Origin of the sequence: Curtobacterium sp. MCBD17_034 (assembly GCF_003234515.1) — a bacterium.
Lineage (GTDB): Bacteria > Actinomycetota > Actinomycetes > Actinomycetales > Microbacteriaceae > Curtobacterium.
The window spans coordinates 114000-344685 of the sequence record NZ_QKTN01000001.1; the positions used below are offsets into that span (position 1 = coordinate 114000).

At 71.3% G+C, this 230686-nt stretch carries 211 protein-coding genes, 4 tRNA genes and 3 pseudogenes (2 of these 218 only partly in view); 115 read left to right on the plus strand and 103 right to left on the minus strand.

Annotated elements, in window-relative coordinates; genetic code table 11:
- The 3 genes in view from DEI92_RS00565 to DEI92_RS00575 are tightly spaced (at most 2 nt apart) and all read left to right on the plus strand, a layout consistent with a single transcriptional unit that may run on beyond the window.
- A protein-coding gene (locus DEI92_RS00565; protein WP_111011975.1) for an extracellular solute-binding protein crosses the window boundary here: on the plus strand, positions 1-43 show its final stretch. The gene continues 1319 nt to the left of window position 1, outside the view; the window shows 43 of its 1362 coding nt (coding positions 1320-1362); its start codon lies beyond the left edge, outside the window; its stop codon occupies positions 41-43.
- A 2-nt stretch (positions 44-45) separates the two neighbouring features.
- Positions 46-984: a carbohydrate ABC transporter permease gene (locus tag DEI92_RS00570; protein ID WP_111011976.1), complete on the plus strand. Its 939-nt coding sequence runs from the start codon at positions 46-48 to the stop codon at positions 982-984.
- Positions 981-1805: a carbohydrate ABC transporter permease gene (locus tag DEI92_RS00575; protein ID WP_111011977.1), complete on the plus strand. Its 825-nt coding sequence runs from the start codon at positions 981-983 to the stop codon at positions 1803-1805. The genes DEI92_RS00570 and DEI92_RS00575 overlap by 4 nt, the downstream gene beginning before the upstream one ends.
- Positions 1806-1853: 48 nt before the next feature.
- Here DEI92_RS00575 and DEI92_RS00580 read toward each other — a convergent pair whose 3' ends face one another.
- Genes DEI92_RS00580 through DEI92_RS00610 form a run of 8 tightly spaced genes read right to left on the minus strand, consistent with a single transcriptional unit; the run spans position 1854 to position 8694 of the window.
- Positions 1854-2210, minus strand: coding sequence for a hypothetical protein (locus tag DEI92_RS00580; protein ID WP_111011978.1), 357 nt, complete (start codon positions 2208-2210; stop codon positions 1854-1856).
- The gene (locus DEI92_RS00585) at positions 2207-3385 is read right to left on the minus strand and encodes a M20/M25/M40 family metallo-hydrolase (protein ID WP_181434572.1); all 1179 of its coding nucleotides are present in this window, start codon (positions 3383-3385) and stop codon (positions 2207-2209) included. Before DEI92_RS00585 ends, DEI92_RS00580 begins: the two co-directional genes overlap by 4 nt.
- The gene (locus DEI92_RS16380; RefSeq protein ID WP_181434573.1) at positions 3378-4031 is read right to left on the minus strand and encodes a TenA family protein; all 654 of its coding nucleotides are present in this window, start codon (positions 4029-4031) and stop codon (positions 3378-3380) included. Before DEI92_RS16380 ends, DEI92_RS00585 begins: the two co-directional genes overlap by 8 nt.
- Positions 4028-4777 carry a glutamine amidotransferase gene (locus DEI92_RS00590; RefSeq protein ID WP_111011980.1) on the minus strand — a complete coding sequence of 250 codons (750 nt, stop codon included), beginning with the start codon at positions 4775-4777 and terminating at the stop codon, positions 4028-4030. Before DEI92_RS00590 ends, DEI92_RS16380 begins: the two co-directional genes overlap by 4 nt.
- 11 nt (positions 4778-4788) lie before the next feature.
- A complete protein-coding gene (locus tag DEI92_RS00595) occupies positions 4789-5871 on the minus strand; it encodes a phosphotriesterase (protein ID WP_111011981.1) in 1083 nt (360 codons plus the stop codon).
- Positions 5868-6878, minus strand: a complete 1011-nt coding sequence (locus DEI92_RS00600) for an ABC transporter permease (protein WP_220037225.1) — start codon at positions 6876-6878, stop codon at positions 5868-5870. The genes DEI92_RS00595 and DEI92_RS00600 overlap by 4 nt, the downstream gene beginning before the upstream one ends.
- On the minus strand, positions 6875-7636 hold the full coding sequence (locus tag DEI92_RS00605) for an ATP-binding cassette domain-containing protein (RefSeq protein ID WP_111011982.1): 762 nt from the start codon (positions 7634-7636) through the stop codon (positions 6875-6877). The genes DEI92_RS00600 and DEI92_RS00605 overlap by 4 nt, the downstream gene beginning before the upstream one ends.
- A gap of 2 nt (positions 7637-7638) precedes the next feature.
- Positions 7639-8694 carry a substrate-binding domain-containing protein gene (locus DEI92_RS00610; protein ID WP_111011983.1) on the minus strand — a complete coding sequence of 352 codons (1056 nt, stop codon included), beginning with the start codon at positions 8692-8694 and terminating at the stop codon, positions 7639-7641.
- A gap of 242 nt (positions 8695-8936) precedes the next feature.
- On the opposite strand from DEI92_RS00610, the gene DEI92_RS00615 reads away from it, so the two are divergent.
- A complete protein-coding gene (locus DEI92_RS00615) occupies positions 8937-9947 on the plus strand; it encodes a LacI family DNA-binding transcriptional regulator (protein ID WP_111011984.1) in 1011 nt (336 codons plus the stop codon).
- On the opposite strand, the gene DEI92_RS00620 is transcribed toward DEI92_RS00615, so the two are convergent.
- From DEI92_RS00620 to DEI92_RS00655, 8 genes are all read right to left on the minus strand, one after another.
- The gene (locus DEI92_RS00620) at positions 9936-11039 is read right to left on the minus strand and encodes a M20 family metallopeptidase (RefSeq protein ID WP_111011985.1); all 1104 of its coding nucleotides are present in this window, start codon (positions 11037-11039) and stop codon (positions 9936-9938) included. The two genes, DEI92_RS00615 and DEI92_RS00620, sit on opposite strands and share 12 nt — an antisense overlap.
- A 69-nt stretch (positions 11040-11108) precedes the next feature.
- A complete protein-coding gene (locus DEI92_RS00625) occupies positions 11109-11912 on the minus strand; it encodes an ABC transporter ATP-binding protein (RefSeq protein WP_220037428.1) in 804 nt (267 codons plus the stop codon).
- Positions 11913-11917: 5 nt separating this feature from the next.
- Complete coding sequence (locus DEI92_RS16385; RefSeq protein ID WP_111011987.1) at positions 11918-12640, minus strand: GntR family transcriptional regulator; 723 nt, start codon at positions 12638-12640, stop codon at positions 11918-11920.
- Between the two features lie 110 nt (positions 12641-12750).
- Positions 12751-13737 carry an acryloyl-CoA reductase gene (locus DEI92_RS00635; RefSeq protein WP_111011988.1) on the minus strand — a complete coding sequence of 329 codons (987 nt, stop codon included), beginning with the start codon at positions 13735-13737 and terminating at the stop codon, positions 12751-12753.
- 30 nt (positions 13738-13767) lie between these two features.
- Complete coding sequence (locus DEI92_RS00640; protein WP_111012369.1) at positions 13768-14751, minus strand: aldo/keto reductase; 984 nt, start codon at positions 14749-14751, stop codon at positions 13768-13770.
- Positions 14752-14789: 38 nt separating this feature from the next.
- On the minus strand, positions 14790-15050 hold the full coding sequence (locus DEI92_RS00645; RefSeq protein ID WP_111011989.1) for a Txe/YoeB family addiction module toxin: 261 nt from the start codon (positions 15048-15050) through the stop codon (positions 14790-14792).
- A complete protein-coding gene (locus DEI92_RS00650) occupies positions 15047-15298 on the minus strand; it encodes a type II toxin-antitoxin system Phd/YefM family antitoxin (protein ID WP_111010329.1) in 252 nt (83 codons plus the stop codon). Before DEI92_RS00650 ends, DEI92_RS00645 begins: the two co-directional genes overlap by 4 nt.
- Before the next feature lie 57 nt (positions 15299-15355).
- Positions 15356-16384, minus strand: coding sequence for a 6-phosphofructokinase (locus tag DEI92_RS00655; protein ID WP_111011990.1), 1029 nt, complete (start codon positions 16382-16384; stop codon positions 15356-15358).
- Between the two features lie 123 nt (positions 16385-16507).
- Here DEI92_RS00655 and DEI92_RS00660 point away from each other — a divergent pair, with 123 nt between their 5' ends.
- Positions 16508-17479: a DNA-3-methyladenine glycosylase family protein gene (locus DEI92_RS00660; RefSeq protein WP_375342528.1), complete on the plus strand. Its 972-nt coding sequence runs from the start codon at positions 16508-16510 to the stop codon at positions 17477-17479.
- 146 nt (positions 17480-17625) lie between these two features.
- Positions 17626-21177 carry a proline dehydrogenase family protein gene (locus DEI92_RS00665; RefSeq protein WP_111011991.1) on the plus strand — a complete coding sequence of 1184 codons (3552 nt, stop codon included), beginning with the start codon at positions 17626-17628 and terminating at the stop codon, positions 21175-21177.
- 116 nt (positions 21178-21293) lie between these two features.
- Here the strand turns inward: DEI92_RS00665 and DEI92_RS00670 are convergent, their stop codons facing one another.
- The 4 genes from DEI92_RS00670 to DEI92_RS00685 form a co-directional block, all read right to left on the minus strand.
- The gene (locus tag DEI92_RS00670; protein ID WP_220037429.1) at positions 21294-22091 is read right to left on the minus strand and encodes a YqjF family protein; all 798 of its coding nucleotides are present in this window, start codon (positions 22089-22091) and stop codon (positions 21294-21296) included.
- Entirely contained in the window at positions 22088-22948 is an 861-nt protein-coding gene (locus tag DEI92_RS00675; protein ID WP_111010325.1) for a nitroreductase family protein, read from the minus strand. Before DEI92_RS00675 ends, DEI92_RS00670 begins: the two co-directional genes overlap by 4 nt.
- Positions 22949-23012: 64 nt before the next feature.
- A complete protein-coding gene (locus tag DEI92_RS00680) occupies positions 23013-23438 on the minus strand; it encodes a hypothetical protein (protein WP_220037430.1) in 426 nt (141 codons plus the stop codon).
- A gap of 2 nt (positions 23439-23440) precedes the next feature.
- Positions 23441-23878: an Lrp/AsnC family transcriptional regulator gene (locus tag DEI92_RS00685; RefSeq protein ID WP_111010397.1), complete on the minus strand. Its 438-nt coding sequence runs from the start codon at positions 23876-23878 to the stop codon at positions 23441-23443.
- A 253-nt stretch (positions 23879-24131) separates the two neighbouring features.
- Between DEI92_RS00685 and ddaH the strand changes: the two genes are divergently transcribed.
- Positions 24132-25001: a dimethylargininase gene (gene ddaH / locus DEI92_RS00690; protein WP_181434574.1), complete on the plus strand. Its 870-nt coding sequence runs from the start codon at positions 24132-24134 to the stop codon at positions 24999-25001.
- A 28-nt stretch (positions 25002-25029) separates the two neighbouring features.
- Here the strand turns inward: ddaH and DEI92_RS00695 are convergent, their stop codons facing one another.
- The 4 genes from DEI92_RS00695 to DEI92_RS00710 form a co-directional block, all read right to left on the minus strand.
- On the minus strand, positions 25030-26307 hold the full coding sequence (locus DEI92_RS00695; protein ID WP_111011992.1) for an MFS transporter: 1278 nt from the start codon (positions 26305-26307) through the stop codon (positions 25030-25032).
- 207 nt (positions 26308-26514) lie between these two features.
- Positions 26515-26590, minus strand: a tRNA-Phe gene (locus DEI92_RS00700).
- 60 nt (positions 26591-26650) lie between these two features.
- Positions 26651-26727 (minus strand) — tRNA-Asp (locus tag DEI92_RS00705).
- Between the two features lie 43 nt (positions 26728-26770).
- Positions 26771-26843, minus strand: a tRNA-Glu gene (locus tag DEI92_RS00710).
- 292 nt (positions 26844-27135) lie between these two features.
- On the opposite strand from DEI92_RS00710, the gene DEI92_RS00715 reads away from it, so the two are divergent.
- Together DEI92_RS00715 and DEI92_RS00720 are read left to right on the plus strand one after the other, a co-directional pair.
- Entirely contained in the window at positions 27136-28503 is a 1368-nt protein-coding gene (locus DEI92_RS00715; RefSeq protein ID WP_146249058.1) for a M23 family metallopeptidase, read from the plus strand.
- Between the two features lie 31 nt (positions 28504-28534).
- On the plus strand, positions 28535-30001 hold the full coding sequence (locus DEI92_RS00720; RefSeq protein WP_111011994.1) for an NlpC/P60 family protein: 1467 nt from the start codon (positions 28535-28537) through the stop codon (positions 29999-30001).
- 168 nt (positions 30002-30169) lie between these two features.
- On the opposite strand, the gene DEI92_RS00725 is transcribed toward DEI92_RS00720, so the two are convergent.
- Complete coding sequence (locus DEI92_RS00725; RefSeq protein ID WP_111010321.1) at positions 30170-30658, minus strand: inorganic diphosphatase; 489 nt, start codon at positions 30656-30658, stop codon at positions 30170-30172.
- 57 nt (positions 30659-30715) lie between these two features.
- Between DEI92_RS00725 and tilS the strand changes: the two genes are divergently transcribed.
- From tilS to DEI92_RS00790, 14 genes are all read left to right on the plus strand, one after another.
- Positions 30716-31846, plus strand: coding sequence for a tRNA lysidine(34) synthetase TilS (gene tilS / locus DEI92_RS00730; RefSeq protein WP_258369815.1), 1131 nt, complete (start codon positions 30716-30718; stop codon positions 31844-31846).
- Between the two features lie 51 nt (positions 31847-31897).
- Positions 31898-32449 (plus strand): hypoxanthine phosphoribosyltransferase, encoded by a 552-nt coding sequence (gene hpt, locus DEI92_RS00735; RefSeq protein ID WP_111010320.1) that lies wholly within the window; start codon positions 31898-31900, stop codon positions 32447-32449.
- 126 nt (positions 32450-32575) lie between these two features.
- The gene (gene ftsH / locus DEI92_RS00740) at positions 32576-34573 is read left to right on the plus strand and encodes an ATP-dependent zinc metalloprotease FtsH (protein WP_111010319.1); all 1998 of its coding nucleotides are present in this window, start codon (positions 32576-32578) and stop codon (positions 34571-34573) included.
- 9 nt (positions 34574-34582) lie between these two features.
- The gene (folP, locus tag DEI92_RS00745; protein WP_111011995.1) at positions 34583-35557 is read left to right on the plus strand and encodes a dihydropteroate synthase; all 975 of its coding nucleotides are present in this window, start codon (positions 34583-34585) and stop codon (positions 35555-35557) included.
- A complete protein-coding gene (gene folB, locus DEI92_RS16740; RefSeq protein WP_111010317.1) occupies positions 35554-35931 on the plus strand; it encodes a dihydroneopterin aldolase in 378 nt (125 codons plus the stop codon). The genes folP (DEI92_RS00745) and folB overlap by 4 nt, the downstream gene beginning before the upstream one ends.
- Complete coding sequence (gene folK, locus DEI92_RS16745; protein WP_111010316.1) at positions 35928-36467, plus strand: 2-amino-4-hydroxy-6-hydroxymethyldihydropteridine diphosphokinase; 540 nt, start codon at positions 35928-35930, stop codon at positions 36465-36467. Before folB ends, folK begins: the two co-directional genes overlap by 4 nt.
- The gene (locus DEI92_RS00760) at positions 36464-36940 is read left to right on the plus strand and encodes a DUF3180 domain-containing protein (protein WP_111010315.1); all 477 of its coding nucleotides are present in this window, start codon (positions 36464-36466) and stop codon (positions 36938-36940) included. The genes folK and DEI92_RS00760 overlap by 4 nt, the downstream gene beginning before the upstream one ends.
- A 38-nt stretch (positions 36941-36978) precedes the next feature.
- On the plus strand, positions 36979-37485 hold the full coding sequence (locus DEI92_RS00765) for a PH domain-containing protein (RefSeq protein ID WP_111010314.1): 507 nt from the start codon (positions 36979-36981) through the stop codon (positions 37483-37485).
- On the plus strand, positions 37482-39194 hold the full coding sequence (locus DEI92_RS00770) for a PH domain-containing protein (protein ID WP_111011996.1): 1713 nt from the start codon (positions 37482-37484) through the stop codon (positions 39192-39194). The genes DEI92_RS00765 and DEI92_RS00770 overlap by 4 nt, the downstream gene beginning before the upstream one ends.
- The gene (locus DEI92_RS00775; protein WP_111010313.1) at positions 39191-39889 is read left to right on the plus strand and encodes a Rossmann-like and DUF2520 domain-containing protein; all 699 of its coding nucleotides are present in this window, start codon (positions 39191-39193) and stop codon (positions 39887-39889) included. Before DEI92_RS00770 ends, DEI92_RS00775 begins: the two co-directional genes overlap by 4 nt.
- A gap of 111 nt (positions 39890-40000) precedes the next feature.
- Positions 40001-41560, plus strand: coding sequence for a lysine--tRNA ligase (lysS, locus tag DEI92_RS00780; protein WP_111011997.1), 1560 nt, complete (start codon positions 40001-40003; stop codon positions 41558-41560).
- A 210-nt stretch (positions 41561-41770) separates the two neighbouring features.
- Complete coding sequence (locus tag DEI92_RS00785) at positions 41771-42037, plus strand: hypothetical protein (RefSeq protein WP_146244060.1); 267 nt, start codon at positions 41771-41773, stop codon at positions 42035-42037.
- 81 nt (positions 42038-42118) lie between these two features.
- Positions 42119-42250 (plus strand): hypothetical protein, encoded by a 132-nt coding sequence (locus tag DEI92_RS16750; RefSeq protein ID WP_258369821.1) that lies wholly within the window; start codon positions 42119-42121, stop codon positions 42248-42250.
- Positions 42251-42693: 443 nt separating this feature from the next.
- Entirely contained in the window at positions 42694-43740 is a 1047-nt protein-coding gene (locus tag DEI92_RS00790; protein ID WP_111011998.1) for a sigma-70 family RNA polymerase sigma factor, read from the plus strand.
- 195 nt (positions 43741-43935) lie between these two features.
- On the opposite strand, the gene DEI92_RS00795 is transcribed toward DEI92_RS00790, so the two are convergent.
- A complete protein-coding gene (locus DEI92_RS00795) occupies positions 43936-44883 on the minus strand; it encodes an NAD(+)/NADH kinase (RefSeq protein WP_111011999.1) in 948 nt (315 codons plus the stop codon).
- Positions 44884-45102: 219 nt separating this feature from the next.
- Between DEI92_RS00795 and DEI92_RS00800 the strand changes: the two genes are divergently transcribed.
- Positions 45103-47601 (plus strand): ATP-dependent Clp protease ATP-binding subunit, encoded by a 2499-nt coding sequence (locus DEI92_RS00800; RefSeq protein WP_111010393.1) that lies wholly within the window; start codon positions 45103-45105, stop codon positions 47599-47601.
- 140 nt (positions 47602-47741) lie between these two features.
- Here DEI92_RS00800 and DEI92_RS00805 read toward each other — a convergent pair whose 3' ends face one another.
- Positions 47742-48104 carry a hypothetical protein gene (locus DEI92_RS00805; protein WP_146249059.1) on the minus strand — a complete coding sequence of 121 codons (363 nt, stop codon included), beginning with the start codon at positions 48102-48104 and terminating at the stop codon, positions 47742-47744.
- Positions 48105-48242: 138 nt separating this feature from the next.
- Here DEI92_RS00805 and DEI92_RS00810 point away from each other — a divergent pair, with 138 nt between their 5' ends.
- The 3 genes from DEI92_RS00810 to DEI92_RS00825 all read left to right on the plus strand — a co-directional run bounded on the left by DEI92_RS00810 (position 48243) and on the right by DEI92_RS00825 (position 49993).
- Positions 48243-48782, plus strand: coding sequence for an amino-acid N-acetyltransferase (locus tag DEI92_RS00810; RefSeq protein WP_111010307.1), 540 nt, complete (start codon positions 48243-48245; stop codon positions 48780-48782).
- 63 nt (positions 48783-48845) lie between these two features.
- On the plus strand, positions 48846-49613 hold the full coding sequence (locus DEI92_RS16235; protein ID WP_146249060.1) for a hypothetical protein: 768 nt from the start codon (positions 48846-48848) through the stop codon (positions 49611-49613).
- A complete protein-coding gene (locus DEI92_RS00825; protein ID WP_111010304.1) occupies positions 49613-49993 on the plus strand; it encodes a dehydrogenase in 381 nt (126 codons plus the stop codon). The genes DEI92_RS16235 and DEI92_RS00825 overlap by 1 nt, the downstream gene beginning before the upstream one ends.
- A gap of 26 nt (positions 49994-50019) precedes the next feature.
- On the opposite strand, the gene radA is transcribed toward DEI92_RS00825, so the two are convergent.
- Both radA and DEI92_RS00835 read right to left on the minus strand, forming a co-directional pair.
- Positions 50020-51381 (minus strand): DNA repair protein RadA, encoded by a 1362-nt coding sequence (radA, locus tag DEI92_RS00830; RefSeq protein ID WP_111010300.1) that lies wholly within the window; start codon positions 51379-51381, stop codon positions 50020-50022.
- A 9-nt stretch (positions 51382-51390) separates the two neighbouring features.
- Complete coding sequence (locus tag DEI92_RS00835; RefSeq protein ID WP_111012003.1) at positions 51391-52368, minus strand: SGNH/GDSL hydrolase family protein; 978 nt, start codon at positions 52366-52368, stop codon at positions 51391-51393.
- A 143-nt stretch (positions 52369-52511) separates the two neighbouring features.
- Between DEI92_RS00835 and DEI92_RS00840 the strand changes: the two genes are divergently transcribed.
- A tRNA-Ser gene (locus DEI92_RS00840) sits at positions 52512-52601 on the plus strand.
- A gap of 151 nt (positions 52602-52752) precedes the next feature.
- Here the strand turns inward: DEI92_RS00840 and DEI92_RS00845 are convergent.
- The 3 genes from DEI92_RS00845 to DEI92_RS00860 form a co-directional block, all read right to left on the minus strand.
- Positions 52753-53595 (minus strand): hypothetical protein, encoded by an 843-nt coding sequence (locus DEI92_RS00845; protein WP_111012004.1) that lies wholly within the window; start codon positions 53593-53595, stop codon positions 52753-52755.
- A gap of 420 nt (positions 53596-54015) precedes the next feature.
- Entirely contained in the window at positions 54016-54609 is a 594-nt protein-coding gene (locus DEI92_RS00855) for a hypothetical protein (RefSeq protein ID WP_146249062.1), read from the minus strand.
- Between the two features lie 501 nt (positions 54610-55110).
- On the minus strand, positions 55111-56019 hold the full coding sequence (locus DEI92_RS00860) for a LysR family transcriptional regulator (protein WP_181434575.1): 909 nt from the start codon (positions 56017-56019) through the stop codon (positions 55111-55113).
- Between the two features lie 70 nt (positions 56020-56089).
- On the opposite strand from DEI92_RS00860, the gene DEI92_RS00865 reads away from it, so the two are divergent.
- Entirely contained in the window at positions 56090-57268 is a 1179-nt protein-coding gene (locus DEI92_RS00865) for a TDT family transporter (RefSeq protein WP_258369823.1), read from the plus strand.
- 953 nt (positions 57269-58221) lie between these two features.
- Here DEI92_RS00865 and DEI92_RS00870 read toward each other — a convergent pair.
- Positions 58222-59130 carry a GNAT family N-acetyltransferase gene (locus DEI92_RS00870; RefSeq protein ID WP_111012007.1) on the minus strand — a complete coding sequence of 303 codons (909 nt, stop codon included), beginning with the start codon at positions 59128-59130 and terminating at the stop codon, positions 58222-58224.
- Between the two features lie 278 nt (positions 59131-59408).
- Between DEI92_RS00870 and DEI92_RS00875 the strand changes: the two genes are divergently transcribed.
- Positions 59409-59777, plus strand: coding sequence for a hypothetical protein (locus DEI92_RS00875; protein WP_146249064.1), 369 nt, complete (start codon positions 59409-59411; stop codon positions 59775-59777).
- A 59-nt stretch (positions 59778-59836) separates the two neighbouring features.
- Entirely contained in the window at positions 59837-60538 is a 702-nt protein-coding gene (locus tag DEI92_RS00880; protein WP_181434576.1) for a GNAT family N-acetyltransferase, read from the plus strand.
- Positions 60539-60603: 65 nt separating this feature from the next.
- On the opposite strand, the gene DEI92_RS00885 is transcribed toward DEI92_RS00880, so the two are convergent.
- Positions 60604-61629: a Glu/Leu/Phe/Val dehydrogenase dimerization domain-containing protein gene (locus DEI92_RS00885; protein WP_111012010.1), complete on the minus strand. Its 1026-nt coding sequence runs from the start codon at positions 61627-61629 to the stop codon at positions 60604-60606.
- 53 nt (positions 61630-61682) lie between these two features.
- Positions 61683-62579 (minus strand): AraC family transcriptional regulator, encoded by an 897-nt coding sequence (locus tag DEI92_RS00895; protein WP_181434577.1) that lies wholly within the window; start codon positions 62577-62579, stop codon positions 61683-61685.
- Positions 62580-62742: 163 nt separating this feature from the next.
- Here DEI92_RS00895 and DEI92_RS00900 point away from each other — a divergent pair, with 163 nt between their 5' ends.
- Entirely contained in the window at positions 62743-63282 is a 540-nt protein-coding gene (locus DEI92_RS00900; RefSeq protein WP_111012011.1) for a cupin domain-containing protein, read from the plus strand.
- 81 nt (positions 63283-63363) lie between these two features.
- Here the strand turns inward: DEI92_RS00900 and DEI92_RS16935 are convergent, their stop codons facing one another.
- Complete coding sequence (locus DEI92_RS16935; RefSeq protein WP_111012012.1) at positions 63364-66123, minus strand: AAA family ATPase; 2760 nt, start codon at positions 66121-66123, stop codon at positions 63364-63366.
- 77 nt (positions 66124-66200) lie between these two features.
- Between DEI92_RS16935 and DEI92_RS00910 the strand changes: the two genes are divergently transcribed.
- Together DEI92_RS00910 and DEI92_RS00915 are read left to right on the plus strand one after the other, a co-directional pair.
- The gene (locus tag DEI92_RS00910) at positions 66201-66926 is read left to right on the plus strand and encodes an alpha/beta fold hydrolase (RefSeq protein ID WP_111012013.1); all 726 of its coding nucleotides are present in this window, start codon (positions 66201-66203) and stop codon (positions 66924-66926) included.
- Positions 66927-67088: 162 nt separating this feature from the next.
- On the plus strand, positions 67089-67958 hold the full coding sequence (locus tag DEI92_RS00915; protein ID WP_220037431.1) for an SDR family NAD(P)-dependent oxidoreductase: 870 nt from the start codon (positions 67089-67091) through the stop codon (positions 67956-67958).
- A 61-nt stretch (positions 67959-68019) separates the two neighbouring features.
- Here DEI92_RS00915 and DEI92_RS00920 read toward each other — a convergent pair whose 3' ends face one another.
- A complete protein-coding gene (locus tag DEI92_RS00920; RefSeq protein WP_111012014.1) occupies positions 68020-68439 on the minus strand; it encodes a DUF2000 domain-containing protein in 420 nt (139 codons plus the stop codon).
- A gap of 140 nt (positions 68440-68579) precedes the next feature.
- On the opposite strand from DEI92_RS00920, the gene DEI92_RS00925 reads away from it, so the two are divergent.
- On the plus strand, positions 68580-69938 hold the full coding sequence (locus DEI92_RS00925; protein ID WP_111012015.1) for an aminotransferase class V-fold PLP-dependent enzyme: 1359 nt from the start codon (positions 68580-68582) through the stop codon (positions 69936-69938).
- Here the strand turns inward: DEI92_RS00925 and DEI92_RS00930 are convergent.
- Complete coding sequence (locus DEI92_RS00930; protein ID WP_181434578.1) at positions 69922-70434, minus strand: CGNR zinc finger domain-containing protein; 513 nt, start codon at positions 70432-70434, stop codon at positions 69922-69924. The genes DEI92_RS00925 and DEI92_RS00930 overlap by 17 nt on opposite strands.
- A 122-nt stretch (positions 70435-70556) precedes the next feature.
- Between DEI92_RS00930 and DEI92_RS00935 the strand changes: the two genes are divergently transcribed.
- Genes DEI92_RS00935 through DEI92_RS00950 form a run of 4 tightly spaced genes read left to right on the plus strand, consistent with a single transcriptional unit; the run spans position 70557 to position 73792 of the window.
- Positions 70557-71285 carry a hypothetical protein gene (locus tag DEI92_RS00935; RefSeq protein ID WP_111012017.1) on the plus strand — a complete coding sequence of 243 codons (729 nt, stop codon included), beginning with the start codon at positions 70557-70559 and terminating at the stop codon, positions 71283-71285.
- 14 nt (positions 71286-71299) lie between these two features.
- Entirely contained in the window at positions 71300-72328 is a 1029-nt protein-coding gene (locus DEI92_RS00940; protein ID WP_111012018.1) for a TDT family transporter, read from the plus strand.
- A 25-nt stretch (positions 72329-72353) separates the two neighbouring features.
- The gene (locus DEI92_RS00945) at positions 72354-72872 is read left to right on the plus strand and encodes a hypothetical protein (RefSeq protein WP_111012019.1); all 519 of its coding nucleotides are present in this window, start codon (positions 72354-72356) and stop codon (positions 72870-72872) included.
- 41 nt (positions 72873-72913) lie between these two features.
- Complete coding sequence (locus DEI92_RS00950) at positions 72914-73792, plus strand: sulfurtransferase (protein ID WP_111012020.1); 879 nt, start codon at positions 72914-72916, stop codon at positions 73790-73792.
- Between the two features lie 73 nt (positions 73793-73865).
- On the opposite strand, the gene DEI92_RS00955 is transcribed toward DEI92_RS00950, so the two are convergent.
- From DEI92_RS00955 to DEI92_RS00965, 3 genes are all read right to left on the minus strand, one after another.
- The gene (locus tag DEI92_RS00955; protein ID WP_181434579.1) at positions 73866-74726 is read right to left on the minus strand and encodes an NAD(P)H-binding protein; all 861 of its coding nucleotides are present in this window, start codon (positions 74724-74726) and stop codon (positions 73866-73868) included.
- The gene (locus DEI92_RS00960; protein WP_111012379.1) at positions 74723-75175 is read right to left on the minus strand and encodes a DUF3237 domain-containing protein; all 453 of its coding nucleotides are present in this window, start codon (positions 75173-75175) and stop codon (positions 74723-74725) included. The genes DEI92_RS00955 and DEI92_RS00960 overlap by 4 nt, the downstream gene beginning before the upstream one ends.
- Before the next feature lie 76 nt (positions 75176-75251).
- Positions 75252-75815 carry a CGNR zinc finger domain-containing protein gene (locus DEI92_RS00965; protein ID WP_220037432.1) on the minus strand — a complete coding sequence of 188 codons (564 nt, stop codon included), beginning with the start codon at positions 75813-75815 and terminating at the stop codon, positions 75252-75254.
- Positions 75816-76004: 189 nt separating this feature from the next.
- Between DEI92_RS00965 and DEI92_RS00970 the strand changes: the two genes are divergently transcribed.
- The 12 genes and pseudogenes from DEI92_RS00970 to DEI92_RS01025 all read left to right on the plus strand — a co-directional run bounded on the left by DEI92_RS00970 (position 76005) and on the right by DEI92_RS01025 (position 88189).
- A complete protein-coding gene (locus tag DEI92_RS00970) occupies positions 76005-77006 on the plus strand; it encodes an alcohol dehydrogenase catalytic domain-containing protein (protein WP_181434580.1) in 1002 nt (333 codons plus the stop codon).
- Positions 77007-77011: 5 nt separating this feature from the next.
- On the plus strand, positions 77012-78016 hold the full coding sequence (locus DEI92_RS00975; RefSeq protein WP_258369833.1) for an NAD(P)-dependent alcohol dehydrogenase: 1005 nt from the start codon (positions 77012-77014) through the stop codon (positions 78014-78016).
- An 85-nt stretch (positions 78017-78101) separates the two neighbouring features.
- The gene (locus DEI92_RS00980) at positions 78102-78815 is read left to right on the plus strand and encodes a hypothetical protein (protein WP_111012024.1); all 714 of its coding nucleotides are present in this window, start codon (positions 78102-78104) and stop codon (positions 78813-78815) included.
- Positions 78812-80279: pseudogene (gndA, locus tag DEI92_RS00985) on the plus strand (NADP-dependent phosphogluconate dehydrogenase). Before DEI92_RS00980 ends, gndA begins: the two are co-directional and overlap by 4 nt.
- A gap of 28 nt (positions 80280-80307) precedes the next feature.
- Positions 80308-80973, plus strand: a complete 666-nt coding sequence (locus DEI92_RS00990) for a histidine phosphatase family protein (protein WP_111012025.1) — start codon at positions 80308-80310, stop codon at positions 80971-80973.
- Between the two features lie 75 nt (positions 80974-81048).
- A complete protein-coding gene (locus tag DEI92_RS00995) occupies positions 81049-81837 on the plus strand; it encodes an SDR family NAD(P)-dependent oxidoreductase (RefSeq protein ID WP_111012026.1) in 789 nt (262 codons plus the stop codon).
- A 392-nt stretch (positions 81838-82229) separates the two neighbouring features.
- Entirely contained in the window at positions 82230-83168 is a 939-nt protein-coding gene (locus DEI92_RS01000; protein WP_111012027.1) for a ketopantoate reductase family protein, read from the plus strand.
- Positions 83169-83299: 131 nt separating this feature from the next.
- Entirely contained in the window at positions 83300-84205 is a 906-nt protein-coding gene (locus tag DEI92_RS01005) for a zinc-binding dehydrogenase (RefSeq protein WP_375342529.1), read from the plus strand.
- A gap of 111 nt (positions 84206-84316) precedes the next feature.
- Entirely contained in the window at positions 84317-85558 is a 1242-nt protein-coding gene (locus tag DEI92_RS01010) for a Tm-1-like ATP-binding domain-containing protein (RefSeq protein ID WP_111012381.1), read from the plus strand.
- Positions 85551-86393, plus strand: coding sequence for a phosphoenolpyruvate hydrolase family protein (locus tag DEI92_RS01015; RefSeq protein WP_111012029.1), 843 nt, complete (start codon positions 85551-85553; stop codon positions 86391-86393). Before DEI92_RS01010 ends, DEI92_RS01015 begins: the two co-directional genes overlap by 8 nt.
- A 637-nt stretch (positions 86394-87030) precedes the next feature.
- Positions 87031-87729, plus strand: coding sequence for an SDR family oxidoreductase (locus DEI92_RS01020; RefSeq protein ID WP_111012030.1), 699 nt, complete (start codon positions 87031-87033; stop codon positions 87727-87729).
- Between the two features lie 10 nt (positions 87730-87739).
- On the plus strand, positions 87740-88189 hold the full coding sequence (locus tag DEI92_RS01025; protein ID WP_111012031.1) for a DUF3237 domain-containing protein: 450 nt from the start codon (positions 87740-87742) through the stop codon (positions 88187-88189).
- Positions 88190-88539: 350 nt separating this feature from the next.
- On the opposite strand, the gene DEI92_RS01030 is transcribed toward DEI92_RS01025, so the two are convergent.
- Complete coding sequence (locus DEI92_RS01030) at positions 88540-89013, minus strand: helix-turn-helix domain-containing protein (RefSeq protein WP_220037433.1); 474 nt, start codon at positions 89011-89013, stop codon at positions 88540-88542.
- A gap of 226 nt (positions 89014-89239) precedes the next feature.
- Here DEI92_RS01030 and DEI92_RS16990 point away from each other — a divergent pair.
- A pseudogene (locus DEI92_RS16990) lies at positions 89240-90376 on the plus strand (MFS transporter); the annotation flags it as partial.
- Between the two features lie 284 nt (positions 90377-90660).
- Here DEI92_RS16990 and DEI92_RS01040 read toward each other — a convergent pair.
- The 3 genes from DEI92_RS01040 to DEI92_RS01050 form a co-directional block, all read right to left on the minus strand.
- Entirely contained in the window at positions 90661-91845 is a 1185-nt protein-coding gene (locus DEI92_RS01040) for an MFS transporter (protein ID WP_181434582.1), read from the minus strand.
- Between the two features lie 372 nt (positions 91846-92217).
- Positions 92218-92616, minus strand: coding sequence for a nuclear transport factor 2 family protein (locus tag DEI92_RS01045; RefSeq protein ID WP_111012034.1), 399 nt, complete (start codon positions 92614-92616; stop codon positions 92218-92220).
- A 98-nt stretch (positions 92617-92714) separates the two neighbouring features.
- The gene (locus tag DEI92_RS01050; RefSeq protein WP_258369838.1) at positions 92715-93599 is read right to left on the minus strand and encodes an enoyl-CoA hydratase/isomerase family protein; all 885 of its coding nucleotides are present in this window, start codon (positions 93597-93599) and stop codon (positions 92715-92717) included.
- Between the two features lie 18 nt (positions 93600-93617).
- Between DEI92_RS01050 and DEI92_RS01055 the strand changes: the two genes are divergently transcribed.
- Entirely contained in the window at positions 93618-94187 is a 570-nt protein-coding gene (locus tag DEI92_RS01055) for a helix-turn-helix domain-containing protein (RefSeq protein WP_111012036.1), read from the plus strand.
- A 328-nt stretch (positions 94188-94515) separates the two neighbouring features.
- Here DEI92_RS01055 and DEI92_RS01060 read toward each other — a convergent pair whose 3' ends face one another.
- The 3 genes from DEI92_RS01060 to DEI92_RS16245 all read right to left on the minus strand — a co-directional run bounded on the left by DEI92_RS01060 (position 94516) and on the right by DEI92_RS16245 (position 98298).
- The gene (locus DEI92_RS01060; RefSeq protein ID WP_111012037.1) at positions 94516-95826 is read right to left on the minus strand and encodes an ISL3 family transposase; all 1311 of its coding nucleotides are present in this window, start codon (positions 95824-95826) and stop codon (positions 94516-94518) included.
- An 82-nt stretch (positions 95827-95908) separates the two neighbouring features.
- Positions 95909-97891 (minus strand): hypothetical protein, encoded by a 1983-nt coding sequence (locus DEI92_RS16240; RefSeq protein WP_146249065.1) that lies wholly within the window; start codon positions 97889-97891, stop codon positions 95909-95911.
- Positions 97891-98298 carry a hypothetical protein gene (locus tag DEI92_RS16245; protein WP_146249066.1) on the minus strand — a complete coding sequence of 136 codons (408 nt, stop codon included), beginning with the start codon at positions 98296-98298 and terminating at the stop codon, positions 97891-97893. The genes DEI92_RS16240 and DEI92_RS16245 overlap by 1 nt, the downstream gene beginning before the upstream one ends.
- A gap of 184 nt (positions 98299-98482) precedes the next feature.
- Between DEI92_RS16245 and DEI92_RS16250 the strand changes: the two genes are divergently transcribed.
- Positions 98483-98695 (plus strand): hypothetical protein, encoded by a 213-nt coding sequence (locus DEI92_RS16250; protein ID WP_146249067.1) that lies wholly within the window; start codon positions 98483-98485, stop codon positions 98693-98695.
- A 614-nt stretch (positions 98696-99309) separates the two neighbouring features.
- Here the strand turns inward: DEI92_RS16250 and DEI92_RS01085 are convergent.
- Together DEI92_RS01085 and DEI92_RS01090 are read right to left on the minus strand one after the other, a co-directional pair.
- A complete protein-coding gene (locus DEI92_RS01085; protein WP_181434583.1) occupies positions 99310-100191 on the minus strand; it encodes a ribosome-inactivating family protein in 882 nt (293 codons plus the stop codon).
- A 329-nt stretch (positions 100192-100520) separates the two neighbouring features.
- Positions 100521-100868, minus strand: a complete 348-nt coding sequence (locus DEI92_RS01090; RefSeq protein ID WP_111012043.1) for an AAA family ATPase — start codon at positions 100866-100868, stop codon at positions 100521-100523.
- 37 nt (positions 100869-100905) lie between these two features.
- On the opposite strand from DEI92_RS01090, the gene DEI92_RS16390 reads away from it, so the two are divergent.
- A complete protein-coding gene (locus DEI92_RS16390) occupies positions 100906-101055 on the plus strand; it encodes a hypothetical protein (protein WP_181434584.1) in 150 nt (49 codons plus the stop codon).
- 30 nt (positions 101056-101085) lie between these two features.
- Here the strand turns inward: DEI92_RS16390 and DEI92_RS01095 are convergent, their stop codons facing one another.
- Both DEI92_RS01095 and DEI92_RS01100 read right to left on the minus strand, forming a co-directional pair.
- Positions 101086-101985 carry a helix-turn-helix domain-containing protein gene (locus DEI92_RS01095; RefSeq protein ID WP_111012044.1) on the minus strand — a complete coding sequence of 300 codons (900 nt, stop codon included), beginning with the start codon at positions 101983-101985 and terminating at the stop codon, positions 101086-101088.
- An 84-nt stretch (positions 101986-102069) separates the two neighbouring features.
- Complete coding sequence (locus DEI92_RS01100) at positions 102070-102963, minus strand: alpha/beta hydrolase (RefSeq protein WP_111012382.1); 894 nt, start codon at positions 102961-102963, stop codon at positions 102070-102072.
- Between the two features lie 154 nt (positions 102964-103117).
- On the opposite strand from DEI92_RS01100, the pseudogene DEI92_RS01105 reads away from it, so the two are divergent.
- Positions 103118-104008, plus strand: a pseudogene (locus DEI92_RS01105) (IS481 family transposase); the annotation flags it as partial.
- A gap of 62 nt (positions 104009-104070) precedes the next feature.
- Here DEI92_RS01105 and DEI92_RS01110 read toward each other — a convergent pair.
- Complete coding sequence (locus DEI92_RS01110; protein WP_111012045.1) at positions 104071-104322, minus strand: hypothetical protein; 252 nt, start codon at positions 104320-104322, stop codon at positions 104071-104073.
- A 278-nt stretch (positions 104323-104600) separates the two neighbouring features.
- Here DEI92_RS01110 and DEI92_RS01115 point away from each other — a divergent pair, with 278 nt between their 5' ends.
- Positions 104601-105173: a TetR/AcrR family transcriptional regulator gene (locus DEI92_RS01115; RefSeq protein ID WP_111012046.1), complete on the plus strand. Its 573-nt coding sequence runs from the start codon at positions 104601-104603 to the stop codon at positions 105171-105173.
- On the plus strand, positions 105170-106150 hold the full coding sequence (locus DEI92_RS01120; protein WP_111012047.1) for an EamA family transporter: 981 nt from the start codon (positions 105170-105172) through the stop codon (positions 106148-106150). Before DEI92_RS01115 ends, DEI92_RS01120 begins: the two co-directional genes overlap by 4 nt.
- Positions 106151-106786: 636 nt before the next feature.
- Here the strand turns inward: DEI92_RS01120 and DEI92_RS16765 are convergent.
- Both DEI92_RS16765 and DEI92_RS01125 read right to left on the minus strand, forming a co-directional pair.
- Complete coding sequence (locus DEI92_RS16765) at positions 106787-106921, minus strand: hypothetical protein (RefSeq protein ID WP_258369844.1); 135 nt, start codon at positions 106919-106921, stop codon at positions 106787-106789.
- Positions 106922-107010: 89 nt separating this feature from the next.
- Entirely contained in the window at positions 107011-107424 is a 414-nt protein-coding gene (locus DEI92_RS01125) for a hypothetical protein (RefSeq protein ID WP_111012048.1), read from the minus strand.
- A gap of 176 nt (positions 107425-107600) precedes the next feature.
- Here DEI92_RS01125 and DEI92_RS01130 point away from each other — a divergent pair, with 176 nt between their 5' ends.
- Complete coding sequence (locus DEI92_RS01130; protein WP_258369845.1) at positions 107601-108341, plus strand: TetR/AcrR family transcriptional regulator C-terminal domain-containing protein; 741 nt, start codon at positions 107601-107603, stop codon at positions 108339-108341.
- A gap of 183 nt (positions 108342-108524) precedes the next feature.
- Here the strand turns inward: DEI92_RS01130 and DEI92_RS01135 are convergent, their stop codons facing one another.
- Complete coding sequence (locus tag DEI92_RS01135) at positions 108525-109721, minus strand: MFS transporter (RefSeq protein ID WP_181434585.1); 1197 nt, start codon at positions 109719-109721, stop codon at positions 108525-108527.
- A gap of 91 nt (positions 109722-109812) precedes the next feature.
- Here DEI92_RS01135 and DEI92_RS01140 point away from each other — a divergent pair, with 91 nt between their 5' ends.
- The 3 genes from DEI92_RS01140 to DEI92_RS01155 all read left to right on the plus strand — a co-directional run bounded on the left by DEI92_RS01140 (position 109813) and on the right by DEI92_RS01155 (position 117163).
- Positions 109813-110376 (plus strand): TetR/AcrR family transcriptional regulator, encoded by a 564-nt coding sequence (locus tag DEI92_RS01140; RefSeq protein WP_111012050.1) that lies wholly within the window; start codon positions 109813-109815, stop codon positions 110374-110376.
- A gap of 309 nt (positions 110377-110685) precedes the next feature.
- A complete protein-coding gene (locus DEI92_RS01145; RefSeq protein ID WP_111012051.1) occupies positions 110686-116340 on the plus strand; it encodes an RHS repeat protein in 5655 nt (1884 codons plus the stop codon).
- 631 nt (positions 116341-116971) lie between these two features.
- Positions 116972-117163, plus strand: a complete 192-nt coding sequence (locus tag DEI92_RS01155; protein WP_111072696.1) for a hypothetical protein — start codon at positions 116972-116974, stop codon at positions 117161-117163.
- Here the strand turns inward: DEI92_RS01155 and DEI92_RS01160 are convergent.
- The 7 genes from DEI92_RS01160 to DEI92_RS01190 all read right to left on the minus strand — a co-directional run bounded on the left by DEI92_RS01160 (position 117133) and on the right by DEI92_RS01190 (position 123609).
- Complete coding sequence (locus DEI92_RS01160; RefSeq protein ID WP_111012053.1) at positions 117133-118392, minus strand: RNA polymerase sigma factor; 1260 nt, start codon at positions 118390-118392, stop codon at positions 117133-117135. The two genes, DEI92_RS01155 and DEI92_RS01160, sit on opposite strands and share 31 nt — an antisense overlap.
- Positions 118389-118775 (minus strand): YciI family protein, encoded by a 387-nt coding sequence (locus DEI92_RS01165; protein ID WP_111012385.1) that lies wholly within the window; start codon positions 118773-118775, stop codon positions 118389-118391. Before DEI92_RS01165 ends, DEI92_RS01160 begins: the two co-directional genes overlap by 4 nt.
- A 121-nt stretch (positions 118776-118896) precedes the next feature.
- Complete coding sequence (locus tag DEI92_RS01170; RefSeq protein ID WP_111012054.1) at positions 118897-120087, minus strand: Fic family protein; 1191 nt, start codon at positions 120085-120087, stop codon at positions 118897-118899.
- A 197-nt stretch (positions 120088-120284) separates the two neighbouring features.
- On the minus strand, positions 120285-121853 hold the full coding sequence (locus tag DEI92_RS01175) for an alpha/beta hydrolase (protein WP_111012055.1): 1569 nt from the start codon (positions 121851-121853) through the stop codon (positions 120285-120287).
- Positions 121854-122016: 163 nt separating this feature from the next.
- Positions 122017-122640 carry a trans-aconitate 2-methyltransferase gene (locus tag DEI92_RS01180; protein ID WP_111012056.1) on the minus strand — a complete coding sequence of 208 codons (624 nt, stop codon included), beginning with the start codon at positions 122638-122640 and terminating at the stop codon, positions 122017-122019.
- 115 nt (positions 122641-122755) lie between these two features.
- Positions 122756-123067: a hypothetical protein gene (locus tag DEI92_RS01185; protein WP_111010280.1), complete on the minus strand. Its 312-nt coding sequence runs from the start codon at positions 123065-123067 to the stop codon at positions 122756-122758.
- Positions 123068-123204: 137 nt separating this feature from the next.
- The gene (locus DEI92_RS01190; protein WP_111010279.1) at positions 123205-123609 is read right to left on the minus strand and encodes an arsenate reductase ArsC; all 405 of its coding nucleotides are present in this window, start codon (positions 123607-123609) and stop codon (positions 123205-123207) included.
- A 149-nt stretch (positions 123610-123758) separates the two neighbouring features.
- Between DEI92_RS01190 and DEI92_RS01195 the strand changes: the two genes are divergently transcribed.
- Entirely contained in the window at positions 123759-124370 is a 612-nt protein-coding gene (locus DEI92_RS01195) for a TetR/AcrR family transcriptional regulator (RefSeq protein ID WP_111012057.1), read from the plus strand.
- Between the two features lie 76 nt (positions 124371-124446).
- On the opposite strand, the gene DEI92_RS01200 is transcribed toward DEI92_RS01195, so the two are convergent.
- Positions 124447-125247 (minus strand): sugar phosphate isomerase/epimerase, encoded by an 801-nt coding sequence (locus DEI92_RS01200; protein ID WP_111012058.1) that lies wholly within the window; start codon positions 125245-125247, stop codon positions 124447-124449.
- 151 nt (positions 125248-125398) lie between these two features.
- Between DEI92_RS01200 and DEI92_RS01205 the strand changes: the two genes are divergently transcribed.
- From DEI92_RS01205 to DEI92_RS01215, 3 genes are all read left to right on the plus strand, one after another.
- Positions 125399-126643: an MFS transporter gene (locus DEI92_RS01205; RefSeq protein WP_111012059.1), complete on the plus strand. Its 1245-nt coding sequence runs from the start codon at positions 125399-125401 to the stop codon at positions 126641-126643.
- Between the two features lie 293 nt (positions 126644-126936).
- On the plus strand, positions 126937-127782 hold the full coding sequence (locus DEI92_RS01210) for a helix-turn-helix transcriptional regulator (protein WP_111012060.1): 846 nt from the start codon (positions 126937-126939) through the stop codon (positions 127780-127782).
- A gap of 199 nt (positions 127783-127981) precedes the next feature.
- On the plus strand, positions 127982-128662 hold the full coding sequence (locus tag DEI92_RS01215) for a phosphatase PAP2 family protein (protein ID WP_111012061.1): 681 nt from the start codon (positions 127982-127984) through the stop codon (positions 128660-128662).
- 57 nt (positions 128663-128719) lie between these two features.
- On the opposite strand, the gene DEI92_RS01220 is transcribed toward DEI92_RS01215, so the two are convergent.
- Complete coding sequence (locus DEI92_RS01220) at positions 128720-129589, minus strand: ABC transporter permease subunit (RefSeq protein ID WP_111012062.1); 870 nt, start codon at positions 129587-129589, stop codon at positions 128720-128722.
- Complete coding sequence (locus DEI92_RS01225) at positions 129586-130494, minus strand: ABC transporter ATP-binding protein (protein WP_111012063.1); 909 nt, start codon at positions 130492-130494, stop codon at positions 129586-129588. The genes DEI92_RS01220 and DEI92_RS01225 overlap by 4 nt, the downstream gene beginning before the upstream one ends.
- 165 nt (positions 130495-130659) lie before the next feature.
- On the opposite strand from DEI92_RS01225, the gene DEI92_RS01230 reads away from it, so the two are divergent.
- Positions 130660-130968: a hypothetical protein gene (locus tag DEI92_RS01230; RefSeq protein WP_111012064.1), complete on the plus strand. Its 309-nt coding sequence runs from the start codon at positions 130660-130662 to the stop codon at positions 130966-130968.
- 12 nt (positions 130969-130980) lie between these two features.
- On the opposite strand, the gene DEI92_RS01235 is transcribed toward DEI92_RS01230, so the two are convergent.
- From DEI92_RS01235 to DEI92_RS01255, 5 genes are all read right to left on the minus strand, one after another.
- The gene (locus DEI92_RS01235; protein ID WP_111012065.1) at positions 130981-132069 is read right to left on the minus strand and encodes an acyl-CoA desaturase; all 1089 of its coding nucleotides are present in this window, start codon (positions 132067-132069) and stop codon (positions 130981-130983) included.
- A gap of 228 nt (positions 132070-132297) precedes the next feature.
- Entirely contained in the window at positions 132298-133473 is a 1176-nt protein-coding gene (locus DEI92_RS01240) for a pyridoxal phosphate-dependent aminotransferase (RefSeq protein ID WP_111012066.1), read from the minus strand.
- Positions 133474-133635: 162 nt separating this feature from the next.
- Entirely contained in the window at positions 133636-134595 is a 960-nt protein-coding gene (locus DEI92_RS01245) for a DMT family transporter (protein ID WP_111012067.1), read from the minus strand.
- A gap of 3 nt (positions 134596-134598) precedes the next feature.
- Complete coding sequence (locus DEI92_RS01250; RefSeq protein ID WP_111012068.1) at positions 134599-135015, minus strand: GNAT family acetyltransferase; 417 nt, start codon at positions 135013-135015, stop codon at positions 134599-134601.
- A gap of 75 nt (positions 135016-135090) precedes the next feature.
- Complete coding sequence (locus DEI92_RS01255) at positions 135091-138588, minus strand: bifunctional proline dehydrogenase/L-glutamate gamma-semialdehyde dehydrogenase (RefSeq protein ID WP_111012069.1); 3498 nt, start codon at positions 138586-138588, stop codon at positions 135091-135093.
- 168 nt (positions 138589-138756) lie between these two features.
- On the opposite strand from DEI92_RS01255, the gene DEI92_RS01260 reads away from it, so the two are divergent.
- Positions 138757-139659, plus strand: coding sequence for a LysR substrate-binding domain-containing protein (locus DEI92_RS01260; protein ID WP_111010253.1), 903 nt, complete (start codon positions 138757-138759; stop codon positions 139657-139659).
- 20 nt (positions 139660-139679) lie between these two features.
- On the opposite strand, the gene DEI92_RS01265 is transcribed toward DEI92_RS01260, so the two are convergent.
- From DEI92_RS01265 to DEI92_RS01305, 9 genes are all read right to left on the minus strand, one after another.
- Positions 139680-140240, minus strand: a complete 561-nt coding sequence (locus DEI92_RS01265; RefSeq protein ID WP_111048158.1) for a hypothetical protein — start codon at positions 140238-140240, stop codon at positions 139680-139682.
- Positions 140237-141541 (minus strand): DUF58 domain-containing protein, encoded by a 1305-nt coding sequence (locus tag DEI92_RS01270; protein WP_146249068.1) that lies wholly within the window; start codon positions 141539-141541, stop codon positions 140237-140239. Before DEI92_RS01270 ends, DEI92_RS01265 begins: the two co-directional genes overlap by 4 nt.
- Before the next feature lie 143 nt (positions 141542-141684).
- Complete coding sequence (locus DEI92_RS01275) at positions 141685-142755, minus strand: MoxR family ATPase (protein ID WP_258369854.1); 1071 nt, start codon at positions 142753-142755, stop codon at positions 141685-141687.
- Positions 142752-143255: a hypothetical protein gene (locus DEI92_RS01280; protein ID WP_146249069.1), complete on the minus strand. Its 504-nt coding sequence runs from the start codon at positions 143253-143255 to the stop codon at positions 142752-142754. Before DEI92_RS01280 ends, DEI92_RS01275 begins: the two co-directional genes overlap by 4 nt.
- Positions 143252-144016 carry a DUF4129 domain-containing protein gene (locus DEI92_RS01285; RefSeq protein ID WP_146244048.1) on the minus strand — a complete coding sequence of 255 codons (765 nt, stop codon included), beginning with the start codon at positions 144014-144016 and terminating at the stop codon, positions 143252-143254. The genes DEI92_RS01280 and DEI92_RS01285 overlap by 4 nt, the downstream gene beginning before the upstream one ends.
- 117 nt (positions 144017-144133) lie before the next feature.
- Entirely contained in the window at positions 144134-145810 is a 1677-nt protein-coding gene (locus DEI92_RS01290) for a hypothetical protein (protein WP_111012073.1), read from the minus strand.
- Between the two features lie 83 nt (positions 145811-145893).
- The gene (locus tag DEI92_RS16395; protein ID WP_111012074.1) at positions 145894-147309 is read right to left on the minus strand and encodes a hypothetical protein; all 1416 of its coding nucleotides are present in this window, start codon (positions 147307-147309) and stop codon (positions 145894-145896) included.
- Positions 147310-147550: 241 nt separating this feature from the next.
- Positions 147551-148480: an AraC family transcriptional regulator gene (locus tag DEI92_RS01300; RefSeq protein WP_181434586.1), complete on the minus strand. Its 930-nt coding sequence runs from the start codon at positions 148478-148480 to the stop codon at positions 147551-147553.
- A 152-nt stretch (positions 148481-148632) separates the two neighbouring features.
- Positions 148633-149226, minus strand: coding sequence for a TetR/AcrR family transcriptional regulator (locus DEI92_RS01305; RefSeq protein WP_181434587.1), 594 nt, complete (start codon positions 149224-149226; stop codon positions 148633-148635).
- A 258-nt stretch (positions 149227-149484) separates the two neighbouring features.
- On the opposite strand from DEI92_RS01305, the gene DEI92_RS01310 reads away from it, so the two are divergent.
- Complete coding sequence (locus tag DEI92_RS01310) at positions 149485-150759, plus strand: FAD-binding protein (protein ID WP_111012076.1); 1275 nt, start codon at positions 149485-149487, stop codon at positions 150757-150759.
- A 186-nt stretch (positions 150760-150945) separates the two neighbouring features.
- Here the strand turns inward: DEI92_RS01310 and DEI92_RS01315 are convergent, their stop codons facing one another.
- Complete coding sequence (locus DEI92_RS01315; RefSeq protein WP_111011212.1) at positions 150946-151974, minus strand: LacI family DNA-binding transcriptional regulator; 1029 nt, start codon at positions 151972-151974, stop codon at positions 150946-150948.
- 183 nt (positions 151975-152157) lie between these two features.
- Between DEI92_RS01315 and DEI92_RS01320 the strand changes: the two genes are divergently transcribed.
- The 4 genes from DEI92_RS01320 (at position 152158) to DEI92_RS01335 (ending at position 157569) form a co-directional block, all read left to right on the plus strand.
- Positions 152158-153105 carry a carbohydrate ABC transporter permease gene (locus tag DEI92_RS01320; RefSeq protein ID WP_111011213.1) on the plus strand — a complete coding sequence of 316 codons (948 nt, stop codon included), beginning with the start codon at positions 152158-152160 and terminating at the stop codon, positions 153103-153105.
- A complete protein-coding gene (locus tag DEI92_RS01325; RefSeq protein WP_111012077.1) occupies positions 153102-154067 on the plus strand; it encodes a carbohydrate ABC transporter permease in 966 nt (321 codons plus the stop codon). The genes DEI92_RS01320 and DEI92_RS01325 overlap by 4 nt, the downstream gene beginning before the upstream one ends.
- 86 nt (positions 154068-154153) lie before the next feature.
- Entirely contained in the window at positions 154154-155491 is a 1338-nt protein-coding gene (locus tag DEI92_RS01330) for a sugar ABC transporter substrate-binding protein (protein WP_111011215.1), read from the plus strand.
- 65 nt (positions 155492-155556) lie between these two features.
- Complete coding sequence (locus tag DEI92_RS01335) at positions 155557-157569, plus strand: beta-galactosidase family protein (RefSeq protein WP_111012078.1); 2013 nt, start codon at positions 155557-155559, stop codon at positions 157567-157569.
- Between the two features lie 185 nt (positions 157570-157754).
- Here the strand turns inward: DEI92_RS01335 and DEI92_RS01345 are convergent, their stop codons facing one another.
- The 3 genes from DEI92_RS01345 to DEI92_RS01355 all read right to left on the minus strand — a co-directional run bounded on the left by DEI92_RS01345 (position 157755) and on the right by DEI92_RS01355 (position 160875).
- Entirely contained in the window at positions 157755-158270 is a 516-nt protein-coding gene (locus DEI92_RS01345) for a hypothetical protein (protein ID WP_111012079.1), read from the minus strand.
- A gap of 76 nt (positions 158271-158346) precedes the next feature.
- On the minus strand, positions 158347-159063 hold the full coding sequence (locus DEI92_RS01350) for an alpha/beta hydrolase family protein (protein WP_111012080.1): 717 nt from the start codon (positions 159061-159063) through the stop codon (positions 158347-158349).
- Positions 159064-159285: 222 nt separating this feature from the next.
- Positions 159286-160875 (minus strand): phospholipase D-like domain-containing protein, encoded by a 1590-nt coding sequence (locus DEI92_RS01355; protein WP_111012081.1) that lies wholly within the window; start codon positions 160873-160875, stop codon positions 159286-159288.
- Positions 160876-161037: 162 nt separating this feature from the next.
- On the opposite strand from DEI92_RS01355, the gene DEI92_RS01360 reads away from it, so the two are divergent.
- From DEI92_RS01360 to DEI92_RS01450, 19 genes are all read left to right on the plus strand, one after another.
- Positions 161038-163437, plus strand: coding sequence for an alpha-galactosidase (locus DEI92_RS01360; RefSeq protein WP_111012082.1), 2400 nt, complete (start codon positions 161038-161040; stop codon positions 163435-163437).
- Positions 163438-163581: 144 nt separating this feature from the next.
- The gene (locus DEI92_RS01365; protein ID WP_111012083.1) at positions 163582-165093 is read left to right on the plus strand and encodes an alpha-N-arabinofuranosidase; all 1512 of its coding nucleotides are present in this window, start codon (positions 163582-163584) and stop codon (positions 165091-165093) included.
- Between the two features lie 78 nt (positions 165094-165171).
- Entirely contained in the window at positions 165172-166185 is a 1014-nt protein-coding gene (locus DEI92_RS01370; RefSeq protein WP_258368731.1) for a substrate-binding domain-containing protein, read from the plus strand.
- A 106-nt stretch (positions 166186-166291) separates the two neighbouring features.
- On the plus strand, positions 166292-167977 hold the full coding sequence (locus DEI92_RS01375) for a xylulokinase (RefSeq protein WP_111012387.1): 1686 nt from the start codon (positions 166292-166294) through the stop codon (positions 167975-167977).
- Positions 167974-168705, plus strand: coding sequence for an L-ribulose-5-phosphate 4-epimerase (locus DEI92_RS01380; protein WP_111012084.1), 732 nt, complete (start codon positions 167974-167976; stop codon positions 168703-168705). Before DEI92_RS01375 ends, DEI92_RS01380 begins: the two co-directional genes overlap by 4 nt.
- A complete protein-coding gene (gene araA / locus DEI92_RS01385; protein ID WP_111012085.1) occupies positions 168702-170213 on the plus strand; it encodes an L-arabinose isomerase in 1512 nt (503 codons plus the stop codon). Before DEI92_RS01380 ends, araA begins: the two co-directional genes overlap by 4 nt.
- A 434-nt stretch (positions 170214-170647) precedes the next feature.
- On the plus strand, positions 170648-171319 hold the full coding sequence (locus DEI92_RS01390; protein WP_111012388.1) for a transglycosylase family protein: 672 nt from the start codon (positions 170648-170650) through the stop codon (positions 171317-171319).
- A 258-nt stretch (positions 171320-171577) separates the two neighbouring features.
- Positions 171578-172171 carry a molybdopterin-dependent oxidoreductase gene (locus tag DEI92_RS01395; RefSeq protein ID WP_111012086.1) on the plus strand — a complete coding sequence of 198 codons (594 nt, stop codon included), beginning with the start codon at positions 171578-171580 and terminating at the stop codon, positions 172169-172171.
- Positions 172168-173001 carry an FAD-binding oxidoreductase gene (locus DEI92_RS01400; RefSeq protein ID WP_309147127.1) on the plus strand — a complete coding sequence of 278 codons (834 nt, stop codon included), beginning with the start codon at positions 172168-172170 and terminating at the stop codon, positions 172999-173001. The genes DEI92_RS01395 and DEI92_RS01400 overlap by 4 nt, the downstream gene beginning before the upstream one ends.
- A complete protein-coding gene (locus tag DEI92_RS01405) occupies positions 172998-173297 on the plus strand; it encodes a DUF6510 family protein (protein ID WP_111012087.1) in 300 nt (99 codons plus the stop codon). Before DEI92_RS01400 ends, DEI92_RS01405 begins: the two co-directional genes overlap by 4 nt.
- 88 nt (positions 173298-173385) lie before the next feature.
- Positions 173386-174180 carry an HAD family phosphatase gene (locus DEI92_RS01410; RefSeq protein WP_111012088.1) on the plus strand — a complete coding sequence of 265 codons (795 nt, stop codon included), beginning with the start codon at positions 173386-173388 and terminating at the stop codon, positions 174178-174180.
- Complete coding sequence (locus DEI92_RS01415) at positions 174177-176684, plus strand: glycoside hydrolase family 65 protein (RefSeq protein ID WP_111012089.1); 2508 nt, start codon at positions 174177-174179, stop codon at positions 176682-176684. The genes DEI92_RS01410 and DEI92_RS01415 overlap by 4 nt, the downstream gene beginning before the upstream one ends.
- Positions 176681-177265 carry a DUF1697 domain-containing protein gene (locus DEI92_RS01420; protein ID WP_111012090.1) on the plus strand — a complete coding sequence of 195 codons (585 nt, stop codon included), beginning with the start codon at positions 176681-176683 and terminating at the stop codon, positions 177263-177265. The genes DEI92_RS01415 and DEI92_RS01420 overlap by 4 nt, the downstream gene beginning before the upstream one ends.
- 82 nt (positions 177266-177347) lie before the next feature.
- Positions 177348-177815, plus strand: coding sequence for a hypothetical protein (locus DEI92_RS01425; protein WP_111012091.1), 468 nt, complete (start codon positions 177348-177350; stop codon positions 177813-177815).
- Positions 177796-178422 carry a GTP cyclohydrolase I gene (gene folE / locus DEI92_RS01430; RefSeq protein WP_111012092.1) on the plus strand — a complete coding sequence of 209 codons (627 nt, stop codon included), beginning with the start codon at positions 177796-177798 and terminating at the stop codon, positions 178420-178422. The genes DEI92_RS01425 and folE overlap by 20 nt, the downstream gene beginning before the upstream one ends.
- A complete protein-coding gene (gene folP / locus DEI92_RS01435; RefSeq protein WP_111012093.1) occupies positions 178419-179471 on the plus strand; it encodes a dihydropteroate synthase in 1053 nt (350 codons plus the stop codon). Before folE ends, folP (DEI92_RS01435) begins: the two co-directional genes overlap by 4 nt.
- Complete coding sequence (locus DEI92_RS01440; protein WP_111012094.1) at positions 179468-180301, plus strand: pyrimidine reductase family protein; 834 nt, start codon at positions 179468-179470, stop codon at positions 180299-180301. The genes folP (DEI92_RS01435) and DEI92_RS01440 overlap by 4 nt, the downstream gene beginning before the upstream one ends.
- Positions 180301-180963, plus strand: a complete 663-nt coding sequence (locus tag DEI92_RS01445) for an HAD-IA family hydrolase (protein WP_258369871.1) — start codon at positions 180301-180303, stop codon at positions 180961-180963. The genes DEI92_RS01440 and DEI92_RS01445 overlap by 1 nt, the downstream gene beginning before the upstream one ends.
- A gap of 186 nt (positions 180964-181149) precedes the next feature.
- Positions 181150-181713 (plus strand): type 1 glutamine amidotransferase domain-containing protein, encoded by a 564-nt coding sequence (locus tag DEI92_RS01450; protein ID WP_111011232.1) that lies wholly within the window; start codon positions 181150-181152, stop codon positions 181711-181713.
- Between the two features lie 92 nt (positions 181714-181805).
- Here DEI92_RS01450 and DEI92_RS01455 read toward each other — a convergent pair whose 3' ends face one another.
- A complete protein-coding gene (locus DEI92_RS01455; protein WP_258369872.1) occupies positions 181806-182411 on the minus strand; it encodes an MOSC domain-containing protein in 606 nt (201 codons plus the stop codon).
- Between the two features lie 160 nt (positions 182412-182571).
- On the opposite strand from DEI92_RS01455, the gene DEI92_RS01460 reads away from it, so the two are divergent.
- Both DEI92_RS01460 and DEI92_RS01465 read left to right on the plus strand, forming a co-directional pair.
- Complete coding sequence (locus DEI92_RS01460; RefSeq protein WP_111012095.1) at positions 182572-184185, plus strand: AlkA N-terminal domain-containing protein; 1614 nt, start codon at positions 182572-182574, stop codon at positions 184183-184185.
- A complete protein-coding gene (locus DEI92_RS01465) occupies positions 184182-184817 on the plus strand; it encodes a methylated-DNA--[protein]-cysteine S-methyltransferase (protein WP_111012096.1) in 636 nt (211 codons plus the stop codon). Before DEI92_RS01460 ends, DEI92_RS01465 begins: the two co-directional genes overlap by 4 nt.
- Before the next feature lie 122 nt (positions 184818-184939).
- On the opposite strand, the gene DEI92_RS01470 is transcribed toward DEI92_RS01465, so the two are convergent.
- On the minus strand, positions 184940-186166 hold the full coding sequence (locus tag DEI92_RS01470; protein WP_111012097.1) for a cobalamin-independent methionine synthase II family protein: 1227 nt from the start codon (positions 186164-186166) through the stop codon (positions 184940-184942).
- Between the two features lie 526 nt (positions 186167-186692).
- Between DEI92_RS01470 and DEI92_RS16400 the strand changes: the two genes are divergently transcribed.
- Both DEI92_RS16400 and DEI92_RS01480 read left to right on the plus strand, forming a co-directional pair.
- Positions 186693-187517 (plus strand): alpha/beta fold hydrolase, encoded by an 825-nt coding sequence (locus DEI92_RS16400; protein ID WP_181434588.1) that lies wholly within the window; start codon positions 186693-186695, stop codon positions 187515-187517.
- Between the two features lie 74 nt (positions 187518-187591).
- The gene (locus DEI92_RS01480; protein ID WP_111012098.1) at positions 187592-188467 is read left to right on the plus strand and encodes a hypothetical protein; all 876 of its coding nucleotides are present in this window, start codon (positions 187592-187594) and stop codon (positions 188465-188467) included.
- Positions 188468-188480: 13 nt separating this feature from the next.
- Here DEI92_RS01480 and DEI92_RS01485 read toward each other — a convergent pair whose 3' ends face one another.
- A complete protein-coding gene (locus tag DEI92_RS01485) occupies positions 188481-189290 on the minus strand; it encodes a DUF4184 family protein (RefSeq protein ID WP_111012099.1) in 810 nt (269 codons plus the stop codon).
- A gap of 156 nt (positions 189291-189446) precedes the next feature.
- Here DEI92_RS01485 and DEI92_RS01490 point away from each other — a divergent pair, with 156 nt between their 5' ends.
- Positions 189447-189965, plus strand: a complete 519-nt coding sequence (locus DEI92_RS01490; protein WP_111011239.1) for a hypothetical protein — start codon at positions 189447-189449, stop codon at positions 189963-189965.
- A 100-nt stretch (positions 189966-190065) separates the two neighbouring features.
- Here DEI92_RS01490 and DEI92_RS01495 read toward each other — a convergent pair whose 3' ends face one another.
- From DEI92_RS01495 to DEI92_RS01505, 3 genes are all read right to left on the minus strand, one after another.
- Positions 190066-190845 (minus strand): DNA-formamidopyrimidine glycosylase family protein, encoded by a 780-nt coding sequence (locus tag DEI92_RS01495; protein WP_111012100.1) that lies wholly within the window; start codon positions 190843-190845, stop codon positions 190066-190068.
- Positions 190838-195523: an ATP-dependent helicase gene (locus DEI92_RS01500; protein WP_111012101.1), complete on the minus strand. Its 4686-nt coding sequence runs from the start codon at positions 195521-195523 to the stop codon at positions 190838-190840. The genes DEI92_RS01495 and DEI92_RS01500 overlap by 8 nt, the downstream gene beginning before the upstream one ends.
- A gap of 302 nt (positions 195524-195825) precedes the next feature.
- A complete protein-coding gene (locus DEI92_RS01505; protein ID WP_111012102.1) occupies positions 195826-196155 on the minus strand; it encodes an ATP-dependent DNA ligase in 330 nt (109 codons plus the stop codon).
- Positions 196156-196322: 167 nt separating this feature from the next.
- Between DEI92_RS01505 and DEI92_RS01510 the strand changes: the two genes are divergently transcribed.
- Positions 196323-196991: a PadR family transcriptional regulator gene (locus DEI92_RS01510; RefSeq protein WP_111049926.1), complete on the plus strand. Its 669-nt coding sequence runs from the start codon at positions 196323-196325 to the stop codon at positions 196989-196991.
- A 122-nt stretch (positions 196992-197113) separates the two neighbouring features.
- Entirely contained in the window at positions 197114-197656 is a 543-nt protein-coding gene (locus tag DEI92_RS01515) for an NUDIX hydrolase family protein (RefSeq protein WP_111011244.1), read from the plus strand.
- 144 nt (positions 197657-197800) lie between these two features.
- Here DEI92_RS01515 and DEI92_RS01520 read toward each other — a convergent pair whose 3' ends face one another.
- From DEI92_RS01520 to DEI92_RS01545, 6 genes are all read right to left on the minus strand, one after another.
- Positions 197801-197998: a CsbD family protein gene (locus DEI92_RS01520; RefSeq protein ID WP_111011245.1), complete on the minus strand. Its 198-nt coding sequence runs from the start codon at positions 197996-197998 to the stop codon at positions 197801-197803.
- A gap of 106 nt (positions 197999-198104) precedes the next feature.
- Positions 198105-199691, minus strand: coding sequence for a DEAD/DEAH box helicase (locus DEI92_RS01525; RefSeq protein ID WP_111011266.1), 1587 nt, complete (start codon positions 199689-199691; stop codon positions 198105-198107).
- A 375-nt stretch (positions 199692-200066) separates the two neighbouring features.
- Positions 200067-200435, minus strand: a complete 369-nt coding sequence (locus tag DEI92_RS01530; protein WP_258369875.1) for a GntR family transcriptional regulator — start codon at positions 200433-200435, stop codon at positions 200067-200069.
- Complete coding sequence (locus DEI92_RS01535) at positions 200432-201091, minus strand: DUF1684 domain-containing protein (RefSeq protein ID WP_258369876.1); 660 nt, start codon at positions 201089-201091, stop codon at positions 200432-200434. The genes DEI92_RS01530 and DEI92_RS01535 overlap by 4 nt, the downstream gene beginning before the upstream one ends.
- Positions 201092-201191: 100 nt before the next feature.
- Positions 201192-201683 (minus strand): hypothetical protein, encoded by a 492-nt coding sequence (locus tag DEI92_RS01540; protein ID WP_146249072.1) that lies wholly within the window; start codon positions 201681-201683, stop codon positions 201192-201194.
- 7 nt (positions 201684-201690) lie between these two features.
- Positions 201691-202332 (minus strand): GNAT family N-acetyltransferase, encoded by a 642-nt coding sequence (locus tag DEI92_RS01545; RefSeq protein WP_111012105.1) that lies wholly within the window; start codon positions 202330-202332, stop codon positions 201691-201693.
- A gap of 35 nt (positions 202333-202367) precedes the next feature.
- On the opposite strand from DEI92_RS01545, the gene DEI92_RS01550 reads away from it, so the two are divergent.
- Positions 202368-202997, plus strand: coding sequence for a hypothetical protein (locus DEI92_RS01550; protein WP_111011249.1), 630 nt, complete (start codon positions 202368-202370; stop codon positions 202995-202997).
- Between the two features lie 58 nt (positions 202998-203055).
- Positions 203056-203358 carry a DUF427 domain-containing protein gene (locus DEI92_RS01555; RefSeq protein ID WP_111011250.1) on the plus strand — a complete coding sequence of 101 codons (303 nt, stop codon included), beginning with the start codon at positions 203056-203058 and terminating at the stop codon, positions 203356-203358.
- Between the two features lie 119 nt (positions 203359-203477).
- On the opposite strand, the gene DEI92_RS01560 is transcribed toward DEI92_RS01555, so the two are convergent.
- The 6 genes from DEI92_RS01560 to DEI92_RS01585 all read right to left on the minus strand — a co-directional run bounded on the left by DEI92_RS01560 (position 203478) and on the right by DEI92_RS01585 (position 208432).
- Positions 203478-204707 (minus strand): Nramp family divalent metal transporter, encoded by a 1230-nt coding sequence (locus tag DEI92_RS01560; protein WP_111012106.1) that lies wholly within the window; start codon positions 204705-204707, stop codon positions 203478-203480.
- Positions 204704-205393 carry a CGNR zinc finger domain-containing protein gene (locus DEI92_RS01565; protein ID WP_258368739.1) on the minus strand — a complete coding sequence of 230 codons (690 nt, stop codon included), beginning with the start codon at positions 205391-205393 and terminating at the stop codon, positions 204704-204706. Before DEI92_RS01565 ends, DEI92_RS01560 begins: the two co-directional genes overlap by 4 nt.
- 39 nt (positions 205394-205432) lie before the next feature.
- On the minus strand, positions 205433-205900 hold the full coding sequence (locus DEI92_RS01570) for a SprT-like domain-containing protein (RefSeq protein WP_111012107.1): 468 nt from the start codon (positions 205898-205900) through the stop codon (positions 205433-205435).
- Positions 205897-206586 (minus strand): hypothetical protein, encoded by a 690-nt coding sequence (locus DEI92_RS01575; RefSeq protein WP_111012108.1) that lies wholly within the window; start codon positions 206584-206586, stop codon positions 205897-205899. Before DEI92_RS01575 ends, DEI92_RS01570 begins: the two co-directional genes overlap by 4 nt.
- Positions 206587-206650: 64 nt before the next feature.
- Positions 206651-207499, minus strand: a complete 849-nt coding sequence (locus DEI92_RS01580) for a hypothetical protein (RefSeq protein WP_111012109.1) — start codon at positions 207497-207499, stop codon at positions 206651-206653.
- 93 nt (positions 207500-207592) lie between these two features.
- On the minus strand, positions 207593-208432 hold the full coding sequence (locus DEI92_RS01585; RefSeq protein ID WP_111011255.1) for a spermidine synthase: 840 nt from the start codon (positions 208430-208432) through the stop codon (positions 207593-207595).
- Positions 208433-208585: 153 nt separating this feature from the next.
- Here DEI92_RS01585 and DEI92_RS01590 point away from each other — a divergent pair, with 153 nt between their 5' ends.
- The 6 genes from DEI92_RS01590 to rpoC all read left to right on the plus strand — a co-directional run bounded on the left by DEI92_RS01590 (position 208586) and on the right by rpoC (position 219987).
- Positions 208586-209086 carry a hypothetical protein gene (locus DEI92_RS01590; protein WP_111048192.1) on the plus strand — a complete coding sequence of 167 codons (501 nt, stop codon included), beginning with the start codon at positions 208586-208588 and terminating at the stop codon, positions 209084-209086.
- A gap of 7 nt (positions 209087-209093) precedes the next feature.
- Positions 209094-210371 carry a histidine kinase gene (locus DEI92_RS01595; RefSeq protein ID WP_111012111.1) on the plus strand — a complete coding sequence of 426 codons (1278 nt, stop codon included), beginning with the start codon at positions 209094-209096 and terminating at the stop codon, positions 210369-210371.
- Positions 210368-211117, plus strand: coding sequence for a response regulator transcription factor (locus DEI92_RS01600; RefSeq protein WP_111012112.1), 750 nt, complete (start codon positions 210368-210370; stop codon positions 211115-211117). Before DEI92_RS01595 ends, DEI92_RS01600 begins: the two co-directional genes overlap by 4 nt.
- 91 nt (positions 211118-211208) lie before the next feature.
- Complete coding sequence (locus DEI92_RS01605; RefSeq protein WP_111009883.1) at positions 211209-212180, plus strand: aldo/keto reductase; 972 nt, start codon at positions 211209-211211, stop codon at positions 212178-212180.
- 392 nt (positions 212181-212572) lie between these two features.
- On the plus strand, positions 212573-216064 hold the full coding sequence (gene rpoB, locus DEI92_RS01610; RefSeq protein ID WP_111009882.1) for a DNA-directed RNA polymerase subunit beta: 3492 nt from the start codon (positions 212573-212575) through the stop codon (positions 216062-216064).
- Between the two features lie 41 nt (positions 216065-216105).
- Positions 216106-219987, plus strand: coding sequence for a DNA-directed RNA polymerase subunit beta' (gene rpoC / locus DEI92_RS01615; RefSeq protein ID WP_111012113.1), 3882 nt, complete (start codon positions 216106-216108; stop codon positions 219985-219987).
- A gap of 149 nt (positions 219988-220136) precedes the next feature.
- On the opposite strand, the gene DEI92_RS01620 is transcribed toward rpoC, so the two are convergent.
- Positions 220137-220544, minus strand: a complete 408-nt coding sequence (locus tag DEI92_RS01620) for a VOC family protein (protein ID WP_146249073.1) — start codon at positions 220542-220544, stop codon at positions 220137-220139.
- A 79-nt stretch (positions 220545-220623) separates the two neighbouring features.
- On the opposite strand from DEI92_RS01620, the gene DEI92_RS01625 reads away from it, so the two are divergent.
- The 8 genes from DEI92_RS01625 to DEI92_RS01660 form a co-directional block, all read left to right on the plus strand.
- A complete protein-coding gene (locus DEI92_RS01625; protein WP_146249074.1) occupies positions 220624-221649 on the plus strand; it encodes a GNAT family N-acetyltransferase in 1026 nt (341 codons plus the stop codon).
- A 189-nt stretch (positions 221650-221838) separates the two neighbouring features.
- Positions 221839-223509: a GspE/PulE family protein gene (locus tag DEI92_RS01630; RefSeq protein ID WP_111012116.1), complete on the plus strand. Its 1671-nt coding sequence runs from the start codon at positions 221839-221841 to the stop codon at positions 223507-223509.
- Between the two features lie 28 nt (positions 223510-223537).
- A complete protein-coding gene (locus DEI92_RS01635) occupies positions 223538-225157 on the plus strand; it encodes a PilT/PilU family type 4a pilus ATPase (RefSeq protein WP_111012117.1) in 1620 nt (539 codons plus the stop codon).
- Positions 225157-226380: a type II secretion system F family protein gene (locus tag DEI92_RS01640; RefSeq protein WP_111012118.1), complete on the plus strand. Its 1224-nt coding sequence runs from the start codon at positions 225157-225159 to the stop codon at positions 226378-226380. The genes DEI92_RS01635 and DEI92_RS01640 overlap by 1 nt, the downstream gene beginning before the upstream one ends.
- A 193-nt stretch (positions 226381-226573) precedes the next feature.
- Positions 226574-227074, plus strand: a complete 501-nt coding sequence (locus DEI92_RS16940; RefSeq protein WP_284183582.1) for a type II secretion system protein — start codon at positions 226574-226576, stop codon at positions 227072-227074.
- A gap of 95 nt (positions 227075-227169) precedes the next feature.
- Positions 227170-228582: a prepilin-type N-terminal cleavage/methylation domain-containing protein gene (locus DEI92_RS01650; RefSeq protein ID WP_111012119.1), complete on the plus strand. Its 1413-nt coding sequence runs from the start codon at positions 227170-227172 to the stop codon at positions 228580-228582.
- Complete coding sequence (locus DEI92_RS16405; protein WP_181434589.1) at positions 228579-229271, plus strand: PilW family protein; 693 nt, start codon at positions 228579-228581, stop codon at positions 229269-229271. Before DEI92_RS01650 ends, DEI92_RS16405 begins: the two co-directional genes overlap by 4 nt.
- Positions 229268-230686, plus strand: partial view of a hypothetical protein gene (locus DEI92_RS01660; RefSeq protein ID WP_111012120.1) — the 5' portion only. 441 nt of this gene lie beyond the right edge of the window; only the first 1419 of its 1860 coding nucleotides appear in the window; the start codon lies at positions 229268-229270; the stop codon falls past the right edge of the window. The genes DEI92_RS16405 and DEI92_RS01660 overlap by 4 nt, the downstream gene beginning before the upstream one ends.

The window sequence follows — 230686 nt, forward strand, 5'->3', positions numbered from 1 at the left end:
GCTGCAGACGGACTACGCGGCGTTCGGCAAGAGCCGCGGCTGAGCATGGTCGACGCCCTGCCCCGGGTCACCGCACCCGCACCCGCGGTCCGCGTTCGGACGCAGCCGCGGCGGCGACGCAGGCGCAGCCTCGTCCCGTACCTGTACGTGCTGCCCGCGTTCGTCGTGTTCGCGGTGTTCCTCGGGTGGCCGTTCCTGCAGACGGTGCAGTACTCGTTCTTCGACTGGGACGGCCTGTCGACCGCGACCTGGGCCGGGTTCGCGAACTACGTCGACGTCGTGCAGGACGCCGAGCTCCGCGGGGCGTTCCTCCACGCCCTCGTGCTCATGGTGTTCTACTGCGCATTGCCGGTCGCGCTCGCGTTGTTCCTGACGGCGCTCATCTCGCGGGCGAACGCGCTGCCGGGGATGAGCGTGTTCCGGACCGTGCTGTTCCTGCCGCAGGTCATCGCGTCGGTCGTCGTCGCGACGATCTGGGTGTCGATCTACTCCACCGACGGCCTGCTCAACCAGGTCCTCCGGCTCGTCGGACTCGGCGGCCTGGCGCGGGTGTGGCTCGGCGACTACGGCACGGCGCTGCCCGCGATCGGGTTCGTGGGCACGTGGCTCAACGTCGGGCTGTGCCTCGTGCTGTTCCTCTCGGGCGTCGGCAACATCGCGCCCGCGCTGTTCGAGGCGGCGCGGCTCGACGGTGCCGGGGCGGCGCGCGAGTTCTTCTCCATCACGTTGCCGTCGCTCCGCGGGCAGATCGCGGTGGCGCTGACCCTGACGATCGTGTCGGCGCTCAAGACCTTCGACCTCGTGTACATCACCACGCGCGGCGGTCCGGGCAACTCGACGACCGTACCGGCGTTCGAGGCGTACAACCGCGCGTTCAACACGGGTCAGGTCGGCGCAGCTGCCGCCGTCGCGGTCACCCTGACCGTCGTGATCATGATCGTCACGGCACTCGTGAACCGGATCCAGCCGAAGGACACCGAATGAGGATCACCACGCGCGAGAAGGTCGTCGACTACGTCGTCCTGAGCCTCTTCGCCCTGTTCGCGATCGTCCCGCTCGTCGGTGTGCTGTTCTCGGCCGTCACCCCGGCGACCGAGAACACCGGCTCGTTCACGCTGCCGACCCGGATCGACCTCGGGAACTTCGGGGACGCGTGGAGCCAGGGGCACTTCGGGTCGTACATGCTGTCGAGCGTCGTCGTGACGGTGTCCGTCGTGCTGCTGACGACGGTGCTCGCGGTGTTCGCCGGGTTCGCGTTCGCGCGCCTCGACTTCGCCGGGTCCGGGATCGTGTTCTTCGTGATGCTCGCCGGGCTCATGCTGCCGGCCGAGGCGTTCATCATCCCGCTGTACTTCGACCTGCGGGGTGTGGGCCTGACGGACACGTACGAGAGCCTCATCCTGCCCCAGACCGCGCAGTCGCTCGCGTTCGGGATCTTCTGGATGCGGAACCAGTTCCGGACGTTCCCGACCGAGGTGATCGAGGCCGCGCGGCTCGACGGCGCGCGCGACGTCCGGCTGCTGTGGCGGGTCGTCGTCCCCGCGTCCATCGCGCCGATCATGACGATGGGCGTGCTCCTGGCGATGTGGACCTGGAACGAGTTCCTGCTCCCGCTCGTCCTCATCACGAGCGAGGACCACCGGACCGCGCCGCTCGGTCTCGCGTTCTTCCAGGGCCAGCACCTGACCGACTACTCGCTGCTGTCGGCCGCGGGCGTGATCGTCGCCCTCCCGATCGTCGTGCTCTACTTCTTCCTGCAGCGACGGTTCATCTCGGGCATGCTCGGCGGCGTGACCGCGAAGTAGCGCGGACCGTCGGACGGGCGCCGGGCCTCCCGGCTCGTCGGGCGCGGGCTACCGCGCGATGACGAGCCGACCCGCTCGTGTGACGGACCGATCGAGGTCCGTGAGGAACAGGACCCGGAAGTCGGCGACCCACTCCTCCCACTCGGCAGCGAGACCGGCTCCGATCGTGTCGTTGTCACGGATGAAGTCGGCACGGGAGCTGATCTGGATGATCTCCACGAGGTCCCACCCGTCTGCGCCGGTGAGCGAGCCGGTGACCTCGAGGTCGAGGAACCCCTCGACCGCTGGCATGCGGAGCATCCCGTCGCGGACGATCTGCAGGCTGAACGCGCGGTACTCCTCGACGCTGCGCCCGGGGGCGAGACGGAACAGCGTGAGCGCGAGCTCCTGAGCGCTCCCGGTCACAGGATCCCCGGTGCACCGACGCGGGCGGGAGCGGCCAGCGTGACGAGCTCGCGGACGAGCGCTGTCGTCCAGACGATGTTCGTGGCGATGCCCTCGTTCGGCAGGTCCTCGGGCTGGTGGAGACGGTGCAGGTCATTGAAGGTCAGGAACAGGGACGGCACGCCTGCCCGGTAGAAGGAGGCGTCGTCGGTGCCGGTCGTCGGCGGGAACCGGTTCTCCGTCTGCAGGGTCCGACCGGTGGCGGCGGCATGGGTGGTGATCGCGTCGTGGGCGACCACCCCGAAGACCTCCGGCGACGCGAAGGTCTCGAGGTACGACCCGCGTCCCAACCCGTCGATGTTGACGACGAAGTCGATGGCGGCGAGCTCCTCGGGGGTCGCCGTGTCCACGTGGTGGCGTGACCCCCCGAGGTGCCACTCCTCGGCGGTGAACCAGACCAGGCGGACCGACGGGGTCGGCGCGGTGCGCGCCCACCCCTCGGCGAGGTGGAGCAGGGCGATCGTGCCACTGCCGTTGTCGTAGGCGCCGACGGTGTTGAAGAAGCTGTCGTAGTGCGCGCAGACGAGGACGTGGCCCGTCCCGGTCCCGGGGATGTCGACGACGAGGTTGTCGGAGCGGGCGGCGGCGGCCTCGTCCGTCGGCCCGGCGCTCCCGGTCAGTTCGACCGTGACGGTCCCGCCGTCGATGCACCACTCTCGGAGTTGGAGGCCGTCGATCCGACCCACGACGAGGTGCGGTACCGACAGGTCCGACCCGTGCGGCAACGGTTGCGGCGCCGCCGGCCCGACGTCCCGCGCATGCACGTACGCCACGACCGTCCCGCTGTCATCGGTCACCACGAAGCGCTGCCAGGTGATGGAATCCCCCCAGATGCCCTGCGGTCCGAGGGGCCGGAGCGTCCCGGTGACCGGGCCGTCCGAGGATCCGCTCCAGAGCATCGGCCAGACCGGCAGGACCCGCTCGATCGGTGCGGTGACGCGCAGCGTGTTCGACTCCCCGGGTTCCCACCCGGGGAGGGTCACCGTCTGCCGGGTGACGGCGAGCCCGGCCGCGGTCAGGCGATCCTCGAGCCAGACGGATGCCGCCTCGATCCCGGGGCTGCCGTGGAAGCGGATCCCGTTCGCGGTGAGGTCGACGAGGTCGCGGTGCGCGGCGTCGACGAGGGGATCAGTCATGCGTGTCCTCCTTGATGAGGGCGGAATCGTGGAAGGTGTCCTCGGCGGCGAGCATCCGTCCGAACCAGAGGTCGAGGTGCGCGTCCGGGACGGTGGGGTCGATCTCGTCGACCCGGGACTGGAGGAACGTGGCCTGGGCGGTGAACGACGGCGTCGCGTGCAGCAGGATCCACTCGGCGGCGGGGCCGGTCGGGGTGCCGCCGTGGCTGCGCACGGCTTCGAGGCACCAGCGGCTGTAGAACGTCTCCGCCGCGCACAGGCACGTGAGCACCGCCGGGTAGCCGCTGTCGAGGGCGGCGGTGACCACGACCTCCAGTGCGTCGGCCCCTGCCGGGAGGGACACCGGGGCCGTGACCCGCGCCGCGAAGTAGTCCGTCTGCTCCCCGACGAGACCCGCGAGCGACCGGGCGTGCACGACCGCGGCGTCCCAGTCGGGCTCTCGCCAGACACAGAAGCCGAGCAGTCGTGCGGCGGTCCGGACGAACCGCTGTTCGATCGCGAGGTAGCGGGCGTACTCCGCATCGGTCACGGTACCGTCGGCCATCCGGCGGATGAGCGGACGCTCGGCGGACCGGGCGAGCGCTCCCGCGTTCCGTGTCAGGAGGGCCGTGGAACGGCGCTCTGCCGCCGATCCGCCCGACGTCATCGCGCGACGAGCCAGCCGACGACACCGTTGAACAGCGCCGTGTAGCCAGCCCACTCCTCGCAGAACGCGGGTGGTGCCCAGTGCGGCGAGCAGTCGCTCGTGAAGGCCGCGGAGCGCCCCGCGCCGACCTCGCCGACGACGAGGAGGGGGTCGTCGCCCACGCGGGCGAGGGTCTCCGTGCCGGCCTTGGCGGTCACCCGGTTGTAGCCGAGCAGCGACGGCCATTCGGATCCGGCGCCACCGAGCGCCGCGTGGTCGGGAGCGAGAACGGTGGGCACGACCCCCGCTGGCTGCTCGACGCGGTCGTCGGTCGTCAGCAGGTCCACGGGCAGGACACGGGTCAGGACGGTCTCCGCGAACGCGGCACGGGCCTGGAACCCCGAGAACGACAGGTAGCCTCCGATCATGAGGATCGAGCCACCGGCCTCCACCCAGGACGAGAGCGCCTCGAGGCGGTCCTGTCCCGGGACCGCGTGCTCGAACACCCCGGGCGCGAGCTGGAGCGAGTTCGCGCCGATGTCGGACAGGATCACGACGTCGTAGGCGCCGAGGGACTCGGCGTCGCCGGGGAAGTCGGTGGGCACCAGGTGCGCGGGGAGGTGCACGACGTCGTGGCCGCCCGACTCGAGCGCGGTCTTCAGCTGGCGGACCCCTTCGGTGTACGAGTGCACGGTGAACTCGTCCACGCCCTTGGTGTGGGTCGTGGTGGACATCCAGCTCTCGCCGGCGATGAGGATTCGGGACATGGGGGTGACTTTCAGTGGGAGGTGGACGCGGCGGCGAGCTCGAAGAGTGCCCGCACGTTGCGTGTGTTGACCCCGAGCACGGTGTGCGCGTCGAGGCCGTCGTCGATGAGGCGCTGCAGGAAGACCGCGGGGATGAACGCGAGCCCGTTCCCGCCGTTCTTGCGGAGCATGCCCTTGAGGAAGAGGTCGTGGCTGAACAGCAGGCGCTCGCCGAAGCCGTCGGTGACGAGCCGGCCGATCGCCCGGGCGGTCTGCGCGACGGAGGGGGAGTCCCCCTCGCCCGGCAGGGTGAACCGGTACGGCATACCGATCATGTCGAACTCGAGGAACACGCCGCGGTCGGCGAGCGAGCGCTGGTAGTCGGGGTCCTCGCCCGACGGGTCCACGTGGCACAGCACCACCGCGGCGGGCGGGACGCCCTCCTCGGTCAGGACCACGTCGAGCACGCGTCCGCCGTGGCGTACGAAGCCCGGGAGGTGGATGTACATCGGGAGCCCGGTCTCGCGCTGCACCCGGCAGGCGGCGCGGAGGCCCTGTTCCTCGCGCTTGGTGAACGCCGGGGAGACACCGATCTCGCCGATGACGCCGGACCGCGGCTCGGATGGGTCCCGGTCCTCCCGGTGGTCGGACAACAGGTACTCGGCGAGGACGTCGACCGGGTCGGTGGCGGTGCGCTCCGGGTGGAACCGTTCGAGGTACCAACCGCCTCCCGCGATGATCTGCACGCCCGTGCGGCGGGAGAGGGCGGCGAGGCCGGACCGGTCCCGGCCCTGTCCCTCCGATGTCACCTCGACGAGCGTCGTGCCGCCCAGGCTCGCGAAGTGGTCGAGCTCGGGGGCGACGTCGTCCGGGTGGTCCAGCGCGCAGTTGTCACGACACGCGTAGGGGTGGTCGCGGAGGAGCCAGGCGAGGTCGGGCGTGACCGGCTGGTCGAACAGCTCCGGGAACGCGGGGTCCGGCGTGATGCCGCCCGCCTCGATGCTGTTGAGCAGGTGCTCGTGCGGGAGGGTGAACCCCAGCTCGTCACTGCCGACCTCCCCGGTGACGGTGTGAACCGTGACCGGCGCCGTCCCGCCCGGACGCTCCGAGGTCACCGCAGCACCCGCTTCCGCATGAAGTCGGCGAGGTTGCCACCGCGGAGGTTGATGAGGATGACGACGATCAGCAGGCCGCCCGTCACGATCGGCACGATGTAGGGACTGAGACCGAGGAGCGTGAGCCCGTCGGTGATGACCCCGGTCAGGATCGCGCCGACGGCCGTGCCCAGGATGCTGCCCTTGCCGCCGAGCATGTTGGTCCCGCCGATGACGACCGCCGTGATGACACTGAGGGCGAAGTCGCTGCCGCTGTTGGCGTCACCGGAGCCGAGTCGGCCGGCGGTGATGATGCCCGCGACCGCGGCGGCGAGGCCCGACAGCGTCAGTGCCATGAGCTTGATCGCGTTGGTGTTGACGCCGGCTCGACGGACGGACTCCTCGTTCGATCCGACACCGGTGACGTACTGCCCGAAGCGCATGCGCTGCAGTGCCAGGAGTCCGAGCACGACGACGACGAGTGCGATCCATGCGGGGTACCCGAAGCCGAGGAAGCTGCCCTGTCCGATCCGGGCGAAGATCAGCGTCGGTGAGATGGCGACGCTGTAGCCGAGTGTGAGCAGGAGTGCCACGCCACGGATGACGGACATCGTGGCCAGCGTCACGATGAACGACGGCATCTTCTGGTAGCTCGCGAACCAGCCGTTGACCACGCCGCAGAACGCCCCGACGGCCAGGCAGATCACGATGACGAGGGTCGACTGCATGCCGCCCTTGAGGAGCTGCGCTCCGATCACCGAGACCAGCGCGAGCGTCGACCCGACGGAGAGGTCGATCATGCCCGTCGTGATGACGAACGTCATCGCGACCGCGACGATCGCGGTGGGCGCGACCTGCACCGCCACGTTCTGAAGGTTGTGCACCGTGAGGAACGCCGGGCTCGCCACCGCGAACGCGACGAACACGACGACGGTGACGACGAGCATGACGATCGTCGACTTGTTGATCCGCTGGAAGGCCGCTCGGCGGCGTTCCTGGGCGGTCGGGAGGGCCAGGGCCGCGCTCATGCCGCGTCCTTCCGTTCGTCTCGGGTGATCATCGCGACGAGGGACTCGATGTTCAGGTCCCGGATGTCCGCGTCCTCGACGCTGCGGCCCTCGTACATGACGGTGATGCGGTCACACACGCGGAACAGGTCCTGCAGGCGGTGGGTGATGAGGATCACACCCACCCCCCGCGCCGCGACCTCGCGGATCAGTCGCAGCACGGACTCGACCTCGGTCACGGCGAGCGCGGCCGTGGGTTCGTCGAGAATGAGGATCTCGGGGTCGATCGACGCCGCGCGAGCGATCGCGACGGACTGCCGCTGACCGCCCGACAGCTGCGAGATGAGCTGGTGCGTGGACGCGACGCGGACGCCGAACTCCCGGAGCACACGGCTCGCCTCGTCGTGCATCCTGCTCACCCGCATGAACGGGCCGACGTGGGGCTCACGTCCGAGGAACAGGTTCGCAGCCACGTTCAGGGTGTCGCACAGCGCCAGGTCCTGGTAGACGATGCCGATCTTCTCGTCCTGCGCGACGCTGGGGTTCGAGAACCGCACCTCCTTGCCCTTGATGCGGATCGTGCCCCGGTCGTGCTGCACGGATCCGGCCAAGACCTTCATGAGCGTCGACTTGCCGGCCCCATTGTCCCCGACGAGGCCGAGGACCTCACCGGGGGCGAGGGTGAGGTCCACGCCACGGAGGACGTCGACGGCGCCGTACGACTTGGTGATCCCGCGGAGTTCGACGAGCGGCGTCTGATGGTTGAGGGAGTCGGTCATCGTCAGCCCTTCAGGAAGTAGTCGTACTTCGCGAGGTTGGCCTTGGTCACGATCGTCGTCGGAACGCTGATCGTTGCCGGTACCTTCGTCCCGCCGCAGGCGAGGTCGATCGCGGCCTTGGCTGCGGCGTAGCCGAACCCGTAGGTGTCCTGCTGCACGACCTCCTTGACGAAACCCTGCTTGATGCCGGCCGCCGAGGTGGAGTCGAGGTCCCAGCCGACGATCTGCGTGCTCCCGGTCTTGCCCTGCGACCGGACCGCGGCGATCGCACCGTCCAGGGCCGGGCTGCCGGTGGCGTAGATGTACTCGAGGTCCGGGTGGGCCGTGAGCAGGTTCTCGGCGGCGGTCTGCGCCTTGTCGTTGACGTTCTGCCCGTCGACGACGGCCTTGATGGTCATGCCACCGGCCTTGACCGTGTCCTGGAAACCGTCCTGCCGCTGGATCTGGATGGAGCTGTTGAGGGCGGCGACCACGCCGACCTCGCCCTTGCCACCGGACAGCGCGAGGAACGCCTTGCCGAGCTGCTGACCACCGACGGTGTTCGCGGTGCCGACCTGGGTGTCGATGGCGCTCGCGTCGGCCACGGACCCGTCCGTCGAGACGACCGCGATGCCCTTGGCCTTCGCGGCCTTGAGCGCGGGGACGAGCGCGTTGGCGTCGTACGGGTCGACGATGATCGCGTCGACGCCCGAGGACGTCAGGTTCTCGATGCCCGACACCTGCGTCGCCGCGTCGTCGTTGCCGCTGACGAGCTGGACGCTGGCGCCGGCCTTCTTGGCCACCGCCTGGATGCCGGTGTTCATCTGCGTGAAGAAGGACGTCTGTTCGTCGATGTCGACGACGCCGATCTTGAAGGTGTCGCCCGACTTGGGCTTGCAGGCGGTGGGGACCCCGGTCGGCGCCGGGACGCCGGCAGCCAGGGTGGAGGACGACGCGTCCTTCGACGAGCTGGTTGAGCCCGACGACGCGGTCGTGGACGTGGCGTCGCAACCGGCGAGGGCGGTCACGGCCGCGAGACCGATGACGGCGGACACGGCGATCCGGCGGGAGGAGTTCATGGGTGGCCTCTCGAGGGCGGGGTGGTGGGGGGTGGTCGGGGTGCGCGTTCGGCGGGGCGGTCCTGTTCGGCAATCGGTTGCCGAAGGACGTGCACCCATGATGCCGTCGCGATTGTTTCGACCGCGCACGACCTCTGTTTCCGGGAGGTAAAACCTCCGTTCGCCGTGGCAAGCGATTGCCCGCATCGAACGAGTACGATGCCCGTGGGCGGCACACACCGCGCGGGGAGGAGGACGACGAGATGGTGACGCTCGCCGACGTGGCCGCGCTCGCGGGGGTGTCCGAGGCCACGGTGTCGCGCGTGATGTCCTCGTCCCGCCCCGTCGGCCGGGACGTCGAGGCCCGGGTGCGTCGAGCGGCGACGGAGCTCGGCTACGTGGGCAACAGCATCGCTCGGGCGCTCCGCAAGAACCGGACGGACACCGTCGGCATGGTGGTGCCGAGCATCCTCAACCCGTTCTTCACGACCCTGGTCGACAGCGTCGAACGTGCCCTCCACGCGGAGGGCAAGCAGCTGTCACTCTGCGACTCGCGGCAGAACCCCGAGGTCGAGGCGGAGCAGCTCCGGTCCCTGGTCCACCGTCAGGTCGACGGCATCATCGTCAGCGCCTGCGACCAGGTCGCGAGCGTGCCCGCCCTGCGCGCCGCGGCACTGTCCGTGCCCCTGGTGCAGCTGGACCGGCGCGTGGACGTGGAGGGCACGGACTGGATCGGCATCGACGACGACGAGGCGATGCGGCTGGTGCTCGAGGAGCTGGCGAGCACGGGGGTCCGGACCGCGGCGTTCGTCACGAGTGCGCTCACGAACTCCTCGACCCACCTGCGCCTCGAGGGGTTCCGGCGGCATGCGGCACGTCTCGGGATCACCGTCCGCGAGTCGTGGATCCAGTTCGGCGAGTACACGATCGAGAGCGGTGAGGCCGCGGCGCGTCAGCTGCTGGCCGGAGCCGACCGGCCCGAGGCGATCGTCTGCGCTGACGACCTCATCGCGATCGGCGTCCTCCGGGCGTGCCGGCAGCTCGGCGTCCGCGTCCCGGACGAGGTCCAGGTGACCGGTTTCGACGACATCACCTTCGCTGCGTACGTGGTCCCGGGCCTGACCACGCTCGCGCAGCCCACGGACCTGATGGCGACCGAGGCGTTCCGGCTCCTCGGTGTCGCCTCGACGTCCCTCGCCACCCGCCGTCCCGCCACCCGGATGTCCTTCGCGCCCACGTTGGTCGTCCGCGAGACGACGCGGTCACACCGGTGACGCGGCCCAACGCACGCCCGCGCTGACGTACGCAAGCACGGCGTCCGCCAGGAGGTCGAGTGACACGGACTCGTCCACCGAGTGCACCCGCGTCGGGTCGCCTGGCCCCCAGACCACCATCGGGACGTCCGGCATCGAGCGCACGAAGACCGATGCGTCGGTGAAGTAGGCGGCGGGCTCGCGGGCGACACGGCCGGGCAGGCTGGCCACCCACGGATCGGTCTCGTCCGTCCACACCGGGGCGAGATCGAGTTCGACGGTGACGTCCGCGACGTCGGGTCGCCCACGCCACCAGTCGGGGATCCGGGCAGCGGAGGCGGCCTCGGTCACCCGGTGGTCGACCCGGACGACGCACACGTCGGGCACCATGTTCGGCACCGATCCCCCGGCGATCGTCCCGACGTTGAGCGTCTCCGCGCCGAGTCGTGGGTGTGCGGTGAGCGGGACGGCATCGAGGCGCAGCAGGACGTCGCGCATCGCGAGGACGGCGTTGCGCCCGGCGCTCGGCGTGCTGCCGTGGGCGGAGGTCCCTCGCGTCTCCACCCGCAGCCAGAGCGCACCGCGGTGGCCGAGCACGATCCGGTTCGCCGTGGACTCGGGGATGACGACGGCACCGAGGTCGATCCCCGCCGCGGACAGCATGTCGACGAGGACGGGCGCTCCGAGGCAGCCCGACTCCTCGCCGACCGACAACGCGAGCACGACGGGGAGGCCCTGTTCGTGCAGTCGAGCCACCGCCACCATCGCCGCAGCGAGGCCGGCCTTCATGTCGGAGGACCCGCGACCGTGGAGTCGCCCCTCCGCGATGTGCGGTTGGAACGGCGGCGTTGTCCAGGAGCCCTCCGCGCCGGTGGGCACCACGTCGGCGTGGCAGGAGAAGGCCAGGTGCGGTCCGCTCGAGCGGGGTGACGGCCGTGCGGGCACCACGAGGAGTCCGTCCGTCGTCGCCGGCGAGCGGACCACGCGGCTGCCGGCGTGCCCCGCGTACCACGCCTGGACCAGGTCCAACACCAGCCCCTCGCCCGCCGACCCGGTGACGGAGTCGACGCGGATCAGGTCGGAGAGGAGTTCCGTGACATCGGGAGTACCCATCCGCGAAGGGTACCCAGGCGACCGCGGTCGTGCTGATCGGACCGTCGGGCCGGTGCCGCGCCTCCCGGCTCAGTCGGCGCGGCGTGCCTGCCAGCGTCCGTCGGTGCGCGTGATCGCGAGCGGGAACGCGAAGCAGGCGGACACGGCCTCGGACGTGATGACGTCGTCCGCGCGGCCCGCGGCGACCACTCCGCCGTCGCGGAGGAGCATCGCGTGCGACGTCGACGCGGGCAGGTCCTCGAGGTGGTGCGTCACCATGACGCTCGCGAGCTCGGGGTGCCGGTGGCGGAGGGCGTCGACCGTCTCGAGCAGGTGCTCGCGGGCCGCGACGTCGAGGCCGGTGGCGGGCTCGTCGAGCAGGAGCAGGCGCGGCTCGGACATGAGCGCCCGGGCGATGAGCGTGCGACCGCGCTCGCCCTGCGACAGGACGGCCCAGGACGCGTCCGACCGGTCGCGCAGCCCGACGTCGGCGATGTGCTCGAGGGCGAGTGCGCGCTGCTCGGGGGTCGGTTCCCACCGCATCATGAGGTCGGTCGTGCCCGTGAGCCCGGTCAGCACGGTGTCGAGGACCGAGAGCGGCGTGAGCATCCGGTGGCGCGGGTCGACGTGGCCGATGTGCTCGCGGAGCTCCCGCACGTCGGTGCGGCCGAGTCGCCGTCCCAGCAGGTCGACGCTGCCGGCGCTGGGGTGGCTCGTCGCGCCGAGCACGGCGAGCAGTGTCGACTTGCCGGCGCCGTTCGGTCCGAGGAGCGCCCAGTGCTCCCCGGCGCGCACGACGAGGTCGACCTCGTGCACGAGGTCGCGGCCGCCGCGGGTGACGCGGAGGCCCCGTGCGTCGACCAGGGGGCTGTCGGAGGTGGTGCTGGTGCTCACCCGGGTCAGATCCCGGGACCGGAGGTGATGACGAGCGCGGCTTCCTCGGGCTCGGCGGTCGCGAGGTCGGCGGCCCGGACGGCGTCGAGGTGGTCGGCCATGCCGTCGGCGAGGGCGCGGACGGCGGCGGCACCGGCCTCGCCGTCCCGGTCGGTGGCCGCGTGACGGAGGCTGGCGACCGCGTCCGCCGCGGCGGCGAACACGGGTTCGGCGCTGCCGACGGTCACGAAGCGCGCCCGGGCGAGGACCGAGGCGCTCAGCTTCGTGAGCAGCGCGTTGTCCGCGTGGTCGACGAGGAACCCGATGAGGGCGTGCACGTCGTCGTCCACGGCCCGGTCCCTCGCCGCGGCGTGGGTGCGGACGTCCGCGAGCAGGGCGTCGAGCGCGTCGGTGTCCTCGTCGGTGAACCGGGGGAACGCCCAGCGGGCGGCGAGTTCGGCGAACCCGAACAGCACCGAGAACGCCTCGTGGTACTGCCGACCGGTCGGGGTGGCGATGCGCGTGTATCGGTTCGCCTCCATCTCGACCAGGCCGTAGTCGACGAGCTTGGCGATGGCCTCGCGGATGGGCGTGCGGGAGACGCCGAGCCAGCGCACCAGCTCGTCGTCGTTGAGCCGTTCGCCGGGCTGCAGCGTTCCGTCGTGGATCGCCGCGAGCATCTTGTCGAACACCACGTCGCGGAGCAGGCGGCGCGGTGCGGCGTCGGCGGAGGGCTGGGGGACCGGCATGGGGGCGACCTTTCGGGCACGAGGGTCGGGACGCGTACCCGAATCCTAGGAGGTGATTTCACAATCACTTGACATGCAATGCGGGGGAACCCGCGGGCGAGGTGACGGTGTCAGGCGCGCACGTCGACGACCGTGCGCCCGTGCACCCGCCCGGCCAGGACCTCCCGGCCGACGGCGACCACGTCGGCGAGTCCCACGGCCGTGGTCACGCAGTCGAGCAGCGCCGGATCGAGGTCCGCGGCGAGGAGCGCCCACGCCCGTTCGCGCAGGTCGCGCGGTGCCGCGACCGAGTCGACGCCGAGCAGCGCGACCGAGCGCAGGATGAACGGGAGGACCGACCCGGCCATCCGCGCGTCCTGCGCCAGCCCGCACGCCGTCACGGCGCCGCCCCACGCGGTCTGCGCCAGCACGTTCACGAGCGTCGCACCCCCGACGCTGTCGACCGCACCGGCCCACCGTGGGCGCTGCACCGGACGGCCCGGGGTGTCGAAGTCGTGGCGGTCCACCACCTCGGCCGCTCCGAGCCGGCGCAGGGCCTCGGTGTGCTGCGGCCGACCCGTCGACGCGGCGACCCGGTGTCCCCGCGCCGCCAGCAGCGCGACCGCGATCGACCCGACCCCGCCCGACGCTCCCGTGACGAGCACCGTACCGGCGCCCGGCGCGACGAACCGCTCGAGCGCGAGCACGCTGAGCGCGGCCGTGTACCCGGCCGTGCCGATCGCGGCGGCCCGTTGCGCCGTGATGCCCGCGGGGACCGGCAGGAGCACCGCGGCGGGGACGACCGCGAGCCCCGCGTACCCGCCGTCGCGGGTCTCGCCGAGCCCGGCGCCGTTGAGCGTCACGAGGGTGCCCGGGGCGGGCGCGGATGTGCCGTCGCCGACCGCGCGGACCGTCCCGACGACGTCGATGCCCGGCACGAGCGGGTCGGCGCGCTGCACGCCCGGGTCACCCACCAGGGCCATGCCGTCCTTGTAGTTGACGCTCGAGTGCGTCACGTCGACCAGGACCTCGTCCGGGCCCGGTTCGCGGACGTCGTGGTCCTCCACGACGGGCTCGGTACCGGTCCGGACGACGACCGCGCGCGTGCGCTCGCTCACCGAGAGGCCCGACCCGCGGTCACGGGAGCGTCACCACCGGTCGTGCACGGACGCCCGGAACCAGCGGTCGTACACCTCGTGGACCCGCCGGTCGAGGTCCGTCCCGAGCGCCGGCAGCGACCCCGCCGCCGCGTTCGACCGGGCCTGCTCGACGTTCCGGGCGCCCGGGATCGCCGCCGTGACGCCGTCCTGTTCGACGATCCAGGCGAGCGCGGCCTGCGGGACGGAGACGCCCTCGGGCACGGCCGCGGCGAACTCCTGCGCCGCGTGCATGCCGTCCTCGAAGTCGACGCCGCTGAACGTCTCGCCCTGGTCGAACGCCTCGCCGTGGCGGTTGTACGTCCGGTGGTCCTGCGGGGCGAAGGTCGTCTCGGTCGTGTACTTGCCCGAGAGCAGCCCCGAGGCGAGCGGGACGCGGGCGAGGATGCCGACCCCGGCCTCCCGGGCGGCGGGCAGGACCGCGTCGAGCGGCTTGAGGCGGAACGCGTTGAGGATGATCTGCACGCTCGCGACACCCGGCCGGGCGATCGCGGTGAGCGCCTGGTCGGTCTCCTCGACGCTCACGCCGTACGCGGCGATGGAGCCGTCGGCGACCAGGGCGTCGAGCGCGTCGTACACCGCGTCGTCCTCGAACACGGCGGTGGGCGGGCAGTGGAGCTGCACGAGGTCGAGCGTGTCCTGGCCGAGGTTCCGGCGCGAGCGGTCCACCCACGTGCGGAAGTTGGCGGCGACGTAGTTCGCGGGGACCTGGTCGGCGCGGCGACCCATCTTCGTGGCGACGGTCAGCGGCACGTCCGGGTTGGCGGCGCGCCACCGACCGATGAGCTGCTCGCTCCGGCCGTCCCCGTACACGTCCGCGGTGTCGAACAGCGTGACGCCGGCCTCGGCCGAGGCGTCGAGGAGTGCCATCGCGTCGGACTCCGGCACGTCACCCCAGTCACCCCCGAGCTGCCACGTCCCGAGTCCGATGACGGACACGTCCCGACCAGTCCTGCCCAAGGTGCGACTCTGCATGGGGACGACGGTAGTCCGCGGCGCGCGGTCCGGCGTCATCACTCGTCGTGGTGGTACCGGCACTGCGCGATGAGGACGCTGTCGTCCGTGACGCGGTACACGAGACGGTGCTCGTCCGTGATGCGCCGGGACCAGTACCCACGGAACCCGTGCTTGAGCGGCTCCGGTTTGCCGATGCCCTCGTTGCCGTTGCGCGCGATGTCACGGAGCAGCCCGTTGATCCGTTTGACGATCTTCCGGTCCTGCTGTTGCCACCACTCGGAGTCGGCCCAGGCAGCGTCGTCCCAGACGTACTTCACTCGTCCAGGTCCCGCTCCGTGCCCTCCCCGCGCTCCAGGCGCTCGATCGAGGCGAGCAGCCGCCGGGCGTTCGCGGGGTTCCTCAGCAGGTAGGCGGTCTCCTTCAGGGACTCGTAGTCGTCGAGGGACACGAGCACGACCGATTCGTGGCCCGCGCGCGTGACCACGACCTCCTCGCGGTCGTCCGTGACGGCGTTGAGGGTCTCGGCGAAGTGGGAACGCGTCTCCGAGTAGCTGAGGATGCGCATTGTGACCTCCTGACGTACGCAGAATTGTACGTCGGCTGTGACGCCAGCGCCATGCGGTCAGCCGAACAGGATCGCCGCCTCGTCGTAGCGCTCCTGCGGCACCGTCTTGAGCTCGCCGATCGCGTCGGCGAACGACACGTGCACGATGTCCGTCCCGCGCAGCGCGACCATGCGGCCCCAGCGTCCCTCGACCACGGAGTCGATCGCCGCCATCCCGAGCCGCGTGGACAGCACCCGGTCGTACGACGTCGGGGTCCCGCCGCGCTGGATGTGGCCGAGCGTCGTGGCGCGGGTCTCGATGCCCGTCATGCCCTCGATGAGCGGTGCGAGGCGCTCGCCGATGCCGCCCAGGCGCGGGCGACCGAACGCGTCGAGGCCACGCTCCGAGTGCGCGTCGTCCTCCTGGTCCGGCACGAACCCCTCGGCGACGACGACGAGCGGCGCCCGACCGCGGTCGTGGGCCGAGCGCACCCAGTCCGCGATCTGCGCCATGCTCGTCTTCTGCTCGGGGATGAGGATCGCGTGCGCCCCGGCCGCCATGCCGCTGTGCAGGGCGATCCACCCGACGTGGCGTCCCATCACCTCGGCGACCATGCAGCGGCTGTGCGACTCGCCCGTCGTCCGGAGCCGGTCCATGGCGTCGGTCGCGATCTGCACCGCGGTGTCGAAGCCGAACGTGTAGTCCGTCGCGCTCAGGTCGTTGTCGACGGTCTTCGGCACCCCGACGATCTTGAGGCCCGCGTCCGTGAGGCGGCGCGCGGCGGCGAGGGTGCCCTCGCCGCCGATCGCGATGATCGCGTCGATGCCGAGCCGGTCGAGGTTCGCCGCGATCGCCGCGGCGCCCCCGTTCTCGCCCTCGAACGGGTTCGTCCGGCTCGTGCCGAGGATCGTCCCGCCCTGCTTGGCGATCCCCTGGATCTCCTTGCGACCGAGCGGCACGACGTCCGCCTGCACCACGCCGCGCCAGCCGTCACGGAACCCCACGAACTCGTGCCCGTGGATCGCGATGCCCTTGACGACGGCGCCGCGGATGACCGCGTTGAGCCCCGGGCAGTCGCCGCCGCTGGTGAGGATGCCGATGCGCATGAGGGAGCACTCCGTGGTGTCGGGCCCGGCCCGTCCGGCCGCGCGGTGGTCCCCATCATCGCGGACCGGGTCGACGACGGCATCCCCCCGCTTCCCGGGAGGCCCACCCCGGCCGGTTCGGCGATGTCACCGCCGCCACGTACGATCCTCCGCGTGATCGTCGAACCTGCCGCACCCCCGGCGCAGCGACACGACACCGTCTACCGGCCCGGGCACCACGTCGACGTCCGGGCCACGCTGCGCCCGCTCATGCGCGGCACGGGGGACCCTGCCTTCCGTCAGGTCGACGCCACGACCTGGCTCGCGCTCCGCACGCCCGCCGGTCCCGTGACCGTCGCCGTCCGCGCCGTCGGCGACGAGGTCCGGGTGTCCACCTGGGGCGACGGCGCCGAGTGGGCGATCGCGCACGCGCCGGAACTCCTCGGTCGGGGTGACGACTGGACGGGGTTCGACGTCAGCGGCAACGCCTTCCTCGCCGTGGCGCGACACCGTCAGCCGGGGTTACGCCTCTGCCGCACGAACACCGTCGTCGCGATGCTCGTGCCCGCGATCCTCGAGCAGAAGGTCACGAGCCGTCAGGCCTGGCGCGCCTGGCGGTCCCTCGTCCGGCGGTACGGCACCCCCGCGCCGGGCCCCGCCCCCGAGGGCATGGCGGTCCCGCCCGACGCCGACACCTGGGCGCGGGTGCCGAGCTGGGAGTGGCACCGGGCGGGGATCGAGCCCGGCCGCTCGGCGACGGTGATGCGCGCCGTGCGGGTCGCCGCGTCGCTCGAGCGGACCCTGTCCCTCGGTCGTGGCGGCAGTGTCGTGGCGGAACGCCTCATGTCGATCCCGGGCATCGGCGTGTGGACCGCCGCCGAGACCACGCAGCGCTCCCACGGCGACCCGGACTCACCGAGTGTCGGCGACTACCACCTGCCGGCCGTCGTGGGATGGGCGCTCGCCGGCGCTCCGGTCGACGACGACGGCATGCTCGAGCTCCTCGAGCCGTGGCGGGGACACCGGGAACGGGTCATGCGGCTCATCACGGGCAGCGGCTTCCGGAAGCCGTCGTTCGGTCCGCGCATGACGATCCAGGACCACCGCTTCCACTGACCGGCCGCACCCGTGGTCGCCGCGGCCGTGGGCCTCCCGCCGCGGCCCCGGGCCTCCCGGTGGGGGACGGGCGACACTCGGCCCGCGTCCACCGCGCGCCGGGCGCGCCCCCAGGTCCCGTCGGACCGCCCGAATACCATCGGAGGATGCCGGACCCGCGCCTCCAGGACTGCACCGACGACGCGGTCGCCCTCGTCCGCCGTTGGACCGCGGCGGCCGCGATGCTCCGGCCGGACGCCGGGGCCGTCCGGCTCGCGGGGGTGCTCCGCGACGAGCGCGGCCTCGACGTCACGCTCGGGTTCATCGACCGCGTCGGCCGACCGCAGGACCCGAAGGTCGCCGCGCAGCACCTCGAACGACTCGCGCGTGAGGTCCCGGACCCCGTCGCCTGGCACCTCCGCGGCGCGGCCACCGTCGGCGGTGGGTTCGCGCAGATGATGCCGTGGGCCGTCGTCCCACCGGCACGCCGTGTGCTGCGCCGCATGGCCGGACACCTCGTGGTCGACGCCGCACCAGCGCGCCTCGGCACCGCCCTCGCCAAGCTGGCGGTCCCGGGCACGGTGCTCGACGTCCTGCCGCTCGGACGCCCGGTGTCCGGTGACGACGAGTCCGACCGGCAGCTCCGGCGCACCATCGACCTGCTCGACCGCGACGACGTGGACCGCGTCACCACCTCGGTCGCCGTGGCGCTCCCGCAGCCCGTGCTCTGGGCGTTCGACGACACCGTCGTCCGCGGAGTCGAGCGCCTGCTGCCGCTGTACCGGGCGGCCGTGGCGGGTGGCAGCCGCGTCACGCTCCGGGTGGACACCCACGACGACCTCGACCTGACGCTCGCGGTGTTCCGGACCCTGCTCGACCGGCCCGAGTTCCTCGAGCTCCCGGCGGGCCTCACCCTGCCCGCCGCGGTGCCGGACACCCGGCGTGCCCTCGACGACCTCACTGCCTGGTCGCAGGCCCGCCGCGCCCGGGGCGGATCACCGATCACCGTCCGGATCGACGCCGGCGCCGCCGACCCCGTCGAACGGGTGGAGGCCGCGCTCCACGACCGCTCGCTGGCCACGTTCGGCACCACACAGGAGATCCAGGCGGCGACCCTCCGCCTGCTCGACGCCGCGCTGACGCCCGCGCGGACGGACGCCGTCCGGATCGAGGTCCTCGGGCACGACCTGTACGACCTCGCCACCGCCCGCGTGCTCGCCGAGCGCCGTGGTGTCGTCGATGCCCTCCAACTCGGCATGCTCCTCGGCGTGGACGGCACCCACCTGCAGGCCGTCCGGGCCGACGTCGGGTCGGTGTTCCTCGTCACGCCGGTCGTCGACCCCGACGAGTACGACGCCGCCGTCGGGTACCTCGCCCGGCGGTTGTACGACCTGGCGGACCCCGAGCAGGCCGCGGGTTCCTCGACGACGACCGACACCGCGAGCGCCGGGTCCGAGCAGCGGCGCGAGCGGTACCTGGCCGCGGTCGAGGCGCTGGACGACCCCGTCCCGTCGACGTTCCGCACCCAGGACCGCACGGCCCCGCTCGGACCCCCGCCGCACGTCGCCGACTTCCACAACGCGCAGGGCACCGACCCGACCATCCGCGCCAACCGCGCCTGGGCCGGCGAGGTGCTGCGTCGCGTGCCGGGATCGTCGCTCGGTCGGCAGACGATCCGGAACGCGGGCGTCGCCGACCGGAACCGGCTCGAGCGCATCGTCGCCGCCACCGCGCAGGCGGGCGTGAACTGGGGACGGCAGGACCCGCAGGACCGCGCCGAGTTGCTCGACCTCATCGCCCACGAGCTCGAGGTCCGGCGCGGCGACCTCGTCGAGGTCGCGGTCGCCGAGACGGGCCTGACGCTCGCCGAGGCAGACGCCGAGGTCGGCCGAGCCGTCGACGCCGCACACCACGCCGCCGACCGCGCCCGGCACCTCGCGGACATCACGGGTGCGACCCCGGTGCCGCCGCGCCTCACCGTCGTCGTGCCGACCTGGACCTCCCCGATCGCCGTCGTCGCAGGGGACGTCCTGGCGGCGATCGCGGCCGGCAGCGGTGTCGTGCTCAAGCCGGCGCCGGCCGCTCGGCGGACCGGTGCGCTCGTGGCCGACGTCCTGTGGGACGCCGGTGTGCCGCACTCGCTGCTCGTCCTCGTCGACCTCGACGTCGACCGGCTCGGCCGCGACCTCGTCGCCCACCCCGCGGTCGACCGCGTGCTCCTCACGGGCACGGCGGACACCGCGCGGTCCTTCGCCTGGTGGAGGGCGGGCCTCCCGCTCACCGCCGCGACGACCGGCACGAACGCGATCGTCGTCACGCCGTCCGCCGACGTCGACCTCGCCGTCCGCGACGTCGTGCGGAGTGCCTTTGCCCACGCCGGACAGGACCGCGCCGCGGCGTCGCTCGTCCTCCTCGTCGGTGCCGTGCGTGAGGACGACCGGTTCCGCCGGCTGCTCGTCGACGCGACCCGGAGCCTCCGCGTCGCCTGGCCGGACGACCCCGCCGCCCAGATGGGACCGCTCGTCGACGAGCCCCGGGGGAGCGTGCGGCAGGCACTCACCGAGCTCGGACCGGGGGAGTCGTGGCTCCTGCAGCCGGAACCCCTGGACGACTCCGGGCGGCTCTGGTCCCCGGGCATCCGCGACGGCGTCCGACCGGGCAGCACGTTCCACCAGACGCCCGTGCCCGCACCCGTGCTCGGGATCGTCGAAGCCGAGACCCTCGACGACGCGATCGCGATCCAGAACGGCACCGACTACGGTCTCGCCGCGGGCATCCACTCCCTCGACACCGACGAGGTCGCCCGCTGGCTCGACCGCGTGCAGGCGGGTGACCTGTTCGTGAACCGTGCGACGACCGGCACCCTGGTCCGCCGACAGCCCACCGGCGGCTGGAAGCGCTCCGCGATCGGCACCGGCACCAAGTCGGGCGCCCCGCTGTCGGTCGCGACACTCGGCCGCTGGGAGCCCACGCCGCACACCCCGCACGGGAGCATCCGACTGCACGGCGTCCCCGCGCGGGTCGCGGCCGTGATCGAGGCCGCGCGGAGCGGCCTGACGTTCGAGGAGTTCGACCGGGTGCGGTCCGGGGCACGGAGCGACGTCGTCGCGCGCTCCACGGAGTTCGCCCGCTCGGCGGACACCGCCGGTCTCGGGATGGAACGCAACGTGCTCCGCTACCGGCCCCAGTCGGTCATCATCCGCGCGTCCGAGGGCACGTCGGCCGGTGACCTCGTCCGCGTGCTCGTCGCCGCGACCGCCGCCCGCGCCCACGTGCTCGTCAGCACCGCGGTGCCGATGCCCGGCAGTCTCGTGCAGCTCTTCGCCGGCCCGCGGTCCCCGCTCGACGTCGTCGACCACGTCGTCGAGTCCGACGACGAGTGGCTCGGGCGCGCGGCGGCCGGCGCGGTGTTCCGCGAGCAGTGGTCGTCGGACGAGCCCACGCCCGAGGACGAGCTCGCCGCGGTCCTGTCGCCGACGTACGAGCCGGTCCCGCACACCGCGTTCGGCGGTCCCGGCGCCCGGATCCGCCTGCTCGGCGGCGACCCGTTGGCGCTCGAGGAGGCCCTCGGTGCCTCGATCGACGTCGCGGTGCACGCGGGCCCCGTGGTCGAGGCCGGACTCGTCGAGATGCTGCCGTTCCTCCGCGAGCAGACCGTGACGATCACGGCGCACCGGTTCGGGGTGCCGGACCGGGCGTTCGTGGAGCTGCGGGTCTGACGCGGTCGCGCCGGTCGCGCTGGTCGCGCTGGCCGCGCTGGTCGCGCCGGTCGCACCGGTCGCACCGGTCGCGCCGGCCGCGCTGGTCGCGCTGGTCGCGACCGGCGGACGTCGGCTCAGGCCGTCCCGCGGGCGAACGACGTCGTCACACCGGGCGACCACAGCACGGAGTCCGGCGGGACGTCGGCGAGCGAGCGCGGCAGCCCGACCTCGCCCATCAGGTCGTCGTGCACCGACTCGGCCGTCGCGTGGTGCAGGGGCCAGGCCGGGTGCTCGTTCGGCCAGAATCGGGTCGCCCCGAAGCGGTGGACGTGCATGCCCCACCGGGCGGTCAGGAACTGCTCGAGCGGTGACGGTTCGGCGATGGGCGCACCGACGTGCACGGCGAACCGCGAGCGCGCCGAGGACCCGTGGCGCCGCATCGCGTACGCCACGCGGCCGCCCTCGCCATGTCGGCCAGCGGCGGCACCCCGGCCGTGCGTCCCGTCCGCGCCCCACCGCGTCGCCGCGTGCGCCCAGTGGTACGGCAGCCCGAGCATCGCCCGCGCCGCGACCGCCGGCAGGAACCGGCCCGCGTCCAGCGACAGGAACACGACGCCGTGCCGCCCCCGGTCGTCGACCGTGTAGACCCGCACGTTGACCTCGACGAACGTCCCGAGCCGCCGCATCGGCGCGAGCGGCGGGAACGCGGTGTCCGTGAACCGGAACCCGATGAGGCCGACCCAGGTGGTCACCCCGTCGTCGACGCCGTCCGCGCCCATGGTGTCCGGTCGGACGCCGGCCGGGAGGAGCGGGGCCACGGCCGACACGTCGACCCGCCAGTGCAGGAACACGACGTCGTGCCACCCCTGCCGGATGAACGCGCGGCCGGGCAGTGCCGGGGCGGTCGTCAGGACGGGAGCGATCCCCGTCACGACGCGTCCCTCCCCGAGGTCGTCGCGTCGGCCGCCGGGTCGTCCTCGATCGGCGTCACGAGCGGTGCGTCGTCCCAGCCCGTCTGCGGCGTGCGACACGTCCCGCGGAACACGTACTGCGACGGCCGCTTCCGCTCGTTCGACACCCAGTCGATCGCCGGGCGGCGGCGCTCGGGCGGCAGGTACCCGAGCCGGTACACGGCCATGAGCTCGAGGTCGTCCGGCACCCCGAGGACGTCCTCGACCTCGGCCCAGGCGCTCGGGATCTCCATCGGGAACGACACGAACTGGATGCCCATGCCGAGCTGGGTCGTGGCGAGCCAGATGTTCTCCATCGCCGCGCCCATGCTGAACACCGAGTAGAAGGCGTTCGTCTCCTCGTGCCGGTACTCGTGCCGGTCGAGCATCACCCCCATGAGCAGCGGCGAGCCCGCGACGAGCTTCCGGTTCTCCTCGCCGAGTGTCTGCGGCACCCGCAGGGTGTTCATGAGCTTCTGACCACGGGGCGTGAACACCTGCTTCGTGAACGGCCGGAGCGGTGCGGGCAGCTTGTCGAACAGCATGCCGTCGCGCCGGGCCTCCATCTCGGCCTTCGAGAACCGGAAGTACGGCTTGTACCGCTCGAAGAACGTGCCCTCGGCCATCGTCCGCGTCATCGACGAGCCGCTGATCGCGGCGATCCGCTCGATCGTCGGTCGCTCCTCCACGAGCACGAACCGCCACGGCTGGCTGTTGAGCTGCGAGGGCGCGCGTCCGGCGAGCTCGATCAGCAGGCGCTGGTGTTCCTCGGAGACGGGATCGGGCAGGAACGCCCCGTTCGTCGTCCGTCGCCGTCTGATCGCCTCGATGAGCTCCACTGCCGCTGTCCTTCCCGGCGGTCGGACGGGAGGCCCGGTGCACGCGGGTGGGCCGGCTCCCGGGTCAGGAGCGCTCGGGCCGTCCCGCGCGGAGTCCGAGCACGGCGCCGAGGTAGGACGGTGCCGCCGCGACCGCGACTCTCCAGTGTGCACGCGATCGGGCGGGGATGCGCGGTGCGACGGCGAGGGGCACGAGTGCGGGCAGGAGGAACGCCGCGGCCCGCGAGCGGGTCCACACCGGCGTCGTCACGGCGGCGCCGGTCAGGGTCGCCGTGACGACGAACAGCGCGTGGTGCACGACCCGGAGCCGCTTCGTCCGGATGACGCCGGTCGCGACCGCGGTGCCCCACGCGCAGTTCGCGAGGTAGGCGACGGTGGCGGCGGTGACCAGGAGGCGGGCCGGAGCGATGCCCGCGCGACGGGTGCCGGGCCTCCCGGGCGAGCGCGGGACGGAGCGGCGGACCGGCGTCCGGGTCGTGCGCGGTGCCACGCTCACAGCGACTCGCGCGAGACGAGTCGCGACAGCACGATCGCACTGCGGGTGTGGTCGACGTGCGGGGCGGAGCGGACGCGGTCGAGGGCCTCCTCGAGCGACGCGATGTCCCGACTCCGCATGTGCACGACGGCGTCGGCGCTCCCGGTGACCGTTCCGGCGTCGACGACCTCGGGCACGTTCTCGAGCACGGCGCGGAGTTCGTCGGGCGAGACGGTGCCGCGGCAGTACAGCTCGACCCAGGCCTCGGTCCCGCGTTCCTCGACGGCGGGGTCGACCTTGATCGTGAAGCCCTGGATGACGTCGTCGGCCACCAGGCGGTCCACGCGGCGCTTCACCGCGGACGCCGAGAGCCCGACCACCGCGCCGATGTCGCCGTAGCCGGCGCGGGCGTTCTCGCGGAGTTGGTCGAGGATGCGGTGGTCGAGCGAATCCATCGCCGTCATGCTACGCGCGGTCGTTGCGTCCGCCCCGGAGCAGGCGCACGGATCCTGCGCGGACGCACATGCGATCGGCGCCGCCGCGACACCCCCATGGCGGGGTCTGTCCGCGGGGAGCGCCGCGTGGCACACTGTGCCGGGGCGTCGACCTGGTCCGCCTCGTCCACGGGTGAGTGAGCCTGCACCTCACCCCAGCGCTCCTCGAACGGTGTCCCCTGGCAGGCTCGGGTCCGCCGCCCAGGAGACCCCCTTGTCGAACCCGGCCCCCGCCACCACCACAGCGCCCACCCGCACGGCGACCAAGCGCACCGTCCTCATGTGCAAGCCGACGCACTACACGGTGAGCTACCGCATCAACCCCTGGATGCACCCCGAGGAGCCGACCGACACCGCGAAGGCGGTCGCCCAGTGGCAGACCCTCGTCGACACGTACGAGCGGCTCGGGTTCGACATCCACTTCATCGACCCGATCGAGGGGCTGCCCGACATGGTCTACGCGGCCAACGGCGGCTTCGTGCTCGACGGCGTCGCCTACGGCGCGAAGTTCCAGTACCCGGAGCGCCAGCCCGAGGGTCCCGCGTACATGGACTGGTTCCGCGAGCACGGCCTCCGCGTCGCCGAGCCGGTCGAGACGAACGAGGGCGAGGGCGACTTCCTGCTCGTCGGCGACGTCATCCTGGCCGGCACCGGGTTCCGCAGCGACAGCACCTCGCACGAGGAGATCGCCCGCGTGTACGGCCGCGAGGTCGTCACCCTGAAGCTCGTCAACCCGGCGTTCTACCACCTCGACACCGCGATCGCGGTCCTCGACCCCGAGCCGGTGGACGGCGTCGCGAACATCGCCTACCTGGAGTCCGCGTTCGACGAGGCCTCGCTCGCCGAGCTCCGCCGCCGGTTCCCCGACGCGATCATCGCCACCGAGGAGGACGCCGCGATCCTCGGGCTCAACTCCTACAGCGACGGCCACAACGTCGTCATCGCCGCCCGCGCGACGACCTTCGCCGAGCAGCTCCGCCAGCGCGGGTACAACCCGATCGGGGTCGACCTGTCCGAGCTGCTGCTCGGCGGCGGTGGCGTCAAGTGCTGCACGCTCGACCTGCACCCCGTCGAGACCGCCTGACCGGTCCCTGCTCCCGAGCCCGTCGTGACTACGTCGCGGCGGGCTCGGCCGGGAGCTCCCGCATGCCGAGCAGGGGCGAGAGCAGGACGGGCAGCGCCGCGAGCAGGGCACCGACGCCGGCGACCCACATGGTCGCCTCGACACCGAGCCACGTGCCGAGCAGTCCGGCCGTGATGCCCCCGATGGGCACCACGCCCCACACCACGAACCGGATCGACGCGTTCATCCGGCCGAGGAGGCGCGGCGGACAGATCCGCTGCCGGTAGGTGACCTGCGTGATGTTGTAGACGAGGACCCCGGCGCTCGTGAGGAACTCGGCCAGCACGAGCAGCGGGACCGCGAGCGTCGGCACCAGCCCCGGCGTCGCGAGCAGCAGCGCCCCGACCCCGGCCGCGACGGCCGCGACGGGGATCGCGGTGCCCTCGCCGACGCGTCGGGCCACCCTGCCGGCGGCCAGCGCGCCGAGGAGTCCCCCGACCGCGCCGACGCTCGTCGCGACGCCCCACACGAGCGTGCCGAGGTGCAGGTCGCGGAGGACGAGGAGCGGCAGCACCGTCCCCCCGATCCCGGAGAACAGGTTCAAGCCGGCCGTGCACAGGACGACCCGGACCAGGAGCGGCTGGTGGAACACGAACGCCAGGCCCTCGCGGATCTCGGTCACGAGTGGCAGGCGTTCGTGCTCGGGCCGCGGCTGCTCGTCGTCCCGGATCCCGAGGAGCGCGACGAACGACGCGAGGTAGCTCAGCGCGTCGATCCCGACGACGAGCGCCGGCCGCAGCGCCGCGAGCAGGGCACCCGAGGCCGCGGGACCCCCGACGCGCGCGACCTGCTGTGACGCCTCGAGCTTGCCGTTCGCGTCGCCGAGGAGCGCCGACGGCAGGATCATCGGCGGGTAACTCTGGTACGCCACGTCGAAGAACACCGTCGCCGCGCCGACCAGGGCCGCCACGACCATGAGCTGCCAGATCGTCAGCGCGCCGAGCAGCCACGCGACGGGGATGGTCGCCAGGAGCAGCGCGCGGGTCAGGTCCGCCGCGAGCATCACCCGGCGCTTCCGCATCCGGTCCACCCAGGCACCCGCAGGCAACCCGATGACGAGGAACGCCACCGTCTCGAGCGCGGTGAGGACGCCGATCTCGAACGTCGAGGCGGCGAGCACCGTGACCGCCAGGGTCGGGATCGCCAGCACGGCGAGCTCACTGCCGACCGCGCTCGCCGACTCGCCGCTCCACAGCCGGAGGAACGGTGCGTTGCGCCACACCGTGGCGGGGCTCGCCGCCCCCGTCGTCCGGCCCGGCTCTGTCATCCGCTCAGTATGTCGGGAGGCCCGTCCCGCCCCCGCCACCCGCCGTTCGGCTTCGCACACGCGCCGTTCGGCTTCGCACACCCGCCGTCCTGTTGCACCCCGCGATGCGAGTGTTCAACGGGACAGGACGTGTTCAACGCTCGGCGGGAGTCCGATCGGCGGCAGTCGGGAACGACGAAGGCCCCCGCTCCCGCGAGGGCCTTGCGATGGTGGCTGGACACGGCATCGATCCGTGGACCTTTCGATTTTCAGTCGAACGCTCTACCAACTGAGCTATCCAGCCGTGGGCGACTCGATGGATCGAGTGGTGCCCGGGACGACTCGGTCCGAGGACCGGACGCCATGGCGACCCTGACGGGACTTGAACCCGCGACCTCCGCCGTGACAGGGCGGCACGCTAACCAACTGCGCTACAGGGCCATGCTTGTTGAGTTGTGGACGGCGCCGGACACCCCGCCTGCAGTGACCCCAACGGGATTCGAACCCGTGCTGCCGCCGTGAAAGGGCGGTGTCCTAGGCCACTAAACGATGGGGCCGTCAAGCGATGCTTCACAGCTACCGGAGAACCAGCATACGGAAGCTCGCCGCGAATGCCAAACCGAGTGGATACCGCCTCGCCGGTCGGCGTGTCGCGGGCGTCGTGACCGGGGCAGCCGGGTTCACTCGCCGCAGAGAGAACCCCGTGCCGTCGTTCCCCGTGGGTCCGACGTCGGTGCCCCATGCCCCTCGCCAGGGGGGTGGAGTGTCCGACACCCCTGTTGTTACTGTTGCGACTGTTGACAGTGTGACTCGGGTGCGCCTCGCCGTGCTGTTACGAAATCGAGACCGATGACTTCTTCCTCCTCCATCAGCCGCCGATCCGCGCCCCGACGCGCCGCTCGGGCCCTCGCCGTCCCCGCGAGCCGACCCCGTGCCCTCGTCCTCGCCGTCGTCGTCGCGCTCACGGGGGGTGTCCTCGCCGCGACCGGGACGCCCTCGTCGGCGTCCGCCACGTCCTACCCGAGCTGGTCCGACGTCCAGGCGGCCAAGGCGTCCCAGGCCGCCCAGCAGGCGAAGGTGACCGAGATCAAGGGACTCATCGCGTCCCTCCAGTCCCAGGTGTCGGCCAAGCAGGCCGCCGCGGAGAAGGCCGGCGAGGCCTACCAGACGGCGCAGACCGAGTACGACGAGGCCGCGCTCAAGGAGCAGAAGCTCCGGACGCAGGCGGACGAGGCCCGCAAGACCGCGGCCGCGTCGGAGCGCCAGGCCGGGCAGCTCGCCGCGCAGCTCGGACGCTCGTCGAACAACGACGTCACCTCGAACCTCCTGGCGCACCCGTCCGGAGCGAAGGACCTGCTCTACCAGCTCGGCGCGATGTCGAAGCTGTCCGAGCAGGCCGACGGCATCTACGAGCAGGCGAGCCAGGACCGCGGCACGGCGCAGGCGCTGACCGACCAGGCCGGGGTGGCGAAGAAGGCGCTCGGAACACTCCGTGACGCCGCGCAGCAGAAACTGGCCGACGCGAACGACGCCGCGACGGCCGCACAGAGCGCTCTCGACGACCAGAACGACAACCAGGCGCGGTTGCAGGCGCAGCTCGTCCTCCTGACGACGAACGCCAAGAACGTGCAGGCGAACTACGACAAGGGCGTCGCCGTCGCCAAGGCCGCTGCTGCCGCGCGAGCCGCCGCTGCCGCGCGAGCCGCTGCTGCTGCCCGGGCGGCTGCCGCTCGCGCCGCCGCTTCCGCCCGGACCGGGGGCGCCGGCGCGCAGACGAGCACGGGCGCCACCACCACGACGCCGAACGGGTCGGGCTGGGTCCGCCCGTCCGCCGGGTACCAGACGAGCCCCTACGGCTACCGCGTCGACCCCTACACCGGTGCGTACGCCCTGCACGCCGGGGTCGACCTCGCGCCGGGCTGTGGTGCGCCGATCTACGCCGCCCACAGCGGGACCGTCACCTTCGCCGCGAACGGCGGGGGTTACGGCAACGAGGTCATCATCGACAACGGTGGCGGCATCTCGACGGCGTACGGCCACATCGTCAACGGCGGGTTCCTGGTCCACGCGGGCCAGACCGTGGTCGCGGGACAGCAGATCGCGCTCGTCGGCTCGACCGGCTGGTCGACCGGCTGCCACCTCCACTTCGAGACCCGGGTGAGCGGCGCTGCCGTCGACCCGGTCCCCTTCATGGCTGCGCGGGGGATCTCGGTATGACCACGAGCGCGCCCAGGAGGCACTGACCCGCATGAAGCCAGCACGCGTCCTCATCGGAGGCGCCGCGACCCTCGCGGTGCTCGGACTGACGTTCACCGTCGCCGCACCGGCGTCGGCCAGTCCGTCCGCTCCCTCGTGGGCCGACGTGCAGGCGGCGAAGCAGTCCCAGGCGGCGACGCAGCACCAGGTCGACACGTTGACCTCGTCGCTCGACGCGCTGCAGACCCAGGCGGAGCGGGCCTCGGTCGCCGAGCAGCAGGCCGGTGAGGCGTACCAGCGGGCGGCATCGCGACAGCAGGCGGCGCAGACCCGGGTCGACACCCTGACGCGCCAGTCGAAGCAGGCCGAGGCGAAGGCGAAGGTCTCCGCCCAGCAGGTCGCCGGCCTCGTGGTCGAGCTCTCGCGGACGGGCGGCGGGGATCTGTCGACGGCGATGCTCGTCGACGGCGCCGACGCGAAGGACCTGCTGTACCAGGTCGGCACGATGTCGCACCTGTCGGCTCGCTCGGCGGGCATCCTCGCCGACGCCGAGGCCGACCAGCGGCAGGTCGACGCCCTGCAGCACCAGGCCTCCTCGGCCGAGACCGCGCTCGGCAAGGCCACCACGGCCGCCAAGACGTCGCTGTCCGACGCGAACGACCAGGCCGCGAGCGCCGCCGGACGGCTCAAGAGCGTGCAGGACCAGCAGTCGACGCTCTTCGACCAGCTGGCGTACCTCAAGGGAACGACGGCGAGCACCGAGGCCGCGTACTTCGCCGACCAGCAGGCGAAGCAAGCCGAGCGGGCGATCGCGACCTCGACGACCAGTGGGAGCGCCGGCACGACGAAGGCCGCCGCCACCGGGAGCACCGGGACGACCGCGTCGAAGCCCGCGGCGTCGAAGCCGACCGGTTCGAAGCCGACGGTGTCGAAGCCGACCGGGACGGGCACGGCCCCGAAGCCCGTCACCGCGCCTGCGCCGAAGCCGGCCGCGCCGGCCCCGAAGCCCGTCGCAGCGCCCAAACCGGCCGCGCCGGCCCCGAAGCCCGTCACCGCGCCTGCGCCGAAGCCCGTCACCGCGCCCGCGCCGAAGCCGCCGACGTCGAGCACCGGCTCGTCCTCACCGTCCAAGGGCTCCGCCGCGCTGGCGTTCGCGTCCGCCCAGATCGGCAAGCCGTACGTGTTCAGTGCCGCCGGTCCGAACTCCTACGACTGCTCGGGGCTCGTGATGGCCGCGTACAGCAGCGTCGGCGTGGCCGTCGGTGGGCACCGGGTCGACTGGCAGTACGAGCACTTCGCCGCACTCGGCCGACTCGTGCCGCTGTCGCAGGCACAGCCGGGCGACATCATCTTCTACTCGACGACGGGCACGAACCCGGCGGGGATGTACCACGACACGATCTACGCCGGCGGCGGTCGGATGGTAGAGGCCCCCAAGCCGGGACTCAGCGTGCGGAACTACGCTGTGTACACGTACCAGATCGTCCCCTACGTGGCGCGCCCCACCGGCTCGCTCTGATGACCCGGCCGGGACCCCTTCGGGTGGGGTTCCGAGCCGATGACGGTGCCGACCCCTTCGGGTGGGGTCGTCACCGGACGAAGGCGGCGGGCGCCCCATGGGCACCCGCCGCCTTCACTTCTGCCAACCGGCCGCCTGGCCAGCGCCGCGCCTCGGGACGCGACGGACTCAGTGGCCCGGCTGGTACGCGGCGAAGCCCGCCGCGACGATCTCCTCGGCCTCGGCGGCGTCACCCCAGCCCTCGGCGTTGACGAACTTGCCCGGCTCGAGGTCCTTGTAGCGCTCGAAGAAGTGGGCGATCTCGGCCTTCGTCTGCTCGTCGACGTCGGCGATGTCCTGGATGTGCTGCCAGCGCGGGTCCTTCGCCGGGACGCAGAGCACCTTGGCGTCGGAGCCGGCCTCGTCGCTCATCTTGAACACGCCGACCGGGCGGACCTTGACGCCGACGCCGGGGAACGCGGGGTACTCGAGCAGGACGAGGGCGTCCACGGGGTCGCCGTCGAGCCCGAGGGTGTTCTCGAAGAAGCCGTAGTCGGTGGGGTAGACGAACGACGTGAACAGGACGCGGTCCAGGTACACCCGACCGGTCTCGTGGTCGACCTCGTACTTGTTGCGGCTGCCCTTGGGGATCTCGATGACGACGTCGTACGCGGCCATGTGGCACTCCTCGATGTGGATGGTTCTGCGGTCCTACAGCGCCGATAACGTTACAGGGTGGACATGCACCGGCCCCGGCTCGGACCCGCAGTCGCCGCCGTACGCCGCGCGGTGCGGACGTCCCTCGCGGATGCCCGTTCGGCGGGCGCCCTCGCCTCCGGTGACCTCGTCCTCGTGGCGCTGAGCGGCGGCCCCGATTCGCTCGCACTCGCGGCCGCGACCGCGTTCGAGGCGCCCAGGCAGGGCCTCCGCGCGGGCGCCGTCGTCGTCGACCACGGCCTCCAGGCGGGCAGCGGGGCGGTCGCGAGCGCGGCCTCCCGGCAGGCGGAGGCGCTCGGGCTCACGCCCGTCGTCGTCGACCACGTCCGCGTCGGTGACGCGGGTGGGCCGGAGGCCGCCGCCCGGGAGGCCCGGTACCGGGCGATCGCGGCCGTCGCCGCGGCGGAGCGGTCGCCGCTGGTCCTGGTCGGGCACACGATGGACGACCAGGCCGAGACGGTCCTGCTCGGCCTCCTGCGTGGCAGCGGTCCGGACAGCCTGTCGGGCATGCCGGCGCGGTCACCGGCGCCGGTGGCGCCCGGGCCGCTGCTCGCCCGCCCGCTGCTCGGCGTCCGGCGGGCGACGACCGTCGCGGCCTGTGCCGAGAGCGGCCTGGAGCCGTGGACGGACCCACAGAACAACGACCCCGCGTTCGCCCGGGTCCGGGTGCGCGCGCGCGTGCTGCCGGTGCTCGCCGAGGAGCTCGGCGACGGCGTGGTCGAGGCCCTGGCTCGCACCGCCGACCAGATCCGCGAAGACGCGAGCGCGCTCGACCACTTCGCCGAGGAGCTCGCCGAGGAACTCGCGGAGCACGCCGAGGCGGGCATCGCCGTGTCCGTGTCGGGACTCGCGGCCAACCCGCCGGCCCTGCGGCAGCGACTCGTGCGCCTCGCGGTCGAGGGGGAGTTCGGCGTCGTGCTCTCGCGGCTCCAGACGCTCGAGGTGTGCCGGCTCGTGACGGACTGGTCGGGACAGGGGCCGATCGACCTGCCCGGCGTCCGCGTGCGGCGCGAGGGCGACCGCCTGCTGTTCGCGAGCACGACGTCCGGGCCGGTGTCCGGGTCCGGGCGGCCGGTGTCCGGGTCCGGGCCGGGGTCGCCCGGCCGTATCCTGGGAGACCCGGGCGGCACCGGCCCGGCGCACCACTGACCCGGCGCACCACTGACCCGGCGCACCACTGACCAGAGAGGGCACGCCCCCGTGGAACTCACCGACGTCCAGGCCGACCTGAGCGAGGTCCTGTTCACCGCCGAGCAGATCGACGCCCGGATCGCCGAGCTCGCCCGCGCGGTCGAGGCCGACTACACCGGGCGCGACCCGCTGCTCGTCGGCGTGCTCAAGGGCGCGGTCATGGTGATGGCGGACTTCTCGCGTGAGCTCAAGCTCCCGATCACCATGGACTGGATGGCGGTGTCGTCCTACGGGTCCGGCACCAAGTCGTCCGGCGTCGTGCGGATCCTCAAGGACCTCGACACCGACCTGCACGGCCGCGACGTCCTCATCGTCGAGGACATCATCGACTCCGGGCTCACCCTGTCCTGGCTCCGGCAGAACCTCGTGAGCCGCGGGGCCGCGAGCGTCGAGATCGTCGCGTTGCTCCGCAAGCCCGAGGCGGCCAAGGTGCAGGTGGACGTCAAGTACGTCGGCTTCGACATCCCGGACGCGTTCGTGATCGGGTACGGCCTCGACTACGACGAGCGTTACCGCAACCTGCGTGGTGTCGGGGTCCTGGCGCCGCACGTCTACTCCTGACGAACGGCCCTCCGGACGTCGAGTTCGCCCTCGGAGGACACCCACTCGCCCCACAGAGTCCCGGCCGTATGCTGACTCCCACGCAACATCGGCAGAGAAAGGTGTCGGGCGTGTCGCCCGGATCACATGGACTTCAAGCGCATCTTCCGTGGGCCGTACCTGTACGTGATCATCGCGGTCATCGGGATCTGGATCGGCTGGGCCGTGATCAGTCAGTCCGGGACGTCGCAGATCACGACGCAGAAGGGCCTCGAGCAGCTCGGTGACGGCAAGGTCGCCTCTGCCACCATCAACTCCACCGAGCAGCGCGTCGACCTCGTGCTCAAGGACGGCAACCAGACGGAGCAGTTCTACTACTCCACCCCGCGTGGGCCGGACGTCGTCTCGGCGGTCGACAAGGCGAACCTGTCGAAGGGCTACAACGACACCGTCCAGCAGTCGAACGTGTTCGTCTCGCTCCTGCTGACGTTCCTGCCGTTCCTCGTCATCGGTCTGGTGTTCTGGTTCCTCCTGTCGAGCGCCCAGGGCGGCGGCTCGCGCGTCATGCAGTTCGGCAAGTCCCGCGCGAAGATGAACAACAAGGAGAACCCGCAGGTCACCTTCGCCGACGTCGCCGGCGCGGACGAGGCCATCGAGGAGCTCCAGGAGATCAAGGAGTTCCTCAAGGAGCCGGCCAAGTTCCAGGCGGTCGGCGCGCGGATCCCGAAGGGCGTGCTGCTGTACGGCCCTCCCGGGACCGGCAAGACCCTGCTCGCCCGCGCCGTCGCCGGCGAGGCCGGGGTGCCGTTCTTCTCGATCTCCGGTTCGGACTTCGTCGAGATGTTCGTCGGTGTCGGTGCGAGCCGCGTCCGTGACCTGTTCGACCAGGCCAAGCAGAACGCTCCCGCGATCATCTTCGTCGACGAGATCGACGCCGTCGGTCGTCACCGCGGTGCCGGCATCGGCGGTGGCAACGACGAGCGCGAGCAGACGCTGAACCAGCTCCTCGTCGAGATGGACGGCTTCGACGTCAAGACGAACGTCATCCTCATCGCCGCGACGAACCGTCCCGACGTGCTCGACCCCGCGCTCCTCCGGCCGGGCCGCTTCGACCGCCAGATCGGCGTCGACGCCCCGAGCCTCATCGGCCGCAAGCAGATCCTGCAGGTGCACGGCAAGGGCAAGCCCCTCGCCGCGAGCGTCGACCTCGACGTCCTCGCCCGCAAGACCCCCGGGTTCACGGGTGCCGACCTGGCGAACGTCCTCAACGAGGCCGCGCTGCTCACCGCGCGCTCGAACGCGCAGCTCATCGACAACCGCGCGCTGGACGAGGCCGTCGACCGCGTCATGGCCGGTCCGCAGCGCCGGACCCGCGTCATGAGCGACCAGGAGCGCCTCATCACCGCGTACCACGAGGGCGGTCACGCGCTCGCGGCCTCGGCCATGCGGCACACCGACCCCGTCACGAAGATCACGATCCTCCCGCGCGGTCGTGCCCTCGGGTACACGATGGTGCTCCCGCTCGAGGACAAGTACTCCGTCACGCGCAACGAGCTGCTCGACCAGCTCGCCTATGCCATGGGCGGTCGTGTCGCCGAGGAGATCGTGTTCCACGACCCCACCACGGGTGCGTCGAACGACATCGAGAAGGCCACGGCGACCGCACGCAAGATGGTCACCGAGTACGGCATGAGCACGGCGGTCGGTTCGGTCAAGCTCGGCCAGGGGTCGGGCGAGCCGTTCCTCGGCCGCGACATGGGCGCCCAGCGCGACTACTCGGAGAACATCGCCGAGACCGTCGACGCCGAGGTCCGTGCCCTGCTCGAGTCCGCGCACGACGAGGCCTACCAGGTCATCAACGCGAACCGCGACATCCTCGACCACCTGGCGGGCGCCCTCCTCGAGAAGGAGACGCTCGACCAGAACGAGCTCGCCGAGATCTTCAAGGACGTCCGGAAGCTGCCCGAGCGCCCGCAGTGGCTCTCGAGCGACAGCCGCCCCGTGAGCGACCTGCCCGCGATCTCGCTGCCGGTCAAGGCGCCGGTGGACGAGGGCGCCGTCGACGGCGGCATCGACTCCGAGCCCCCGGCGAAGCCGCGTCGGGCACGGGCCCCGCGCGGGAACCCCGGTATCGCGCCGGCGTAGGCCAGCGGGATGACCGACCTCCCCAGCCGGCGCGAGCGCCGGATCTCCGAGGCGAGCCGCGCCCGCGCCGCCGCAGCCGAACCGGCGACCGTCGCCATCGACCTCCCTGCCCTGCAGCAGGAGGCGGCGACGCGTCGCCGGTCGGCGCGTGCGGCGGGCGCGGCCCCATCGACGCCGGGCCGTGCGCGGATCATGGGCATCCTCAACGTGACGCCCGACTCGTTCAGCGACGGCGGCGAACACCACCGACGCGCCGCCGCCGTGACGCACGCGCGCCGGCTCGTGGCCGACGGCGCCGACCTCGTCGACGTCGGCGGCGAGTCCACCCGGCCGGGTGCGCCGCGGGTGCCGGTCGACGAGGAACAGCGTCGCGTGCTGCCGGTCGTGCAGGACCTGGTCGCCGAGGGCATCACGGTGAGCGTCGACACGCTGAACGCGGCGACGGCCGAGCGGTCGCTCGAGCTCGGGGCGTCGATCGTCAACGACGTCTCCGGCGGGCTGGCCGACCCGGACATGGCCCGCGTCGTCGCCGCGAGTGGGGCGGGCTTCGTCGTCATGCACTGGCGCGGCCACAGCGACGTGATGCACCGGAACGCCATGTACGAGGACGCCGTCGAGGACGTCCGCCGCGAGCTCGAACTCCGGGTCGCGGAGCTCATCGTGCTCGGTGTGCACCCGGACCAGGTCGTCGTGGACCCGGGGCTCGGGTTCGCGAAGCACGGTCGGCAGAACTGGGAGATCCTGGCCGGGTACGAGCGCTTCGCGTCGCTCGGGCTCCCGGTGCTCGTCGCGGCGTCACGCAAGCGCTTCCTCGCCGGCGTCGGGAGCGATCCGGACGCCGCACCCCGGGACCGGGACCTGGCGACCGCGGCGATCACGCTGCTCGCCGCCGAGCGTGGGGCCTGGGGCGTCCGGGTCCACGACCCCGCCCCGAACCGCGCGGTGCTCGACGTCTGGGACGCCTGGAGGGCCGCGCGATCGTGAACGACGTCATCCGCCTCACGGGGGTCCGGGCCCGCGGTCACCACGGGGTCTTCGACCACGAGCGCGCCGACGGGCAGGACTTCGTCGTCGACGTCGCCGTCGAGGTCGACGCCCGTGCCGCCGCGGGCCCTGACGACCTCGACCGCACGGTGCACTACGGCGTGCTCGCCGAGCAGGTCGTCGCGGCCGTCGAGTCCGACCCGGTCGACCTCATCGAGACCCTGGCGGAGCGCATCGCCGCCGTCGTCCTGGGGCACCCGGCGGCACTCGCCACCGAGGTCACCGTGCACAAGCCCCAGGCGCCGATCACGGTGCCGTTCGCGGACGTGTCGATCACCATCCGCCGGGACCGCTCCGCGCGGGTCGACCCGTGAGGCGCGCCGTCATCGCCCTCGGCGCCAACCTCGGCGACCGGGGGTCGACCCTGCGCGAGGCCGCTGCGGCGATCCTCGCGGTGCCGGGGGTGCGCCCGGTGGCCGCATCGCACGAGGTCGAGTCCGTCGCGATGACCCTCTCCGGGCCCGACGAGACGAAGCCCCGGTACCGCAACGGGGTGGTCGTGGTCGACACCGATCTCGAGCCGCACGCACTCCTCGCCGCGTTGCACGACATCGAGGACGCCCACGGCCGGGTCCGCGTCGAGCGGTGGGGGGACCGGACGCTCGACCTCGACATCGTGGCCGTCGACGACGTCGTGCTCGACGCCGCCGACCTGACGCTCCCGCATCCCCGGGCCGCCGAGCGGGCGTTCGTGCTCGCGCCCTGGCTCGACGCCGACCCCGACGCGGTCCTCCCCGGCGCCGGTCCGGTCGCCGCGCTGCTCGCCGCGGTCGGCGACGACACCGTCCGCGTCGAGGAACCCCGACTGTTCGCGTCCCGTCCGTCCGAGCTCCCGGGAGCACCCCAGTGAGACACACCCGCGCCTCCACCCTGATCAGCGTCGCGATCGTCGCCGGTGTCGCCGGGTTCGCCCTCGACGCCGCTCTGGCGTCCCGGCAGCGGCCCGTCATCGTGCTCTCGTCGGCGCTCGGGCTGACCCTGGGCTTCATCGGCATCGCGCTCGTGCTCATGGCGATCCCGGTCCGTCGGCACGCCCGTGGCACCGCGACCCGCCCCGTCGACGCCTTCTACGCCACGCGGGTGGTGGTCCTCGCCAAGGCCTCGAGCATCTGCGGCGTGCTGTTCGGCGCGTTCACGGGCGGCGGGCTCGCGTTCGTCCTCACGCGGGCCGTCGTCCCCGCGCTAGGCTCCATCCTGCCCAGCGTCGTCGCGGTGTTCGGTGGTCTGGTGCTCATGGTGTGTGCGCTCGTCGCGGAGCACATGTGCACGGTGCCGCCCCGGGACGACGACGACTCCGACCCGGGTGGGACGACCGCGATCTGACCGACCCGGCAGCAGCGACGCCGACGACAGGGGGACCGATGCCGAGGGAACGTCTCGACCTGCCGGGGATCCCCTGGAGCCGGGTGTCGCCGCGCCTCGTCTGGACCGAACTCGTCACCGTCCTCGTCGTCGGGGTGGTCATCACCGCCGGGTGCTTCCTCATCGGCGTGGCGTTCCGGGGGTCCTCACCGACGACCGCGCTCGTGTGGACGCTCATCGGGCTCGCCGCCGCGGTGGTCACCGCCCTCGTCGCTGCCTTCACCCCCCGGCGGATCCGGTCGATCGGGTACGCCCTCCGCGACGACGACCTCGTGGTGCGGCGCGGACTCATGTTCCAGCGGTTCATCGCCGTCCCGTACGGCCGCATGCAGCTCGTCGACATCAGCCGCGGGCCGCTCGGTCGTGCCCTCGGTCTGAGCGACCTCCGGTTCGTGACGGCGGCGGCGAGCACGAACGTCCGGCTGCCCGGGCTCCCCGAGGCCGACGCGGACCGCCTGCGCGACGAACTCGTCGCGATGGCCGAGAGCCGACGGGTCGGGCTGTGACCTCCCGGCCGTCCGGCCCGCCGCTGCCGCCGCTCCCGCAGCCCCACCGGCAGGGCGACGCCGCCGCGGCCGCCGACCTGACCGACGGGACGTGGCACCGCCTGCACCCGCTGACGCCGCTGCTCCGCGGAGGGATCGCGTTGCTCGTGATCCTCGGGTGGGTGGTCAACACCCTCCGCGAGCGGCTGCTCGACCTCGTGATCCCGGGTGGTGCTCGGGGCGGCGAGCAGGGCGACCCGATCGACTACGTCGTCCGCCACGACTACGTGGGCGTCGCGCTCCTCGGGGTGCTCGTGTTCATCCTCGTGCTCATCGGCCTGTTCACGCTGTCCTGGCGCATGCACACCTTCCGCGTGACCGGCGAGGTCGTCGAGGTCCGCTCGGGCGTGCTGTTCCGGAACCACCGCAAGGCCCGCCTCGACCGCATCCAGGCCGTCAACGTCGTCCGCCCGTTCGTGGCCCGGCTCGTCGGCACGGCCCGGCTCGAGATCTCGCAGGCGGGCAACGACGCGAACGTGCAGCTGGCGTACCTCGGCTCGCGGCCGGCCGACGACCTGCGGCAGCGCATCCTGCTGCTGGCGAGCGGTGCCCGCGCCGACGTGCCGGGCGGGTCCCGGGCCTCCCGGCCGCCGGGACGGTTCGTCGACGAGCGGATGACGGAGTTCCTGGCCCCGGAACTCGACCCCGCCGCGGTGCGCGCCACGCGCGTCGTGCGCGTGCACACCGGGCGGCTCATCGGCTCCGTGCTCCTGTCGAACACGACCGTCGTGCTCGCCCTCGCCGCGGTCGGCATCATCGTGAGCGTCGCCGTGACGGGCCAGTACTTCCTGCTCGTGACGTTGTTCCCGGCGATGATCGGCGCCGTCGGGGTCACGGTCCGCCGCTTCACGAAGTCGCTGCAGTACTCGATCGCGGCGACCCCGGACGGGATCCGCATCGGCTACGGCCTCGTGTCGACCTCGAACGAGACCCTGCCGCCCGGGCGCATCCACGCCGTCGCGGTCACGCAGCCGCTGCTGTGGCGTCCGTTCGGCTGGTGGGACGTCCGCGTCAACCGCGCCTCGCACGCCGGCGGCTCCCGTCAGAACCAGCAGACGTCCTCGGTCGTGCTGCCCGTCGGTGACACCGCGGACGTCCGTGCTGTGCTCGAGATCATCCTGCCGGAGCTCGTCGGCACCGCGGTCGCCGGGCCCGCCGCCTCCTTCGCCAGCCTGCAGGAGGGCTCGGCCGCCGCGGTCGACGTCGTGCAGGGCAGCCTGACGGGGTCGGGCGACGCCGGTGGGTTCACGCGGTCACCCGGTCGCGGCGCCTGGCTCCGACCGCTGTCCTGGCGTCGCAACGGCTACCGGAGCGTCCCCGGGGCGGTGCTGCTCCGCCTCGGCGCGGTCTGGCGGTCGCTCGTCGTCGTGCCCCTGCCGCGCGTGCAGAGCATCCGGGTGGCACAGGGCCCCGTCGAGCGCGCGCTCGGGCTCGCCGAGGTCCACGTGCACACCGTGCACGGTCCGGTCGTCGCGCGCATCGGCGCGCTCGCCGTGCCCGACGCGATGCGGCTGTTCTCCGGCACCGAGGCCGAGGCCGTCCGCGCGGCCGCCGCCGACACCTCGCACCGGTGGCGTGACGACCGGGAGGTCCGGGGCGCCGACCCCGCGTCGGTCGCCGCACCCGTGGGGTGGGAGCACGTGCCACGACCGGACGGAGGACCACGATGAGCGAGCGGGCCGGACGACTCGGGGTCGGCGTCGTCGGTGCGGGCCGGGTGGGCCCGGTGCTCGGCGCCGCGCTCGCGAACGCGGGGCACGCGGTCGTCGGCATCACCGCGGTCTCCGACGCGGGACTCGACCGGGCCGAGGCGCTCCTGCCCGGCGCGCCCGTGCTCGGGACCCCGGAACTCGTCGAGCGGAGCGAACTCGTCCTGCTTGCCGTGCCGGACGACCAGCTGCCGGGGCTCGTGCAGGGTCTGGCCGACGCTGGCATCTGGCAGGCGGGACAGCTCGTCGTGCACACGAGCCCGGACCACGGGGTCGGGGTCCTCGCGCCCGCGACCGCCCAGGGCGTCATCCCGCTGGCGATCCACCCCGCGATGGCGTTCACGGGCACGAGCGTCGACCTCGCCCGCCTCCGGGACGCCTACTGCGCGGTGACCTCGCCCGCGCCGGTGTTGCCGATCGCGCAGGCGCTCGTGGTCGAGATGGGTGCCGAGCCGGTCGTCGTCCGTGAGGCCGACCGCGCCGCCTACGCCGACGCGGTCCGGGCCGCGGTGGACTTCTCGAGCGCGATCGTCGACCAGGCCGCCGGGACGCTGGCGGCGATCGGCGTCGACCACCCGGGACGGGTGCTCGGTGCGCTCGTCCGGTCCGCCGTCGAGAACGCGCTCGCGCAGGCGGACGGGCAGCAGGCGCTGTAGCGGTGCGTGGTCCCCGGCAAGCGCCTCCCGGCCAGCGTCTCCCGGCCGGCTGCGCCGTGGTGGGCCGGTAGCATCGACGCATCCCCCACGACCCCCGGAGCTGCGCGCGCGATGACCGACGAACCCGCTGACACCACCGACCCCGAGGCCGTCGCCCTCGAGACCGCCCGCGTCGACGCCGAGGCAGCCGCCGCGGCCGAGACGAGCGAGCAGCGTCAGGTGCGCCTCGACAAGCGGGAGCGGTTGCTGGCGGCGGGCATCGAGGCCTACCCGGTCGAGCTCGGGATCACGACGACGATCCCCGCGGTCCGCGCCGAGCACGCCGACCTGCCGAGCGGCGAGGAGACCGACGACGTCGTCGGGCTCGCCGGCCGTGTGGTGCACTCGCGGAACACGGGCAAGCTGTGCTTCGCGACCCTCCAGTCCGGCGACGGCTCCCGCATCCAGGCGATGGTGTCGCTCGCCGAGGTCGGGGACGAGTCGCTCGCGCGCTGGAAGGAGTTCGTCGACCTCGGCGACCACGTGTTCGTGCACGGCCGCGTGATCTCGTCCCGCCGCGGCGAGCTGAGCGTCATGGTCGACGACTGGGCGATCGCGGCGAAGGCGATCCTGCCGCTGCCGAACCTGCACACCGAGCTGAGCGAGGAGACCCGGGTCCGCGCCCGCTACCTCGACCTCATCGTCCGCGAGCAGGCGCGCACCACCGTGCGCGCACGTGCCGGCGTGATGCAGTCCCTCCGCGCGACGTTCGCCGCCCACGACTACCTCGAGGTCGAGACGCCGATGCTGCAGACCCAGCACGGTGGCGCGTCGGCCCGCCCGTTCGTGACGCACTCGAACGCGTTCGACACCGAGCTGTACCTCCGGATCGCGCCCGAGCTGTTCCTCAAGCGCGCGGTCGTCGGCGGCATCGAGCGTGTGTTCGAGATCAACCGGAACTTCCGGAACGAGGGCGCCGACTCCACGCACTCGCCCGAGTTCGCGATGCTCGAGGCGTACCAGGCCTACGGCAACTACGAGCAGATGGCCGACCTGACGCAGGAGCTCGTGCAGAACGCCGCGCTCGCCGTCACGGGCGGGCTCGTCGTGACGCTCGCCGACGGCACCGAGTACGACCTCGGCGGCGAGTGGGACCGCATCGACATGTACGGCTCGCTCTCCGCCGCGGCCGGTCGCGAGATCACGCCCGACACCCCGCTCGCCGAGCTGCAGGCGCTCGCCGAGGCCGAGGGCGTCGAGGTCGCGCACGCCACCCACGGCAAGTACGTCGAGGAGCTCTGGGAGCACTTCGTCATCGACTCGCTCGAGCGCCCGACGTTCGTCATGAACTTCCCGGTGGACACGTCCCCGCTGACGCGGGAGCACCGGTCGCGCCCGGGCGTCGTCGAGAAGTGGGACCTCTACGTCCGCGGGTTCGAGCTCGCCACGGCGTACTCCGAGCTCGTCGACCCGGTGGTGCAACGCGAGCGGTTCGTCGAGCAGGCGAAGCTCGCCGCGGGCGGCGACGTCGAGGCCATGCGCGTCGACGAGGAGTTCCTGCGCGCCCTCGAGCACGGCATGCCGCCGTCCGGCGGGATGGGGATGGGCATCGACCGCCTGCTCATGGCGATCACGGGCCTCGGGATCCGCGAGACGATCCTGTTCCCGCTCGTCAAGGGCGCTGGAGCTTAGGGCAACGCGTCAGCGTTGCGCGACGCCGGCCCCGGGTGAGCCTGCGAGCACGGCAGTCGACGCACTCCTGCGCACACGGACGACAACGGGACGTGCGGGCGCATGCGCACTCGTCGTCGGCGTGCGCACACGGCGGACGGGCTCCGCTCGCTGGCCGTGCGCTCAGGTCCCCCGCACGGCACCCCGAGCACCGGGACGTACCATGGTCGCGTGCCTCATGGAGTCGTGACCGGGATCATCTTCTCGCTGACGCCGACCGTCGTCGTCGGCCTGGTGTTCTGGTTCGTCATGCGGGCGATCATCCGGGCCGACCGCACCGAGCGCGCGACCTACGCCAAGCTCGAACGGGAGGAACGCGCCCGTTTCACCGCGGAGCGTGCCGCCGGTGGACCCGGCGCGGGTACCGCGGGGCCGCGTGACGTGCAGGCGCCGAGCCGCCCCGCAGCCGTCCCCGCCTCGCCGCAGTCCGCGGAGTAGTCGCTCCCGGACGTCCGGCGGTCAGCGCCGCGACACGAGCCGTTCACCCCGCCGTCGTCGGGGCTGGTCAGCATCGCCGGCATGACCGATCTGCTGCATGCCGTCGCCCGCTCGTTCGTCGGGGACATCGAGAGCGAGTACGACGAGTTCGACCTCGACGCCGAAGCGGAGGGAGCCCAGCGACGCACGGACTGGCTCGAACCGAGCTGGTGACCGCCGATCGACCCCCGGGTGACGAGCGTGTTACGGGATCGTTGCCGAAAAGGGGTACGGACGTGCCGCGGGGGCCCCATCCGCACGCGTACCCCGGAACGTGTCCGCCGCCGGGTGACAGGGCGGGGTACAGGCCCGGAATCGGTTCGGACGCGGACGACGATCGGCGGATTTCCGGGCTCGTCCCCCAGCATCTCCGGGATCGGAGGACCGGTCGGCGGAGTGGTCCCGTACCCCCACCCGGGGGTCCGCGATGACGAAGCACGGAGATCCCTGGGAAAAGCAGGAAACGATTTGTGGGGTACACCTCCGGGCCGCTTTACTCGTTGCACGCCCCGATGGAGGGGCAGCAGGACCAGCGCCGAACGACACCGTCCGACGTGATCCGGCCCGGCCCAGCCGGTTCGGCCCCCGTCAACCGTCACCGCGAAGGAGAGTCAGCCATGACCATCGCAACCGAAGCTCCGAGCACCACCCGGCGTTCCAAGACCACCACGAAGGTCGAGGCGGGACCGCGCGAGCTCGACAGCGTCGACACCGCGATCGAGGCCGACGAGCGTCTCGCCGGTGTCCGCGGCGCCTCGGTCGACCAGGTCGGCGACTACCTCCGCCACATCGGCCGCCTGCCGCTGCTCTCCGCCGAGGAGGAAGCGGACATCGCCCGCCGCATCGAGGTCGGCCTGTTCGCCGAGGAGAAGCTCGCGAACACGCCCGACGTGCCGAAGCAGCTGCAGCGTGAACTCCGCTGGCTCGTCCGCGACGGCCAGCGTGCCAAGGAGCGGATGATCACCTCGAACCTCCGCCTCGTCGTGAGCATCGCCAAGCGCTACTCGCAGCGCGGTCTGCCGTTCATGGACGTGATCCAGGAGGGCAACCTCGGCCTGGTCCGTGCGGTGGAGAAGTTCGACTTCACGCAGGGCTACAAGTTCTCGACCTACGCGACCTGGTGGATCCGCCAGGCGATCTCGCGCGGTCTCGCCGACAAGGCCCGCACCATCCGCATCCCGGTGCACACCGTGGAGCTCATCAACAAGATCTCGCGCACCGAGCGCGACCTCACCGTCGACCTCGGCCGGGCGCCGAGCCCCGAAGAGGTCGCCGAGGAGCTGAGCATGGACGTCGAGGAACTCCTCGACCTCAAGGGCCGCTCGCACGAGCCCGTGTCGATCCACACGGTGGTCGGCGACTCGGACGACTCCGAGCTCGGGGACTTCATCGAGGACGAGGACGCCGCGAGCCCGAACGAGATGACCGAGAGCACGCTGCTCCACCGGGACATCCGGTCGATCGTCGCCGAGCTGCCGACGGACGAGGCGCGCGTCATCCGCATGCGCTACGGCCTCGACGACGACCACCCGATGACCCTCGACGAGATCTCGAAGGTCGTCCACACCACGCGCCAGGCGGTCAGCCGCGTCGAGTCCCGCGCCAAGCTCCGCCTGTTCGCCAAGGCGGTCAGCCAGGACATGCAGCTCTACCTGACCGACTGAGGTCCAGGACCACGGCCGACCCGGACGGGGTCGGTGCGGGGAGTCGGGTCGTCCTGTGGGAAGGCGATCCGGCGGGGTGATGGGAACGGCCCGTCCGAGTCACACGACTCGGGCGGGCCGTCGTCGTCGGTCCCGACGGTCGCGCGGGCCGCTCCGGTGGTCCTGCACCGGGCCTCCCGGCCTGGAGGCGCGGCCTCAGCCCTCCTCGGGCTCCGGCCGGTCGTGCTGCCGCAGCCGCTGCCGCACCTCGGAGGGGATGAGCTCGATGAGCTGGTCCGGTCGCACCGGGAGGTCGAGCAGGCTCAGCTTGACCCGGCCGGTCCGCCCGTGGCGCTCGGCGTCGAGGCGGATCACCGTGCCGGCGTTCTTGCGCAGCCGGACCTCGAGTTGCGCACCGGTGGCGACCTCGCCGACGACGAGCCCGTCGACCTCGAGCGCGGCGCTCCGCGTGCCCTCGGCGATGTCGAACCGGTAGCGCTCCTTCGCCGCGAGGACCACCGAGCGGTCGATCCCGGCCATCGGGGCGACCGGCGTCACGACCGAGCCGGACAGGGCGGGGGAGAGCACCGGGCCCCCGGCGGCGTAGTTGTAGGCGGTGGAGCCGGCGGGGGTCGAGGCGACGACGGCGTCGGCGCGGTAGTACCCGTACGTGAGGCCACCGATCGTCAGGTCGGCTGAGACCTGCCCGGCGCCGGGGCGCCGGACGATCGTCAGGTCGTTGAACGCGAGGTAGTTCGTGCGGGCACCCGACCACGTCAGCACGGCCTCGAGCGCGTGGTGCGGCTCGAGCGAGTAGTCACCGGCGGACATCCGTTCGAGCGCCGCGGCGAGCTCCTCGGGTTCGATCTCGACGAGGAACCCGACGTTGCCGTAGTTCACCCCGAGGACCGGCACCGGACGTGCGGCCACGAGGCGCATCGACCCGAGCATCGTGCCGTCGCCCCCGAGGGACACGACGAGGTCGACCCGCTCGCAGAACTCGACGTCGTCGAGCACCTCGATCCCCGGGCCGAGCCGCGCGGCGTCGATCCGGCGCGCGACGAGCTGGCCCCGCCCCGACGCGTGCCAGCGCTGCAGGGTCTCGACCGACGCCCGGACGTCCTTCGAGGGGTGCATCACGATCCCGACGAGTGGTGCCTCCATGGTCCGGAGGGTAGCGGTGACCACCTGACCGCGGCCAGGGTCAGGCGAGGCGAGCACCGCCTCCCGGGCCGTCCGGACGGACCGCGCACGTGGGTCACGCCCACGGCGAACAGGGGCAGCCCCGCGGAGGCTCGCTGGTTAGTCTCGATGTACGTCGCCGGGCCCACCAGGGACCGGCACATCTGTCGGCTCCACCCCCTCGGAGCCAAGGGAGAGCACATGTTCGAGAGATTCACCGACCGAGCCCGTCGTGTTGTCGTCCTCGCCCAGGAAGAGGCGAAGATGCTCAACCACAACTACATCGGCACCGAGCACATCCTCCTCGGTCTCATCCACGAGGGTGAGGGCGTCGCCGCCAAGGCACTCGAGTCGCTCGGGATCTCCCTCGACGCGGTCCGCGAGCAGGTCCAGGACATCATCGGCCAGGGCCAGCAGCAGCCGACGGGGCACATCCCGTTCACCCCGCGCGCCAAGAAGGTGCTCGAGCTGTCCCTGCGCGAGGCGCTGCAGCTCGGCCACAACTACATCGGCACGGAGCACATCCTGCTCGGGCTCATCCGCGAGGGCGAGGGCGTCGCCGCCCAGGTCCTCGTGAAGCTCGGCGCCGACCTCAACCGGGTCCGCCAGCAGGTCATCCAGCTCCTGTCCGGGTACCAGGGCAAGGAGGCCGTCGCCGTGGGCGGCGAGAACCAGCAGGGTGCACAGCAGGGTTCGCAGGTGCTCGACCAGTTCGGTCGCAACCTCACCCAGGCCGCGCGTGACGCCAAGCTCGACCCGGTGATCGGGCGCGAGAAGGAGATGGAGCGGGTCATGCAGATCCTCTCCCGCCGTTCCAAGAACAACCCCGTCCTCATCGGCGAGCCGGGCGTCGGCAAGACCGCCGTCGTCGAGGGCCTCGCCCAGGCGATCGTCAAGGGCGAGGTGCCCGAGACGCTCAAGGACAAGCAGCTCTACTCGCTCGACCTCGGGTCGCTCATCGCCGGGTCCCGCTACCGCGGTGACTTCGAGGAGCGCCTCAAGAAGGTCACGAAGGAGATCCGCACCCGCGGCGACATCATCGTCTTCATCGACGAGATCCACACGCTCGTCGGGGCCGGTGCGGCCGAGGGCGCGATCGACGCTGCGTCGATCCTCAAGCCGCTCCTCGCCCGCGGTGAGCTCCAGACCATCGGTGCCACCACGCTCGACGAGTACCGCAAGCACTTCGAGAAGGACGCCGCGCTCGAGCGCCGGTTCCAGCCGGTCCAGGTGAACGAGCCGTCCCTCCCGCACGCGATCAACATCCTCAAGGGCCTCCGCGACAAGTACGAGGCGTTCCACAAGGTGTCGATCACCGACGGCGCGATCGTCGCCGCGGCGAACCTGGCCGACCGCTACGTGCAGGACCGGTTCCTGCCGGACAAGGCCATCGACCTGATCGACGAGGCCGGTGCGCGCCTCCGCCTGTCGATCCTGTCGGCGCCGCCGGAGCTCCGCGACTTCGACGAGAAGATCTCGACGGTCCGCGGGCAGAAGGAAGCCGCCATCGAGGAGCAGGACTTCGAGAAGGCCGCATCGCTCCGCGACGAGGAGAAGAAGCTGCTCGGCGAGCGGCTCCGCCTCGAGAAGCAGTGGCGTGCGGGTGACGTCGCCGCGTCCGGCACCGTCGACGAGGGCATCATCGCCGAGGTCCTGGCGCAGGCCACGGGCATCCCGGTGTTCAAGCTCACGGAAGAGGAGACCTCGCGCCTCGTCTTCATGGAGAAGGCCCTGCACGAGCGCGTGATCGGGCAGGAGGAGGCGATCTCCGCCCTGTCGAAGACGATCCGCCGGACCCGCGCCGGCCTCAAGGACCCGAACCGGCCCTCCGGCTCGTTCATCTTCGCCGGCCCCACGGGCGTCGGGAAGACGGAGCTCGCCAAGGCGCTCGCCGAGTTCCTGTTCGACGACGAGGGCGCGCTCATCTCCCTCGACATGTCGGAGTTCGGTGAGAAGCACACGGTCTCGCGGCTGTTCGGTGCCCCTCCCGGGTTCGTCGGGTTCGAGGAGGGCGGCCAGCTCACCGAGAAGGTGCGCCGCAAGCCGTTCTCCGTGGTCCTGTTCGACGAGATCGAGAAGGCCCACCCGGACATCTTCAACTCGCTCCTGCAGGTGCTCGAGGAAGGCCGCCTGACCGATGGTCAGGGTCGCGTGGTCGACTTCAAGAACACCGTCATCATCATGACGACGAACCTCGGTTCGCAGGGCATCGCGGGTGGTCCCGTCGGGTTCCAGGTCGAGGGCAACTCCTCCGTCGGCTACGACCGGATGCGCGCCAAGGTCAACGAGGAGCTGAAGAAGCACTTCAAGCCCGAGTTCCTGAACCGCGTCGACGACACGATCGTGTTCCCGCAGCTGTCGCAGGACGAGCTGCTGCAGATCGTCGACCTGTTCGTCAAGCGCCTGTCCGACCGCCTGCTCGACCGCGACATGACCGTCGAGCTGTCGCTCGCCGCCAAGGAGCAGCTCATCAAGGTCGGGTTCGACCCCGCCCTCGGTGCCCGGCCCCTGCGTCGCGCGATGCAGCACGAGGTCGAGGACCAGCTGTCCGAGCACATCCTGCAGGGTGAGCTCACGGCGGGCGACCACGTCAAGGTCGACTTCGCCGACGGTGCCTTCCAGTTCGAGACCGGGCGTCAGCCGGGGCGCGAGGAAGTGCTCGCCGGGGCTGCCGAGCCGGCCGGGGAGCTCGAGGCGTAAGGGCCTCCTCCCCACACACGACGCGATCCCCTCCGCACCACCGGAAACGGTGGTGGGGAGGGGATCGCGTCGTGCTGGGCGCGCGCGTCTCGCGCGAGGGGGCGGGCCGCCCCGGGTCGTCCGGCCCGGGGGCGTCGGCGCTAGGGGTGGGTGACCTCGCCGTCACGGGCGTCGCCGGCCGTGTAGCCGCCGCCGTCCGTCACGTTGCCGCCGCCCTCGGTGTCGTCGAACGTGAGGCGCCCGTCGCCGGTGCTGCTCTCGCTGCCCTGCAGGTCCTCGTTCTCCTCGCTGTCGCCCGAGAGGCCGTCCGCCAGGCCGTTCGTCTGGTCGAAGATGTGCCCCACCGAGTCGTCGCCCAGGGCACCGATGTTCGTGTGCGGGCTCGAGTCGTGGGTGTGGTCGTGGTCGAGTGCTGCGGTGTCGCCCGAGGGCTCCGCTGCGTGGCGCCCCTCGCTGCCGAGGGGGACCGCCGGGTGCTGTGCTGCGTCGTTGGAGTCAGTCATGGCGCGCACGCTACGCCAGATCCCGGGCCCGCCGTCAGGTCGGATCCAGCTTCCATCCACCGGACGGGAGAGACGGTGCGGACCGGTCCCGCGCCTCCCGGCCGTCGTGTGCCCGGCACCCCGGCTAGGGTGGAGCGGATGGACGACCAGGAGCCGGCGGCACTCGCGCGCGACGAGCACGGGATCCTCGTCCGTCCGGCGCTCGCCTCGGACGTGCCACACATCCAGCGGCTCATCGAGCCCTACGTGGCGCGGCGGATCCTGCTCGGCAAGGACAACGTCACCCTGTACGGCTCGATCCAGCAGTTCCGGATCGCCGAGGGACCCGATGGGGTGCCGATCGGCTGTGGCGCGCTCGCGGTGTTCTGGGACGACATCGCCGAGGTGCGCACGCTCGCGCTCGACCCCGCCTGGCTCCACAAGCGCGTCGGGCACCGGCTCCTCGACGGGCTCGAACACGACGCCCGCCAGCTCGGCATCGGCCGGATCTTCTGCCTGACGTTCGAGGTCGAGTTCTTCACGAAGCACGGCTACCTGGAGATCGGGGAGTCCGTCGTGTCACCCGAGGTCTACGCGGAGCTCGTGCGGTCGTCGGACGAGGGCGTCGCGGAGTTCCTCGACCTCGCCCGGGTCAAGCCGAACACGCTCGGCAACACCCGGATGCTCAAGATCCTCTGAGCCGCTCGCGCCGGTCCGGCGTCGCTCCGCGGGAACCCCGCCGAGCGGACCTACCCTGTCCGCATGTCGTCGTTCCGCAACCCCGTCGGCGGTCAGCCCGCCGCTGTGTACTGGCGGCGGCGCGCCATCGTCGGCGGTGCGCTGCTCCTCGTCATCGTGGTCGTGCTCCTCATCGTCTTCGGCCACGGCGGCGGATCGGAGGCCGCTCCCGCTCCCTCGGCCAGCGCCTCCCGGACCGCGTCCGCGCACCGGTCGTCGAGCGCGGCCGAGCGTGCCGCTGCGCGCGCCGCCGCTGCCGACGCCGCGGCGAACGCATCGGCACGAGCGAGCGCCGCAGCCACCGCGGCCGCGACCGCGATCGCCACCCCCGAGGCCGGGGCCACCGCCGGCGCGACGTCCCCACCCGCAGCCGGGTCGACCAAGAACGGCGCCACCTGCCGCAAGTCGCAGATCACGCTCAAGGCCCTGACCGACAAGACGCAGTACGGCCCCACGGAGGAACCGAAGATCTCGATGTCCATCACGAACACCGCGTCGACGAGCTGCCACATGGACCTCGGCTCGAGCCAGCAGGTCCTCACGATCACGAGCGGCACCGAGACGTACTGGTCGAGCAAGGACTGCCAGACCGGCGGCACCGACCAGGACATCACCATCAAGGGCGGCCAGACCCTGACGACGCCGGCGATCACGTGGGACCGAACCCGGTCCTCCACATCGACCTGCGACTCGAGCCGGCCGTCGGTGACCGCGGGTGGCGCCAGCTACCACCTCAGCGTCGCGGTGGGGAACATCACGAGCGCCACCTCGACCCAGTTCGTGCTCCAGTGATGGCCGAGCAACGGTTCCGGAGCGAGCCGCTCGAGGCAGCGCTCGCCGCGCAGGACGTCGCCGCGGTCGCGTTCGCCCTGCGGCACGACATCGTCATCGTGCCGAAGCTCGTCACCGGGCGCCCGAAGGACCAGCAGGTGCGGGTGTTCGGCCGCGAGGGCACCGACAAGCGCATCCTGCTGCTGTTCTCGTCCGTCGACGCCTACACCGCGATGGTGCCGGACGAGAAGGTCCGGCAGGTCATGGTGTACGACGCCGCCCGGCTCGAGGAGTTCATCGCCGCGCACCTGGACGTGCTCGAGCAGGTGTTCTTCGACATCGCGGGGCCGAACACGATGCAGGCCGAGCCCGCCGACCTGTTGGCGGCGCTGCGCGCGTAGGCCGGGAGGCGCGGCTCGCGTCCGCCTCAGAACGCCGCGTCGAGCTCGCGCTCGCGCACCGACTTGGTCATCGCGAAGGCGACGCGCAGTGCCTCGCGCAGGTGCTCGGAGTCGGCGCCGAGCACAGTCGTGAACCCGAGCCGCCGGGCCTCGGACACCCGTTGCTTCTCGCCGGTGGTCGGGCGGATCTCGCCCGCCAAGCTGATCTCGCCCGCGGCGGCGAGCGTGTGCGGGTACGGGCGGTCCCGCGCCGCACTCGCCAGGGCCAGGGCGATCGCCAGGTCCGCGCCCGGCTCGGTCAGCCGCATGCCGCCGACGGTCGACACGTAGACGTCGCTGTCCGACAGCTTGATGCCGGCCCGGCGCTCGAGGACCGCCAGGAGCATCGCGACGCGGGAGGAGTCGACGCCGTTGACCACCCGCCGGGGCTGCGGCGCGGAACTCGGCACGACGAGCGCCTGGACCTCGACCGGAAGCGCGCGTCGGCCCTCCAGGGCGATCGTGATGCAGGTGCCGCTGACCGGGGCGCCGGCCCGGGACATGAACAGCCCGCTCGGGTCCGGGACCTCGTGGATGCCGTCGCCGGTCATGTCGAAGCAGCCGACCTCGTCCGTCGGGCCGAAGCGGTTCTTGAGCGCGCGGATGAAGCGGAGTGCGGTCTGGCGGTCGCCCTCGAAGTGGCAGACGACGTCGACCAGGTGCTCGAGCAGCCGGGGACCGGCGATCGTGCCGTCCTTGGTGACGTGCCCGACGATGAGGATCGGGAGCGCGCGGTCCTTCGCGACGCGGATGAGGGTCGACGCGACCTCGCGCACCTGGGACACTCCGCCCGCGATGCCGTCGACCGCACTCGACGAGATCGTCTGCACGGAGTCGGCGATCACCAGGTCGGGCTGCACCTGGTCGATCTGCCCCAGGATCACGGCGAGGTCGACCTCGCTCGCCAGGTAGAGCTCGTCGTGCATGGCCCCCGTGCGTTCGGCGCGCATCCGGACCTGGTCCACGGATTCCTCGGCCGAGACGTAGAGGACACGCTTGCCGGCCGCGGCCGCACGGGAGGCGACCTCGAGCAGGAGCGTCGACTTGCCGACCCCGGGCTCGCCGCTCAGTAGGATCGCGGCGCCGGGCACGATGCCGCCGCCGAGCACGCGGTCGAACTCGCCGATGCCCGTGCGCCAGTGGGTGACGCGTTCGCCCACGGCCTGGGTGATCGGCTTGGCGACCCGGCCACCGGTGACTGCGATCGCCGCGGTGCCACGGGTGCTCGCCTGCGTGGCGGTCGCGTCTTCGACCGTGCCCCAGGACTGGCACTCACCGCAGCGGCCGACCCACTTGATGCTGGTCCACCCGCACTCGGTGCAGCGGTAAGCGGTCTGGGCCCTGGCCATGCGTCGAGGCTAGGCGGCGCCGCTGACATCGCCGCGGTGGCTCGCGGCGTCGTGGCGCTCCGTCGGCGCGTCCGGGTTCCCCGCGACGTGGCTGCCGTGCGATCGGTGCTGCCGCAGGTGCTGGAGGTCCGGGCTGTGCTCGTCCGCGGTGTCGGCGTCCTGGTCCGCCCGGGCCGCCGCGACCGCCGCCGCACGCGGGCCGAGCTCCTCGACCTCGCGCGCGGAGAGGTAGCGGCGGATCGCCATCAGGGTGTCGACACGGGCGTCGACCGCCGGCTCGAGCGCGCTCGCCCAGATGCGGTAGCCGTTGTCGTTCGGGTGGAAGAGGTCGCCGTACGTGTTGCGGAAGGTCCGGCGGAGGCCGACGCGCTTCGTGATCTCGTGCAGGGGCGCGACGGTGAGGCCGAACTCGGCGGCCACGCGGTGCACGATCTCGTTCGCGACCTGGACCTTGCGCTCGCGCTCGCGGAAGAACATGCACGGCAGGTCGGCGACGATCGCGTGCGAGGGCACGGCGGCGTAGATGCGGCGGAGGTTCCGCTCGAACTTGTCGGGATGGAAGTCCAGGATGTCGTTCGCCCCGATCACGACCGTGCAGATGTCCGGCGTGTACGTGCCGAGGACCGGGAGCTGCTCGTGCCGGGCGCCCCAGGTCGTGGCGCCGGAGACGCTGAGGTTGACGACGCGCAGGGTCGACCGCGACCGCCGCCGGACCCGCCGCGCGAGCAGCCCCACGTAGCCCCGGCTCGGGACCGTCGCGCCGACGCCCTGGGCCGCGGAGTCGCCGATCGCCACGTAGGTGAGCTGCCCCTCGTGGTGGATGCGCTCCCGCCACCAGTCCGCGTGCACCGGCAGCATGTCGACGACTCGCTGTGCCGCGGCGCGCTGCCCCCGGACGCCCGCCCTGGCTCCGAGCGCAGCCGCACCGGCGACCGCGAGGCCACCGCCGACGGAGGACACGAGTGCCACGAGAGAGCGCGTCTTCATACCCGGGACGATACGCAGTCGGCCTCAGCGCCAGGTCACCGCGTCCGGGGGCGGTGGACAGCCGTGCATCGGGTGCCGCTGGGGACGGCGAGCCGACGGTCCTGCGTTCCTCGGGCCTCCCGGCATGCGGTAGGATCGTCGGCGGTACCGTGTCCGAGCGGCCTAAGGAGCATGTCTCGAAAACATGTGTGGGGGCAACTCCACCGTGGGTTCAAATCCCACCGGTACCGCCAGCGGGTCGATTGCAGGTCCTGCCCCTCGGGGTTTGCAGAACTACCCTCAAAGAGAAGAGCCCCCGGCTTCGGCCAGGGGCTCTTCTCGTTCTGATGCTCGTGTGAGCGGGCAGATGTGACCGGACCGACGTGCGGGCGCTCGCCGCGGTGGCTACGACGACGAAGTCTCCCGTTTTTGGGCGCGCCGAAGCACCCCGTCCGCTCGGAGGCCCAGTTCTGGGCGCGCTAAAGCGTCGGGGTGTGCGGGGTGCTTCTTCGGTTCTGCCGGCGGCGGCGTTACCGCTACGCCGGTCTTGAGGGGTGTTCCCGCGTCGAGGTGGCTGACGAGCCACGTGGCTCGCATCCTCCTGGTGTGAATCTCCGTGGGCGCAGCGGTGCGGGAGACGAAGTCGGTGACGAGGTTGATGTTCTCGCCACGTTGGTCGGCGCGGAACGCCCATCCGGCGCCGCCGAGGAACGCTGCTCGTGCAACGAGCGGTGCGGCCCATTCTGCTGACACGGGTACCTCTCGCCCGTCGGCGCGCACCACAACACTGGTCGCGCCGACGTGGACGTCCTCGAGGCGTTGCCGGACGATCTCTGCGCCGGTGAGTCCGGCGCCGAAGCCCAAGGACAGGAGCGCGCCTGCCGAGGTTCGGCGTTCCGGGGAGGTCTGCGCTCTCGACCATGCTTCGAGCGCCGCCTGCTCCTGCGCGCTGTATGGCCGAACCGCGTCGGTTTTCCCAAGCGCCTTGAAACGTCCGGCGGCGGCTTCGCCGAGGAGCGCTTCGGAGACGCGTCGAAGGCGGGCCCGAATGGTGTTCCGGCTGGCCCGGTTGTACCCGGCGAGGTGGTGGTTCACGAACCGCCCGATCATGAACGGGTCGAACACCACGTCGTCTTCGAGTGGTGCGTGTTCGTCGTGCGCGAAGTGCACGAGCCGGGTCACCGCCGGGTAGAGCTGCCGCGCATCGTAGGTGACAAGGGGCTCCACCCGCGTCACGACGTCGTGCACGTATGGTCCGATTGCTACCCAGATCTTCTCGGGTAGCTGCGGGCGATACGGCATGACGCCTCTTGATGCGGTCATAGCGCGCCGATCGTGGTGCGGCGGAGGACGGGGGCGATCCGTGCGCGCTCTACGCTTGCAATATGGGAAGAACGTCGCGGTCGCGGCCGGTCGAATTGGCTGGCAGCCCCTGGCCCGACGTGGTGTCCGAGGATCTGTTCGGGGAAGTCGCTCGGCAATTCGTGGTCCGCCTCCGTGAGTCGATGGATGGTCGCAGCGTCCGATCGGTGGCAATCACGGCCGGACTGCATCATCAAACGCTGCGGAACGTCCTGAACGGCGAAGCATGGCCGGACCTTGCCACCATCGCCCGCTTGGAGTTCGCCCTCGGCGCGGACCTCTGGCCAGGGAGAGCGGCGACCTAACCTACTCATCGCTCTGGTCCACGGGATGCGGGCGTGCGGAAATTGCGCCGTGGAGCGCGCGGTTCACCCGTCTGGTCTCCCGAAGCCACCGCCACAGCGCTGCCCGCCCCTCGCCACCCCAGTCCGGAGGAGCCTGCCAGCGTGCCCCCGTCAGTGCCCCCAGCCACTGCAAGGACGTCCACGTGGAGGGACTTGAAGCGCGGAAGCGCGCGAGCGGGATTCGTGGGGTCGGAGGGTACTTGCGGTCGAACTCGTCCTTCGCGGCGGCGAGGTCCCGCCCGACGCGCAGCGCAGCCACACGATCCGCGTCGTCGCCGTCAACTGCGATGACACGCTCACGGGTGGCGAGGTCAATGATGACCGTGGTGCTCGAGGCGCCAACGGTTACGACGATGTCCGCTCTCTGCTCGGATGCCATGAACGTCACCAAGCAGCGAGGAGGCAGCCGGCCGGCCGACAGCCATTCGCTGTTCGACGGCGTCGAAGCGAGTTCGGACAGCCGCACGCCGTTCGGAAGACGGCTGTGGTGCCGCGCCGAGTTGCGCGGTGGCGCGGGGTGCGAGTCTGCCATCTCGCGCCAACCCTCTCCGCTCATGCGATTAGAATAGCCGCTTGCTAGCGGCTCCGACTCCGGAACTGTGCTGGCTCCACGTGGGCGACCCGACGACATTCACCTGGAACGCCCCCGTCGAAGGGTCCTAGGCAGGTCACAGGAACGGAACGAGAGGACCCAATGCCGCCCCTCCATCAGCACCTTCGCCCACGCGCGCACTCCATTGCTGATGGCTAGGCGAAGCGTGGATGCGGCGGAGTGACTGCTCAGGGCAGTGAGCAGACTCGACCACAAGGTTTCGTCCTAGGCGCTCAAGCCGGTGCCGAATTGCCGCTTCAAAGTCGTCCTGATCCGCCGCGGCGCAGATGGCCGGCTGGGAAACCGGTTCACTCGATCAGCGAGCGATCCCGCGCTTCACGACCTCATCGCCTGCGTGCGGGTGATCCTCGAGGCTGCTTCAGGACTATGTCGGTATCTGATGCACGGCAGCTGCTGCCCCGATCGAGGGCGGCTCCAGCCCGGCCGAGCCGGAGGCCGTGCAGATCAGGTATCGCTGTCCAATTGTGCAATCTGCCGCAGGCGTTGAAGCTGTGGGGCGAGACGTGGCGTGGTCCACACCGCGGTGAGCTCCCGGACAATCGGTGCGTCGGTCCTGATCTCCGCCAGGGTGCTCCGCTCGACATTGAATTGAACGGCGCGACGACTCACGACGGCAACGCCGGTGCCCCCACGGACGGCGGCGAGGATCGCGGACGTCGTACCGAATTCGCCAGCTGGCTCCGCTTGCCGCAGGTTCCGCTGCGACAGCCACCGCTCGAGGGCTCGGCGCGAGCCGGAACCTCGTTCGCGTAGTAAAAGCGGCGTGCGTGCGAGGTCCGCTGCGGTCACGGCACCCGCTGTCGCCCACGGGTGCGTCGGTGACACGACGACCGCGAGCTTGTCGGCGCCGAGCTGGGCCCGGTAGAGGTCGGTGGGCACGTCGGGGGTCTCGATGAAGCCCAGTTGCGCCGTGCCGGCGGAGATTGCGGCGAGGACGCCGGCACTGTTGCCGGAGATCAGGCGCGGAATCGCGTCGGCCTCTCGGTCGCGGCGAAGCGTGCCGAGCCATTCGGGGAGGAGGTGCTCGGCGATCGTCTGCGAGGCGGCGATGACGAGGTCCGTTCCGGGCCGCAGTGATATGAGCGCGAGGTCAAGGCGACGTGCGGCTTCCAGGACGGGAGCCGCCCACTCGACGACGAGGCGTCCCTCCTGGGTGAGGGTTGTACCGGTCGGCCCGCTCCGCGCGAGCTCGACGCCGAGACGGTTTTTCGCTTGGCGGATCCGCGCCGATGCCGCTTGCTGGGTGATGCCGAGCCTCCGCGCCGCTGCCGACATGGTCCCGCGGTCGGCGATGGCGGTGAGTAGGGCGAGGGCCGGCAGGTCGACGCGGCCGCTCCACCAGGATTCCGTCACAACACTGCATTGTGGCACCCCTAACGAAGACGCCATAGTGCAGATGGCGCCGTCCAAGCACCCTTGGAATGTGACCACAACCTCGCTTCCCCTCCCTCGGCCGCACCATCTCTTCCAGGTGCTCACGTCACCGCGGGAGGTTGTCTCGAACCTCACGCCGAACTGGTTCGCGTCGGTCATGGGCACCGGGATCGTTGCCAACGCGGCGGAGTCCCTTCCGCTCCAGTTCCCGGGCCTCCGCGCGGGTGCGGCCGTGGTCTGGGCGATCGCTGCCGTGGCGCTGGTCGCGCTGACGGTCGCGACCGGGCTGCACTGGCTGTGGTATCGGGGCACCGCCCGCACGCATCATACGCACCCCGTCATCGCGCACTTCTACGGTGCGCCGCCGATGGCGTTCCTGACGGTGGGCGCGGGTGCGCTCCTCGTCGGCCGGGACTGGATCGGGCTGACCGCTGCGGTGCACATCGACTGGATCCTCTGGGTGATCGGGACGGTCCTCGGCCTGGTCAGCGCGATCGCGGTGCCGTACCTGGCCTTCACGCGGATCGAATTGCTCCCGGAGAGCGCGTTCGGCGGCTGGTTGATGCCGATCGTCCCTCCGATGGTGTCGGCGAGCACCGGGGCGCTCCTGATCCCGTACGTCACGGTAGGTCAGGTCCGCGAGTCGCTGTTGTGGGGCTGCTTCGCCATGTTCGGTCTCAGCCTCGTGTCCTCACTGATCGTCATTTCCCTCATTTGGGGGCGTCTCACGCAGCACAAGGTGGGGCCCGCGACGATGGTGCCGACACTCTGGATCGTGCTCGGCCCGGTCGGACAGTCCATCACCGCTGCCAACCTGCTGGGCGGGAACGTGCACCTCGCTGTGGCGGCCGGAACCGCCCACGCTCTCCAGGTGTTCGGATTGCTGTACGGCTTCCCGATGCTCGGATTCGCGCTGATGTGGACCACCATCGCTGCCGGCATCATGATGCGGACGGCGCGTAAGCGTCTGCCCTTCTCGCTGACGTGGTGGTCCTTCACCTTCCCGATTGGCACGTGCGTCACCGGATTGAACGGCCTCGCCGCACGAACGGACCTCTCAGTCATGCAGGTGCTCGCCGTCATCTATTACGTCGGTCTTGTCGTGGCCTGGGTCACGGTCGCGGTCCGAACGTTTCATGGCAGTGTCGTCCGCCGGACGCTGCTCGCACCTCCCACACCCGCCCTAACGCAGTCGCACGACGCTCGGGACTGCTGCAGGTCTAGTTGACTTGACGTGCCCCATGGTTTGGTTACCCGCAATCGTCTGAGGATCGGGCCCGTTCTAAGAGGCTCGAATCATGCCACGACCGTTTCCACCGGAGTTCCGTCGACGGGCCGTCGCGGTCGTCCGCGCCGGCAAACCGATGGCGACCGCAGCGGTCGAACTCGGCGTCAGCGCAGCCGCTATCCATCGAGCGCCGAAGCGCGTGAGCGGAAGTCGGGGGTCGGGGGCCTTTCGCGGTCGAACTCGTCCTTCGCAGCTGCGACGGCTCGCCCCACTCGGTTGGCCGCATCGGTCGGGCTCGTCGCCAGTCTGCGCTATGACGAGCTCTCGGGTTGCAAGGTCAAAAACGACGGTTGTGCTCGCTCCGGAAACCGTGACGACGATGTCGGCCCTGGGCTCGGACACGACGAACGCCCCCGTGCACTCGGCGGAGGATCGAGCCATTCGCTGTTCACGGTGTCTTGGTTGGCTCGGACAGGCGTACGTTGACGGCGGGACCGTGACGGGCAGTCAGGAGCGGGAACACACGGCTCTCGCGTGCGGTGTCGTGATGCCCCTTGGCGCTCATGAGATAACAACAGCCGCCAGTCGAAGCGGTGCCATCGAGCCCTCCCGTGGGGTGAGTGGGGCTGCGCTCGTGCTTGCGACAGGCCGGCCATCGGCGTCCGCACCATTCGTGGTCCGTTCTGTGATCTCGGGTGGGAGTGGTAGGGCCTGGGTCATGCGCGGTGCAAGTGGAGCGCCCTCTCCGTGAGGGGTAGTGGCGAGCCAGAGATAGCTGCTCAGCTGAGAGGACGGCGCTAAGTCGCCCGGACGACGACGCTCCTGGTATGCCGCGGAGCCCACCTAGGTCAGCCTCAAGGGCATCGTCGGATTGCCCAGGACGTTCGCCTTCCTGAGGCGCTGAGGGAAGAGGTTGGCTGTCGCCGCGACTGATTGTCTCCCGATATCGCGCGTCAGAGGGTCAGACCCGTGTAACCGGGTCGCCGGGTCAGCCCGAACGAGCGGTTGAGGTTGAGGATCGGGGTGTTGTGTTCCTCGTTGTAGGTCACGATCTCTGTGCCGCCAGCGTCTGCAGCGACCATGAACTGGGAGTGCTTCAGGGCGCGCGCAACACCACGGCCACGGGCAGCCGGATCGACGCCGGTGAACTCGATGTACCAACTGGTCGAGCCCTCGACAGGAGCGAGGACGGAGACGCCAACCGGTTCGCGGCCGATCGTAGCGAGCAGGATCGAGCTGTTCGGCGAGAAGAAGTACGCCCACGCAGCCGACGCGTCGATCTCGTCTTCCTCGCCGCTCACCCGCGGCAGACCCGTGGTCGCCCGCTCCGACACGGACGCAATCTGCTCCCCGTGGGTCTGCAGTGTGACCACGGTCACGTCCACGTGCTGCTCGCTGCTCAACTGAGCCAGGGCGTTTCGATGGGTCGCGGCGGTGCCCGCCGGGAGCGGCGCTTCCCATCCGACACTGCGAGACGCGACGTGGAAGCCACAGCGTTCTGCGAATCGCCGCCCGTCCTCGAGCTCCTCCCGGAGCACCACGAGCGGCCGCCGGCCGCGGTTCCGGGTCCGCAGGAGTTCCAGCGCGCGAGCGGCCAACGCGGGTCCGAGCCCCCGTCCACGATGCGATGGGTGGACTGCGAGGGCAACGTCTACGTTGCTCGGGAAGATGGGATCGTCTGCGAGGTGGACCACGCCGATCGGGTGCCCGTCCTCGTCCTCGACGACTTCGGTGACGGCGTTGAGGACCTCACCGGCGAGGAGGCGCGGACGGATGCGGTGCTCGGTGCCGAACGGCGACAGGGGCGCGAGGAGCGCGACCACCCGATCGATCGTGGCAGGGTCCCACGTCACGAAGTCCATGGCGGTCCTCCTCGTCGCTGAGCTCCCGGTCCTCGTCCCCGGGCGGGACGTCCAGCTCTCGTCTCAAGATCCCGCTCGAGAGCGGGGATGCCGACCGTAGGACTACGGCAGTCACCACGGGGCAGATCGACACCGCGGAGTCGAGGTGGTCGGTGTCGGCGCGGCCCTTCCGTAGTTCTTCGGTCGCATCCCGCCCCGTGTGGGCGGACCATCGAATGACCCGCCCACTGATGCGATGAACGAGGGGCTTTTTGCACATGACGAACGTGGATCACCCGGTGACCGGCAAGCGCCCTCCTCGCTGGAGCGACGTCCTCACAGCGTTGCTTACGATGCCGCGGCCGGAGGATGACCTGCACACCTGGTTCGCACCCTCGTACCGACACGAACACGGCGATGAGGTCCTCACCCTCGACGAGTTCGGGAAACGCATCCGCGAACTCCGGGCCCACCTCGTCGCCTTCCACATCGAGGTCATACCAGAGCGGACCGACGGCCAGATCTATGAGGAAAGCCACCTGATCACGCTCGAGTTCGACGACGGACAGACGACGGCGCTGCAGTCCGACATCCGCGGTGGGCTGGAGCTCCTCCGACGCTCAGGGTCGCCGCCACCCGACGGACACTGGACGGGCACGTTGGGATGATCGGGGGCCACCCCCTCCTGGCGGACGCGCTCCGCGGGTGGGAGCATGCAACGTGCCAAATGGCGCTCGCCTCCGGCGGCGGTTCGGTCGACCACGGCGACCACGTCCGACTGTGGTCCCCGGTCCCCGTCGCCGCAGTGAACGGGCTCATGGCGGTCCGGGAGTCGTCGGATCCCGCCTCCCTTGCTGCAGCGGTCCTGCGCTTCGAGGCAGGCGGCCCCTGGGCCGTGACCGTGCGGAACCGCTCGGACCTGGTGCGGCGAGCGGTCGAGTCCCGCGGACTGACACGGCTCGACTTGCGTCCGCTCCTCGTCCGCAGCCTGGTGGGCTTCGCTCTGGAGGCCCGGAACGACGGAGCCCAGGCCGTGGTCCGAGCGGCGGACCGGAACGGTGACACCGAGTTCGCGGCCGCGATGGCCGACGGCTTCGGTGTCGAGAGGGCGGTGATGGGCCTGTTCGGGTCACCGCAACTCCTCGGCGCCCCGAACGTGCTGACGGCTGCGGTCCAGGGCGGCGACGGTGTCGCGGCTGTGGCGATGGGGTTCCTCTGGGCAGGAACGCTCGGCATCGCCAACGTCGCCACCGTACCGCGAGCGAGGAGACAGGGATTCGCGACGCTTGCCCTCGATGCGGTCCTCCGTCTTGGCGCCGAGGCCGGTGCGACCTCGGCCTACCTCCACGCGAGCGCCGACGGGATCGGCCTGTACCGGCGATCAGGCTTTGAGACCGCAGAGATGAGTCGGACCTTCCAAGGTGATTGAGGGTCTGCTTCTCGTCAGGGTCACGCGATGCGCCGGCGGGTGTCCCGGCCGGACCGACGGAGCGCTCACCGACCCGAGGCGAGACGCTCCCGCGCCATCGCGTCCGCGACCTCGCTCGTCGCTGAATCGGAGCGAGTGGAGACGTCGAAGATCGTGGTGAGCGTGTCGGCAATGCCCTCCACTCGACGCATGGCAGCGGCGTGGTCGAAGGGGACGTGCGGCGCCTCGGTGGCGCGGATGCCTCCCGCGTTGATGACGTAGTCCGGCGCGTACAGGATTCCGCGGGCGTGCATGCGCGCTCCGTCCTCCGCGGTCTCGAGTTGGTTGTTCGCCGACCCAGCCACGATCGGTGCTCCGATCTGCGGGATGGATGTGCTGTTCAGGCCGGCTCCGAAGGCACACGGCGCGAATACGTCAGCCGCGACCGAGTGTGCGATCGCGGGCTCGACGACCCGGCCCCCGTACCGTCGCGCGGCCGCTTCCGCCCGGTCGGCGTCGATGTCGGAGACAATGAGGTCCGCGCCGCCGTCGCTCAACCATCTGCAGAGGTCGTCGCCGACACCACCGAGGCCCTGGACCGACACGGTGGTGCCGCGCAGACCGCGGTTGAGCGCTTGCCGCACTGCCGTGCGGATCCCGATGAACACGCCGTACGCCGTGTACGGAGCAGGGCCGCCACGATCGGCTGCGATGTTCCGGACATGAGCGGTCCTGTGCCGGATCGTCGCGATGTCCGTGGGTGTGACGCCGGCGTCTTCGGCAGCGATGTAGTCGCCGCCGAGGCGGTCCACTTCGTTGCCGAACGTCTCGAGGAGGCTGCTGCTCTTCCCGGTGACGGGGCTTCCGAGGATGACCGCCTTGCCACCGCCGAAGGGTCGGCCACCGAGCGCGTTCTTGTAGGACATCGCCTTCGAGAGTCGGAGCGCGTCGCCGAGTGCGTCATCGGGGCCGGGGTACTGGCGGAAGCGCACTCCGCCGAGGGCGGGACCGAGCGCGAGCGAGTGCACTGCGATGATGGCATCGAGTCCAGTCGTGGAATCGCGAGCGAACACGACACGGGCGTGCTCATCGTAGTCGGGGTGCTCCAGCATGCCGGGATCTCCTGATCGTCGTCGGATTGGACGACCTCAGCCTCCCGGCGGTGTCAGCGCTCGTCTTGGACGGATGATGCGTGTGCTGCGACGAACTGGCCCGGTGTGATGCCGTAGCTGCCCTTGAACCGCCGACTCAGGTGGCTCTGGTCCGAGAACCCGGCCGCCACAGCTGCTTCGGCGGCTCCCCAGCCGACGCGGAGCAACCGGCGTGCCTCCTCGAGCCGCAGCGCGTTGAGGTAGGCGTGCAGCGGCAGTCCGTAGCGTTCGCGGAAGACCTGGTTCAGCCGCACCCGGTGGAGCCCCGCCGCGTCCGCGATCTCGCGGGCGGTGATGCGATCCCGGAAGCGGGCGTGCATGAGGTCGCGCGCCACGGTGGCACGATGGTCCGACCGCCTCGGCGGGTCAATGCGTACCCGCGGCTGGTTCCGCAGGACGAGCTCGATGAGCTGGACGAGACGGATCTCCTGTTCCACGTCGTCCGGCACGTCGAACAGCGTCCGGTGCACGCGTCTGAGCGCCGCGACGACCTGCGGGTCGTGGATCACCGGCTGCGAGAAGGTGATCGCGCCCGCAGTCATGGGGCCGAGCTCCCGAGCGACGTCCTGCACGATGTCCGCGTCCACGCGCAACGTCCGGTACGTGTAGCCGTTCGCGTTCAGTGGTCTGCCGTCGTGCTCTTCGCCGGGGTTGATGACCATGGCTGATCCGGCGGGGGTGACGAAGGACGCTCCTTCCGTCGCCGTGATTGGCGCGCCTGCCTCGACTGAGGCGAACACGTAGCTGCGGTGCGTGTGTCGCTCGTACTTGTGGGTGAGGAACCGCGCGTGCAGACCCTCCACGCCGAGCGTCGGCACGGCCACGTACCGTGTCCACTCGCCTCGGAACGTCCGATCGGCGGCCGTGTTGCCAGGTGCGGCGCCGGGAGTCGGGGTGGACGGGTGTGCCATGTGGGCACTGTAAGTGGCGACGTCGGCGGAGCCAAGGACCGTTGCGAGCACGATGCCGGTGATGCTCGGTAGGAACACGGTCGTCCTGCCGTGAGCCGCCGTCTTAGCTTCGGTTGGACCGAAGGAGCGATCGGCCGGATCGGGCCGGGAAACAGGAGGCAGCATGACGCTCAACGACAATCCACACACGCCGCTCGGCCGAGACCTGACGGAGCCGGTCGTCGCGGACCCGGCTCTGCAGGGCGCCGTCTGGTTCCTCGGAGCGCTCATCCAGAAGCGCTTGACCGGTGCGGACACCGCCGACCGGCTCGCAGTCCTCGAGCACACCGGTGATCGCGGGTACAACAGTCCGATGCATCGGCACGTCGGCGATGACGAGACGTTCCTCGTCCTCGACGGCACGATCCAGTTCACCGCGGACGGCGAGGTGCGCGCCGCCGGATCGGGAGCCGCGATCTTCGTCCCGCGGCAGAGCGTGCACGGCTTCGTCGTCGCCAGCCCGGAAGCGCGGTTCATCACGCTGCACACTCCAGCTGGATTCGACCGGTTCGTGACGGAAGCCGGGTCACCCGCCCTCGCGGACGCCGGCGAGCGATCGCTGCACGCTCCGGCGGACATCCGGATGCCCGACCCGGCAGAGCTCACGGCCATCGCGGCGAACTACGGGATCGAGATCGTGGGGCCGCCGCCCGCGATCGTGTGACCCACACATCCAGCAGACGGACGGCTCGGCGGTCTGCGCCGAGCCGTCCGTGCTCGTCCAAGACGCTCGCGCGCCTCCGGATCAGGCTCGGGTCTGCTGGTCGCGACGAACTTGGTTCACCAGCTGGACCCTCGAGTGCACGCCCAGCTTCCGGTAGGCGTGCGCGAGGTGCGACTCCACGGTCCGCACGCTGAGGAACAACTGCGCGGCCGCCTGGCGGTTCGAGAGTCCGCCGACCACCGCATCCACTACACGCTGCTCTGATTCCGTGAGGAGGTCGGACATCACGGGCGTGGTCGGAGCGCCGATCGCACGGAGGAGTACGAGGTCCCCGATGGCTGCCGCGGTCGTGGTCGCTTCATCTCGGAAACGGTTCCGCGAGGAGCGGTCGCCAGCGGCGTCGGCAACAGCGGCAGCGTCCATCAGCATCTGGATCCGCGCCGGTGTCCGGGTCGAACGCGCGAGCCTCGCCAGTGCTCCGTCCATGTGCTCGACTGCTCGGTCGTGGTCGCCGAGGGCGCTGGCGAGCAGTCCCTGCAGACGGAGCTGCTGCGCGCGGGCGAAGACGCGATTCGGCTGCTTGCTGACCTCGTCGAGGGCGCGGATGCGTTCGGCGGCCAGGTCGTGGTCGCCAGCCAGTACCAGCGCACGCACGAGCTCGACGTCGATCCACATGCGGCGACCGGGTTCCCGCTCCCCGACCATCTCCGCCTGGTCGAGTGCCGCCATGAGCAGCGTGCGCGCCTGACGGTGATCACCGTCCTGAGCGGCGCGGAGCCCGCGGAGTCCGAGCCGGGTGAAGGCACCGACACTCGGCGTTCCGGCGACCTGTTCCGTCTCGATGGCTGCGTCGAGGGCCGACCTGTTCCCTGTCGCGAGCGCGAGGAGCCCACGGGCCCGCATCGCGGCCGGTGACCCCGTCGGCAGTGCCTCGTCGTCGTAGGCGGACAGCAGGGCGACGGCACGGGAGTAGTCCCCGAGCAGGACCGCGACGGTGGTCGCGTGCGCACGCAGTACGTTCGCCCCGGCGGTGTCCCCGCGCTCGGACGCACGGTCGATGAGGGGCGGCAGGAGGAGCGCTGCGCGGTCGACGTCGTCCGTCTGGTAAGCGAGCAGGGCCTCCGACGCCTCCGCCGTGTCCTCGAGGAGTACCGGTGCGCGCTCGTGGCCCTCGAGGGCGCGGAGCTTCCGCAACAGCGTCTGGTCGATCCCGGTCCCGATCGTCACCTGTGCCGCCAGGAGTGCGGTCATCGCCGCGTGTTGGGTGCGGATCGCATTCGGGATCCGCTCGACGGCTGGGAGGAGCGCCGCGGTGCGGAGCGCTCGCTCTGCGAAGTGCGGTGCCATCGTCGCAGCGACCGTTCGGATGATCACGCCCCGCGGATCGCCCTCGGGCACGAGCTCCCCGAGGCGACGGAGACGTTCACCAGCGCGATTCGTCCCGTCTGTGACGTACAGCGCTGATGCGATCAGGGTCGCAGCCGTGTCGACGAGTTCGACGTCGAGGTCCGGGAGATGGAGGCGCTCGAGCGCCGCGGTGGCGGTTGCGAACCTGCCGACCGTGGCGGCGGCCTCCGCCATGCGGAGGAGCCGCGCGGGGAGGAGTCCGTCGGCGGCGCTCGTGCGGTTGACGGCGCGGGTGCGCAGGGAGAGGGCGGTCTCGGCTGCTCCGATCGCCAGGGCCTGGTCCGAGGCCTGGTCGAGCAGGAGGGCGAGGGCTGGGTCGGGACCCGGGGGGATGCTGAGGTCGCGGTGGTGGGCCTGTTCGAGCGGGGACGGGCCGAGTCGGCTCACGGCACCGTGGAGGTCACGTCGTGCACGGTCGTCCAGGGCGTCCAGCGCTGCGACACCGAGTGCCGGGTCGACCAGGCGGAGGTCACCGTCGACGACCCGGACGGCGCGCTCGCGCATGGCACCCGACACGGCAGCCCAGCCTCCGGGCACCAGGTCCACGTCCGCCGGACGCACCCGACCGATCGCGGCGACGAACTGCAGGACGGCGACGGTCGGACCCGAGAACTGTGCAAGTCGTTGGCGAAGGACCTGATCGACCGTGCCGGTCCTGTGGTCACCGTCCCACGGAGGGCTGGCGAGTTCGATCGCGATGAGCGGATTCCCACCGCTCCGGGCGACGATGTCCTCGATGTCGATGGGCTCGAGCCGATCGTGGAACCGGCGACGGACCAGTTTTGTCAGGGTGGCGGCCCCGAGCGCGGGGAGCGCGTGACGGGTGATCGGTGGGAACAACGCCTCGTCCACGCCGTCGTCATCGGCGCCGTCCGGGACACGACGAGCGGCGACCAGGGGGACGCGGGTCCGGATCCGGGGTCGTGCGTGCATGGCACGGATGACGGCAGCGGTCTCGATGTCGATCCACTGCCAGTCGTCGATGAGCACGGCCAGACGTCGCGACCGGAGCGCCAGCGCGAGGAGGTCGCTGACGGCGGAGAGCAGGACGGCCTGCTGCACCGGGGTGTCCGTGGGGGACCGTCGTCCGAGCACCGTGTCGATGGCCGACGCCTGATCCGGCGCGAGTACCGGCGACAGGGTCTCGACGAGGGCACCGGTGAGGTCGCCGAGAGTGTTGAACGGTGCTGCCGACTGTGGATCCCCTTGTGCGCGGAGGACGAGGAAACCGTCCCGCTCGAGCGCGGCCGCCACCTGGTCGAGGAAGACGGTCTTGCCCGCGCCCGGCTCGCCCTCGATGAGCGTCGTGCCCCCGCGACCCCGGACGTCCTCCAGCGTCGCGCGGAAGAGCGGCCGCCGCTCGGGGAACACCATCGTCGACCCGTCACCCGTCGTCATCGGCGACGCCTGCACCTGGAAGGTGAGCTCGGACATGGGACTCCTTCCGGTCGGGATCGGTCAACCGCGGGTCAGTTGTATTCTCAAACCCAGTATCGTTCGAGGAGGCGACGATGTCCATGCGCTCACCGGGTGGAGGGGTGGATGCGGGCGCGGACGCCGCCGGTGTCCTCCTGCTGCACGGTCTGACGTCGGCCGCGCATTCCTGGGTGGAGGTGCGCCGCGCGCTCGCCTCGTTGGGGGTGTCGTCGTGCGCGGTCGATCTTCCGGGGCATGGGCACGGCCACCGGAGCGGCTACGACGTCGGCTCGATGGCGGCCGGACTGCCCGCACAGGAGCGGCCGTGGAGCGTCGTCGCGGCCCACTCGCTCGGAGGCGCGGTAGCAGTCGAGCGGCTCCGCCGGCAACGTGACTGGGCGCGTCGGCTCGTGCTCCTCGATCCGGTCTTGGTCCTCCGGCATGACCAGACCGCCGCCCTGGTTGCGGACAATGCGCGGAGCTTGGTGATGGACCACGCGGAGGTAGCGGCTGCCCACCCGCGTTGGTCGCCCGGCACGGTCACTTCGAAGCTCGTCGCCGCGATGCAGGTCGACCCACCGGTGATCTCACGTGTCCTCCGTGCATGGGACCGGACCGCTGACCTCGCCGCGAACGGCGTGCCCACCATCGTCCTCGGCGCAGACCCGGGGGTGGAGGAGCCGTCCTTCGACCAGACCCACGCGCGACGGCTGGAGCGACGTCAGCGGTTCGTGATCGCGGACGGGGCGGGCCACTCGATCCACCGGGACGACCCGCAGCGTGTCGTTGACGAGATCACCGCCATGCTGCGGGATCGGTAGTACTACCGAGGCCGTGCTGCGGCCCGGGCGCCCAGACTGCTCCTCGCTCGCGATGTCCGCGGGCCACTGGACAGGAAGAAGTGGATCGTGGAAGCTGCTGTGACTCGGCCGGTCATCACGCCGTTCGGCCCGCGTGCCACCGCTGATGAGGTGCTCCGGGGCGTGGACTTGAGCGGAAAGCGCATCCTCGTCACCGGAGGGGCGTCAGGGCTGGGTGCGGCCGCGGTGCGCTCCCTGGTACGAGCGGGCGCACTGGTGACCATCACGGTGCGGAACGGCCACGGGGCGTCCGACGTGCCGGACGGGGTGCGGCTCGCGTCGCTCGACCTCGCCGACCTGGCCTCTGTCCGGACGTTCGTGGAGGGGTGGGACGGGGTGGTGGACGTCGTCGTCGCGAACGCGGGGGTGATGGCTGTACCGGAATTGCGACGCTCCCAGGCCGGATGGGAGCTGCAGCTCGCAACGAACTTCCTGGGACACTTCGCGCTGATCACTGGTCTGCGGGGCGCGCTCGCGGCCGCGCGGGAGCCACGCGTGGTGATCGTGAGCTCGGGTGCCCAGCTACGCGCGGGTGTCGATCTCGATGACCTCAACTTCGAACGCCGCCCGTACGACCCGTGGCAGGCGTATGCGCAGTCGAAGACCGCTGACGTTCTGCTCGCCGTCGGCGCTGCTCGCCGATGGGCCGATGACGGCATCGTCGCCAACGCGCTCGCGCCCGGGTTCATCCTGACCAACATCCAGCGACACGTCCCGAAGGAGACCTTGCGCGCGCTCGGGGTGATGGACGAGTCGGGCGCCCCTGTGACGCCGGACTTCTACAAGTCGCCGGAGCAGGGCGCCGCGACGACGGTTCTGCTCGCCGGATCACCGCTGGTGTCCGGCGTGACCGGAGCGTACTTCGAGGACAACCAGGAGTCGCCGGTCGTCGAGGGGGGCCCGGACGTCGCGACCGGTGTCGCTCGCTGGTCCATCGACCTGGAGACGGCGGACGCGCTGTGGAACATGGCGCTGGCGGCCGTGCGGTCCTGAGTCTCGAGGTCGCCCCGACCTTGGCTCGCTCCGATCGGCTTGTCCGTCAGCGGGTCGGCGGTCAGCGGTGCCGGTGCGCACCCTTGATCACACGGTCCACCTCGCGCATCTCGCCGTAGACAGCCACCCCGGCGAGCGGGATGACCTCTGCAGGCACGTCCGCGATGGTGGCGCGGTTGTCCGCGTCGTTGTTGGTGGCGAAGATCGCCTCGGGGTAGATGGCGAGGTCGACCTCCCGTCGACGCCCTCGGCCCGCGATGGTGGTCAGCTTCGTGCCGTCGGCCTCGTACACGAACGTGGGCTCGACCAGCAACGACGCGTACGAGTTCCCGTCGCCGTCTGTGTACGGCTCTCCGGTCAGGGCCGGATGCCTCGCCGCGACGCCCGCTGCGAGGAACGCGGTGACGTTCGCGATTTGCCACGGCTCGAGGTCCTCACGCAGCACGATCGCGAGTCGGCTCGTCCATGCGACATCTGGCATCGGTGTCTCCTTCGTTCGTCGGGTCAGGAATCGGGTCGCTCGACGGAGCAACCGCTCCGAGCGCGGCGACACGCGACGTAACGATACTGGGTCTGCTCTTCAAATCCAGCAGCATGGACATTCCCGAGAGGAGAAACACCATGACTGTTGACGGTGCGACCGACCCGGAGCTGATCCTCCTGGCCGACGCTGATCGACGTGCCCAGCACTACGCTGCAGGCATCCAGGGGCGCCGCGTGTTCCCGGACGCTGCGGCGATCGCAGCGCTGGAGCAGTTCGATGAAGCGCTGCCACTTGTTGGGGCGCCCGCGGTGGAGACCCTACGGCTCCTCGACGAGGTCGGGAGCCCCGCCACGGTCGCATCCAACGGGCCCCGCTACTTCGGTTTCGTGACCGGTGCGACGCTGCCGGTCGCGGCAGCAGCGGATCGCCTCGTGCTCGCCTGGGACCAGGGCGCCCTGATGCACCTGACGTCACCGGCAGCCGCTCGGATCGAAGCCCAGGCAGCGCAGTGGTTGCTCGACGTGCTCGATCTCCCGCGTGAGAGTGGTGTCGGGTTCACCACGAGCGCCACCGCGGGCACGCTGATCGCGTTGGCGGCAGCGCGCAGGGCCATCCTGCGCCGGGCTGGTTGGGACGTCGACGAAGTGGGGACGGCCGGAGCGCCTCGGGTCCGCATCGTCACCTCCGAACTGGTCCACGTCGTCGTCAAGAAGGCGGTGCGGGTCCTGGGGTTCGGCCTCGGGAACGTCGAGTTCGTGCCGGTCGACCAGTTCGGACGCTTGAACGTCGAGCAGCTCCCCGAACTGGATGAGAACACGATCGTGGTCCTGCAGGCAGGGGAGGTGAACACCGGCGACTTCGACCCCTTCGTCCCGGTGATCGCGGCCGCTCGGAAGGCCGGTGCCTGGGTCCACGTCGACGGTGCATTCGGACTCTGGGCGCGTGCCTCGTCGCGACGGGAACTCACCGAAGGTGTGGACGGTGCCGACAGCTGGACGACCGATGGCCACAAATGGCTCAACACGCCGTACGACTCAGCGATGGTGATCGTCCGGGACCGGGACGCGCTCGCCGGTGCGATGAACTCGGACGCCGCGTACTCGTCTGCGTCCGCGGATTCGCAGAAGAACCTGACGCTCGAGTTCTCGCGGCGTGCACGTGGAGTGGCGATCTGGGCGGCACTCCGAACGCTCGGGAGCGACGGGGTGCGCACGCTCGTGGACAGCACGAGCGACCTCGCGCAGGCGATCGCGAGCGGTCTGCGGGAGGAGGGCTTCGACGTGCTGAACCGCGTCGTCATCAACCAAGTCCTGGCTCGAGGAGCCACGGAGGAGGAGACGGCGCGCGTCGTGCATGCAGTGCAGGACTCCGGGGAGTACTGGTTTGGGGGATCGGTCTGGCAGCAGCAGGCCGCGTTCCGCGTCTCCGTCTCCTCGTGGCGGACGACCGAGGCCGACGCTCGTGGGCTCGTCCGCGCGATCAGCCGCGCTCGATAGCCGCGCGGCGTCGTGCGCGCAGCGCCGCGACGTTGGCTCGGTTCCCACACGTTTCGTAGGAGTCCCATCGCTGCGACCGGTTTCGCGTCGTGTCGAAGAAGGCCAACTGGCACTGGTCGTTGGGGCAGAACCGCAGCCGGTTCCAGTTGCCGGACTTGACGAGGTCGACCAGTGCGAGGATCGCGTCGGTTCTGATGCGCGCGGGCGAGGACGGCACGGCACGGACCGCCGCGCTGTCGAACTGGAAGACGAACGGTGTCACGGCCGACTGGCGGTTGAGCTCCTCCCAGGCGATGGCCGAACCGCCCACGGCGTCGGAGATCGCGTCCCGGAGCTCGCGGAGCCGTGCCAGCTCCTCGTCGCTGACGTCCGAGACCGAGAGCTCGCGTTCGGCGTCACTGGGCGTCCGGAGCAGTTCGCCACCGCCGGCGTGTGGGCGCGTGTTCAGGAGACCGACGAGCAGCGCGGTGCCAGCAGGGGTCGAGGGCGACGTCACCGTCCCAGAGTACGAGTCGGGCTGGGGCTGCGTGCGACGTTGTGACGACGAGTTGTAATGGTCTAACGTCATTGAACCATTACAACTCGTCCGGCGACGGACGGCAAGGAAGGAGCACCACGATGAGCGATGACCTGGTCGAGCTCGCACTGTCAGCACGAGGAGGCCGCGACCGGTGGCGGGACGCATCCCACGTCACCGCGACGGTCCGGGTGGGAGGTCCCTTCTGGGAGTTCAAGGGGAACCCCGACCTGCTCGGCGTCGAGCGGGTGACCGCCGACGTGCGGCGGCAGCACATCTCGATGACGCCCTTCGGTGACGGACGGACCCTGACGTTCGACGCGGGCACCGACGTCGTCACCATCACCGACGGGGACGGCAGCGTCGTCGACCGCCTGGAGCACCCCCGTCGATCGATGGCCGGGTACGCGGGAGAGACCAAGTGGACCGCCGCCCAGACCGGGTACTTCATCTCGTACGCAACCTGGATGTACCTGCTCGAGCCGTGGTTGTTCACCTTCCCGGGCGTGACCACGCGTGAGATCGAGCCGTGGTCGGAGGACGGTGAGACCTGGCGGCGACTCGACGTGACCTTCCCCGACACGATCGCCACCCACAGCAGCACCCAGACGTACTACATCGACGCATCAACCGGGCTCCAGCGGCGGATGAACTACGACGCCGAGGTGAACGGCTGGTCCGAGGTCGCGCACTACACGAGCGAATACCACGACTTCGGCGGCCTGCTCGTGCCGACGCGACGACGGGTGCTGCAGCGGAACGCGGAGAACGTCGGGCTGCACGACTTCGCGGGTATCACCCTCGACGTCGACGACGTCGAGCTGTCCTGAGAGAGGGGTCGAGGATGACACGCATCGAACCGGTACCACGGCACATCGGCCGACGTTCCCTCGACCTCACCCTCAACGTGTTCGGGATCCCGCTCGGCCTGGCCGGTCTCGGAGGCGCCTGGACGGCGGCCACGGCGCTCACGGGCGCACCGGCTTGGCCGGACGAGGTGTTCTTCGCGGTGGCGACGCTGCTCTGGGTTGTCTTCGGCGTCGTGTACCTCGTGCAGGGCTCACGCCGGCGGGGACGGTTCCGTGCGGACCTCCACCATCCCACTGACGGTCCCTTCGCCTCGTTCGTTCCGCTCGTCGGTGTGCTGCTGTCCGCGCATAACGCACCGCGGCTGGGCGCCGCGGGTCCGGTCCTGTGCTGGGTGTTCATCATCGGGCTCGCACTGGTCGCCGCTCGTCTGACCGCGCACTGGCTCGAGGGTGGGGTGAGCACCACGGACGTCCACCCCGGCTTCTTCGTCCCGGTGGTCGCCGGCCCCTTCGTCGCGAGCATCGCGCTCGGCACGATCGGCGAGCCGGAGCTCGCGATCTGCGCGTTCGGCGTGGGTCTGTTCTTCTGGGCAATCATCGGCGCGGTCGCGGTACAGCGGCTCATGTCCGGCTCGGGTCTCCCCGACGGAGCGTTGCCGACGCTTACCGCGTTCCTGGCTTCTCCGTCGACCGCCAGCATCGCGTGGATCGGCCTTCACCACGGGGAACTCGATCAGGTTCAACTGGCACTGACCGGGGTGTTCATGCTCATGGTGCTGGTGCAGGTAATGCTGATTCCGCGGTACGTCCGGCTTCGCTCCTCCATGAGCTTTTGGGTGTTCACGTTTCCCGCCGCTTCGGCGACGAACTACGGTGTGCGGCTGTCGGCGGCCCTGCACGGCCCTGCTTGGGCGACCGCGGCCTGGATCATCCTCACGGTGGGCACGATCGTCGTGCTCGGCGTGGCGGGCGGCACCCTGTGGGTGCTGGTGATGGCGGTTGCTCGTCGTCCGACCAGCAGACGCAGTACCGCACACGAGCCGCAGCAGGTCCATCGACTATGACATCTCGTACACTTTGGACAGAGCCGTGACGATCACCATGTTGATCGTCGTGGCCTACCCTGTCATTGGTGGTATCGGGGCCTGGTGGCTCGCGTTCCGCACCCGTCGCGCACACGCGGTCGCGCTCCACGCGAGGCAGCTAGCGCTCGAGGCCCGGCGCAGGGCGTCCAGCAGCGATGACGACGCGCGGTGGGCCATTGAGATGGCCGAGCAGGCCGTGTCCGACGCCGATGCCGCGCTGACGATCGCCTCCCGTGCGTTCGGACGAGCCGCCGTCCTCGGCGTGCGATGGGCATATGTTGCCCTCGAATCCGGACGGTGGGCGGCGATGAACGTCGGCGACACGACTGCTCGTGATGTGCAGCTCGACGAGATGAGCGCTCGGGGCGATCGCATCGTCACGGGTTGCGCCCGAGACGAGCTCGAGCCCGGGAAGTCCCTGGTCTTCTCACTCGCCGCGGAGGAGTGGACGCAACCGCTGGTCCGCATCAGCTGGTCGGAGCGAACAGAGCGCCGGACCGAGGAGCGGCACCTCGCCCGCTGACCGACCGCACCCCTCATCCCACCCCAAGACAAGGAGACGTCATGTCAGTAGAACTCGATCACTCCCCGAAGATCCGCGAGTACGCACACCCCGAGAAGCTGGTGAGCACAGAGTGGCTCGCCGACCACCTCGGCGAGGAGGGTCTGGTCGTCGTCGAGTCCAACGAGGACCCGCTGCTGTACGCCACCGGTCACGTCCCCGGGGCAGTACAGGTCGACTGGCACACGGACCTCAACGACCCGGTCCAGCGGGACTACCTCGACGGTACGGCGTTCGCGGCGTTGATGGGTGCGCGGGGGATCGGTCGCGACGACACCATCGTGCTGTACGGCGACCGGAACAACTGGTGGGCGGCCTACACCCTCTGGGTGTTCGAGCTCTTCGGTCACCCCGACGTGCGACTGCTCGACGGCGGCCGCGTGGCGTGGGCGGCCGAGGGTCGCGAGGTCTCGAGGGACGTCCCGGCCCGCCCCGAGGTGGAGTACCCGGTACCGCTTCGGGACGACCGGACGACTCGGGTGTTCCGGGACGATGTGATGGCGCACCAGGGGGCGCTCGTTGACATCCGCTCGCCTGAGGAGTACTCCGGTGAGCGCACCACTGCCCCGGAGTACCCGGAGGAGAGCGCGCTGCGTGGCGGTCACATCCCGGGGGCGGTGAACGTCCCCTGGTCGAAGGCAGTCGACGTCGACGGCCGGTACCTCGATCGTGACAGCCTCGAGGCCGTGTACCGAGCGGCGGGTCTGGGTCCGGACGACGACGTGGTGACGTACTGCCGCATCGGCGAGCGGTCCAGCCACACCTGGTTCGCGTTGACGTACCTGCTCGGCTTCGAGCGTGTTCGGAACTACGACGGTTCCTGGACGGAGTGGGGGAACACGGTGCGGGTGCCCATCGTGCGAGGGCCGCAGCCGCGGTAGGAACGTCGGTTGACGACGTCGAGCGGCGACCGGCACATCGTGCGGGTCGCCGCTCCGTCCACCCTCGGTGCGCTCAGAGTGCGCGGATGATCCGGCGGACCGCCACCGCGATGGGCTCCGTCTCGTGACCCAGCAGCTCTGAGAGGGACCCGTCACCGGAACTCAACGCACCGTCCGCGGTGTTCCGCTCGATCGCGGCCTCAACCTCGGCGATCGCGCGGGGCTTCCCCTCAGCGACGAGACGAGCGATGTGGTCCGCTTCGCTGAGGTCCTCGTACGTGATGTCGCGGCGCAGAGCGCGGGACACCTCCTCGGCGAGTTCGGCGTACGACCAGGAGCGATCGCCGGCGAGCTCGTAGACCCTGTCCTCGTGCCCTGCCGAGGTCAGAACGATCCCCGCCGCTTCGCCGTACTCCACGAGGGCCGCGCTCGCGACCCGGCCGGAACCGGCGTTCCCAAAGAACGACCCTGTTGCCATCGCTCTGCGGATACGCGGTTCGAAGTTCTCGTGGTACCAGTTGTCACGGAGGAACGTGTAGGGGACGCCGACGTCGAGGATGGCCTGCTCGGAGGCCAGGTGTTCCGGCCCGAACGCGAGGTCGCTGCTGTCCACGCGTGGCGCGCTCGTGTAGGCGATGTGCCGCACGCCGGACTGCGCCGCAACTTCAGCAGCATGCGTGTGCTGCTCGACCCGACGCCCGACCTCGGTGCCCGAGACCAGGAGCAGCCGGTTGACGCCACGGAAGGCGGCGCGCAGCGATGCGACGTCGTCGTAATCGGCGTACCGCACCTCGGCGTCCACGCCCTCGGCGGCTTCCGGGCGACGGGCCGCTGCCACGACGGTGGTCTCGGGCGAGACACGGCGCACGTACGCGATCGTGGCGCGTGCGAGTCTGCCGTTGCCACCGGTGACCGCGACCGTCTCAGCGGTCACAGCACGCGCTCCACGCTGTACTCGACCGCGGGGCCGGGGGTGAACCTGGTCTGCGACAAGAAGACGGTCCGGTTCACCCACGCGTACCGCTCGTCACCGGTCTCGAGGACGAACGTCGTCCGGACGTAGTGGTCGGCGAATTCGGTCGGGACACCCTCACCGAGCGCGCGCTGCATCGCGTCGTTCATCTCGACCACGCCGCGGCCCTGCAGGTAGATGAGCGCGCCATCCTCTGTCTCGAGCACGTACCGCATGTCGGTCGTGGCAAATCCGTCAGGCCCAGCGAGGAGCCAGTCGCCCCCGCCGGTGCGGAGCCGACCCCTGATGCGGTCGCCCGTGACCGTGCCGCTGGCTGCGGGGATGAAACGGCGGAGGCCGCCCGGGCCGGCCCCGATGTCACCCGGCTCACCCACCTGGACGGTGATCGTGAATTCGTGTTCTGTCTGCATCTGCTTCACCTCTCGAGAGCATTCGGTCGCGAGCGCCACCGACGCAGACAACATAACCGTGTCCAGTTTGGATATGTCAACCTTCTGGGGTCGAGGTCGGGCGTCGTCGAGCTCGGGACGCGCGCAGGTTCGCGGCGTTGCCACACACGAGGACGTCGTGCCACACGCCGCTGTTGTTCCGGGAGCGGTCGTAGAAGACGACTTCGCAGGAGGTGTTGCGGCACACCTTCAGGCGACGCCATTCGTCCACGATCTGCGCTCGCATCATCTCCACGGCGAGCGCGGATCGGACGGCAGCGCTCCGCGTCCCGGTCGGTCGGGCGGACACGGATCCGTCCGTACCGATGTCGAGCTGTGTCGCGACGCGTGCCAGCGGCTTCCCATGGTCGTCACCGTGTTCCGTCACTCGGCCGTAGAGCGCCTGCTTGAGCTCATGGCGGAGGGTCCGGAGCTGCTGCGCATCACGGTCGTCCAACTCGGTGTCCGGTACCACCTCGCCGCGATCGGCGGCCCACTGTGCGCGGGCTTCCCGCCACCATTTGTTCGCGGCGGTCGCGTCGCGAAGGCGGTCCTGCCGGCCCCCGCCGGCTGTGTTGAGGAAGTCCTGCACGAGAGCGAGTCCTGTGGGGGCGGGTGTCACACCCTGGCGAACGGTAGAAGACCACATCAGCCCATCGTACGACCTGCGTCCCGAATTCGACAGATGCGTATGGCGTTCGCCTCCGTTGGAAACACTGTGGACATGCCGGTTGCGACAACGTAGGCGTAACGGGTACGGTTGCGTCGGACCGGGGATTCGCCCCGCCGCCATTCCATACCGGGAGCAGACGTGAAGTCCATCAAGTTCAGCGCGTACGGGGAGCCGGACGCCATCCACCTGACCAATGCACCCGAACCTTCGGTCGGCGTGGATGACGTCCTCGTGCAGCTCGAGGCGGCGCCGCTCAACCCGTCCGACTTCATGGTCAGTGACGGGCACTACCCCTTGCGGCCGCCGCTGCCCGCTCCGATGGGTTCGGAAGGTGTCGGGCGTATCGCGGCGGTCGGGGCCGGTGTGAGCGACCTCGTGGTCGGATCGCGGGTGCTCGTCATCCCCGGCGACGAGCCGCGCACCTGGCAGGAGCGGTTCGTCGTCCACCGCTCGGAGGTGGTCGTCGTCGACGGGGAGGTCGACGCCGTGCAGCTCGCGACGGTGGGCATCAACGCCGCGACTGCGTACCTCGTGTTGGAGACCGTGGAGCTCGAGCCCGGCGCTTGGGTCGCGATCACCGCGGCGAACTCCGATGTCGCCGCCTCCGTGTACGCGCTGGCTGCGCGGAAGGGCGTCCGCACCGTCGGGCTCGTCCGCAGTGAGCGCAGCGGCGCTGCTGCGACCGCGGCGGGTGCGGACCACGTGGTCGTCACCGGAGACGGGGTGGACGTCGTCGCTGAGGTCAAGGCGGTGCTGGGCGACGACAAGCTCGCGCTGGTGCTCGACGGTGTCGGGGGCGCGCCTGCTGAGGAGCTCGCTCCGCTGATGGCTCGCGAGGCGCATCTGGTGAGCTACTCGGCGCTGAGTGGGAAGCCGATCGCGGTGCACCCGATGTATCTGAACTTCAGCAACTTGCATGTCGACGGGTTCTGGTTGAACAACTGGTTGACCTCGACGCCTCGCTCCGAGGTGGTCCGCGTCTACACGGAACTCGCCGCGCTGGCGGCTGCCGGCGTCCTGCCGACGAGGGTCGACAGCACCTACCCGCTCGACGAGGTCGACGCCGCTGTGGGACGCGCGCGGAGCGGCGGCCGGGACGGCAAGGTCTTCTTCGTGGTGAACGGCGGTGCTGTCGCATGAAGGCGATGCTGATCCGGACGCGGGACGGCGAGACCCGGCTCGAGGCGGCGGAGCTGGCCGACCCGGGTCTGCCGGCCGCGGACGAGCTGCGGGTCCGGATCACGGCGAGCACGGTCAACTACAACGAGAGTCTGGTCGTTCGGGGGGCCATCGGGGTGCCGGACCGCTTCATCACTCTGGCCGACGCGGCTGGCGTGGTGGAGGCGGTCGGACCCGATGTCGTCGGGTTCGCAGAGGGCGACCGCGTGATCTCCCGGTTCTTCCCCACGTGGGACGACGACTGGCGCGCGCCGGTGCCCCACTTCGGGACGACGCCGGGCCTCGGCACCGACGGGTACGCCCAGGAGGTGGTGGTGGTCCCGTCGAACCACTTCTCGGCGGCGCCGTCGACGTGGAGTGATGCCGAGGCCGCGGTGCTTCCGGTGGCGGGGATGACTGCCTGGCGAGCACTCGTCGTCGAGGGTGGCTTGAAGGCGGGCGACTCGGTGCTGGTGATGGGTACTGGAGGGGTGTCGCTGTTCGGCCTGCAGCTGGCGAAGGCCGTGGGCGCAACGGTCATCGTCACGTCTTCTTCGGATGACAAGCTCGCCCGTGCCCGCGCTCTCGGGGCCGACGTCACCATCAACTACCGATCCACGCCCGAGTGGGGAGACGCGGTGTTGGAGGCCACCGGTGGCCTGGGAGCTGACCACGTGATCGAGGTCGGGGGTGCCGACACCCTGAGCCAGTCGATCAAGGCGGTTCGAGTCGGTGGACAGATCACGATGATCGGGATGCTCACCGGCCTCACCGGCGCTGTTCCTACCGGCGACATCACGATGAAGCAGGTGCGCCTGCACGGCGCGGTCGTGGGGAACGGACGGCAGCAGCGAGAGCTGGTGCGCGCCATCGACGCGCGGGATGCCTTCAGGCCCGTCATCGACAAGACGTACCGACTGGACCACCTGGCCGAGGCGTTCGAGGACCTCTCGAGCGGACGGCACTTCGGGAAGATCTCGATCGAGATCTGACCGTCGCCAGCGCGGGTTGTCGAAAAACCGAACCGACGGTGGTCGGCGCGACTCGGCACCCCGCCCGAACACGGGAGACGAACGAATGAACATCCTCGACGAAATCCACGCCGCCTACGGGGGCGACCGGTGGCGAGAGGCCTTCACCATCAGTGCGCGCAAGCGGTTCGGCGGCGTGACCTGGCCCGTGAAGCGCGTCGACGGACTGTTGGACGCCGGTTCGGTCAGCGTGACCGTGCACGACGAGCAGGTGCGGTTCTGGCCGGTGGGTACCAGCTCGGACAGCATCGAGTTCACGCCGGAACGCGTGCGGGTCGTCGGCCGGAACGGTGGACTGGTGGAGGAGCTGGTCGAGCCACGACGGAGCTTCGCCGGCCACGTGCTGGAGACGCCCTGGTCCACAGCTCAGCTCGGGTACTTCGCCGGGTACGCCATGTGGACCTACCTCGCCGAGCCGGTCGCCCTGCGGGTGCCGGGCACGATTGTGGAGGAGGGCGGGCAGTGGCATGAGGACGGTGAGTCCTGGCGCGTCCTGCACGTGACCTACCCCGCGGGCGTCGCGACCCACAGCGCTCAGCAGACGTTGTACATCGACGCGGACGGCCTCATCCGTCGCCGCGACTACACGGTCGACGTGCTCGGTGGCGCTACCGGGGCGCACTACGTCCGCCGCCACGAGGTCGTCGACGGCCTGGTCATCGGCACCGACCGGGTCGTGTACAGCCGCGACGAGCACGGAGCGGTGCAGAAGGAACCGACCCTGGTCTCGATCGCACTGAGCGATGTGGTGGTCTCATGAGCGCGAACGGCGACCGGCAGCAGGCCAACATCGGTGTCGTGGGTCTGACGGTGATGGGCAGGAACCTCGCAGGGAACCTCGCCTCACGCGAGGGCAACCGGGTCGCCGTGTACAACCGCACGGTCTCCCGCACCAGGAAGCTGCGCGACGAGCACCCGGAGGCCGGGTTCATCGGGTCCGAGGACATCGACGACTTCGTGGCGTCGCTGTCGACGCCGCGCACGGCGATCGTCATGGTGCAGGCCGGGCCGGGCCGGGCACCGACGCGGTGATCAGCCAGCTCGCGGACCGGTTCGAGGAGGGCGACATCATCGTCGACGGCGGCAATGCGGACTTCCACGACACGATCCGTCGCGAGCACGACCTGCGCGAGCGGGGCTTGCACTTCGTCGGTACGGGGATCTCGGGCGGTGAGGAGGGGGCCCTGCACGGCCCGTCGATCATGCCCGGTGGGTCGGACGAGGCGTGGGAGACCCTCGGGCCGATCCTCCGCTCGATCGCGGCGGTCGCCGAGGGTGGGCCGTGCGTGACCCACGTCGGCACCGACGGCGCGGGGCACTTCGTGAAGATGGTCCACAACGGCATCGAGTACGCCGACATGCAGCTCATCGCGGAGTCGTACGACCTGCTCCGCCGCGCCGGTGGGCACAGCGTCGACGAGCTCGTGCAGATCTACGAGCGGTGGAACGAGGGCGACCTGGAGTCGTACCTGATCGAGATCACCGGGGAGGTCCTGAAGCAGCGGGACTCCGCCACCGGGAAGCCGCTCGTGGACGTGATCCGGGACGAGGCCGGGTCGAAGGGCACCGGCGTGTGGACCGTGCAGAACGCGGTCGGGCTCGGGATTCCCGTGTCCGGCATCGGCGAGGCCGTGTTCGCCCGTGCGGTGTCCTCGAGGCCGACCCAGCGAGCCGCGGTGCAGCACACCGTGCGGAGCCGACCGGAGATCGCGCATGTCCCGGACACGTTCGTGGACGACGTCCGCGACGCTCTATACGCGTCGAAGGTCGTCGCGTATGCCAGGGTTTCGACCTCGTCATCGCCGGGGCGGAGGAGTACGGGTGGGACATCGACCTCGACGGCATCGCGAAGATCTGGCGCGGAGGCTGCATCATCCGGGCGCAGTTCCTCGACCGCATCGTCGAGGCGTACGACAACGACCCCGACCTCGAGTCGCTGCTGGTCGACCCGTACTTCGCCAACGCCGTCGCCGAGGGCGAAGCGGCGTGGCGGCGGATCGTCGGTGTCGCGGCCGCGTCCGGCATCCCCGCACCCAGGTTCAGTTCCGCGCTCGCGTACTTCGACTCCCTCGCCTCCGACCGGCTCCCCGCCGCGCTGATCCAGGGCCAACGCGGCTGCTTCGGTGCCCACACCTACCAGCGCATCGACAGGGACGGCACCTTCCACACCCTCTGGTCCGACGACGCCCGCCCCGAAGTCGAACGAGAACCCTCCACCCACTGACCACGCAACCCGTTCGGAAAGGCGAGCCATGCGGATTTACCTCGCGCGCCACGGCCAGACGACGTCGAACGTCGCCGGCATCATCGACACCGTCCCACCGGGTCCTCACCTGACCGACGCGGGCCGCGAACAGGCAAGCGAGCTCGCGCGCCGGATGGCGATCGTGCCGATCCGTCTCGTCGTCGCCTCCACCATGACGCGCGCGCTCGAGACCGCACGTGTCGTCGCGGAACCGCGGGGCCTCGCCGTCCTGCAGTCGCCCGGGCTCCGTGAGATCAGCGGCGGGGACCTCGACGGCGCGTCGGGTACAGCGGCCTTTGCCCGCTACCTGGACACAGCCCGCGCGTGGGGCCGCGGTCAGACGGACCTACGGATGCCCGGCGGCGAACGCGGCGACGTCTTCCTGGCCAGGTTCGATGCGGTGATGGAGACACTGCGCGTGTCCGCCGTCGAGGACGTCCTGGTCGTCAGCCACGGCGCCGCCGTCCACGCATGGGTAGCAGCGCGGGTCACTCCCGAGGATCGCCGGACCGTTGAGGAACAAGCGCTCGACAACGCCGGCTGGGCCGTCCTCGAGCCGCGCGACGAACGTCGTTGGGCGCTCCTGGAGTGGCATGGGGCACGAACGCCGCCGCGACCGGTCGATCCGGCCGGCGAACCGCTGGACGCGGATCGGCCCCAGGGCCGTCGGTGATGACGGAGGGTCCTCACCGATGAACGACGAATGAGAGAGCAGCACCTGTGCGTCAGGTGCGGAACGGAGGAACACATGAGCACACCTGGAACGGCTCGCTTCGACTTCAGCGGGCAGGTCGTCCTGGTCACCGGCGGCGGAAGCGGTATCGGTCGTGCGATCGCCACCGCGTTCGCCGCGGCAGGCGCCGTCGTCGTCATCGCAGGGCGGGACGGCTCGCGTCTCAAGGCCGCAGCCGCCGAGATCGCGGGGACCGTGGATACCGAGACCGCGGACATCGGGCGACCCGGGGAGGTGCAGGCGGTGGTGTCGGCGATCCTCGAGCGCCACGGCCACCTCGACGTCGTGGTCAGCAACGCGGCGGGATACGTCCCCGGAGATATCACGGCTGTGTCCGACGCGGATTGGGAGGCGCTGCGGCAGACGAACATCGACGGGTTCTTCCATCTGGCGAAGGCGACGCTACCGGCGCTGGAACGGTCCGGCGGGGCGTTCGTCGCCACTTCGAGCGTCTCGGGGCTGCGTGGCGACTGGGGCCAGCCCGTCTACAACGCGTCCAAGGGAGCGGTGTCGCTGTTCGTGCAGTCGCTCGCGCTGGACTGGGGGCCGCGGGGGGTGCGTGTGAACGCAGTGGCACCGTCCATCACCGACACGGAGGCTGTCGCCGGCGTGACGAGGAACGACGCGGTCCGCGCGCTGTTCGAATCGCGGGTCCCCCTCGGGCGCGTCGCTCAACCGGACGACATCGCGCCGGTGGTGCTGTTCCTGGCATCTGATGCCGCTCGCTACGTCAACGGCGTGGTGCTCCCGGTCGACGGAGGCACGAGTGCCTCGACCGGCCAGGCGCGCCCACCGCAGGGCTGACCAGCCGCCAGCACGGGAGTCGGCTGGATGGACGGTCGCCGCGGAAGCGCATGACGCGTCACGCGGTGAGAGGTCCGGCGGACCAGCCAACCCCGCGTTCACACCGGTCAAGCCGGCCCCGGGGGGCATCGTGACCGCCGAGGCGTCCCCGCTCCGCCTCCTCACTTCGGATCCTCATCGCGGTCGTCACCCTCGATCAGCGTGCCTCCAGCGCCCGGCGTCGATCCACAACCGAGGGGCGCTCTGACGTCAGGCGCCAGCCGACCAGGTCGGCGAGACCGAGGTTCCGGTAGTCCTGCGGCTGACAAGGGCGGCTCCACCTGAGAAGGTTGGGTGATCAAATCCACGCTCGGGCCAGCTCCGGCCGGGGAACCCACGAACAGGAAGAAGACATGATGCGTGTACTCGTCGTCGGAGCGGGTGCGACCGGTGGTCTCATCGGTGCGCGCCTCCGCGAAGCCGGGGAGGAGGTCACGCTCCTGGTGCGGGGGCGACGAGCGCATCAGCTCGCCACGCAGGGGTTGCGGCTGCGTTCCGGAGGCACCGAGACGGTGTCTGCCATCGACTTCGTCCAGGCACCCGCTCTGCCCGCCCGTGGCTTCTTCGACCTCGTCGTGCTCACCGTGAAGAGTGACGCGTTGGACCGTGCGATCGAGGACTTCGCGTCCGCGGTCGGCCCGAACTCGCTCGTCCTGCCGGTCCTGAACGGCGTCGCCCACGATCGGGTGCTCGTCGAGCGATTCGGACGCGAGCGGGTGCTCATGGGAGTCGCGCGCGTCGTCGCTTCCCTCGATGGCGACGGCGTCGTCCAGATCCTCGGACCGCTGGCCGAGTTGGTCTTCGGCCAGCCGGGGTCGGCGCCGGAGCGGTTCGAGACCATCCGCGCGGCATTCGTCCGAGCGGGCTTCCACGTTCTGGTCACCCCGGACGTCGAACGAGCCCTGTGGCAGAAGTGGGCCTTCATCGCTTCGGTCGGGGCAGTGACCGTTCTCGGGGGTGGATCGGTCGGCGCAGTGGCGCGGGTTCCCGGCGGGCGAGCGCTGGGGGAAGGCGTCCTCGCCGAGATCGCTGCGACCTTCGATGCGGCGGGTCACGCGTTGCCCGTCGAGTTCACCGCTGCGCAGTCGAGCTTGTTGGCGGACATGTCGTCGACGATGACGTCATCGCTTTATCGGGATGCGGTCGCCGCGCGCCCGACCGAGCACGAGGGCGTTCTCGGGGCGCTCGTCGCCACGGCCGCGCGACAGGGAGTGGCTGTCCCGCTCATCCAGGCTGCGCTCGTCCGTCTCCGGGTGCTCGATGCGGCTCGGACTCAGGAGGCAGGACGTTGACCGGGCTCGGTCAGCACGAGGGCACGGCCCCGGTGTCGGGTCGTGCCTGGCGTGTCCGGCGTTTCGACCTCGACACCGGGGTGGTGTCGGAGTCGGCGCAGTGGGGTGCGCCGGAGGGAGGGTACGTCCTCGTGCGTGTCCTCGCGGCGGGTGCTGGTCTCCCGGACCAGATGATGGCGAAGGGCCTGTTCCCCGGCCTTGCCGCTCCCGGCTTCGGACTCGGCGAAGAAGTCGCCGGCATCGTGGTGCGGGTCGCTCCCGGATCTCGCTACCGACCAGGCGACCGGATCATGGGGATCACCGACTTCATGTCCGGCTGGGGTGGTTACGCGGACTACACCTACGTCCGAGAGCAGTCCAGCGCCCTCGTGCCGGACGGGGTGAGCGACGTCCGAGCGGCTGCGTTCCCGATCGCCTACCGGACTGCATGGGTCGCCCTCGTGGAGCGGACCCATGTGCAGCGAGGGGAGGTGCTCGCTGTCCTCGGTGCAGGCGGGAGCAGCGGGCTCGCGGCAGTGCAGCTCGGCAAGGCGATCGGGATGACCGTAGTCGGGATCGCCAGCACTGCCGACAAGCGAGCGGCCGCCATGGAGGCGGGAGCCGATGCGGTCGTTGATGCCGCTTCGGCCGACCTCCAGGCGGACCTGCGCGAGGCTGTCGGCGGCCGCGCGGTGGATGTGCTCTTCGATCCGGTGGGTGGTGCCGTCGCCAGAGCCGCCGCAGCTGCGCTCGGGCGCGGTGGTCGGCTCCTCGTCGTCGGTCTGGCCAGTGGGACCACGGTGCCGATCGACTCGATGGACCTGCTGATGCGGAATGTGACGGCTGTCGGTGTATTCGCGGGCGGCACCACCCCTGAGGAGGACGAGGCGGCGTGGGTCGCTCTCACGCGGATGCTGGCCGACGGAGAACTCGCCCCGGTCGTCAGGAAGGAGGTCCCCTACCGGGACGTCCCGGCGATGATCCGTGAGCACGGGGGCTCTGCGGGGAAGTCGGTCGTCTTGGTGTCAACGCGACCCGCGTCGACACCGTCGGTGTGAGGCGCTGCCTCGCTCATGCTCGTCGGTGCAGCTTCTTGCCTTGCGAGTCGGGCACATGCGACATAGGCTAAAGCCTGTTGGGTATGTCGACCACGAGCTCAAGGGATGACGATGAACACTGTGGTGGTGCTCGGAACACTAGACACCAAAGGCGAAGAACATGCCTACCTCGCCAGTCGCATACGCGCTCGTGGCCTCCGCTCCGTCCTGGTCGACACGGGGATCCTCGGAGCGCCGGTTGTGAACGCTGACGTCGCTCGGGAGGAGGTCGCGGCCGCCGCGGGCACCTCGATCGCTACGCTCGTCGCGGCCGGCGACCGCGCTACCGGCATCGAGGCCATGGCCCGCGGCGCGGCGACCGTGCTTCAGCAGCTGCACGACGCGGGTGACCTGGACGCGGTCGTTGCACTCGGCGGTGGGAGCGGGACGACGCTCGCTGCGACCGCGATGCGCACACTCCCGGTCGGGGTGCCGAAGCTGATCGTCACCACGCTGGCGTCGGGCAACACCAGGCCGATCGTCCGCGGAAGCGACCTGATGCTGATGCACTCCGTGCTCGACATCGCTGGGCTGAACCAGGTCACCCGCGAAATCATCGACAACGCCGCCGCCGCGGTCAGCGGAGCAGCGCAGGACGCGCCCGACGATCCCACGCGCCTCGACCAGGACAGGCCACTGATCGGTGCGACGATGTTCGGCGTCACGACCCACGCGGTGGACGCGGCCCGGACGCGACTCGAGGCGGCCGGATACTCGGTACTCGTGTTCGCGGCCGTCGGGTCCGGTGGAGAGGCGCTGGAAGCGCTGATCAGGAGCGGACACCTGGTCGGTGTGCTCGACCTGACCACAACGGAACTCGTCGACGACCTCGTCGGAGGGGTCATGTCGGCTGGTCCGAACCGTCTCACGGCGGCGGCCGACGCGGGAGTTCCGCAGGTGGTCTCAGTGGGCGCGATGGACATGGCCAATCTCGGCCCGCTAGAGGACATCCAGCCCGCGTTCCGCAAGCGGAACCTCCACCAGCACGCACCGACGATGACCTTGATGCGGACCACGATCGAGGAGAACCGAGAACTCGGGCGCCGCATCGCGCAGCGCGTCTCCGCGTCCCACGCGCCGTCGGCGGTGTTCCTGCCGATCGCCGGAGTCTCGGCCATCGACCGCCCAGGTAGCGACTTCGGCGACCCGGAGGCCGACGGCGCACTCTTCGCCGCCATCCGGAGCGGGCTCGAGGACCATGTCGCGCTCCGCGAGCTCCCGCTGAATGCCGATGACCCGGCCTTCGGCGAGGCGATGGCCGACTGGCTCATCGCCGCGATCCACACATTCCGAGAAGGGAAGTCCGATGACTGACAAGCAGAGCATCCTCGACGCGTTCCGGGGGGCGCGACCGCCGCGCGGGAGCATCGTCGGGGCGGGAGCCGGAACCGGTATCTCCGCCAAGAGCGCGATCGACGGCGGGGCCGACTTCGTGGTCGTCTACAACTCGGGCAAGTACCGGATGGCCGGGCGGGGTTCGCTGGCCGGCCTGCTGCCCTACGGCGACGCGAACGGCATCGTCCTCGACATGGCGGCCGAGGTCATCCCGGTCTCGGCCAAGCCGGTCTTCGCCGGCGTGAACGGCACGGATCCGTTCCGGTCCATCCCGCGGTTCCTGCGCCAGGTGAAGGACGCCGGCTACCAGGGAGTGCAGAACTTCCCGACCGTCGGCGTCTGGGACGGGATCTTCCGCGAGAACCTCGAAGCGACCGGCATGGGGTACGGCCTCGAGGTCGACATGATCCGCGCCGCGAACGAGGCCGGTCTCGTCACCGCGCCGTACGCCTTCACCGTCGAGGAGACCGAGGCTATGGTGGCGGACGGCCATGCCGACATCCTCGTCACCCACCTGGGGCTGACCAGCGGTGGCTCGGTCGGAGCCGGCGCGGTGCTCCCCCTCGACGCCGCGGTCCAGCAGAGCCAGGCGATGCTCGACGCCGCTCGTCGGATCGACCCCGACGTCATCGTGCTCGCGCATGGCGGTCCCATTGCCACGTCCGAGGACTGGCAATACGTCTTCGACCGTACCGAGGGCTTCGACGGCTTCCTCGGGGCATCGAGCATGGAACGGCTGCCGGTGGAGCGCGGCATCGCCGGGGCCGTCCGGGGATTCAAGGACGTCGCCCGGTCGACAGGGACCCGGTCGTGACGACGGCGTGAGCACGGCGCGAAGTCTCACCTACGTCCGGAGCGCGCCGGCCAGTAGTGGCTGTCCGACGAAGGCCACCCGACATCGCGTGTCGTCGTTGGGGGCGCCGTCCGCACTCGCCCTCGTCGTGGGGATGGCGGTCGTGGGTGCGACGTGCGCCAGCGCGGCGCGGACCCCGTCCTGACCACCGAGTCGGCGTCCACGCTGTTCACCCCCCGTTCTGCAGCCCGGCGCCCCGCCAGGCGTCCATGACCACTAACTGAACAAGCCGGTTCGTGCACGACTTCGGCTCCGACCTGCCGAAGGTGGAGGGGGAGCAATCCGGGCGACCCGGTGGACCGCGTCGATTGCGGCCTTCGAGACGGCGTCGCGGTACGAAGCGGCAAGCCCGTGCCGTCCTGGTACTTCATCTCGTCTGGGGGCCGCATCATCATGCCGTCCTTCGAGGAGGCTGTAGCGAAGCGAGCACAGGCGACCGTGGCGCGGTTCCTCGATCCATCTCACCCTCATCTCGCCTCCGGCAGCCGTGTCGAAGGTCTTCGCCGCTCCTTCGCGAGCGGTCATGGTGAGTTGGAGAAAGCAATCCACGTGCTAGCGTCCTCACTGTCTATGTAGTGCAATCGAGAAGGAGTGGAACATGACCGATATCCGAGACGCTGTCGTCCTCGTCACCGGTGCCAATGGCGGACTGGGAGCGGAGTTCGTCGCGCAGGCGCTCGACCTGGGTGCCACCAAGGTCTACGCGACCGCGCGCCGGCCGAAGACCTGGAACGACGCACGGGTGACCCCGCTCGAGCTCGACGTGACCGATCAGCGGAGCGTCGACGCTGTCGTCCGGGCCGCCCACGACGCCTCGGTCGTGATCAACAACGCGGGTATCGGCGGGGCCCATTCGCTGCTCGAGTCGACGCTCGAGGAGGTGGAGCAGGTGTTTGCGACGAACGTTTTCGGGCCGCTCCGGGTGGCCAAGGCGTTCGCGCCCGTGCTCGCGGCCAACGGTGGCGGCGTGTTGGTAGACGTTCATTCGGCGTTGAGTTGGCTCGCGGTCGCCGGAGGCTACTCGGCGTCCAAGGCCGCGTTCTGGTCGGTGACCAACTCACTGCGTCTGGAACTCGCCCCGCAGGGCACGCAGGTAGTCGGAGCGCACCTGGGCTACACCGACACCCCGATGATCGCCGACCTCGACGTGGACAAGGAGGATCCCGCTGACATCGTCGCGGCGATCTACACCGCGGTCACCTCGGGCGAGCACGAAGTGCTCGCCGATGACACGAGCCGCACCGTGCGGAGCGCACTGAGCGCGCCGCTCAGTGCCCTCTACCCGACCCTGGCCTGAGGGGGACCGGGTGCACCTCGAACCCGCGTTCACGATCGACATCCAGGTCGGTGTGATGACGGACATCGGCGCCACGCCCCGAGGGCGGCGACGCTACATCGGTGCGGCCAGCGGGAACATCCGTGGGGAGCGAGTCGATGGGAGGCTCCTGCAGGGCGGCGACTGGGTCCTCGAGACGCCCGACGGATTCGCCCACGCGGACATCCGGTACGTTTTCGAGACGGCAGACGGAGCGTTCCTCTACATCCAGGGTTCGGGCCTGATGGAAATGAACGCGGCGTTCGGAAGGGCGCTTTCCGGTCAGGCAGAGACCCGCGCCGGGGACCACTACATCCGGACCGACTTCGTCGTCGAGACCGGCGACGAGCAGTACGCGTGGATGAACACGACCATGTTCGTGGCGGAGACGACGTTCTCGCCTGGACTGTCGCTCCACTACGCGGTCGCGTCACTCGCGTAGCGGCGGCCGTCGGACGACGGACGCGCTCCGGCTTCTCCGGTCGGAGCGCGTCCGTGTCGGCGGCTGCCGGTCCGGGCGTCGTGGCCGCGCGGGCCCTGCTGCATTCGCTTGGGGCTCCCTTGGCCATTTCGAGGCGACCGTGGCGTCCACCGACTGGGCGTGCGTGGCACTCACCAGCATGTCGTCATCAAGCTGCGTCAGGCTTGCGGCGCCGCTTCGGGAGCCGGTCCTGCAGCCCAGGCGTGCGGACGAGACTTGCAAGCGTCCGTCGGACGCAGCATCGAGAGTGCTGGGAAGGTTCAGCAGCCGCGCGCGGCGACGGGATCAGACGGCGACGAGGGGCTGACCGCTCAGGCGGAGGCCGGCTCGAGGTCCGAGCGGTGGAGCTCGCGCTCCGCGCGGACGTCGCCGTCGTGCAGTTCCTCGCCGCATGCCTTGCAGACGACCACAGCCTCAAGGCGTTGGCCGCAGTGATGCTCGAACTGCACCACGTTCTCTGGGTCGTGGCGAACGGCGCCGTCGCCCCAGTCGCGGATCGCGTGGAGGATGCCGAACAGGCCTTCGCCTACCGACGTCAAGTGGTACTCGTACCGCTTCGGTCGATCGTTGTACAACACGCGCTCGACGAGGCCGGCGTCCTCCAATTGTCGAAGTCGCTCGGTGAGGACGTCCCGCGGGGCTCCCGTGTTCCGCACGATGTCATCGAAACGGTGCTGCCCGAAGGTCAGCTCGCGGACCGCCAGCATTGCCCATTTCGCTCCGAGTACGCTCATCGCCTGCTCGATGGAGCAGACTCGCGGGTCGGCAACACGTTCGGTACGCACCACGCGACCCTAGTCCGACCAAGTGGATTTGACAACGCATCCCAGGGGCGCTCCAGGTCCTTGCCGCAGACGGGTCCTCGCTAGGAGGCTCCAGTCCCTCCACGAGTCGGCCGGCGTGAGCTCTGCCTTCGCCACCGGGCGGGGCGCGCACGAGGAGCGCTAGGGTTTGCCTACCAAACCCACATTCGCTGGCACACGCCGGGTCGCCTCGGAGGACCGAGGAACCATGCCACCTGCGCTCCTGGACCTTAACTCTGCGCAGGCACAACGTCCCACGCAACGGTCGATCCTCTGGGCGGCGGTCGCGTCCTCGGCGGTCGTCGGCCTCGATGGCTCGATCGTGACCGTGGCGCTTCCCAGCATCGGAGGAGAGCTCGGCGGAGGACTCGTGTCTCAACAGTGGGTCGTCGACGCGTACCTCCTCACGCTGTCCGCGCTGCTCCTCACCGCCGGAGGGATCTCCGACCGCCTCGGGAGGGGCCGCGTCCTCGTCGGCGGGCTGCTCGTGTTCGGCGGCGGGACCCTCGCATGCGCGTTCGCGCCGGGACCCGTGATCGGCGGGGTGCTCGTGGACGGTCTCGGCTGGCGCTCGGTGTTCTTGGTCACGGTCGCCTGCGTCCTCGTGGCGCTCCCACTCGTCCGCACCGTCCCGATGAGCCGTTCCAGCGGTGAGCGGCCCCCCTTCGATGCGCTGGGATCGGTGCTCGCGGTGCTCGCGGCCGGTGGCGTCGTCTCCGCATTGATCGAGCAGGGTCGGGTCGGCTGGGGCCACCCTCTGGTCATCGTGGCGGGGACCGTGGGCGTCGTCGGTGCCGCCGCCCTCGTCGCGCAGGAGCGTCACGCGCAGAACCCGATCGTGCCGCTGCACCTCCTCGTGTTGCGCGACTTCCTCGTCGGGAACGTGGCCACTGCCTTCATCTACGGGGCAGTCGGGCTCATGGGCTTCGCCGTGACGCTGTTCGTCGAACAGGTGTGGGACCTCCCCGCGACCCTCGCAGGGGTCGCCGGGAAGCCCCCGACCGTGCTGCTCATGGTGCTCAGCGGTCGCGTCGCGAGGATCTCCTCCGTGTACGGTCCGCGGATCTTCATGGGCGGCGGGCCGATCCTGTCCGCCGCAGGGATGCTGCTCATGCTCGCCACTTCCGCCGATGAGCGGTACTGGACGACCATGTTGCCGGGGTTGCTCCTCGTCGGGCTCGGCTTCGCGATCATGGTCGCGCCATTGACGTCCGTCGTCCTCGACGCCGTTCCCGGTCAAGATGCCGGAGCTGCCGCGGCGCTCAACAACGCAGTGTCGCGCGTCGCTGGTCTCGTCATGGTCGCCCTGGTGGGCACGATCGCGGGTGGCCGCCTCGACACCGGCGGCTTCCACCGCATCCTGCTCGTGATGGCTGCGCTCCTCCTCGCGGCGGTGTGGTGGGTCTCGTCGGGATCCGGAGCGGACGGCGATGAACCGGGCGGCGGACGGGTCCCGGTGGGGGACGCCGATCCCGTCCGCCCGTCGGTGCGAGAACACGTGAACGCACCCGCCGCCCGACGGCGGCGAACGAGCGGCCCGAAGACGGGAGGCCCGGCGCGGCCAGCCGCCCGGGCCTTCCGGCCCTCGTGCTCCTGGGCGACTACCGGTGGTGCGGCAGCGAGCCCCGATCAGTCCGCGGCGGTGGCGGTCGCAATGGTCGTGGTGGCCGTCTCCGGGCGGGCGGCACGCTGGCGTCCGGTCGCGATGGCAAAGACCACCACGACGAACGCGATGACGAGGGCAATCGCACCGGTCCAGGTCGAGCCCGCCAGTCCGGCGTGGTCCAGGATCACGCCGCCGAAGAAGGAGCCGAGCGCGATGGACAGCTGTGTGGTGGCGGTCATGGCCGCGTTGGCAGCTTCGAAGGACTGAGCGCGTGCGCGGGTCCGCGACGCGAGCCACACCTGCAGCGACACCGGCGTGTTCCCCCACGCCAGGCCCCACCCGGCCAGGGCGAGGCACGCCGCGATGGTCGACGCGCCCGCCGCAGCGAACAGTGTCACCGAGGCAGCGAGCACCAGGAAGGTGATGATGACGACGGGAACCAGTGCGCGCCCGAGCAGGGCTGCCCCTCCGAAGTTCCCGATCACCGTGAGGACGCCGAACACGAGCAGCGCGAGACTCGCCTCCGCTGCGCTGAACCCGGTGTTCGCCCGCAGAGCCGGCACCACGAAGGTGAAGACGCTGAACTGGCCGAACACCGATGCCAGGATCACGAGGAGGACCGCGGTGATCTGCGGTTCCCGGACCAGGGCGACGAAGTGCCGCGGATCGAGGGCATTGTCCGAGGGCAGTGGCGGAACCGTCGCGAGTTGCGCGGTGAACGCCAGGAGCGAGACGACCGCAACGCCGACGAACGACCATCGCCAGCTCGACGTCGCGGCGATCCACGTGCTCGCCGGGACGGCGACGACGGCGCCGATGGCGATTGCGCTGAAGATCACGGAGGAGGCGGTGTGTTCCTGGCCTGCGGGAGCCAGCCGAGCGCTTGCTGGGACGGACACGGCCCACACCCCGCCGACGCTCACGCCCAGGAGGAGGCGGCTCACCAGCATGGTGGCGAAGTCAGGGGCGATCGCCGCGAGCACTGTCGAGACGGCGATGAGGAGGGTGAGCCAGACGATGGCCTGGCGTCGGTCGAGGCGGCGGATGAGCATCGCCGCACCCGGTGCCGCCACCGCTCCGACCACGGCGGGAGCGGTCACGAGCAGGCCGGCGACGCCCTGGTGGACGTGGAGCGTCGTGCTGATCTGAGGAAGCGCCCCGACGGGGACGAATTCACCGAGGACGACGGCGAAGGCGCCGGATGCCACTGCGACGATCGCCGGCCAGGGGCGGTGTGAACGGGACGGTATTGCGATATCGGACAAGGGGTTGCTCCGGAACTCGTGTGGGAAACGTGAAGGACGGGACGTGCCCGCGGACTGATGTGGGTGCTGGGCGCCGTGCCCGGATTGGTGACGGTACCACGTTGGATTGGTCCGCCCAACCCACGCATGCGACATAGCCGTATTATTGCTGCCTATGTCGCTTCGGGTTGAGAACGGTACAGCGCAGCCGTCGTGGTCGTCGCGGTCTGACGGCAGCTCGGTCGACCGGGCTCCCCCGTTGCACAGCAGGGCGCCGTCCGCGTGCGGTGCACACGGGCGGCGCCCTGCTCGATCAGAGCTCCTGGTGGAACTCGATCAGGCTCCCTGGTAGAAGATGCTCGGGTCGATGCCGGGAACCCCCTGGAGTCGCTCGCCGAGGCTCGTCGAGAACTCGTGGAGGGCGTTCAGCGGTCGCTGGTGCACCGCCACGTGCTCGAGGAGGCCGTCGGCGTTCCGGGTCATGACGGTCGCGCCCTTGACCTCCGTGCCCGACGGCAGCGTTGCCTCCCACTGGAAGTAGGTGGTGACGCCGTCGACGGTCTCGGGTCCCAGCTCGAGCCGGGCGTAGAGGCCGGAAACCGCCTTCATCAGGGCCTGGACCGGCTCGACGCCGACGATCGGGGTTGCCAGCGCGGCGGCCTCGAAGACGATGTCGCCCACCATGCCGTTCGCCGGTGCCGGGGGCCACGTCCCAGCGGTGGTGTTCTCGCTCATCCTGTTCACTCCTTGTTCGATGGTTGTCCTTCGCTTCCGGTCGGGAAGCGGAGGTGTGGTGCGTCGACGGGCGCGGGCACGCGCCGCGGTCGGCGTGGTCAGATACCGACCGCGAGGGTGCCGAGGCGCTCCTCGAGCTCGCCGGGCTGCTGCAATCCCGCGGCGATGGCGCGCTCGGCCCAACCGCGCACGCGGGGTCCGGCGACGCGCGCCTCGAACGCATGGGCCTGCGGCGGGAATTCCGCGTCGTCGGGAAGCGTGATGGTGTCGATCCAGCCCTTCATCTCGCCGATGGCCTTCGGATCGAAGCTGCTGACGCGCTCGGCGAACCGCGTCACGAACCCGTCGAGCTCGGCGTCGGGGAGGGCGCGGTTGACGTACCCGTATCGCTCAGCGGTGTCCGCGTCGAAGTCGTCCGCGCCCGCGAGGATCTCCAGCGCCCGCCCGCGCCCGACAAGGCGCGGTAGGCGTGCTGGCGCGCCACCGCCGGGAGCGACGCTGCCGGCAGCCATCTCGAATTGACCTAGGACCGCACGCTCCCGACTTGCGAACCGGACGTCGGTGGCGAGCACGAACTCGCTGCCAGCGCCGCGAGCGCGGCCGCGGATCAGGCTGACGGTCAGGACCGGCAGCTTGCTGAGCCGGATGAGGACGTCGTTGTAGGGCTGCTGTCCGACGATTGACGGACTCGGCTGGTCAGCCAGAGCGCTGAGATCGTCCGTGAGGTCCCAATGTGCGAGGAAGTAATCGGGGTCGGCGCTGTCGAACACGATGACGGCCAGCTCGGGATCCGCCTCGGCGGCGTCGATGAGCTGGCGGAGGTCGATGATCGTGTGCGCGTCGACCAGGTTCACGGGTGGGTTGTGGAACGTGGCACGCCACAGGGATGGGCTCGTCTTGATCAGGCTGATCTGTGTCATGTCGCCGAGCATAGCGGCTGGCTTGCGAAAAGCAAGACAGCGCATCTGGATTGCTGCGGGCAAGTGTGGGAGGGTGGTGGCATGGCCGCGACCGCAGGAGTCCCGAAGCTCGACAACGAGTTCGATCCTCCTGCGACACCTACGGCCGTAAGCACGCCGGCTGAGGACGCCTTCTGTTCGATCGAGCGCACGGCCGCCCTCATCGGTGACCGATGGGTGATCCTGATCCTCCGCGAGGTCCTCACGCTCGGGGTCACGCGATTCGGTGACCTCGCGACCAAGCTCGGCGTCGCCACCAACGTCCTCGCGAAACGTCTCCAACTCCTCACCGACCGGGGTGTGCTCGAGCGCAGCGAGTACCAGGAGCCCGGTTCCCGCCCCCGTGCGGAGTACCGGGCCACGAAGGCCGGCAGCGAGTTGCTGCTCGTCCTCGCGGCGATGGGCCAGTGGGGTGATGAGTTCATCCCGCCGACCGATGGCGTGGCGCAGGTCCGGAGGAGTCGGACGACGGGGGCGCAGGTGCGCGTGGGCCTGGTGACAAGTCAGGAGGCCCTGACCCCGGTGGAGGAGATCGAGTTCGCGTACACCGATGTCGGTCGACGCAGGGTGAGCGACGCGGTCCAGGTACGACCACGATCCACCGCCGCGTAAGACGCCCACTGACGGCGACGGCGAGCCATGCCGTCCGACGACCGCGCAGAGCACTGGCGGAGACCCTTTCCCGGATTCGCGCCAGTGAGTCACCGCTTCGCGGCGCCTGGCACTTGCTCTTCTTGCGCGAGGTCTGCGTCGTGCTGAGGTGCAACTTCGCAAACTTCGACCTCACGAAGTTGCCAATGACCGAGCTTCGCGACGCCGCGGGTCTGCCGCACAAATTGCTGGCAATCGAGCTCCGGGCTATCTGTTGGTCGGCTTGGTCGTCTCACCGTCAGTCGCTTCGCGTGGGCGGAGTCGATACACGCGCGGAGCGATATCGGGCTCATCGCAGTTGAGGGGGTAGCAGGGGTTGGAAGCCGCCGGATTCGAGCAGGCTTCTGGCGATGTAGTTGGTCAGGTTGCGGAACCCGAGCGCGCTTCCACGGAGGTGTTCCAGCCTGCCGTTGATGGCCTCGGTAGGGCCGTTGGAGGTGCCGGGGCGGTCGAAGAACGCGAGGACGTCGACGGCGCGCTGGGTGAGGGTTCGGCCGAGCCGGCGCAGCTCGACCAACGATGCTGGGACGCCGTGTGCGACGGCGTCGATCACGGCTTCCATGAGCTGCTTCCCGGTGTTCCTCTCGGGGTGGCGGTAGGCGGTGATCATGCGTTGGTAGATGCCCCACGTCGCTTCGACCTCAACGTGCTCCTCGACGCGGAACACGGCGTGCAGGCGGGCATGCTGCTTCTCGGTGAGGAGGTCGGCCCCGGTGTGCAGGGTCCGGCGTGCTCGGTAGAGCGGGTCAGTGGCTCGGCCGCGGTGCCCGTGCAGGTGTTGCTGTACCCGCCTGCGACACTGGTCCAGCGCGTCGCTGGCGAGGCGGACGACGTGGAACGGGTCCATCACCGGGACCGCGTCCGGGAGCTCTTCCGCGGCGGCGGTTTTGAACCCGGTGAAGCCATCCATAGCCACGACCTCCACCCGGTCCCGCCAGGCTTGCGGCCGGGATGCGAGCCAGATCTTGAACACTTGCTTCGACCGTCCGGGAACCATGTCCAGCAGCCTCGCCGGCCCGGTCCTGGTGCGGTTCGGGGTGAGATCGATGATCACGGTCACGAACTTGTCGCCGTGACGGGTGTGCCGCCAAACATGCTCGTCGACACCGATCGTGGTGACCCCCTCGAACCTGCCCGGATCGTCGATCAGGACCCGGCGTCCTTCGGCGAGGACGGCGTTGTTCGCTGTGTGCCAGGACACCCCGAGTCCCGCAGCGACCCGACTCACGGGAAGATGGTCGATCACGATGCCGGCCAGGGCCCACCGCAGCCCACCGCGAGAGAGCTTCGCTCGTTCCGGCGCTACCCGGGAGGTGTCTTCTCGCCAGCTGCGTCCGCAGTGCTCGCACCGATACCGGCGCACTCGGACCAGCAGTGTCGTGGGACGGTGTCCGAACGGTTCGTGCGCCAGCCGCCGCGTCAGCGTCCCACGTGATGTCGCTTCCGCACCGCACCGGTGGCACCACGGATCTGAGGTGGTGAGTCGGCACTCGATGACCGCTTCGTCATGGTCGAGTCGTTGACCGACCGCGGTCAGGCCGAGTTCATTGAGACGGCAGAACGTCGTCAAGTCAGGGGTTGCGAAGGTAGCGTGGAGCACGTCGAGGTCTTTCGGGTGGCCGGTGTAGGAACCTTCATCTTGGAAGGCCTCGACCTACTTCCCCGACTCGACGCGCCAGCCGTCACACCCCGGCTGCTACCCCCTCAACTGCGAAGAGCCCGATATCGCCGCGGTGCGCGTTAACCAGCACTGGGGCGATGCGAATCCGCTTGCTCGCTTCCAGGCCCGGTCCGAAGCGTTGGCGACGCCAGTGCGCACGGCGAATGTGTGGGCTGACATGGCTGGCTGCTTCCGCCTCGACAGCACGCCGCGCCTTCCCGCCGCGGTACGTAGCTCCGACGTTGACAACCCTGATGCCGGCCCCGGCCCGCTTGGCGTCTCGCTTGAATGCTGGCGTCGAGATCAGTGTGTCGACGTCCGCCGGTGCCATCCCGAGCGGAATCTCTGTGCTGCTGTCCGGCTCATGCCACTGCGCCCAAGCGACGACCGCCGTGAGGTTGTCGATGACATCACGGTACTGGGTCAGGGCGCGGGAAGCAGGAATGACGAAGCGCCCGAGGGATGCGCCGTAGGCACCGCGGACCGTGAGGCACCACGCAAACATGTCGTCAGGACGTCCGAGGCTGTCCGCGAGCAGCAGCACGCCCTCGACCTGCGCGCCAAAGGAAGCGATTATCTCGTCGAGATCAGGAACGGGCGAGTCGAAGTGGTTGGCCCGGCTCCGCGCGTTGACCAAATCGCGGATGGGCTCGTCGCGATGGAGCGCATCGTGTGTGATCTGAGAGTCTTGCTTCCACCGCTCGGCCTCGGCGGGGGACGGCGTCCTGGAGCGCTCGAGCAGGAGCGGCTCTGCGAACGCGAGGAATACGTTCGGGAACGGCAGGACCATTTCGGCTCGGTCTGATTCGGTCAGCGGCTCCGACTCCGCGAATGAGGCGGTTTGCCCGGCAGGGAGCCAGTATGTAGCAGATGCTGTGAGACCGACGGCAGTTTGCCCCAGCGCGGTGTCGCCCGGCCTGTCAAGCCAGCGCGCGAACGCGGCGAGCGCGTATGAGTTCTGGGTGGCGAGGCCCTGTCCCGGATGTGGGTGCGGTTTCAACTGTGCGAAGGGGTGGCTAGCGAGTTCCAGCGTCTTGGCGACGCGCTGTCGCGTGTTCATGACCTCTCGCCAGACCGTCAGCATGCGCTCGGCACCGTAGGTAGCAAGCTCTGTCCTCGTGGCCGCAGACGTGCTGGGCATAGGGAGCTCGATCGTGAGTAGCTGGTTCTCCCCGGCTGGTGCAGTTTCCTCCTTCTGCCGCGTAATCCAACCGAGCGACCGCAGGGCAGCGCCCGAGGCCTCCCCGTACCGAACGATTGGGCTTGACCCCCATGCATGAACGGCAGCAGGGTCGAGGTCCGCAGCGCGAGAGTTCCAGACGCGGTTGGCGAGATCGAGAGCCTCTTCGAGGCTCTCGATCTGTTCCACATTGAGCGCGTCTGCCGCGATGACCTGATGAGTCCCTCGCTGGTCGACCGCAATCACACCCTGCTCGATGAGCGCTTGACGGTGGCGGGGCGTGATCAGGTGTGGTGCGACCACGCCTATGTCGAGCAGGGTCGTCAGGTGGGAACGCTGCGCAGCAGCGTGTGACAGGGTCGAGGCCGCGTGTCGCTCGCCTCGGGCGCGCTGGATACGAGTCACCTGCTCGGCACTGAGCCTTTGGTCGCTATCGGCAAGCCAGGCAGGCATGCCCATGTTCCCGCTGAACGCCTCTATTCGTTCAAGGCCCGTAGTACCCGGCGAGGCGTCGATGGCTGCGGAGCTGAACTTTGTCCATGCCTCATGAACTTTCGAGCGGTGAGCCCGCACGTCCGCGAGTACTGACCGGAGGTAGTCACGCTCCGAGCGAAGCCCCTCCGCAACGGGGGCTACTTCATCGGCCAGGGCGTTCTTTTCCTGCTCGACATCAAGCTGTAGCTGGCGCACTCTGGCCAGCGTGCTTTCCGCCGTAGCGAGAGCCGCCCGCTCCGCCGTTAGCTCTGTCTCAAGTAGCTGAATCGCTGCTTCCTGCTGCGCACCGCGTCGACCATCCGCTCGGATCTTGTGCTTGCCGCGAGCCATCAGATGATTTCCTCGACGGGAGGGAATGCCAGGCGCAGTGCAATGGCTCGGGCGTCATGGGAGAGCGAAGCGCGCCAACGGGCTTCAGCGTTCAGCTCAGCGACGAGACGTGGCCGCGCGGGGAAGTCCGGATAGGCGACGTCGGCGCGGGCGAAGAGTTCGCGCACGCCGTCGACTCCACGTACTTCTTGAAGGATCTGATCCCAGAGCCCTACGATCTCCTCGCGAATCGCGTCCGTCTCATTCGTCGCGCGACTCGAGCGATCGCGCGCCGCGCGATCGAGCGCGACTTCGACAACCGGCGCGACTAGCGCTGCCCGCTGGGCATCCATCCGCTGCTTCCGTGTCGACGCAACCTTCTCGCGGAGTTGCTGAATCGTTGTGGCAGCGTCATCAGGACCAGTCATGGCGGGTACCTCCTGGGTGCATCCTGCCGGACGAGACCGACATAGCGACCTGTACTTCGCCGTCGTTCTGCACGTTGAAGAGCATCTCCGAGGAGTTCCGGTACGGGGCGCCGACCTTGGTTGTCCTCGTCGTTCCCCCCAGTCTCGCTTCTTCCTAGGACCCTGCGAAAGCGACGGCCGAGCCGTGATCGTCACCCTGACTCAGAAGGGCGAGGACCCACTCACCGCGGCGATGCCCCACCAAGACCGCCTCGTCCGTGAACTGATCGTCGACGTGCTCTCCGCCGAACAACTGAAACAGCTCCGCACCATCGCTGCCGCGCTCGAGACGCAGCTCCACCCCGACCCCGTAGCCCCCGTCGACCGGCGACGCCTTATGAGCACAATCAATCGCTGACCCGACCGAAATCCACTTCACGATTGGAACCATCACGGTCCTCGACCGTGGCGCACCCCCGCCTGGGACAGCACGTCCGCTTGCCGATCGGCTATCGGACACCGACCAAGCCGTAGTGTGGCTCCGGTCCTGTGCGGCGCCTACCGGTCGAATCTGCGCCAACAGCAACGCCGAACCCTCACTCAGCCGCGCCTGTCCTCGGCACCGTTCCGTCCAAGTTTAGCGAAATCGAACGAGGCACTCGTCTCAATTACAAACTCGCCGGTGCTCAGCGGCACCGGCTCAGCGCCGCTGAGCACCAGTGGGGCAGAAGACCCCAAAAACAGCTGGTCACCCCGCAGGGTGACCAGCTGTTTTTACTTTGGCTGACATGGGACTCTTGTGCCTACCAACGATATCGAGAGCAAGCGCCTACAGCGTTCCTCGATCAGTGCGACTGGGGAAGCAATACTGGATGGACGGAATAAGCCGTGCGGCTGGCGTGGACGTCGAGAGTGAGCACATTTAAAGGCTGCATATCACCGCTGCCGTCGGCTCGCGTGTCGCCTTCGCGCCGTCGAACGGCTTATACGGAGCCCATCAGGAAGGCACCTGCGCAAGTTCCACGTCTAACTCTAAAGTTCTGCGCGGCTCGGGTTCGAGCTGGAAGCCGCGGATCCTGACGATCCGAGCAGGATACGGACGTACCGCCGCACCGCATTCGCCGTGTTGATGTAAGCGTACGTCGAACCGTTGTTGCCGGTGATAGTAATCGGGGCGGGGTTCTGATTGTGGTGCTGTGCGTAGGAGTATGAGCTAAGCGCCGACCAATTGTTCTCGAGATGCTCCTCACCGAGCGTCAGTCCATTCGTACGCGAGTTGTTGTATAGGGCGTTGGCGAAGTGTGCCTGGATGGCCGGGAACCGAGCGGCCTCGCTGAACATCTGGATGAGCAGGAGCAGGGACCGTGCGGTGGCCTGCCTGGGTACAATTCCAGCGGAGTAATTGCCAGGAGCAGTCGCAAGCTGCAGGACCGATGCGTTGATGTCGTTCCAAGAGATTGGCATCGCCGACCGGCCGCGACCCGCGGCCTGCGTCAGTGCGTTGTAATTACCCGCGAGGCCGATGCTGACATATCCTCCGCCCCACCCCTGATCATCGCTGAAGAAGTAAGCAGCGGGGTCCCCGGCACGGCGGATACCCGCCAGATAAAGGTTCTCTGCGTGGAAGTAGAGAGTGAGGGCGTGCGGATTCCCGCTGCTATCGTGGGCCGTGATCTGAGCAGTGATGATAGCGCCATGCCCACCTCCGTTCTGCGTCTGAAATCCGCCGTCCCACGACCGCACCGAAGAAAGGTCTTCGAGCGCCCCAACGAGGCGGTTGTAGTCCGCTGAGACCTGGCTGCTGGCGTAGTCGTTCAAGTCCAGGCTGCCCGCCAGCGTCAGCGACGGATCCGGAACCTGCGCCGATGCGGCCTCAGCTCCTCCGGCGAGGGAGCCCATAGTGAGCGCCCCCACCACGAGGATTCCAGTGAGTAGACGTCGTGTGCGACTTAGTGCATGAGTAATCATGCGTACAGCATCGTGCCATCCGATGGTGCTAAGCAGCCGTAGAAATACTGACCCTGCTCAGCGGCGAGTGCATCGAAGTTCTGCCCCGGGGGATAATCAACGGAGTGCTGGCGTTCGGGTTCTTCAGGTCGGAGTGAGTGGGAATCCCGTCGCACCATTCCAGCGGGACTACATGCCGAGAAAGGGGCCGATCAAGAGCGACTGGATCTACCTGGTCCCTATGGCGGGATTCTCATCGGTGGGGTGGTCGCCTACTTCTTCTGGTGGCGCTGAGATCAACACGAGGGGAAGAAGGAGCGCAGGATCGGCCGCGACGAGGTTGCGTCGACGATCAAGGGGTCTTCCTCCCCCGGTGCTTCGAAGCTCGCGCCGTGCTCTGCAAGCACTGCGTCCGTGACGTCCGGTCGCACTTGCTCAGCCCTGTTCACCAAGACCCGTTGACGCTGCAACTCCGGACTGACCTGCATCCACACGAGCACAAAGGGAGCACCCGCCGCTGATGCGGTCGCCCGCCACTCGTCGCGGATTAAGCGGGGCGATCCGGTGTCATCGACGACGACGTGACGGCTGTCGGCAAGGAGCCCACCTGCACGCTCGTGCCCGAATCGGTTCGCTGCGCGCATGCCCTGGGAGGCTCACCCTGTCCGATATCGTCATCCCGTGGACGCCAGCGCAACGCATCACCCCCAGGGCGACACGCTCACACCGGCGACCATCTCGGAATCCGACGACGGCCTCCCCGGTACAGTGATCGACAAGGGCACCGAGCTGTTGCCCGAGGAGCACGTGCCCGCGGAGTCGCGCAACTGAGCGGCTTGGGCTGGACCCGGTAGGCGATCCCTAGGTGGGCGCGCCATCCGGCGCTACTTGGTTTGAAGGACTTCGTGCGTCGGAGGATGCAATCCAGGAGCTGAGGATGCGGAGCTTGTCATCGGTGGGCGTGCCCGCTACCGGAGTCCAGATGGTGATGTGCTGGTCAAGGACGCCGAGCGGTTGGAAGCTGTCCCAGTCGAACGTGAGTGCGCCGACTTCTGGATGGTGGACGGTCTTGGTGCCTTGCCCGCCGCCGGCAACGTGGCGCTCGGCCCACCACGCTCGGAACTGCGGATACCCGACCGAGAGTTCCCCGACGATCGCCGCCAGGCGTGGGTCGTGTGGGTTGTCGGCGGCTTGGGTGCGGAGGAGGGCGACGGCGGTCCGGGCCATGCTCTCCCAGTCGTCGTAAAGGTCTCTTGCTCGCGGGTCGGTGAAGAGAATGCGGGCGTAGTTGCGGTCCTGCGGCGGACGGTGTTCGAGGTCGAGCAGGAGCGCGCCGGCGAGGGGGTTCCAGGCGAGGTAGTCGAGGTACTTCCCGACGACGAACGCGGGCGTGCCGTCCAACCGGTCGAGGAGCCGTTGTAGCTGTGGGCTGACCGCGATCTGCCGGGGACGCGGTGCGACGCGCTGATCGGCGTGCTGCGCGAGTCCTTCGACGTACTCGCGCTCGACCGGTGTCAGTCGGAAGGTGCTCGACAGGGCGCCGAGAACGGGAGCGGAGGGTGCGAGGCGTCCTTGCTCGATTCGGGTGTAGTAGTCGACGCTGATCGCGACGGCGGCCGCGACCTCTTCTCGTCGGAGTCCGCTGACGCGACGAGACCCCGGCTCCCCGGCATCGAGCCCGAGCATCTGGGGGGTGAGTTCGCTGCGTCGCGCTTTGAGGAACAGGCCAAGCTCTCCCAGGTGCGGGTTCTTCGCTGCCACGGTCCCTCCGATCGCGTCTCGTTGCAGAGATGGAGGTGCCGCGTTCGGGCGGGAGACCCGGACGCGGCACCGGCGGGTGTGACGCTACGCGGTGACGTGCTTGTGGAAGAAGCGGCTGATGTTCGCGACGGCGAAGCTGACTTGCTTGTCGGAGTCGTAGTAGTCCCAGTGGTTCCCGTCTCCCCAGGCGAGTTCCTTCTCGCCCTGCACGGCCTCGTAGAGTGCCTTCGCGTTCTCGGGCATCGCGGACTCGTCGGAGTGCACGACGATCGTCGGGATCGTGATCTCCGATGCGCGGGCGAGGGCGTCGAAGTCGAGCCACGTCGTCCAGGACTGCACGTTGAGCTTGTTCGTGTACTCCGGGACGCCGCCGCGAGCCGGGTTGTTGTAGTAGTCGTACGCGCCCTCGACCGGGGCGTAGTTCGCCGCGTCCGGTTCGGTCTCGCTGTAGACCGTGATGAACGTCTCTTCGCCGGTCTGGTCCGCCTTCTGCTTCGCTGCGGCAGCCTGTTCCAGGCGCTCAGCGATGCCGTCCTGGCCGTACGTGGCGTCGAGGACGGCTGGGGTCACGAGGAACCCCGCGGCGGTCGCGAGTGCCTTCACGCGGTCGTCGCCAGCGGCGAGGAACGTGGCGTTGCTGGCGGAGGTGCACACGCCGAGCATGCCGACAGCCTCGACGTACGGCAGGTCGAGCAGGAACGTGACCGCGGCCTGCAGGTCCGCAAACTTCTCGGCAGGGACCTCAAGCTGGCGGGGCGTGCCCTCGGATTCGCCGTAGTGGGCGTAGTCGAACGCCAGCGTGACCAGGCCCTGCTCAGCGAGCTTCTGCGCGTAGGTGCCCGCCATCTGCTCCTTCACGGAGGTGAACGAGCCCTGCACGATCGCGGCCGGGTAGTGGCCGTTCTCGTCGAAGTTGGTGGGGGTGAACAGGTTACCGACGAGCGCCAGCCCGTCACGCGTGAAAGTGACCTTCTGCATGGCCCCACCCTCGGACTGCACGCGCCCGCCGACAATGGGAAAGATTCTTCCTAGGCACCGTCGACCCCGCTCAATGTCGCCCGTCACGCCGTCTCGATAGCCGATGGTGGTCTCAAGGGGTCGTTGCAACGGTGGTTGTTTCGGGTCCGAGTGGCCCCCGACCACGGCAGCGAAGATGTTCATGGTCTCACCCGTCACAGCCCAGAAATGGGCTGCCCGGTACCGGACGGAAGGCCCCGCCGGAATGACGGACCGATCCAGCCGCCCGCACCGGATGCCGGCGAAGACGTCGCAGGAACTGGTGAAACAGATCGTGGAAGCACGGTGGCGGCGTCGCCTCGGGCCGGTGCAGATCGCCGGCGAGCTCGGCCTGCCCGCATCGACGGTGCACGCAGTGCTGGTGCGGTGCCGCATCAACCGGCTCTCCCACATCGACCGGGTCACCGGTGAGCCGATCCGCCGCTACGAGCACGACAAGCCCGGCGCGATGATCCACGTGGACGTGACGAAGTTCGGCAACATCCCTGATGGCGGCAGCTGGCGGTCCGTCGGGAAACAGCAAGGCGACCGGAACCGGGCAGCGACACCAGGCAAGCCGCGCTCGGCAACCCGTGATCCGCTGATGGGTCGAGCATGCGTGCACACCGTCATCGACGATCACTCCCGCGTCGCTTATGCCGAGATCCACGCCGACGAAAAGGCCGCCACCGCGATCGGTGTCCTGCAACATGCTGTTGCGTGGTTCGCCCCGCGCGGCGTCACCATCGAGCGAGTGCTCTCCGACAACGGCTCCGCCTACAAGTCCCACGCCTGGACGAACGCATGCACGGTGCTCCGAATCACACCGAAGAAGACCCGCCCCTAGCGGCCGCAGACGAACGGGAAGATCGAGCGATTCCACCGCACCCTCGGCGAGGGGTGGGCCTACGCCCGCTTCTACGGATCAGAAACCCAACGGCGCCAAGCCCTGCCGGGCTGGCTCCACTTCTACAATCACCACAGGACCCACTCCGCCATCGGCGCCCCACCCATCAGCAGACTCACAACCTGCCTGGACATCACAGTTAGCCGATCGGCTACCGGACGAAGGTTCGCTACCGCGCGAGGTCAGGAGGCGGCGTTCTGTTCCTCTTGATACAAGATCCTGGCGAGCTCGGACAGCGGGACGTCCGCCTGGCCATCCACCGACCGCTCGGCTTCATCTACCCACCGGATGAGTGACGGTCGGCCTGTGTCGCGGACGTCACGGGCGAGAGCACGGAGCCTCGCGCGGGTCTCCTGCTGCTTGTCCGGTTGGTCCATTTTGATGACGCGGAGTGGGCCGACGAGCGCGCTGACGCGAGCAGAGGTGACGTTCATGCCTCGCACAGTAGCGGCGACCACCGATCAATCTTCGGCGCGGCCGCCAGTACGTCTAATCGGCTCTGGTCACGTCCGTAGACCGCCGTCATCTGGACGGGATGACCTGGTTCGTACGTCCGCGCGCGGTCGGCGACTCCACTGCGAGCGAGTTCGGTCGGTGTCGGCCTTTTCACAGCGCCGTGTCGTGATCACGTTTCGATAGCGGATCGTCTATCGAGCCACACGAGAGAAGCCGCAAGGTGGGTAGACTGACCTACCTAGCAGGAGGTTCTTCTATGTCTGCGGTCGCTATGTCTGCTCGTGACCGAGTGCTCGGTGCTGCTGCGCGCTTGTTCTACGCTCACGGAATCGAGGCGACGGGTATCAACTCGATCACCACCGCTGCGGGGGTGGCGAAGATGAGCCTCTACAACAACTTCGCGTCGAAGGACGAGTTGGTGAGCGCCTACATCGAGGCCAGACACCAGGAGTGGTTGGGCCTCTACGCCTCCCGCGTCAGTGGCGCAGCGACCGCCGCCGAGCGGGTCGCTGCAGTGTTCGATGCGTACATCGATCACGCTGAGCTCGGGTACGAGCATGGGTTCCGCGGGTGCGGCCTCCTGAACGCAGCCGCAGAGCTGCCCGTTGGCGCTGCCGGCCGTGAGGCCGTGCGCCGGCACAAGGAGCAGGTCGAGTCGATCTTGGTGTCCCACCTCACGGAAGTGACGTCGCCGGAGAACGCGACCGCGGTGGCCGAGCACTGCTCGTTCCTCCTCGAAGGGGCAATGGCGCGGGCAGGCCTGGAAGGCGACTCGACGCGACTCGCTCGCGCGCGAAGCCTCGCCGGAGCGCTGGTGGCAGGACTGTGAACACCCGGACGATCGGCGTTGGCGCGATCGTTGTCACGGCGCTGCTCTGGGGAACTACCGGCACAGCGGCGACGTTCGCCCCGGCCGTGGGCCCGCTCGCGATCGGTGCCGTGTCTCTGGGCCTGGGCGGCATTTTACAAGCCGTGATCGCGGTGCCGGCACTGCGCCGTGCGCGGCGCGCCCTGCGACGCCGCTGGCAGATCGTCGCGCTCGGCGCGATCGCCGTGGCGATCTACCCGCTGGCGTTCTACAGCTCGATGCACCTCGCGGGGGTCGCGATCGGCTCCGTGGTCTCTCTCGCCTCCGCACCCCTGGCATCGGGAGTGCTGGAACGTGTCATCGACCGCACTACGCTCAGCCGACCCTGGATGGTTGCTGCCGCGCTGGGCGTCGTCGGCAGTGCGCTTCTGTGCCTGTCCAAGCTCGATGCCCACAGCGGAGCGCTGACCTCGACGCTGGCAGGCCTCGTGCTCGGACTGATCGCCGGGATCACCTACGCCGGCTACTCGTGGGCCGCGCACCGCCTCATGCATGACGGCCTCGGCCGGTCCGCGTCTATGGGGGCTGTGTTCGGTGGCGGAGGGGCGCTCCTTCTCCCCGTCCTGTTCCTCACCGGCGGGCCGCTCCTCGCAACGCGGGAAGCGTTCGCCACGGGGGCGTACATGGCGCTCGTGCCGATGTTCCTCGGCTACCTCCTGTTCGGCTACGGGCTCTCGCAAGTCTCCGCGAGCACCGCGACGACGCTGACGCTCATCGAGGCAGCGGTCGCTGCGATCCTCGCCGTTGTGATCGTCGGGGAACACCTCACCATCACGGGGTGGGTGGGCCTCGGACTCATCGGAGGAGTGCTCGTAATCCTGGCCGCAGCGCCCACGACCACGCCGCAGTCACGAGCCGGCGAGTCCATCGCGACCGAGGGCCGGAAGTCGCGGCCGCGGTCCTTAGACCGGAACGGGCTGTCGTCGAACGTCCGATAGCCGGTCGTTCAGCGTACGAGCCAGGTCGCACCGGCACAGCTCGCGGCGCCTCTCTCATCTAGGTGGTCCGCAAGCATTCTCGGTGATCGGACGCTGTACGGACGCCCGTCGGGGTCGGACACATGCGATCGCGGCTGCCTGATGGCAACGTCATGGAGGTGCGCTCGTGGTGCATCCTGGCGCATCGCCACCTGGCTCGACGTGGCTCAGCCTCGCCTGACCGGTCGGGGAAATCCCCGGGGTCACAGGGATCGGACGCTCGATGGGGGTCGCTCGGAGGCTCACGGATGGGTTTAGGTCCCACCGGTACCGCCAGCGTGATCGATCTGCAGACCGGTCTCCAGAAGAGCCCTCGGCCTCGGCCGGGGGCTCTTCTGTCGGGTGCCCACGGTCTCGATGATCCTCATCCTGCTGGCAGGGTTCGATCTCCTGGTTGCTCCTCATCGGACCGGCGCGTGGCTCCCACTGGTCGTGGTCATGCCCTGCATCCTTCGGCGTTCGCCATCGAGCGACCGGCGCGACCGGAAGGCGCGGACCTGAGTTCCGGGGTCCCAGTCGACGGTCCAGCCCGGTTCACGGCGACTCGGGTCCCCGACAGTAGCCGCCGCCTGCTGGTGTTCCCGCTGAGGTTGTCGTTCACCTGAAGAAGTCGGCGTACCTCGGCCCCGTGACACCGAAGGGCGGCACGTACTCGCCGCGGTCCTCGATCGCCTCCCCGGCTTGCGGACTGACGGTGATCGAGCTGTCCTCGCGGAGGCGAGCTTCGATCATCGCCGCGAGTTCACTCGGAGGCGTCAGCCCTCGGCGTCGCCACTCCCGCGGTGACCGCCTCAAGGCATCGAGTTCCGAGTTCCCCAACTTCATCCGACACTTCCTCTTTGCGTGTGGTGATCGCGCCAGACGGAGCGGCAGCACACGATGCGCATGGACCGCAGTGCCATGCCGAACAGCATCTGTGTCTGGCCCCGGGGAGCTGCAGCCCGCGAGCGTTGCGGGCTCCGCGGAGCGTTGCCCCGCTCTGCCGTTGCGATGCGCGGCACGTCCTTCACAGACGGCTTCTCGGACCCGGTCCGGAGGACGCCGCCCTCGAAGCCTGCGTCGTCCAGTGGCGCGAAGGACTCGGAGGAGCCGAACAAGTCCGTGCGGATGGTGACCCACGCGGCGCGCTGCGTTTCGTCGTCGATGGCGACCTGGGCGACCGTTTCGAGGTTCACGTCGTCGGCCCCGGGAACGTCGGCGCCGATGAGCTCGTCGATGCCGCTGTTGTCGATCACGTGCTTCTCCTTGTCAACGGCGCCGTCGCCCGTGGGCCGAGGCGAGGTCTCGAGGTGGGCGCACCTAGCGCGCTCGTCCGGCTTACGCCGTAAGCCACGTCGGAACTTACGCCGTAAGCGCGGGTAGCGTCACCAGGACCGGTCGCTGCCTCCCGGTGACCGGGAGGCGCGGGATCGTGAACCAGCAGGGAGACGTGTCGGTGGCAGAGCATCCGAGGACGAACCGGTCAGGATCGGGAGCGCCGAAGCTGAGTCGCGACCTCGTGGTCGAGACCGCGCTCGTGCAGATCGACCGGTCGGGCACGCAGGGCCTGTCGATGCGATCCCTCGCGCAGGAACTCGGTGTCGAGGCGATGTCCCTCTACCGGTACGTCCACGGGAAAGAGGACCTCCTCGAGGGGGTCGTCGCGTCACTGATGAGCGAACTGACCTCGCAGCTCGAGGAAGCGCAGGGGGAGCACTGGCAGGTCTTCCTGCAGACGGTCGCGCACGAGGTGCGACGGATCGCCGACAGCCACCCGAAGGCGTTCCCGCTCGTGGCCACGCGCCACCCGGCAGCACCGTGGCTGCGTCCACCGCTTCGGAGCATCGAGGTCGTCAACACGTTCCTGACCGCGCTGACCAGGAACGGCTTCACCGATGCACAGGCCGTGAACGCCTACCGTGCCTTCAGCAGTTTCCTGCTCGGGCAGCTGCTGCTGCAGTCCGTCGTCCGCGGAGCCGAAGCAGGGCCCGCTGAGGAACCCCTGGACGAAGGAGGCGCCACGGTCCCTGAGGGAGATGGATCGATGTCGTTGGACACCGCGCCGGAGGTCCGTCGACTCCGGGCGTTGCTCAGCGAGGACCGGAGTGACGAGGAGTTCGAGGTCTCACTCGAAAGTCTCCTCGATCGTCTCGATCGCGAGCTGTCGCAATGAGCAAGTCGGGTAGCGCATCGGTCGGAGCACGACACCCATCCCCGCCTGGCCTCCACAGCGGAACGGGTGACCGGGCAGTAGGGCACGTCAGAGTCAACTGAACCTGCAGCAGTCCCTCATCACCGAGCCTGATGACGTGTGCGGCACGGGCACGCAGGAGCCGGCCTCGGCGTTCGGCGCGGGTCAGCCGGTCACCGCAGCCGTCCGCTTGCCGGCGTGGAAGTGCACGAGCGCAGCGACGGCGACGAGCGCCACCACCAGCGCACCGTACGCGACAGCGGTCCGCTGCAGGCCCCAGACGCCGACCGCGAGCCCGGCGCCGAGCGCCGGCACGCTGAACGCCGCGTAGCTGACGATGTACATCGTCGCGAAGACCTGACTGCGCTGGTGCCCCGGGGCCTCCCGACCGAGCGCGTCGATGATCTGCCGGAAGGTCGCGCCGTAGCCGATGCCGGCGATCGCCGATCCCACGGCGTACAGCGGGAGGGCGCCGAGCAGGGTGGCGGCCGTGGTGACACCGACGCCGACGGCGAGCACGGCGGCCCCCGCGACCGAGCGGAGCCGTTCGGGGACGGTCGAGGCGAGTGCGGTCCCCGCGATCCCGGCCACGAAGAAGACGGCGAGGACGACCCCGACCACGAAGTGGTCCTCCACGCCGAGCACGCCGCCGATGACGGACGACCCGAGCGACAGGTACAGGCCCGCGAGCGCCCACGCGGCACAGATGAGCGGGAGCAGCGCGAGGAACGTGGGGCGGACCTCCCGGGGGAGGCCCGCGGTCGGCAGCAGCGACCGGAGGAGCGATTCGCGCGGTACCGGACGGTCCTCGCTTCGTTCGCCGACCCTCCAGACCAGCGCCGCGAGCGCGAGGTCGACCGCGGCGAGCACCCAGAACACGAGCTGGCGTGGCAGGGGCGCGTACTCGACCAGGCCGCCGGCGAGCACGGCGCCGACGGCGATGCCCAGCGAGGGCACCGCGCTGCTCACGATTGCGCCGGACCGGGAGGTCGGGGCTGCGTCCACGATCATGGCCGTCAGTGTGCCGGTGGCCGCGCCGACCGCGAGACCCTGGAGCACCCGGGCTGCGATGAGCGCACCGGTCCCGTCGGCGCCGGCGAACACGAGCATCCCCACGGCGAGGACGAGCAGGGACGCCGAGGCCACCGGACGGCGACCGACCCGATCCGAGAGGGCGCCCACCGTGAGCAGGGCGACGAGCAGTGCCGCGACGTAGACCGCGAAGACGACCGTGAGGGTGAAGGTCGAGAAGTGCCACAACCGCTGGTACGTCGGGTACAGGGGCGCGGGGGCAGAGGCGGCCGTCAGGATCGCCGTGCCGGCCGCAGCGGCGATGGCGAACGCGACGGGTCGAGACGGCATGGGGGCGGCCCTCCCTAACGCAGTGATCATTGCGATAAGAACGGTAGGTCAGGACCGACGCAAAAGCAACGGATGTTGCGACAATGGATGCATGCCCTCCTCGGAACCGGTCAGCCGTCCCGGCGGCCGGAGCGCGCGCGTCCTCGAGGCCGTCTACGCGGCCGTCGGCCAGCTGGTCGGCGAGGGCGCAGAGCGCGTCAGCTTCCCGCTCGTCGCCGAGCGGGCCGGCGTGAACCCAACGACGCTGTACCGACGGTGGCCGGACGTCGGCGCACTCCTGCAGGAAGCCACGGTGGCGGCACTCACGCGTGAGGGGGACCCGGTCCCCGACACCGGGTCGCTCGACGGCGACCTCATCGGCTGGGCCACCGCCGTGGTCCGGGACATCGGCCGGATCGAGCGCGCACGGTTCCTGCGCGCGATGGTGTCGGCGCGGACGGATCTCGTCGTGCACTGCGCCGTCACCGAGCGGCGGCGTGAGCAGGCCGCCGCCGTGATCGGCCGGGCCGCTGCCCGTGGCGAGGCGCCGCCGACCGTCGACCAGGTCCTCGACCACGTGATCGCACCGCTGTACTACCGGACGGTGTTCGCCCTGCCGGTGAGCGAGGAGGACGCGGTGCGGTTGGTGGGGGATGTGCTCGCGATGGCGCGGTGAGCCGGAGCGGGGCTCCGTGGCCCGCCATGACTTCGGCTGGATGAGGGTCCTGACAGTAACGGGTCCCTCGACCCCCGGAAACATCGCACACCCCTCGGACAGGGGTGCCCAGCGCTGTCACGCTGCTCGCTAGCATCGCGCCTGAGTGAGAGTCGCTCGTACTTCTCACCGATCGCACTCTGGGGGAAGCATGGCCGGCATCGTGGCGCGGGCGTATCGGCTATCGGCGTCAGCCGCATGAGCCACCACGGACGTGGCCTGCGCTCGAGAGCATCTCTGAGTCGGGCTGCCGTCGTCACGATCGGAGTCATGGCGGTCGTCGCAGCCGCGCTGACCGCGACACCGGCGACGGCCGCGTCGCTCAGCGCGGCCCCGGGGACGTCGGTCACCGGCCACGTCGCGAGCCCGGCGCTCGTCGCCGCCGCGCCGGCATCCTCCACGAGCGTCAGCACGCCCGCCGTCAGCCGGCTCTCCGGGACGTACACGGTGGCCCTGAACGCGAGGCGCTGGACCGCGGTCGGCGGGACTGGCATCCAGGTCAAGTCGCAGGGCAGTTCGTCCAGTGCGGTCCGGAGCGTCTCGATCAGCGTCGTGAGCTCGACCACCGGCCAGACGCGACACCTCGACGGCCTGGCCCTCGACATCAAGCGGACCGATCGCACCACGAGGTCCGGGGCGGTCCAGCTCCAGGTGCCGAGGAGCCTGCTGACGAACGCCGGCGGCGCTGACGTCGCGGACCGGACGACCTGGGTGACCCTGCCCGCCGGAGCGGCGCTCTCGGCGACGAACGCGACGCCGGTGACGACGACGGCGAGCTCGGGCTCCGTCGTGCTCACCCCGAAGATCACCACGACGGCGACCACGGTCGCGGCGACGAGCGGACCGGTGTCGGCGAGCGGCACGGGGTCGTTCGCCGCGGCCCCCACCGTGCCGTCCTCGGCCCCCACCGTGCCGTCCTCCGCTCCGACCGCTCCGTCCGTCGCGTCCTCCGCCGCGACCGTCCCGTCGTCCGCTCCGTCCGACGCGTCCTCCGCCGCGACCGTCCCGTCGTCCGCTCCGTCCGTCGCGTCCGCCGCCCCGGACGTCGCCGCGCAGACGGGGTCCCTCTCGTGGACCTACCCGATGGCGGTCCCGCCTGCGGCCGCGGGCCCGACCCCGCACCTCGCGCTCGCCTACGACTCGCAGTCGGTCGACCGCGAGACGGGTTCCACGAACAACCAGCCCTCGGCGATCGGCGACGGTTGGAGCCTCACCGGCGGCGGCTCCATCCAGCGACAGTACGTCTCGTGCTCGCGGGACGACAGCGCGGCCGTCGCGACCTCCGGCGACCTCTGCTGGAGGACCGACAACGCGACCCTCGAGCTCGACGGTCACAGCACGCCCCTGGTCCGCGACAGCGCGACGGGTGCGTGGCACCTGCAGGCCGACGACGGGTCCCGCCTCGAGCACCTGGTCGGGACGGCGCACGGCTGCGCCGCGAACGGGACGTCGGACACCGACTGCTGGCGCCTCACGACCACCGACGGCACCCAGTACTGGTTCGGGCTGAACGAGCTGCCCGGCTGGGCCAAGGGCAAGGCCACCACGAACTCCGCCTGGACGGTCCCCGTGTTCGGGAATGGCGCCGGTGAGCCCTGCCACGCGTCGACCTTCGCGTCGTCCTCGTGCATGCAGGCGTGGCGGTGGAACCTCGACTACGTCGTCGACACGCACGGCAACGCCGAGGCGTACTACTACGACGCCGAGACGAACAGCTACGGGAAGGACGGCAGCAGCACCACCTCGTACATCCGCGGCGGACAGCTCGACCACGTCGACTACGGCCTGACCAGGAGCACGGTGTACTCGTCGAACGCGGCCACGGCCCGGGCCTCGTTCGGTTACGACGCCTACGGCCGGTGCAGCGACACCACGCACAAGACGTGCACCAAGGAGAGCATCACCGCGGCGGCGACCAAGCCGGCCACCGCCTCCGCCTACCCCGATGTGCCCTGGGACCAGTCGTGCAGCGCCAGCTGCTCCGCGCACCGCGTTCCCACGTTCTGGACCGACGCGATGCTCGACACCGTCACCACGAGCGTCCGTTCGGGTTCGGGCTCCGCGACCGTCGACAAGTGGACCCTGTCGCACTCGTTCCCCTCGCCCGGCGACGGCACGAGCGCGGCCCTCTGGCTGACCCAGGTGCAACACACCGGGTACGCCGGGAGCACGAGCATCAGTGAGCCCGCGACCAGGTTCGCGGGTGTCCGGATGCAGAACCGGGTGTCCGCGACGGGCGGGCTGGCGCCGCTCGACAAGTGGCGGATCTCGTCGATCACCGCCGCGACGGGCGCGGTGACCTCGGTGAACTACTCCGCACAGCAGTGCACCGCAGCGCAGGCATCGGCGATCGAGGCGGCAGCGGCGAGCAACGACGAGCGGTGCTTCCCGCAGCCGTGGGCATCGTCCGTGGTGCCGGCGGCCGCAGCGCGCCAGGACCTGTTCCACGAGTACGTGGTCACGAGCGTCGTCCGCGACCCGAGGACCGGCGGCGGGAACGACCCCGCGCAGGAGACCGACTACGTCTACACCGGAACACCGGCCTGGAGGTACGACACGAGTCCGTCGACGCCGGTCGCGCAGCGCACGTGGTCGGTCCCGGCGGGCTTCGACCGGGTCGAGGTGCGCGAGGGCGCGCCCACGACACCGGCGGCCCAGAAGACCACGGACTACACGTTCTTCCGGGGCCTCGACGGCGATCGCGCTGCCGCCAGCGGTGGGACGAAGACCGTCGCCGTCACCGGGAGGACGATCCCTGACTCGCGGTGGTTCGCGGGTCGGGTGTACGAGGAGAAGGACCTCGACGGGGTCGGCGGCTCGCTGTTGTCCGACACCGTGCACACACCGTGGGCCGGGAGCGTCGAAGCGGACGACGGTCTCGACACGGCCCGGGTCGTTGCGGACGGGAACAGCACCACCACGGAGCCGATCGCGTCCGGTGGGAGCCGCACCACCCAGACCACGGCGACCTACGACGCCCACGGGGACCCGACGTCCGTGACCACCGCGACGTCGGACGCCGGCACCACGTGTGTCACGACGTCCTACGCGCCGGCGAACACCGACGCCTGGATCGTCGACCTGCCACAGGAGGTGACGGAGACCGGCGCTGCCTGCGGTGGCGACCCGGGCCTCCCGGCCGATGTGGTGTCGGACACCGAGACGAGCTATGACGGGCACGCGTTCGGCGCCGTGCCGACGGTCGGCGACGCGACGTCCACCCGGAAGGTCACGTCGTACAGCGGGTCCACACCCGTGTGGACGACGACCGACACGAGCACGTACGACGCACTCGGTCGGCGGACCAGCTCCCGTGACGCGCTCGGTCGGACGACCACGACCGCGTACACGCCGGCGGTCGGCGGGCCGGTCACGCGCGTGACCACGACCAACCCGATGGGCTGGACGAGCACCACCGGGTACGACGGCACGCGCGGTGAGGTCCTCACGCAGACCGCGGCGGACGGCGGTCTCACCACGACCACGTACGACGCCCTCGGGCGCCGTACCGACGTGTGGCTGCCCGGTCGGCCGCGCGCGACGTACCCGACGTCGCCGTCCTCGGCCTACGCCTACACCGAGTCGCAGACCGCGCCGTCCGCGGTCGCCACCACGACCCTGAACGCCACGACGAGCGTGACGACCGACACCCTGTTCGACGGCCTCGGGCAGCAGGTCCAGACGCAGGCCCCGTCGCCCTCCGGCGGCTCGATCGTCACCGACGACCAGTACGACGCCCAGGGGCGCGTGGTCGTCGTCGACCACGACTACTGGGCGAGTGCGGTGGCGCCGTCGGCCAAGCTGTTCGTGCCCGCGAACCAGCAGCAGATCCAGTCCTCGACCCAGACGCAGTACGACGCGGCCGGCCGCACGCTGGTGACGGCCACGCGGTCCTTCGGCAAGGAGCTGTACCGGACGACGGACACCTACCCGGGGAGCGACGAGGTCGTCACCACGCCGCCGAGCGGTGGGATCCCGACGGCGACCTCCACGGATTCCTTCGGGCGGCGGACGAAGCTCGTGCAGTACCTGGGCAGCACCCCGTCGAGCAGCACGGGGGCCGACACGACGACGTACGGGTACGACGCCGCCGGGCAGATGACGTCGATGACCGATCCGGCCGGCAACGAGTCGCGGTGGACCTACGACCTCCAGGGCGACCAGGTGTCCGCCGTCGACCCCGACTCCGGGACGACGACCGCCACCTACGACCTGGACGGCGAGCAGCTCACCCGGACGGACGCGCGGGGACGGACGGTGGCGTACACGTACGACGACGACGGCCGGAGGACCGCCGAGTACGACGGCAGCACCAGCGGCGCGCTGCTCGACTCGTGGACCTACGACAGCCGCAAGGTCGGTCAGCTGACGTCCTCGTCGAGCTACACGGGCTCGGTGCCCGGTGTCCCCGGCGCCGCGTACACGACGTCCTACTCCGGGTACAACGCGTACGACGAGCCCACGGGCGAGACGATCTCGATCCCGTCGGCAGCACCCGCGTTCGGTGGCACGACCTACACGCTCGCCTACGGGTATGCGGTGGACGGTTCGCTCCTCGCGACCACGTACGGAGCGATGGGGGGCCTCGCGGCCGAGAAGGTCGTCACGAACTACAGCGCGCTGGGCGACCCGGTCGGCATCGGCGGCGCGGCCGACTACGGTGACGTCCTCGTGAACGCGCTCGGCCAGGTCGCGCAGATCGACCGTGGCGGGACCGTGGCGAACTCCTCCGCCTACTCGTACGACGAAGCGACCGGGGCGCTCACCGGCATCGAGGACATGACCGGCACCGGATCCGCCACCGTGGTCCAGGCCGACCGGACCTACCACCGGAACGACGCCGGCGTCATCACCTCGGCGGTCACGACCGGCGCGGCGGGGTCCGAGGCCCAGTGCTACGGACACGACGCGCTCCAGGAGCTCACCGACGCGTGGACGCCCGCATCCGGTTCCTGCTCCGCTGCGCCCACGGCCTCCGGCCTCAGCGGCGCTGCACCCTACTGGCACACCTACAGCTACGACACCGCGACCGGAAACCGCCTGTCCGAGACCGACCACTCCACCACCGGTGGTCCGGACACGACGAGCACGTACGCCTACCCGGCAGCGGGCTCCAACCAGCCCCACGCCGCACAGTCGGTGACCACGACCGACGGGACCACCACGACGACCGACCAGCTCGCCTACGACGCGGACGGTGACACCACGAGCCTCGACGGGCGCGCTGTGGCGTACGACGCTGACGGCGGGGTGCAGTCGATCACCGCGGCGGACGGTGGCCAGGTGCAGGGTGACGTCCATGACGCGAACGGCCGCCTGCTGCTGCAGGACGACCGCGTCGACGGCGCTTCCCTCGTCGTCGGCGACACCGAGCTCCACCAGGCGCCGGGGTCGACCACCGTGACCGCGTCGCGCACGTACTCCGTCCGGGGCATCACCGTCGCCGAACGGGACACCGACGGCACCGGTGCCGCGACCGTCTGGTTGCTCGACGCCGACGTCGACGGGACCGTCGACCTCGAGAGCAACTCGAGGACCGGCGCGGTCGTGCGGCGGTGGTTCGACCCGTTCGGCGTCGCCGTCAGCAGCGGTGCCGGCTGGAGCTCCGACCACGGCTTCCTGGACCAGCCGACCTCGAGCTCCACGGGGCTGACCGAGGTCGGACCGCGGGTCCTCGACTCCGCGCTCGGGCGGTACCTCGCGCCCCAGACCGTTCCCGGAGCCGGAGCCGGAGCCGGACCCGACCCCAGGCCGACGGGCGTGCCGCAGTCGGACCAGTATTCGTACGGCGCGAACGATCCGGTGACGCCGACTGGTCCGGGCGGCGCGTGGTCCTCCACGGTCACGGGCCCGGAGGCATCGGCCGGCGCGGTCCGCGCCACGGAGCCGCCCGCGGCCGAGTCCGGAGCTCCGTGGTCCCGCTGAGGCGCCGCGGGCGGACCACGCACATCGTCCTGCCCCGCTGACGCCCGGACCGCGAGCGGGGGCGCTTCAGCATGGGTGCGTCACTCTTGGTCGATCTGTGGTGATGCCGGCCGGGCGCCAGGTGTCGTCGCGCATCACCGCAGGCTCACCGACGGCATCGAGATCGAGATCGAGATCGTGACCGATACCGTGCCGCGTTCCGGTCGAGGATGCTGGGTCAGCCTCACTTGGGTGCGCTACCACGGCTGGACGATGCAGGTGAGAGCGCTGGACCGTTGAGGACGGAGGGGACTGCATGGAATCCGGGCGGTTGCACGAGGACGTATCGCGTGCCGGAGCGCGAGAGCTGCTGCGATGATCGACAGGGGACGGTGGTGGACATGGTGACGATGTACCGCTGTCCTGTGTGCAGATATCCCGGCTTGTACGAGCCGGCGCGTAATCGGTACGGTCTTCCCTCGTTCGATATCTGCCCCTGTTGCGGCTATCAGTTCGGAGTGTCGGATGACGACAGGGGCATCGATTACGACCGATGGCGGCAGAACTGGCTTGATTTTGGTGCGCCTTGGTGGTCTCGCGAGGGTCCACCAGAAGGATGGGATCTCGAGCGGCAGCTCAGGGATGTGTGAGCGTGAAGATCACGGATCTGGATCAGCCCGTCGCGTTCGGGACGCGCACGTTCCCCCTCTCGACCCTGATCGAGGATTGGGCGGCCAGGGTTCTGAAGTTCGCCGACGACTCGAGGACGGAGACCGAACGCCCGTGGACGTTCGACGACTACCTCGGCGCGCTTCACCTCCGCGACGTCTCGACCCCCGCGTAGACCGCCCGCCGAGTGAGCAGGTGGTCGCGCTCGGCCGCGTTCTCGACCAGGGCGAGTGCGCGATCGCACGCGGCCACGGCCTCCTCGGGCCGCCCGCTGCGGTGGAGCAACTCGGCGCGCGTCGCCGCGAGGTGGTGGTTCCGGGCGAGCTGGGGGTCGTCCCGCAACCGCTCGAGTTCGACGAGGGCGGCGGCGGGGCCGTCGACCTCGGCGGTGGCGACCGCCCGGGCGAGCAGGACCATGGGGGACGGCCACGCGCGGGCGAGCGCGTCGTACAGCGCCCGGATCTGCCTCCAGTCCGTTGCCGCGGTGGACGGCGCCTCGGCGTGCAGGACGGCGATCGCGGCCTGCAGCGCGAAGCGTCCGGGCGGGGGCCGGAGCGCGCGGAGTGCGCGGTCACGGGCCTCCTCGATCATGGCGCGGTCCCACCGGCTTCGGTCCTGGTCGGCGAGGGGGACGAGCGCGCCGGCGGCGTCGACCCGCGTGCTGCGTCGGGCGTCGGTCGCGAGCATGAGCGCGAGCAGGCCCTGCACCTCGGGGTCGTCGGGCAGCGCCGCCACGAGCATCCGGCCGAGTTCGACGGCCCGGTCCAGGAGGTCCGGCTGCAGCAGTCCCGCACCGGACGGAGCCGTGTGGCCGGCCGTGAACACGAGATGCACGGTGGCGAGGACCATCGGCAGCCGGTGCGGGAGCTCGGCGGTCGGCGGGGTGCGGAACGGGATCCGCGCGTCGTGGACCTTCCGCTTCGCCCGGGTGAGCCGGGCTGCCATGGTCGCCTCCGGCACCAGGAGCAGCCGCGCGGCGTCGGCGGTGGGGATCCCGCACACCAGGCGGAGCGTCAGCGCGAGCTGCGATTCGGGGGCGAGCGCGGGGTGACAGCACAGGAACACCAGGTCGAGGCGGTGATCGGGGGCGTCCCGCGGCTCCGACGGGGATGGTGACGGATCGGGCTCGACGAGCAACGGGAGCTTCCGTCGCAGCGTCATCGCCCGGCGGACGGCGTCGAGTGCACGGCGCCGGGCCACGGTCGCGAGCCAGGCCACCGGGTCGTCGGGCACGCCGCCGGTCGACCAGGCCTCGATCGCCGTGGCCGACGCCTCCTGCACGCACTCCTCGGCCAGGTCGAGATCGCGCGTCACCCGCGCCGTGGCGGTGAGGAGGCCCGCCCACCCGCGGCGGTGGGCCTCCTCGAGCGCTGCGCGCACGACCGCCGGGGTCGTGCCCGTCATGCCCCGTCGGCGGCGGGGACGCCCGGAGCCTGCCCGGAGGCCGCTCCCACGTCGCCGCGGACCCATCCGCCGACCACCGGCCGGACCTCCACCGCGCCGCCCTGCCACGTGGCCGGGTTGCGGGCGGCGATCGCGAGTGCGGCGTCGAGGTCGGGCGCCTCGATGATGCCGAAACCGGCGATGACCTCCTTCGTCTCGGGGAACGGGCCGTCGCTGACCACGCCGTCCCGGACCGTGGTGGTCACCTCGGGCGGTGTCAGTGCGAAGGCCGCCACGAGCGCGCCCGACGCGATGAGGTCGGCCGCGTGCTGGTCGTGTTCGGCGAGGTCCTCGGCGGTGGCCGGACCTGCACCGGGGTAGATGAGGATCGCGTACTGGGTCATGTCGTCTCCCGTCGTCGTCGCCGGTGGTTCCACCGGTACTCCCTTGTCGAACGGGGTGTGCGGAAATCGACAGGCGGCGCGGACGACGTTTCCACAGGGGCAGGGTCGGGACGCGTTCCGACTACCCGCGGCGCTCTGCCGTGATGGCGTTCCGGATGCGCAGGTCGAGGTCGTCGAGTTCGTCGAGGACGTCGCGCGCCGCGAACACACGGTCACGCTTCCGGTCCGTGACCTCGTGGATCACGCCGGAGTCCTCGAGTCGAGCGACAGCGCGGAACACCGTCTGCTCGTCGCGATGCGTCTCATGGGCCATCTGCTCGACGGTGAACACCGGGAGCGCGAGGAGATGGTCGATGACGTCCTCCGCGCCCGAACCCCGGCGTGGGCTGGCGGCGGCACGCCAATCGGAGGGCAGGGTGCGGAACAGCGCGGCCGTGTGCTCCGACTCACGGGCGGCGATCTGCGTGGAGAGCGCGATGTCCTCGACGATGCGGTCCGCGTCGCCATCCCGGTAGGCAGTGAGCGAGTCGAAGTAGTGCTCTGTGTCGGCCGAGAGCGCCGAGGCGACCGGCACGACCGTGCTCCGGGCAACGCCCCGACGGCGGAGCACGGCACCGAGGAGCGCTCGTCCGATGCGGCCGTTGCCATCGGTGAACGGGTGGATGGTCTCGAACTGCGCGTGCACGATCGCGGCCTGCGCCACGGGATGGACGTCGTCGGCGTTCGCGAACGTGATCAGGTCGGTCATGAGGTCGTCGACGGTCTCGGCCGGTGGCGGGACGTAGAGCGCGCCTCGCGGACTGTGGTCGCTGCCGCCGATCCAGTTCTGGACGTCACGGAGCCGCCCGGCGGAGACGCGCTCGGACGGATCTTCCGACATCAGGGCGTGGTGCGCGGCCAGGATCGCGTCGAGGGTGATCGCCGGGTGCGCCGTGTCGATCAACTTCGTCATGGCGCGACCGGCGGACACCATCGAGACGGCCGACGAGTTCGACCGGACCCCGCCCAACGCACGCGCGAAGTCCTCGACGGACGCCGTGACGTGCTCGATCTTCGATGAGGCGACGGACTCAGTCCTGACGAGGAACCCGGCGAGCGGTCGGAGGACGTCGGCGTAGGTCTCCTCGAGCGTCCGCACCTCGCGCATCGCGCGCTCGAGTTCTCGCGAGGCCACGGCCGTGAAGGGGAGCCCGGCGATGTGCGGTGGCACCGAGACGTCGACCTCGGTCAGGCGCCGATCGGCAGAGGACCCACGCCGTGAGGACGGAGTCCACGGAACGGTCCGGAACGTCCGCGCGGGCCAGGACACCACGTCTCCCTCCTGCACACAACTGACATCAGCGAGGGTCAAACTATCAGTTGTGGCCCGTAACTGACAGTATCGGCGCCGCTATTCTCACTTACGAGCGACAAGTGACAGTAACGGGAGCGTTGCTGTCACTTCCGAGGCCAGCGGGCAGGCCCCCGGCTCAGCGTCTCAGCGGCTCAGCGGCTCAGCGGCTCACCGGCTCAGCGGCACCGCGGATCGCGACTCGGCACGAGCCCCTGCACGAGGTACGCGTCCACCGTGTCGTCGACGCACTCGTCGCCGTAGTTGTACGCCAGGTGCCCCTCGCCGACGTGGGTGACGAGGTGCCCGGACGGGAACAGCGCTGCCAGTGTCTTCGCCTGGTGGTAGGGGGTCGCGGGGTCGCCGGTCGAGCCGATGACGAGCACGGGGTCCTGCCCGCCGTGTGTCGGGGGCGGCGGGGACGCGACCATGCCGTCCGGCCACTGCCCGCAGGTGACGTCGCCGTACGCCTGGTAGGGGCCGAGCGTCGGTGCCGCCTGCGCCAGCTGCTTCGCCTCGTGGCGCATGTCCGCGGTCACGTCGTCGGCGCCGCCGTCGAGGCAGCCGATCGCGGTGAACGCCTCGGTCGCGTTGTCCCAGTACTTCCCGTTCGATCGCCGGCCGTTGTAGGCGTCGGCCGCGTGGAACGCCTTGGCGGGGTCACCGGCCGCGACGCCGCGGAGCATGGTGGTCAGGGCGGGCCACTGGGTGGTGCTGTACAGGTCGTTGACGATCGCGGTCGAGAGCGTCGCCCCGTCGAGCCGCCGACCGTCGCTCGCCGTCAGGGGATCCGTGTCGGCCGCGTGCAGCAGGTGACGGATCCGGCCCATCGCGTGGTCGACGGAGCCGGTGAAGGGGCAGGTGGCGTCGCCGACGACGGCGCTCTCCGATCCGCGGACGCAGGCCCGGGCCCAGGCGCGGAGGTCGCCCTCGAAGCCCTTCGCCTGTGCGACGACGCCGTCGGTGGAGGTCGGGGTCCAGATGTCGACGGCGCCGTCGAGCACGAACCTGCCGACGTGGTGGGGGTAGAGGGACGCGTAGACGCTGCCGAGTTCGGTGCCGTACGAGTACCCGAGGTAGTCGAGGCGCGGCATGCCGAGATCGGCGCGGAGGAGCTCCATGTCGCGGGCGGCGCTCACCGTGTCGACGTGCCCGAGCAGCGCTCCGGTGTGCTCGGCGCAGTCGTGGGCGAACGTCCGGGCACGCTCGCGGTCCGCGGCGAGCCACGTGCTCGATCCGATGGTGCCGGGGAGGACGCTGTAGAGGTACCGGTCGAGCTCGGCGGCGCCACCGCAGCGCACCGCGCTGGAGTACCCGACGCCGCGGGGGTCGAACCCGACGACGTCGTAGTGCCGCGCGACCGTGGCCGTGACGGCGTTCCGCACGCTGCTCCCGACGAGGTCGACGCCGGACTCACCCGGCCCGCCGGGGTCGACGAGCAGCGTGCCGAGGCGCTTGCCGGTGGCGCGGTGCTCGATGAGCGCCAGGTGGATCGCGCGCGTGCCCGGGTCCTCCCAGTCGAGCGGGGCCTCCACGGCGGCGCAGCGGTCGTGACCGCACGCGGTCCAGTGGACGGCCTTCGTGAACTCGCCGAGGACCAACCGGTGCGCGATCACCGGCCCGGTCGTGAACGCGGCGATCGCCCCACCGATCAGCCCGGCGAGCACCGCCACCACGATGAGCAGCAGGACACCCCCGGTGCGGCGTTCGGTGGTCCCCGGATGCTCCCCGGTCGTCCAGTAGGTCACGTGCTCCCCCTCGTCGGCCCGGGAACGCTACCAGTCGTGCCATCCGCCGCGGTCCTCCCAGAACGGGGATGTGGAGGGTCCCCGCAGCACACCCGGTGGGGAGGGCCGTCACGGCCTCACCCCGCGGGTCCCTCCGCGTGGACCCTCCGCGTGGGCCGTCTGGTCAGGGCAGGCGCGTGGCGCGCACCACGACGTCGTGGAGCACGACCGGGCCGCTGCGGCGCACGATCTCGCGTCGCGGCTCCTCCGCACGGTCGACGCGCCAGGCGGGTCCGTCGAACAGGGCGACGACGTCGGCGGCACCGACCGTGGCCTCCTCGGGCGGTGCGGCGTCGTGCCGGTGGTGCGACCCGTGTCGGTGGCCGACGACGAGCAGCGTGCCGCCGGGCGCGACCCACCCGCCGATCCGCTCGTAGAGCGCGAGCTGCGGGATCGTGGCGTGCGCGTAGGCGGTCGTCACCAGGTCGAAGCGGCGCTCGGGCTCCCAGGTGGTCAGGTCCGCGGCCACCCAGGTCACCGCGTCCGTGACCTCCGCCACGGCTGCGCGCCGTGCGGCGCATTCGAGCGCGGTCGGCGCGATGTCGACGCCGGTCACGTGCCAGCCGTGCTCGGCGAGCCACACCGCGTCCGTCCCGGTGCCGCACCCCGCGTCGAGCGCGGAGCCGGGAGGCCCGGCCTCCGCCGCCTGCACCAGGTACGGGGTCGGAGTGGTCGGCCCCTCGGCTTCGTCGCCGTCGGCGTCGCGCCAGTGGGCGTCCCAGGAGTCGCGGTCGAAGCCGATCGTCATGACGGCATCATGCACCCCGGGCCGCGCCCGGGCGAGCCGCGCGCGGGCGACTCGTGCTCGGCCGACCTCGCGCGGGGGCCCGGGCGCGGGGGCCCGGGCGCGCAGGGCGGAGCCGTCAGGGACGCCCGGTCGCGTACTGGTTCGCCGTGATGAGCCGGTACGTCACGTCGGGGCCCGAGTCGGCGACCTTCACCCACACCCGCTCGCGGTCGCTGAACTTCATCGACACGCGGTCGTAGGCCTCGCCGCCGATGCGGTGCCCGGCGAAGTACGACGGCCGCCCCTCGGTGCTCGACAGCAGGACGCCGACGAACTCCGCGTCGGTCGGGGGTTCGCTCAGCAGCTCCGCCGGGTCGAGCTGCAGGATGATCACCTCACCGCGGACCACGTTGCCGGGGGTGCCGTCGGAAGCGTTGCGTTCGGTCATCGTCGACTCCTGCTCTCCGGGCGATCTGAGGACAGCGTAGGCGCGGGCCGATGGAAGCGGTAGGGCCGCGGGAGCGGTCGGGCTGCAGAAGCGACCGTGCCGCAGAAGCGACCGTGCCGTCGATCGCGCCGGACGGGTCAGGCGTCGAGCTCCGCGACGAGCGCGGTGACGCGCCGCCGGATCTCGTCACGGACGGGCCGCACCTGCTCCAGCGGCAAGCCCGCGGGATCGGTGAGCTCCCAGTCCTCGGAGCGCTTGCCGGGGAACACCGGGCACGCGTCGCCGCACCCCATGGTGATGACGACGTCGGACGCGCGGACGGTGTCCGTCTCGAGCACGGTCGGCCGACCGGCGGTGATGTCGATGCCGTCCTCGGCCATGGCCGCCACCGCCACGGGGTTGATGTGGTCCGCCGGTTCGCTGCCCGCCGACAGCACGGTCACGCGGTCGCCCGCGAGGTGCTGCAGGTAGCCCGCGGCCATCTGTGATCGCCCGGCGTTGTGGACGCACACGAACAGGACGGTGGGGCGGTGGTCGGTCATCGTGCTCCGGGGCCTCGTGGGGCGGTGCGTGCCGCGGGACGTGTGGCACGGTGAGCAGGTTGCCCTCCCCGTCGCTCCGGCGCAACCCGACCGGCGGCCGATCTCGCGAACGTGCCCCCGGCCCTCCCGGCTGGCGCTACTTTGGGGGCGTGACCAGCGCTGGAGCCGCCGAGGACGCCCCACGGCGCGGGTACCGCAAGGGGGCGGAGCGGCGCGCGCAGATCCTCGACGAGATGATCCGGATGGTCGCCGAGCAGGGGGTCGACGCGTCGTCGATCCGTTCTGTGGCGGACGCGCTCGGCATCTCGCACGCGGCGCTGCGGCACTACTTCTCGTCCCGGGACGAACTCCTCGTCGCCGTGTACCGGGAGCACGAGGTCCGCACCGTCTCGGCGGCCGAACCCCCGACCTCGGCGATCGGGGACATGCGCGAGAGCACCGACCGCAACCGGTCCGTGCCCGGGCTGGTGCAGCTCTACACGACGCTCGCGGCCGACGCGGTGCAGGAGGGCCACCCGGGGACGCGGGAGTTCATGCGCGAGCGTTTTCGATCGCTGCGCCACGACCTCGCCGAGCTCATCCGACGCGACCAGGAGGCCGGGCGGATCCGCGCGGACCTCGACGCGCAGGACCTCGCCTCGCTGAGCATCGCGGCGTCCGACGGGCTGCAGGTGCAGTGGCTGCTCGACCCCGAAGCCGTCGACGGCGCGCGGGTCCTCCGGCTCCTCGAGTCGATCGTGCCGCCGGGGCCGGCTGCCTGATCGGGACGGCGCTGCCGATGGGAACGGGGCGGGGCCGCGCCGGATCATCCGGTGCGGCCCCGCTGTCGAGCTCAGCTCAGTGGTCGTTCTCGCGCAGCCAGGCCAGGGACTCGGCGATGCCCTCGAACACGTCGCCCTTGTAGGCGTCGAACTCGACGACACGCAGGGCCTGCGGGGCCGCGGCGAGGATCGCGGCGACGTCGACGTCGCCCTGACCGGCGGGGGTCTGGTTCTCGAACGCCGCCTTGAGGGCGTCCGGCACGACGAGCGCGCTCTCGCTCGACGGGAGGGCCGTGGCGATGTCCCCGGTCACCTTGCCGTCCTTGACGTGGATCGCGACGACGCGGTCGCCGAGCCCGCGGAGCACGGCCGGTGCGTCGGCACCGCCGACGGTGGCCCAGAACGTGTCGACCTCGAGGACGACCTCGGGGGCGAGCTGCTCGACGAACAGCTCGTAGATCGGACGACCGTCGACCTTGTTCGTGAACTCCCACTGGTGGTTGTGGTATCCGAAGCGCAGACCGGATCCCGCCGCCTGCTCGGTGAGCGTGTTGACGCGCTCGGCGAGGCGCTTCGCGTCGTCAGCGGTCTGCCACCGGTCCGTCGGGATGAACGGGTCGATGACGGTCGTGATGCCGAGGCGCACGGCGGCCTCGAACACGGCCTCGGGGGCCTCCGAGTCGATCACGGCGGCGTGACCGGACGGCGCGGTGAGGCCGGTCGCGGCGAACGCGCGCTCGTAGTCGTCGACGCGCTCCTGGAACGCGTACGGCTCGACGTGCTCGTAGCCGATCTCGCGGACCCGCGCGACGGCGGCGTCCAGGTCGGCCGCGACGGCGTCCCGCAGCGAGTACAGCTGCACGGAGGTGGTGGGCATTCGGAACTCCTTCGGTCCTGGCAGGGGTGTCCACCCGTCGCGGCCGTGGGATGCTCCGGCGTCGTCGACAGGATCGGGACGACGCTACACGCAATACCTTCCGGTGTGTAGTTTCCCCGGCGCGTCCCGCGGCGCCGTTACGATCCGGAACATGACCGACTCCCGTTCCGGTGCTGACGCCGTCGTCGACCGCCGTGTCCTCGTCCGATGGCGGACCGCGATCATCGTCGCGTTCGGCATCGGTGGCATCACCCTCGCCGCGTGGGGACCGCGCCTGCCGGAGCTCCGCGCGGAGCTCCACGTGACGACCGGCACCATCGGCGTCGTGCTCGCCGCCGTCACCGTCGGGTCCGTCGCCGGGCTGCTGCTCGCCACCCCGCTGCTGCGGACGCTCGGGAGCCGACGTGCGATCGCGAGCACGATCCTCCTGGTCGCCGTCGCGCTCGCCGTCATCGGCCTCGCCGCCGCCCTCGGGTCCGTTCCCCTGGTCGCCGTCGCGTTCGTCGCGGCCGGGCTCGGGATCGGGTCCCTCGACGTCATGATCAACGTCGAGGGCACCGCTGTCGAGGCCGCGATGGGCCGCACCTTCCTGCCACTCATGCACGCGGCATGGTCGGGAGGCGCGGCGCTCGGGTCCGGGATCGGCGCGGCTTGCGCGGCGCTCGGCATCGCACCGTCGGTCCAATTCGTCGGCGAGGCGGTCGCGATCGCCGTGGCGGGCCTCGTCCTGACCCGCTCGATCCCGGCCGGCGCCCGGACCGAGGAGCCGGGGGAGCCCCAGACCACCGGCCGCAAGGTGCTCGAGTGGCTGCGCGGATGGGCCGACTGGCGGCTCCTGCTCATCGGGGTCGTCATGCTCGGCGTCGAACTCGGCGAGGGGTCCGCGAACAACTGGCTCACCCTCGCCACCCGGGACGACCACGGCGAACCCGCAGCGGTCGCCGCGCTGTTCTTCACCGTGTTCGCGCTCACCGAGGCCGCCACCCGGGCACTCGGCGGCCCGTTCGTCGACCGGTTCGGCCGCGTGTGGACCGTCCGCGTGACGGCGGCGCTCGGGGTGCTCGGCGCGGTCGCGTTCATCCTCGGCGGGACCTGGTGGATCGCGCTCGTCGGGGTGCTGCTCTGGGCGGTCGGGGTGTCGATGGGGTTCCCGCTCGGCATGTCCGCCGCGGCCGAGTCCGGCCCGGACCCCGCCGCGCGGGTCAGCGTCGTCGCGTCGATCGGGTACTTCGCGAACTTCGCCGGTCCGCCGGCCATCGGGCTCCTCGCCGAGCGGTCGAGCGTCCTGACCGCGCTGTGGCTCGTGGCGGCCGCGTTCGTCGCCGCGTTCGTGGCCTCCGGGGCGCTGCGGCCGCGGACGGTGGGGCCGACGGGAGCGACGGCGGTCCGGGCCTGAGTGCGGTCGGACGGGGCTGCGTCGTCGTGCTGCGGGCGGGGACGGATGCGGCTGCGTCGTTGTGCTGCCCGCGGTCGGCTGCGTCGTCGTGCTGTGCGCGGTCGGCTGCGTCGTCGTGCTGTGCGCGGTCGGCTGCGTCGTCGTGCTGTGCGCGGTCGGCTGCGTCGTCGTGCTGTGCGCGGTCGGCTGCGGCGCCGTGCTGTGCGCGGTCGGCTGCGGCGCCGGCGTCGTCCGCGGCGTCCTGGGACCGGTGGACCCAGGACACCGCCGCGCCGGTCGCGGAGACTGGACGGGTGCAGACCTGGGAGTTCGGACGGACCGTGCGGCGCTGGCGAGACCGCGTCGCGCCCGAGACCGTCGGCGTGCCCGTGGGCGGCCGCCGACGTGCGGTGGGCCTCCGGCGCGAGGAACTCGCAGCGCTCGCCGGGATCTCCGCCGACTACCTGACCCGGCTCGAACAGGGGCGGGCGACCTCGCCCTCGGCGCAGGTCGTCGAGGCGATCGCCCGAGCCCTCCGGCTCTCCGACGCCGACCGCGACCTCCTGTACGACCTCGCGGGACACGCCGCACCCGGCCCCGACCTCGTGCCGTCCCGGATCTCGGCGAGCGTGCAGCGCCTCCTCGACCGGCTCGCGACCACCCCGGTCGCCGTGTACGACGCCACGTGGACGCTCATCGTCGCCAACGCACCGTACGACGCGCTCATGGGACCCACCTCGACCTGGCGCGGGATCGAGCGCAACGCAGTCTGGCGCAACCTGATCGGCCCCGGCACCCGCGTGGTGCACAGCCCCGAGGAGCTCGCCGCGCTGCAGGCCGGACAGGTCGCCGAACTCCGCCGTACCGCGAGCCGCTACCCGGCCGACCGGTCCGTGCAGGCCCTCGTGGCCGAACTCGCCGCCGGGAGTGCCCGGTTCGTCGAGCTCTGGGAGGCCGAGACGGTCGCCGGGGACCGTGGCACCGTCAAGCGCAAGGTCGTGCAGCACCCGACCGTCGGGCCGATCGCGCTCGACTGCGACGTGCTGGTCGTGGCCACCGACGACGTCCGCATCATGCTCTACACGGCCGAGCCCGGCACCGAGGACGCCGAGCGGCTCGCCCTCGCGATCGTGCTCGGGACGCAGACGCTCGTCGACTGAGCCCGCGTCGGACGGAGGTCCGCTGCTGCGGTGGGCGCGCCTCCCGGATGGCTGGCGAGTCCGGCTGCCGCTCGAAGGTGGGTCGCGGGTTCCGGCTGCCGCCTCGGGTGGCTCGGGGTGGCTCGTGGCTCGTGGGGCTCGGGCGGCTCGGGGAGGGGCTCCCGGGTGGCTCCCGGGCGCGCTCGGCCAGGATGAGCCGATGGACACGCGCCGCCGGACCGCCTCGAGCCGGGCACGCGTCGCCACCGCGGGTGCCGTGCTCGTCGCGCTCGTCCTCGTCGGCGTCGTCATCACGCACGACGCCGACTGGCACGCCGCCGAGCTCGCCGTGGACCAGGCCGCGATCGACGGCGCGCCGCCGTGGGCGCACGCGATCGCGCTGGTGATCGGGAACACCCTCGCCCCGGGTGGGGCCACCGTCATCGTCCTCGTCATCGCGGCGATCACGTGGGCGGTTCGGCGCCGGTCGGAGGCGGTGCTGACCTCCCTGGCGCTCACCGTCGTGCCGTGGTGGGCGACCGAGGCGCTCAAGCTCATCGTCGAGCGGCCGCGTCCAGCCGTGCGGGGCGTCGCGGCGATCTCGACCCCGTCGACGTGGTCCTACCCCTCCGGTCATGCCGCCGTGGCGACCGCGCTCGTGATCGGCGTGCTGGTCCTGCTCGCGCCGACGCTCCGGGAGCGGCCCGTGGCGCGGCGGGTCGCCATCGGCCTGGGCGTCGTGGTGGTGGGGGTGGTCGCGGTGTCGCGTGTGGTCCTGGCGGTGCACTACCCGAGCGACGTCGTGGCGGGACCGCTCTGCGCGGCCGCGTTCGCCGTCATCGTGGGGGAGATCCGCCGGGCGATCATGCGGCGGAGCGGGCGCGCGTCATCGCGTCGGTGACGAAGCGGGAGCGGAGGCCCGACCGGACGACCGGCTCGAACAGCCCGGCAGCTCCGGTCAGGCGTCTCGGCGCTCGGCGGCGAGCACGCCGAGACCGACGAACACCCCGGCCCAGAGCCCGAGTACGAGCGCGGCTTGCCAGGGGTCGAGCGACGACGTGAGGCCGTGCGGGTCGTACGACGACATCGTCGAGGCCGCCTGGCTCGGCAGGTAGGCGATCAGGTCGGTCACCCAATGCGCCTGGGTGACACCGCTGAGGATGCTCATGATGATCGGGAGCACGAACAGGATGCCGACCGAGAGCGTGATCGCGAAGGCCGAGTTCCGGACGAGCATCCCGATCCCGACGGCGAGCAGCCCCACGAGTGCCAGCGCTCCCGCTCCGCCCAGCAACGCGCCCCACAGACCCGGCTCGCCGAGGTCCGGGTGGAGGCCCGCGCCGGTGACCACGGCGATCGCGATCCCGGTGCTGATCGCGACCGCGACGATCCCGACCCCGAACGCGACGAGGACGAACACGAGCGCCTTGGCACCGAGGGCGTCGAACCGGCGGGGCGCGGCGAGGAACGTCGTACGGATCATCCCGGTGCCGTACTCGCCGGTCACGATCAGGGCGCCGAGCACCGCGACGACGAGCTCCGCGATGCTCGTGCCGCCGGTCGCGGCCTGCGCGAGTGCCGAGGTGGCTCCCGCGCGGCTGCCGGTGTCGCCGATCCCGGTGCTCGAGATCGCGATCGCGACGAGGAAACCGAACCCGACTGTCAGCGCGACCGCGATGAGGAAGCACCAGTACGTCGACCGGAGCGTCCAGAGCTTGATCCACTCGGCGTGGAGCAGACCGCCGAAGGTCAACCGGGCGGCGACGCCGGAGCGGGGAGCGGTCGACGCTGCCCGCTCGGTGGACGTCCCGATCTCCACGCCGCTCATCGCGCGCCTCCTGACACGTACTCGGTCTCGTCTCGGGTCATCGCGAGGTAGGCCTCCTCGAGCGAGGCGGAGCGTGGCGTGAGTTCGTGCAGCACGAGTCGGTACTCCGCCGCGAAGTCGCCGATCCATGCCGCGTCCGGCCCGGTGATCTCGAAGCGGTCCGGGGCGACCTGCTGGACGCGTCCGCCGCCCCGCGCGACCGCCTCGGTGAGCGGATCGAGCGCCGGGCCGGCGACGACGACGGACGACCCGGATCGCGCGAGCAGGGCCGCCATGGGTTCGTCGACGAGGAGCCGACCCTTGCCGACGATGACGATGCGATCCGCCGTCTGCGCCATCTCGCTCATGAGGTGGGACGACAGGAACACGGTCCGGCCCTCGGACGCCAGGTGCTTGGCGAGGCCGCGGACCCAGAGCACGCCGTCGGGGTCCAGGCCGTTGACCGGCTCGTCCAGGATCACGACGGCCGGGTCACCGAGCAGCGCAGCCGCGATCCCGAGGCGCTGACCCATGCCGAGCGAGAACCCGCCGACGCGCTTGCCCGCCACGCTGTCGAGCCCGGTCAGGCCGATCACCGTGTCGACGCGGGCCTGCGAGATGCCGTGCGTCGCGGCGAGGGCTCGGAGGTGTGCTCGCGCGCTCCGCCCCGGGTGCACGGCCTTGGCGTCGAGCAGCGCGCCGACCTCGTGCAGGGGCGCGCGGTGGTCGGCGTAGCGACGGCCGTTGATGGTGGCGGAGCCCGCGGTGGGACGGTCGAGCCCGAGCATGAGCCGCATGGTCGTCGACTTGCCCGCGCCGTTCGGCCCGAGGAACCCGGTCACGAGCCCCGGTTGCACCGTGAACGTCAGGTCCTGCACGGCCGTCGTCGCGCCGAAGTGTTTCGTCAGTCCTGCAACGTCGATCACGTCGTCGCCCTCCCCCTGGCTCCCGCGCCTGTGCGGCGGTGGCACTCACCATAGGGGAGGAACGGGTCGCTCCGGCAGGGTCAATCGGCGCGGATGTGGATCGACTCGGCACTCGACGAGCGTGTGGAGGACCTGGCACGCTGTGGCTGACGAGGGGAGCGACCGATGGCCGAGGACGAGCGAGATCGCGCACCGGCGCCCGAGGAGGTCGCACGCTTCGCGCATCTGCCGCCGGCGGTGGATCCCGCCGAGGTCGTCATCGAGATCCCGGCGTTCGAGGACGACCGCCCTGCTCCGCCGCCCGTTCCGCCCGCCGCGGCACCCGAGCTCGTCGCCGCGACCCAGGTCGCCCAGGCGTCCGGCGGTCGGAGGACGATCCACCGGACGCAGGTCCGCGCCGGACTGCTCATCGCGGGCGTGCCGATCGCGGGCGTCGTGGTGGTCGCCCTGCTGGAGATCCTGTTCGGGGAGTGAACCCGAGGGCGGTCAGCGCACCCGGAGTTCGGCCACGAGCGGGCAGGCGAACGGGTCGCGCGCGGCGAGGCCGACCTCGTTGAGGTACCGGACGACGATGCCGTAGGACCGCACGAGCGTGGTCTCGGTGTAGGGCACGTCGAGCGTCGCACAGTGATCGCGGACCAACAGGCGCGCCTGCTTGAGCGCCGGCCGCGGCATGCTCGGGAACAGGTGGTGCTCGACCTGGTAGTTGAGGCCGCCCATGAGGAACGACACCCACCAGCCGCCGCGGATGTTCCGGGAGGTCCGCACCTGTCGCGAGAAGAAGTCGACCTGGGCGTCGTGCGCCAGCACCGGCATGCCCTTGTGGTTCGGGGCGAACGAGGCGCCCATCATCACGCCGAACACCGCGAGCTGCACCCCGAGGAACGCGAACGCCATGCCGAGCGGCAGGAACCAGAACACCACGGTCAGGTAGATGCCGAAGCGGGCCGCCAGGAGACCGCCCTCGATCCAGCGGTGTCGGGCGTCCGCCTTGGTCGCGGCGCCGGTCACGACCGAGCGGACCGCGAGCCAGTGGAGGTTGATGCCCTCGAGGGTGAGGAGCGGGAAGAACGCGTACCCCTGGACCCGCACGAGCAAGCGGAGCGGACCGCGCGCCGCGGCGGCGTCCTCGGGACGGAACCGGATGGTGTCCGGCGCGATGTCCGGGTCCTTGCCGACCGTGTTCGGGTTCCCGTGGTGCCGGGTGTGCTTGTTCATCCACCAGGAGTAGCTCAGCCCGACGAGGAAGGTCCCGAGCAACCGGCCCGCCTGGTCGTTCCACTTGTGCGATGCGAACACCTGCCGGTGCGCGGCTTCGTGCGACAGGAACGCGAACTGGGTGAACAGGACGCCGAGCGCGGCCGCGACGATGAGCTGGAACCAGGAGTGGCCGAGGAGCGCGAACGCGGCCCACACGACCCCGAGCGACCCGATGAGGGCGCCGAACAGCGCCCAGTAGAAACCGATGCGGCGGCCGAGGAGGCCTTGCTCCTTGACCTGGGCGAGGATCGAGGAGTACGTCGACGTGCCGCTGGTGGTGCCGGAGCGGGGACGCGTGCGGACGATGCGCGGCACGGTCGGATCGGTGGTCGTCAGGGCGACTGCTTCCGTGGGGGGAGCGGCCCTTCGGCCGGCTCCTGCGGGTTCCCCCGCGGGTGCGAGGTTGGCGTCAACGTAGGGGGACGAGATGCGCGTTCGCTGTCCATGCGCCCTGAGTCGGCCTGGCTCGCCCGTACCCCGATCGGTCCTCGCTGCCGTCCCGAAAGCCCGGGTGCCCGCTGTGTCGCGGGCCGGTGCCGCCGATCAGCCCAAGGACGACACGAATCGGCCGAGGCGCGCCAGACCCTCGTGCAGTGCGTCCATCGACGCCGCGTACGACAACCGGACGTGCGACTCCGCCGTGTGGACTCCGAAGTCGCGGCCCGGCGTCAGGGCGACGTGCGCCTCGTGCAACGCCCGCTCGCAGAACTGCCACGAGCTGAGTCCGGTCCCGGTCACGTCGAAGTACACGTAGAACGCACCGTCCGGCGGGACCGGCACGGGGAGGCCGATCCGCGCGAGGCCGTCGAGCACGACCGCCCGCCGCGCGGCGAACTCCGCTCGCCGCGCCTCCGCCACGGCGAGCGATTCCGGGGTGAAGCACGCGAGTGCCGCCGCCTGCGCCGGGGCGGACGCGCACAGGAAGTAGTTCTGCGCCAGGCGTTCGGTCACGGGCACGAGTTCCTCGGGCACGACGCACCAACCCAGACGCCACCCCGTCATGCCGAAGTACTTCGAGAAGCTGTTGACGACGATGGCGTCGGGATCGATCGACAGCACACTGCGCGGACGCCGACCCTGCTCGTCCGGGTCGCTGAGGTCGAGGTAGATCTCGTCCACGATCCGCCACGCGCCGCGCTCCCGCGCCGTCGCACAGATCGCCGCGAGGTCCTCGGGACGGATCGAGGTGCCCGTCGGGTTCGAGGGCGTCGCGATCATCACGCCTGTGGTCCGCTCCGTCCAGTTCGCCCGGACGGCGTCGTCGTCGAGCTGGAACCGCGTCTCGGCGGTCGTCGGGACGAGGGTCACCCGTCCCCCGAACGTCTCGACCAGTTCGCGGTTGCAGGGGTACGACGGGTCCGCCATGAGCACCTCGTCACCGGCGTCGACGAGCGCGGCCGTCGCGAGGAGCAACGCCGCCGACGCGCCCGCCGTCACGACGATCCGCGCGGGGTCGATCTCGACATCGTGCTGCGTCCGGTAGAACGCGGCGATCGCCGCGCGCAGCGCCGGGAGGCCCAACGCGGCCGTGTAGGGGAGTGGCCGTCCGTCGGCCACCTGGCGCAGGGCCTCCAGGACGGCGGGTGGTGCGCCGGAGTCGGGCTCGCCGAGGCTGAGCTTGACGACGTCGTGGCCCTCGGCCTCGAGGGCTGCCGCCTGCTTGCCGAACTCCATCGCGTAGAAGGGTGCGACGGCGCGGGCGCGGTGCGAGAGCTGCATGGGGACCTCCGGATGCTGCGGGCACTCGATTCTCCCTCAGCCGCCGGCAGGTTCCGGCCCCCGAGCCCTTCGGCCGCTCGCCGCTCGCCGCCCGCCCGAGCCCGAGCCCTTCCGCCTGTTCTCGGCGACCGGCTCCGCGGGAACCAGCGGTTCCTGGGGAGGTCAGCGCGGCGGGCGGACCAGCACCACCGCGACGAGGAGCAGCACGATGCCGACCACACCCGCGACCGTGAGCGGCTCCTGGAGCACCACGACCGACAGCACGGTCGCCACCAGCGGCTCCACGAGTGACAGCACCGCCGCGGTCGTCGCCGCGACCCCGCGCTGGAGTCCACCGTAGAACGCCAGGTACCCGAGCACGGTCTGCACGAGCGCCAGGAACGCGACCCCGCCCCACGCCGAGGGCCCCGCGCTCGCGAGGTGGAACCCGGTGCACAGCGCGAACACGGCGGACAGCACCCCGGCGAGGGTGAACGACACGGCGATGAGCGTCGACGGCCCGAGACCCGGGATCACACGCCGGTTCACGATCGAGGTCCCCGCGAACGCCAGCCCGGCCACGAGCGCGAGCAGCACGCCGACCGTGTTCGAGGACCCGACGGCAACGCCGGCGCCGGAGACACTCGCGCTGCCGGCCCCGGGCTCGGAGCCCGAGACGTCGCTGACGAGCAGGAGCCCGACGACCGCGGTGGCGAGCGCGAGGACCACCGTGGCGCGGGGCGGCCGGCGCTCGTGCAGTGCCGTGGCGACCGCGACCGCCACGGGCGCGACCCCGAGGGAGATGACGGTCGACACCGCGACGCCGACGAGCGAGACCGACTCGAAGTACGCGGTGCCGTACACGCCGGTCAGGACGGCCGTCAGGAGGACGTGCCCCAGGGCCTCCCGGCTGCGCGGCACGCGCCGGAGGCCGCCCATCGCCGCGGTGACCGCGAGCATGACGATTCCGCCGCCGAGCAGACGGAGCGCCGAGATCGCCGGCCAGGACATTGCGCTGTCCGCGGCCACGATCGTGCCCGCGACCCCACCGGTGCCCCAGAGTGCGGCGCCGAGTGCGACCAGGACGCTGCCGGAACGGGCCGAGCGGGGAACGGCTCGGCCGGTGTCGCGAGGATCGCGCACGACTCAGTCCTCGATCAGGCGCTTCCCCATGCTGACGGCCTCGTACGGGGCGTAGCCGAGGTGCTCGTAGAAGTCGACGACCCCGGTGTTGTCGGGCCGGACCTGGAGCTGCACCTTGGGGCACCCGAGCGCCAGGAGCGCCCCCTCCGCGCGTTCGACGAGCGCGCGACCGAGTCCCGTGCCGCGCTGGTCGTCTCCGACCGCCAGGTAGTTGATCCAGCCGCGGTGCCCGTCGTACCCCGCCATCACCGCGCCGACGATCCGCCCGGCGTCCTCGGCGACGAAGAACATCTCGGGCTGCACGGTCTGCTTGCGGCGGACGTCCTCGTGCGGGTCGTTCCACGGGCGGGTCAGCCCGGCCTCACTCCAGAGCGCCACCACGGCCTCGGTGTCGGTGTCCTCGAACGAACGGATCTCCATCGCACACACTCCTTCTGCGGCCATCCTCTCGTGCACGGCTTCTCCGCTCGGGCGCGGGGAGCCAGCGACAGCGTGTCAGATGAGCCCGTCCGACAGGTGGTTCGGCGTCCCGAACCGGTGGGCCGTGATCGCGATGGACTGCTCTCGCAGGAACGGCAGCAGCTCGATGCGGCCCGCCTCGGTGACCGGTCCGGCGTACACGGCGAGGTCGGGCCTCCCGTTCGTCGCGACGGCGAGGGCACGCACGGCCTCGGCGTCCCCGTCGATGAGCCGGATCCGCCCGCCGCCGAGTCGGCCAGCACGGGCGTGGAACGCCTCGGCGGACTCGACGGCCACCGATCCCACGTGGGGCTCGGCGCGGAGTGCGGTCCGCACGGCCTCGGGGAGCGTGCACTCCGGGTCGACCGAGACCGCGACCACCGCCCCCGCGGCAGCCGCCGCACCGACCACGCGGACGAGCGACGCGACGCTGCCACCCGCCACGAGCCGGACGAGCACGGGTTCCGGCCACGGCAGGTACCGGGCCACGTTCCGCTCGGCGCTGAGCCCGGAGACGTCCGCGGCGGTGCCGAACAGCGTCGACCACGCGTGCGCGTCGGACCGGAAAGCGCGCGCGAGCAGCGCACGGTCCGGCTCGGACAGCCCAGCACCGGCATCAGCCTGGAGGCGCGCCACGGCCGCGGACGTCACCGCATCACCGGCGCTCGCCGCGGTCGGCTCCCACGAACCGAGACCGATGAGGTAGTTGACACCCCCGGCCTTGGTGCCCGGCCCGACGGCGGATCGCTTCCACCCGCCGAAGGGCTGCCGCCGGACGATCGCGCCCGTGATCCCCCGGTTGACGTAGAGGTTCCCGGCCTCGACCCGCGACAGCCATGCGCCGATCTCGGCGGGGTCGAGCGCGTGCAGCCCCGAGGTCAGTCCGTAGTCGACCTCGTTCACGATGTCGATGGCCTCGTCGAGGGTGTCCGCGGTCATGACGCCGAGGATCGGCCCGAAGTACTCCGTGCGGTGGTAGTCCGATCCGCGCCGGACCCCACCGCGCACCCCGGGGCTCCAGAGCAGACCGCGATCGTCGAGCTGCTCGGGCCGGAGCTGCCACGTCTCGCCAGGGCCGAGCTCGGTCAGGCCCGTGAGCAACTTGCCGCTGGCTGGCTCGATGATCGGGCCCATCTGCGTCGTCGGGTCCCAGGGGTACCCGACGGTCAAGGACGACACCGCGTCGAGCAGCTGGTGCTTGAACCGCTTCGACCGGGCGACCGAGCCGACCAGTACGACGAGCGACGCTGCGGAGCACTTCTGCCCGGCATGCCCGAAGGCGGACTGCACGACGTCCTTGACGGCGAGGTCGAGGTCCGCGGACGGCGTCACGATGATCGCGTTCTTGCCGCTCGTCTCGGCGAGGAGCGGCAGATCGGGCCGGAAGGACCGGAAGCGCTCCGCCGTCTCGTACGCGCCCGTGAGGATCACCCGATCGACGAGTGGGGAGGCGACGAGGTCTCGGCCGAGGTCCTCCTCCGACACCTGCACGAGCGCGAGCACGTCGGCGGGCGCGCCCGCGGCGGCCAGTGCATCGCCGATGACACCGGCCAGCACCGCGCCGCAGCGCTCGGCCGGACCGGCGGGCTTGAGCACGACTCCCGATCCGGCCGCCAGCGCCGCGAGCGTCGACCCGGCCGGGATCGCGACGGGGAAGTTCCACGGCGGCGTCACGAGCGTCAGCGCAGCGGGGACGAACCGGGCACCGTCGACCTCATCGAGCGACCGCGCGAGTTCGGCGTACCAGTGCGCGAAGTCGACGGCCTCGGACACCTCGACGTCGGCCTGGTCGATCGTCTTGCCGGCTTCGGCCCCCATGACCTCGACCAGCTCGGTGCGGTGCGCCTCGAGCGCCGCACCGATGGCGTGCAGGACCCTCGCTCGGTCCTCGCCGGACCACGATCCCCACGTCGAGCCTGCCTCGCGCACGCGCTGCAGGGCGGCGGCGAGGGTGTCCGGCTCGGTGATCCGGGCCTCCTGCACGGCGTCGACGCCGAGCGTGCTCGTGGACATCCGCTCGATGACGCCGCGCGCCCACACGCGGTGCTCGGCGACCGACGGATCCGTGTCCGGCGTGTTCTCGAAGTGCCCGAGGGTCGGCCGCGGAACTGCCGCGAACCGGTCGGCGACCCGATGCGGAGCAGGAGCCTCGAGGCCGCCGGACTCGGCGAGCGGAGCGAGTGACGCGCGGAACCGGTCGGCCTCGCGCTCGAACAGCGCCTCGGAGGTCGACAGCTCGAACACGGCGGACATGAAGTTGTCCGGCGAGGCGCCTTCTTCGAGGCGACGGATCAGGTACGCGATCGCGACGTCGAACTCGCTGGGGTGCACCACCGGCGTGTAGAGCAGGAGACCCCCGACGGTCCGCTTGACGGCCTCGGCCTGCCCTTGGGCCATGCCGAGGAGCATCTCGAACTCGATGCCGCTCTGCACCCCGCGCTCCCCGGCCAGGAGCCAGGCGTGCGCGATGTCGAACAGGTTGTGCCCGGCGACCCCGACCCGGACGTTGGCGATGCGCGACGGCGTGAGGGCCCAGTCGAGCACGCGCTTGTAGTTCGTGTCGGAGTCCTGCTTGGTGTGCCAGGTCGCCAGGGGCCAGCCGTGGATCGAGGCCTCGACCTGCTCCATGGGCAGGTTCGCGCCCTTGACGAGCCGGACCTTGATCCCGGCGCCACCGCGGGCGCGGCGTGCCGCGGACCACTCCTGGAGCCGCTGCATGGCGCCGAGCGCGTCCGGCAGGTACGCCTGGAGCACGATCCCGGCCTCGAGGTCGAGGAACGCCGGATCGTCGAGCAGCGTCGTGAAGACCGCGATCGTCAGGTCGAGGTCCTTGTACTCCTCCATGTCGAGGTTGATGAACTTGTGAGGGGAGGCGGCGGACGCTCGGGCGAACAGGGGGCGGAGCTTGGCGACGACGTCGGCGACGGCTTCGTCGAAGGCCCAGGGCGAGTACGGATGCACGGTCGACGACACCTTGATCGACACGTAGTCGACGTCGTCGCGGGCGAGGAGCCGCTCGGTGCCTTCGAGTCGACGCGCGGCCTCGCGCTCGCCGAGGACCGCCTCGCCGAGCAGGTTCATGTTGAGGCGCACGCCCTCGCGCTTGACCCGTTGGATCGCCGGCCCGAGCGCGGAGTCGGACGCGTCGATGATCAGGTGCCCGACCATCCGCCGGAGCACGCGGCGCGCGATCGGCACGACGACGTCCGGCAGGACCGGGGCGAGCCCGCCACCGGCGCGCACGAGCGCACGCATGGCGGCCGGGAGGAACGTGGGGACGTCCGGCGCGATCCGACGGAGCGTCCGGGCGGCGACGGTCCGGTCCTCCGGCCTGACCACGCCGTCGACGAAGCCGACGGTGAACGCGAGGCCCTTGGGGTCGCGGAGCACGCCCGCGAGTTGAGCAGCCGAACCGTCGACGGGGTGGCCGTCGGCCTCGGCGAGCCACCGACGGACGAGCACGATCGTGGCGTCGACGAGGGGATCCGCGGCGGCGCCGTCGATGTCGTGCCGTGGGGTGGCGAGGTCGGTCATGCGCCCAGTATCGGGCTCCGGTTGCGGTAGCACCAGTGACGGTTGGTTCACGGTTATCGGTAGCGTTCCTACCGGGTTATCCACAGGCGTGACAGGTGGCCCCACGCACTGGTCGCGATCCAGCGACAGTGAAATCCCACGGTCCACACACCCACACGAGGAGTCCGCATGCTCGACGTCCGGCGCATGGTGATCCTGCGCGAACTCGCCATCCGGGGCACGATCGCCGCCGTCGCCGAGGCGATGTCCTTCACGCCGTCGGCGGTGTCCCAGCAGCTGAACGCCCTCGAGCGCGAAACGGGCCTGGAGCTCCTCCGACCCGCCGGGCGGCGTCTGCAGCTCACCCCGCAGGCCGAGGTGCTCGTCGCCGCGGCGAGCGAGGTGCTCGACGTGCTCGAACGGGCCCAGGGTGCGCTCGACGAGTCACTTCCGAGCGTGCAGGGGCGGGTCCGCGTGGCGGTGTTCCAGTCCGCGGCGCTCGCCCTCATGCCGCCGGCCCTCCGCGCCATGGCCCGCACCCACCCCGACGTCCGCGTGGAGATGGTCCAGCACGAACCGGAGAGCGCCCTGCGCGCCACGTGGGTCCGGGACTTCGACCTCGTCATCGCCGAGCAGTACCCGGCGCATGCCGCCGCGTGGCACGCCGGGTTGGACCGCCAGGACCTGACCCGCGACGCCGTGCGCCTGGCGCTCCCGCCGGTCGACGCACTCGACCAGTCGGTGGACGACCTGCTCGGCGCAGCCGCCATGCCGTGGGTCATGGAGCCGCGCGGGGCCGCATCACGACACTTCGCGGAGCAGGTGTGCCGATCAGCGGGGTTCGAACCCGACGTGCGGTACGAGACGCCGGACCTGCAGACCCAGATCCGCCTCATCGAGTCCGGCAACGCGGTCGCGCTCATGCCGGACCTCGTGTGGACCGGCCGGAGCACCACCTGCCGCCTCGTGCCGCTCCCCGGGCGTCCGCAGCGGACCGTCTTCACGGCACAGCGGGAAGCCGGGGCCGGCTCCCCGGCGCTCCGAGCGCTGCGGCGGACCCTGGAGGCGGCGGCACGGCAGCTCCGGGCATGACCGGACGACGCGGGCGACCCTCAGCCGTCCGACGACCGACGACTCCCGCCGAGCGCCGGGACGAGCACCGCGACCGCGACCGCGACGATCGCCACCGCCGCGAGGACGGCGATCCACGTGATGCCGTCATCGGCGCCGCCACGGACCCCGACCATGCGCACCACGGCCGCCACGAGCTGCGTCCCCGCCTGCACCGCGACGAACCGGAGTGCCGACGGCCGCAGTGCCCGCAGTTGCACGAGGGCTCGCCGGGGTGCGACCGACGCCACCATGCCGACCGCGACGATCAGGTGCGTGCTGAGGAGCACGACTGCAAGCGGACCCCATCCAGCCCCGGCACCCCCGGCGACGGCGGCCACTGCGAGCTGCACGACCAGTCCGGCGGTGAACGGGCCGCGCGGGAACACCGCCGACGCGGCGACGAGCGCCACCGCGAGTGCGAACCACCACCCGCTCGGACCGACGGCCACCCACGCCCCACCGAGGCCCGCGACGACACCGAGCGCGGTCAACACCCACGCCGGCAGGCCACGTCCGACATGGGGGAACGACCGGGAGGCCCGGCTCGCCTCCGCACTCATGGCCGCCGCCTCGCTCTGCTCAGCAGCCGCACGGCGACCGCGGGCGGCGTCCCGTCGGCGGTCCGCCAGGTGATCGGTTCCACCCCGGCCGCTCGCATCCGATCGAACCGGACCCGGCGTTCGAGCTCGACGAGCCGCGACGCGACGCGCTCCTGCCGGTCCGCGTCGGAGCGATCGAGCGGCGGGAGCACGTCGACGGCGACCACGCGGCGGCCGGTCGCCGCCCAGGTGATCGCCATCGCTGCGGGATGGTCGTCGAGGAAGGTCGAGAGCACCACGACGAGCGAGGCCGCGGGCACGGTCGGCGCGCGCACCGCCCCCGGGGTGTCGCTCGTCGGGACCGCTCGTGCCGTCGCTGAGCGGAGGCGGTCGAGCTGCCGCACGCCTCCGCGGGGTTCGATGCCCGTCACCGCACCGGCGAGGTCCCGGAAGCCCACTCGGTCGCCTGCGCCGATGTACGCCGAGGCCAGGGTGGTGGCGGCCTCGCGGGCGAGGTCGAGCGACGTCGCGCTCCGCTCGGGTCCCGCGGTACCGGACCAGCGGGTGACGTCCGGCCCGACGTCGTCACGGTCGTCGAGCACGATGACGACCACGGCGTCGGCGGTGGACGACGTGCGCCGCACGTACAGCTCGCCGGGCTGCTGCGCTCGTCGTGCCGTTCGTCGCCAGTCGATCCGTCGGAGCCGGTCCCCGGGGGCGAAGAGCGCGAGGTCGCGGAACTCCCCGCCGTCGCCGCGGCTGCTCGACTCGTGGGTCCCCGTGGTGCCGACGAGCCGGTGCGGCATGGGCAGCTGTTCGATCCGCAGGCGCGGTGGCGGGACGACCGCGCGGAGCGTCGGTCCCTCCTCCGGCAGGGTGACCGCGGTGCCGCCCTGCGCGATGAGCGCGAGGTCGAGCCGGACCACGGCCTGCGGCCCGGAGTGGAGGACCGTGACCGGCCCGCGGAGTGCCGCCGCGGTGGACGGCGTGACCAGGACACGCCGGGTGGATCCGTCGGCGAGGGTGGCCACGACGGCGACCGCCTCGGCGACCTGGGGTGCCCGGAGTTCGACGTCGACCACGACGCCCCGCCCGTTGTCCTCGGGTCGCACCGCGGTTCGGGTCCGGATGACACCCGCGCGGCCGCGAGCGGGGTCGTGCCCGAGCGCGGCGATCACGAGCAGCGGTGCGGCCACGAGGGCGAACTCGACGCGGGCCGTCACGAGCGCGAGCCCGGCGAGGAACACCGCGGCTGCGATCGCAGCGGTGATCGGCGGGTTCGGCACCCACCGCACGCGGTACGCCTGGTCCGTCGAGCGCACGCCGGGCGTGGCGTCCTCGGGCCCGGCGGCGGACGAGGACCGGGGCGGCGCCCCTCCGGGCAGCAGCGCTCCGGACGGCGCCCCTCCGGACGGGACAGCTCCGGACGGGACTCCGACGGGCAGGTGCCATCCGTCGTCGTCGCTCACCGGGCCTCCCGACCGGCAGTGGCGTCCGTCGCCCGACCCGTGCCGATGCCGCCACCCGTGCCGGCGCCCCGACCCGAGGCCACCGCGGGCGGCCCCGCCACCTGCCCGGCCACCGTCCGGACGACGGTCGCCGGATCGACGCCGTTGGCCCAGGCCTGCGGGGTGAGCGAGAGTCGGTGGGCGAGCACCGGGACGGCGGCGGTCTTGACGTCCTCGGGGGTGACGAAGTCGCGGCCGGCCATCACCGCGCGGGCGCGTCCGACGAGCAGGAGCGCCTGTGCACCGCGCGGCGAGGCCCCGACCTGGACGTCGCGGTGCTCCCGTGTGCCGACGGCGAGGTCGACGCAGTACAGCGCGATGTCCTCGTCGACGTGCACCTGCTCCACCGTCGCCTGCATGCGCAGGAGATCTGCCCCGCTGATCACCGCCGGCACCGTCGCGACCTCGCGCTGGCGGTCGACGCGGTTGAGGAGCACGCGCTGCTCCTCGGTCCTGCTCGGGTAGCCAGCGGCGAGACGCACCATGAAGCGGTCGAGCTGCGCCTCGGGCAGGGCGTAGGTGCCCTCGTACTCGATCGGGTTCGACGTCGCCACGACGTGGAACGGCCGCGGCAGCGGGAAGCGGTCACCCTCGACGGTGACCTGCCCCTCGGCCATCGCCTCGAGCAGTGCCGACTGGGTCTTCGGCGACGTCCGGTTGATCTCGTCGGCCAGGAACAGCCCCGTGAACACCGGGCCGGGCCGGAACACGAACTCCGCCGTGCTCGGGGCGTAGACGAACGAGCCGGTGATGTCCGCCGGCAACAGGTCCGGCGTGCACTGCAGGCGCCGGAAGTCGAGCCCGGACGCCTGCGCCAGGGACCGTGCCGCGAGGGTCTTGCCGAGCCCGGGCACGTCCTCGAACAGGACGTGCCCGCCGGCGAGGATGCTCGCGAACGCCAGCTCGAGGGGCTCCCGCATGCCCACCACGGCGGTCCCGACGGCGTCGAGGACGGCGGCGCTGAGCCGGGCGACCTCGGCCACGGACAGCGGGCTGGGGGTGGTGGTGTCGGCGGTCTGATCGGTCACGGGAGCCTTCCGGACGGTTCCCCGAGCGCCTCCACGGCGATCAGGAGGGACGAGAACGTGGCGAGGTCGAGTTCGGGGTGCCGCGGGCTCAGGAGCACGCGGACGACGTCGGGCGGGAGCAGGCGCTCGACCGCGGGTCGGGCCTCCGGGTCGTCGATGTCGACCCCGTGGTGCACGAGCAGCAGGTGGCCTGCGGCCGCGCGGAGGCGCACGACGGGTCGCTCGGGCACCCCGCCGCGTGAGCGCAGGGACCACGCCAGCGCCTGGACATCGCGGCGCGCTCCGAGGACCACCTCCGTGGGCGGCGCCGGCCACGTGAGCCGTTCGTCGTCGCGCACCGCCGACCAGGTCAACCCGACCGCGGTGATCACGGCCGCGACGACGACGGCCTGTGGCACCGGGAGTCCGAAGAACCACCCTGCGGCACCGACGACGACCGCGACGACGACCACCTCGACGACCCGGCGCCGAGCGGGCAGTCCCACCGCCGGGCCGCTCACCGGCGCTGCTCCGAGGCCGCGGTGGGTGTCCCGCCCGGCCACCGCTCCTGCAGCGTCCGCAGCGCCACGCGGGCCGCCTGCACCTCGGTCGGCCCGGCCGGCGTGGTGCCGAACCGCACCATCACGTAGAGGTCCCGGAGCGTCCCGACGGCGTTCCGGTCCAGCTCGAGCCGGAGCAGCACCCGCGCGGTGAACTCGGTCGGGGTCTCCGCGATCTGCCGCCGGTAGCCGGCATCCTCGGCGGCCTCCTGCAGGCCGAGCCACGCGGCGGTGATCGCGTCCGACGCCGGTCGGTCCTGGTCGATGACGTCGAGCGCGCGCGCGAGGCCGCGGTGCACCGTGCGCATCGCGGCCGCCGTGGTCGGGACGTCGACGTCCGACACGTCGTCCGTCAGCAGGCCGGTGGGGAGGCCCGGCTCGGCTCCGCCACGTCGCCGCCGTCCCAGCAGGCGGACCAGGAGCACCACGACGAGTGCGAGCACGACCAGGCCGGCGATCAGCAGTGGCCAGGTCAGGTCGACGTGGAGGGTCGAGCGGTGTCCGGCGGCGCCGGGCTGCGCCGTCGGGGTGGTCGCCGCGGTCGGTCCCGGTGCGGTCGTGGCGGTCGGCAGCGCGATCGTCGGGGACCATCGTGGTCCGCCGAACCGCAGCGGCCCGGCGAACGCCGCTGCCGCGACGACGAGCAACGCGGACACGATCGTGACCACCAGGACCGCGGGGGACCGCCGTCCGGATCCACTCGCGCCCGCGCTGGCCCTCATGGCAGCACGGTAGCCCATGGGTCTGAGCCGCGAATCGGACTCCGAACCGGGACGTTCCCCGGCTCGGAGTCCGAATCGCGGCTCGACTCGAGCGGATCGCCGCGGCTCAGCGGCGGCTCAGCGGCGGCTGCGGATCACCGACTCGCGGTGCAGGAACAGCAGCGCGAGTCCCACGAGCAGGACCAGCAGTCCGATCCCGCCGAAGACCGCGATGCCCGTCGACCCCGTGTACGCGAGCGCTGCCGTGGAGGCGGTGGTCGCCACCGCGGCGACCGTGCCGGTGGTGGAGGCGGTGCCGGTCATCGCCGCGGCCGGAGCCGTCGAGACCACCGTGGCCGGGACGATGCCCGCGGCACGGCCGGTCACCGTGCCCTCGTCCCCCGTCGTGGCGGTCGGGTCGTTCCCGGCCGACGTGGTCGACACGGGGTCGGTGCCGTCAGCGGGGTCCGTGGTGCCCACCGGCGTGGTGGGCTCGGCCGGGCTGGTCGGCTCGGCCGGGCTGGTCGGGTCGGCCGGGCTGGTCGGGTCGGCCGGGCTGGTCGGATCGGCCGGGCTGGTCGGATCCGTGACGACCGGGTTCGTCGGCTCGGCAGGCGTGGTGGGGTCCGGCGTCGTGGTGCTGTTGCCGCCGACCGCCACGGTGGTACCGCCGATGGTGACCGGCAGGCTGATCACCGGGGCGATCTGGGTGCCGGACGCGGTGCCGTCCGAGCCGGAGGTGGTGGTGCCGCGGGTCGTGCCGGTGTCCGTGCTGCCGGTGCTGGTGCTGGTGCTGGTGCCGGTGCCGGTCGTGCCGGAGGTGCCGCTGCCCGAGGTGCCGGTGGAGCGGGCGTCGCCGAGGAGCGCGATCCCGTTGCCGCCGATCGTGACGGGTGCGCTGACCACGGGTGCGACCTGCGTCCCCGAGGCCGTCCCGTCCGAGCCGGAGGTGGCGGTGCTGCTCCCGCCGGTCGACCCGGACCCTGTGGTGCTGCCGCTGGCACCGCTGCCACCGTTGCCGGTCGTGCCGGAGGTGCCGCTGCCCGAGGTGCCGGTGGAGCTGGCGTCGCCGAGGAGCGCGATCCCGTTGCCGCCGACGGTGACGGGTGCGCTGACCACGGGTGCGACCTGCGTCCCCGAGGCCGTCCCGTCTGAACCCGAGGTGGTCGGACCCGACCCCGACGCCGGGGTGGACCCGGCGTTCGCGGCCGGTGCCGAGCCTCCCGAGCTGGTGCCGGTGGCGTCCCCGAGGACCGCGATGCTGTCCCCGGTGGCCGTGATCGGTGCGGCGACGTCGGGGGCGACCTGGGTGCCGCCGAGGACGCTGTCGGAACCGGAGGTGGTGGCGGCGGGAGCCGCCGGAGCCGTCGCCCCCGACGCGGAGGCGGCCGCCGGAGTCGGGGCTGCGGCCGGAGCGGGTGCGCTGGTCGCGTCACCGCCGACCGCGACCGCCGTCGAGCCGAGGTCCACCGGAACGCTCACGGTCGGCACGACCTGCGTGCCGGACGCGATGCCACCGGAGCCCGAGGTGGACGCCGACGAGGACGTGGGCGCAGCCGATGCGGGCGCCGCCGGTGCGGGCGCAGCCGGAGCGGACGCCGCCGGCGCGGTGGAGGTGCTGGTCGCGTCCCCGAGGACGCTCACGGCGTCACCGGTGACGGAGACGGGGAGGCCGAAGCTCCCTGCGACCTGCGTGCCGGAGGCGATGCCGTCGGTCCCCGTGGTCTCGGCGGCGTGGGCGGCGAGCCCGCCCCCGAGCGAGAGACCGCTGACGAAGAGGGTGAACCACAGCCCTCTCGAGACGTACTTGTTCATGGTCGTGCTCCTGATGTGATCGAGACTGGTGCGCCGCGTGTGCGGCGATGACGCGTCCTGCCAGCGGGGCAGGTGCGTCGGGCTCAATCAGGAGCGACGTCGTGGCCGGCGACGACGGATGCGGGGAGCACGTCGTCACCGGTGGGGAGGATCGGGCCGGCCGCCAGGACGACGGACGCGGGAGTCGAGATGGTCGCCACCGGGGTGGTGGGCGCACCACCGGCGGCGGCGCTGCTGCCACCGGTGGTCCCGGTGGGGGCCGCGGGGGCGGTCGGTGCGGCCGGCGCTGCCGGGAGGACCGGGGTCGCGTCGCCGGGGCGGGTCCCGCCAGCGGTGGAGACGGTCGGGACGGAGTCCGTCGTGCCGAGCCCCGATGCGCTGGAGGCCGAGGTTCCCGCGCCCGCGCCCGAGCGGACGAGCGTGCTGTCGGCCACGGCGGAGTCGGTCGCGCTGCCGGGCTGACCCTGGGCGGGCTGGCCGTCACCGGGCTGACCCTGGCCGGGTGCCACGGGGAGGACCGGACCCACGACCGGGGTCGTCGGGTCGAGGACGGTGGTCGCGGGCGGGAGGGTCGACGTCACGGGCGAGAGGACCGGGGCGATGCCGCCGAGCACGGGATCGACCACGGAGCCGATGCCCCCGAGGACGGGTGTGACGACGGGGGAGACCGCGCCGAGCACCGGGCCGACCACCGGGTCGAGGACCGGCGAGGTGACCGGGTCGACCGCACCGGGGAGTCCGCTGACAGCCGCGCCGGCGCCTCCGAGCGCGCCGTCGACGAGGCCCGTCACGGGAGCGGTCACGGACCCGAGGGCGCCGTCGCCGAGGACGGGTCCGACCACGGGCAGCGCACCGACCGGCCGCGACCCGAGGACACCCGCGACCGGCCGGAGGGCCCCGTCGAGGGTGCCGGCCGTCGCGCCGAGCGTGCCGCGCGTCCCACGGTCGGCCGTGGGCGTCGTGCTCGTACCGGTGTGCGTGCTCGCGCCGGCGGGTGCGGGCCGGTTGCTCGGGGTCGTCGCTGCGCCGGAAGTGGTCGATGCCGCGGTGCTGCCCGGAGCGGGCGTGCTGCCCGCGGACCTGCTCGGCGCGGAGCTGATCGGGACCGCCGTGCTCGGGGCCGGGGTGCTGGGGGCCGGACTGTGCGCACTCGGGGCCGGGGCTGCCGGGAGGGGCGCGGCGGCTGCCGGGCGGGGCGCAGGAGCTGCCGGGCGGGGCGCAGGAGCTGCGGGAGCGGGCGCCGCCGGGGCCGGAGCCGGTGCTGCGGGGCGGGTCACGGGCTGGACCGCGGTGCCGACGCCGTCGACCACACCGCTGACGGTGTTCCCCACGGCGCCGAGCAGGGAGTGCGACGAGGTCGTGCCCGGGGTCGTCTCGGCCGCCGAGGCCGGCTTCGCCCCGAGGAGCAGTCCGAGCACGACGAAGGCCGCTGCGACGACGGTGCCGAGCAGGGCGAGCCGGACGAGCGCGATCCTGGGTGCGCGCAACGGCTTGTCCATGCGCTCACCTCCTGATCTGGCTGCGCACGACTGAGTGGTTGTCAGGGAATGTACTCCGGCTCGTGAGCGGGTCGACGAATGCCAGGGATCTCTCAGGTTCTCCGAGCGGCGGGCGCGACGACGCCCGCCGCTCGCGGAGCGTGCCGCGCGGACGCAGGCGCGCGAGCGTGTGGACCCACGAGCGCGGGTGGCTCCCGGGCCGACGCCGGGCTCCCGCGGCGTGGTGCCGGCAGCGGGCCGGTCAGTGCCGGAGGGTCTCCTTCGGGTACTCCCCGAACCGCGCCGCGTAGGCCGCCGAGAACCGGCCGAGGTGCAGGAAGCCCCAGCGGTTGGCGACCTCGGCGATCGTCGTCGTCGTGGCACTCCGCTCACGGAGCTCCGCGTGCACCCGGTCGAGGCGGACCTCCCGGATGTACGTGTTCGGGGTGACGTCGAACTGGCGCTGGAACGCCTGCTGCAGCGCCCGGAGGCTCAGGTTGGCCTCCTGCGCCAGGTCGGTGCTCGTGATCGGCAGGTGCGCGTTCTCGTGCACGTACTCGACGGCGCGGCGGATGTGCGCGTTCCGGGGGAGCAGCAGATCGCGCGGCAGCCCGTCCGTCTGCTGCGGGAACAGCTCGAGGAACGAGACCGCTCCGAGCCGACCCATCTCGGCCTGGAGGAGCGGGCTGGCCTCGCGGTCCAGGACCGTCTTCGAGATGAGCGACACCGTGTCCCGCCAGAGCTGCATCGCCCGGTCGCTCGGCTCCGCCGTGTGGTCGAACCGGACCGTCGGCGCGTCGAGCCCGCGCTCGGCCGCGACCTCCTCGACGGTGGTTCGTTTGATCTGCACGAGCTTCTGGTCGTAGTCCTCGAAGGCGAACCGGAAGGGGCGGTCCGACGGCCAGATGCGGGGCCGGTTCGGCAGGAGGTCGACCTCGTCGCGCCCCAGGTCGAGCCTGCCCGTACCGGACGTGATCCACTGGACCACGTAGTCGTCCCCGCGCGGCATCTCGCCCTCGAGGCGGCCGTGGAAGCGGACGTTCCGCAACGTCAGGTGGTCGTCGCCGACGACGCTGTACCGGAAGTCGAAGTCGTCGGCGGTGCGTTCAGCGCGCCACGATGCTCCGGCGTACTCCGCAGCGAGTACGTCGCGTGCCTCGTCGAGGTCGGCTCCTCGGAGGTCTTTGCGCACGCGGGATGCGCGGTCGTCAGTCATCATCCACCGCGCGCAGTGTCGCACATGCATGCAAACAATTCGTCGACGCTGTCCGAAGAGCGCGGACGGGCCGCACAGCCGGCCATCGCCCCGGGAGGACGCACGGCGCGTCCGACGGGCTCAGCGCCTCAGTGACCCTCGACCGTGTACACGGCGATGAGCATCGCGGCCGCTGACCGAGCGGACGACGCGGGACGGACCGACCCGTGGATGGCCGCCTCGACCTGCGCGCCCTCCGCGAGCAGGGACACGGCGTGCGCGAGGTGACCCGGCAGCCCCGCCCGGTCGCAGAGCTCGGCCAGGTACCGCTCGAACCAGGTCAGGTGCTCGTCCGCCAGTTGCGCGACGTCCGCATTCCGCCGGCCGAGTTCCCCGTAGCCGTTGATGAAGGCGCAACCGCGGTAGGAGCGCTGCCGGAAGGTCGCCTCGAGGTACGAGAACACCGCGAGGATCTGGTCACGCGGGTCGGTGAACACGGACACCGCGGCGGTCAGGTCCGCGACCCAGGAACGGTGCCGGGCCTCCATGACGGCGACGACCAGCTGGTGCTTCGTCGGGAACTCGCGCCGCAGCGTCTCGAGCGGCAGGTCGGCGTCACGAGCGATCCGCCCCACCGACACCGGCCCGAACCCGCTCCGGTCGAACAGTCGGTCCGCGCTCGACAGGAGCCTCGAGCGGAGCTGCCGTTCGAGGATGGTGGTGTTCAGAGGAGGAGGCGTCATGGTGTGGGGTGTGCGGTGCGCCCCCGATGGTAGGGACGAGCGCTGAGCGCGTGCCCCGCCTGTCCGTGATGAGCGGGGACCGGCGTCGATCATCCAGGAAACGCTGGTCCTGGCCTCCGACCGTCACCGCGACCGCGCCGGCCGCGACGTTCCTCCACGTGTGGCGGTCGGGGTGGCGAGCGTCGGAGCGGCTGCACTACCGTGTGCACCACCGCGGGTGAGCGCTCACCCGCGACGCCCGACCCGCGGAGGAGCGGCATGAGCACCATCGAGACCACCGGCGCGGACCTCCGCACGAACTGGGCCGGGAACGTCACCTACCGGGCTCGCGAGGTGGTCAGGCCGACCACCCTCGACGAGCTCCGCACCGCCGTCACGAGCAACCCCCGGGTGACGGCGCTCGGCTCGCGGCACTCCTTCAACCTCGTCGCCGACACCGACGGCGTGCAGATCGACCTCGGCGCGATGCCCGAGGTCATCGAGATCGACAGCGAGCGGCGGGTCGCCCGTGTCGCCGCCGGTCTGACCCACGCGCGCGCTGCCGCCGCCCTCGACGAGGCCGGGTTCGCCCTCGCCAACCTCGCATCGCTGCCACACATCTCCGTCGCGGGCGCCGTGGCGACCGGCACCCACGGATCCGGCGTCCGGAACGCGTCGCTCGCGTCGAGCGTCGTCGGTGTCGAGATCGTCCGTGCGTCCGGCGACGTCGAGGTGCTCGATGCCGACCACCCCGACCTCGACGCCCACCGGGTGGGCATCGGCGCACTCGGCGTCGTCACCGCCGTCCACCTGGCGATCGAGCCCCGGTTCGACGTGGCCCAGCGCATCCACACCGGCCTGCCGTGGGAGGTCGTCGACGCCCGCTTCGAGGACGTCATGTCCGCCGGGTACAGCGTCAGCATGTTCACCGGGTACGTCCACGACGGCATCCGGCAGGTGTGGACGAAGCGCCGTGTCGACCGTGACGACCCCGTGGTGGACCTCGAGGACCTCGGCGCCATGCCCTCGACCTCGCCGCTGCACCCCGTCCCCGGGTCCGACAACGCCGGCGTGACCGAGCAGGCCGGCGTGCCCGGCCCGTGGCACGAGCGGCTCCCGCACTTCCGATCCTCGTTCACCCCGAGTGCCGGTGCCGAGATCCAGTGCGAGTACCTGCTGCCCGCGTCGGACGCGGTCCCCGCGATCCAGGCCCTGCGCGGCATCGGCGAGGCCATGGCGCCCGTGCTCTACGTCTCCGAGATCCGTCGCGTCGCCGCCGACACCGCGTGGCTCGCCCCGAGCAGCGAGCGGGACTCGGTCGCGTTCCACTTCACGTTCCACCGCGACCCCGATGGCGTCGCGGCCGTGTTGCCCCTGATCGACGCGGCGCTCGCCCCGTTCGACGCCCGGCCGCACTGGGGCAAGGTCACCGCGATGCCGGCCGAGCAGCTCCACGTGGTCTACCCGCGCCTCGGGGAGTTCGCGGCGCTCGCCGACCGGGTCGACCCCGAGCGGCGGTTCCGGAACCCGTTCCTGACCGAGGTGCTCGGCTGAGCGAGGGCGCCCGCCGCCCGGCTGCCCGGCTTCCGTGACATCCGACGGTGCCGCTGTCGTTCGACCGCGGGACCGTCGACGCATGCTCGTGCGTCGGATGCAGCCGCATCAGGCGACTCGACCGGTGTCGAACGACAGCGAGTGTCGGGAACAGGCGGCGTTCTCGAGAACCGGGACGCAGGGCGGCTAGCGGTTCGGCGGCGCCGCGCTCGCCCGCTCCACGAGTGACACGGGGACGAGCCCCCCGTGGTCGGGCGCCGACCGCCCCTCGATCTCGGCGATGAGGGTGGACACCGCGCGCCGCCCGACCTCGTCGAACGACTGGTGCACCGTCGTGAGGGGCGGCCAGAACGAGTCGGCCTCGGGCATGTCGTCGAACCCGACCACGCTCAGGGTCCCGGGAACGGCACGCCCGGCCTCGTGTGACGCACGGAGGATGCCGAGCGCCGTCTGGTCGTTCGCGGCGAAGACGGCGGTGATCTCCGGCCGGGCGGCGATCCGCTGCCCGGCGGTGTAGCCGGCGTCGGTCGTCCAGTCGCCCCGGATGACGTCGGGTACGGGACGCCCGGCCCGTTCGAGCGTGGCGCGCCACGAGGCCTCCCGGCGCATGGCGGAGTACGACGCGCGGGGTCCACTGACGTGCCAGACGGTGTCGTGGCCCAGGTCGAGCAGGTACTGCGTGGCGATCCGGGCGCCCTCGGCCTGGTCGGTGTCGATCGTGGGGTGCTCGGCGGTGGCGGAGGAGTCGACCACGACGACCGGCACGCCGTCGGGCAGCGCGACCTCGGCGGCGTCGAGCACGTGCGACTCGATGATGATCACGACACCGTCCACGGCCTGTTCGGACAGCCGGGTGAACGCGGACCGGACCCCTGCCTCGGTGCGCCGGGCCATCGGGAGCAGGGTGATCGTGAAGTCGGCTGCGCCCGCGGCCTCGGCGATGGCCTCGAGCGTCCGCATGTTGCCGAACGACGCCAGGGTGAACAGGATCACCCCGATGGTGCGGAACCGCCCCGAGCGGAGGGCCCGGGCGGCACGGTTCGGCCGGTACCCGAGCTCGGCCATCGCACGACGCACGCGCTCCCGGGTGTCGTCGCTGACGTTGTCGAACCCGCGCGCGACGCGGGACACGGTCTGCATCGAGACCCCGGCGGCCTGCGCGACCGCGGCCAATGACGGGGCCTTGCGGATCTCGGACGGGGTCTCCGTGCTCATCGGGGTCCCCTCCTGGCCCGCCGCGATCGGCCGGGTCCACCTCGTTCGGCCGCATCATCGCACGAACCGGGCCTCTGGTCACGATTCTGCGTCGGCGCTTGCATGTTGACGTTGCCATGCTACGGTGAACCGCGCGATGTTGACGTCAACATCTACGGAGCACCGTCTGGACGAAGGAGTCGTATGACCGCGATCACCGCGCGCCGGGGAACGTCACCCGGCGGCCGGAACGGCGCCCGTGGTGGCGCCCGGGGCAAGGGCCGAGCCCGCCAGCGCTGGACCGGCTGGCTGTTCGTCGCGCCGTTCATGATCGTGCTCGTCGCGATGCTCATCGTGCCGATCGGCTACGCACTCTGGCTCAGCCTGTTCCGCGACCAGCTCATCGGCGGCAACCAGTTCGTCTGGTTCGCCAACTACCTGCAGCTGTTCCAGGACGCCAAGTTCTGGGCCGGGTTCCTGCGCGTCGTCCTGTTCCTCGTGGTCCAGGTGCCGGTCATGCTCGTCCTCGCACTCGTCGCCGCACTCGCACTCGACAGCGGTCGCCTCTACGGCTCGGCGTTCTTCCGCATCGGGGTGTTCCTGCCCTACGCCGTGCCGGGTGTCGTCGCCGCGCTCATCTGGGGCTTCATCTACGGCAACCAGTTCGGCCTGACCGGCGCCGCGAACAAGGCCCTGGGCATCGACCTGTTCGAGCCGTTCAGCCCGCACTGGGTGCTCGCGTCGATCGGCAACGTCGTCACGTGGGAGTTCCTCGGCTACAACATGCTGATCTTCTACTCCGCGCTCCGGGTGGTGCCGACCGAGCTGTACGAGGCGGCCGAGATCGACGGCGCCGGACCGCTCCGCACGATCATGTCGATCAAGATCCCGGCGCTGCGCGGCTCGATCGTCATCGCCACGATCTTCTCGATCATCGGCAGCTTCCAGCTCTTCAACGAGCCGAACCTGCTCAAGACGCTCGCCCCGAACGTCATCGGCAGCGCATTCACCCCGAACATGTACGCCTACTCGCTGTCCTTCAGCGGCCAGCAGTTCAACTACTCCGCCACCGTCGCGATCGTCATGGGTGTCATCACCGCCGTGATCGCCTACGTCGTCCAGGTGCGCGGCACGCGAGCGGAGAACCGATGAGCGCCGTCCAGACCCCACCGCCCGTCACCATCGCGACCGAGGGCACACGCGGCCGCGACCCGCGTGCCCGCGCTCCCCGGGCCTCCCGTCCGGGTCGCAGGACCGGCGCCGGCTCGCCCAGGCCGCGCCGGAGCGGGCTGCTCACCGCCGTCATGGTGGTGTTCACCGTCTACTCGTTCGCGCCGCTCGCCTACCTGGTGATCAACAGCACGAAGACGCAGTCGTCGCTCCTGTCGACGTTCGGTCTCTGGTTCGGCGGACACTTCAACCTGATCCAGAACCTGCACGACACGCTGACCTACAACGGCGGGATCTTCCTGCAGTGGTTCGGCAACACCCTGCTCTACGTCGTCGTCGGTGCCGGCGGGGCGACGCTCCTCGCCACGGTCGCGGGCTACGGCATGGCGAAGTACGCGTTCCCCGGCCGCCGGGCCGTGTTCGCCATCGTGCTCGGCGCGGTCGCGATCCCGGGCACGGCGCTGGCCGTCCCGACGTTCCTGCTGTTCTCGCAGGTCGGCCTGACGAACACGCCGTGGGCGATCATCCTGCCGTCGCTCACCAGTCCGTTCGGGCTCTACCTGATCTGGACGTACGCGATCGACGCCATCCCGATGGAGCTCATCGAGGCCGCCCGCATGGACGGTGCCGGCGAGTTCCGGATCTTCTTCACGATCGGGCTCCGACTGCTCATGCCCGGCGTCGTCACGGTGCTGCTGTTCGCGGTCGTGGCCACGTGGAACAACTACTTCCTCCCGCTGATCATGCTGAGCGACCCCCGCTGGTACCCGCTCACGGTCGGCCTGAACCAGTGGAACGCGCAGGCCACCGGCGCCGCAGCCCAGCCGATCTACAACCTCGTCGTCACGGGTTCGCTGCTCACGATCATCCCGATCGTCGCCGCGTTCCTCTTCCTCCAGCGCTTCTGGCAGTCCGGCCTCGCGGCCGGGTCCGTCAAGGCGTGACCTCCCGCCCCGTCGGCCGGGAGGCCCGGGGCAGCACCCAGCACCACCGCACCCCTGCGATCCACAACGAAGTGAAAGGCATCACCATGCACAAGCGTCTCCGGCGCGGCCTCGCCGCCGTCGCCATCGGCGTCTCCGCCGCGGTCGCCCTCGTCGGCTGCGCGAGCGGCAGCTCGTCGGCCTCGGGCGGCAGCGCGAGCGACGTCTCCGCCGCGCTGAAGAAGGGCGGCACGATCACGTACTGGTCGTGGACCCCGTCCGCCAAGGCCCAGGTCGCCGCGTTCGAGAAGGCGTACCCGAAGGTGCACGTCAAGCTCGTCAACGCCGGCACCGGCACCGACGAGTACACGAAGCTCCAGAACACGATCAAGGCCGGCTCGGGCGCGCCCGACGTCGCGCAGGTCGAGTACTTCGCCGTCCCGCAGTTCGCGCTGTCGAACTCCCTGGCCGACCTCACCTCGTACGGGTTCGGCTCGCTCAAGGGCAAGTACTCCGCGAGCACGTGGGACTCGGTCGCCATGAACGGCAAGATCTACGGTCTGCCGCAGGACTCCGGCCCGATGGCGCTGTTCTACAACAAGCGCATCTTCGACCAGTACGGCCTCGCCGTCCCGAAGACGTGGAGCGAGTACGTCGCCGACGCCAAGAAGCTGCACGCGGCGAACCCCAGCGAGTACATCACCGCGGACAACGGCGACCCCGGATTCGCGACCAGCATGATCTGGCAGGCCGGCGGCACCCCGTTCACGACGAACGGCACGAAGGTGTCGATCGACCTGCAGGACGCGGGGAGCAAGAAGTGGACGTCGACCTGGAACCCGCTCGTCCAGGGCAAGCTCCTCTCGACCACGCCGGCCTGGAGCGACGACTGGTTCAAGCAGCTCGGCAACGGCCAGATCGCCTCGCTCATCACCGGCGCCTGGATGCCCGGCAACCTCGAGGCGAGCGCCCCGGCCGGCAGCGGTGACTGGCGCGTCGCCCCGATGCCCACCTACGACGGCAGCAAGGCCGTCACCGCGAACAACGGGGGCAGCTCGCAGGTCGTCATGAAGCAGTCGAAGAACCCCGCGCTCGCGGCGGGCTTCCTCAAGTGGCTCAACTCGTCGAGCGCGAGCACGAAGATCTTCGCCAAGTCCGGCGGGTTCCCGTCGACCACCGCCGACCTCGAGTCGTCGTCGTTCCTCAACGACAACCCGTCGTACTTCGGTGGCCAGAAGATCAACGAGGTCCTCGTCGACGCGTCGAAGAACGTCAAGTCCGGCTTCACCTACCTGCCCTACGAGGTCTACGCGAACAGCGTCTTCGCGGACACGGTCGGCCAGTCCTACCAGAACAACACGTCGCTCGACAGCGGCCTGCAGTCCTGGCAGAGCCAGCTCGTCAAGTACGGCAAGCAGCAGGGCTTCACGGTCTCGTCCAAGTGACCGAACGGTGCCCGGGCGCGCGTCGCCCGGGCACCGTCCCCTCCCATCCGAAGAAAGGCACGCTCATGCGTTTCGCCATCGGCCCCGACGACTTCCTGCTCGACGGCGAACCCCACCGCGTGCTCTCCGGAGCGCTCCACTACTTCCGCGTCCACCCCGACCAGTGGGCGGACCGGATCCACAAGGCCCGGCTCATGGGCCTCAACACCATCGAGACGTACGTCGCCTGGAACGCCCACGCGCCGTCGCCCGACACCTTCGACCTGACCGGCGGGCTCGACCTCGGCCGGTTCCTCGACCTCGTCGCCGCCGAGGGCATGCACGCCATCGTCCGACCCGGTCCGTACATCTGCGCCGAATGGGCGAACGGCGGGCTGCCGTCGTGGCTCTTCGCCGACGCGAACGTCGGCGTGCGCCGGAACGAGCCCCGGTTCCTCGCGGCCGTGCAGGCGTACCTCGAGCGGCTCGCCCCCGTGCTCGTGCCCCGGCAGATCGACGCCGGCGGCCCGATCGTGCTCGTGCAGGTCGAGAACGAGTACGGCGCCTACGGCTCGGACCCGGCCTACCTCCGCGCGCTGCTCGCCATGCACCGCGACATCGGGCTCACCGTTCCGTTCACGAGCGTCGACCAGCCGATGGGCACGATGCTCGAGGACGGCACGATCCCGGGTCTCCACGCCACCGGCTCGTTCGGGTCCCGCGCGTCCGAGCGACTCGCGACCCTCCGAGGTGTGCAGCCGACCGGCCCGCTCATGTGCTCGGAGTTCTGGGACGGCTGGTTCGACAGCTGGGGCGAACACCACCACACGACCTCGGCGACCGACTCCGCCCGGGAACTCGACGCACTCCTCGCCGCGGGGGCGTCCGTCAACGTCTACATGTTCCACGGCGGCACGAACTACGGCCTGACGAACGGTGCGAACGACAAGGGCGTCTACCGACCGATCGCGACGAGCTACGACTACGACGCACCGCTCGACGAGGCCGGGCTGCCCACCCCGAAGTTCCACGCGTTCCGATCGGTCATCGAGCGGTACGCGCCCGTGCCGGACCTGCCGCCGGAGTTCGCCCCGGACGCACCCGCCCCGGCCCCGGTGCCCGACGTCGCACTCCGGTTCGACCGTGCCCTGTCGCTCTGGAGCACCGTCGACGACATCGCCACGTGGACGCACCACGACGACGTCCCGACCGTCGACGCACTCGGGAGCGGCGCCGGCTTCGTGCTCTACCGCACCGAGGTCGACCTGCCCGCGGGCGGCGTCCTCACCGTCGAGGAGGTCCGCGACCGCGCCCAGGTGTTCCTCGACGGGCGACCGGTGGGCGTCCTCGAGCGCGAGCACCACGACCACGCGCTCGTCCTGCCGCCGGTGGGCCGTGCCGTGCTCGACGTCCTGGTCGAGGACCAGGGACGCGTCGACTACGGCGTCCGCATCGGGGAGCCCAAGGGCCTGGTCGGCCCGGTCACCGTCGACGGCGCCCCGCTGGCCCGGTGGTCCGTCACGCCGCTCGACCTGGTCGCGGCCGTCGCCGGGCCCGCGGACGGCCGGGAGGCCCGGCACGCGTCCGTCCCGCAGCCCGCGTCCGCCGTCCCCGCCGCCGTCGCATCGCTCGGCCATCACCCGTCGGACGGCGCCGCGAAGCCTGCCGCAGTGTCCCCGGCTGCGGAGCCCGCCGCCGCGGTGTCCCCTGCCGCGGACGGCCTGCTCGGCGAGCACATGACGGAAGGGGCCGTGCTGACGGCGCCGACCCCGGCCCTCCCGGTCGTCGCCGCGCTCCGCGATGCCCGGCCCGACCCGGCCCCGACGCTCGCGGGGCCGACGTTCGCGCTCGCGACCGTCGAGCTCGACGCCGTGCGGGACCTGCACCTGGCGCTCGACGGGTTCGGCAAGGGCGTCGCCTGGGTGAACGGGTTCTGCCTCGGGCGGTACTGGTCGCGTGGCCCCCAGCGGACGCTGTACGTGCCGGCGCCCGTCGTCCGCGCGGGCCGCAACGAGGTCGTCGTGTTCGAGCTCGGTGCCGCCGCCCGCCGCGATGCGGTGTTCCGGGGCTCCGCGGACCTCGGGCACACGGAGGCCTGATCCCCAAACCGGCTGGTCTACTCCGTCACGGATGACCACATCGTCGTGTTGCAGGCGCGCGACCACTCCTGAGGTGACCGAGCCGGAGCGGTCGGTGTCGTGCTGATGGCACACGGCGTCCGGATCGCCGAGGCGCGACCGCTCCCATGTCGCCTGTGAGGGCAGGGTCGCTGCCACCGCACGAGTCACACTCCGATCATCTGGGGCCGACGCCGGGCTCCGACGATGCGGCCCCGCACGAAGAGCACGACCGTCCGCCCGAGCACCTCACCGACGGCCATCAGCAGGAGCGCGTCCACCCACGCCGATTCCTCGATCCGGTGCTCGACGCTGAAGGTGGTGAGGTGCATCTGCCCGGCAGCCGAGTTCGCCCAGAGTTGGAACGCCAGGCGGAACCCCATGCCGAGCACCCACAGGGCGGCTGCCGCCGGTGTGGCCCGGGCGAACGGGTGACCGTCCTTCCGCCAGACGCGCGTCAGAGCCGCGGCGCCGATCCCGAGCGTCACACCCACCGCCGGTCCGAGGAGGACGAGGAGGACCCCGTCCGCGGTCGTCGGGAGTGCGTGCCCGTAGTGGAGCACGGCCACGGCGACGAGTGCGATCGGCAGGAGGAGCTGCACGATGCCGAGCCGTCGTCCGCGGAGTTGCAGCACCACGAGTCCGAGCAGGGTGCCGTCGATGAGCCAGTCAGTGATCGTCATGCGGCAAGCCTCGCGATCCCCGCGCGGCTGGGGCACCACCCCGGGGTGGTGCCGGGGGTGGTGATGCGGCACGCGATCAGGCGGGCCCGAACACCTCGGGTAGTGCCCCGACGAACCCGTCGAAGTGGCTGTACCACAGCGCGTGCGCTGCTCCCGGGACGCCGCGGACGGCGACACCGCTGGCGGTGAGCAGCTCCACGAGCTCGTCGTCGACGACGTCGCTCGGCTCCGCCCGCACGACGATCGACCCGCGCTCGGGCATCCAGGTGCCGCCGGCCGCAGCCGCGACGGATGCCGCCGTTGCCGGGTCGAACCGTTCCGCAGCGCGCGCCTCGACGACGCAGTCCTCGTCGCCGTAGTACGGCCGGGAGGCGCGGAGCCCCTGGACGGTCCGCTCACGTCGGTCACGTTCGTACTCCAGCTCGACCGTGGCGCGGTCCCAGCCGCCGCGGCTGCTGAACGGGGCCTCCACGTACACGGTCCAGTCGGGGCGGAGCTCCTGCACAGCGGCAGCCAGGACCAGACCGCCGAAGGAGTGGCCGATCGCGAGCGCCGGAGGACGCTGCGAGGTCGCGCGAACGGCGTGCACGACGGCCGCTGCGGCACGCTCGACGGTCAGGTGCGGGTCCCGCTCCGACAGCCCGTGGCCCGGCAGATCGATCGTGAGCACGCGGTACCCCCGATCGGTGAGCAACGGCACGACACGCCACCAGCTCTCAGAGGAGCCCATCATCCCGTGCAGCAACACGGCGGTGTCCGGTCCGCTGCCGCGCTCGTCGACGTGGAGGCGCATCCGGTCATACAACCACGGCCACGGGACGGACCGGCTCGTCCGTGGCTCCCGCCTCCTTCCGACTGCACGTGTGTCGTTCGACAGCGGGGGAGTCGTCGCCTGCTCGGACACCCGACGCGCGGCGCGAGAAGCGTCATCGCCGGTGTCGTTCGACAGCGGTGCCGTCGGAAGCAGGCGGAGGGGCGGTGGCCGGCGGCGGGGACGGTGCGGGAGCCTGACCGGTCAGAACCGCGTGGTGCCCCGCAGCCGCCGCGGCCGCCCGTCCGGGTCCACCGCCAGCCGCGCGACCGCTCCGGCCCAGAGCCGCTGGACCGCCGAGATCGGCTCGGGCGTGTGCTGCCGGACGTGTCCGACCGGCCGCGGTCCGGGCTCGCCGTCCTCGTGCCAGTGGTCGAGGGCACGAGCGGTGGCCTTCCACAGCGCGAGTCCGCCGGTCAGGTCCTGGAGCCGGGGGTCGTCGGGCGTCGTCCCCAGGTGCTCCGCCCACAGCTGGAGGCGCAGGTCACGCGGCAAGGAGGAGTCCGGGCCGTCGTCTGGCCGCGCCGCTCCGTCGACCACGGCGCAGGTGAGCTCGCTGTCACTGGTCCAGGATCGGCGGTTGAAGTTGTCCGACCCGCACGTCATCCAGGTGTCGTCGACGATGCAGATCTTGGCGTGGATGTAGATCGGGGTTCCGGCGGTGTTCTCGAGGTCGAACACCCCCACCCGGTCCGGGGCGGTGCGCTGCAGGGCCCGCACGGCTCGGAGCTGCCCGATGCGGCTCGGTGGTCCGGCGAGGGGACCGTCGGAGTCGGGGTAGCGCGGCACGACGACGATGACGTGCAGGTCCGGGTTCCGCTCGAGCGCGTCCGCGATGCCGGTGGCGACCTCGGTGGACCACAGGTACTGGTCCTCGATGTAGATGAGTCGCCGCGCCCGCTCGAACGCCTTCGTGTACGCCCGGGCGACGCTCCGCTCGCCGGCGGGGGCGAACGGGAACGCCGGGCGCTTCACTCCGTAGGTGCGGAGGAGCTGGACCGCGTGCGTGCCGGCGGGCGGCGGCGGGGGTGCGGTCTCCGGCAGCGGCTCGGGGTGCCGCGGCATCCGTGCGAGGCGCTGCAGGAGCATCCGGTAGGGGTCCCGGTGGTCGAGCGGGTGCGGATCGTCCCACCGCTCGGCGAACACGGCGAGGACGTCGGCCACGACCGGTCCGTGGAGTTCGAGGGCGGCGTCGTGCCACGGCGGTCGGTCGCCGTAGCGGGGGTCCATCGAGAGCGCCTGCGGGTCACCGGCGTGGTCGGCGTCGTCCCGCCGGCTGTGGCAGAGGTCGATCCCGCCGACGAACGCGACGTCGCGCGCCGGGTCGTCGCGGTGCCGGATGACGAAGAACTTCTGGTGGTGCGAGCCGAACACCCGCACGCGCTGGTCGAGGAGCACCTCGCCGCCGGCGTCGTTGACCTCGCGCCCCAGCAGCTCGTTCGACCTGCCGCTGATCGGCGAGGAGATCCGTTCGCCGTGCGATCGCCAGACCAGGCCGCGGACCTCGACACCGCCTCGGGCCAGGTCCGCGAGGAGTTCCCCGATCGTCGGCCCGTCGGGGAGCAGACGCTCGTCCGCGTCGCCGCGCCAGTCCGTGAACCAGACCCGGTCGCCGGGCTCCAGCGCGGTGAGTTCCTCGTGCAGCCGGGCGAAGTACGGCGCGCCGTGCACGATCGGCACGACGAGGTTGCCCTCCGACCACGCCGGTTCGCCGTCGCGGTCGGCATGCACCGCGGTGGCCGTGTTGCCACGCTCGCCGGCGCGCAGGAACCAGTGGCGGGCGTCCTCGTACACGGTGGGAACACTACGGGAGGCGCTCCCGGGCGTCCGGTGCGTGTGCACGAGGGCGTACCGCCGCGGGTCGTGTTGTGTGCACGAGGGCGTACCGCCGCGGGTCGTGTTGTGTGCGCACGGCCGGAGCCGGGATGCTGGCAGGGCGACGAGTCAGGAGTCCCGATGACGCACCTCCCGGTCCCCGACCAGGCCACCGCATCCTCCGTGCCGGACGCGGTGGTCCACCTGAGCAGCGGCGGGGTGAGCCTCGTGCTCGACGCGTCGTCCGGCCTCCTGCCCGCGGTCGTCCACTGGGGAGCCGCGCTCGGGTCGCTGACCGCGGACGACGTCGCGGCGCTGTCCGAGGCGGACGTCCCGCCGGTCGGCGGGAACGCCGTCGACGAGCCGGTGCGCGTCGCCGTGCTGCCCGAGGGGTGGACGGGATGGACCGGGAGACCCGGGATCAGCGGCCATCGGAGCGGCCGGGACTGGTCGCCGCGGTTCCGCACGACGGCGGTCCGCCTGGAGGCCCGGGGGCACGAGGGCGCGCTGGCCGACTTCCGGGAGGTCGGGGCCGGCACCGTCACCGTGACCGCGGCGGACGAGGTGGCCGGGCTCGGGCTCGTGGTCGTCGTCGAACTGCTCGAGAGCGGCCTCGTGCGGCTGCGAGCCGAGGTCGAGAACACGGGTGCGGAGGAGTACGCACTCGACGACGTCACGCTCACGCTGCCCGTGCCGTCGCGAGCGCGCGAGGTCCTCGACTTCGGCGGACGGTGGGGCGCGGAGCGGACACCGCAGCGGACCGAACTCGTGACGGGCATCCACGAGCGGCAGGGCCGCAAGGGCCGAACCGGTGCCGACGCGGCGACGGTGTTGAGCGTCGGGACGCCCGGGTTCGGGTTCGCCGGCGGTGAGGTCTGGGGCGTGCACACCGCGTGGAGCGGGAACCACCGGCACGCGGCGGAGCGCGTGTTCAGCGGCGAGCAGGTGCTCGGCGGTGGGGAGCTCCTGCTGCCGGGCGAGGTCCGGCTCGGCCCCGGCGCGTCCTACCGCACGCCGTGGGTGTTCGGCGCGTACGGGGTCGGTCTCGACGACCAGGCGCGGCGGTTCCACCGGTTCCTGCGCTCGCGCCCCCGACACCCGCGGCGGGACCGCCCGGTGACGATCAACGTGTGGGAGGCCGTGTACTTCGACCACGACCTGGGACGGCTGACGGACCTGGCGGAGCGTGCTGCCGGGCTCGGGGTGGAGCGGTACGTGCTCGACGACGGGTGGTTCCGGGGCCGCCGGGACGACACCCGCGGTCTGGGCGACTGGGTGGTCGACGAGGACGTCTGGCCGGACGGGCTGCACCCGCTCGTGGACCGCGTGCGGGAGCTCGGCATGGAGTTCGGCCTGTGGTTCGAGCCCGAGATGGTGAACGAGGACAGCGACGTGGCCCGCGCGCATCCGGAGTGGCTCATGCAGACGGGGGCGCGCCTCCCGGTCCGGTCACGGAACCAGCAGGTGCTCGACCTGGCGATCCCCGAGGCGTACGAGCACGTGCTGGGGCAGATGACGGCCGTGCTCGAGGAGTACGCGATCGCGTACGTCAAGTGGGACCACAACCGGGACCTCGTCGACGCGGGGCGGTGGCCGGGCGGCGAACCGGCGGTGCACGAGCAGACCCGGGCGGCGTACCGGCTCATGGCCACGCTGAAGGAGCGGTTCCCGGGACTCGAGATCGAGTCGTGCTCGTCCGGGGGCGGGCGGGTCGACCTCGGCGTCATCGAACACACGGACCGGGTCTGGGTCTCCGACTGCATCGACCCCCTCGAGCGCCAGCGGATGAACCGGTGGACGATGCAGCTCCTGCCGCCGGAACTGCTCGGGTCGCACGTGGCCTCGGGCGTGAACCACACGACGGGGCGGTGGCACGAGCTGTCGTTCCGTGCCGGGACCGCCCTGTTCGGCCACTTCGGGATCGAGTGGGACCTGGCGCGGGCGACGGAGCTCGAGCTCCGGGACCTCGGCGCGTGGATCGACCTGTACAAGCGGTACCGGGACCTCATGCACCGTGGGGAGCTCGTGCGGGTCGACCAGGTGGACCCGACGCTCAACGTGTACGGCGTGGTCGACCCCGCGCGGCGGGAGGCCCTGTTCTTCGTCGCCACGATCGGGCGGTCGGACGTGTCACCGCGGGGTCGCCTGACGTTGCCCGGCCTCGACCCGGCGACGCGCTACCGGGTCACCCCCGTGCTCGTCGGCGACCCCGAGGCGGGGGTGCAGCCGGCATCGTGGTGGGGGCCGGTCGTCGCTGCTGCCGATCCCGCCACGGCACCCGCATCGAACCGCGTCCTTCCTGACGAACCCCGCGATGACGCGGTTCGAACGGACGGAGGCGGGGCAACGCCCACGGGTGCCACGGGTGCCACGGGTGCCACGGGTGCCGCGGGTGCCACGGGGACCAGCGTCGGCGACGGGACGGTCCGTCGGTTCCGCGGGACGGTCCTCCCGGGCAGCGCGCTCGCGTCGGCGGGGCTGCAAGCGCCCCTGATGTACCCGGAGCGCGTGGTGCTGCTGCACGTGACGGCCGAGGACTGACCGCCCCGGGTCACCGGACGCGGCGCTGCCCAGCAGACGCGACGGCATCCCGCGGCACGGCGTGGATCGCGTTGTGTCCCTCGGGCTTCCGCCGTACACTCGGAGCCACTACAACGTTGTAACCGCGAACGAAGGAACACCGCAATGCCGCGCGTCCACCTCTCCCTCGACCCTGCGTTCACCATCGGCCCGGTCCGGCGTCGCCTGTTCGGCGGGTTCGTCGAGCACCTCGGCCGCCACGTCTACGACGGCATCCACGAGCCGAACCACCCCACCGCCGACGAGCAGGGCTTCCGGCAGGACGTCATCGAGCTCGTCAAGGAGCTCGGGGTCACGACGATCCGGTACCCCGGCGGCAACTTCGTGTCGGGCTACAACTGGGAGGACGGCGTCGGCCCGGTCGACCAGCGTCCCCGCCGCCTCGACCTCGCGTGGCACGCCACCGAGACGAACCAGGTCGGGCTGCACGAGTTCTCGCACTGGCTCGACCAGGTCGGCAGCGACCTCATGCTCGCGGTGAACCTCGGCACGCGCGGCACGAAGGAGGCCATCGAGCTCCTCGAGTACACGAACGTCCCCGGTGGCACCACGCGCTCCGAGGAGCGCAAGGCGAACGGGCGGGAACGGCCCTTCGACGTCCGCATGTGGTGCCTCGGCAACGAGATGGACGGCCCGTGGCAGCTCGGCCACCGCAACGCCGTCGACTACGGCAAGCTCGCTTCGCGCACCGCCAAGGCGATGCGCCAGATCGACCCCGACATCGACCTCGTCGCGTGCGGGTCCTCGGGCCGTGGCATGCCCACGTTCGGCGCCTGGGAGCGCGAGGTCCTCGAGCAGACGTACGACGACGTCGACTACATCTCCTGCCACGCCTACTACGAGGAGAAGGACGGCGACCTCGTCAGCTTCCTCTCGTCCGGCATCGACATGGACCAGTTCATCCGCTCGGTCGTCGAGACCGCGGACCACGTCAAGGCCGCCCGGAAGTCGGACAAGACGATCGAGATCTCGTTCGACGAGTGGAACGTCTGGTACATCACCGACTGGGAGGCGCAGCAGAAGACGTACACGATCGACGAGTGGCCGATCGCCCCGCGGCAGCTCGAGGACATCTACTCGGTCGCCGACGCGGTCGCCTTCGGCGGCCTCATGATCACGCTGCTCAACCACGCCGACCGGGTCGCCTCGGCCAGCCTCGCGCAGCTCGTCAACGTCATCGCCCCGATCATGACCGAGCCGAACGGCCCGGCCTGGCGGCAGACGACGTTCTTCCCGTTCTCGCTCACGTCGCAGCTCGCCCAGGGCCAGGCGCTCAAGGTCGCGATCGACGGCGACACGATCGACACCCCGGTCTACGGTGCCGTCCCCGTGGTGGACGCCGCTGCGACGACCGACGGTGAGCGCACGTCGGTGTTCCTCATCAACCGGAGCACCGACGCGGCGACGACCGTCACGCTCGACCTCGGCCGGCTCGGCGCGAGTGCGACCGGCTCGGTCAGCGCCCAGGGCATCTGGGACGACGACGTCTACGCCAAGAACACGCTCGAGGACACCGAGCGCGTCGGCCTGCGGACGAACGACACCGCGACGTTCGAGGACGGCACGCTCACGATCGAGCTGCCGGCGACGTCGTGGACGGCGGTGACCATCGGCTGAGCCGACCTGGCGGGGTGCGGGTCGGTCCCGCACCCGGCCAGGGCTCGGTCGCCGATGCCGGAACGGTACGGTGCAGACGTGACAGCAACCCCGGAGCGGAGCGTGACGCGCTCGCCGACGATCTTCGACGTCGCCGAGCGCGCCGGGGTCTCCCACCAGACGGTGTCCCGCGTCATCAACGGCGACGCGACGGTGCGGGCGCCGTTGCGCGAGCGCGTGACCGCGGCGATCGCCGAGCTCGGGTACCGACCCCGTGCCGCCGCCCGGGCCCTCGCGAGCCGGACGAGCCGCGCCCTCGGTGTCGTGTCCACGGGCGGGGCCCTGCACGGTCCCACGAGCACCGCGCTCGCGTTCAACCAGGCGGCCCGTCGTGCCGGGTACCACGTGCTCACCGCGACGCTCGACCGGGCGGAACCGGAGTCGATGCGCGACGCCGTCGAGACCCTCCTGGCGCAGGACGTCGCCGCGATCGTCCTCGTCGCCGCGGACTCCACCGCGACCGACGCCCTCGCCGCGCTCCCGGTGGCCCCGCCGGTCCCCGTCGTCATCGCGAACGGTCGCGCCGGCCAGGTCGCGGGGTGGACCGCGGTCGCGATCGACCAGGCTGCCGGCGCGGAACTCGCCGTGCGGCACCTGCTCGACCGGGGGCGGCGCCGGATCGCGCACCTCACAGGCCCGGAGGTCTCGCAGGAGGCCGTGGTCCGCCGCGACACGTACGAGCGACTCGTCCGCGAGGCCGGGTTCGAACCGCTCGTGCTGGCGGGTGACTGGACGCCCGAGAGCGGGTACGACGCCGGGCTCGCGCTCGACCGGGACACGGTCGACGCCGTGTTCTGCGGGAACGACCAGATGGCGCTCGGCGTGCTCCACGCGTTCGCCGACCGGGGTGTCCGCGTGCCCGAGGACGTCGCCCTCGTCGGCTTCGACGACATCCCCGAGGCGGCGCACTTCACCCCGCCGCTCACCACCGTGCGGCAGGACTTCGCATCGCTCGGCGAACGTGTGCTCGAGGCCGTCCTCGTCGTGCTCACCGGTGGTGCCGTGACCGACCGGACGGTCGAGCCGGAGCTCGTCGTGCGCACCTCGACGTAGCCCGCACCGCCGGTCGTGACCGGCCCACCCACCCGATCCGTGCCTCCCGGCCTTGCCGAAGTGAGCGCTCACATGGCACGATCACACCATGACGAAGGAGTCGCCCATGCCCGATGACGACCAGGCGCGCCAGCGCCACGCCGACGACGTCAGCGAGGGTCGCGCGACCCTCGGGATCGAGCTCGGCTCCACCCGCATCAAGGCGACCCTCGTCGGCGCCGACCTGCTGCCGATCGCATCGGGCAGCCACGAGTGGGAGAACGAGTTCGTCGACGGCCGGTGGACGTACCCGCTCGACGCCGTCTGGTCGGGCCTCCAGGCCTGCTACGCGGACCTCGTGTCCGACGTCCAGGACCGGTTCGGGGTGCGCCCCACGCGCTTCCGGGCCATCGGCGTGTCCGCGATGATGCACGGCTACCTGGCGTTCGACGCGGACGACGAACTGCTCGTCCCGTTCCGGACCTGGCGCAACACCTCGACCGGCGCGGCGTCCGCCGAGCTGACCGAGGCGCTCCAGTTCAACATCCCGCTCCGTTGGTCCGTCGCGCACCTGTACCAGGCGGTCCTCGACGACGAACCGCACGTCGCCGACATCGCGTCGCTGACGACGCTCGCCGGGTACGTGCACTGGAAGCTCACGGGGCGTCGGGTGCTCGGCGTGGGGGACGCGTCGGGCGTGTTCCCGATCGACCCCGCCACCGGCACCTACGACGCCGGCATGCTCGCCACGGTCCAGGAGCGCGTCGGACAGCGGGCCGCGCACCTCGACCTCGCGGCCGTGCTCCCCGAGGTGCTCCCCGCCGGACGGGAGGCGGGGCACCTGACCGCGGACGGCGCACGACTGCTGGACCCGACCGACTCGCTGCAGGACGGCATCCCGCTCTGCCCGCCCGAGGGGGACGCGGGTACCGGCATGGTGGCCACGAACGCGGTCGCGCCGCGCACCGGGAACGTGAGCGTCGGCACGAGCATCTTCGCCATGGTCGTGCTCGAGGAACCCCTCACCGCCGCGCACCACGAGCTCGACGTCGTGACGACGCCGTCCGGTGACGCCGTCGCGATGGTGCACTGCAACAACGGCGCGAGCGAGCTCGCCGCCTGGGCGCGGGTGTTCGGCCGCTTCGCCGAGGTCACCGGGTCGCCGGTCGAGCCGGACCGGGTGTACGCGGCGCTGCTCGCGGAGGCCCTGGACGCGGACCCCGACGCCGGTGGCCTGCTGTCCTCGAACTACCTGTCCGGCGAGCCGGTGACGGGCGTCGAGGAGGGGCGACCGCTCCTCGTCCGCAGTCCCGCGGGTCGGTTCACGCTCGGCAACCTCATCCGGGCCGAGGTGGACGCGGCGTTCGCGACCCTGCGCATCGGCATGGACGTCCTGGCGGGCGAGGGAGTCGCGGTCGACCAGCTGCTCGCCCACGGGGGCCTGTTCCGGACGCGCGGGCCGGCCCAGCAGTTGCTGGCCGCCGCGTTGCGGGTGCCGATCGCCGTCGGGGCGACCGCCGGTGAGGGCGGTCCGTGGGGCATGGCGGTCCTGGCCGCGTACCTCGAGGCCGCCGACGAGCGGTCCCTGGCCGAGTACCTGGCCACCGAGGTCTTCGATGGCGACACGGTCGACGTCGTGCAGCCGGCGGCCGAGGACGTCGCGGGCTTCGCCACGTTCCTCGAGCGGTACCGGGCCGGCCTGGCCCTGCAGCCGGTCGCGGTCGCGGCCACACCGGCCGGCACGAGTGACGGCGACGCCGCCGGCGACGCCGTCGCGAACGGCGACACCCCGAACGAAGGAGCAACCCCATGACCGAGGACACTCCCGTGTCCGGCGACGCCGTGTCCGACGACGTCCGTGCCGCCGTGCAGGCGACCCGCGAGAAGGTCGCCGCCCTGCACAGCGAGCTGACCCGGAACGGACTCGTCGTCTGGACGGGCGGCAACGTGTCGGAGCGCGTGCCCGGCGCCGACCTGTTCGTCATCAAGCCGTCCGGCCTGACGTACGACGAGCTCCGTCCCGAGAACCAGATCGTCTGCACCCTCGACGGCGTGCCCGCCGACGGTTGGGGCAACGAGCACGGTCCGTCGAGCGACACCGCCGCGCACGCCTACGTGTACCGCCAGATGCCGAGCGTCGGCGGCGTCGTGCACACCCACTCGACCTACGCCACCGCGTGGGCCGCGCGGGGCGAGGAGATCCCGTGCGTCATCACCGCGATGGCGGACGAGTTCGGCGGACCCATCCCGATCGGTCCGTTCGCGATCATCGGTGACGACTCGATCGGCCGCGGCATCGTCGCGACGCTCGAGGGGCACCGCTCGCGCGCCGTGCTCATGCAGAACCACGGGGTGTTCACCATCGGCAAGGACGGCCGCGACGCGGTCAAGGCGGCCGTGATGGCCGAGGACGTCGCCCGCACCGTGCACATCAGCCGGCAGCTCGGCGACCCGCTGCCGATCGACCCCGCCGACATCGACCGGTTGTTCGACCGGTACCAGAACGTCTACGGACAGGAACCCAAGGGAGCGATGCAATGACGCAGATCGACAGCGGACTCGACGGATACCAGATCTGGTTCCTGACGGGGAGCCAGGGGCTCTACGGCGAGGAGACCCTCCGCCAGGTCGCGGAGCAGTCGCAGGCGGTGCACGCGCAGCTCGCGGCGCAGGTGCCCGTCGAGCTCGTGTGGAAGCCGGTGCTCACCGACCCGGACTCGATCCGCCGCGCCCTCATCGAGGCGAGCGCGGACGACCGCGTCATCGGGGTCGCGACGTGGATGCACACGTTCAGCCCGGCGAAGATGTGGATCGGCGGGCTCGGTGCGCTCACGAAGCCGTTGCTGCACCTGCACACACAGGCGAACGTCGAGCTGCCCTGGGGCGAGATCGACTTCGACTTCATGAACCTCAACCAGGCCGCGCACGGCGACCGCGAGTTCGGCTACGCGCTGGCCCGCATGGGGGTCGCGCACGCCACGACGATCGGCCACGTGTCGGATCCGCGCGTCGTGGCCGAGGTCTCGGCGTGGGCCCGTGCGGCCGCCGCCTGGGCCGCTGTCCGGTCGCTCAAGCTCGCGCGCTTCGGCGACAACATGCGGTACGTCGCCGTCACCGAGGGTGACAAGACCGAGGCCGAGATCGCGCTCGGCGTCCAGGTGAACACCTGGGCCGTCAACGAGCTCGCCGACGCGGTCGCCGACGTCGACGACACCGACGTCGACGCCCTCGTGGCCTCGTACGAGGAGGAGTACGAGGTCGTCGCCGAGCTCCGTCGCGGTGGCGAGCGCCACCAGTCCCTCCGTGACGGTGCCGCGATCGAGCTCGGGCTCCGCTCGTTCCTCGAGGCCGGTGGGTTCGGTGCGTTCACGACGAACTTCGAGGACCTCGGCGCGCTCAAGCAGCTGCCGGGCCTCGCGGTGCAGCGGCTCATGGCCGACGGCTACGGGTTCGGTGCCGAGGGCGACTGGAAGACCGCCGTGCTCGTCCGCGCGATGAACGTCGCCGGGGCCGGGCTCCCCGGCGGCGCCTCGCTCATGGAGGACTACACGTACGAGCTCACGCCGGGTCGCGAGAAGATCCTCGGCGCGCACATGCTCGAGGTCTCGCCGACGTTGACGGCCGCACGCCCCACGCTCGAGATCCACCCGCTCGGCATCGGCGGCAAGGACGACCCCGTGCGCCTCGTGTTCACGGCCGACCCGGGTGAGGCCGTCGTCGTCGCGATGTCCGACGTCCGCGACGGCTTCCGCCTGACGGCCAACGTCGTCGACGTCGTCGAGCCCGACGCGCCGCTGCCGCACCTGCCCGTCGGCCGCGCCGTCTGGGAGCCCCGGCCGTCGTTCCCCGTCGCCGCCGAGGCCTGGCTCGCCGCGGGTGCCGCCCACCACACCGTCATGACGAACGCGGTCGGGCTCGACGTCGTGGAGCGCTTCGCGACGATGGCCGGGACCGAGTTCGTGGTGATCGACGAGCACACCACGATCCGCGAGTTCCGGCAGGAGCTCAAGGTGCAGCAGGTGTGGCACCGCCTCGACCGGGGGTTCTGAGCCTCCCGCTCAGAACGCAGGACACGCCGTGTGCACCCGAGTGCACACGGCGTGTCCTGCACTCTGGGCAGGGTCGGCGTGACCCCCGGATGCGGGGTTCCCAGGTGATTCGGATGATCGCGGCGCCCATTGCCGCCGATCCGCGCGGTCATGGCGATCCCGGGGTGTCGTTCCGCTCAGGCTGCGCGCCCGACCGAGGGGTGGACCGATCGTTCCCGGTTGAGTCCGCGTCGAGCGGTACCTATCGTGGCCGAGGTCGTCCCGGGGGTGGGGAACGACGGTGGCCGCCCCCAGGCGGTTGCACCAACGAGGCCGGACGCGCGCGAACAGCTGCCCCGCGACGGAACCCTCGACCTGACCGCAGATCGGCCGGGGTGGGCAGCGGTCGTCCGACGATCGTCGGCGTGCGCGGCCCCGTGAGGAAGCACCACACCATGAAGAAGTCCATCCGTACCCGCTCGCTCGTCAGCGGGCTCGCGTTCGCCGGCCTCGCCGTCACGGGCGTCGCCCTGGCGGCACCCGCCAACGCGGCCTCCGAGTCGACCTGGGACCAGATCGCCCAGTGTGAGAGCAGTGGCAACTGGGCCACCAACACCGGCAACGGCTACTCCGGCGGCCTCCAGTTCTCCCAGAGCACCTGGGCCGCCAACGGCGGGACCGGGACCCCGGCGTCCGCCAGCAAGTCGGAACAGATCGCGGTCGCGAACCGCGTGCTCGCGTCGCAGGGCTGGGGCGCCTGGCCGGCGTGCTCGTCCCGGCTCGGTCTGAGCGGCACCGAGGGCGCGTCCGCTCCCGCGGCGACCACCTCGACCGCTCCGTCGTCGACCACCTCCACCGCGCCGTCGGCCGCCTCGTCCACCGCGACGTCGAGCGCGGCGACCTCGAGCGCGCCCGTCGCGGCACCGTCCGCACCCGCGGCACCGTCGATCCCGTCCGTGGCGACGAGCGGCAAGACGTACACGGTGCTCTCGGGCGACACGCTCAACACGATCGCCACGAAGCTCGGCGTGAGCGGCGGGTGGACGCGCCTCGCTGGTGCGAACACGCGCACCGTGACCGACGTCGACCTGATCTACCCGGGGCAGGTCCTGCAGCTCCCGGCCTGATCGCAGGCGCCGCTCGGTCCGCACCACGCGCGGACCGAGCGGGACACGACGGACGGGACCCGGGCGACCGGGTCCCGTCCGTCGTTCCGTTCGGCGTGGACACCGCCGTGTCGACGCCCTGTCCGGCTCGTCCTCCACATCGGCCGGTGCATGAACGCTGTCCACCATCTCGGCTCGGCACCTTGTCGGCGGGCGTGCTTCCCGGCCATCATCGGAGCACGCGCCGCGGGGTGCGCAGGAGCACGAGGAGGACGGGACATGGCGACCTTCACCAGGGGGTTCGGCGGGCGGCGGCGTGACGTGGACCCGCGGCTGCCACCGGGACAGACCACCGTGGCCGACTGGCCGGTGCTCTCGGCGAGCGGCACACCGATCATCGAGCCCGAGGAGTGGCAGTTCTCCGTCCGTACCGAGACCGGCGCAGTGCACGAGTGGTCGTGGGACGCGGTCCGGGCGCTCGGGATCGAGGACATCCGGACCGACATCCACTGCGTGACCCACTGGTCCAAGCTCGACATGGGGTGGCGGGGCGTCCCGCTCGACGCCGTCTTCGCCGACGTCGAGACCTCGTTCGACCACCTCATGGTCCACAGTTACGGCGGCTACACGACGAACCTGCCCCTGGCCGAGGTCCTCGACGGCAAGGCGTGGATCGCGTTCGAGGCCGAGGGCGAGCCCCTGTCGCCCGAACACGGCGGTCCGGCGCGGTTGCTCGTGCCGCATCTCTACTTCTGGAAGAGCGCCAAGTGGGTCCGCGGGATCACGATGCAGGCGAACGACGAGCCGGGCTTCTGGGAGAACGCGGGCTACCACCTGCACGGGGACCCGTGGAAGGAAGAGCGCTACTGGTGAGCGTCGACGTCGGAGCGACCGCATCGGCGCAGACGGTGTCGGCCACGACGGGTGCGCCCGCGGACCCGACCTCCCGTCCCGCGTCCGCACTCCCGCGCCCGGGGTGGCACGTGGCGCGTGTCGTCGCGGTCGCGTCCGAGACCCCGACGGCGCGGCGCATCGTGCTCGACGTCGCGGGCTGGCCCGGGAACGAGGCCGGTCAGCACCTCGACCTGCGCCTCACCGCCGAGGACGGCTACCAGGCGACGCGGTCCTACTCGATCGCCTCGCACGGGGCGAGCAGCCGGGTCGAGCTCGCGGTGGACCGGGTCGACGACGGCGAGGTCTCGCCCTTCCTGGTCGACGACGTCATGGTGGGCGACGAACTCGAGGTGCACGGACCGCTCGGCGGCTGGTTCGTCTGGCGGCCACCGACGGAACCGGAACCGCGCCCGGTCCAGCTCATCGCGGGCGGATCCGGCGTCGTCCCGCTCGTCGCGATGGTCCGTGCGCACGCGGAGGCCGGGGACCCCACGCCCTTCCGGTTGCTGTACGCGGTCCGCACGCCGGAGGACGTCTTCTTCCGCCCCGAACTGCGGGCGGCGCTCGACGCGGACGCTCCCTTCACACTGACGACGGTGTACTCGCGACGGACGCCCCCGGGCGACGACACCGCACCCGGCCGCCTGACGCGGGACCGCCTCGGTGCCGCGATCGTGCCGGCGGCGGCCCACCCGCGCATCTACGTCTGCGGCTCGACGCCGTTCGTCGAACAGGTCATCACGTGGCTCGGCGAGCTCGGGTACGACACCCGGGGCGTGCGAGCCGAGCGGTTCGGAGGCAGCGCATGACGACCCGACTCGACGGCAACGCGGCGGCCGGGGTCCTGGCCGACGTCTTCGGCACGGACACCACCACCGCACGGGTCCGATGCTCCGGCTGCGGGGCGGTCGGGGTCGTCGCCACGGTGGTCGTCCTGGCCGATGCGGCGGGCACGGTCCTCCGCTGCCCCGAGTGCGATGACGTCCTCGCCACGGTGGTCGACGACGGCACCACGGCCTGGCTGTCCATGCCCGGGGTGAGCGCGATCGGCATCCCACGACCGGTGCCCCTGGGCAGCCGTGCACGGACCCGGCCCGGAGGCTGAGCGGACACGCCCTGGTCGGACTCCTACACTGGCCAGTCGCAGGAACCCCACCCCACCCCGCCACACCCCTCGGAAGGTCGATCGCCCGATGACCACCCCGTCCACACGCGTGCCCGGCAGACTCGCCGAGCAGCGTGCGCTCCTCTTCGACCTCGACGGCGTCCTGACGCCCACCGCGGACGTCCACATGCGCGCATGGTCACGGCTGTTCACGCCGTACCTCGAGCAGCACGGGGTCGCCCCGTACACCGAGCAGGACTACTACGCGTACATCGACGGCAAGCCGCGCTACGACGGCGTCCGGTCCCTGCTCGTCGCGCGGGGGATCCAGGTCCCCGAGGGCGACCCGTCCGACGGCCCGGACGCCGACACGGTCTGCGGTCTCGGCAACCGGAAGAACGCCGCGTTCAACGCCGAGCTCGAGGAGAACGGCGTCCTGCCGTACCCCGGCTCCGCGCGGTTCCTCGACGCCGCCATCGCTGCCGGGTACCTCGTCGCGGTCGTCTCGAGTTCCGCGAACGCCCGGTCGGTCCTGCGCACCGCGGGGATCCTCGACCGCTTCCCCGTCGTGGTGGACGGCGCCGTCGCGATCGCCGACCACCTGGCCGGCAAGCCGGCTCCCGAAACCTTCGTCGACGCGGCGCACCGCCTCGGACTGACGCCGGCGTCGTGCGTCGTGTTCGAGGACGCCCTCGCCGGGGTCCAGGCCGGCCACGCCGGGGCCTTCGGACTCGTCGTCGGCGTCGATCGCGGTGCGGGCGCGGACGCCCTCCGCGCGCACGGCGCGGACGTCGTCGTGCCCGACCTCGCCGACCTCGTCGACGACCTGCCGGCTCCGGGCACCGTCACCCACCCCACGGACGCTCCCGGGAAGGACGCATGAACCCGATCACCGCGGATCCCCTCGACCGCACCCGCTACCCGATCGACGAGTGGGCGCTGGAAGAGGCCGAGTACGCCCCCGACGAGCAGGGCGTCGCCGAGACGCTGTTCGCGGTCGGCAACGGGTACCTCGGCCTCCGGGGGAACTTCGACGAGGGCCGGGGCGGGTTCTCGTACGGCACCTACGTGAACGGGTTCCACGAGACCTGGCCGATCCGTCACGCCGAAGAGGCCTTCGGGTTCGCGAAGGTGGGACAGACGATCGTCAACGCCCCGGACGCCAAGGTGATCCGGCTCTACGTCGACGACGAACCCCTGGTCCTCGCCGAGGCCGACATCCTCCGGTACACGCGACGGCTCGAGTTCCGCGACGGCTACCTGCTCCGTGAGACCGAGTGGAGCACGCCCTCGGGCAAGCGCGTGCTCATCCGCTCGCGCCGACTCGTGTCGTTCGCCGACCGGCACCTCGCGGTCGTCGACTACGAGGTCACGATGCTCGACCACGATGCCTCCGTGTTGCTGTCGAGCCAGATCCTCAACCGCCAGGACGTGCCCGACGAGTACCACGCGATGATGCAGACCGCGGCGCCGATGTTCGACCCGCGCAAGGCGGAGCAGTTCACGAACCGGGTCCTGCAACCGCGCTTCCGGCGGAACACGGGCGAGCGGTCGCTGCTCGGTTACCAGACGTCGAGCTCGGGCATGACCATCTGCGTGGGGGCCGAGCACCGGCTCGAGACCGACAACACCTGGGACCACACCGCGCAGATCGACGACGACCTCGCCAAGCACGTGTACCGGATCACGGCCAAGGCCGGACAGCCGATCCGCCTCGTCAAGACCATCACGTACCACACGTCGCGCGGGGTCCCCGCCCGGGAGCTCGCCGATCGCTGCGACCGGACGCTCGACCGTGCGGCCGAGACCTCCGTGGACGACATGTTCGCGCACCAGCGGGCGTGGATGGACGACTTCTGGGCCCGGAGCGACGTCGAGATCCCGCACGAGCCCGGCCTGCAGCAGGCGGTCCGGTGGAACCTGTTCCAGCTCGCGCAGGCCACCGCCCGCACCGATGGCCACGGCATCGCGGCGAAGGGCGTGAGCGGCTCCGGGTACGGCGGCCACTACTTCTGGGACACCGAGGTCTACGTGCTGCCGTTCCTCAGCTACACGGCACCGATCGTCGCCCGGAACGCCATGCGGTTCCGCTACAACATGCTCGACGCCGCCCGTGACCGCGCTCGCGAGCTGAACCAGCGCGGCGCCCTGTTCCCGTGGCGGACGATCAACGGTCAGGAGTCGAGCGCGTACTACGCGGCCGGCACCGCGCAGTACCACATCGACGCCGACATCGCCCACGCGCTCATGCAGTACGTCCGGGCGAGCGGTGACCGCGAGTTCCTCAAGCGTGGGGCGATCGACATCCTCGTCGAGACCGCGCGCTTGTGGGAGGACCTCGGCTTCTGGCGGCGGAACGGCGACCGGAAGTTCCACATCGACGGCGTGACGGGCCCGGACGAGTACACCACCGTCGTCGACGACAACATGTACACGAACGTCATGGCCCGCGCGAACCTGTGGTTCGCCGTGAACGCGTGCCGTGAACTGCGTGCCGACGACCCGGTCGAGTTCTCGCGCATGGTCCGTCGTACGGGTCTGGACGAGTCGGAGATCGCGGGCTGGGCCGCGGCGGCCGAGGCCATGGAGATCCCGTTCGACCCGCACCGGGGCATCCACCCGCAGGACGCCCAGTTCCTCGACAAGGAGCTCTGGGACCTCGAGAAGACGCCGGAGTCGAAGCGCCCGCTCCTGCTCCACTACCACCCGCTCGTGATCTACCGGTTCCAGGTGCTCAAGCAGGCGGACGTCGTGCTCGCGCTGTTCCTGCAGGGCCACGAGTTCACGCCCGCCGAGAAGCGCCGCGACTTCGAGTACTACGACGCACTGACCACGGGTGACTCCACGCTGTCGGCGGTCGTCCAGTCGATCATCGCGGCCGAGGTCGGGTACCACGAGCTCGCGGAGCAGTACTTCCTCACCTCGTTGTTCGTCGACCTCGCCGACCTGCACGGCAACACGTCCGACGGCGTCCACGTCGCCTCGACGGGCGGCGTCTGGGGTGCCCTCGTCAACGGCTTCGGCGGCATGCGCGACCACGGCGGCCGACTGACGTTCAACCCGCGGCTCCCGAAGACATGGCCCGGCCTGACCTTCCGGCTCACCGTGCAGGGGAACCGGATGCGCGTCGAGCTCGAACCGGATCGCATGACCTTCACGATCGAGCACGGCACCGAGGTCACGGTGTGGGTGCACAACGAGGAGTTCCTCGTCTCGGCGGACCACCCGCTCGTCGTCGAGCTCGGGCACCAGGGGCCGCGGCTCGAGGCGCACGCGCCGACGACGAGCGACATCCAGGGCACGCTCCGCGCCGACGGGTCGGTCATCACCGCGTCCATCCCGACGATCTCGCTCGAGCGTGACGAGGTGGAGGCGCAGCCGTCGTGAGTGCACGCCGGGTCGCCGCCGACGCGGACGTCGGCACCCGCTGGGTGGCCCTGCTCCGCGGCGTGAACGTGGGCGGGGTCACCGTCCGGAACCCCGAACTCACCGCGGTCGTCGCGGGGATCGGCGGCACCGACGTCCGACCGGTGCTCGCGAGCGGCAACGTGGTGTTCACGGCCCCGGCGCCCGACGCCGGACCGGAGCACGCGCTCGCGCAGGACGCTGCGGAGGCGACCCTCCGGGACCGGCTCGAGCGGGGCCTCCAGGACCGGTTCGGCCGCCCGGTGCCCGTGGTGCTCGTGCGACAGGACCGACTGGCGGCGCTCGTCGACGCGTTCCCGTTCCCGGTCGACGCGGCGACGCACGCGTACGTCGTGTTCTCGTCGGACCAGGACGCCCTCGAGGCCCTCGTCGCCGACCCGGTGGACCCGCCGGACCGGGTGGCCGTCGGCGACGGCGTCGTCTACTGGGCGTGCCCGAAGGGGTCGAGCACCGACACCCCGTTCGCCAAGCGTGCGTCCACGTCGCGGTTCCGCGCGATGACGACGACGCGGAACGTGAACACGCTCCGTCGCATGGCGTGACCGCGGCACCATGCGCCAGGGAAACGCGCCGGGGGACACCGCCCCGGGGGTGACCGGCAGCCGCCCGAGTACAACGATCACCATGACGAACGAACGTCCCGACACCGACGGGCCCGACGCAGCACATCGGATCCCGGAGGGGGTCGACGACGCCACGGTGGACGCCCTCGGCAAGCTGTCCGAGGGGCTCGAGGCGCTCGAGCACGCTCGCGGCCTGCTGTACGGCTTCCACCGCCTCACGGGCACGGCGGACCTCGCGATCGGTAAAGCCGTGGACCTGTTCCGCCAGGCCGGACACGACGACGTCGCCGACCGCATCGAGCGTGACGTCGTCGGCCGCAACGTCATCGCCGGCCGATGGACGTTCCAGATCGTCGAGGACTACGACGACGACTACTGGTCGGTCGTCCGCGACGCCGAACGGGAGGCCCGCGAGCAGCTGGCCGGCGGCCGTCGCCACCTCTTCGAGGCCCGCATGAAGGAACAGCGCCGCACCCACGGGGCGCCCCACCACGAGGCCCTGCCCGCCGATGTCGGCGAGCAGGTGTGATGATGGGGCGGTGAACGGACGCCAGGACCGGGCTCGCGTCGAGGCGGCCGTGCGCGAGCTCCTCGCCGGTGTCGGTGAGGACCCGACGCGTCCGGGCCTCCAGGCGACGCCCGCGCGGGTGGCGGACGCGTTCGCCGAGTTCTTCAGCGGCCTCGGGGTCGACGCGACCGACATCGTGCGACGTGGGGCGGTGCCGGCCGAGCCGGACGAGCTCGGTGAGGTCGTGATCGTGCGCGACGTCCGGTTCCGCTCGGTGTGTGAGCACCACCTGCTGCCGTTCCTCGGGGTCGCCCACCTGGCGTACGTGCCGGGCGAGCGGATCATCGGGCTCGGCACGCTCTCGCGGGTGGTCGACGCGATCGCCTCGCGGCCGCAGCTGCAGGAGCGGCTCGGGTCCGAGGTCGTGTCGGCCATCGCCGAGGGGCTCGACGCCCCGGGGGTGCTCGTCGTGCTCGACGCCGTGCACGCCTGCGTGACGACCCGTGGTGAGCGGCAGACGGCCAGTTCGACGGTGACCGTGGCGAGCAGCGGAGTCCTCGCGGACCCGGTCCGTCGGGCCGAGGTCATCGCGCTCATCGGCGCGGCCGGCAGCGGAGCGGTGGCATGACGGCGGACGCGGCCCTGGGCCTCCCGACCGGCGCCGTGCTCGTGACCGACCCCGAGCGCACGGCCGGCCCCGAGCGCACGGCCGGCCCCGAGCGCACGACCGGCTCCGAGCGCACGGCCGCCCCCGTGCTCGCGACCGGTCCCGTGCTCCCGCCGCTCCGCCACCCCGTCCGCAGGATCGGCCGCCGGACGTTCGACTTCGACCGGCGGATCGCCGTCATGGCGATCGTCAACCGCACCCCCGATTCGTTCCACGACCGAGGCGCCACGTTCGCGCTCGATCGAGCGGTCGCCGCAGCGGTGGCGGCGGCGGACGAGGGCGCGGACTGGGTGGACGTCGGCGGCGTCAAGTTCGCCCCCGGCCCCGAGGTGCCCGCGGACGAGGAGGCCGACCGCGTCGTGCCCGTGGTGCGCGCGCTCGTCCAGGCGTCGGACGTGGTCGTGTCCGTGGACACGTTCCGGCCCGAGGTCGCGGCGGCGGCGATCGCCGCGGGCGCCTCGGTCGTCAACGACACGACGGGGTTGTCGGATCCGCGGATGGCCGACGTCGTGGCCGACAGCGACGCGACGGTCGTCATCACCCACAGCCTGGCTGCCCCGCGGCAGGAGCACCCGATGCCGCGGTACGACGACGTCGTCGGCGACGTGGTCGCGTTCCTCCGGCGGCGGGTCGACCTCGCGCTCGAGCGTGGTGTGCCGGAGTCGCGGATCGTCGTCGACCCCGGACACGACCTCAACAAGACGACGGTGCACTCGCTCGAGTTGACCCGTCGACTGGCCGAGGTCGCGGCGCTCGGGTTCCCGACCCTCGCGGCGGTGTCGAACAAGGACTTCGTCGGGGAGTCCCTGGGGCGGCCCCGGGGCGAACGGCTGGCGGGGTCGCTCGCGGCCGCGACGATGAGCGCGATGCTCGGCGCCCGGATCCTCCGCATGCACGACGTCCGTCCCGCGGTCGACGCGGCCCGCATGGTCGAGGCCGTGCTCGGTTGGCGCGCCCCCGTCGACCCGGTCCACAACCTGTTGCCCGAGGGCAACCGTCCGGTCGCATGAGCCCGGACGAGCACGCCGCCGACGAGCACGCCGCCGCACCCGCCGCCGGGGCGACGGTCGCCGCCGCCGCCATCGAGCAGCTGTTCCCCGCCGCCGGCCCGGGACCGCTCGACGACGACGCACTCCTCGCCCTGTACGGCCGGGAGGCCCGACACCCCTCCCCGACGACGGCCGACAGCTGGGTGCGGGTCAACGTCGTCAGCAGTCTCGACGGCTCCGCCACCGCCGGGGGCGTCTCCGGTGGCCTCGGCGGCCCGGCCGACCTCCGCGTGTTCGACCTCCTGCGCCGCCTCGCGGACGTCGTCCTCGTCGCAGCCGGGACCGTCCGGAACGAGGGGTACGGGCCGATGCGCCTGCACGACGCGGACGTGGCGTGGCGGCGTGCGCGGGACCTCCCGGACCACCCCGCGTTCGCGATCGTCAGCGGGTCCCTGGCGCTCGACGCGGCGTCGCGGGTCTTCACGGAGGCACCGGTGCGACCGGTCGTCCTGACGCACGCGGAGGCGCCCGCGGACCGACGCGCGGCGCTCGCCGCGGTCGCGGACGTCGTCGACTGCGGGGCGGACGCCGTGGACGTCGCGGTCGTCCGGCGGGCGCTGGTGGAGCGCGGCCTCGCCCAGATCCACTGCGAGGGCGGGCCCGGCCTCCTCGGGGCGCTCGTGGCGGCCGATGCGGTGGACGAGCTGTGCCTCACCGTCAGCCCGGTCCTCGAGGGCGGCGACGGACCCCGGATCGCGCGGGGCGGTGCTGGGCAGGGCCTCCGCTCGATGCGGCTCGCCCACGTCCTCCGCGCCGGCGACATGCTCCTGACGCGGTACCGTCGACCGTGATGCCGCAGCACCTCGACCACGTCACCGCCGGGTTCCTGTTCGACATGGACGGCACCCTCGTCGACTCCACCGCGATCGTCGAGGCCGCCTGGGGGCGCTTCGGGGCGGAGCACGGCATCGACCCGCGCGAGATCCTCGCGTTCTCGCACGGTCGCCAGACGATCGACACCGTGACCCGGTTCCTGCCCGACCGGTCGCACGACGAACGGGTCGCCCTGTCGGCGGCGCTCGTGGCCGACGAGGTCCGTCGCACCGACGGCATCACCGAGGTCCCCGGCGCCGGCGCGCTCGTGCGGACCCTCCTCGACCTCGGAGCGCCCGTCGCCCTCGTGACGAGCGCGCCGCGCGACCTCGCACTGAACCGGATGGCGGCGGCCGGCGTCCCCGTGCCCGAGGTGGTCGTCACCGCCGAGGACGTGCCGAACGGCAAGCCCGCTCCCGACTGCTACCGGCTCGGGGCCGAGATGCTCGGTCTCCCGCCCGGGGACTGCACCGCCTTCGAGGACGCTGAAGCGGGCCTCGTGTCCGCCGTGGCGTCGGGGGCCCACGTCGTCGTGGTCGGCGCGCACAGGTCCCCGACGACCGAGGGTCTCGACCGCGTGACGGACCACACGCGCGTCACGGTGTCACGCGCGGGCGCGGGCTTCCGCATCCGGGGCTGAGCGCCCGCCGGGCCGGGAGCAGGTGCCGGGCCGAGCCGGTGTGCACCCGGGGGACGGGGCGCCTCCACGTCGGCTGCGACCTGCGGACGCTCGCGGGTGATCACGCCGAGACTCGATGGAGCCGCCGGACACGACCCGACGGCGGCGCGGAGCCGATCCGGACCGCGCACTGACGGAAGGAGCACCATGGCCGACGAACTGAACGGCACGAAGATCCTCGTGATCGCCACGAACTACGGGGTCGAGCAGGACGAGATCGTCGTCCCGGTCGAGCAGCTCCGCGAGAAGGGCGCCGCGGTCACGATCGCCGCCAAGGAGCAGTCTCCCATCCAGACGCTCGTGGGCGACAAGGACCCGGGCCAGCAGGTGGACGTCGACCTCGCGCTCGACGAGGCCGACGAGAGCGACTACGACGCGATCCTCATCCCCGGCGGCACCATCAACGCCGACACGCTGCGCCGCGAGCCGGGAGCGATCGCCCTCGTCACGGCGTTCGCCGACGCGGGCAAGCCCATCGCCGCGATCTGCCACGGCCCCTGGCTCCTGGTCGAGGCGGGCATCCTCCCCGGACGCACGATCACCTCGTTCCACACGCTGCAGACCGACATCCGCAACGCCGGCGCCGAGTGGGTGGACCGCGAGGTCGAGGTCGACGTCTCGGGGGGCTACACGCTCATCACCTCCCGCAACCCCGGCGACCTGCAGGCGTTCGTCCCCGCGATCGAAGGGGCGGTCGTCCCCGTCGGCTGACCGCGGCACATCGAACACCCTGGTGCCCGTCGAACCGCGTGATCCCGCGGTTCCACGGGCACCACGCGGTTCGACGGCCACGCGAACCATGCTCAGCCCAGCGGCACCGCCGCCCGGAGCGTCCCCGGGCCGAGCGTCAGCACGCCGTCGGTCAGCGGCTCGCAGCGGATCCCGCCCCGACCCCGCATCCCGCGGAACACGCCCGGCCCGATCGCCACGTCCATCCACGCGCAGGGGTTCGCCGCACGGTGTCCCTGCAGCACGACCGGCCCCGACCCCGTGTCGATCGAGAACAGGACGCCGCGGAGGGCCTCGACGTCGACGCCGCGGAGCACCACGTTCCGTCGGGTGAGCGCCGGGTCCAGCGGGATGCCGAGTTCCGCCGCGAGCGCCTCGAGCGGCTCGGCCCCGATCACCGTGACGGACGCCTGGCGGTGCGCGGGATGGCCGTGGAACCGGTCGCCGACGATCCCGAGCCCGGCCCGGACCGTGATCCGCTCGTGGAGCTCCGGTCCGTCCGCCGGGGCCGGACCGTCGGCGGGCCGGCCCTCGTAGCGGTGCCGCGGTGCGGCGAGCAGCAGTTCGACGGTCACCGGGTACGTGGTCGCCAGCAGTCCGGCCGGGAGGCCCGGAGTCGCGCCCGCCCCGTCGCGCGCGGTCGTCCCGTCGCCGGCGGGGTGCTCACCGCTCGCGTCCATGACACCCGACCGTACCTGTCGGCGTCCGCCGTGCCTCCCGGTCGAGGTGCGGAGGCGGACCGAGCGCGCCACCGCGCGCCCGCCGGGCCGATCCCGTCGACACTGCCGCCGTGTCCGATTCCCGCTGGTCCGGGTCGGTGGCGCGTGTCAGGCTGGGAGCATGGACACGGGCGGGGGGACGGGCGCGACCTCCGACCCGCTCCACGCGGAGCGCTACCGCATCGCCGCGTCGCGCGACGCCCGCTTCGACGGCCAGTTCGTCACCGCCGTCCACTCGACGCGCATCTACTGCCGACCGAGCTGTCCCGCTCGCACGCCGCGGAGCTCGGGCGTCACGTTCTACCCCACGAGTGCGGCCGCGCACCTCGCCGGGTACCGCGCGTGCAAGCGGTGCCTGCCGGAGGCGAGCCCCGGCAGCCCCGCCTGGAACGTGCGCGAGGACGTCGCCGCGCGCGCCATGCGCCTCGTGACGGACGGCGTGGTCGAGCGCGACGGAGTGCCGGCGCTCGCCGCACGCCTCGGGTACTCCCCGCGACACCTCACGCGGATCCTCGTGCAGGAGCTCGGCGCCGGGCCGAAGGCACTGAGCCGCGCGCAGCGCGCCCAGCACGCCCGGACGCTGCTCACGACGTCGTCGCTGCCGGTCGCGGACGTCGCGTTCGCCGCCGGATTCGGCAGCGTGCGGCAGTTCAACGACACCGTGCGCGAGGTCTACGGGCTCACCCCGACCGCGCTGCGGGCGCGGAGTGGACGCGCGGCGCCGACGCCGGACGGGGCGCTCCGCGTCCACCTGCCCGCGCGACCGCCGTTCGACGCCCACGGCCTCTTCGCCTGGTTCGCCGCCCGCGCGCTGCCCGGCGTCGAGGTCGCGGCCACCGCCGCGGATCCCGGCGGCGCCCGCTACGAGCGGGTCGTGCGACTGCCGGGAGGCCCGGCCTGGTTCGCCGCGACCCCCGCCGACCCGGGACCCTCCGGCCGCGGTACCGGCATCGACCTCGAGGTCCGGATGACGACGCTGTCCGACCTCCCGACCCTCGTCGCGCGCGTCCGGTCCCTGTTCGACCTGGACGCGGACCCGGTCGCGGTGGACGCCCTGCTCGGAGTGGTCCCGGAGCTGGCGCCGTCGGTGGCCGCCGTGCCGGGCATCCGGGTGCCGGGGGCGCTCGACGCCGACGAGCTCGTCGTCCGGGCGGTCCTCGGGCAGCAGGTGCGCGTCGCCGCGGCGCGGACGGCGCTCGGTCGTGTGGTGGACGCCCTCGGAGAGCCGGTGCCCGACACCGTCGCGCCCGGGATGCGGATGTTCCCGACGGCCGCCGTGCTCGCCGATGCCGTGGGGCGGCAGCTCGTCGCCGATGCGGGAGCGGGGTCGGCGCCGCCGGGCGACGCGGAGCGGGTCATCCGCGGTCCCCGAGCCCGTGTCGCGACGCTGCACCGGGTCGCGGCGGGGCTCGCCGACGGATCGCTCGTCGTGGACCGGGCCGCGACGCTGGACGACCTCCGCGCGCGACTGCTCGCCGTGCCCGGGGTCGGGCCCTGGACCGCCGCGTACGTCGCGCTCCGGGTCCGGCACCACCCCGATCTCCTCCTCCCCAAGGACGTCGCCGTGCGGAACGGTGCACAGGCCCTCGGGATCCCCGACGACCCGCGCGGACTCTCCGTATGGTCGTCGGCACTCGCTCCCTGGCGGAGCTACCTGACCATGCACCTCTGGCGCGCTGCCGCACGCACCCCGCCGCACCAGGGGCATCGACCGAACGGAAGGCACATCCCATGAGCACCATCGACCGACGGCCCGAACCGGCCGCGTCGGAGTCGGCGTCCGTCGTACCGGACGCGGCGTCCCCGCTCCGGTCGTCCGACGCCGTCGTGGTCCCGCCCGAGCCTCGCGCGGCGACGACGGTCGCGCGCGTCGCCACCCTCGCGACGCCCGACGGTCCGTTCACCGTGCTCGAGGACGGCGACGGCACGGTCCTCGCGTCCGGGTGGACGGCGGAGGCCACCGAGGTCCTCGCCCGGCTGGCGGAGCGCCAGCGCCCGGTGGTCGTCGTGCCGGGCGCGGTGGCGTCGGCCACGGCGGTCCAGGCCTACTACGACGGCGACGTCGAACCGGCCATGCAGGTGCGCGTCCGGCAGTTCGGCACGGAACTGTTCACCGAGGGCTGGCGGCAGCTCCGGCTCGTGCCGGCGGGCACCGTGCTCACGTACACCCAGCTCGCCGCGGCCATGGGTCGTCCGGAGGCCGTGCGCGCCGCGGCGAGCGTCTGCGCCCGGAACGCGCCAGCACTGTTCGTGCCCTGCCATCGGGTGCTCCGGAGCAACGGCGGCCTCGGGGGCTTCGCCTGGGGCGAGCACGTCAAACGGTCCCTGCTCGAGCGCGAGGCCGACCTCGCCGCGCGGACGGCCTGACGACCGAGCTCGGATCGCGGCGGCCGGGAGGACGGACGGCCCGACCCCAGGAGGGGCCGGGACGACGGACGGCCCGACCCCCAGGAGGGCCGGGCCGTCCGGTCAGCGCGATGTGTGACGGCTCAGAACAGCTTCGCCGAGGCCCGTCGGGCGCCCTCGCCGAGCGACTCGAGCTTGGCGGCGGCGATCGAGGGGTGGACGCGGCCGCCCAGACCACAGTCGGTCCCGGCGATGACCCGCTCGCGGCCGACGAACTCGGCGAACCGCTCGATCCGCTGCGCGACCAGGTCCGGGTGCTCGACGACGTTCGTGGCGTGGCCGACCACACCCGGGATGATCACCTTGCCGTCCGGCAGCTCGGTGTCCTCCCAGACGGTCCACTCGTGCTCGTGGCGGGCGTTCGCGGCCTCGAACGAGTAGGCGCTCGCGTCGATGTCGAGCATGAGGTCCACGATGTGACGGAGTTCGATGTCCGTCGTGTGGGGTCCGTGCCACGAGCCCCAGCACAGGTGGAACCGCACGCGCGAGGTGTCCAGGCCGCGGAGTGCGTGGTTGAGGGCCTCGACCCGGATCCGGGTGAACGCGCGGTAGTCCTCGACGCTCGGCTCGGGGTTGATCTGGTCCCAGTTCTCGGCGATCGAGGGGTCGTCGATCTGCAGCGAGAGCCCCGCGTCGAGGATGATCCGGTACTCCTCACGGAGAGCGTCGGCCCAGGCCCAGATGTGCTCTTCCTCGGTCGCGTAGTACTCGTTCGCGACGCGGGCACCGGAACCGGGCGAGAGCGCGGTGATGAACCCGTTGTCGACGCCGTTCGCCTCGAGCGCGTGCTTGAGGTTCGCGGCGTCGGTGCGGGCGGCCTCGTGGCCCGTGTAGACGATCGGCCCCGTCGTCGTGGGGAACGCGGTCGCGTTCTTGCCGACCCCGATCCCGCTCTCCGGGTCCTGGTAGGCGTCCCGGAAGGCGATCCAGTCCCGTCGGTCGGGGAACGAGGTCAGGCGGACGTGCCCCGGCTCCGAGCGGACGGGCTCCTGCGTGAAGATGTTCTCCTCGGTCAGGGACAGGCCGCTGACGCGCTGGAACGAGTAGCCCCACCAGGCGCCGTAGTCGACCGAACTCGACATCGCCTTGCCGTACTCGCCGTCGCCGGGTTGGGTGATCCCGAGCCGGACCTGCCGGGCGACCACGTCGTCGACGGCCGCACTCGTCAGGGCGCGGACCTCGTCGGTGGTCTGCAGGGTGAACCCGTCCTCGGCGAGCGGTCGCGCGGCGTTCGCGGCGATGAGCTCGGGGGTACGGGGAAGGGAACCGGCCGTGGTGGCCTGGATGTGTGTGGTGTTCTCGAATGACATGCGTGCGCTCCTCGGGGACGGAGTCGTCGTGCGACTCCCTCGGGCAGTGGGACGTCGCAGGCGTGCGCGGCGGCCGTCCACGACGGGAGCGGTCGACGCCGCGCGCGAGGCTTCGCGTGGTGCGCTGCGTGGAGGCAAGCGTGCCACGGGTCCGGCGCCGCACGGCATCTGTTACGCCACGCGACGGACGCGATCGCCGACGCCACCCGAACTGGGGTCAAGCGCGATCCCATCGGTCCGCGGACCCCGCATCGAAGGCATGGCGAGAAGTGCCCGGCGCTCGGCGTCGGGGAGCCCCCAGGGCCGAGGGCGCACCCGTTCGGGTCGGGTCGCCGTCGCCTCGGGGCCGGTCCGTTCGGGTGACCGGCCCCGGGGGCTTCGTCCGGACGACGGCTCCGCTCCGTGCCGGAGGCGCGACGACCACCCCTGGTTGCGGGTGATGACGCGTCGGGAGCGCGCTGACAGAATCGGGAGCGCCTTCCCCGGAAGCGCCCCGACCACGCGCCATCCCGTCCAGAGGACCTCCATGCACGTCGAACCCGCTGAGCGCACCGTCGTCTCCGCGGACGGCACCGCGATCGCGACGTCCACCACGGGCAGCGGGCCGGCGCTCGTGCTCGTCGCCGGGCCGTTCGACCACCGCGCCTTCGGTGCCCTCACCGAGACCGCCACGGCCCTCGCCGAGCACTTCACCGTCACCTGGTACGACCGCCGTGGCAGGGGCGAGAGCGGTGGCGGGCTGGCCGAGGCGCAGCGCGAGGTCGAGGACCTCGAGGCCGTCATCGCCGCTGCGGGCGGGCGACCGTCCGTCGTGGGCCTCTGTGCCGGCGCCGGGTTGGTCCTCCTGGCCGCTGCGGGCGGAGCGCCGATCGAGCGAGCGGTCGCCTGGGAGCCGCCGTACCGCGCGTCGGTCGATCCGCGGTTCCCGGACCCCGAGCGCATCACGGCCCTCGTCCGTGGCGGTCGTGCCGCGGCAGCGGTGCGGTTCTTCCTGCGTCGGGTGCTCGGCACGCCCTGGCTCGCGCCCGTCGTCCTGCGGATGCAGCGCCCGGCGTGGGCCGGTCTGCTCGCCGGTGCCGCGACCCTCCCGAACGACGTCCACGTCATGACCGGATTCGCCCTGCCGACCGAGGTCCTCGCCCGCATCACGACGCCCGTGCTCGTCATGACCGGCGGATCGAGCCCCGACTGGCTCAAGCTCGCGGCCCACGCGGCGGTCGAGGCCGTGCCGGGGTCGGAGCACACCGTGCTGCAGGACCAGGCGCACGTCGTCAACGGTGCCGCGCTGGCCGAGGGCGTCGTCCCGTTCCTCCTGCGGGAGCGGGTGGAGGAGCCCGACCCGCTCGGCTGACCTCGGTCGGCGCGTCACCACGGAGCGCGTCGGTCCGCCTCCGTCCCTCGGCGTTCGCCTGGGAGGATGGACGGATGACGACCCCTCCGCGCCTCGGTCTGCTCCTCGACGTCGACGGTCCGATCGCCAGTCCGGTGTCGCGGACGATCGCCATCCCGTCCATCGTCGAGGACCTCGTGGCACTGGCGGCCCAGGGGATCCCGGTCGTCTTCAACACCGGGCGCAGCGACGCGTTCATCCGCGAGCAGGTCGTCGGGCCGTTGCTCGCCGGTGGTCTCGCGCCCGGTGGTCGGGTGCACGCCGTGTGCGAGAAGGGCGCGGTCTGGTGCTCGATCGACCCGCGGTTCGACGGCGGGATGAGCGCGATCGAGGTCGCCGAGGACCTCGCGCTCCCGGTGGACTTCGCCGACGAGATGCGCGCCCTCGTCGCCGACACCTTCGCCGATGTCGTGTTCTACGACGAGACGAAGCGGGCGATGGTCTCGATCGAGCAGCGGGTCGACGTCCCGAGTGCGACGTTCCTGGCCCGGCAGCCCGACCTCGACGCCCGCGCGATGGACGCCCTCGTCCGCCGCGGGTACGGGGTGCGGCGACTCGACGACGTCCGCCCGGCCGACGACGGCAGCGTCACCTGGCGCATCGACCCGACGATCATCTCCACCGACATCGAGTCCGCCCGCACCGGCAAGGACATGGGAGCGGAGCGTGCGCTCGAGCTCCTGGCCGATGACGGCGCCCTGCCCGCGACCTGGCGCACGGTCGGTGACTCCCGGAGCGACTACGCCATGGCGGACTGGCTGCACGAGCACGGGCACGACGTCGCGCACGTGGACGTCCGCCCGGCTGACGGTGTGCCCGAGACCCCGTACCCGGTCCTCACCGCGCCCGACGGCGTCATCCACGACGAGGCGGGAGCCCGGTTCCTGCGCACCTGGGTCACGGCCCCCTGACGAATCCGCCCGGTCACCGGCCGCGGGGCACGACCCGATCCGGCGCCCGTCCCACGCGCACCAGCGCGAGGCCGACGGCCGTCAGGACGAGCAGCACCGCGCACACCCGCACGGCCAGGATCGCCGCCCAGCCGAGCACGCCCTCCGCGCTCGATCCGACCAGGAGGAGCGGGGCAGCTCCGACGATCGTCACCAGCCCCGCGACCGCCAGCAGTGCGACGCGCAGTCCCCGTGCGATCCCCGCGGGCAGTCGTCGTGTACGCGGTACCGGGGGCGTCCGGCGCAGCCAGAGCACGAACGCGACGGCGAGCACGAGCATCCCACCGACCGAGCACGCGTTCTGCACGAGGTCGTACACGGGGTGGCCGTGGATCAACGCACGGAGGACCGCGAGCCGCGCGACCGACCACCCGTGCCGGTGCGTGAACGAGTCCCACGCGACGTGGCTGTAGACGCCGGCGATCACGGTGGCGAGCACCAGCGCCAGCCGACCCACCCGCGCGGCGGGCGTCCGGGACCGGAAGGCGGACCACGCACTCGTCGGGTCGTCCCAGGACGCGGGCAGTCGGTCGTGCACCGACCGGGGTTGGATCGCGGTGAACGCCCACCGGAGCCCGAAGGTCCACGCGGCCAGGGCGATGAGTGCGACCGGCGTGGACACCGTGAGCGCGCCGAGCGCCGAGTGCGTCACCCCGTACGCGGGCAGCTCCGGGACGAAGAGCACGGCGTCCGGTGCCATGGCACCGACGGCGAGGGCTGCTGCGGGAACCCGGGTCCCGCGGAACGGCAGCGCCACGATCGTGTGGCTGACGGTGAACGGCATGCGCGGATGATGGCACACCGGCACCGGGAGGAACCGGGCCGGGGTTGCGCGACACCCGTGGATCAGCCGCGACGTCGAACCGTCGGGGGACAGACACGCTGAGCGGACTCCCGGAAATGGGAGCCCGGGCAGGAGCGCGCGGGTACGGTCCGGGCCATGAGGACCACGAAGATCACGAGCGCGGCCATCGTGGCCGTCGCGTCTGCACTCCTGCTCACCGGCTGTCACACCGCGGGCACCGGGGGCGCGCAGAACCAGGATCCCGTCGGCAAGGTCCCCGGCTCCCAGCAGCAGCAGACGAACCCCGCGCAGCGCAACGGGTCGAAGTGCCCCGTCGCGAACGTCGACGTCGTCGAGCAGATCAACCACGCGCTCGGCACCCACGACGACATCGACTTCGCCGACACGTGGAAGACCACGGGGGGTTGGTACATCGGTGCCTCGGTGGCGCCGACGAACGGCCAGGACGACCCGAACGAGGACGAGGTCGCCGTCTGGGTGACGACGAAGAACCCGACCATGGCGAAGGGGCAGACCTTCGACGGCACGATCTACGCCGTGAACGCCGCGGCGCGCAACGGCTCGTCGTCGCCGAACGCACCCGCGGGCTTCACCGCGTCGTCGTCGGACGCGAAGACCGTGATCAGCTGCATCGTCGAGGACATCGACCACTGATCCACGCGGGTCCGCCCGCGCAACGACTCTGAGCGCCGCGGCCGGCCACGAGCCCCGCGGCGCTCAGTGCTGTCTGCGGCGCTCGCCACTGTCCGGGGGTTCAGTGCTGACACCGCGGACACCAGTAGGTGTCCCGCAGCGACAGCGCGTCCTCGCCGAGCGTGCCGTACCGGATCCGCGTGCCGCAGCGGAGGCACGGCTTGCCGTCGCGCCCGTAGACCCAGAATCGCTGCCCCGGCCGGGTGTTCCCCGTCGTGACGCGGTTGGAGCGGTCGCGGTTCGCCACGATGAGCCGTTCCGCGAGCGCCACCACGCGCGTCGGGTCGCTGACCTCGCCGACGGGCCGCGTCGGCAGCACCCCGCGGAGGAAGCACAACTCGTTCCGGTAGACGTTGCCGAGCCCGGCCATGACCCGCTGGTCGAGCAGCGCGAGGCCGATCGGCCGTGCGGGGTCCGCGACGAGGTTCGCCTCGGCGCGCGCCGGGTCCCAGTCCGGCCCGAGCAGGTCCGGGCCGAGGTGCCCGACGATCGTGTCCTCGTGCTCGCGGGGGACGATCTCGAGCACGCCGAGGGTGAACCCCACGGTGGAGACGCCCTCGGCGTCGAGGACGGCGCGTGCCTGGTGTGCAGGGCGCCGCCAACGGTCACCCGGCGCGTAGACGTCCCACCGGCCCTCCATCTTGAGGTGCGAGTGGACGGTGACGTCGCCGATGCGGTGCAGGATGTGCTTGCCGCGCGGGACGACCTCGTCGACCACGCGCCCGGTCAGGTCGACGGTCGCGAACGCCGGTACCCGGAAGTCGGTGCGCGTCAGGACCTTGCCGGCCAGGGCCGCGTGCAGCTTGTGGGCCGCGCGGTAGACGGTGTCGCCCTCAGGCACGGAGTCGCAGTCCCTGTGGCGTGGCGGTGAACCCGGCGTCGCGCAGCAGGTCTCCGAGCGGCGTCTCGAGCACGAAGGTCCCGTCGACGCGCTCGACGGCGAGGCGCCCGAGCCCACGGCGCACCGTCGCGGCGATGGACTGCGCGGCGGCGGCGAGCACGGGTTCGTCCGGGGTGAACGTCAGCACGCTCTTGCCGCCCCGCTCGACGTACACGGCGAGGCGGCCGTCGACGATCGTGACGAGTGCACCGGCCTTGCGTCCCGGCCGGTGTCCGCGCGAGCCGTCCTCGTCCGTGTCGCCCGCCGGCCAGGGCAGCGCCGCACCGAACGGGTTGGCGGGATCGGTCGCGGCGAGGGTGATCGCCACGCGACGGCGCTCCGGGTCCGCCTCGGCGGCGTCGATGTCCTGGCTGTACGTGCGGAGTCGGTCGACGGTGGGCCCGGTCGCGAACTGCGCCGCGCCGAGGCCCTCGACGAAGTAACCGCGACGGGCACGCCCGGTCTCCTCGAACCGGGCGAGCACGCGGTACACGCCGGCGAACCCGCCTCGGACGCCCTCGACCTGCACGGCACCGCGGGTGACGACGCCGTGCCGCTCGAGCAGCTGTTCGGCGAGTGCGGCGGCCCGGACGGTCTGGTCGGGCTCGGCGAGGGGGAGGAGCGACCACCGGCCGCCGACGGTCGGCGGCCCGGACTGTGCAGGCAGGGTCGGCCGTCGTCGGCCACGGTAGGCGCGCGTGCGGGGCGCGGCGGCCCGGGTGCGACCGCCGATCACGGACCGGAGCGGCGCGAAGGTGTCGTTCGTGATCTGCCCGGCCCACACGAGGTCCCACAGCGCCGTCGCGAGGGCCTGGTCGTCCGTGCTGCCGACGGACTGGGCCAGCTGTCGGAAGAAGTACGCGCCGCCACCCGCGAGCGCCCCGAGCACGTCGCGCTGCAGCTCGGTGGTGTCCGCGCCGGACGGTTCGGCGAGCGTCGTCGAGGCCGTGTCCGCCAGGTGCAGGCGCACCCAGCCGTCGTTCCCCGGCAGCGACCCGCCGCCGGACCACAGGACCTCCCCGGTCGCGGTCAGTTCGTCGAGCATCGCGGGTGTGTAGTCGACCACGCGGCTCGGCAGCACCAGCGACTCCCACGCGGACGCCGGGACCGCGACGCCGGACAGCTGGTCGACGACCTGCAGCACGCCGTCGACGCCGCGGAGGCCCCCACGGGTCTCGGGTGTGTGCACGTGCTGCCACGCGGGCAGGAACCGGGCGAGCGCGTCGGCGGACACCGGTTCGACCTCGTGCCGGAGCGCGGCGAGCGACCGCGTCCGGATGCGCCGGAGGACCTCGGCGTCGCACCACTCGGCACCCTGACGGTCCGGGCGGAACTCGCCCTCGACGACGCGCCGGTCCGCGACGAGGCGCCGCAGGACGTCCGTGACCACCGCGACCCCGAGGCCGAGGTGGGTGGCGGCCTCGCCAGCCGCGAACGGCCCGTGGCTCCGTGCGTACCGGCCGACGAGGTCGCCGAGGGGGTCGGCGACCGGCTCGACGAACGCCGTCGGTACGCCGATCGGCAGGGCGACCCCGAGGGCGTCACGGAGGCGCGAGGCGTCCTCGATCACGGACCACCGCTGCTCGCCCCGGAACGTGAAGCCGAGGAGTCGGCGGTCCCGCTCCAGGTCCGTGAGGGTCGTGGTCATCGTCGCCCGGGCGTCCGCGGCGGCGGACTCGGACGTGGCGGCGGCGTCGGCGAGCCAGCTCCGGGCCACGCACTCGTCGAGGTCGAGCGGTCCCACGAGGCGGAGCACGTCGACGAGCCCCTCGGCGTCGCGCGCGCGGCGGTCGGGTGACAGCCGCTGCAGGTCCGCCTCGACGCTCACGAGCACGCCCGGGTCGAGGAGCTCCCGCAGCTCTGCACGACCGAGCAGTTCGCCGAGCAGGGTGGCGTCGAGCGACAGCGCCGCGGCCCGACGCTCGGCGAGGGGCGAGTCGCCCTCGTACATGAACGCCGCGACGTACCCGAACAGCAGGGAGCGCGCGAACGGCGACGGCTGCTCGGTCTGGGTCTCGACGATGCGGATGGACCGACGCGCGATGTCGTCGGCGATGCCGAGGAGGGCCGGCACGTCGTAGACGTCCTGCAGGACCTCGCGCACGGTCTCGAGGATGATCGGGAACGTCGGGAACTTGCGCGCGACGTCGAGCAGTTGCGACGCCCGCTGGCGCTGCTGCCAGAGCGGCGACCGCCGGCCCGGGTCACGGCGCGGCAACAGGAGCGCGCGAGCGGCGCACTCGCGGAACCGCGCGGCGAACAGCGCGGAGCCCCCGACCTCGTCCGTCACCAACGCGTCGAGGTCGTCGCGCTCGAACACGAACAGCTCGGAGCCGGGAGGCTCGGCGTCGGTCTCCGGGATCCGCACGACCACGCCGTCGTCGCTGGCCATCGCGCCGCCGTCGATCCCGTACCGCTCGCGCAGGCGCGCCCCGACCGCGAGTGCCCACGGTGCGTGGACCTGCATGCCGAACGGCGAGTGCAGGATCATCCGCCAGTCGCCGAGTTCGTCCCGGAAGCGCTCGACCACGAGCGTCGTGTCGGTCGGCACGTGCCCGGTCGCCTCGCGCTGCTCCCGGATGAACGTCAGGAGGTTCGTCACGGCGCGGTCGTCCAGCCCGCTGCCCGACACCCGGGCCCGGGCGTCGTCCGGCGCGGCCGTGTCGAGCTCGCGCACGTACGCGCCCATCGCCCGGCCGAGCTCCGCGGGGCGGCCGATGCCGTCGCCCTTCCAGAACGGGACGCGTCCGGGCTGGCCGAACGCGGGACTGACGAGCACGCGGTCGTGCGTGATGTCCTCGATCCGCCAGCTCGTCGCCCCGAGGGCGAAGACGTCGCCGACGCGGGACTCGTAGACCATCTCCTCGTCGAGCTCGCCGACGCGCGATGCCTTCTCGCCGACCATGAACACGCCGAACAGACCGCGGTCCGGGATCGTGCCACCGCTCGTCACGGCGAGGCGTTGGGCACCCGGACGCCCGGTCATCGTCCCGTGCACGCGGTCCCAGACGAGCCGGGGGCGCAGCTCGGCGAACTCGTCGCTCGGATAGCGCCCGCTCACGAGGTCGAGGGTCGCCTCGAACGCGGAGCGCGGCAGGCCGCTGAACGGAGCACTCCGCCGCACGAGCTCGAACCAGTGCTCGACGTCGACCTCGTCGAGCGCGACGGCGGCCACGGTCTGTTGGGCGAGGACGTCGAGGGGGTTCGCCGGTACCGCGATGGACTCGATGGCGCCCTCGACCATGCGCTCGACGGTGACCGCACTGTGCACGAGGTCGGCGCGGTGCTTCGGGAACAGGACGCCCCGCGAGACCTCGCCGACCTGGTGTCCCGCCCGGCCGACGCGCTGCAGGCCGCTCGCGACCGAGGGTGGTGCCTCGACCTGGACGACGAGGTCGACCTCGCCCATGTCGATCCCGAGCTCGAGCGAACTCGTCGCCACGACGCACCGCAGGCGCCCCGACTTCAGGTCGTCCTCGATGATCGCGCGCTGGTCCTTGGACACGGAGCCGTGGTGGGCGCGGGCCAGGACGGGGACGGCGTCGTCCGTCGTCGCGCCGCCGCCACCGGCCGTCTGTCCGGAGCCGCCGATGAGCTGTGCGGGCGGTCGTCGCGGTGTCGCGCGTCCGTCGTCCGAGCCGGGTCCGTGCTCGGCGGCCTCCCCGGCGTCCGCGGCGACGGCGACCAGGGCCTCCTCGGGGGCGCCGACCAGCCCGAGCCGTTCCTCGTGGATCTCGTTGAGCCGTGCCGTGAGCCGCTCCGCCAGGCGCCGCGAGTTCGCGAACACGATGGTCGACCGGTGGGCCTCGACGAGGTCGACCACGGCCTCCTCGACGTGGGGCCAGATCGAGCCGTTCGTCGGCGTGGCCGTCGGGTCGTCACCCGCGGCGGGCTGCCCGAGTTCGGCCATGTCCTCGACCGGGACGACCACGCGCAGGTCGAACGTCTTCTGGGCGGGCGGCGCGATGATCTCGACGGGAGCCCGACCACCGAGGAACCGTGCGACCTCTTCTGCCGGGCGGACCGTGGCCGACAGGCCGATCCGCTGCACCGGACGCTCGAGCAGGTCGTCGAGGCGCTCGAGGCTCAGGGCGAGGTGCGCGCCCCGCTTCGACGCCGCGACGGCGTGGACCTCGTCGACGATGACGGTGTCCACGTTCCGCAGGGTGTCCCGGGCTGAGGACGTGAGCATGAGGTAGAGCGACTCGGGCGTCGTGATGAGGACGTCGGGCGGCGTCCGCTGCAGCAGGCGACGGTCGGCCGTGGGGGTGTCCCCGCTCCGCACGCCGACGGTGACGTCCGGTGGCTCGAGTCCCAGACGCTTCGCCGTCTGCGTGATGCCGACGAGCGGGCTGCGGAGGTTGCGCTCGACGTCGACGCCGAGCGCCTTGAGCGGGGACACGTACAGCACGCGGGTCCGTGCCCGCGGATCGGGCTGCTCGGGCGCCGTGATGAGCCGGTCGATCGACCACAGGAACGCCGCGAGGGTCTTGCCGGACCCGGTCGGCGCGACGACGAGGGCGTGGCGCCCGGTCGAGACGGCGTCCCACGCGCCGGTCTGCGCGGCCGTGGGCGCGGTGAACGCCCCGCGGAACCACGCGGCAGTGGGCGGCGAGAAGCGGTCGAGCACGTCGGTCATGTGCGGCCCATCATGCCCGCGACGCCCGACATCCGGCCGGGAGGCCCGACCCCGCCCACGTGCTCCGACTCGCCTCCGGACGGAGCCCGGCCGGGCCCGACGCGGAGCGCCCCTGAACCCGGCTCCCCGTGCCGGCACCCGCCCCGGCTCCTCGTCGACGGACGACGGCGACGACGCATGAGACATCGTCAACGCATTGCACGATACGGCAGGGCGCGAGGTCTCGCATCCCCTCGACCCGTCGCCAGGCCGTCGCTCCCGCCGCACGTCACGCCGTGGCCCGGGCTGGCGGACAGCGCGCTTCAGCCGTCGTCGCCGCCGGCCGCGTCCCCGTCGCTCGGCTCCGGCACCAGGTGCAGCCCCTGTGCCGAGTTCGCGGTGGCGGTGAGCGCTGCGACCCACGCCCGGTTGAGCGAGGGTGGCCGTGACCCGAAGTACTTGAAGTACAGCGGGATGGACGGGTCGATCCACACGCTGCTCCGGCCGTCCCCGACCGAGGAGTCGTCGCGCCACGAGAACAGGAAGCTCTCGCGTCGCCGGAGCTTGGCGATGATCACGACGCTGAGGTGCGCGAGCGTGCGGTCGTCGAATCCGATCTCGACCACGTTCACGCCGTACACGAACTTGCCCATGGCGTCTCCCTCCGGTGACCGACCGTCGGGATCGGTGGCGGTCCCGTGCCGATCAGGATGCTCGCTCGGCCGGAAGTCCGCCCCAGGCTTGACGGCCCGCGCAGTAACGACATATCGTTGACGCATCGCGATACCGCGATGAACGCGACGTGAACAGGAGGTCGACCATGCGATCCATGCATGACGACGAACACGGCCACGACGGCCACCACCAGGGCCGCAGAGGCCCCTGGGCCGCACGCTTCGGCGGCGCCCGGGAACACCACCAGCACGGCGGCGGCCGAGGCGGCGCGGGAGCGCCGTTCGGACCCGGCGGCTTCGGTCCCGGCGGCTTCGGTCCCGGCTTCGCGCCCGGCTTCGGCTTCGGGCGAGAGGGCCGGCGCGCACGCCGTGGCGACGTCCGCCTGGCCGTCCTCGGACTGCTCGCGGACGGCGCCGAGAACGGCGAGCCGTACAACGGCTACGGCCTCATCCGCGCGATCGCCGAGCGGACGGGAGGGAACTGGCGTCCGAGCCCGGGGTCGGTCTACCCGACCCTCCAACAGCTCGTCGACGAGGGTCTGGTGCGCGCCGTGGGCACCGACGGGCGGAGCACCTACGAGCTGACCGACGCCGGCCGGGCCGAGGTCGAGGCGCGCTCCGCCGACATCGCTCGGGCCTGGGAGACGAGCCCGAGCGGTGTCTCGGACACCCAGCGTGCGTTCGCCGAGGGGCTGCAGAAGCTCTTCGGGGTCGTGCACCTCTACCGCTCCGGAGCGTCGGAGGCGCAGCTGGCCGCGGCGCGGGACAAGATCGACCAGCTCCGCCGCGAGCTGCTCCAGATCCTCGCGGAGTGAGCCGGCGCCACGGGTCCGATCCACGGACCCGACGCGGACCGGCGGCGGTGACCGCCCGCGTGCACACCGTGCCACGCGTGCCGGTCGCCGCCGTCGCTCGTCCTGCCTGGTAAGAACGGACCATGGCCTCGTTGCGCACTCCCGACCCCGACTCCGGCTGGCTGTCCGACGAGGAGCTCGCGTCGATCCGGCGCCGACTCCCCATCTGCTACGTCGAGGCGCTGCCCGTCCGCACCGACGGACTCGGTGTCGTGACGGAGGTCGGCGTCCTCCTCCGGGTCAGCCCGAGCGGATCGATCGCGCGCACGCTCGTGTCGGGCCGCGTGATGTACGGGGAGTCCCTGCGGAGCGCGCTGTTCCGTCACCTCGAGAAGGACCTCGGTGCCATGGCGTTCCCGCAGCTGCCCGCGAGCCCGACGCCGTTCACGGTCGCCGAGTACTTCCCGCTGCCCGGCGCGTCGGTGTACACGGACGACCGGCAGCACGCGATCTCGCTCGCCTACGTGGTGCCCGTGACCGGCACGTGCGAACCCCGCCAGGACGCCCTCGAGCTCACGTGGATGACCCCGATCGAGGCGGCGAGTGACGCGGTGGCGGCCGAGATGGAGGGTGGCCGCGGCTCCCTGCTCCGCGCCGGGCTGGCGTCGGTCGGCGCCCTCATGTGACCAGGGGGCAGCACCCCCACACCACCGACACCCGCGACCGCTGCCGGCGCCCCAGCTCGGGAACGACGAACGGCTCGGGAACGACGGACGGCCCCGACGATCATCGATCGTCGGGGCCGTCCGCAGCCGTTCTCCGGCTTGGTCCTACTTGTCCTTGAAGCTGTCCGCGACACCGTGCGCGGCGTCCTTGACGTCCGTCACACCCTGCTTCGCAGAGCCCTTGGCCTGGTCGGTCTGGCCCTCGGTCTTCAACCGGTCGTCGCCGGTCGCGTCGCCGAACGCCTCCTTGGCCTTGCCGAGGAGCTTCTCGCCGTTGTTCTTCATGTCTTCCGTGCCTGCCATGGGCTCTCCTTCCGTCGGGGACGGTTGCCGTCCGGGCCACGTCGTGACCAGGACGCCGCTCACCGTACGCGGATGGGAGGACGTGCTCCCAGCGGGTTGCCAGCGATCAGTCGCGCGCGGATCCGGCCGGACGGGAGGCCCGGCGCGAGCCCGTCCGGCGGGCCGGCTTCTCGTCGTGCCACGGCTGGGCGGGCCGCCCCGTCTCGGACGAGTACACCGCGGCCGAGCCGCCACGCGTCACGGAGGACTGTGCGCGGCGACCGCCGCCGGACGTGTGGCCGGTCGACCGCGAGCCGGCCTGGCCGCCACGGCGGGGCTCGCCGCGACGCGCGTCCGAACGGTGCCCGGCCTCGTCACCGGAACGGGTCCCGGCGGACCGCTGCGGACCTCCCGATCGACCCTGCGTCGGTTCCCCGGTGGCGGTGCCCTGCCCGGTCCCGCGACCGCCGCGGCGACGGCGACGCCCGGCGCCCTCGGTGGCCGAGGCGGCCACCGCGTCGGCGACGGAGCGCGTGGCGCGCTGCGGCTGGCGCTGCGTGGGCGCGGCCTCGGCGACGTGGCGGATCGGAGCGACGTCCCCGACGAGCTCGGTGACCGCGGCGGACCGTGCGGTCACCTGCTGCGGGCGCGCGCCGATCGACGCCTTCTTGAGCATCTGCGCGACGTCGCGGCGCTGCTCGGGGAGCACGACCGTCACGACGTCACCGGCGGACCCGGCACGGGCGGTGCGGCCCGAGCGGTGCAGGTACGCCTTGTGCTCGGTCGGCGGGTCGACGTGCACGACGAGCTCGACACCGTCGACGTGGACACCGCGTGCGGCGACGTCGGTGGCGACGAGGACGAGCGCGTCACCCGATGCGAAGCGCGCGAGGTTGCGATCCCGCTGCGGCTGCGACAGGTTGCCCTGCAGGTCGACGGCGGGGATCCCGGCCGCGGTCAGCGACTTCGCGAGGCGCTTGGCGTGGTGCTTCGTGCGCATGAACATGATGCGACGGCCCGAGCCCGAGGCGAGCACCTGGACGAGGTCCTTCTTGTCGTCGGCCCCGGACACCTCGAAGATGTGGTGCGTCATCTGGTCGACGTGCGACGAGGCGTCGTCGACGGAGTGCATGACGGGGGAGTGCAGGAACTGCTTGACGAGCTTGTCCACGCCGTTGTCGAGCGTGGCGCTGAAGAGCAGTCGCTGACCATCGGCCGGGGTGGCCTTCATGATCCGCGTGACAACGGGCAGGAACCCGAGGTCCGCCATGTGGTCGGCCTCGTCGAGGACGGTCGCCTCGATGCCGTCGAGCTTGACGTGCCCCTGCTTCATGAGGTCGTCGAGTCGGCCTGGGCAGGCCACGACGATGTCGACCCCGCGCGAGACGGCATCGACCTGACGGCCCTGGGAGACACCGCCGAAGATCACGGTGGTGTTGAGGCCCATCGCCTGGGCGAGCGGGGCGAGCACGGCGTCGATCTGGGTCGCGAGCTCTCGGGTCGGCGCGAGGACGAGCGCGCGGGGGTGGCCGCTCCGGCGACGGCGCTGGTCGCCGGCGAGCCGGGCCACGAGCGGGATCGAGAACGCGAGGGTCTTGCCGGAGCCCGTGCGGCCGCGGCCGAGGACGTCCTTGCCGGCGAGGGTGTCGGGCAGCGTGTCGACCTGGATCGGGAACGCGCCGGTCTTGCCCTGCGCGGTCAGGACGTCGACCATGGCGGTCGGGACGCCGAGTTCGGCGAACGAGGTGGTGGGGGCGTCCGTGTCGGTGGACGCGGGAACGGTGGAGTCGGAGGTCACGAGGGCCTTTCGGATGCGCACGGCCGACGGCCATGCGGAGCGGGACGCCGGCGCGGACGCGCGGGCGGGTTCGCCGCAGTGAGCCAGGCACGGCCCTCCGTTCTGGAGGCCCGGTGCACGATACGCATCGGTCCGGCCGACCATGTGGCCGGGGACCGGGAGAGTCTCGGGGGCGTCGTACGACGCACAAGGCAGTGGAACGCCTCGAGTGCCCCCATCATATCGCCGTCGGCACCGGAGGGCCAGGGCGACGGGTGTCGGACCGCGTCGGACGGGTGCGCGCTCGGCGCGTCAGGCCTGCCAGCGGTCCCGCAGCGCCGCCACCGTCTGGTCGAACGACAGGCCGTCGTGGCGGGCCTGCTCGGCGAGGACCCGAGCGGCGGCGTCGACCGCCTCGGGCACGGCGGCAGGCCGGACCACGCGGGTCCCACCGCCGCGCGCCGTCGTGACGAGACCGGCCTCCTCGAGCAGCCCGTAGGCCTTGGCGACGGTGCCGGGCGCGAGCCGGAGTTCGCCCGCGAGGCCGCGCACGCTCGGCAGGCGCTCACCGTCGACCAGGTAGCCGGCGGCGATCTGCGCGGCGATCTGCGAGCGGACCTGTTCGTACGGCGGGACCCGTCCGCCGGCGTCGATCGCGACGAGGTGCCCGGTGCCGCTCACCGCACGTCCTCCGCCGCCACCACGCCGGAGCGCTCGCCCACGGGGATCGGGACGGGGACGGTGTTGCCGGGCGGCGCGAGGGGGCACGCCCATGCCGGGTCGTAGGCGCACGACGGGTTGTACGCGAAGTTGAGGTCGACCACGAGGGAGTCAGGGGTGCCACCGAGGTCCGCGCCCTTGATCGTGTCGAGCAGGTAGCGACCGCCGCCGTACGTGCCCCCGGGGCGTCCCGCGTCGGCGTCCTTGACGGGCACGAACAGCCCACCGCCGTACCCGGCGTGCGCCCAGACGTCGAGCGGTCCGACGTCGGGGACCCGGACCAGGCCGACGCGGTCGAAGGCGACGATCCCGTCGGTGCCGGTCGGGACGTCGAGGTGCGCGGGCTCGGTCGGCTCGACGGCGAGCTCGAACCGCCAGGCGGGGTCGTACGCCGCCACGGGCAGCCCGGTGAACCCCACGGTGTCCTCGGGGAGGAGCGGGCTGGCGGGGTGCTCCGCGAACATCGCGTCGCGTCCGGCCCGCCACAGCGCGTGCGCCTCGGCCGGGTCCCCGACCGCACGGACCCGGCGGTACAGGTCGAAGGTGCTGCGCCGCCAGTCGATCGTGGCGAAGGTGGCGGCGGTCGTCTCGTCCACGGCGGTGCTCGCGTCGGTCACGGGAGCGAGGGTACGCCCGTCGGCGATCCGGTGCCCTCCGTCGTCCACAGGGCGCACCGGCCGCGCCCGGCTCTGGTCGGCGTCTCCGGAGGACGGGGGATCAGACGCGGGATCGGCCGCGCGCCGCCCAGGTCGGCGCGAGCATCCGCATGCGCAGGCCGCGCCACTGCCACACCACCCACATGCCCGGCCACAGCGCGACGCCGAGCCCCCACGGCCGCGTGCGGTACACGAGCCGATCGTGCAGCAGGGTCCGTCCGTCCGCGGTCGCCGTGGCCGCCATCCGGTGCCGGATCGTCATGCGCGCGAACAGGCCGGAGATCCCGCCGCCGACGTCGCGCTGCACGGGGACGCCGTCGACCTCGTACCGCTCGAGGTGCACGTGGGTCGCACCGCTCGGCAGCACGCCGAACGCGTCCGCCCGGACCCGGTGGGGATCGTCGGGGGTCCACCGCTCCGGGAACCCACCCGGTTCGAGCGACCGGTACACCAGCAGGGGGCGGGTCACGGCGACCATCACGGCGGGGTCGAGCAGGGCCTCCCGGACCGTGGCGACCGGGGCGTCCAGCACCACGCGGAGTCCGACGTGCACGGTTGCCTCAGGCGTGCCGGCCGGCGTGCCGACCCTCGTGGCGGCTGCCCGCGCGGCGGTCGTGGGCGGCGAGCCGCTCACGCAGACCGAGCCGGACCGTGGGCCACTCGTCGTCGGTGATCGAGTAGACGACGGTGTCGCGTCGACTGCCGTCCGGCCCGAGCCGGTGGTTGCGGAGGACGCCGTCGAGCTTCGCGCCGAGCCCCTCGATCGCGGCACGCGACTGCCGGTTGTGCCAGTGCGTGCGGAACTCGACCGCGATGCACTCCCAGACGTCGAATGCGTGGGACAGCATGAGCAGCTTCGCCTCGGGGTTGACGCCCGTGCGCTGCGCCGAGCGCGCCAGGAACGTCGCGCCGATCTCCACGTGCCGGTTCAGCTCGTCGACGTCGAGGAACGTGGTCGCCCCGACGACCCGACCCGTCGGACGGTCACGGATGGCGAACGGGACCATCGTGCCCGCCGCGTGCTCGGCCAGCCGACGGTCGATCTCGCCCTCGACCTCGGCCGGGCGGGGTACGGACGTGTACCAGGTGCGCCAGAGGTCCCCGTCCGCCACCACGGCCCGCAGGTCGTCGGCGTGCTCGTGTCCGAGCGGCTCGAGCGTGACGCGGTCGCCGATGAGGGTCGGGATCGGGTCGATGTCCATGCGGCGATGCTAGTCGTCGCGGCTACAGTGACGGGGTGCACGAGCGTGGACAGACGAAGTACCAGGTCCGGTTCGGGTGGGGCGCCGCGGGCGCGGGTCGCATCGCCGCCGACGCCCACGTGCTCGTGTGGGTCGACGTCCTCCCGACATCGGAGGTCCGGGCCGTCCTGCCGCTCCTCCCCGCGGGCCCCGAGGTCGTGCACGCGGGACTCGCGGACGCGGACCTCGTGGCGGAGCGGGTGCTGGGCCTCCAGGCCGCACTCGGTGACCGGTGCGTCGTCGCCGTGGTCGGCGCGGGTGTCGACGACGACGCGACGGCCGGCGGTGCGGCGCCGTCGCTCGAGGACGCCGGGGAGGCCGTGGCCGATCCCGCCGGCGCACCCGAGCCCGCCGTCGAGGACCTCCTCGCCGCCGGCGCGGTGGTCGACGCGCTCGCCGCTCGGGGCATCGACCACACGTCGCCCGAGGCCGCCGCGGCCTGCGCCGCGTACACGGGCCTGCGGCGTGCCGTCCGGCACCTCCTGACGGCGTCGGTGAGCGCGACGATGCTCGACGCGGTCGGCCGTCACGACCTGGTGGAGGCGGCGCTCGCCGCCCCCGCGACGCTGCGGACCCTGCGCGCCGGGGGCGCCGGCGGCGGACGGGAACACGGTCGCCGCGGGTAGCGTTCCATAACGGGAACGCGGTCGCCCGGGCCGCGGACCGATCGACCCAGGAGGAACCATGAAGGCCGTCGCCAACGGCACCGTGATCGCCGAGGCCCCGCAGGAGGACCTCATCCAGATCGAGGGGAACTGGTACTTCCCGCCGGCGAGCGTGCGGACCGACCTGCTCGAGGAGTCGGACACGCCGTACCACTGCCCGTGGAAGGGCGACACCCAGTACTTCACGGTCCACGCCGGCGACCAGGTCCTGCCCGACCGCGCGTGGTCGTACCCGGACCCGATCCCGTCGTCGTTCGACCGCGTCGGCAAGGACTACAGCGGCTACGTCGCGTTCTGGAAGGAAGTCCAGGTCACCGACTGACCTGACGCGTGCCCCGCGGCCGGATCCGGACGTCCCGGGTCCGGCCGCGCTGCGTGCGGGGACGGGGGCCGGAGGCCTGCCTGCGGGTCACCTCGGACGGCAGGCAGGGGCGCGCGGGCTCAGCCGTGCAGCGTCAGCCAGATGAGCGCGACGTTGAGCGCGACGATGACGACCGCGATCACCGACGCGAGCACCCGCGTCCCGATCGCGTTGACGTCCGGCCCCATGAGGCTCCGGCGGGACGTGTACGCGACGAGCGGCACGACGGCGAACGCGATGCCGAAGCTGAGGACCACCTGGCTCACCACGAGCAGGACGGTCGGGTCGACCGCGACCGCGAGGAGCACCAGGGCGGGCACGAGCGTCAGGAGGCGCCGGAGCAGCAGCGGTATCCGGACGTGCAGCAGGCCCCGCATGATCTCCGCCCCGGCCATGCAGCCCACCGAGGTCGACGCCAACCCCGACGCGAGGAGCCCGACCGCGAACAGCACGCCCACGACCGGACCCAGGTGTGCCGTGATCGCACGCTGGGCACCGGCGATCGTGTCGGTGCCCCCGACCCCTTGCAGTGTCGCGGCCGCCAGGACGAGCATCGCGACGTTGACCCCGCCCGCGACGACGAGCGCGAGCCCGACGTCCCAGCGGGTGGCGCGGAGCACCCGCCGGCGCTCGGTGCCCGGCGCGGCTGCCGCGTGCCGGTCCCGGCTCAGCGCGGAGTGCAGGTAGACGGCGTGCGGCATGACCGTCGCGCCGAGCATCGACGCCGCGAGCACGACCGACCCCGAGCCCTCGAACCGCGGCACGAGTCCCGCGAGCATCGCCGACGGTGACGGATCGGTGAACACGAGGCCGGCGCAGAACCCCACGGTGAGCACGGCGAGCATGCCCGAGACGACGACCTCGAACGTCCGGGCGCCCCGGCGGGACTGCACGGCGAGCACGACGACCGACACGATCCCCGTGACGACCCCGCCGACGAACAGCGGGAGCCCGAACAGCAGGTGGAGCGCCAGTGCGCCGCCGATCACCTCGGCGACGTCGGTGGCCGCCGCGACGACCTCGGCCTGGGCCCAGAACAGCAGTCGCGCCGGGCGGCGCATGTGCGCGCCGAGCACCTCGGGCAGTGAGCGACCCGTCACGATGCCGAGCTTCGCCGACAGGTACTGCACGACCACCGCGCTCGCGTTCGCCGCGACGAGCACCCAGAGCAGCAGGTACCCGTAGCGCGCGCCGGCGGTGAGGTTCGCGGCGACGTTCCCCGGGTCGACGTACGCGATCGCCGCGACGAACGCGGGCCCGAGGAGTGCGAGACCGCCCGCCCGCCGACGTTCCGGCCGCGGGTCGGTCACCGTGCTGCGACGCGCGCGCGGTGCGCGCGGACCTTCTCGCGGTTGCCGCACCGTTGCATCGAGCACCACCGCCGGGTGCCACCGCGCGACCCGTCGTGGAACACGAGTCCGCAGTCGGCGGCCGCGCAGCGGCTCAGCCGACCAGCGTGGTCTCCCTCGACGCCGTCGAACCCGACCTCGGTGAACAGCGCGACCGCGTCACGCGCGATGCTCGACAGGGCCTGCGCGAGTCGGACGCGGTTCGCACCGGCGCGACGACGCCCTCCGGCGAGGGTCGGCGGGACGTCGGGCAGGGCGGCGAACAGGTTGACGGTGTCGATGTCGTCCGGGCGCGGTCGGACCGGGCCGGCGGGTGCGCGGAGGCCCGCGGCCACGACGCTGCCGCCGGCCGTGACGACGGGCGGTGGTGCCGCGGCCACCGCGAGGCGGGCGATCGCGCCCCGGAGCTCGCGCGCGTCGTGCAGCTCACGCTCGCCGGCGCCGACGTCCACCGGTTCGGTGTGCTCGGACAACCACTGGTCGAGGTCGGCGGGCGTCGCGAGCAGTTCGCCGAGGTGCGCCCGCGGCCGGAGTCCGTCCGGGTCGTCGGCGAAGCCGCCCGTGTGGGCGAAGTCGAGCGCGATCCGGCCCGCGTCGAAGAACCACGTCCCGCCGGACTCGGTCCTGATCTGTTGCCCGGTGTGCACGGACACCACGCTAGTCGGTTACGTCGAAGCCGGTTCAGATCAAGCTGCGCGCTCGGGTGTGCGGCGCTGCCAGGTGATCCCGTGCCGGGGGTCGTATCGCCGCGAGCACCGCGCGCACGCCATCGGGCGGTTCGGGGTGCGGTACCGGAAGTGCTCGTGGCCGGCCGGGCACGTCCCGACCCACGGCGCGAGTTCGCTCGCGATGGGCCCGTCGTGCAAGCGCGAGCCGACGTACCCGATGGCCCCCGCTGCCCGTCGCCATGCCGGACCGTGGCCGGCGCGGGCACCCGCGAGCGCGTGGGCGACCTCGTGCAGGAGCACCTGCCGGACCTCTTCATCGGTCGAGCGCAGGGCGATGTACCGGCTGACGGTGATGCGGCGGCGGCCGAAGTCGCACTGCCCGGCGCGGGTCTTCGCGTTGTCGAGGTCGAACGACCAGCTCCAGGGTTCCAGGTGGGCGTCCATGACCGCGGCGGCGATCTGCCGGACGCGGTCGAGGTCGCTCACCGGGGCAGGTCCCTCCTCGCCGCGGCGGCACGCACGGCGTCGGCTGGATCCGAGCGTCGCGAGGACGAGGGATTCTGCAGGTGGGCACGCATCGCTTCCTCCACCGCGGCCTTGAGCGCGCTCGTCCGCTCCGGTGATGCCCCCGCGGCACGGAAGGCGTCGTGGGCGCGGTTGAGTGCGGCGCGGGCCTCCTCGTAGCGGTTCAGTTCGTACAGCGACCAGCCCTCGAGCTCGGCGGCGGCACCCTCGAGCTCGTACCACTCCTCGATCGCGGCGGTGCCCCGGGCGGTCGAGGCCTCGGTCACCGCGCGCTCGAACCGGCCGAGGTCGTGCAGCACGTGCGCGCGTCGGATGCGGGCGGACACTCCGTCGGCGCGGTCACCCGTGAAGAGAGCGAGGCGGAACCCCTCCTCGGCCACGGTGAGGGCCTCGTCGAGCCGACCGAGCAGCCGGAGCAGTTCGGCCCGCTCGGCGAGCGCTGCCGTGCTGCGGTTCTGGCCGAGGCGCTGTAGTCGCTCCTGCACGAGGGCGACGTCCACGGCGGGACGGAGGCTGATGGGCGCGAACGTGCTCCCGGGGCTGACTCCGGCGGTCCGCGGCCGCAGGTCCACCGGGTCGGTGTCCCGGAGGCGTCGGTCCGCGCGCGGGTCCCGGGGGCCGGTCGGGTCGGTCGGGAGGGGGCACATCAGGAACGAGGGTAGCCCCGTCGACCTGCGTGCGGGGTGCACTGCGCCCGCTCGGCGGCGACCGTCATCGCGTCGCTGCGGCGACGACGGCCGTGTAGACCGCGCCGAAGGCGATCGGCCCGAGCACGGCGACGACCACTGCGATGATCCCGAACACGCGGCCGCGGTCCTTGGCGATCGCGATGATGCCCTGCACGAGGGCCCAGATCCCGAAGGCCGTGCCCACGAGGGCGAGGAGACCGCCCGTCGCGATCCCCGCGAGCACGGACGGGTCCTGGCGGATCTTCGCCTGGAGCTCCGACTGGTCGACCACGCCGCCACCGCTGCGGATCTGGTCGGCGAGGCCGGGGATGTGCGCCAGGCCCTGGCCGAAGACGATCCCGCCGACGATCCCGAGCGCGAGCGCCACGATGCCGGCGATGAGCGCGATCACGCCGAGTCGACGGGACGGTCGCGCGCCGCCAGCGCTCGCCCACGCCGCGCTGCCGCCGGACGGCTGCCCGTAGGGGTGCTGCGCGTACGGCTGCCACTGCGGAGCGCCGTGCTGGGTGTCGCCCTGGTGCGGCTGGCCGTACTGGGGCTGGCCGTACTGCTGGCCGTCGTGCTGTCGGCCGTACTGCTGCCCGTCGTGCTGTTGGCCGTACTGCTGGCCGTCGTGCTGTTGGCCGTACTGCTGCCCGTCGTGCTGCTCGCCGTACCGGGGCTGCCCGTACTCCTGGCCGTCGTGCTGCTGGCCGTACCGGGGCTGGCCGTCCTGCGGTGCTGGGTCCTGCCGCTCGCCGTACCGGGGCTGTCCGTCCGGCTGCTCGCCGTACCGCGGCTGCCCGTCCCGCGGGGCCTCACCGTGTCGGTCGGCGTCGGGCTGCGGCAGGCGCTCCCCCCACCGGGGTGCGTCGCGGTCGTCGTTGCTCATGGCGGTTCCCCACTCGTCCGGGTCGGTGCGACGCCGGGGGCCCGGCGGCACTGCGCTCATCCTGGCAGGACCGGCGGCCGAGCGGCAGGGGACTCAGCGCCCGCTCGTGAACACGGACCGGTTCGGCTCCGGGGACCCGGTCGCGGTGTCGTCCGTCACGACGGCCGCACCGGCGATGAGCGCGGTGAGTTCGGCGCCGTGCACGACCTTGCTCGGGAGCGGGTCGGACGCGAACCGTCGTGGCATGTCGGCGAACGGCAGTTCGGTCGGCGAGGCGAGGAGCACCACGTTCCCGAACCGCCGCCCCTTGAGCATCCCCGTGTCCGCCACGGCCGCCACGGAGGGCAGCACGGCCTGCAGCGTCGCGAGCTGCCCGCGCACGAACGCCAGGCCGGCACCGTCCGCCGCGTTCACCGCGATGATCCCGGTGGGCGACAGGAGCGCGGCGAGCTCCCGGTGGAACTCGATGCTCGTCACGTGGGCCGGCGTCGTCGAGCCGCTGAAGACGTCGACCACGGCGAGGTCGACCGTCCCGGCGAGTCCCGCGGGCAGCCGTTCGAGCACGGCGCGGGCGTCGCCGTACCGGACCCGGATGGACGCGTCGCGGGGCAGGGGCAGCTCCTTGCGCACCAGGTCGACGAGGTCCCGCTCGAGTTCGATCACCTGCTGGCGGGACCCCGGGCGGGTGGCCGCGACGTACCGTGGCAGCGTCAACGCCCCGGCGCCGAGGTGCAGCGCGGTGATCGGCCCCGACGGCAGCAGGTCGATCGCGTGGCCGATCCGCCGCACGTACTCGAAGGCCAGGTGGGTGGGGTCCTCGAGGTCGACGTGCGACTGCGGGGTGCCGTCGACGACGAGCGTGTACGACCCCGGGCGGTGCCGGTCTGGCTCGATCACGGCGATGCCGGCACCGATGCGGATTGCGTCCTCCATGCCCCCATCCTCCGCCTTGCCCCGACGAGCACGATCACCACCCGCCTGCACCCCGGTCCCCACCCGGGGGTGGTGGGGCGTCCGCGACCCGATGACGAGGCTGGATCCCGGTGGTCACGGGAGCGTCCCGACCACCGGGAGGAGACCGTCGTCATGACGCTGCAGGCCATCGGGAACATCGCGCTCGGACTCGCGCTCGTCGCGTTCCTCATGTACCGCCAGACCACCTGGCGCCGCGTCGACCCGACCCGGGTCTGGCGGATGCCGGTCGTCCTGGCCGGCGTCGGCGTGCTCTCGCTCACGCACAGCGGCGTGGCCCGCGTCGGCACGGTGGACGTCGCGCTCCTCGTGGTCGAGCTCGTGCTGTCGGCCGCCGTCGGTGCGGTGATGGGCACGATGACCCGGTTCCGGACCGTGGACGCAGATCGCCCCGGGCGGCCGTCGTCCCTGGAGGCGCGGAGCGGCTGGACCGGCGCGGCGCTCTGGCTCGTCCTCGTCCTGGTCCGCGTCGGGATCGACGTCCTCGGGTCGCAGCTCGGCGCCGTCCTGCTCACCTCGACCGGGGTGGTCCTGCTCGGCATCGCGGCGAACCGGGCCGCCCGCGCGTTCGTCATCGACCGCCGGATCCCGCGCGGACCCCTCGTCCGGGCATGATGGAGCGGTGAACAGCGTGGGCCGCCCCGGCACCGGTTCGACCGACGCCCTGCTGACGGACCGCAACGGAGTCGGCTCCGCACTCAACCTCGTCGGCGTGGTCGTCGTCGCGTGGTCGACGGCCCGGTCCTTCGCCGGCGCGGACGTGCCCGTGCTCGTCGTGGTCGCCACCGGTGTCGCCCTGCTCGCGTGGGCCGTGCGGCTGTTCCTGCCCGGACGTGCCGGCCCGGCCGTCGCCGCGGTCGTGATGGTCCTCCTCGCCGCACCGGGCGTCATGGCGTCCTCGGCCGCCCTCGTCGCACCGATCATGGTCGCGCTCGTCGTCCTCGGGGCGGACCTCGCGCTGCCGGTGTGGCTCGGACCGTCGCTCGCCGGGGTCGCGACCGTCATCGTCGCGGTCGTGGCGGCCGTCGAGGGCGTCCCGGCACTGGTCCTGCTCGGCGTGCTCGCAGGGCTCGCGGTGGCGGTCCTCATCGGGGTCAGCCGGCGGCAGGCCCGGCTCGCCAGGCGCCGGGAGGAAGCGCTCGCACACCGCGTCGCCGAGGCCGAGGCCGAGCAGCAGCGGTCCGCGTTGCTCGCCGACCGGGCTCGGGTCGCCCGAGACGTCCACGACGTCCTCGCGCACGGACTCGGCGGACTCGTCCTCCAGCTCGACGCGGTCGAGGCCCTCCTCGAGGCCGGGCGGACGGCCGAGGGCACCGCCAAGGCCGCCGATGCCCGCCGTCTCGCCGCGGACAGCCTGGTGGAGGCCCGGCGTGCGGTCGCGGCGCTCCGCGATCCGGAGGGGAGGGACGGAGCCGCACCGTCCCTCCCCGCCGCGTCCCGCGCCGCCGTGTCCGGCAGCGACGTGTCCGGCGCCGCCACGTCCGGCCCTGTCGACGCCGGTGCCGCCGTGCCCGGTCCTGGCGCATCGGGCGGCGGGCTCGTGCCCCTCGTGGCCGCGCACCGCTCGTTCGGCGGCGCCGTGCTCACCGAGGGCGACCTCTCGCTGCGGGACCTCGACGACGCGCACCGCGCGGTCGTCGTCGCCGCGGCCCGGGAGGCCCTGAGCAACGCCCGCAGGCACGCGCCGGGTGCCACCGTGGAGCTCTCCGTCGTGCACGGTTCCGATGCCGTCGACGTGGTCGTCACGAACCCGCTCGCCAGCGGCGGCCACGGCCTGGTCGGCATGTGGGAGCGGTTCGCGGAGCTCGGCGACGGTTCGGCCGTCCGCGCCGGTCGCACGGCGGGGGAGTTCGTCGTGTCGATGCACGTGCCCCACGTGGACGGCGGCCCGCGCTCGTGACCCCGATCCGCGTCCTCGTCGCCGACGACCAGGCGATCGTCCGCGACGGGCTCGTGACGGTCCTGTCGCTCCTGCCCGACGTCGAGGTCGTCGGCGAGGCCGCCGACGGCGCCGCGGCACTCGCGCTCGTGGCGACGGAACGCCCCGACGTCGTCCTCATGGACCTCCGGATGCCCGGGGTCGACGGCGCGACGGCGACCGCGGCGATCCAGCGCGAGCACCCCGGGGTCCGTGTCCTCGTGCTCACGACCTTCGCGGACGACGCCTCGATCGTCACCGCGCTCCGTGCCGGGGCCCGCGGGTACCTGACGAAGGACGCGGGTCGAGCCGAACTCGCGGCGGCGGTCCGGGCCGTGGCGAGTGGGCAGACGACCCTGGACGCGTCGGTGGCGGCGCTCCTCGTGGCGAACCTGCCGGACGCGACCGAGCCGACGACGGGCCTCCCGGCACGGGCGGCGCCGCGGGCGACGGGCGCCGCGGATCCGGGGACCCACCCCCTGGCAGCGCCCTCGCGAGCGGCGGACCCGGCGACACCCGGGGCGCTCCGCACCCGCTGGCCGACGCTCACCCCGCGCGAGGCAGACGTGCTCGCGGCGATCGCGGCGGGTCGCACGAACCCGGAGATCGCCAGCGCGCTGTTCCTGACGGTCCCGACCGTGAAGTCGTACGTGAACCAGGTGTTCGCCAAGCTCGGCGTCCGCACCCGGGCCGAGGCGGTCGCGGTCGTCCTGTCCCCGCGCTCCTGACACCCCTCCGGCCCCGCCCATCCGAGCCGCCCCCCGGTGCGGAGCGTAGCCTCCGCTCGTCCCCCCACCCCGACCCGACAGGAGCACCTGCATGCGTCACGTCACCCTCGGAACCCTCGACGTCGGCCGACTCGGTCTCGGCTGCATGGGCATGAGCGCCTTCTACTCCGGTGCCGCCGCCGACGACGCCGCGTCGACCGCCACGATCCACCGCGCCGTCGAACTCGGCGTCACGTTCTTCGACACCGCCGAGATCTACGGCCCCTACACGAACGAGGAACTCGTCGGCGCGGCCCTCCGCGAGCACCGCGACGAGGTCGTCATCGCCACGAAGGGCGGCAACATCCGGCACCGCGGCGACGGCCAGCGCGGCACGGACGGCAGCCCCGAGAACATCCGCATCGCCGTCGAGGGCTCGCTGCAGCGCCTCGGCACCGACCACATCGACCTCTACTACCAGCACCGCATGGACCCGGACACCCCGATCGAGGACACGGTCGGCGCGTTCGCGGAGCTCATCGAGCAGGGCAAGATCCTGCACTACGGCCTGTCCGAGGCGGCGCCCGAGCGGATCCGAGCCGCGCACGCCGTGCACCCGGTCACCGCCGTGCAGTCGGAGTACTCGCTGTGGACGCGGGACCCGGAGGAGGCCGTCATCCCCGTCCTCCGCGAACTCGGCATCGGCTTCGTGCCGTACTCGCCGCTCGGCCGCGGGTTCCTCACCGGCGCGCTCCGCGACCCCTCGAAGCTCGACGCCGACGACTTCCGTCGGAACAACCCGCGGTTCCAGGGCGAGGCGCTCCAGCAGAACCTGGCGATCGTCGACGAGGTCGAGCGCATCGCCCGCGAGGTCGACGCGACCCCGGCGCAGATCGCGCTCGCGTGGGTGCTCGCCAAGGGTGACGACATGGCGCCCATCCCCGGGACGAAGCGCATCGAGCGGCTCGAGGAGAACCTCGCGGCCGACGACCTCGTGCTGACGCCCGAGCAGATGGCCGCGCTCGACCGGCTCGAGCCGGCCGCGGGCGACCGCTACCCGGACATGTCGGGCCTCAACATCTGAGGACGCGCGCCCCGACGGACGGACGCGGGCAGCGCCTCCTGGCAGTGGGAATGCCGGGAGGCGCTGCCCGCTTATACACTCCGGTGCGGATTCCGGTCAACTACGGACTGGACAGCACCGAAACCGGCGACCTATGATAGAGGTTCGCGCTCCCTGGCATCGGTGTCGTCATATTGCGGTCGACCAAGGCCCCCTGGTGCAGCGCTCCGGCTCTACCCCGTATATGGCGGCGGGGGTGACGGAGCAGCTCGCCTGATCATCCCACACCGACTCATCGGACCCCGGTCCGACACGGTGCGGGGTGCCCACCCGGGGTCGCCGAGCGATCAGTCCATCCACCTACATACTGCCCGTCAGTATCGGCCCGACGGGGCCATCCGGAGGTTACCCCCTTGGCTGCTGCGCCCAACGCATCCACCAACTCACCCAAGAACGGCCGCGCTCACCAGCGGCTCTCGTTCGCCAAGATCAAGGACACGCTCACCGTCCCCGATCTCCTCGCCCTCCAGACCGAGAGCTTCGACTGGCTCGTCGGCAACGACACCTGGAAGGCCCGCCTCGCCGAGGGGCAGGAGCAGGGTCGCACGGACCTCGCGCTCCACTCCGGGCTCGAGGAGATCTTCGAGGAGATCTCCCCGATCGAGGACCTGGGCGAGACCATGCAGCTCTCGTTCACGGCCCCCGAGCTCGAGGACCCCAAGTACTCGATCGACGAGTGCAAGGAGCGCGGCAAGACCTACGCCGCGCCGCTGTACGTCAACGCCGAGTTCATGAACCACATGACCGGTGAGATCAAGACGCAGACCGTGTTCATGGGCGACTTCCCGCTCATGACCGAGCGCGGCACGTTCATCATCAACGGCACCGAGCGCGTCGTCGTCTCGCAGCTCGTCCGTTCGCCCGGTGTGTACTTCGAGCGCGCCCAGGAGAAGACGTCCGACAAGGACATCTACTCCGCTCGCGTCATCCCGTCGCGCGGTGCCTGGCTCGAGTTCGAGATCGACAAGCGCGACCAGGTCGGTGTCCGCATCGACCGCAAGCGCAAGCAGTCCGTCACGGTCTTCCTCAAGGCGCTCGGCCTGACGAGCGAGGAGATCCTCGACGAGTTCAAGGGCTTCGCGTCGATCGAGGCCACCCTCGAGAAGGACGCCATCCTCACCAAGGAGGAGGCGCTCAAGGACATCTACCGCAAGCTCCGTCCGGGCGAGCAGGTCGCTGCCGAGGCCGCGCGTGCGCTCCTCGACAACTTCTACTTCAATCCGAAGCGGTACGACCTCGCCAAGGTGGGTCGCTACAAGATCAACCGCAAGCTCGGCATCGACGCGCCGCTGTCCGACTCGGTCCTGACCGTCGCCGACATCGTCGCGACCATCAAGTACCTCGTCGCGCTCCACGCCGAGCAGAAGACGCTGAACGGCGTCCGCGACGGCGAGCCGGTCCAGCTCCGCCTCGACGTCGACGACATCGACCACTTCGGCAACCGTCGCATCCGCGCCGTCGGCGAGCTCATCCAGAACCAGGTCCGCACCGGTCTGTCCCGCATGGAGCGCGTCGTCCGCGAGCGCATGACCACGCAGGACATCGAGGCGATCACGCCGCAGACCCTGATCAACGTCCGCCCCGTCGTGGCCGCGATCAAGGAGTTCTTCGGGACCAGCCAGCTGTCGCAGTTCATGGACCAGAACAACCCGCTCGCGGGCCTGACGCACAAGCGTCGTCTGTCGGCCCTCGGTCCGGGTGGTCTGTCGCGTGAGCGTGCCGGCGTCGAGGTCCGCGACGTCCACCCGTCGCACTACGGCCGCATGTGCCCGATCGAGACCCCCGAAGGCCCGAACATCGGCCTCATCGGTTCGCTCGCCTCGTTCGCCCGGATCAACTCCTTCGGGTTCATCGAGACGCCGTACCGCCGAGTGGTCAACGGTCAGGTCACGACGAACATCGACTACCTCACCGCCTCGGAAGAGGACGACTACGTCGTCGCCCAGGCGAACGCCCCGCTGACGAGCGACTTCAACTTCGTCGACGACAAGGTGCTCGTCCGCAAGAAGGGCGGCGAGGTCGAGCTCGTCGACAAGGCCGAGGTCGACTACATGGACGTCTCGCCGCGCCAGATGGTGTCGGTCGCGACCTCGCTCATCCCGTTCCTCGAGCACGACGACGCGAACCGCGCCCTCATGGGTGCGAACATGCAGCGCCAGGCCGTGCCGCTCCTCCGCTCCGAGTCGCCGCTCGTCGGCACCGGCATGGAGGGCTACACCGCGATCGACGCCGGTGACGTCGTCACCGCCGACGCCGCTGGTGTCGTGTCCGAGGTCTCGGCCGACGCGGTCACCGTCCAGCTCGACGAGGGCGGGACGCAGACCTACTACCTGCGCAAGTTCGACCGCTCGAACCAGGGCACGAGCTACAACCACCGCGTGATCGTCAACGCCGGTGAGCGCATCGAGGCCGGCGAGGTCATCGCCGACGGCCCCGCGACGGAGAACGGCGAGCTCGCGCTCGGCAAGAACCTCCTCGTCGCGTTCATGCCGTGGGAGGGCTACAACTACGAGGACGCGATGATCCTGTCGCAGAACCTCGTGAAGGACGACGTCCTCTCCTCGATCCACATCGAGGAGTACGAGGTCGACGCCCGCGACACCAAGCTGGGCAAGGAGGAGATCACCCGCGACCTGCCGAACGTCAGCCCGGACCTCCTGGCCGACCTCGACGAGCGCGGCATCATCCGCATCGGTGCCGAGGTCCGCCCCGGCGACATCCTGGTCGGCAAGGTCACGCCGAAGGGCGAGACCGAGCTCAGCGCCGAGGAGCGCCTGCTCCGCGCGATCTTCAACGAGAAGTCGCGCGAGGTCCGTGACACCTCGCTCAAGGTGCCGCACGGTGAAGAGGGCACGATCATCGGCGTCAAGGTGTTCGACGCGCAGGACGGCGACGACGAGCTCGGCTCGGGCGTCAACCAGCGCGTGGTCGTCTACATCGCCCAGAAGCGCAAGATCACCGCGGGTGACAAGCTCGCCGGCCGCCACGGGAACAAGGGCGTCATCTCGACGATCCTCCCGGTCGAGGACATGCCGTTCCTCGCCGACGGCACGCCGGTCGACATCGTCCTCAACCCGCTCGGCGTCCCCGGCCGCATGAACTTCGGCCAGGTCCTCGAGATCCACCTCGGGTGGCTCGCCAAGCAGGGCTGGAACGTCGAGGGCATCCAGGAGTGGGCCGAGAACCTGCCGGAGGCCGCGCGCACCGCGGCTCCGGGCACGAAGGTCGCGACCCCGGTGTTCGACGGCGCGGCGGAGCGCGAGATCGAGGGACTCCTCGACTCGACCCTCCCGAACCGCGACGGCGAGCGGCTGATCGGCTCCTCGGGCAAGGCGCAGCTCTTCGACGGTCGCTCCGGCGAGCCGTTCCCGGAGCCCGTCTCGGTCGGCTACATGTACATCCTGAAGCTGCACCACCTGGTGGACGACAAGATCCACGCCCGCTCGACCGGTCCGTACTCGATGATCACGCAGCAGCCGCTGGGTGGGAAGGCGCAGTTCGGCGGTCAGCGCTTCGGCGAGATGGAGGTCTGGGCCCTCGAGGCCTACGGCGCCGCGTACGCCCTCCAGGAGCTCCTCACGATCAAGTCCGACGACATCCTCGGCCGCGTCAAGGTGTACGAGGCGATCGTCAAGGGCGAGAACATCCAGGAGCCCGGCATCCCGGAGAGCTTCAAGGTCCTCATGAAGGAGATGCAGTCGCTCTGCCTGAACGTCGAGGTCCTCTCGGCCGACGGCACCGCGGTCAGCCTCCGCGACACGGACGACGAGGTCTTCCGCGCCGCTGAAGAGCTCGGCATCAACATCTCCTCGCGGTTCGAGTCGTCCACGATCGACGACATCTGATCCCGCCCGACACACGTCAGATCCAGCAAGAGAGAAGAACATTGCTCGAAGCAACTTCCTTTGACGCACTGCGGATCGGCCTCGCCACGGCCGACGACATCCGTCAGTGGTCGTACGGCGAGGTCAAGAAGCCGGAGACCATCAACTACCGCACCCTCAAGCCGGAGAAGGACGGTCTGTTCGGCGAGCAGATCTTCGGTCCGTCCCGCGACTGGGAGTGCGCCTGCGGCAAGTACAAGCGCGTCCGGTTCAAGGGCATCGTCTGCGAGCGCTGCGGTGTCGAGGTCACCAAGTCCTCGGTCCGCCGTGACCGCATGGGCCACATCGAGCTCGCCGCGCCCGTCACGCACATCTGGTACTTCAAGGGCGTCCCGTCGCGCCTCGGGTACCTGCTCGACATGGCGCCGAAGGACCTCGAGAAGGTCATCTACTTCGCGGCGTACATGATCATCGACATCGACGAGGAGGGCCGTCACGCCGACATGCCCGGCCTCGAGAACGAGATGCGCCTCGAGATCAAGAACCTCGAGAACCAGCGCGACTCGATCATCGCCGACCGCCTCAAGAAGCTCGAGGACGACCTCGCGGCGCTCGAGGAAGAGGGCGCCAAGAGCGACCAGAAGCGTCGCACCAAGGACGGCGCCGAGAAGGAGATGTCACAGGTCCGCAAGTCCTTCGACGAGGACATCACGCGCCTCGAGCGGGTGTGGGAGGACTTCCGCAACCTCAAGGTCGGCGACCTCAAGCCCGAGGACGCCGTGTTCCACGAGCTCCAGGACCGGTACGGGATCTACTTCGACGCCTACATGGGCGCCGAGGCGATCAAGCTCCGGCTCGAGGGCTTCGACCTGAACGCCGAGGCCGAGGCGCTGCACCTGCAGATCGCCGAGGGCAAGGGCCAGAAGAAGATCCGCGCGATCAAGCGTCTCCGCGTCGTGAACTCCTTCCTCATCACCGGCAACTCGCCGGCGGCGATGGTCCTCGACGTCGTGCCGGTGATCCCGCCGGAGCTGCGCCCGATGGTGCAGCTCGACGGTGGCCGCTTCGCCACGAGTGACCTCAACGACCTCTACCGTCGTGTGATCAACCGCAACAACCGTCTCCGCCGCCTGCTCGACCTCGGTGCCCCCGAGATCATCGTGAACAACGAGAAGCGCATGCTGCAGGAGGCCGTGGACGCGCTGTTCGACAACGGTCGCCGTGGTCGTCCGGTCACGGGTACCGGCAACCGCGCCCTCAAGTCCCTGAGCGACATGCTCAAGGGCAAGCAGGGTCGCTTCCGCCAGAACCTGCTCGGCAAGCGCGTCGACTACTCCGGTCGTTCGGTCATCATCGTGGGCCCGCAGCTCAAGCTCCACCAGTGCGGTCTCCCGAAGCAGATGGCGCTCGAGCTGTTCAAGCCGTTCGTCATCAAGCGCCTGATCGACCTGTCGCACGCACAGAACATCAAGGCCGCCAAGCGCATGGTCGAGCGGTCGCGCGCGCAGGTGTGGGACGTCCTCGAGGAGATCATCCGCGAGCGCCCCGTGCTGCTCAACCGTGCGCCCACGCTGCACCGCCTCGGGATCCAGGCCTTCGAGCCGCAGCTCGTCGAGGGCAAGGCGATCCAGCTCCACCCGCTCGTGTGTGCCGCGTTCAACGCGGACTTCGACGGTGACCAGATGGCCGTGCACCTGCCGCTGTCGGTCGAGGCCCAGGCCGAGGCCCGCATCCTGATGCTCGCCTCGAACAACATCCTCAAGCCGTCGGACGGCCGCCCGGTGACCCTGCCCGCGCAGGACATGATCATCGGTCTGCACCACCTGACGACCGTCACCGAGGGTGCCGTCGGCGAGGGCCGCGCGTTCTCGTCCGTCGCCGAGGCGATCCTCGCGAAGGACCAGGGCTCGCTGCACCTCAACGCGCTCGTGAAGATCCGCATGTCGGACCTCCACTTCGCCGAGGGCGAGGCCCCCGAGGGCTTCGAGGCCGGTCAGCCGTTCATCCTCGAGACGACCCTCGGTCGCGCGCTCTTCAACGAGACCCTCCCGGCGGACTACCCGTTCGTCCAGAAGGTCGCGGACAAGGGCACGCTGTCGTCGATCGTCAACGACCTCGCGGAGCGGTACCCCAAGGTCGAGGTCGCTGCGGCGCTCGACCGGATCAAGGACGCCGGCTTCTACTGGGGCACCCGCTCGGGCGTCACGGTGGCGCTGTCGGACGTCGTGACCCCGCCCCGCAAGAAGGAGATCATCGCCGGCTACGAGACGCAGGCGGCGAAGGTCCAGGGCGAGTTCGACAAGGGTCTGATCACCGACGCCGAGCGTCGCGCGGACCTGATCAAGATCTGGACCGAAGCCACGAACGAGATCGCGCAGGAGATGCGCGACAACTTCCCGAAGGACAACACCATCAACCGCATGGTGTCCTCGGGTGCTCGTGGTAACTGGCTCCAGGTCCGGAACATCGCCGGTATGCGTGGTCTGGTGAACAACCCGAAGGGCGAGATCATCGCCCGCCCGATCATCAACTCCTACCGGGAGGGCCTGACCGTGGCGGAGTACTTCATCGCCACGCACGGTGCCCGCAAGGGCCTCGCCGACACCGCGCTCCGCACGGCGGACTCCGGGTACCTCACCCGTCGTCTCGTCGACGTGTCGCAGGACGTCATCATCCGTGAGGACGACTGCGGGACGACGCGTGGGCTCGAGCTGCCGATCGCGACCAAGGACGCGGACGGCACGATGCACCGCGACGCCACGGTCGAGAACACCGTGTACTCCCGCACGCTCGCGACCGCGGTCACGGACGAGCAGGGCACGGTCCTCGCCGACGCCGGTGAGGACGTCGGTGACGTCCTCATCGACAAGCTCGTCGCGGCGGGTGTCGAGAGCATCAAGGTGCGCTCGGTCCTGACGTGCGAGTCGGCGGTCGGCGTCTGCGCGAAGTGCTACGGCCGCTCGCTCGCCACGGGCAACCTGGTGGACATCGGCGAGGCCGTCGGCATCATCGCGGCCCAGTCGATCGGCGAGCCCGGCACGCAGCTCACGATGCGCACGTTCCACACGGGTGGTTCGGCGTCGGCGGACGACATCACGCAGGGTCTGCCCCGCGTGACGGAGCTCTTCGAGGCCCGCACCCCGAAGGGTGCGTCGCCCATCGCGGAGGCCGCCGGTCGCGTGACGATCGAGGACACGGACAAGCAGCGTCGGGTCATCCTGACGCCGGACAACGGTGACGAGCCGTTCGTCTACCCGGTGCTCAAGCGTGCGACCCTCCTCGTCGAGGACGGCCAGCACGTCGAGCTCGGCGAGCAGTTCATCGCCGGCACGGTCGACCCGAAGGAAGTCCTCCGGGTCAAGGGTGTCCGCGAGGTGCAGAAGCACCTGGTGGGCGGCGTGCAGGACGTGTACCGCTCGCAGGGTGTGCCGATCCACGACAAGCACATCGAGGTCATCGTCCGCCAGATGCTCCGCAAGGTGACGGTCGTCGACCACGCCGACACCGAGCTGCTCCCGGGTGAGCTCGTCGACCGTTCGCGGTACAACGAGATCAACCGTGCGGCGCTCCAGGAGGGCAAGAAGACCGCTTCCGCCCGCCAGGAGGTCATGGGCATCACCAAGGCGTCCCTCGCGACCGAGTCGTGGCTGTCCGCCGCGTCCTTCCAGGAGACCACCCGCGTCCTGACGCAGGCGGCCATGGAGGGCAAGCAGGACCAGCTCGTCGGTCTCAAGGAGAACGTCATCATCGGCAAGCTCATCCCCGCGGGGACGGGCCTCAGCCGGTACCGGAACGTGGACGTCCAGGCCACCGAGGAAGCCAAGGCGGAGCGGTACCCCAACCGCATCTTCGCCGACGACTCCTCGTTCTCGGACGCCGACCTGAGCTTCGTCGACTTCGACAGCTTCTCGTCGGACGACTTCACGCCGGGTACCTACAACTGAGTCAGGTGACCACGAAGGGCCCCGCACCGATCATCGGTGCGGGGCCCTTCCGCGTTCCCCCCCGTTCCTCCCGCGGCATCCTGGAACGGGAACAGGGGGGGGGCGGCCGGGAGGGACGGGGGCGGCCGCCCCGTGCCTCCCGACCGGCGTCAGCCCTTGCCGGGCGCGCGACCGGCGTCGCTGTCGCGCCCGGACTCGTCACGACCGGTCTCGTCGATGAGCGAGTAGAGGCTCAACTCGTTGCCGTCGGGATCGCGGAAGTCGAAGTACTCGACGGCGCCGGGGACCCGGGCGATCGGGCCGACGTCGATGCCGAGGGCACCGATCCGCGCGTGCTGGGCCGCGACGTCATCGACGCCGAACCGGACGGCCACGCACTGCTCCTCGGCGTGCTCGTCCTCGTACAGCTGGATCCAGATGCCGCTGACCTCGTACTCGGCGACGCCGTCGGCGGGCTCGAGGTCGGGCTCGGCGCGCTCGAACACCGCGCCGTACCAGAGGCACGACGCCTCGATGTCGGTGACGGGGAGCCCGACGGTCACGCTCGTGATGTCCATGGTCCATCTTGCGACACCGGCGCTGTGCCCGTCGAGATCCCCGCCGCGCCGGACGGACGGTTCCTGGGAGACTGGCGGCATGAGCACGAGCACCTCCCTCGCCGAGCGGGTGACCGCTCCGGCGGCCCTGTCGCTGCCCACGTCGATCGCCGGGCTGTCGTTCCGGCCGCTCGAGCAGCGTGACCTCGAGGCCGTGCACCAGCTCATCGTCGCCGCTGCCGCGGTCGACGCCCCGACGTGGCGGCCCTCCCGAGGCGAGATCGCCCACTGGTTCTCCACAAGTGGCGTCGATCCGCAGCGGGACGGCCTCGTCGGCGTCGATGCTGGTGGGCATGTCATGGCTGCAGCGCTCGACCTCGCGGTCCCCGGACGCGAGACCATGCTCCGCGTCCTGCTCCTCGGCGCCGTGCACCCCGACGTCCGCGGGCAGGGGATCGGCCGGCGCCTCCTCGCCTGGCAACTCGGTCGCGGTCGGCAGCTCCTCGCGGCCTCGGAGCTCACGGTGCCGGGCATGCTCGAACTCGCCGCGGCCGAGGGCTCGGGACCGCTGCGCCTCGCCGCCCGCGCCGGTCTCGTGCCGCTCCGGTACTGGCTCGAGCTCGAACGTGACCTCGCCGATCCGATCCTCGAGCGCGCCGTCCCGGACGGGTTCGTGCTCCGGCCGTCCGTCGAGTCCGACGTCGAGGCGATCCGCATCGCCCGGAACGACGCCTTCCGCGACCACTGGGGATCGCAGTCGACCCCGGCCGAGGACTGGGCGCGTCGGTTCCACGAGGACACCTTCCGCTTCGACCTCTCGTACGTCGTCGTCGACGGGTCGGGAGTCGTGGTCGCGTTCTCGGTCACCGAGGTCGATCCCGACGCCTTCGCGGCCCGGGGTGGATCGCACGCCTACGTCGACTACGTGGGGGTCGTGCGCGACCACCGAGGGCGGGGACTCGCCCCGCTCGTGCTCGGCGCGACCATGCGGGCAGCCCAGCGGGCCGGCCTCGACCACGTCGTGCTCGACGTCGACGCGGAGAACCCCTCCGGGGCGCTCGGCCTCTACGAGCGGATGGGGTTCGTACGGGCGCGCACGACCGTCAGCCACGCAGCGCTGTTCTGATCCAGCGCGGTCCCCCCTCTTTCTGGGACTGCGCCCGGATCATGCGCACGAATTAGCGTGGGTCAACGTCCGAGAACGCGGCGTCCCGGGTCCGATCCGCATCGCGTTCCGGCCGCATCGACGAGGTCTCGGTCATCCCTGCCGTGCCGCGTCCCCTGATCGTGCGAGAACAAGGAGGTGAGGAGCGCCATGGCGACCCTCTCGGAGATCCTCATCCTCAACGGCGCGCTGCCGATCGAGCACCTCGACACCCTCACCGGCGACGAGCAGGTGGACGAGCGGGCGATCCGGTCCCTCGTCGACCAGGGCGTCGTGAGCGAGGCCCAGTTCGTCACGGCTCGTGCGGCGTCGAACAACTCGAAGTCCGTGCCGCTCACCGACTACCCCGTCGACGGCACCGCGGTGTCCATGCTCCCGGCCGCCCTGTGTCGTCGGCACGGGATCCTCGGCGTCGGGTTCGAGGGCGAGGCCCTCGTCCTCGCGATGGTGAACCCCGCGAACGTGCTCGCCCTCGACGACGCCCGTGCCGCGTCCGGTCGGGTCATCAAGCCGCTGCAGGTGGACGAGCGCGACATGGTCGCCGCACTCGACCGGTACCTCCGTGCGGACGACGAACTCAACGACCTGACCTCCTCGCTCGAGGAGGAAGCTGGTGTGCACCACGACGAGCAGGTCGACATCGGCGACGGCGGCCTCGACGACGTCCCGATCGTCCGGTTCGTGAACCTGCTCGTGTCGCAGGCGATCCAGGACCACGCGTCCGACATCCACATCGAGCCCGGCGAGCATGACGTCCGGGTCCGCTACCGCATCGACGGCGTGCTGCACGAGATGACGCCGGCGCCGAAGAACATCCAGAACGGTGTCATCAGCCGGCTCAAGATCATGAGCGACATCGACATCGCCGAGCGACGGAAGCCGCAGGACGGCCGCATGTCCGTGCGGCACGGCGGCCGGCAGATCGACCTCCGCGTCGCGACGCTCCCCACCGTGTGGGGCGAGAAGGTCGTCATGCGGATCCTCGACAACTCGAACACCTCGATGTCCCTGCGCGACCTCAACCTGCTCGAGCGCAACGCCGAGGCGTACAAGCGCTCCTACTCCAAGCCGTACGGCATGATCCTCGTCACGGGCCCGACGGGTTCCGGTAAGTCGACCACGCTGTACACGACGTTGAACGCCGTCGCGAAGCCCGAGATCAACGTCATCACCGTCGAGGACCCGGTGGAGTACCGGATGCCGGGCGTCAACCAGGTGCAGGTCAACCCGAAGGCGGGCCTGACGTTCGCCTCGGCGCTGCGGAGCATCCTCCGGTCCGACCCCGACGTGGTCCTGCTCGGTGAGATCCGCGACCACGAGACGGCCCAGATCGCCATCGAGGCGTCGCTCACCGGTCACCTCGTGCTCTCGACCCTCCACACGAACGACGCCCCGAGCGCGGTCACCCGCCTCACCGAGATGGGCATCGAGCCGTTCCTCGTCGGCTCTGCCCTCGACTGCGTCGTCGCGCAGCGCCTCGCCCGCAAGCTCTGCGACCGCTGCAAGGCACCGGCGAACCACACCGTGGAGCGACTCCGGGACCTCCGCTTCATCGACGACGTGGCGCAGCCCCTGCCGACCGTGTACGCACCGGTCGGCTGCGCGGTGTGCTCGAACACCGGGTACCGCGGCCGCATCGCCCTGCACGAGGTCATGACGGTCTCCGAGGAGATCGAGCGCCTCGCCGTCTCCCGCAGCTCGAGCGTGGAGATCAGCCGGGTCGCCCAGGCCCAGGGCATGCTCACCCTCCGCCAGGACGGCTGGGAGAAGGTCAAGCTCGGCCTCACCAGCGTCGAGGAGATCCTGCGCGTCGTCGCGTAGCCCAGAGAACGGACGAACAGGTCATCGCATGAGTGATTCGGTCTACGACCTCGGTGCCGGCTCGGACGAGCCCGTCGCCGGATGGCACCCCGGCTCCGCGGGCAACGTCGTCGGTGGACGGCGCGCGGCGCGGCTCGCGGAGACCGGCCAGCAGCCGGTCGTCGCGGGCACCGGGCGTGTGTTCGACCTGTCGGACGATGCTGCGTGGGCCGCGGCGAACACGGCGTCGGTGTCGTCCCCGTACTCGGAGCCGGTGTACGCCTCACCCGACGGCAGCGTCCCGGCGACACCGCCGGCACCGCAGTACCCCGTCGCCTCCTCCGTCGCGTACGCCGCTCCGTCCGAGGTCGCGACCGCCCAGGTGCCGGTACAACCCGCCCCGCCGACCACGGTCCTCCCGACCCCTGCGTTCGTGCCGGCGCCCGCCGCGCACGTCGCCGCGGCGGTCCCCACCGACGACGACGCGGTCGTCATCGAGTACACGCGACACGCGCGTGAGGTCGCCGACCCGGACCTCGTCGTCGCCCTGTCGCAGGTCGTGTACCAGGGCGCGTCGGACCTCCACGTCACCGCGGACGCGGCACCGACCGTGCGCGTCGACGGTTCGCTCCGTCCCGCCGTGCCGGGAGGCCCGTGGTCGCGCGACAAGGTCATCAACGCGCTCACGACACTGCTCAGCCCGGAGCAGCTGCGGCAGTTCGAGTCGGAGCAGGAACTCGACTTCGCGTACTCGCTGTCGACCGAGTCGCGGTTCCGCGTGAACTTCTACCAGCAGCGCGGGAACTGGGGCGCGGCCTTCCGCATCATCCCCACCAGGATCAAGAGCCTCAAGCAGCTGGGCATCCCGGAGCACATCGGCGAGTTCGCCAAGTTGCCCCGTGGGCTCGTGCTCGTCACCGGCCCGACGGGGTCCGGCAAGTCGACGACCCTCGCGGCGCTCATCGACCTCGTCAACGAGACCCGCGCCGACCACATCGTGACGGTCGAGGACCCGATCGAGTTCATGCACGAGCACAAGAAGGCGATCATCAACCAGCGCGAGGTCGGGGCCGACACCCGCTCGTTCGCGCAGGCGCTCAAGCACGTGCTCCGCCAGGACCCGGACGTCATCCTCATCGGCGAGCTCCGCGACCTCGAGACCATCTCGGTCGCGCTCACCGCGGCCGAGACCGGCCACCTGGTGTTCGCGACCCTGCACACGCAGAGTGCGCCCGGCACCATCGACCGTGTCATCGACGTCTTCCCGCCGCACCAGCAGGGGCAGATCCGGACCCAGCTCGCCGCGACCCTGCAGGGTGTCGTCTGCCAGACCCTCGTGCCCAAGGCGAACGGCTCGGGCCGCGTCGTGGCGACCGAGGTCATGGTGACCACGCCCGCCATCGCGAACCTCGTGCGTGAGGGCAAGACGTACCAGATCGTCTCGGCCATGCAGGCCGGCGGTGACGCCGGCATGCACACGATGGACCAGGACCTCGCCGAACTCGTCAACGTGGGCACCATCACGCGCCGGGCCGCGCTCGAGAAGGTGCACGACGAAGAGGGCTTCGGTCGCCTCGTCCAGCGCGTCGAGTCGCCGTCCGACTCGTCCGCCGCCGCCATCGCCGCGAGCGAGATCGACTTCGGCGACAAGTACTCGGGAGGCTACTGATGACCCTGGCGTTCGACTACCGCGGGCGTGACACCGCAGGCAAGCTCGTCAAGGGCAAGCTCGACGCCGCGAGTGAGGGTGCCGCCGTCGCGAGGCTCCGCACCATGGGCATCTCGCCGATCGCGCTCGACGAGGCCAAGCCGGGCACGGGCCTCCAGGCCGAGATCAAGATCCCGGGGTTCCAGAAGGGCGTCGGGCTCAAGGACCTCGCCATCATGGCGCGTCAGGCGTCCACCATGCTCTCGTCCGGCCTGTCGCTGCTCCGCGCACTGACGATCCTGGCCGACCAGACCGAGTCGAAGAAGCTCAAGGAGATCCTCGGCAAGGTCCGCGACGAGGTCGAGCAGGGCGTCTCGTTCTCGGACGCCGTGTCGAAGTACCCCGTCGAGTTCCCGCCGATCATGATCAACATGATCCGTGCGGGTGAGACCGGCGGGTTCCTCGACCAGGCGATGGACTCGATCGCGATGAACTTCGAGAAGGAGCACAAGCTCCGCTCGACGATCAAGTCCGCGATGACCTACCCGACCGTCGTGCTGATCATGTCGCTGGCCAGCGTCGTGATCATGCTCATCTTCATCGTGCCGATCTTCCAGAACATGTTCGCGAGTCTCGGCGGCAAGCTCCCGTTGCCGACGATGATGCTCGTGTACGCATCGCATGCCATGGTCTGGCTTGGGCCGGTCCTGGCGGTGCTGATCATCGTCGGATGGCTCTGGTACCGCGCCAACAAGAACACCGACCGGGTGCGTGGGTTCCTCGACCCGATCCGGCTCAAGTTGCCGGTGTTCGGGCAATTGAGCACCAAGATCGTGATCGCCCGGTTCGCCCGCAATTTCGCGAACATGATCGGCGCCGGCGTGCCCATCCTGCAAGCGTTGAAGATCGTCGGCGAAGTGTCGAACAACTTCGTGGTGGAAAAGGCCCTGGACCGCGTCGCCGAATCCGTCCGAAAAGGTGAATCGATCGCCGCTCCACTGGCGCGGGAGAGTGTCTTTCCGCAAATGGTGAGTCAAATGGTCGCGGTCGGCGAGGACGCCGGTTCCATGGAGGTCATGCTCGAGAAGATCGCGGTGTTCTACGACGCCGAGGTCGAGTCGACCACCGAAGCCCTGACCTCCTTGATCGAGCCGCTGCTCATCGCGTTCCTCGGCGTCGTGGTCGGCGGGATGATCGTCGCGCTGTACCTGCCGATCTTCCAGATCACCACGCTCATCCACTGAATCTGACCGGAATGCCCCCGTGCGGGGGGTGGTTCGCCCGCGAACTGCCCCCGTTTCTGGGGGCATTTCGCTTGCCCGATCACCCCCGTTCTCGGGATTCTCCCGAGCGAGTGCCCTGAATACGCTGGTCTCCGGCGGCGAGCACACGCCGGATCCAATTCTCCCCTCACATTCCCGAAAGAATGGAAATCTCATGTACTTCCGCCTCATGGGCAAGCTCAACGCTCGCCGGCAGAACCTGCTCGAGGAGAACGAGAAGGGCTTCACCCTGATCGAGCTCCTCGTCGTCGTGATCATCATCGGCATCCTCGCCGCGATCGCGATTCCGGTGTACCTCGGCGTGCAGAAGAACGCGCAGGACAGTGCCACGCAGTCCGACGTGTCGAACGCGAAGACGGCGGTCGTGAGCATTCAGACCGACATGGGCGTCGCCCCTGCTCCGGCCACGCTCGTGACGAGTGGTGCCGTGTCGAGCACCCCTCCCGCTGCTCCCAGCGGAAGCACCGCCACCACCACGCAGAGCTGGTCGAGCGCGGGTGTCACCGGGTCCTCGAACACCACCTCGTTGAAGCTCGTCTCGTCGAGCGGTAGCTCGTTCTGCATCATCGGCCAGAGCGTCAACAGCACCTACTTCTACGCAACTGACTCGAAGGGTGTGACCAAGGCCAGCGGCGCCATCACCGCCTGCCCGTAAGCAGTGCCGATCGAGCCCGTGCGGACTGCTCGTCCGCACGGGCTCGACTTGCTCTCCCGCCCCACCGCATCAGCTCTTCCCGGAAGGACGAGGCAATGCTGCGACACATGCGCCGCGCCCTCGACCGCGCGCTGACCGGCCGCGAGGAGGGCTTCACGGTCATCGAGGTCATGGTCGCGATGATGGTCTTCGCGATCATCAGCGTGGGCCTCGCCTACGGCATCACGAACTCCCTGCAGACCACGCAAGCGAGCCGCGGCCGGGACATGGCCGTGTCGCTCGCGTCGCAGGACATCGACACGATGCGACAGACCGCCGCGGCGACGACGAACGGCATCTTCAGCGTCCTGAGCGCCTCCACCACCAAGAGCATCGGCGGTGTCACGTACACGGTCGCGCGCACTGCCAACTGGGTCCAGAGTGACGGTGCCACCGGAGCCTGCGGATCGAGCAACGGCACGTTGGCGTACAAGAGCGTCGCCGAGACGGTCAGCTGGAACAACCCGCATGGCCCCGGCAAGCTGTCGACGACCGTGACCTCGGCCATCGCGCCGTCCGACGCTGTCACCGATCCCGGTGATGGAACGATCATCGTCTCCGTCAGGGACGCTGCTGGCGCGGCGAATGCGGGCGTCAGCGTGTCGGCGGCGCCCGTGAGCGGGGGAACCGGCGCGGCGATCACCACCGCCCCCACCACGACCGACGCGGCGGGCTGCTGGTACGCAACGGACGTGCAGCCGGGCACGTACACCCTGACCGCGAGCACGACCGGGGGGATCGATTCCAACCAGGCTGCGACGTCCACCTGGACCATCCCCGTCATCGCAGGCGCGAGTGCGTATCAACCGATCTCGTACGACCAAGCCGCGACGATCCCCGTCAACTACGCGCAGACGTACAGCGCGACCATGGCGACGAACATGACGACGACCCTGTCGAGCAACTCCGGCGGCCTCGACACGATGACCCCGTGGTCAACCAGCGCCACCGTGACGTCGTCGACGAAGGTGTCGATGAACGTCTTCCCCTTCTCCGACGGCTACCAGATGTACGGGGGGACGTTCAACAGCAGCTCGGGTGCGAGCAGCTGCATCGACACCAACCCGACGAAGTGGACGACCCCGACCTCGGCAGGCGCCGTCGGGACCAGTGTGCCGGTGCCGGTCGTCAGCGTCAGCCCAGGGCAGACCGTGTCGCCTCCGCAGAACGTGGCACTCGGCGTCATCCAGGTGTCGGTCGCGAGCGGCTCGTACCTCAGGGCGACGACGGCGTCGAGAACCACCGCCGACGATCCCGGGTGCTCGGCCGGCATGACGCTGAACTTCCCGAAGACCACGAGTTCGACCGCAACGCTCGCGTTGCCCTTCGGGACCTGGTCGATCTCCACGACATCGGGAGCGTCCGGTGCTGTGACCGGCACCGTCGCTGGCGCGAACATCAAGAACGTCACGCCCGGTTCGGTCACCGGCAACACCGTGCTCGTCGACCCGCGAGGACAGACGAAGTGATCGGCGACATCCGGCAGCTCCACCGCGGTCAGCGCGGCATCAGCCTGATCGAGCTCATCGTCGCCATGTCCGTCTCGATGATCGTCCTCACCGCGGTCGGCGGCTTCTTCGCCGCATCGCTGCACGCGAGCAAGACGGGCAGCACGGCCGAGACGAACACGCGGCAGGCGTCCAACGTCATGAACGCGCTGACCCAGTACATCCACGCCGCGACGGTCCTGCCGAAGCCGGACGGCACGTACGCGAACGCGATCACCACCGCAACGGCGACAGACCTCGCCTTCTACTCGTACGTCAACCTGACGAACGGCACGGTGGACCAGCCGGAGTACGTCGAGTTCAAGATCGACACCGCGACGGGCAACCTGATCGAGAAGCAGTGGGACGGCTCGGCCGATGCCAAGGGCTACTACAGCTTCACGACCACCGGCGCGGCCGCACGGACGGTCACGCTGGGAGGTCCCATCGCGTCGCCGACGAGCGACGGCACGGACCTCTTCACGTACCTCGACGCGAGCGGTGCGAAGATCGCGAGTCCGATGGCGAACCCCAGTGCGGTCCGCGCGATCCAGGTGAACCTCGAGCTCGGCTCCACCAAGGCCGGCACCGCCTCGAACACCCATATCCAGAACACCCTGTACCTGTTCAACGTCGGGTACAGCACGAGCACTGCGAGCCCGGCACCATGATGAACCGCATCGTCCGCGTGATGCGGAGCGTCGACCGCGGTGACGAGCAGGGGTTCGTCCTCGCCAACGTCATCATCTTCGGCATGATCGTCACGATGATCGTCGCCGCGATGGTCGCGCTCTCGACGGCCGGGTCGCTCAAGTCCGGGAACGACCGCAACTACCAGAACGCGGCGGCGGCAGCGTACGCGGGGCTCGCGGACTACCAGGCGAAGATCTCGAACGACAACGGCTACGCGACGTACGGCAACAAGGACGCGCAGTTCAGCAAGGACAGCGGCTCGGTGTTCCAGGGCGACAACGGCAACGTCGCGTTCACGAGCAGCGGTTCGACGTGGGCTCCGGTGGTCGGAACGACCGACGAGTTCTTCCGCTACGAGGTCGACAACTCGAAGTACGCGTCGCAGGGCTTCCTCCGTGTTCGGGTGACGGGCAAGAGCGGGACGAAGACCCGGTCGCTCGTGGCGGACCTCCGCGGCGACGGCTTCATCAACTACCTGTACTTCACGCAGTACGAGTCAGCGGACAACGACATCACGGGCGACAACTGCACGAACGACTACCAGTGGCAGGCGACGAGCAGGACCTGCGACCCCGTGCAGTTCGCCAGTGGCGACGTGCTCAACGGTGCCATCCGCTCCGACGACGACTTCACCGCCTGCGGGTCGACCTTCAACTCCTCCGTCGAGGACCACAGCGGCAAGGTCCTCGCGCCGAGCGGTTGCACGACGAAGCCGAAGTACAACGGCGGCCAGCCGAGTGCAGCCGCCTACCTCGGCTTGCCGTCCCTCAACACGAACATGGCCCAGGAGGCCCGCACGGACCTGCCGACGACCGTGCCGCGCCCCGGGTGCTTGTACACCGGACCCACGAAGGTGCAGTTCAACAGTGGTGGCACCATGACGATCTGGTCCCCGTGGACGCGGTTCACGCAGGTGACCGCGACGAGCCACTCCTCGGACACGGCGGCAGCGGATGCACTCTGTGGCAGCAGCGCCGCGCTCCAGAGCGCGAGCGGTGCGACGATCCCGACGCTCCCGACGAACCTCATGTACGTGCAGGGCGTGCCCACCACGAAGTCCGACCCGAACTACTGGGGCTCGTCGTACCCCCAGCGCTACACCAACACCTACTGCACGACCAAGGTGACCGTCAGTGGCAACTCGGTCAGCTACAGCGACAACCAGACGTTCAGCAACGGGGTCGGCTACCCGACGTCGAACGAGTGGATCGGCACCGACTCGACACCCGGGACGGCGTCCTCCGTCTACAGCTGCACCGCGGGCGACGTCTTCGTCAGCGGCACGTTCTCGGGGCACATGACGATCGCGTCGGCGGGCACGGTCTGGGTGACCGGTGACATCACCTACACCGACCCGAACGACGACATCCTCGGCCTGGTCGGGCAGAACGCG

Coding starts and splice junctions, on each gene's coding strand:
- DEI92_RS00685 (WP_111010397.1), bottom strand. CDS start 23,878: ATGGATTCGCTCGACCACCGCATCCTCGACCAACTCCGCGAGAACGCC.
- DEI92_RS00665 (WP_111011991.1), top strand. CDS start 17,626: ATGCCGGACCCGCGCCTCCAGGACTGCACCGACGACGCGGTCGCCCTC.
- DEI92_RS01165 (WP_111012385.1), bottom strand. CDS start 118,775: ATGACCCAGTACGCGATCCTCATCTACCCCGGTGCAGGTCCGGCCACC.
- DEI92_RS00810 (WP_111010307.1), top strand. CDS start 48,243: ATGGACGACCAGGAGCCGGCGGCACTCGCGCGCGACGAGCACGGGATC.
- DEI92_RS01555 (WP_111011250.1), top strand. CDS start 203,056: ATGAAGGCCGTCGCCAACGGCACCGTGATCGCCGAGGCCCCGCAGGAG.
- DEI92_RS00575 (WP_111011977.1), top strand. CDS start 981: ATGAGGATCACCACGCGCGAGAAGGTCGTCGACTACGTCGTCCTGAGC.
- DEI92_RS01010 (WP_111012381.1), top strand. CDS start 84,317: ATGAACACTGTGGTGGTGCTCGGAACACTAGACACCAAAGGCGAAGAA.
- DEI92_RS01290 (WP_111012073.1), bottom strand. CDS start 145,810: ATGAACAAGTACGTCTCGAGAGGGCTGTGGTTCACCCTCTTCGTCAGC.
- DEI92_RS00640 (WP_111012369.1), bottom strand. CDS start 14,751: ATGCAGAGTCGCACCTTGGGCAGGACTGGTCGGGACGTGTCCGTCATC.
- DEI92_RS01425 (WP_111012091.1), top strand. CDS start 177,348: ATGACGAACGAACGTCCCGACACCGACGGGCCCGACGCAGCACATCGG.
- DEI92_RS01305 (WP_181434587.1), bottom strand. CDS start 149,226: ATGACGCCTCCTCCTCTGAACACCACCATCCTCGAACGGCAGCTCCGC.
- DEI92_RS01480 (WP_111012098.1), top strand. CDS start 187,592: ATGACGACCCCTCCGCGCCTCGGTCTGCTCCTCGACGTCGACGGTCCG.
- DEI92_RS01320 (WP_111011213.1), top strand. CDS start 152,158: ATGACCGCGATCACCGCGCGCCGGGGAACGTCACCCGGCGGCCGGAAC.
- DEI92_RS01260 (WP_111010253.1), top strand. CDS start 138,757: ATGCTCGACGTCCGGCGCATGGTGATCCTGCGCGAACTCGCCATCCGG.
- DEI92_RS01265 (WP_111048158.1), bottom strand. CDS start 140,240: ATGAGTGCGGAGGCGAGCCGGGCCTCCCGGTCGTTCCCCCATGTCGGA.
- DEI92_RS00900 (WP_111012011.1), top strand. CDS start 62,743: ATGACGCTCAACGACAATCCACACACGCCGCTCGGCCGAGACCTGACG.
- DEI92_RS01045 (WP_111012034.1), bottom strand. CDS start 92,616: ATGAGCGAGAACACCACCGCTGGGACGTGGCCCCCGGCACCGGCGAAC.
- DEI92_RS01605 (WP_111009883.1), top strand. CDS start 211,209: ATGCGTCACGTCACCCTCGGAACCCTCGACGTCGGCCGACTCGGTCTC.
- DEI92_RS01395 (WP_111012086.1), top strand. CDS start 171,578: ATGGCGACCTTCACCAGGGGGTTCGGCGGGCGGCGGCGTGACGTGGAC.
- DEI92_RS01500 (WP_111012101.1), bottom strand. CDS start 195,523: ATGACCGACGTGCTCGACCGCTTCTCGCCGCCCACTGCCGCGTGGTTC.
- DEI92_RS16235 (WP_146249060.1), top strand. CDS start 48,846: ATGTCGTCGTTCCGCAACCCCGTCGGCGGTCAGCCCGCCGCTGTGTAC.
- DEI92_RS00715 (WP_146249058.1), top strand. CDS start 27,136: ATGACTTCTTCCTCCTCCATCAGCCGCCGATCCGCGCCCCGACGCGCC.
- DEI92_RS00795 (WP_111011999.1), bottom strand. CDS start 44,883: ATGGAGGCACCACTCGTCGGGATCGTGATGCACCCCTCGAAGGACGTC.
- DEI92_RS01335 (WP_111012078.1), top strand. CDS start 155,557: ATGCGTTTCGCCATCGGCCCCGACGACTTCCTGCTCGACGGCGAACCC.
- DEI92_RS00620 (WP_111011985.1), bottom strand. CDS start 11,039: ATGGGTACTCCCGATGTCACGGAACTCCTCTCCGACCTGATCCGCGTC.
- DEI92_RS16240 (WP_146249065.1), bottom strand. CDS start 97,891: ATGGCTCGCGGCAAGCACAAGATCCGAGCGGATGGTCGACGCGGTGCG.
- DEI92_RS01485 (WP_111012099.1), bottom strand. CDS start 189,290: ATGCCGTTCACCGTCAGCCACACGATCGTGGCGCTGCCGTTCCGCGGG.
- radA (WP_111010300.1), bottom strand. CDS start 51,381: ATGGCCAGGGCCCAGACCGCTTACCGCTGCACCGAGTGCGGGTGGACC.
- DEI92_RS01190 (WP_111010279.1), bottom strand. CDS start 123,609: ATGACCGACCACCGCCCCACCGTCCTGTTCGTGTGCGTCCACAACGCC.
- DEI92_RS01455 (WP_258369872.1), bottom strand. CDS start 182,411: ATGGACGCGAGCGGTGAGCACCCCGCCGGCGACGGGACGACCGCGCGC.
- DEI92_RS00885 (WP_111012010.1), bottom strand. CDS start 61,629: ATGCTGGAGCACCCCGACTACGATGAGCACGCCCGTGTCGTGTTCGCT.
- DEI92_RS00605 (WP_111011982.1), bottom strand. CDS start 7,636: ATGACCGACTCCCTCAACCATCAGACGCCGCTCGTCGAACTCCGCGGG.
- DEI92_RS00925 (WP_111012015.1), top strand. CDS start 68,580: ATGACTGTTGACGGTGCGACCGACCCGGAGCTGATCCTCCTGGCCGAC.
- DEI92_RS16380 (WP_181434573.1), bottom strand. CDS start 4,031: ATGACGTCGGGCGGATCGGCGGCAGAGCGCCGTTCCACGGCCCTCCTG.
- DEI92_RS00570 (WP_111011976.1), top strand. CDS start 46: ATGGTCGACGCCCTGCCCCGGGTCACCGCACCCGCACCCGCGGTCCGC.
- DEI92_RS00695 (WP_111011992.1), bottom strand. CDS start 26,307: ATGACAGAGCCGGGCCGGACGACGGGGGCGGCGAGCCCCGCCACGGTG.
- DEI92_RS00995 (WP_111012026.1), top strand. CDS start 81,049: ATGAGCACACCTGGAACGGCTCGCTTCGACTTCAGCGGGCAGGTCGTC.
- DEI92_RS00800 (WP_111010393.1), top strand. CDS start 45,103: ATGTTCGAGAGATTCACCGACCGAGCCCGTCGTGTTGTCGTCCTCGCC.
- DEI92_RS01330 (WP_111011215.1), top strand. CDS start 154,154: ATGCACAAGCGTCTCCGGCGCGGCCTCGCCGCCGTCGCCATCGGCGTC.
- DEI92_RS00610 (WP_111011983.1), bottom strand. CDS start 8,694: ATGAACTCCTCCCGCCGGATCGCCGTGTCCGCCGTCATCGGTCTCGCG.
- DEI92_RS01460 (WP_111012095.1), top strand. CDS start 182,572: ATGGACACGGGCGGGGGGACGGGCGCGACCTCCGACCCGCTCCACGCG.
- DEI92_RS01450 (WP_111011232.1), top strand. CDS start 181,150: ATGGCCGACGAACTGAACGGCACGAAGATCCTCGTGATCGCCACGAAC.
- DEI92_RS00975 (WP_258369833.1), top strand. CDS start 77,012: ATGCTGATCCGGACGCGGGACGGCGAGACCCGGCTCGAGGCGGCGGAG.
- DEI92_RS01160 (WP_111012053.1), bottom strand. CDS start 118,392: ATGACGGGCACGACCCCGGCGGTCGTGCGCGCAGCGCTCGAGGAGGCC.
- DEI92_RS00935 (WP_111012017.1), top strand. CDS start 70,557: ATGAGCGATGACCTGGTCGAGCTCGCACTGTCAGCACGAGGAGGCCGC.
- DEI92_RS00720 (WP_111011994.1), top strand. CDS start 28,535: ATGAAGCCAGCACGCGTCCTCATCGGAGGCGCCGCGACCCTCGCGGTG.
- DEI92_RS01580 (WP_111012109.1), bottom strand. CDS start 207,499: ATGAGCAACGACGACCGCGACGCACCCCGGTGGGGGGAGCGCCTGCCG.
- DEI92_RS01620 (WP_146249073.1), bottom strand. CDS start 220,544: ATGGACATCACGAGCGTGACCGTCGGGCTCCCCGTCACCGACATCGAG.
- DEI92_RS01110 (WP_111012045.1), bottom strand. CDS start 104,322: ATGAACGTCACCTCTGCTCGCGTCAGCGCGCTCGTCGGCCCACTCCGC.
- DEI92_RS01090 (WP_111012043.1), bottom strand. CDS start 100,868: ATGCGCGCAGCGAACCGATTCGGGCACGAGCGTGCAGGTGGGCTCCTT.
- DEI92_RS01115 (WP_111012046.1), top strand. CDS start 104,601: ATGTCTGCGGTCGCTATGTCTGCTCGTGACCGAGTGCTCGGTGCTGCT.
- DEI92_RS01405 (WP_111012087.1), top strand. CDS start 172,998: ATGACGACCCGACTCGACGGCAACGCGGCGGCCGGGGTCCTGGCCGAC.
- DEI92_RS00615 (WP_111011984.1), top strand. CDS start 8,937: ATGGTGACGCTCGCCGACGTGGCCGCGCTCGCGGGGGTGTCCGAGGCC.
- DEI92_RS16940 (WP_284183582.1), top strand. CDS start 226,574: ATGTACTTCCGCCTCATGGGCAAGCTCAACGCTCGCCGGCAGAACCTG.
- DEI92_RS00825 (WP_111010304.1), top strand. CDS start 49,613: ATGGCCGAGCAACGGTTCCGGAGCGAGCCGCTCGAGGCAGCGCTCGCC.
- DEI92_RS16765 (WP_258369844.1), bottom strand. CDS start 106,921: ATGATCGAAGCTCGCCTCCGCGAGGACAGCTCGATCACCGTCAGTCCG.
- DEI92_RS01380 (WP_111012084.1), top strand. CDS start 167,974: ATGACCGAGGACACTCCCGTGTCCGGCGACGCCGTGTCCGACGACGTC.
- DEI92_RS01015 (WP_111012029.1), top strand. CDS start 85,551: ATGACTGACAAGCAGAGCATCCTCGACGCGTTCCGGGGGGCGCGACCG.
- DEI92_RS01315 (WP_111011212.1), bottom strand. CDS start 151,974: ATGAGCACGGAGACCCCGTCCGAGATCCGCAAGGCCCCGTCATTGGCC.
- DEI92_RS00910 (WP_111012013.1), top strand. CDS start 66,201: ATGTCCATGCGCTCACCGGGTGGAGGGGTGGATGCGGGCGCGGACGCC.
- DEI92_RS01415 (WP_111012089.1), top strand. CDS start 174,177: ATGAACCCGATCACCGCGGATCCCCTCGACCGCACCCGCTACCCGATC.
- DEI92_RS01220 (WP_111012062.1), bottom strand. CDS start 129,589: ATGAGCGGCGTGGAGATCGGGACGTCCACCGAGCGGGCAGCGTCGACC.
- DEI92_RS01440 (WP_111012094.1), top strand. CDS start 179,468: ATGAGCCCGGACGAGCACGCCGCCGACGAGCACGCCGCCGCACCCGCC.
- ftsH (WP_111010319.1), top strand. CDS start 32,576: ATGGACTTCAAGCGCATCTTCCGTGGGCCGTACCTGTACGTGATCATC.
- DEI92_RS16400 (WP_181434588.1), top strand. CDS start 186,693: ATGCACGTCGAACCCGCTGAGCGCACCGTCGTCTCCGCGGACGGCACC.
- DEI92_RS00775 (WP_111010313.1), top strand. CDS start 39,191: ATGAGCGAGCGGGCCGGACGACTCGGGGTCGGCGTCGTCGGTGCGGGC.
- DEI92_RS01410 (WP_111012088.1), top strand. CDS start 173,386: ATGACCACCCCGTCCACACGCGTGCCCGGCAGACTCGCCGAGCAGCGT.
- DEI92_RS01215 (WP_111012061.1), top strand. CDS start 127,982: ATGGACACGCGCCGCCGGACCGCCTCGAGCCGGGCACGCGTCGCCACC.
- DEI92_RS01515 (WP_111011244.1), top strand. CDS start 197,114: ATGGCCTCGTTGCGCACTCCCGACCCCGACTCCGGCTGGCTGTCCGAC.
- DEI92_RS01205 (WP_111012059.1), top strand. CDS start 125,399: ATGACCGACTCCCGTTCCGGTGCTGACGCCGTCGTCGACCGCCGTGTC.
- DEI92_RS00765 (WP_111010314.1), top strand. CDS start 36,979: ATGCCGAGGGAACGTCTCGACCTGCCGGGGATCCCCTGGAGCCGGGTG.
- DEI92_RS16245 (WP_146249066.1), bottom strand. CDS start 98,298: ATGACTGGTCCTGATGACGCTGCCACAACGATTCAGCAACTCCGCGAG.
- DEI92_RS01360 (WP_111012082.1), top strand. CDS start 161,038: ATGACGCACCTCCCGGTCCCCGACCAGGCCACCGCATCCTCCGTGCCG.
- DEI92_RS01285 (WP_146244048.1), bottom strand. CDS start 144,016: ATGAGGGCCAGCGCGGGCGCGAGTGGATCCGGACGGCGGTCCCCCGCG.
- folP (WP_111011995.1), top strand. CDS start 34,583: ATGACCGACCTCCCCAGCCGGCGCGAGCGCCGGATCTCCGAGGCGAGC.
- DEI92_RS01635 (WP_111012117.1), top strand. CDS start 223,538: ATGAGTGATTCGGTCTACGACCTCGGTGCCGGCTCGGACGAGCCCGTC.
- DEI92_RS01185 (WP_111010280.1), bottom strand. CDS start 123,067: ATGACCGAACGCAACGCTTCCGACGGCACCCCCGGCAACGTGGTCCGC.
- DEI92_RS01575 (WP_111012108.1), bottom strand. CDS start 206,586: ATGTGCCCCCTCCCGACCGACCCGACCGGCCCCCGGGACCCGCGCGCG.
- DEI92_RS00655 (WP_111011990.1), bottom strand. CDS start 16,384: ATGCGCATCGGCATCCTCACCAGCGGCGGCGACTGCCCGGGGCTCAAC.
- DEI92_RS01180 (WP_111012056.1), bottom strand. CDS start 122,640: ATGACGATCGGCTTCGACCGCGACTCCTGGGACGCCCACTGGCGCGAC.
- DEI92_RS01375 (WP_111012387.1), top strand. CDS start 166,292: ATGCCCGATGACGACCAGGCGCGCCAGCGCCACGCCGACGACGTCAGC.
- DEI92_RS16935 (WP_111012012.1), bottom strand. CDS start 66,123: ATGTCCGAGCTCACCTTCCAGGTGCAGGCGTCGCCGATGACGACGGGT.
- DEI92_RS01055 (WP_111012036.1), top strand. CDS start 93,618: ATGGCCGCGACCGCAGGAGTCCCGAAGCTCGACAACGAGTTCGATCCT.
- DEI92_RS00950 (WP_111012020.1), top strand. CDS start 72,914: ATGTCAGTAGAACTCGATCACTCCCCGAAGATCCGCGAGTACGCACAC.
- DEI92_RS00940 (WP_111012018.1), top strand. CDS start 71,300: ATGACACGCATCGAACCGGTACCACGGCACATCGGCCGACGTTCCCTC.
- DEI92_RS01000 (WP_111012027.1), top strand. CDS start 82,230: ATGATGCGTGTACTCGTCGTCGGAGCGGGTGCGACCGGTGGTCTCATC.
- DEI92_RS00725 (WP_111010321.1), bottom strand. CDS start 30,658: ATGGCCGCGTACGACGTCGTCATCGAGATCCCCAAGGGCAGCCGCAAC.
- DEI92_RS00650 (WP_111010329.1), bottom strand. CDS start 15,298: ATGCGCATCCTCAGCTACTCGGAGACGCGTTCCCACTTCGCCGAGACC.
- DEI92_RS01255 (WP_111012069.1), bottom strand. CDS start 138,588: ATGACCGACCTCGCCACCCCACGGCACGACATCGACGGCGCCGCCGCG.
- DEI92_RS00980 (WP_111012024.1), top strand. CDS start 78,102: ATGAACATCCTCGACGAAATCCACGCCGCCTACGGGGGCGACCGGTGG.
- DEI92_RS00880 (WP_181434576.1), top strand. CDS start 59,837: ATGGCGCTCGCCTCCGGCGGCGGTTCGGTCGACCACGGCGACCACGTC.
- DEI92_RS00960 (WP_111012379.1), bottom strand. CDS start 75,175: ATGCAGACAGAACACGAATTCACGATCACCGTCCAGGTGGGTGAGCCG.
- DEI92_RS01590 (WP_111048192.1), top strand. CDS start 208,586: ATGACGCTGCAGGCCATCGGGAACATCGCGCTCGGACTCGCGCTCGTC.
- DEI92_RS01140 (WP_111012050.1), top strand. CDS start 109,813: ATGCCCTCCTCGGAACCGGTCAGCCGTCCCGGCGGCCGGAGCGCGCGC.
- DEI92_RS01135 (WP_181434585.1), bottom strand. CDS start 109,721: ATGCCGTCTCGACCCGTCGCGTTCGCCATCGCCGCTGCGGCCGGCACG.
- DEI92_RS16385 (WP_111011987.1), bottom strand. CDS start 12,640: ATGCCGGTCCCCCAGCCCTCCGCCGACGCCGCACCGCGCCGCCTGCTC.
- DEI92_RS01510 (WP_111049926.1), top strand. CDS start 196,323: ATGCGATCCATGCATGACGACGAACACGGCCACGACGGCCACCACCAG.
- DEI92_RS01310 (WP_111012076.1), top strand. CDS start 149,485: ATGAGCACCATCGAGACCACCGGCGCGGACCTCCGCACGAACTGGGCC.
- folP (WP_111012093.1), top strand. CDS start 178,419: ATGACGGCGGACGCGGCCCTGGGCCTCCCGACCGGCGCCGTGCTCGTG.
- DEI92_RS00660 (WP_375342528.1), top strand. CDS start 16,508: ATGTCACCGCCGCCACGTACGATCCTCCGCGTGATCGTCGAACCTGCC.
- DEI92_RS01465 (WP_111012096.1), top strand. CDS start 184,182: ATGAGCACCATCGACCGACGGCCCGAACCGGCCGCGTCGGAGTCGGCG.
- DEI92_RS01445 (WP_258369871.1), top strand. CDS start 180,301: ATGCCGCAGCACCTCGACCACGTCACCGCCGGGTTCCTGTTCGACATG.
- DEI92_RS01250 (WP_111012068.1), bottom strand. CDS start 135,015: ATGGAGATCCGTTCGTTCGAGGACACCGACACCGAGGCCGTGGTGGCG.
- DEI92_RS16395 (WP_111012074.1), bottom strand. CDS start 147,309: ATGGACAAGCCGTTGCGCGCACCCAGGATCGCGCTCGTCCGGCTCGCC.
- DEI92_RS01100 (WP_111012382.1), bottom strand. CDS start 102,963: ATGCAGAAGGTCACTTTCACGCGTGACGGGCTGGCGCTCGTCGGTAAC.
- DEI92_RS01365 (WP_111012083.1), top strand. CDS start 163,582: ATGCCGCGCGTCCACCTCTCCCTCGACCCTGCGTTCACCATCGGCCCG.
- DEI92_RS00585 (WP_181434572.1), bottom strand. CDS start 3,385: ATGACTGATCCCCTCGTCGACGCCGCGCACCGCGACCTCGTCGACCTC.
- DEI92_RS01630 (WP_111012116.1), top strand. CDS start 221,839: ATGGCGACCCTCTCGGAGATCCTCATCCTCAACGGCGCGCTGCCGATC.
- DEI92_RS00855 (WP_146249062.1), bottom strand. CDS start 54,609: ATGAGCGGAGAGGGTTGGCGCGAGATGGCAGACTCGCACCCCGCGCCA.
- DEI92_RS01230 (WP_111012064.1), top strand. CDS start 130,660: ATGGCCGAGGACGAGCGAGATCGCGCACCGGCGCCCGAGGAGGTCGCA.
- araA (WP_111012085.1), top strand. CDS start 168,702: ATGACGCAGATCGACAGCGGACTCGACGGATACCAGATCTGGTTCCTG.
- DEI92_RS01020 (WP_111012030.1), top strand. CDS start 87,031: ATGACCGATATCCGAGACGCTGTCGTCCTCGTCACCGGTGCCAATGGC.
- DEI92_RS01470 (WP_111012097.1), bottom strand. CDS start 186,166: ATGTCATTCGAGAACACCACACACATCCAGGCCACCACGGCCGGTTCC.
- DEI92_RS01145 (WP_111012051.1), top strand. CDS start 110,686: ATGGCGGTCGTCGCAGCCGCGCTGACCGCGACACCGGCGACGGCCGCG.
- DEI92_RS00920 (WP_111012014.1), bottom strand. CDS start 68,439: ATGCCAGATGTCGCATGGACGAGCCGACTCGCGATCGTGCTGCGTGAG.
- DEI92_RS00805 (WP_146249059.1), bottom strand. CDS start 48,104: ATGACTGACTCCAACGACGCAGCACAGCACCCGGCGGTCCCCCTCGGC.
- DEI92_RS01345 (WP_111012079.1), bottom strand. CDS start 158,270: ATGACGATCACTGACTGGCTCATCGACGGCACCCTGCTCGGACTCGTG.
- DEI92_RS00895 (WP_181434577.1), bottom strand. CDS start 62,579: ATGGCACACCCGTCCACCCCGACTCCCGGCGCCGCACCTGGCAACACG.
- DEI92_RS01640 (WP_111012118.1), top strand. CDS start 225,157: ATGACCCTGGCGTTCGACTACCGCGGGCGTGACACCGCAGGCAAGCTC.
- DEI92_RS01325 (WP_111012077.1), top strand. CDS start 153,102: ATGAGCGCCGTCCAGACCCCACCGCCCGTCACCATCGCGACCGAGGGC.
- DEI92_RS01520 (WP_111011245.1), bottom strand. CDS start 197,998: ATGGCAGGCACGGAAGACATGAAGAACAACGGCGAGAAGCTCCTCGGC.
- DEI92_RS01585 (WP_111011255.1), bottom strand. CDS start 208,432: ATGGAGGACGCAATCCGCATCGGTGCCGGCATCGCCGTGATCGAGCCA.
- folE (WP_111012092.1), top strand. CDS start 177,796: ATGTCGGCGAGCAGGTGTGATGATGGGGCGGTGAACGGACGCCAGGAC.
- DEI92_RS01545 (WP_111012105.1), bottom strand. CDS start 202,332: ATGGACATCGACCCGATCCCGACCCTCATCGGCGACCGCGTCACGCTC.
- DEI92_RS01490 (WP_111011239.1), top strand. CDS start 189,447: ATGAGGACCACGAAGATCACGAGCGCGGCCATCGTGGCCGTCGCGTCT.
- DEI92_RS01350 (WP_111012080.1), bottom strand. CDS start 159,063: ATGCGCCTCCACGTCGACGAGCGCGGCAGCGGACCGGACACCGCCGTG.
- DEI92_RS00870 (WP_111012007.1), bottom strand. CDS start 59,130: ATGGACTTCGTGACGTGGGACCCTGCCACGATCGATCGGGTGGTCGCG.
- lysS (WP_111011997.1), top strand. CDS start 40,001: ATGACCGACGAACCCGCTGACACCACCGACCCCGAGGCCGTCGCCCTC.
- DEI92_RS01240 (WP_111012066.1), bottom strand. CDS start 133,473: ATGCAGCTCTCGCACCGCGCCCGCGCCGTCGCACCCTTCTACGCGATG.
- DEI92_RS01200 (WP_111012058.1), bottom strand. CDS start 125,247: ATGCCCACCACCTCCGTGCAGCTGTACTCGCTGCGGGACGCCGTCGCG.
- DEI92_RS01390 (WP_111012388.1), top strand. CDS start 170,648: ATGAAGAAGTCCATCCGTACCCGCTCGCTCGTCAGCGGGCTCGCGTTC.
- DEI92_RS00990 (WP_111012025.1), top strand. CDS start 80,308: ATGCGGATTTACCTCGCGCGCCACGGCCAGACGACGTCGAACGTCGCC.
- DEI92_RS00790 (WP_111011998.1), top strand. CDS start 42,694: ATGACCATCGCAACCGAAGCTCCGAGCACCACCCGGCGTTCCAAGACC.
- DEI92_RS16750 (WP_258369821.1), top strand. CDS start 42,119: ATGACCGATCTGCTGCATGCCGTCGCCCGCTCGTTCGTCGGGGACATC.
- DEI92_RS01505 (WP_111012102.1), bottom strand. CDS start 196,155: ATGGGCAAGTTCGTGTACGGCGTGAACGTGGTCGAGATCGGATTCGAC.
- DEI92_RS01625 (WP_146249074.1), top strand. CDS start 220,624: ATGAGCACGAGCACCTCCCTCGCCGAGCGGGTGACCGCTCCGGCGGCC.
- DEI92_RS00600 (WP_220037225.1), bottom strand. CDS start 6,878: ATGAGCGCGGCCCTGGCCCTCCCGACCGCCCAGGAACGCCGCCGAGCG.
- DEI92_RS00835 (WP_111012003.1), bottom strand. CDS start 52,368: ATGAAGACGCGCTCTCTCGTGGCACTCGTGTCCTCCGTCGGCGGTGGC.
- DEI92_RS00590 (WP_111011980.1), bottom strand. CDS start 4,777: ATGTCCCGAATCCTCATCGCCGGCGAGAGCTGGATGTCCACCACGACC.
- DEI92_RS01525 (WP_111011266.1), bottom strand. CDS start 199,691: ATGGTCGACGTCCTGACCGCGCAGGGCAAGACCGGCGCGTTCCCGATC.
- DEI92_RS01650 (WP_111012119.1), top strand. CDS start 227,170: ATGCTGCGACACATGCGCCGCGCCCTCGACCGCGCGCTGACCGGCCGC.